This window comes from Pseudomonas sp. NFACC02 (assembly GCF_900110765.1).
Classification (GTDB): domain Bacteria; phylum Pseudomonadota; class Gammaproteobacteria; order Pseudomonadales; family Pseudomonadaceae; genus Aquipseudomonas.
Map to the genome: position 1 here is coordinate 114,933 of NZ_FOEO01000002.1, position 230,686 is coordinate 345,618.

General features: G+C 60.8%; 179 protein-coding genes, 1 tRNA gene and 4 pseudogenes (2 of these 184 only partly in view). 105 read left to right on the forward strand and 79 right to left on the reverse strand.

What is annotated here, in order from left to right; genetic code table 11:
• The 8 genes from BMY73_RS02670 to BMY73_RS02705 all read left to right on the forward strand — a co-directional run.
• On the forward strand, positions 1-794 hold the 3' portion of the coding sequence (locus BMY73_RS02670; protein WP_092404853.1) for a transporter substrate-binding domain-containing protein. Its footprint begins 73 nt before the window's first position; 794 of the gene's 867 nt are visible here — the last part of the coding sequence; its start codon lies beyond the left edge, outside the window; its stop codon occupies positions 792-794.
• A gap of 209 nt (positions 795-1,003) precedes the next feature.
• Positions 1,004-1,663: an amino acid ABC transporter permease gene (locus BMY73_RS02675; protein WP_062381005.1), complete on the forward strand. Its 660-nt coding sequence runs from the start codon at positions 1,004-1,006 to the stop codon at positions 1,661-1,663.
• Positions 1,660-2,331, forward strand: a complete 672-nt coding sequence (locus tag BMY73_RS02680) for an amino acid ABC transporter permease (RefSeq protein WP_092404855.1) — start codon at positions 1,660-1,662, stop codon at positions 2,329-2,331. Before BMY73_RS02675 ends, BMY73_RS02680 begins: the two co-directional genes overlap by 4 nt.
• Before the next feature lie 79 nt (positions 2,332-2,410).
• On the forward strand, positions 2,411-3,235 hold the full coding sequence (locus tag BMY73_RS02685) for an amino acid ABC transporter ATP-binding protein (protein WP_062381217.1): 825 nt from the start codon (positions 2,411-2,413) through the stop codon (positions 3,233-3,235).
• Between the two features lie 47 nt (positions 3,236-3,282).
• Positions 3,283-4,023 carry a histidine utilization repressor gene (hutC, locus tag BMY73_RS02690; protein WP_062381002.1) on the forward strand — a complete coding sequence of 247 codons (741 nt, stop codon included), beginning with the start codon at positions 3,283-3,285 and terminating at the stop codon, positions 4,021-4,023.
• Between the two features lie 113 nt (positions 4,024-4,136).
• Positions 4,137-4,457, forward strand: a complete 321-nt coding sequence (locus BMY73_RS02695) for a hypothetical protein (protein ID WP_062381000.1) — start codon at positions 4,137-4,139, stop codon at positions 4,455-4,457.
• A 322-nt stretch (positions 4,458-4,779) separates the two neighbouring features.
• Positions 4,780-6,093: an MFS transporter gene (locus tag BMY73_RS02700; protein ID WP_092405125.1), complete on the forward strand. Its 1,314-nt coding sequence runs from the start codon at positions 4,780-4,782 to the stop codon at positions 6,091-6,093.
• A gap of 178 nt (positions 6,094-6,271) precedes the next feature.
• Positions 6,272-7,105: an oxidoreductase gene (locus BMY73_RS02705; RefSeq protein WP_062380999.1), complete on the forward strand. Its 834-nt coding sequence runs from the start codon at positions 6,272-6,274 to the stop codon at positions 7,103-7,105.
• Positions 7,106-7,764: 659 nt separating this feature from the next.
• Here BMY73_RS02705 and BMY73_RS02710 read toward each other — a convergent pair.
• The 17 genes and pseudogenes from BMY73_RS02710 to BMY73_RS02785 all read right to left on the reverse strand — a co-directional run bounded on the left by BMY73_RS02710 (position 7,765) and on the right by BMY73_RS02785 (position 52,592).
• Positions 7,765-9,126, reverse strand: a complete 1,362-nt coding sequence (locus BMY73_RS02710; RefSeq protein ID WP_092404857.1) for a cytochrome c — start codon at positions 9,124-9,126, stop codon at positions 7,765-7,767.
• Between the two features lie 12 nt (positions 9,127-9,138).
• Positions 9,139-10,914 (reverse strand): GMC family oxidoreductase, encoded by a 1,776-nt coding sequence (locus tag BMY73_RS02715; RefSeq protein ID WP_092404859.1) that lies wholly within the window; start codon positions 10,912-10,914, stop codon positions 9,139-9,141.
• A gap of 2 nt (positions 10,915-10,916) precedes the next feature.
• Positions 10,917-11,666: a gluconate 2-dehydrogenase subunit 3 family protein gene (locus BMY73_RS02720; RefSeq protein ID WP_092404861.1), complete on the reverse strand. Its 750-nt coding sequence runs from the start codon at positions 11,664-11,666 to the stop codon at positions 10,917-10,919.
• Positions 11,667-11,865: 199 nt separating this feature from the next.
• A pseudogene (locus BMY73_RS28710) lies at positions 11,866-12,375 on the reverse strand (methyl-accepting chemotaxis protein); the annotation flags it as partial.
• 348 nt (positions 12,376-12,723) lie between these two features.
• Positions 12,724-13,614 (reverse strand): annotated as a pseudogene (locus BMY73_RS28715) (cache domain-containing protein); the annotation flags it as partial.
• A gap of 89 nt (positions 13,615-13,703) precedes the next feature.
• Positions 13,704-14,447, reverse strand: coding sequence for a siderophore-iron reductase FhuF (gene fhuF, locus BMY73_RS02730; RefSeq protein WP_092404863.1), 744 nt, complete (start codon positions 14,445-14,447; stop codon positions 13,704-13,706).
• A gap of 42 nt (positions 14,448-14,489) precedes the next feature.
• Positions 14,490-15,323, reverse strand: coding sequence for a formyltransferase family protein (locus BMY73_RS02735; protein WP_092405127.1), 834 nt, complete (start codon positions 15,321-15,323; stop codon positions 14,490-14,492).
• Between the two features lie 11 nt (positions 15,324-15,334).
• A complete protein-coding gene (locus tag BMY73_RS02740) occupies positions 15,335-16,327 on the reverse strand; it encodes a TauD/TfdA family dioxygenase (protein ID WP_175500115.1) in 993 nt (330 codons plus the stop codon).
• A gap of 32 nt (positions 16,328-16,359) precedes the next feature.
• Positions 16,360-16,560, reverse strand: a complete 201-nt coding sequence (locus BMY73_RS02745; RefSeq protein ID WP_092404865.1) for an MbtH family protein — start codon at positions 16,558-16,560, stop codon at positions 16,360-16,362.
• A gap of 1,449 nt (positions 16,561-18,009) precedes the next feature.
• Positions 18,010-20,208 (reverse strand): TonB-dependent siderophore receptor, encoded by a 2,199-nt coding sequence (locus BMY73_RS02750; RefSeq protein ID WP_092404867.1) that lies wholly within the window; start codon positions 20,206-20,208, stop codon positions 18,010-18,012.
• Between the two features lie 169 nt (positions 20,209-20,377).
• The gene (locus BMY73_RS02755; RefSeq protein WP_092404869.1) at positions 20,378-21,787 is read right to left on the reverse strand and encodes an aspartate aminotransferase family protein; all 1,410 of its coding nucleotides are present in this window, start codon (positions 21,785-21,787) and stop codon (positions 20,378-20,380) included.
• The gene (locus tag BMY73_RS02760; protein WP_256570794.1) at positions 21,780-37,988 is read right to left on the reverse strand and encodes a non-ribosomal peptide synthase/polyketide synthase; all 16,209 of its coding nucleotides are present in this window, start codon (positions 37,986-37,988) and stop codon (positions 21,780-21,782) included. The genes BMY73_RS02755 and BMY73_RS02760 overlap by 8 nt, the downstream gene beginning before the upstream one ends.
• A complete protein-coding gene (locus BMY73_RS02765) occupies positions 37,988-47,722 on the reverse strand; it encodes a non-ribosomal peptide synthetase (protein WP_256570795.1) in 9,735 nt (3,244 codons plus the stop codon). The genes BMY73_RS02760 and BMY73_RS02765 overlap by 1 nt, the downstream gene beginning before the upstream one ends.
• Before the next feature lie 142 nt (positions 47,723-47,864).
• Positions 47,865-49,193, reverse strand: a complete 1,329-nt coding sequence (locus tag BMY73_RS02770; RefSeq protein WP_092404871.1) for a lysine N(6)-hydroxylase/L-ornithine N(5)-oxygenase family protein — start codon at positions 49,191-49,193, stop codon at positions 47,865-47,867.
• A gap of 164 nt (positions 49,194-49,357) precedes the next feature.
• The gene (locus BMY73_RS02775) at positions 49,358-51,049 is read right to left on the reverse strand and encodes a multidrug ABC transporter permease/ATP-binding protein (RefSeq protein ID WP_062380984.1); all 1,692 of its coding nucleotides are present in this window, start codon (positions 51,047-51,049) and stop codon (positions 49,358-49,360) included.
• A 51-nt stretch (positions 51,050-51,100) separates the two neighbouring features.
• Positions 51,101-51,670, reverse strand: a complete 570-nt coding sequence (locus BMY73_RS02780; protein WP_175500116.1) for a sigma-70 family RNA polymerase sigma factor — start codon at positions 51,668-51,670, stop codon at positions 51,101-51,103.
• Positions 51,671-52,013: 343 nt separating this feature from the next.
• Positions 52,014-52,592, reverse strand: coding sequence for an NUDIX hydrolase (locus BMY73_RS02785; RefSeq protein ID WP_092404873.1), 579 nt, complete (start codon positions 52,590-52,592; stop codon positions 52,014-52,016).
• A gap of 886 nt (positions 52,593-53,478) precedes the next feature.
• Between BMY73_RS02785 and BMY73_RS02790 the strand changes: the two genes are divergently transcribed.
• Entirely contained in the window at positions 53,479-55,224 is a 1,746-nt protein-coding gene (locus BMY73_RS02790; protein WP_092404875.1) for an OPT family oligopeptide transporter, read from the forward strand.
• Positions 55,225-55,282: 58 nt separating this feature from the next.
• On the opposite strand, the gene BMY73_RS27790 is transcribed toward BMY73_RS02790, so the two are convergent.
• The 3 genes from BMY73_RS27790 to BMY73_RS02800 form a co-directional block, all read right to left on the reverse strand.
• Positions 55,283-55,486: a hypothetical protein gene (locus BMY73_RS27790; protein ID WP_139214083.1), complete on the reverse strand. Its 204-nt coding sequence runs from the start codon at positions 55,484-55,486 to the stop codon at positions 55,283-55,285.
• Between the two features lie 219 nt (positions 55,487-55,705).
• Positions 55,706-56,632 carry a Gfo/Idh/MocA family protein gene (locus BMY73_RS02795; protein ID WP_092404877.1) on the reverse strand — a complete coding sequence of 309 codons (927 nt, stop codon included), beginning with the start codon at positions 56,630-56,632 and terminating at the stop codon, positions 55,706-55,708.
• Between the two features lie 68 nt (positions 56,633-56,700).
• On the reverse strand, positions 56,701-57,879 hold the full coding sequence (locus BMY73_RS02800) for a XylR family transcriptional regulator (protein ID WP_092404879.1): 1,179 nt from the start codon (positions 57,877-57,879) through the stop codon (positions 56,701-56,703).
• Between the two features lie 184 nt (positions 57,880-58,063).
• On the opposite strand from BMY73_RS02800, the gene xylA reads away from it, so the two are divergent.
• From xylA to BMY73_RS02825, 5 genes are all read left to right on the forward strand, one after another.
• Complete coding sequence (gene xylA / locus BMY73_RS02805) at positions 58,064-59,380, forward strand: xylose isomerase (RefSeq protein WP_062380977.1); 1,317 nt, start codon at positions 58,064-58,066, stop codon at positions 59,378-59,380.
• A 169-nt stretch (positions 59,381-59,549) separates the two neighbouring features.
• Positions 59,550-60,551, forward strand: a complete 1,002-nt coding sequence (xylF, locus tag BMY73_RS02810; protein WP_092404881.1) for a D-xylose ABC transporter substrate-binding protein — start codon at positions 59,550-59,552, stop codon at positions 60,549-60,551.
• A 218-nt stretch (positions 60,552-60,769) separates the two neighbouring features.
• Complete coding sequence (gene xylG, locus BMY73_RS02815; RefSeq protein ID WP_092404883.1) at positions 60,770-62,341, forward strand: D-xylose ABC transporter ATP-binding protein; 1,572 nt, start codon at positions 60,770-60,772, stop codon at positions 62,339-62,341.
• A complete protein-coding gene (locus BMY73_RS02820; RefSeq protein ID WP_092404885.1) occupies positions 62,342-63,478 on the forward strand; it encodes a sugar ABC transporter permease in 1,137 nt (378 codons plus the stop codon).
• Between the two features lie 63 nt (positions 63,479-63,541).
• Entirely contained in the window at positions 63,542-64,132 is a 591-nt protein-coding gene (locus tag BMY73_RS02825) for an eCIS core domain-containing protein (protein ID WP_062380965.1), read from the forward strand.
• Positions 64,133-64,217: 85 nt separating this feature from the next.
• Here BMY73_RS02825 and dusA read toward each other — a convergent pair whose 3' ends face one another.
• The gene (gene dusA / locus BMY73_RS02830; RefSeq protein ID WP_092405135.1) at positions 64,218-65,219 is read right to left on the reverse strand and encodes a tRNA dihydrouridine(20/20a) synthase DusA; all 1,002 of its coding nucleotides are present in this window, start codon (positions 65,217-65,219) and stop codon (positions 64,218-64,220) included.
• 904 nt (positions 65,220-66,123) lie between these two features.
• Between dusA and BMY73_RS02835 the strand changes: the two genes are divergently transcribed.
• The 6 genes from BMY73_RS02835 to csgH all read left to right on the forward strand — a co-directional run bounded on the left by BMY73_RS02835 (position 66,124) and on the right by csgH (position 69,790).
• Positions 66,124-66,492 (forward strand): CsgE family curli-type amyloid fiber assembly protein, encoded by a 369-nt coding sequence (locus BMY73_RS02835; RefSeq protein WP_175500117.1) that lies wholly within the window; start codon positions 66,124-66,126, stop codon positions 66,490-66,492.
• An 11-nt stretch (positions 66,493-66,503) separates the two neighbouring features.
• The gene (locus BMY73_RS02840; protein ID WP_092404889.1) at positions 66,504-66,932 is read left to right on the forward strand and encodes a curli assembly protein CsgF; all 429 of its coding nucleotides are present in this window, start codon (positions 66,504-66,506) and stop codon (positions 66,930-66,932) included.
• Between the two features lie 62 nt (positions 66,933-66,994).
• Positions 66,995-68,020: a hypothetical protein gene (locus BMY73_RS02845; RefSeq protein ID WP_092404891.1), complete on the forward strand. Its 1,026-nt coding sequence runs from the start codon at positions 66,995-66,997 to the stop codon at positions 68,018-68,020.
• A 93-nt stretch (positions 68,021-68,113) separates the two neighbouring features.
• Positions 68,114-68,977 carry a CsgG/HfaB family protein gene (locus tag BMY73_RS02850; RefSeq protein WP_256570803.1) on the forward strand — a complete coding sequence of 288 codons (864 nt, stop codon included), beginning with the start codon at positions 68,114-68,116 and terminating at the stop codon, positions 68,975-68,977.
• Entirely contained in the window at positions 68,961-69,476 is a 516-nt protein-coding gene (locus tag BMY73_RS02855) for a curlin-associated protein (RefSeq protein WP_092404895.1), read from the forward strand. Before BMY73_RS02850 ends, BMY73_RS02855 begins: the two co-directional genes overlap by 17 nt.
• A gap of 5 nt (positions 69,477-69,481) precedes the next feature.
• Positions 69,482-69,790: a curli-like amyloid fiber formation chaperone CsgH gene (gene csgH / locus BMY73_RS02860; RefSeq protein WP_092404897.1), complete on the forward strand. Its 309-nt coding sequence runs from the start codon at positions 69,482-69,484 to the stop codon at positions 69,788-69,790.
• Between the two features lie 347 nt (positions 69,791-70,137).
• On the opposite strand, the gene dhaL is transcribed toward csgH, so the two are convergent.
• Complete coding sequence (dhaL, locus tag BMY73_RS02865) at positions 70,138-71,850, reverse strand: dihydroxyacetone kinase subunit DhaL (RefSeq protein ID WP_092404899.1); 1,713 nt, start codon at positions 71,848-71,850, stop codon at positions 70,138-70,140.
• 299 nt (positions 71,851-72,149) lie between these two features.
• Between dhaL and tal the strand changes: the two genes are divergently transcribed.
• Complete coding sequence (gene tal / locus BMY73_RS02870) at positions 72,150-73,076, forward strand: transaldolase (RefSeq protein WP_062380960.1); 927 nt, start codon at positions 72,150-72,152, stop codon at positions 73,074-73,076.
• A gap of 615 nt (positions 73,077-73,691) precedes the next feature.
• Here the strand turns inward: tal and rssC are convergent.
• Both rssC and rssB read right to left on the reverse strand, forming a co-directional pair.
• Entirely contained in the window at positions 73,692-74,174 is a 483-nt protein-coding gene (gene rssC, locus BMY73_RS02875; RefSeq protein WP_037009276.1) for an anti-sigma factor antagonist RssC, read from the reverse strand.
• On the reverse strand, positions 74,174-75,355 hold the full coding sequence (gene rssB / locus BMY73_RS02880; RefSeq protein WP_062380959.1) for a two-component system response regulator RssB: 1,182 nt from the start codon (positions 75,353-75,355) through the stop codon (positions 74,174-74,176). Before rssB ends, rssC begins: the two co-directional genes overlap by 1 nt.
• A gap of 266 nt (positions 75,356-75,621) precedes the next feature.
• Here rssB and BMY73_RS02885 point away from each other — a divergent pair, with 266 nt between their 5' ends.
• Positions 75,622-75,921, forward strand: a complete 300-nt coding sequence (locus tag BMY73_RS02885; protein WP_062380957.1) for a PilZ domain-containing protein — start codon at positions 75,622-75,624, stop codon at positions 75,919-75,921.
• A gap of 100 nt (positions 75,922-76,021) precedes the next feature.
• Here the strand turns inward: BMY73_RS02885 and BMY73_RS02890 are convergent, their stop codons facing one another.
• Entirely contained in the window at positions 76,022-76,723 is a 702-nt protein-coding gene (locus BMY73_RS02890; protein ID WP_092404901.1) for an MlaA family lipoprotein, read from the reverse strand.
• A gap of 204 nt (positions 76,724-76,927) precedes the next feature.
• Here BMY73_RS02890 and BMY73_RS02895 point away from each other — a divergent pair, with 204 nt between their 5' ends.
• Both BMY73_RS02895 and BMY73_RS02900 read left to right on the forward strand, forming a co-directional pair.
• Entirely contained in the window at positions 76,928-77,563 is a 636-nt protein-coding gene (locus tag BMY73_RS02895) for an HAD superfamily inactivated hydrolase PcrP (protein WP_092404903.1), read from the forward strand.
• A 114-nt stretch (positions 77,564-77,677) separates the two neighbouring features.
• Positions 77,678-77,941 (forward strand): DUF4404 family protein, encoded by a 264-nt coding sequence (locus BMY73_RS02900; protein ID WP_092404905.1) that lies wholly within the window; start codon positions 77,678-77,680, stop codon positions 77,939-77,941.
• An 86-nt stretch (positions 77,942-78,027) separates the two neighbouring features.
• Here BMY73_RS02900 and queF read toward each other — a convergent pair whose 3' ends face one another.
• Together queF and BMY73_RS02910 are read right to left on the reverse strand one after the other, a co-directional pair.
• Entirely contained in the window at positions 78,028-78,858 is an 831-nt protein-coding gene (gene queF / locus BMY73_RS02905) for an NADPH-dependent 7-cyano-7-deazaguanine reductase QueF (protein ID WP_092404907.1), read from the reverse strand.
• A 90-nt stretch (positions 78,859-78,948) separates the two neighbouring features.
• The gene (locus tag BMY73_RS02910) at positions 78,949-79,464 is read right to left on the reverse strand and encodes a copper-resistant cuproprotein CopI (RefSeq protein ID WP_062380948.1); all 516 of its coding nucleotides are present in this window, start codon (positions 79,462-79,464) and stop codon (positions 78,949-78,951) included.
• A 172-nt stretch (positions 79,465-79,636) separates the two neighbouring features.
• On the opposite strand from BMY73_RS02910, the gene BMY73_RS02915 reads away from it, so the two are divergent.
• The gene (locus tag BMY73_RS02915; protein WP_092404909.1) at positions 79,637-80,317 is read left to right on the forward strand and encodes a heavy metal response regulator transcription factor; all 681 of its coding nucleotides are present in this window, start codon (positions 79,637-79,639) and stop codon (positions 80,315-80,317) included.
• Positions 80,317-81,675 (forward strand): heavy metal sensor histidine kinase, encoded by a 1,359-nt coding sequence (locus BMY73_RS02920; RefSeq protein ID WP_092404911.1) that lies wholly within the window; start codon positions 80,317-80,319, stop codon positions 81,673-81,675. Before BMY73_RS02915 ends, BMY73_RS02920 begins: the two co-directional genes overlap by 1 nt.
• 29 nt (positions 81,676-81,704) lie before the next feature.
• On the opposite strand, the gene BMY73_RS02925 is transcribed toward BMY73_RS02920, so the two are convergent.
• From BMY73_RS02925 to BMY73_RS02935, 3 genes are all read right to left on the reverse strand, one after another.
• The gene (locus BMY73_RS02925) at positions 81,705-82,949 is read right to left on the reverse strand and encodes a lipoprotein-releasing ABC transporter permease subunit (protein ID WP_092404913.1); all 1,245 of its coding nucleotides are present in this window, start codon (positions 82,947-82,949) and stop codon (positions 81,705-81,707) included.
• Positions 82,950-83,027: 78 nt separating this feature from the next.
• Positions 83,028-83,711: a lipoprotein-releasing ABC transporter ATP-binding protein LolD gene (gene lolD / locus BMY73_RS02930; protein WP_167362020.1), complete on the reverse strand. Its 684-nt coding sequence runs from the start codon at positions 83,709-83,711 to the stop codon at positions 83,028-83,030.
• A gap of 7 nt (positions 83,712-83,718) precedes the next feature.
• Complete coding sequence (locus tag BMY73_RS02935; protein WP_092404915.1) at positions 83,719-84,969, reverse strand: lipoprotein-releasing ABC transporter permease subunit; 1,251 nt, start codon at positions 84,967-84,969, stop codon at positions 83,719-83,721.
• Between the two features lie 126 nt (positions 84,970-85,095).
• On the opposite strand from BMY73_RS02935, the gene BMY73_RS02940 reads away from it, so the two are divergent.
• Complete coding sequence (locus tag BMY73_RS02940; protein WP_062380938.1) at positions 85,096-85,683, forward strand: PilZ domain-containing protein; 588 nt, start codon at positions 85,096-85,098, stop codon at positions 85,681-85,683.
• A 37-nt stretch (positions 85,684-85,720) separates the two neighbouring features.
• The gene (locus BMY73_RS02945) at positions 85,721-86,443 is read left to right on the forward strand and encodes a glycerophosphodiester phosphodiesterase (RefSeq protein ID WP_062380936.1); all 723 of its coding nucleotides are present in this window, start codon (positions 85,721-85,723) and stop codon (positions 86,441-86,443) included.
• Positions 86,444-86,485: 42 nt separating this feature from the next.
• Here BMY73_RS02945 and sthA read toward each other — a convergent pair whose 3' ends face one another.
• The gene (gene sthA / locus BMY73_RS02950; RefSeq protein ID WP_062380934.1) at positions 86,486-87,880 is read right to left on the reverse strand and encodes a Si-specific NAD(P)(+) transhydrogenase; all 1,395 of its coding nucleotides are present in this window, start codon (positions 87,878-87,880) and stop codon (positions 86,486-86,488) included.
• Between the two features lie 374 nt (positions 87,881-88,254).
• Here sthA and BMY73_RS02955 point away from each other — a divergent pair, with 374 nt between their 5' ends.
• Positions 88,255-88,821, forward strand: coding sequence for a chalcone isomerase family protein (locus BMY73_RS02955; protein ID WP_092404917.1), 567 nt, complete (start codon positions 88,255-88,257; stop codon positions 88,819-88,821).
• A 247-nt stretch (positions 88,822-89,068) separates the two neighbouring features.
• The gene (locus BMY73_RS02960) at positions 89,069-90,361 is read left to right on the forward strand and encodes an MFS transporter (protein WP_092404919.1); all 1,293 of its coding nucleotides are present in this window, start codon (positions 89,069-89,071) and stop codon (positions 90,359-90,361) included.
• A gap of 1,055 nt (positions 90,362-91,416) precedes the next feature.
• Here the strand turns inward: BMY73_RS02960 and BMY73_RS02965 are convergent.
• On the reverse strand, positions 91,417-92,880 hold the full coding sequence (locus tag BMY73_RS02965; protein WP_062380929.1) for a glyceraldehyde-3-phosphate dehydrogenase: 1,464 nt from the start codon (positions 92,878-92,880) through the stop codon (positions 91,417-91,419).
• Between the two features lie 169 nt (positions 92,881-93,049).
• Here BMY73_RS02965 and mfd point away from each other — a divergent pair, with 169 nt between their 5' ends.
• From mfd to BMY73_RS02980, 3 genes are read left to right on the forward strand one after another with little or no spacing between them, the layout of a single operon-like run.
• On the forward strand, positions 93,050-96,514 hold the full coding sequence (mfd, locus tag BMY73_RS02970; RefSeq protein ID WP_092404921.1) for a transcription-repair coupling factor: 3,465 nt from the start codon (positions 93,050-93,052) through the stop codon (positions 96,512-96,514).
• A gap of 9 nt (positions 96,515-96,523) precedes the next feature.
• Positions 96,524-97,060 (forward strand): CsiV family protein, encoded by a 537-nt coding sequence (locus BMY73_RS02975; RefSeq protein WP_092404923.1) that lies wholly within the window; start codon positions 96,524-96,526, stop codon positions 97,058-97,060.
• A 13-nt stretch (positions 97,061-97,073) separates the two neighbouring features.
• Positions 97,074-99,779 carry a DEAD/DEAH box helicase gene (locus tag BMY73_RS02980; protein ID WP_092404925.1) on the forward strand — a complete coding sequence of 902 codons (2,706 nt, stop codon included), beginning with the start codon at positions 97,074-97,076 and terminating at the stop codon, positions 99,777-99,779.
• Here the strand turns inward: BMY73_RS02980 and BMY73_RS02985 are convergent.
• The gene (locus BMY73_RS02985; RefSeq protein WP_092404927.1) at positions 99,776-101,434 is read right to left on the reverse strand and encodes a VRR-NUC domain-containing protein; all 1,659 of its coding nucleotides are present in this window, start codon (positions 101,432-101,434) and stop codon (positions 99,776-99,778) included. The two genes, BMY73_RS02980 and BMY73_RS02985, sit on opposite strands and share 4 nt — an antisense overlap.
• A 158-nt stretch (positions 101,435-101,592) precedes the next feature.
• On the opposite strand from BMY73_RS02985, the gene BMY73_RS02990 reads away from it, so the two are divergent.
• Positions 101,593-102,108 carry a nucleoside 2-deoxyribosyltransferase gene (locus BMY73_RS02990; RefSeq protein ID WP_092404929.1) on the forward strand — a complete coding sequence of 172 codons (516 nt, stop codon included), beginning with the start codon at positions 101,593-101,595 and terminating at the stop codon, positions 102,106-102,108.
• A 202-nt stretch (positions 102,109-102,310) separates the two neighbouring features.
• Here the strand turns inward: BMY73_RS02990 and BMY73_RS02995 are convergent, their stop codons facing one another.
• Positions 102,311-102,526, reverse strand: a complete 216-nt coding sequence (locus tag BMY73_RS02995) for a hypothetical protein (protein ID WP_092404931.1) — start codon at positions 102,524-102,526, stop codon at positions 102,311-102,313.
• Between the two features lie 61 nt (positions 102,527-102,587).
• Positions 102,588-103,490, reverse strand: coding sequence for a LysR family transcriptional regulator (locus BMY73_RS03000; protein WP_092404933.1), 903 nt, complete (start codon positions 103,488-103,490; stop codon positions 102,588-102,590).
• Positions 103,491-103,594: 104 nt separating this feature from the next.
• Here BMY73_RS03000 and BMY73_RS03005 point away from each other — a divergent pair, with 104 nt between their 5' ends.
• A complete protein-coding gene (locus tag BMY73_RS03005) occupies positions 103,595-104,692 on the forward strand; it encodes an AbrB family transcriptional regulator (protein WP_371914939.1) in 1,098 nt (365 codons plus the stop codon).
• A 58-nt stretch (positions 104,693-104,750) separates the two neighbouring features.
• Here BMY73_RS03005 and BMY73_RS03010 read toward each other — a convergent pair whose 3' ends face one another.
• From BMY73_RS03010 to BMY73_RS28725, 3 genes and pseudogenes are all read right to left on the reverse strand, one after another.
• Entirely contained in the window at positions 104,751-105,995 is a 1,245-nt protein-coding gene (locus tag BMY73_RS03010; protein ID WP_092404935.1) for a D-mannose isomerase, read from the reverse strand.
• 223 nt (positions 105,996-106,218) lie between these two features.
• Positions 106,219-107,082, reverse strand: coding sequence for a methyl-accepting chemotaxis protein (locus BMY73_RS28720; RefSeq protein ID WP_370588190.1), 864 nt, complete (start codon positions 107,080-107,082; stop codon positions 106,219-106,221).
• A pseudogene (locus BMY73_RS28725) lies at positions 107,077-107,889 on the reverse strand (MCP four helix bundle domain-containing protein); the annotation flags it as partial. The pseudogene BMY73_RS28725 and the gene BMY73_RS28720, both read right to left, overlap by 6 nt.
• A 151-nt stretch (positions 107,890-108,040) precedes the next feature.
• Here BMY73_RS28725 and BMY73_RS03020 point away from each other — a divergent pair.
• From BMY73_RS03020 to BMY73_RS28240, 3 genes are all read left to right on the forward strand, one after another.
• Complete coding sequence (locus BMY73_RS03020) at positions 108,041-108,529, forward strand: GFA family protein (RefSeq protein WP_062380913.1); 489 nt, start codon at positions 108,041-108,043, stop codon at positions 108,527-108,529.
• A gap of 86 nt (positions 108,530-108,615) precedes the next feature.
• Positions 108,616-110,163: an FAD-dependent oxidoreductase gene (locus tag BMY73_RS03025; protein WP_092404937.1), complete on the forward strand. Its 1,548-nt coding sequence runs from the start codon at positions 108,616-108,618 to the stop codon at positions 110,161-110,163.
• Between the two features lie 54 nt (positions 110,164-110,217).
• A complete protein-coding gene (locus BMY73_RS28240; RefSeq protein ID WP_175500118.1) occupies positions 110,218-110,388 on the forward strand; it encodes a hypothetical protein in 171 nt (56 codons plus the stop codon).
• A gap of 9 nt (positions 110,389-110,397) precedes the next feature.
• Here BMY73_RS28240 and BMY73_RS03030 read toward each other — a convergent pair whose 3' ends face one another.
• A complete protein-coding gene (locus BMY73_RS03030; protein ID WP_092404939.1) occupies positions 110,398-111,495 on the reverse strand; it encodes an MBL fold metallo-hydrolase in 1,098 nt (365 codons plus the stop codon).
• Between the two features lie 220 nt (positions 111,496-111,715).
• Here BMY73_RS03030 and BMY73_RS03035 point away from each other — a divergent pair, with 220 nt between their 5' ends.
• The gene (locus tag BMY73_RS03035) at positions 111,716-112,345 is read left to right on the forward strand and encodes a TetR/AcrR family transcriptional regulator (protein ID WP_092404941.1); all 630 of its coding nucleotides are present in this window, start codon (positions 111,716-111,718) and stop codon (positions 112,343-112,345) included.
• On the opposite strand, the gene BMY73_RS03040 is transcribed toward BMY73_RS03035, so the two are convergent.
• Positions 112,342-113,022, reverse strand: coding sequence for a DJ-1/PfpI family protein (locus BMY73_RS03040; protein ID WP_092404943.1), 681 nt, complete (start codon positions 113,020-113,022; stop codon positions 112,342-112,344). The two genes, BMY73_RS03035 and BMY73_RS03040, sit on opposite strands and share 4 nt — an antisense overlap.
• Positions 113,023-113,130: 108 nt before the next feature.
• Between BMY73_RS03040 and BMY73_RS03045 the strand changes: the two genes are divergently transcribed.
• From BMY73_RS03045 to BMY73_RS03060, 4 genes are all read left to right on the forward strand, one after another.
• Positions 113,131-114,111: a GlxA family transcriptional regulator gene (locus BMY73_RS03045; protein WP_092404945.1), complete on the forward strand. Its 981-nt coding sequence runs from the start codon at positions 113,131-113,133 to the stop codon at positions 114,109-114,111.
• Between the two features lie 253 nt (positions 114,112-114,364).
• A complete protein-coding gene (locus BMY73_RS03050) occupies positions 114,365-115,714 on the forward strand; it encodes a GntT/GntP/DsdX family permease (RefSeq protein WP_062380902.1) in 1,350 nt (449 codons plus the stop codon).
• Positions 115,715-116,575, forward strand: a complete 861-nt coding sequence (locus BMY73_RS03055) for a MurR/RpiR family transcriptional regulator (RefSeq protein WP_092404947.1) — start codon at positions 115,715-115,717, stop codon at positions 116,573-116,575.
• 3 nt (positions 116,576-116,578) lie between these two features.
• Complete coding sequence (locus tag BMY73_RS03060; RefSeq protein ID WP_092404949.1) at positions 116,579-118,036, forward strand: N-acyl-D-amino-acid deacylase family protein; 1,458 nt, start codon at positions 116,579-116,581, stop codon at positions 118,034-118,036.
• 365 nt (positions 118,037-118,401) lie between these two features.
• On the opposite strand, the gene fahA is transcribed toward BMY73_RS03060, so the two are convergent.
• The gene (fahA, locus tag BMY73_RS03065; protein WP_092404951.1) at positions 118,402-119,700 is read right to left on the reverse strand and encodes a fumarylacetoacetase; all 1,299 of its coding nucleotides are present in this window, start codon (positions 119,698-119,700) and stop codon (positions 118,402-118,404) included.
• A complete protein-coding gene (hmgA, locus tag BMY73_RS03070) occupies positions 119,697-121,013 on the reverse strand; it encodes a homogentisate 1,2-dioxygenase (protein WP_092404953.1) in 1,317 nt (438 codons plus the stop codon). Before hmgA ends, fahA begins: the two co-directional genes overlap by 4 nt.
• A gap of 110 nt (positions 121,014-121,123) precedes the next feature.
• On the opposite strand from hmgA, the gene BMY73_RS03075 reads away from it, so the two are divergent.
• On the forward strand, positions 121,124-121,915 hold the full coding sequence (locus tag BMY73_RS03075) for an IclR family transcriptional regulator (protein ID WP_092404955.1): 792 nt from the start codon (positions 121,124-121,126) through the stop codon (positions 121,913-121,915).
• 127 nt (positions 121,916-122,042) lie between these two features.
• Here BMY73_RS03075 and hppD read toward each other — a convergent pair whose 3' ends face one another.
• From hppD to glcC, 3 genes are all read right to left on the reverse strand, one after another.
• On the reverse strand, positions 122,043-123,119 hold the full coding sequence (gene hppD, locus BMY73_RS03080; RefSeq protein ID WP_062380892.1) for a 4-hydroxyphenylpyruvate dioxygenase: 1,077 nt from the start codon (positions 123,117-123,119) through the stop codon (positions 122,043-122,045).
• 140 nt (positions 123,120-123,259) lie between these two features.
• Positions 123,260-123,892: a maleylacetoacetate isomerase gene (gene maiA, locus BMY73_RS03085; RefSeq protein WP_092404957.1), complete on the reverse strand. Its 633-nt coding sequence runs from the start codon at positions 123,890-123,892 to the stop codon at positions 123,260-123,262.
• Positions 123,893-123,978: 86 nt separating this feature from the next.
• A complete protein-coding gene (glcC, locus tag BMY73_RS03090; protein WP_092404959.1) occupies positions 123,979-124,746 on the reverse strand; it encodes a transcriptional regulator GlcC in 768 nt (255 codons plus the stop codon).
• A gap of 339 nt (positions 124,747-125,085) precedes the next feature.
• Here glcC and glcD point away from each other — a divergent pair, with 339 nt between their 5' ends.
• The 5 genes from glcD (at position 125,086) to BMY73_RS03115 (ending at position 131,768) form a co-directional block, all read left to right on the forward strand.
• Complete coding sequence (gene glcD, locus BMY73_RS03095) at positions 125,086-126,585, forward strand: glycolate oxidase subunit GlcD (RefSeq protein WP_092404961.1); 1,500 nt, start codon at positions 125,086-125,088, stop codon at positions 126,583-126,585.
• Positions 126,585-127,682 (forward strand): glycolate oxidase subunit GlcE, encoded by a 1,098-nt coding sequence (glcE, locus tag BMY73_RS03100; protein ID WP_092404963.1) that lies wholly within the window; start codon positions 126,585-126,587, stop codon positions 127,680-127,682. Before glcD ends, glcE begins: the two co-directional genes overlap by 1 nt.
• A 3-nt stretch (positions 127,683-127,685) precedes the next feature.
• A complete protein-coding gene (gene glcF, locus BMY73_RS03105; protein ID WP_092404965.1) occupies positions 127,686-128,909 on the forward strand; it encodes a glycolate oxidase subunit GlcF in 1,224 nt (407 codons plus the stop codon).
• Between the two features lie 49 nt (positions 128,910-128,958).
• Positions 128,959-129,366 carry a heme-binding protein gene (locus BMY73_RS03110; RefSeq protein ID WP_062380880.1) on the forward strand — a complete coding sequence of 136 codons (408 nt, stop codon included), beginning with the start codon at positions 128,959-128,961 and terminating at the stop codon, positions 129,364-129,366.
• 221 nt (positions 129,367-129,587) lie between these two features.
• Positions 129,588-131,768: a malate synthase G gene (locus tag BMY73_RS03115; RefSeq protein WP_092404967.1), complete on the forward strand. Its 2,181-nt coding sequence runs from the start codon at positions 129,588-129,590 to the stop codon at positions 131,766-131,768.
• Positions 131,769-131,929: 161 nt separating this feature from the next.
• On the opposite strand, the gene BMY73_RS03120 is transcribed toward BMY73_RS03115, so the two are convergent.
• On the reverse strand, positions 131,930-132,946 hold the full coding sequence (locus BMY73_RS03120; RefSeq protein WP_092404969.1) for an HTH-type transcriptional regulator GntR: 1,017 nt from the start codon (positions 132,944-132,946) through the stop codon (positions 131,930-131,932).
• A gap of 272 nt (positions 132,947-133,218) precedes the next feature.
• On the opposite strand from BMY73_RS03120, the gene BMY73_RS03125 reads away from it, so the two are divergent.
• The 3 genes from BMY73_RS03125 to csrA all read left to right on the forward strand — a co-directional run bounded on the left by BMY73_RS03125 (position 133,219) and on the right by csrA (position 135,903).
• Positions 133,219-133,734: a gluconokinase gene (locus BMY73_RS03125; RefSeq protein WP_175500124.1), complete on the forward strand. Its 516-nt coding sequence runs from the start codon at positions 133,219-133,221 to the stop codon at positions 133,732-133,734.
• Between the two features lie 115 nt (positions 133,735-133,849).
• Complete coding sequence (locus tag BMY73_RS03130; RefSeq protein ID WP_062380873.1) at positions 133,850-135,202, forward strand: GntP family permease; 1,353 nt, start codon at positions 133,850-133,852, stop codon at positions 135,200-135,202.
• Between the two features lie 512 nt (positions 135,203-135,714).
• Entirely contained in the window at positions 135,715-135,903 is a 189-nt protein-coding gene (csrA, locus tag BMY73_RS03135; protein ID WP_062380972.1) for a carbon storage regulator CsrA, read from the forward strand.
• A 348-nt stretch (positions 135,904-136,251) separates the two neighbouring features.
• Here csrA and BMY73_RS03140 read toward each other — a convergent pair whose 3' ends face one another.
• The 3 genes from BMY73_RS03140 to BMY73_RS03150 form a co-directional block, all read right to left on the reverse strand.
• A complete protein-coding gene (locus BMY73_RS03140) occupies positions 136,252-136,494 on the reverse strand; it encodes a DUF465 domain-containing protein (RefSeq protein WP_062380871.1) in 243 nt (80 codons plus the stop codon).
• A 195-nt stretch (positions 136,495-136,689) separates the two neighbouring features.
• Entirely contained in the window at positions 136,690-137,631 is a 942-nt protein-coding gene (locus tag BMY73_RS03145; RefSeq protein ID WP_092404973.1) for a ketopantoate reductase family protein, read from the reverse strand.
• 196 nt (positions 137,632-137,827) lie between these two features.
• On the reverse strand, positions 137,828-139,258 hold the full coding sequence (locus BMY73_RS03150) for a pyridine nucleotide-disulfide oxidoreductase (RefSeq protein ID WP_062380867.1): 1,431 nt from the start codon (positions 139,256-139,258) through the stop codon (positions 137,828-137,830).
• A 925-nt stretch (positions 139,259-140,183) separates the two neighbouring features.
• On the opposite strand from BMY73_RS03150, the gene BMY73_RS03155 reads away from it, so the two are divergent.
• A complete protein-coding gene (locus BMY73_RS03155) occupies positions 140,184-140,498 on the forward strand; it encodes a hypothetical protein (protein WP_062380865.1) in 315 nt (104 codons plus the stop codon).
• 20 nt (positions 140,499-140,518) lie between these two features.
• On the opposite strand, the gene BMY73_RS03160 is transcribed toward BMY73_RS03155, so the two are convergent.
• The 3 genes from BMY73_RS03160 to BMY73_RS03170 form a co-directional block, all read right to left on the reverse strand.
• A complete protein-coding gene (locus tag BMY73_RS03160) occupies positions 140,519-140,935 on the reverse strand; it encodes a hypothetical protein (protein WP_092404975.1) in 417 nt (138 codons plus the stop codon).
• Between the two features lie 353 nt (positions 140,936-141,288).
• Positions 141,289-141,552, reverse strand: coding sequence for a DUF1652 domain-containing protein (locus tag BMY73_RS03165; RefSeq protein ID WP_062380862.1), 264 nt, complete (start codon positions 141,550-141,552; stop codon positions 141,289-141,291).
• A 367-nt stretch (positions 141,553-141,919) separates the two neighbouring features.
• Positions 141,920-142,396 (reverse strand): GNAT family N-acetyltransferase, encoded by a 477-nt coding sequence (locus BMY73_RS03170; protein WP_062380860.1) that lies wholly within the window; start codon positions 142,394-142,396, stop codon positions 141,920-141,922.
• A gap of 413 nt (positions 142,397-142,809) precedes the next feature.
• Between BMY73_RS03170 and BMY73_RS03175 the strand changes: the two genes are divergently transcribed.
• Positions 142,810-143,742 (forward strand): hypothetical protein, encoded by a 933-nt coding sequence (locus tag BMY73_RS03175; protein ID WP_092404977.1) that lies wholly within the window; start codon positions 142,810-142,812, stop codon positions 143,740-143,742.
• A gap of 175 nt (positions 143,743-143,917) precedes the next feature.
• On the opposite strand, the gene BMY73_RS03180 is transcribed toward BMY73_RS03175, so the two are convergent.
• On the reverse strand, positions 143,918-144,787 hold the full coding sequence (locus BMY73_RS03180) for a LysR substrate-binding domain-containing protein (RefSeq protein ID WP_092404979.1): 870 nt from the start codon (positions 144,785-144,787) through the stop codon (positions 143,918-143,920).
• 108 nt (positions 144,788-144,895) lie between these two features.
• Between BMY73_RS03180 and BMY73_RS03185 the strand changes: the two genes are divergently transcribed.
• Together BMY73_RS03185 and BMY73_RS03190 are read left to right on the forward strand one after the other, a co-directional pair.
• A complete protein-coding gene (locus BMY73_RS03185) occupies positions 144,896-145,612 on the forward strand; it encodes a haloacid dehalogenase type II (protein WP_092404981.1) in 717 nt (238 codons plus the stop codon).
• Positions 145,613-145,622: 10 nt separating this feature from the next.
• Entirely contained in the window at positions 145,623-146,423 is an 801-nt protein-coding gene (locus BMY73_RS03190; protein ID WP_092404983.1) for an aldolase, read from the forward strand.
• A 383-nt stretch (positions 146,424-146,806) separates the two neighbouring features.
• On the opposite strand, the gene BMY73_RS03195 is transcribed toward BMY73_RS03190, so the two are convergent.
• Positions 146,807-147,568, reverse strand: a complete 762-nt coding sequence (locus tag BMY73_RS03195) for an SDR family oxidoreductase (RefSeq protein ID WP_092404985.1) — start codon at positions 147,566-147,568, stop codon at positions 146,807-146,809.
• A gap of 247 nt (positions 147,569-147,815) precedes the next feature.
• Between BMY73_RS03195 and BMY73_RS03200 the strand changes: the two genes are divergently transcribed.
• From BMY73_RS03200 to BMY73_RS03215, 4 genes are all read left to right on the forward strand, one after another.
• The gene (locus BMY73_RS03200; protein ID WP_062380852.1) at positions 147,816-148,820 is read left to right on the forward strand and encodes an NADP-dependent oxidoreductase; all 1,005 of its coding nucleotides are present in this window, start codon (positions 147,816-147,818) and stop codon (positions 148,818-148,820) included.
• A 148-nt stretch (positions 148,821-148,968) separates the two neighbouring features.
• Positions 148,969-151,125 carry a TonB-dependent receptor gene (locus BMY73_RS03205; RefSeq protein WP_092404987.1) on the forward strand — a complete coding sequence of 719 codons (2,157 nt, stop codon included), beginning with the start codon at positions 148,969-148,971 and terminating at the stop codon, positions 151,123-151,125.
• 430 nt (positions 151,126-151,555) lie between these two features.
• Entirely contained in the window at positions 151,556-152,899 is a 1,344-nt protein-coding gene (gene pssA / locus BMY73_RS03210; protein WP_092404989.1) for a CDP-diacylglycerol--serine O-phosphatidyltransferase, read from the forward strand.
• Between the two features lie 5 nt (positions 152,900-152,904).
• Complete coding sequence (locus BMY73_RS03215) at positions 152,905-153,579, forward strand: TetR/AcrR family transcriptional regulator (RefSeq protein WP_092404991.1); 675 nt, start codon at positions 152,905-152,907, stop codon at positions 153,577-153,579.
• Between the two features lie 184 nt (positions 153,580-153,763).
• Here the strand turns inward: BMY73_RS03215 and BMY73_RS03220 are convergent, their stop codons facing one another.
• The 4 genes from BMY73_RS03220 to BMY73_RS03235 all read right to left on the reverse strand — a co-directional run bounded on the left by BMY73_RS03220 (position 153,764) and on the right by BMY73_RS03235 (position 159,931).
• Entirely contained in the window at positions 153,764-157,348 is a 3,585-nt protein-coding gene (locus BMY73_RS03220; RefSeq protein ID WP_092404993.1) for a molybdopterin cofactor-binding domain-containing protein, read from the reverse strand.
• Positions 157,349-157,374: 26 nt separating this feature from the next.
• Complete coding sequence (locus BMY73_RS03225; RefSeq protein ID WP_062380843.1) at positions 157,375-157,863, reverse strand: (2Fe-2S)-binding protein; 489 nt, start codon at positions 157,861-157,863, stop codon at positions 157,375-157,377.
• Between the two features lie 344 nt (positions 157,864-158,207).
• On the reverse strand, positions 158,208-158,666 hold the full coding sequence (locus tag BMY73_RS03230; RefSeq protein ID WP_062380841.1) for a MarR family winged helix-turn-helix transcriptional regulator: 459 nt from the start codon (positions 158,664-158,666) through the stop codon (positions 158,208-158,210).
• A 215-nt stretch (positions 158,667-158,881) separates the two neighbouring features.
• Positions 158,882-159,931 carry a 2,5-dihydroxypyridine 5,6-dioxygenase gene (locus BMY73_RS03235; protein WP_062380840.1) on the reverse strand — a complete coding sequence of 350 codons (1,050 nt, stop codon included), beginning with the start codon at positions 159,929-159,931 and terminating at the stop codon, positions 158,882-158,884.
• A 356-nt stretch (positions 159,932-160,287) separates the two neighbouring features.
• Between BMY73_RS03235 and BMY73_RS03240 the strand changes: the two genes are divergently transcribed.
• From BMY73_RS03240 to BMY73_RS03255, 4 genes are all read left to right on the forward strand, one after another.
• Complete coding sequence (locus BMY73_RS03240) at positions 160,288-161,454, forward strand: FAD-dependent monooxygenase (protein WP_092404995.1); 1,167 nt, start codon at positions 160,288-160,290, stop codon at positions 161,452-161,454.
• Positions 161,451-162,269 (forward strand): alpha/beta fold hydrolase, encoded by an 819-nt coding sequence (locus BMY73_RS03245; protein ID WP_092404997.1) that lies wholly within the window; start codon positions 161,451-161,453, stop codon positions 162,267-162,269. The genes BMY73_RS03240 and BMY73_RS03245 overlap by 4 nt, the downstream gene beginning before the upstream one ends.
• An 81-nt stretch (positions 162,270-162,350) precedes the next feature.
• Complete coding sequence (locus tag BMY73_RS03250) at positions 162,351-162,983, forward strand: N-carbamoylsarcosine amidohydrolase (protein ID WP_092404999.1); 633 nt, start codon at positions 162,351-162,353, stop codon at positions 162,981-162,983.
• A gap of 392 nt (positions 162,984-163,375) precedes the next feature.
• Positions 163,376-164,689 carry an MFS transporter gene (locus BMY73_RS03255; protein ID WP_092405001.1) on the forward strand — a complete coding sequence of 438 codons (1,314 nt, stop codon included), beginning with the start codon at positions 163,376-163,378 and terminating at the stop codon, positions 164,687-164,689.
• Between the two features lie 358 nt (positions 164,690-165,047).
• Here BMY73_RS03255 and BMY73_RS03260 read toward each other — a convergent pair whose 3' ends face one another.
• Complete coding sequence (locus tag BMY73_RS03260) at positions 165,048-165,968, reverse strand: aldo/keto reductase (protein ID WP_371914944.1); 921 nt, start codon at positions 165,966-165,968, stop codon at positions 165,048-165,050.
• Positions 165,969-166,219: 251 nt separating this feature from the next.
• On the opposite strand from BMY73_RS03260, the gene BMY73_RS03265 reads away from it, so the two are divergent.
• The gene (locus BMY73_RS03265; protein ID WP_062380830.1) at positions 166,220-166,555 is read left to right on the forward strand and encodes a hypothetical protein; all 336 of its coding nucleotides are present in this window, start codon (positions 166,220-166,222) and stop codon (positions 166,553-166,555) included.
• An 80-nt stretch (positions 166,556-166,635) separates the two neighbouring features.
• Here BMY73_RS03265 and BMY73_RS03270 read toward each other — a convergent pair whose 3' ends face one another.
• Positions 166,636-166,977: a carboxymuconolactone decarboxylase family protein gene (locus tag BMY73_RS03270; RefSeq protein WP_074755236.1), complete on the reverse strand. Its 342-nt coding sequence runs from the start codon at positions 166,975-166,977 to the stop codon at positions 166,636-166,638.
• A 113-nt stretch (positions 166,978-167,090) separates the two neighbouring features.
• Here BMY73_RS03270 and BMY73_RS03275 point away from each other — a divergent pair, with 113 nt between their 5' ends.
• Positions 167,091-168,008 (forward strand): AraC family transcriptional regulator, encoded by a 918-nt coding sequence (locus BMY73_RS03275; RefSeq protein WP_092405005.1) that lies wholly within the window; start codon positions 167,091-167,093, stop codon positions 168,006-168,008.
• A gap of 230 nt (positions 168,009-168,238) precedes the next feature.
• Here BMY73_RS03275 and ligD read toward each other — a convergent pair whose 3' ends face one another.
• Together ligD and BMY73_RS03285 are read right to left on the reverse strand one after the other, a co-directional pair.
• Entirely contained in the window at positions 168,239-170,908 is a 2,670-nt protein-coding gene (gene ligD, locus BMY73_RS03280) for a DNA ligase D (RefSeq protein WP_092405007.1), read from the reverse strand.
• A gap of 43 nt (positions 170,909-170,951) precedes the next feature.
• Positions 170,952-171,872, reverse strand: coding sequence for a non-homologous end joining protein Ku (locus BMY73_RS03285; RefSeq protein WP_062380815.1), 921 nt, complete (start codon positions 171,870-171,872; stop codon positions 170,952-170,954).
• Between the two features lie 246 nt (positions 171,873-172,118).
• Here BMY73_RS03285 and BMY73_RS03290 point away from each other — a divergent pair, with 246 nt between their 5' ends.
• Both BMY73_RS03290 and BMY73_RS03295 read left to right on the forward strand, forming a co-directional pair.
• Positions 172,119-173,309 (forward strand): MFS transporter, encoded by a 1,191-nt coding sequence (locus BMY73_RS03290; protein WP_371914941.1) that lies wholly within the window; start codon positions 172,119-172,121, stop codon positions 173,307-173,309.
• 136 nt (positions 173,310-173,445) lie between these two features.
• Positions 173,446-174,168, forward strand: a complete 723-nt coding sequence (locus tag BMY73_RS03295) for an SDR family oxidoreductase (protein WP_092405009.1) — start codon at positions 173,446-173,448, stop codon at positions 174,166-174,168.
• A gap of 121 nt (positions 174,169-174,289) precedes the next feature.
• Here BMY73_RS03295 and BMY73_RS03300 read toward each other — a convergent pair whose 3' ends face one another.
• Both BMY73_RS03300 and BMY73_RS03305 read right to left on the reverse strand, forming a co-directional pair.
• Positions 174,290-175,864 (reverse strand): rhodanese-like domain-containing protein, encoded by a 1,575-nt coding sequence (locus tag BMY73_RS03300; RefSeq protein ID WP_092405011.1) that lies wholly within the window; start codon positions 175,862-175,864, stop codon positions 174,290-174,292.
• A gap of 107 nt (positions 175,865-175,971) precedes the next feature.
• A complete protein-coding gene (locus BMY73_RS03305) occupies positions 175,972-176,568 on the reverse strand; it encodes a cysteine dioxygenase family protein (protein ID WP_092405013.1) in 597 nt (198 codons plus the stop codon).
• Positions 176,569-176,906: 338 nt separating this feature from the next.
• Here BMY73_RS03305 and BMY73_RS03310 point away from each other — a divergent pair, with 338 nt between their 5' ends.
• On the forward strand, positions 176,907-177,761 hold the full coding sequence (locus BMY73_RS03310) for a LysR substrate-binding domain-containing protein (protein ID WP_062380810.1): 855 nt from the start codon (positions 176,907-176,909) through the stop codon (positions 177,759-177,761).
• Positions 177,762-177,861: 100 nt separating this feature from the next.
• On the opposite strand, the gene BMY73_RS03315 is transcribed toward BMY73_RS03310, so the two are convergent.
• Positions 177,862-178,584, reverse strand: coding sequence for an alpha/beta hydrolase (locus BMY73_RS03315; RefSeq protein ID WP_092405015.1), 723 nt, complete (start codon positions 178,582-178,584; stop codon positions 177,862-177,864).
• A 202-nt stretch (positions 178,585-178,786) separates the two neighbouring features.
• Positions 178,787-179,727, reverse strand: a pseudogene (locus BMY73_RS03320) (aliphatic sulfonate ABC transporter substrate-binding protein).
• Positions 179,728-179,953: 226 nt separating this feature from the next.
• Between BMY73_RS03320 and BMY73_RS03325 the strand changes: the two are divergent.
• Together BMY73_RS03325 and BMY73_RS03330 are read left to right on the forward strand one after the other, a co-directional pair.
• The gene (locus tag BMY73_RS03325) at positions 179,954-180,397 is read left to right on the forward strand and encodes a hemerythrin domain-containing protein (RefSeq protein ID WP_092405017.1); all 444 of its coding nucleotides are present in this window, start codon (positions 179,954-179,956) and stop codon (positions 180,395-180,397) included.
• 345 nt (positions 180,398-180,742) lie between these two features.
• On the forward strand, positions 180,743-182,365 hold the full coding sequence (locus tag BMY73_RS03330; protein ID WP_092405019.1) for a methyl-accepting chemotaxis protein: 1,623 nt from the start codon (positions 180,743-180,745) through the stop codon (positions 182,363-182,365).
• 80 nt (positions 182,366-182,445) lie between these two features.
• Here BMY73_RS03330 and BMY73_RS03335 read toward each other — a convergent pair whose 3' ends face one another.
• The 3 genes from BMY73_RS03335 to BMY73_RS03345 form a co-directional block, all read right to left on the reverse strand.
• Positions 182,446-183,444 carry a bile acid:sodium symporter family protein gene (locus tag BMY73_RS03335; RefSeq protein WP_092405021.1) on the reverse strand — a complete coding sequence of 333 codons (999 nt, stop codon included), beginning with the start codon at positions 183,442-183,444 and terminating at the stop codon, positions 182,446-182,448.
• A gap of 196 nt (positions 183,445-183,640) precedes the next feature.
• Entirely contained in the window at positions 183,641-183,871 is a 231-nt protein-coding gene (locus tag BMY73_RS27800) for a hypothetical protein (protein ID WP_139214087.1), read from the reverse strand.
• A 193-nt stretch (positions 183,872-184,064) separates the two neighbouring features.
• Positions 184,065-185,243 (reverse strand): GGDEF domain-containing protein, encoded by a 1,179-nt coding sequence (locus BMY73_RS03345; RefSeq protein WP_092405025.1) that lies wholly within the window; start codon positions 185,241-185,243, stop codon positions 184,065-184,067.
• A gap of 239 nt (positions 185,244-185,482) precedes the next feature.
• On the opposite strand from BMY73_RS03345, the gene BMY73_RS03350 reads away from it, so the two are divergent.
• Complete coding sequence (locus BMY73_RS03350) at positions 185,483-185,764, forward strand: hypothetical protein (protein WP_092405027.1); 282 nt, start codon at positions 185,483-185,485, stop codon at positions 185,762-185,764.
• Positions 185,765-185,880: 116 nt separating this feature from the next.
• On the opposite strand, the gene BMY73_RS03355 is transcribed toward BMY73_RS03350, so the two are convergent.
• Positions 185,881-185,968: transfer RNA gene (locus BMY73_RS03355), tRNA-Ser, on the reverse strand.
• A gap of 135 nt (positions 185,969-186,103) precedes the next feature.
• Between BMY73_RS03355 and BMY73_RS03360 the strand changes: the two genes are divergently transcribed.
• From BMY73_RS03360 to BMY73_RS03390, 7 genes are all read left to right on the forward strand, one after another.
• Positions 186,104-186,778, forward strand: coding sequence for a Bax inhibitor-1/YccA family protein (locus BMY73_RS03360; protein ID WP_062380795.1), 675 nt, complete (start codon positions 186,104-186,106; stop codon positions 186,776-186,778).
• 115 nt (positions 186,779-186,893) lie between these two features.
• Positions 186,894-187,286: a sulfurtransferase complex subunit TusD gene (gene tusD, locus BMY73_RS03365; RefSeq protein WP_092405029.1), complete on the forward strand. Its 393-nt coding sequence runs from the start codon at positions 186,894-186,896 to the stop codon at positions 187,284-187,286.
• A gap of 1 nt (position 187,287) precedes the next feature.
• Positions 187,288-187,650, forward strand: a complete 363-nt coding sequence (tusC, locus tag BMY73_RS03370) for a sulfurtransferase complex subunit TusC (protein WP_092405031.1) — start codon at positions 187,288-187,290, stop codon at positions 187,648-187,650.
• Entirely contained in the window at positions 187,650-187,949 is a 300-nt protein-coding gene (gene tusB, locus BMY73_RS03375; protein WP_092405033.1) for a sulfurtransferase complex subunit TusB, read from the forward strand. The genes tusC and tusB overlap by 1 nt, the downstream gene beginning before the upstream one ends.
• Entirely contained in the window at positions 187,946-188,281 is a 336-nt protein-coding gene (locus tag BMY73_RS03380) for a TusE/DsrC/DsvC family sulfur relay protein (protein ID WP_092405035.1), read from the forward strand. The genes tusB and BMY73_RS03380 overlap by 4 nt, the downstream gene beginning before the upstream one ends.
• Complete coding sequence (locus BMY73_RS03385) at positions 188,278-189,279, forward strand: glycosyl transferase family protein (protein ID WP_092405037.1); 1,002 nt, start codon at positions 188,278-188,280, stop codon at positions 189,277-189,279. The genes BMY73_RS03380 and BMY73_RS03385 overlap by 4 nt, the downstream gene beginning before the upstream one ends.
• Before the next feature lie 96 nt (positions 189,280-189,375).
• The gene (locus BMY73_RS03390; RefSeq protein WP_092405039.1) at positions 189,376-190,377 is read left to right on the forward strand and encodes a glutathione S-transferase family protein; all 1,002 of its coding nucleotides are present in this window, start codon (positions 189,376-189,378) and stop codon (positions 190,375-190,377) included.
• A 65-nt stretch (positions 190,378-190,442) separates the two neighbouring features.
• Here BMY73_RS03390 and cysG read toward each other — a convergent pair whose 3' ends face one another.
• The 6 genes from cysG to ftsK form a co-directional block, all read right to left on the reverse strand.
• Entirely contained in the window at positions 190,443-191,837 is a 1,395-nt protein-coding gene (gene cysG, locus BMY73_RS03395; protein ID WP_062380784.1) for a siroheme synthase CysG, read from the reverse strand.
• Positions 191,838-193,118 (reverse strand): serine--tRNA ligase, encoded by a 1,281-nt coding sequence (gene serS / locus BMY73_RS03400; RefSeq protein WP_092405041.1) that lies wholly within the window; start codon positions 193,116-193,118, stop codon positions 191,838-191,840. It lies immediately after the preceding gene.
• A 29-nt stretch (positions 193,119-193,147) separates the two neighbouring features.
• Complete coding sequence (crcB, locus tag BMY73_RS03405; RefSeq protein WP_062380781.1) at positions 193,148-193,522, reverse strand: fluoride efflux transporter CrcB; 375 nt, start codon at positions 193,520-193,522, stop codon at positions 193,148-193,150.
• Entirely contained in the window at positions 193,522-194,844 is a 1,323-nt protein-coding gene (locus BMY73_RS03410; RefSeq protein ID WP_062380779.1) for a replication-associated recombination protein A, read from the reverse strand. Before BMY73_RS03410 ends, crcB begins: the two co-directional genes overlap by 1 nt.
• Positions 194,845-194,862: 18 nt before the next feature.
• A complete protein-coding gene (gene lolA / locus BMY73_RS03415; RefSeq protein ID WP_092405043.1) occupies positions 194,863-195,486 on the reverse strand; it encodes an outer membrane lipoprotein periplasmic chaperone LolA in 624 nt (207 codons plus the stop codon).
• A 75-nt stretch (positions 195,487-195,561) separates the two neighbouring features.
• On the reverse strand, positions 195,562-197,967 hold the full coding sequence (gene ftsK / locus BMY73_RS03420; protein WP_092405045.1) for a DNA translocase FtsK: 2,406 nt from the start codon (positions 197,965-197,967) through the stop codon (positions 195,562-195,564).
• 453 nt (positions 197,968-198,420) lie between these two features.
• Here ftsK and aat point away from each other — a divergent pair, with 453 nt between their 5' ends.
• From aat to infA, 3 genes are all read left to right on the forward strand, one after another.
• On the forward strand, positions 198,421-199,110 hold the full coding sequence (aat, locus tag BMY73_RS03425) for a leucyl/phenylalanyl-tRNA--protein transferase (protein ID WP_092405047.1): 690 nt from the start codon (positions 198,421-198,423) through the stop codon (positions 199,108-199,110).
• 47 nt (positions 199,111-199,157) lie between these two features.
• On the forward strand, positions 199,158-199,865 hold the full coding sequence (locus BMY73_RS03430) for an arginyltransferase (RefSeq protein ID WP_092405049.1): 708 nt from the start codon (positions 199,158-199,160) through the stop codon (positions 199,863-199,865).
• A 101-nt stretch (positions 199,866-199,966) separates the two neighbouring features.
• Positions 199,967-200,185 (forward strand): translation initiation factor IF-1, encoded by a 219-nt coding sequence (gene infA, locus BMY73_RS03435; protein WP_002553999.1) that lies wholly within the window; start codon positions 199,967-199,969, stop codon positions 200,183-200,185.
• 150 nt (positions 200,186-200,335) lie between these two features.
• Here the strand turns inward: infA and clpA are convergent, their stop codons facing one another.
• Together clpA and clpS are read right to left on the reverse strand one after the other, a co-directional pair.
• Complete coding sequence (clpA, locus tag BMY73_RS03440; RefSeq protein WP_062380767.1) at positions 200,336-202,606, reverse strand: ATP-dependent Clp protease ATP-binding subunit ClpA; 2,271 nt, start codon at positions 202,604-202,606, stop codon at positions 200,336-200,338.
• 29 nt (positions 202,607-202,635) lie between these two features.
• On the reverse strand, positions 202,636-202,998 hold the full coding sequence (gene clpS, locus BMY73_RS03445) for an ATP-dependent Clp protease adapter ClpS (protein WP_062380765.1): 363 nt from the start codon (positions 202,996-202,998) through the stop codon (positions 202,636-202,638).
• Positions 202,999-203,220: 222 nt separating this feature from the next.
• On the opposite strand from clpS, the gene cspD reads away from it, so the two are divergent.
• Entirely contained in the window at positions 203,221-203,487 is a 267-nt protein-coding gene (cspD, locus tag BMY73_RS03450) for a cold shock domain-containing protein CspD (protein ID WP_092405051.1), read from the forward strand.
• A 101-nt stretch (positions 203,488-203,588) separates the two neighbouring features.
• On the opposite strand, the gene icd is transcribed toward cspD, so the two are convergent.
• Positions 203,589-204,845 (reverse strand): NADP-dependent isocitrate dehydrogenase, encoded by a 1,257-nt coding sequence (icd, locus tag BMY73_RS03455; RefSeq protein ID WP_062380761.1) that lies wholly within the window; start codon positions 204,843-204,845, stop codon positions 203,589-203,591.
• A 541-nt stretch (positions 204,846-205,386) separates the two neighbouring features.
• On the opposite strand from icd, the gene BMY73_RS03460 reads away from it, so the two are divergent.
• The 22 genes from BMY73_RS03460 to nuoN form a co-directional block, all read left to right on the forward strand.
• On the forward strand, positions 205,387-207,612 hold the full coding sequence (locus BMY73_RS03460) for an NADP-dependent isocitrate dehydrogenase (protein WP_092405053.1): 2,226 nt from the start codon (positions 205,387-205,389) through the stop codon (positions 207,610-207,612).
• A 205-nt stretch (positions 207,613-207,817) separates the two neighbouring features.
• A complete protein-coding gene (locus tag BMY73_RS03465; RefSeq protein ID WP_062380757.1) occupies positions 207,818-208,258 on the forward strand; it encodes an NUDIX hydrolase in 441 nt (146 codons plus the stop codon).
• A gap of 70 nt (positions 208,259-208,328) precedes the next feature.
• Positions 208,329-209,459, forward strand: a complete 1,131-nt coding sequence (mnmA, locus tag BMY73_RS03470) for a tRNA 2-thiouridine(34) synthase MnmA (protein WP_092405055.1) — start codon at positions 208,329-208,331, stop codon at positions 209,457-209,459.
• On the forward strand, positions 209,459-210,079 hold the full coding sequence (gene hflD / locus BMY73_RS03475) for a high frequency lysogenization protein HflD (protein WP_062380753.1): 621 nt from the start codon (positions 209,459-209,461) through the stop codon (positions 210,077-210,079). The genes mnmA and hflD overlap by 1 nt, the downstream gene beginning before the upstream one ends.
• Positions 210,080-210,212: 133 nt before the next feature.
• On the forward strand, positions 210,213-211,583 hold the full coding sequence (purB, locus tag BMY73_RS03480; protein ID WP_092405057.1) for an adenylosuccinate lyase: 1,371 nt from the start codon (positions 210,213-210,215) through the stop codon (positions 211,581-211,583).
• A gap of 83 nt (positions 211,584-211,666) precedes the next feature.
• The gene (locus tag BMY73_RS03485; protein WP_062380749.1) at positions 211,667-212,833 is read left to right on the forward strand and encodes a ribosomal protein uL16 3-hydroxylase; all 1,167 of its coding nucleotides are present in this window, start codon (positions 211,667-211,669) and stop codon (positions 212,831-212,833) included.
• The gene (locus BMY73_RS03490) at positions 212,826-213,251 is read left to right on the forward strand and encodes a GNAT family N-acetyltransferase (RefSeq protein ID WP_092405059.1); all 426 of its coding nucleotides are present in this window, start codon (positions 212,826-212,828) and stop codon (positions 213,249-213,251) included. The genes BMY73_RS03485 and BMY73_RS03490 overlap by 8 nt, the downstream gene beginning before the upstream one ends.
• A gap of 184 nt (positions 213,252-213,435) precedes the next feature.
• Complete coding sequence (locus tag BMY73_RS03495; RefSeq protein ID WP_092405061.1) at positions 213,436-214,224, forward strand: secretin N-terminal domain-containing protein; 789 nt, start codon at positions 213,436-213,438, stop codon at positions 214,222-214,224.
• A gap of 619 nt (positions 214,225-214,843) precedes the next feature.
• Complete coding sequence (gene aceA, locus BMY73_RS03500) at positions 214,844-216,169, forward strand: isocitrate lyase (protein ID WP_092405063.1); 1,326 nt, start codon at positions 214,844-214,846, stop codon at positions 216,167-216,169.
• Positions 216,170-216,668: 499 nt separating this feature from the next.
• Entirely contained in the window at positions 216,669-217,082 is a 414-nt protein-coding gene (locus BMY73_RS03505; RefSeq protein WP_062380742.1) for an NADH-quinone oxidoreductase subunit A, read from the forward strand.
• Between the two features lie 10 nt (positions 217,083-217,092).
• Positions 217,093-217,767: a NuoB/complex I 20 kDa subunit family protein gene (locus tag BMY73_RS03510; RefSeq protein ID WP_062380741.1), complete on the forward strand. Its 675-nt coding sequence runs from the start codon at positions 217,093-217,095 to the stop codon at positions 217,765-217,767.
• A gap of 73 nt (positions 217,768-217,840) precedes the next feature.
• The gene (gene nuoC / locus BMY73_RS03515; RefSeq protein ID WP_092405065.1) at positions 217,841-219,622 is read left to right on the forward strand and encodes an NADH-quinone oxidoreductase subunit C/D; all 1,782 of its coding nucleotides are present in this window, start codon (positions 217,841-217,843) and stop codon (positions 219,620-219,622) included.
• 2 nt (positions 219,623-219,624) lie between these two features.
• Positions 219,625-220,122: an NADH-quinone oxidoreductase subunit NuoE gene (gene nuoE / locus BMY73_RS03520; RefSeq protein WP_062380737.1), complete on the forward strand. Its 498-nt coding sequence runs from the start codon at positions 219,625-219,627 to the stop codon at positions 220,120-220,122.
• Complete coding sequence (nuoF, locus tag BMY73_RS03525) at positions 220,119-221,492, forward strand: NADH-quinone oxidoreductase subunit NuoF (RefSeq protein WP_092405067.1); 1,374 nt, start codon at positions 220,119-220,121, stop codon at positions 221,490-221,492. Before nuoE ends, nuoF begins: the two co-directional genes overlap by 4 nt.
• 136 nt (positions 221,493-221,628) lie before the next feature.
• Entirely contained in the window at positions 221,629-224,346 is a 2,718-nt protein-coding gene (gene nuoG / locus BMY73_RS03530) for an NADH-quinone oxidoreductase subunit NuoG (protein WP_092405069.1), read from the forward strand.
• Positions 224,343-225,335 (forward strand): NADH-quinone oxidoreductase subunit NuoH, encoded by a 993-nt coding sequence (gene nuoH, locus BMY73_RS03535; RefSeq protein ID WP_062380732.1) that lies wholly within the window; start codon positions 224,343-224,345, stop codon positions 225,333-225,335. The genes nuoG and nuoH overlap by 4 nt, the downstream gene beginning before the upstream one ends.
• 11 nt (positions 225,336-225,346) lie before the next feature.
• Positions 225,347-225,895, forward strand: a complete 549-nt coding sequence (nuoI, locus tag BMY73_RS03540) for an NADH-quinone oxidoreductase subunit NuoI (protein ID WP_062380730.1) — start codon at positions 225,347-225,349, stop codon at positions 225,893-225,895.
• A 9-nt stretch (positions 225,896-225,904) separates the two neighbouring features.
• Positions 225,905-226,405, forward strand: a complete 501-nt coding sequence (gene nuoJ, locus BMY73_RS03545) for an NADH-quinone oxidoreductase subunit J (RefSeq protein WP_062380728.1) — start codon at positions 225,905-225,907, stop codon at positions 226,403-226,405.
• 4 nt (positions 226,406-226,409) lie between these two features.
• Positions 226,410-226,721, forward strand: coding sequence for an NADH-quinone oxidoreductase subunit NuoK (gene nuoK / locus BMY73_RS03550; protein WP_062380726.1), 312 nt, complete (start codon positions 226,410-226,412; stop codon positions 226,719-226,721).
• Entirely contained in the window at positions 226,718-228,565 is a 1,848-nt protein-coding gene (nuoL, locus tag BMY73_RS03555) for an NADH-quinone oxidoreductase subunit L (RefSeq protein ID WP_092405071.1), read from the forward strand. The genes nuoK and nuoL overlap by 4 nt, the downstream gene beginning before the upstream one ends.
• 52 nt (positions 228,566-228,617) lie before the next feature.
• Entirely contained in the window at positions 228,618-230,150 is a 1,533-nt protein-coding gene (nuoM, locus tag BMY73_RS03560) for an NADH-quinone oxidoreductase subunit M (RefSeq protein ID WP_062380722.1), read from the forward strand.
• A gap of 7 nt (positions 230,151-230,157) precedes the next feature.
• Positions 230,158-230,686: the beginning of an NADH-quinone oxidoreductase subunit NuoN gene (nuoN, locus tag BMY73_RS03565; protein WP_062380720.1), read on the forward strand. Its footprint extends 929 nt past the window's final position; 529 of the gene's 1,458 nt are visible here — the first part of the coding sequence; its start codon is at positions 230,158-230,160; the stop codon falls past the right edge of the window.

Here is a 230,686-nt window from a genome sequence, read left to right on the forward strand (position 1 = left end):
TGGCGGCGTTTACCTTGGGGGCAGTGCCTCTGGCGGCTCACGCCGACCAGTTGGCCGACGTGAAGAAAGCCGGTGAACTGGTGGTCGGCACCGAGATGCAATTTGCCCCGTTCGACTTTCTCGACGCGGGCAAACAGAAAGGCCTGAACGCCGAGTTGTTCGAAGCGTTGGGCAAGGAGTTGGGCGTCAAGATCAAGTTCCTCGACCTGCCATGGCCAAGCGTGCTGCCAGGCCTTGAGGCGAAAAAATTCGACGTGGTCGCAGGCCCGATCATCGTCACCAAAGCCCGGAAAGAGCGTTATCACTTCGTCTCGCCGATTGCCGAAGCCACGGTGGCGCTGATGGTCGGTGCCAAGGACGACAGCATAAAGAAACCTGAAGACATCGCAGGTAAAACCGTGGGTGCCGGCAAAGGCTCCGCGCAGCTGGAAGAGCTGAAGACGTTCGCCGCGACCCTGCCGGAGAAGGTCACCATTCGCGAATACGTCGACAACAACCAGGCGTACGCCGACCTCGCCGCCAAGCGCATCGTCGCCGTGGCCAACTCGTTGCCGAACATCTCCTACGTCGCCGCACAGAAGCCCAATCTCTACAAGGTGGTGCAGCCGCCGTTCGGCAAGAAATCCTACTTCGCTTATCTGGGCCGCAAGGATGCCGACGCCGACAGCCTGATCGCCGCGCTGGATGCAGCCGTGGACAAGATGCACGCGGACGGCCGTCTGGCGGCACTGCAGAAGAAATGGCTGGGCGCGGAAATGGACGTGCCGAAGGGTGATTTTGAGCCGACGTGGTAAGGCCACACTCTCAGCAACGCTACGCCCCTTTGTAGGAGCGTGGCTTGTCCCGCGATCGGCGACGAAGTCGTCGTGAATGCTGCGCATGCGGTGTATCTGACACGGCAGGGGCGTATGGATTTACGACTGCTTCGCAGCCGATCGCGGGACAAGCCTCGCTCCTACAGGGGTCGGCGTTAGGCATCTGATTTATACGCTGGAGTCACACCGTGTTCGACTGGCCCTTGCTGCAGCAGAACGCTCCTTTATTGCTCGGCGCCCTGTGGGTGACGTTGCAGGTTTCGGTCGCCGCGCTGGTGATCGGGTTTGTCATCGGCATCATGGTCGGCAGCCTGCGACTGTCGCCGATTCCCGTCTTGCGTCGGCTGGGCGGCGCGTACATTTTCGTGTTCCGTGGCATTCCGCTGCTGGTGCAACTGTTGTTCATCTATTACTTTCTGCCGCGTATCGGCCTGCCCAATGTCTCGCCCACCGTGGCGGCGGTCATTGGCCTGTCATTGGCGGCCGGCGCCTACATCGCTGAAATCATGCGCGGTGGTTTTCTTGCGATTCCTGGCGGTCAGCTGGAAGCGGCCGGCTTGCTGGGCCTGAGCGCGAGCCAGATGCTGATCCGCATCCGTGTGCCTCAGGCCGTGCGTCTGACCCTGCCTGCGCTGGTCAACGAAATGATCCTGCTGATCAAGGCCTCGTCGCTGGTGTCCGTCGTCGGCCTGGCCGACTTGACCCGCACCGCGCAGAACCTCGCCGCCAGCGACTACATGTTCGTGCAGGACTACCTGATGCTCGCGGGCTTCTATTGCCTGATCAACATTCCGCTGGCGTACTGCGGCAGCCTGCTTGAACGTCGGTTGAAGGAGCAGACGGCATGATTTTCGACCCTAAAATCATCACCGATCACCTGGGCGATATCGGTTCGGGTTTTCTGGTCACCCTCGGCACCTGGAGCAGCGGCGTCGTGCTTGGCATCGCGCTGGGCATGCTGATAGCCGTCGCTCAGGTGTTCGGCAACGCCTTCGTGCGGGCGCCGCTGCGGGTGTTCATCGAGCTGATTCGCAGCACGCCGTTTCTGGTGCAGCTGTTTTTGGTGTATTACGGCGGGCCCTCGTTTGGGCTAAGCCTCGATCCAATCCCCGCCGGCATCTTGGGGCTGGGTGTTTACGGCAGCGTGTATTTCGCCGAAATCTTTCGTTCCGGGTTCGAGTCGGTGGCCCGCGGCCAGCTGGAAGCCGCAGACTGCCTGGGCATCACCCGCCTGCAATGCATCTGGCGGATTCAAGTGCCGCAGATGCTGGTGATCATCCTTCCAGCGCTGGTGAACATGATCACCGTGCTGTGCAAGGAAACCGCCGTGCTGTCGATCATCACCATTCCGGAGCTGACCATGGTCCTGACCGGCATAGGGTCGGAGACCTTCGCGTTCGTCGAAACCCTGCTGATGCTATGCATCGGCTACCTGATCCTGGTGGAAGCCTGCTCGCGGCTGGGCATGCTTCTGGAAACCCGTGTCGGCCGCTTCATGAACAAGCAACCACGCTAAGGGAGCCCACCCGATGAACAGCTTCCTGATACCCAGCGGTGCCGTGTCCGCCAACACACGCGAGAATCAAGGTGACCCCATGAAGACTTCAGCTACCGCCCCGGCTGACCAGCCGACCATTGTGTCGCTGAGCAAGGTGGGCAAAAGCTTTGGCACCCTGCGGGTGCTCAAGGGCATTGACCTGCAGGTGCGGCGTTCGGAAGTGGTCTGCCTGATCGGCCCGTCGGGTTCCGGGAAAAGCACCCTGCTGCGCAGCATGGCCTTCCTCGAGGAATACGACGAAGGCGAGATCCGCATCGAAGGCCAGTTGCTCGGCTGGCAGAACACCGACAAAGGCCGCCGCCGCGCGCCGCAATCGCAGATCAATCAAGTCCGTCGCAACGTCGGCATGGTTTTTCAGCAATTCAATCTGTGGCCGCACATGACCGCCCTCGGCAACGTCTGCGAAGCCCTGCGCCGAGTGCGCAAGCTGTCGGCGCAGGAGGCGAACCAACGCGGCCTGGCGATGCTCGAGAAAGTCGGGCTGGCGCACAAGGCCGACGCCTACCCGGCACAATTGTCCGGCGGTCAGCAACAACGTGTGGCGATTGCCCGGGCGCTGGCGATGGAGCCGCACATCATGCTGTTTGACGAACCCACCTCCGCACTCGACCCGGAACTGGTGGGCGAAGTGCTGCAAGTCATGAAGACCCTGGCGAGGGAAGGCATGACCATGGTCGTGGTCACCCACGAGATGGGCTTTGCCGCACAGGTGGCCGATTCAGTGATCTTCCTCGATCAGGGCGAAGTCGTGGCACGGGGCACGCCGCAGCAGATATTCCACAACGCCGAACAGCCGCGTTTGCAGCAGTTTTTGCAGAATTATCTCGACCGCAATGCGTTCTGGCAGGACGGCAGGCAATGATGTTGGTCCGGAGGACATACCTGTAGGCGCGATCAGGAAGGAGGTCAATGATGGACAAACCGGCGCCACAAGCCCTGTACCGGCAGGCGAAGGACTTCGTGCACGGCAAGCTGGTGTCCGGGGAATGGAAGCCCGGCGACCTGATTCCGTCTGAAAACCGTCTGGTACTGGAACTGGGCATGTCGCGCATGACGGTCAACCGGGCGTTGCGAGAGTTGACCGAAGAAGGCCGTCTGCTGCGGGTGTCCGGCGTCGGCACCTTTGTCGCCGAGAGCAAACCACAATCGAACCTGATGCACATTACCAACATCGCCGATGAGATTCTGGCACGAGGGCATCGTTACCGCTGTCAGGTGCTTCAGCTGACGCGGGAGGCGGCGTCGATGCCGATCGCCTCGGCGCTCTCACTGCCCACCGGCGCCTCGGTGTTTCATCTGCTCTGCGTGCATTACGAGGAAGACGTCGCGGTTCAGCTGGAAGATCGCTACGTCAATCCGCACACCGCGCCGGATTTTTTGCAGCAACCCTTCGGCGACGCATTGCAGTCAGCGCGCTACCTGCTGCAGATCATCCAGCCGGACGAGATGGAGCACATCGTCGAGGCCAGTCACCCGACCGCAGACGAACGCAAATACCTGCAGATCGATGCCAGCGAGCCCTGTCTGGTGCTGATGCGCCGTACGTGGAACAGTGGCCGGGTGGTCACCTACGTGCGGCTGGTTCACCCCTCTTCGCGCTATCGCCTCGGCAGCCGCCTTCCGGTCACCGGTGGATATCGCCACAGTTGAGCGCTCGCTTTCACGCGGGTGGACAGCCGGTCGAAAGATTCATCGAACGCCTGCGACGCGCCGCCCTCGATATCTGTAACCCCCGGTGATTCGGGCGTACAGAAGAGGTGTTTATGAACACGCAACAGAACCCGCAGAGCAACGAGCGAAACGACCCCGCCATCGATCCGGACACCCCGGACAACCACATGGGCCAGGACAAAACGGCACCGAACCCGGTGCCTGAGCAAAACCAGAGCGGCTCTCAAAGCCAGAGCGGTGCCCAAAGTCAGAGCAACAACGGTGCGCAAAGCCAGGAAAACAACGGCAATCAGTCGGGCGAGAACAGCTTTACACCGGATTTCGAGCCTGAGGAGCACGAATCCCCGGACAAGACCAAGCAAGAGAACCAGACCGGCGACATCGACCAGGACATTGATACCGCCGGGGGTTAACAACGCCGATCCCTGTAGGAGCGCGCTTGGTCTGGGCCGCATCCGGGCGATTGGGGAGTGTCTGTGAATGGATGGATCGTCTGACACTGCCCAATCGCGAGCAAGCGGAGCCCTCCCGTCGCGATAACCACAGCGTTCCCCGCCGCCGCTCAAACTCAAGCATTTCCCATTGCATAGCCCGCTAACAAACCGGCACCATCACGCTTTCGTCTGTCATGCAGCCCCGTCTGCAGTCCCCGGAGCGTTGTCGATAATGGTCCAGCCCACCCCTCAGGATTCCCCGCGCGTCAGCGACAAGCTCACTCCACGCGAATTTCGCGGCATGGTGGCGATTCTGCTGTCCATTGCCCTGGCCACGCTCGACACGGCCATTGCCAACACCGCCTTGCCGGCCATTGCCGCCGACCTCAACGCCTCCCCCGCCGCGTCGGTGTGGATCATCAACGCCTACCAACTGGCGGCGGTCGCGACTTTGCTGCCGTTCGCGGCGCTGGGCGGTGTGCTGGGTCAGCGCAAGGTCTATCTGGGCGGCTTGATGCTGTTTGTGCTGTCTTCGGCGCTGTGTACGTTCGCGTGGTCGCTGCCCACCCTGACCATCGCCCGCGTGCTACAAGGCCTGGGCGCCAGCGCGATCATGAGCGTGAACGCCGGTCTGATCAGTTCGATCTTTCCGCGCGAACGCCTTGGCCGCGGGCTGGGCATGAACGCGCTGGTGGTCGGTACGTCGTTTTCCGTCGGCCCCACCATCGCGTCGTTGGTCCTGTCGGTGGCCAGTTGGCCCTGGCTGTTCGCGATCAACCTGCCCATCGGCGTGTTCGCCCTGATCTTTGCCTGGAACTCATTGCCGGCAACCAAACCGGGCAGCCTGACCTTTGACCGCGTGACCGCGACCCTCAATGTCATCACCTTCGGTGCGCTGATCTTCGCCTTGAGCGAGGCTGCGCAACTGGGCTCGATGACCACCGTGCTGATCGCCCTGGCGATCTTTCTGGTCAGCGGCGCGGCGATGCTCAAACGCGAAGCCGGGCACCCGGCACCGATGTTCCCGCTGGACCTGCTCAAACGCCCGATGTTTGCCCTGTCGGCCCTGACCGCCTTTTGCTCGTTCGCCACGCAAGGCCTGGCGTTTGTGTCACTGCCGTTCTTCTTCGAAACCACGCTGGGCCGTGACCCGGTGCAGACCGGTTTCCTGATGACGCCCTGGTCGGTGGTGGTGGCGATGATTGCGCCGTTCGCCGGACGCCTGTCCGATCGTTACCCACCAGGGCTGCTCGGCGGCATCGGACTGGCGATGCTCTGCTGCGGGATGATCTCCCTGGCGACCATGCCTGCCGATGCCAGCGTGGTGTCGATCGGCGCGCGGATGATTCTGTGCGGCATCGGCTTCGGCTTTTTCCAGGCACCGAATCAGAAAGCGCTGATGACCAGTGCCCCGAAAGAACGCTCCAGTGGCGCCAGCGGCACCATCGCCACGGCCCGCCTGATCGGTCAGGCAACGGGCGCCGCGCTGGTGGCGCTGAGTTTCGGGATTTCCAGTGAACACGGCCCGGCGCTGGCACTGAGCATCGGCGCAGGGTTTGCGGCAGTGGGCAGCGTAGCCAGTGGATTGCGGTTGGTGACGAAGACCACGAAATAAATCATCCCGAACATCCTGCCTGTAGGCGTGAGCTTGCTCGCGCCTACAGGTCATCGGTGCATGCAGGATCCCGGGCAGGATCAGGCAATCATCCCGGAGAACTGATACATCGCTTTGTCCCCCAATGTTCCTACCATGGGTGATCAAGTAACGGCATCTGCCTCGTGAGGGAAACACCATGAGTACGACAAAAACCCTGTTCATCACCGGCGTCAGCAGTGGCTTTGGCAAGGCGCTCGCCGCCCAGGCGCTGGCGGCCGGGCACACGGTCATCGGCACCTTGCGCACCCAGGAAGCCCTGGTCGAGTTTGAATCCCAGGCCGAGGGCCGCGCCCATGGCGTGCTGCTGGACGTGACTGAGTTCGACGCCATCGACAACGTGATCAATGACGTCGACAAGGCATTGGGCCCGGTGGACGTGCTGGTCAACAACGCCGGCTACGGCCACGAAGGCGTTATGGAAGAGTCCTCGATGGACGAGCTGCGCCGTCAGTTCGACGTCAACGTGTTCGGCGCCGTGGCGGTCACCAAGGCGTTCGTCCCACTGTTCCGTCAACGCCGCAAGGGTCACATCCTCAACATCACCTCCATGGGCGGCTTCATCACCCTGCCGGGCATTACCTACTACAACGGCAGCAAGTTTGCCCTGGAGGGGATTTCGGAAGCACTGGGCAAGGAACTGAAGCCGTTCAACGTACACGTCACTGCGGTCGCGCCCGGCGGCTTTCGCACCGACTGGGCAGGTCGTTCGATGCGACGCTCGCCCCGGCAGATCGCCGACTACGACGAATCCTTCGACCCGGTTCGCAAGGCACGCCAGGATCGCAGCGGCAAGCAAATCGGTGACCCGGTGAAAGCGGCGAATGCGATGTTGAAATTGATCGACAGCGAGAACCCGCCCGCACATCTGCTGCTCGGCAGCGATGCACTGAAAATGGTGCGGGACAAGCTGGCGTTCCTGGAGTCGGAGATCGCCGCGTGGGAAGAGGTGACGCGGTCGACGGATGGTTGATCCGGCGCGATAGCCTGAATTGAACACTGGTCTGCGGTCTGAGCACAGGTTCGCGCATCAACCCAGGACCCTGTGGGAGACGTCCGAGGTTACGAGGGTATGGGCCGCAATTCGGACGAAGGCGGTGGGTCAGTCACCGTTGATGGTGCTGACCCACCGCATTCGCGAGCAAGCTCACTCCTACAGTATCCGTGTGGTCCTCATGGCTTCGGAACCACGCGGATACTGTGGGAGACGTCCGAGGTTACGAGGGCAGCGAAAGCGGTGGGTCATTCACCGTTGAGGGTGCTGACCCACCGCATTCGCCAGCAAGCCGGCTCCTACAGTGTCCGCGGCGTTCTCAAGGCTTCGGAACCACGCGGATACTCTGGGAGACGTCCGAGGTTACGAGGGTATGGGCCGCAATTCGGACGAAAGCGGTGGGTCATTCACCGTTGATGGTGCTGACCCACCGCATTCGCGGGCAAGCGCGCTCCTACAGTGTCCGCGTCGTTCTCAAGGCTTCGGAACCACGCGGATACTGTGGGAGACGTCCGAGGTTACGAGGGCAGCGAAAGCGGTGGGTCAGTCACCGTTTAGGGTGCTGACACACCGCATTCGCCAGCAAGCTGGCTCCCGCAAGGACGACCGCATTACCCATACCGTATCTGGCGCAGATATCAGGGCTTGGCAATGTCCGTACGACTCACCGCCGGTGAGGCTTTGGGCAGCGTCGCCCGCAGCTTCGTCACCTGCTCGGCACTGACCGCCGGCGCCTGATTGCCCCAGCTGCTGCGGATGAACGTCAGCAGTTGCGCCACTTCTTCATCCGAAAGCCGCCAGGCGAACCCAGGCATGCCCAGTTCCGAAGGAGCGGTCTGCGTGGCCGGCAGTTTGCTGCCCGCCAGCACCAGACGGATCATCGACACGGGGTCCTGCGCCAGCACCGAAGAGTTGCCCGCGATTTTCGGGAACACGCGGTCATCGCCCAAGCCGTTGGTGCGGTGGCAGGCGGCGCAGTTGTCGACGTACAGCTCGGCGCCGCGACTGCCTTCCTGCCCCGCTGCCAGCGCCTTGGCCGTTGCCGGATCAGCCTCGAAGCTCGACACCTGCTCCCTGGTCGGCGGCAGGCTCTTCAAGTACGCGGCGACGGCGTGCAGGTCGGCGTCGTTGAGATGCTGCGTGCTGTGCACCACCACATCGCCCATTGCCCCACCCAATACCGCGTGCTGGGTGTTACGTGCGCTGCGCAACGTCGCGACGATGTCGTCGGCGGTCCAGCGACCCAGGCCATCAGCCGGATTCCCACGCAGGTTCACCGCCAGCCAGCCGTCGATCACCGGACCACCCGACAAGTACTCGGCGCCCGACTCGTCCAGTGCCTTCTCCTGCAGGGTCAGGGCACGGGGCGTATGGCAACTGCCGCAGTGTCCCAGCCCTTGCACCAGGTAAGCACCGCGCGCGATCTGCGGATCCTGGTAACGACCGGCATCGAAGGCAACCGCCTGTGGCGCCGGCGCGAAGGTCTTGCGCCAGATCGCCAATGGCCAGCGCATCGATAACGGCCAGGGCACGTCATTGGCACGGTTCTCGGCGTAGACCGGCGCAACGCCCTGCATGAAGTAGGCGTACATCGCCCGCAGGTCGTCATCGCTGATCCGCGCATACGCGGGATACGGCATCGCCGGGTACAGGCTGCTGCCATTGGCCGCGATGCCATGGCGCACGGCCCGGTCAAAGTCTTGCAGTGAGTAATTGCCGATGCCCGACGCCTTGTCCGGCGTGATGTTGCTGCTGTACAGCGTGCCGATCGGCGAGGCAATCGGCAGCCCGCCCGCAAACGGCTTGCCCCCCTTTGCGGTATGGCACGCGGTGCAGTCGCCTGCGTCGGCCAGGTAGCGACCTTTTTCGATCAGCGCCGCTTGATCGGCGCCTTTGGCGGCGGCGAGCGTCGGCGTGGTCGTCGGCCAGAAGGCAACGATCAGCAGTGCAACGAGGACTACCACAGCCAGTGAAATCAGGCTCAAGAGAAGCTTTTTCATGGTCGTCTCTCCTTATGCCTGAACCAGCGGGCCGGGGTTTTTCAGGTACTGCTCGCGAATGGCCTTGGCAGACCAGTACGCCAGCGCGCCCACCATGCCGGTCGGGTTGTAGCCGTTGTTCTGCGGGAACGCGTTGGCACCAATGGCGAACACGTTGTGCACGTCCCACGATTGCAGGTAACGGTTCAGCGCCGAGGTCTTCGGATCGCTGCCCATGATCGCGCCGCCGCAGGTGTGGGTGCTCTGGTACTTGGTGATGTTGTAGTGCTCGCCCGGCTTCTTGGCGTCACCGGCCATCGCCGTCGGGTTGAGGATTTTCGACATCTCCAGCGCCTTGCCGACCAGAAACTGCGAAGCTTTTACTTCGTTGTCGTGCCAGTCGAACGTCATGCGCAGCAATGGCCGACCGAAGCCGTCCTTGTAGGTCGGGTCGAGGCTCAGGTAATGCTGCTTGTACGACATGCACGCACCCTGCACTTCGAAATAGAACGAGTGGCGGAAGGCATCGCTGGCGGCCTGTTTCCAGGCCGTGCCCCAGTTGGGCGTGCCAGGCGGCACGTTGATGCCACGCACCGGACCCGCGCCCGGCTGTCGCGCCCAGATGAGGCCGCCACCGACGAAGCCGGCCTTGGCATTGTCCAGCTGGTTGCCGTTGAGGTTATCCATCGTGGTCCCGGCGCCGCCGATCCCGATGAACTGATTCGCCTGCACGTCCTTGTTGAAGAACAGCACCACGCGGTTGAGGTTCTGGTACGAATAGTTGCGCCCGACCGTGCCCTCACCCGTTTGCGGATCGTAGGGTTTGCCGATGCCGGAGAGCAGCATCAGGTGCACGTTGTACAGCGAGAACGCACACAGCAACACCAGGTCGGCCTGTTGCTCGACTTCACGGCCCTGAGCGTCGAGATAAGTCACGCCCGTGGCCTTCTTGCCATCGCTGTCCAGATTGACCTTGAGCACTTGCGCGTGGGTGCGCAGTTCGAAGTTCTTGCGCTGACGCAGCACCGGCAGAATGCTGATGTTGGGGCTGGCCTTGGAGTAGTTCAGGCAACCGTAGTCACTGCAGAAACCACAGGCATTGCACGGCCCCATCTGGCAACCGTAGGGGTTGACGTACGGCGCGGACGCGTTGGAAGCCGGGATCGGGTACGGGTCCCAGCCCATCTCGCGGGCGCCTTTGTAAAACAGCTCGGCGCCGAGGTAGTTCGGGTTCGGTCCCAACGGGAATTCCCGTGAGCGCGAGCCCTCAAACGGGTTGCCGCCCGCCTGCTTAACGCCCTTGATGACCCCGGCCTTGCCGGACGTACCGCAGACGTATTCGAAGTGATCGAAGTGCGGCTCCAGGTCCTCATAAGTGATGGGGAAATCCTGAATGCTCATGTCGGACGGAATGAATGAGGCGCCGTAACGCTGCTCGACGTTGCTGCGCAATTTGAAGTCTTCCGGCAACGCGCGGAAATGGCAGCCGGACCAGTGACTCCCCGCGCCACCAACGCCCGTGCCGGGCTTGAAAGAACCTATCTGGCGATACGGCACAGCGGTCGAGGTCAGGTTATGCCGGGCGGTGACGGTTTCTTGCGACAGGCTTTGCAGGTAACGGCGGTGCACCGAGCCTTCGAGCTCATCGACCACTTTCGGGTAAGCGAAATCGGGTTGTGTATCACGATCGGCGCCGCGCTCCAGCACCACCACCTGCAGGCCGGCGTCGGTCAGTTCCTTGGCCAGGATCGCGCCGGTCCAGCCCATGCCGACGATCACGGCATCCACTTTCGGTTTTGCGTTCGCCATGTTCAGCCCCTCCGTCCGGCCAGATCAACGGGCGGTAACGGGTACGGCTTGTCGCGCACCGTGACCCAGTCCATGTAATCGGCGCGCATGCCGGGATAACCGATCATCTTCCAGGCGCCCATGTTCTTGTTGCCGCCGTGGGACGGGTCGGCGAAGTAACCGTTACGCACTTCGTTCAGCAAGTTGGTGAAAAACAGCTTCGGCGAAATGTCGTCCAGCGGCAGTTTGCCGGCCTCGGCCGCCTTGAGCAGTTCTTCCTGTTGCGGATGAGACAACTCGGCGAAGGTCTTGCCGGAGAACGTCTTCTTGCAGCTGGCGTCCATGGCCTTGATGCCGATGCGCAAGATCTCGCGCAGGTTCAGACGCCCCTGATAACCGAACTCCGGAGCGGCTTCGAGAAACGGCCCCTGCATGTACCAGATGCCGCCGTTGGCGTAGGGCGTCTGCATGTGGCGGTCGAGGAATTCCGGCACGCCGAGTTCCACCGCGCCCGGGCCAACGGCGTCGGAAGGGATCAACCGGTCGCAGGCGGCGATCACGAACGCCCATTCTTCGGGGGTGAAAAAGGTCGGTTTGTAATCACCGGAAGAGGACGCGGGCGCCGGGGAAGCGCCCTGGCTGGCATCGCTGGCCGGGGTCTGGGCGAAGGTACTGGAAGGAAGGCCGGCACTGGCCAGGGTTACGACGGGAATGAGCGTCAGCGACTTGCGTAGAAAATCGCGACGCGCCGGGGAGGTGTCGTCATTGAACATTGTTCACTTCTCCTGAGACTGAACACGGGTGTGCTTCGTTTTTCTTATGTTTCTTCTTGTGCATCTCCGGGCGCCGCAAGCCTTGCGGCCGGGCGTCCGGTAGATCGAATGCCTGCTAATCATTACCTGGCTAAGCATTCGAACGTCATTTAACCTTCTTTTGCCGCACGGCTGACTGGTCCGCGGGGTTAAACCAGGCTCAGATCTTGAATTGACGAACCAGCGCGCTGAGGTTGCCGCCCAATGCCGACAGGTCGCGCATGGTGTGGGCACTTTGCTCGGTTTCTTCGGCGAGGTTCTCTACGGCACCTGCAATCTGGTGCACGCTGCGGTTGATCTCTTCGGCGACCGAGGTCTGCTCTTCAGCGGCGCTGGCGATCTGCGCGTTCATCGCGTTGATGGTGCCGATCAGGCCAGAGATCGAATCCAGCGACGCACCGACTTCGTTGGTCTGCTGGTTGGCGCCCTCACCGGCTTCGGTGGAACGGCGCATGGCTTCGACCGAGGCATGGGTGCCTGTTTCCAGACGGGTGATCATGCCCTGGATTTCCTGAGTGCTCTGCTGCGTGCGGCTGGCCAGTGCGCGAACTTCATCGGCAACCACGGCAAAACCACGTCCGGCTTCGCCTGCCCGCGCCGCTTCGATGGCGGCGTTGAGCGCCAGCAGGTTGGTCTGCTCGGCAATCGAGCGAATCACGTCGAGCACCGAGACGATGGAACGCACGTCCTGTTGCAGGCTGTCCAGGCTGGTGCCACTGAGGCGGATGTCGTCGACCAGAGAACTCATGCCGGTAATGCTGCTGCCCACGACTTTGCGCGCGGCCTGACCTTGCTGATCCGTTTCAGACGCCGCTTCGGCGGCACGTTGTGCACTGAGGGCGACTTCCTGAGCGGCGGCAGACATTTCGTGGATGGCCGTGGCGACCTGATCGGTTTCTTCACGCTGGCGCTGCATGGCCTGCTCGGAGCGCAGGGTCTGCTGCGTGGCCTGGTCCACCAGACCGGCGAGGTCCGTGGTCATCTGAGCGACCTGGGCAACCATTGCATGGATCTTGTCGACGAACAGGTTGAACGAGACGGCCAGATCACCCAGTTCGTCGCGGCTGGTAACCACCAGACGGTGGGTCAGGTCGCCGTCACCGGCGGCGATGTCATCCAGGTTGGTTTTGAGAATACGCAGCGGACGCACAATGCCGTTGGCGGTCCAGATGCCGGCCGCGGCGGTCACCAGCAACAGGATCAGCGTCACGATGAAGACGCTGCCGAGAATGCTGCGGGTGCGACTGCTCACGGTGTGCTGCTCAAGCGCCATGGCCGCGTCGATGTCGTCCATATTGATCGCACTGCCGAGCACCATGTCCCATTTGGCGAGGTACACGGTGTAGCCCAGCTTGGGCACTTGCACCGCTTCGTCACCCGGTTTGGGCGCGGCGTAGTCGATGTAGTGCGTGCCGTTCTTTGCCACGTCCACGAAGGTCTGATAGTGGTAGGAGCCATCAGGGTCGCGGGTGTCCCAGAAGCTCTTGCCAATGCCCGCCGGGCTGTCGCCGCGGAAGATCCGCACGCCCTTGGTGTCGTAACCGAAGAAGTAGCCGTCGTCGCCGTATTTCATCGGCTTGAGCAACTCCAGCGCCTTGTCCCGCGCGGTCATGTCACCGACGGCCGATGCATCGTGCAGCGGCTGGATCGTGGTCAGCGCCACATCGACGTAATTTTTCAGCACCTGGCGATTGCGCTCCACCAGTTGCTCGCGGGTTTCCTTCATTTCCTGATCGGCGCTGCGCTGCAACATCCACGCGGCCACGCCACTGAGAATCAGGGCGAACAGCAACGCGGGAACGATGGCAAGGCAGAGCAGCTTGCTCTTGACGGTCAGCTTCATGAGACAAATCACCTCCTGGATGTGTGGTCTAACACTATCGGCAGGAGATCGTACAACTTGAAACATTTTGATGGCAATTTGACGCCATTTACCCGGCGGACCGGATTTCTAGGAGCAACGCTGGCACCGGGACGTCACATTTCGCGCGGGTTCATCTACCCGTCACGCCCTGGTCGGACCCTTCGATCGGGCAGCGGACAGTTGTCGCAACGGCTCAGTCCGCCGACCCGATACCGGACACAGCACACCCGACGCTGGCGCTTCAACGTCGCCTGCCCCGCGACCTCGATATAACGCACGGGTTGATACAGCGGGTTGCGTTGCCCGTGTTCACGTTCTGGCGCATTCAGCAGGTCGTGGCCATGCCGCAGGTCGGCCTGAGGGACGGCGCTGGCGAGCACGCCCAGCAGCCACTCAAAGTAGTTGCCCGCGTTGCTCCACAGCACTCTGGGTGACAGGCGCGTCAAGGTGGCTACCGTGTCGATGAGGGAACGCAGGTGGCCTTCGATCAGTTCATCGAAACGCTGGAACGCGTGGATCGGCACGGGCGCCCAGTGCTGGCCGGGATCCGGGAGTTTGAACCCGAGCGGCATCCCCTGAGCGTCCAGCATGACGTGCAGTTGCTCGGCGCGCAGTGGCAGGCGGTGATTGAGAATCAGGGATGCCGCGACCACCGGCGGAATCAGTTTGATGAAGTAGTGCTTTGACCAGACCGAAGCCACACCGCGCCGGTCACTGTCGGGGTACTGCACGGCGAAGCGGGTCAATACCGCATCGAAGGTGTCGGGCGCGAGTAACCTGCGCAACGGCAGGCTCGGCCGGGGGTCGTCTTGCAGCACGAGAACGTCACGATAGTGCGCAAAATCGTCGATGAACAACGGCGCCAGCGCGGGGATCATCGTCTGATTCCCCGGCCTGGCGCCGCGCGTTCCAACGGGCTCTTAATGAGCCTGACGCCGCGCCAGCAGCAGCAACCCCTGCTCCAGCGCCGGGAACAGGCTGTTGTTGAAGTTGTTCCAGCGCAGTTCGAGGATGGTGTCGTCCGGCGCAATCGGCGTGTCCAGCACGTCGAAGATCACCTCGCCGGAATCGATACCGTTGTCGACGTAATGGAACGACGCGCCGGTCATGTTCACCACCGGGATGTCGACGGTGTCGCGGGTGGACCAGTCGATCACCTTTTTGCCCTTCGCGCCGTACAACGCATCGAGGGTGGCGTAGGCGCCGCGACGCTCATACGGCGATTCGAGGCGCGTGATGCCCGGGTGAATGTTGACCACGCGACGGTGGAAGTCCGCACCGGGTCGCACCAGTTCATCAAGGATCACCAGCAAGCCGTCGAGTACCACAAGGTCGGCTTGCAGTGCGTGCAGGCGCTCGCCCAGCCGTCGTTCGAAATCGGACTTGCCCGCTGGCCGCTGACTGTCGCCTAACGGCAAGGCGCGGTAAGTCGAGGGTACGTTTTCTAACAATTCATTCACCAGACGGCCCTGAACCTTCAGGTCCGCCGGGTAGAACCAGTGCGTGCCCTGCCCCGGCGCGAAACCGTACTCCTTGATGCTTTCCCGGTCACGTGCCGACGCCGGGTTATCGTCACAGATGACGGCTTCCAACGTGTAGTGATCGCCCAGAGGGGTGTCGTTGAGCGCCTGGACCAGATACTCCAGCGGCGACTTCATGTAGCGCTTCTCGCCGTGGTAATCGACGTATTGACCGGCTTTGTCAGCCGCACCGTTACGCAGCGACCAGACGTAGACAAGTTTGGTTTTTTGCATGGATTCCGGACTCATAAAGGGGTGAGCAGCGTGTCGCCATTGACGCCTTCGGCCATGGCCACCACCACTTTTCGCTCGCCGCTGAAGGGTTTGCGCGAGTGGGCGACGAGCATGTTGTCGAGCATCAGCACATCGCCCGTGTTCCAGGGGAACACCACTTCGCATTCATCGAGCACTGCGCGGATTTCCGCCAGCGCGTCCTCTTCCAACGGACTGCCATCACCGTAGTAGACGTTACGCGGCAAGCCTTCTTCGCCCACCGTGTCCAGCAGGATTTCCTGCATCTCGGGGTCAAGGTTGGACAGATGGAACAGGTGCGCCTGATTGAACCAGACCCAGTCGCGGGTACGCGGGTGTTGCGCCACCCCCTGCACCCGCTGACGCGTGCGCAGGTCGCCGTCATCGTTCCAGTCGCACTCGATGCCGCGTTTGCGGCAGTAGGCTTCGACGTCACTGTGACGGTCGGTGTTGAACACCTGTTGCCAGGTCAGGTCCAGGCCGTTGCCGTAGTTGCGCACGTACATCAGGCGTTTCTCTTCGAAGCGCTTGCGCAGCAACGGGTTGATGCGGCGGAACACCTCACGGCTGTCGGCAATCGGCGTTTCACCACCGCTGGCAGCGGCTTTGGCGCAATAGAACCAGATGCGCATCGGCCATTCGTTGGTGTAAGCCTGTTCGTTGTGCAGCGGGATCGAACGGTGCGCCGGGTATTCGGTAGAGGTGTAAACCCCCTTTCCGTCGACCTGGCTGCGTGGCGTGGAACCGAATTCGTAGTTGAGCAGCGGGTGTCCGAAAGCTGCCGCGAATCGCTGGAAACCTTCGACGCCCTCACTCGCAAAACCGCTGAACAGGATCGCGCCGTCGCGTTCGAGCCTCTGATCGACCACGCCGCGCAGGTTCTCGAATTCAGCCGCCAGCGACGCACCGGTCTGACCGGGACAGACTCGCAACGGGAAGCCGGTGTCGACACGAGGTGGATGTGGCGCAAGCACGTGCATGTTCATGGGCAAGACGCTCCGCAGGGGATTGGGGTGATTCAGGCCATGGCCTTGCGCAGGCTCAGTGGACGCATGTCGGACCAGTGGGCTTCGATGTAGTTGAGGCAGGTCTGCTTGTCGCCTTCTACGCCGACGCTCTTCCAGCCTTCGGGAATGGCCTTGTAATCCGGCCAGATGGAGTACTGCTCTTCGTGGTTGATGACTACGCGGAACTGAGTATTTTCGCCGTCAAAGCTCATGAGTGGACCTCGTCAATGTTGAATCGCCGCGCACAGGGCGGCCTTGTCTAAAAGACGATTGAGGAGGCAGGATGATTAGTGGTTTTTCTGAAAAAAAGCGGTAAGAAGGACCGGGCTTGGGTGAGAAGTAAGGATCATGTCAGGCATCGCCTTGCTGCTGCCTGGAAGGTGTAGGAGCGACCGGGGTGGCGTTCCACCTTGCCCGCGATCTGCCGGGAACCGGCAGCAAGACCGGTGCATGCGGGGTGTCAGGCATACACGGATCGCCTGATTTTGCTGCCGCTACGCGCCAGATCGCGGGACAAGCCACGCTCCTACAGTTTCAGCGTGAATCAGCAGCACGCGGCATACCGTTAGATCGAGATCCTGGGTTTATCGAAACACTGCTTCTGCCCGCAGGGCGTAGCAACTGTCTTCCTTCCATCGAATGTGCAGCCTCCAAGTAGGCTTCTGCCTGCAAGGCGTAGGAGCTGCCGGGGTGGCGCTCCACCTTGTCCCGCGATCTGCCGGGAACCGGCAGCAAGGCCGGTGCATGCAGAGTGTCAGGCATAACCGGGTCGTCTGATTTTGCTGCCGCTTCGCGCCAGATCGCGGGCAAGCGCGCTCCTACAGGGTGGTGTGCTAAGGATTGATGCACGCATCAAGAAAGCGAGGAGCGTTAGCTCCAGCCCACGCTGTTCATATACGCGACAGTCCAGACGCCGCAAATCGCGACTTGGGTGCAGGCCAAACGCAGACGACGCGCAGTGGGTCGAGCGGCAGGGAAGCCGCGAGAGCGCCGTCAGGGCATGGATGCCCGTTCGGCGCGGGCCCACGGAGCGTCGTCGGAGTGCGGGTACCCGACGAAGTCGGGCCAAACCAGGAGCCGGGCACTTTTGGTTACTTTTGGTGCCTTTTCAAAAGTGACCCGCCGGAGGGGCGGAAAGGTGAATCGGCGCCACCCGAGAGAATGGATCTGCCCACCCTCCCAACGCCAAACCCCACGAACCCCACGACCCCAACAGACCCAACCACCGCGAACCTCAAAAACTAAAAAGCCCTGACGTCGTCTACGTTTGGCCTGCCCCCAAGTCCCGTTCAGTGGGGCTGAATTTTCTCGGTAAGAAGATCAGAAGCAGACCGCTGCGTCGCTTTTGATTCTGCCGGAGGCGTAGGAGCTGCCGGGGTGGCGCTCCACCTTGTCCCGCAATCTACCGGGAACCGGCAGCAAGATCGGTGCATGCGGGGTAACAGGCACAATGAGTCGCCTGGTTTTGCTGCCGCTGCGCGGCAGATCGTCCGAGTGCGGCCCAGAGACAAGCCACGCTCCTACAGGTACCGCGTCAACCTGCTATTCAGAAGCCGAGAAGCCTCTTGAATCCCGATGTGGTCAGGGCCGAGCGCGATCCGATTCCCATAAAAAAGGGCGGACCTGCCAGGCAGGTCCGCCCCTCTCCTGAACCGGAGCCCTTACCAGCGGAACGCAACGGTCCCCATCACCGTACGCTCCTCGCCCCAGTAGCAACGGCCCGCATTGTTGCAACCGCTGACGTACTCTTTGTCGAACAGGTTCTTGGCGTTCACATCCACCGACCAGTGCTTGTCGATGTCATACCCCACCAAGGCGTCCACCAGCGTCACGTCGCCGGTTTTCAACTTGCCGTACAAGGTCGGCGAGGTGTACGCGAAGGTGTTGTCGAAATACCGCACACCGCCCCCCAGACGGAATCCGCTCAGCGGGCCGTCGAGGAACCGGTAGGTTGCCCAGCCGGAGGCCTGGTTGCGCGGAATCCCCGTCAGTTGGTGGTCCTCCACCAACGACCCCGGCGCGTCCTTGGTCACGCGGGCGTCGGTGTAGGTGTAAGACGCCGTCAGGCTGAGGTTCTTGGTGATGTCGCTGTTGGCCTCCAGCTCGATGCCCTTGGACTCGCTCTCTCCCACCTGGCGGCTGAAACCGTTGCTGCCTGCCACCACGTCATGGGTCTTGGTCAGCTGGAAGACAGCGGCGCTGAAGGTGGTGTTCCAGCCCGCCGGCTCAAACTTCAGACCGGCTTCGTACTGATGGCTGAGGATCGGGTCGAGCAACTCGCCGTTGGGCTGTGACGACTGCTGCACCGGCGTGAAGGCGGTCGAGTAACTGACGTAAGGCGAGATACCGTTTTCGAACTGGTACATCAACCCGGTCTGCCAGCTGAAGCGGTGATCCCAGCCATCCAGATCCGCCAGACCGCTGGTGGTGCCCGCGCGGTTGCGGTATTTGCTGTTGACGAAGTCCTGGCGGCCGCCCAGCAGGAAGATCCAGTTGTTGTACTTGCTCTGCAACTGGCTGTACAGGCCATACATCTGTTGATCGAGCTGAGAATTCTGGATCGTCGCGATCATCCGCGGATTCCCGGCAGGGAACACCGGATTGAACGCGTTGAACGTGCCGCCGTTGCCCGCTGCCCAGTCCTGGTTAAAGGACGTGCGATCGTAGCTGGCGCCCAGCAACACGGTATTTTCCAGCGCGCCGGAGGTGAAGTGACCTTCGAACTGGTTGTCCAGCGAGTACGCCAGGGATTTGTTGTCACGGTCATACGCGGTGCTGGTCAGGATGCTGCCGAACCCGCCGTTGTTCAGGTTGTTCGGCCAGGTTTCATGACGGTCGATCCGCGACTCCATGAAGCGCGAGTTCTGGCGGAACTGCCAGGTGTCGTTGATCTGATGGCTGAACTCGTAACCCAGGCTCCACGCTTCACGCTCGAAGTCGTCCCAGTTCGGGTTGCCGTTGTACTGGTCCTTGCCAATCTTGCCATTGACGTTATTCAGCAAGGTCCCCGCCGCCGGATAACCGAGCAGCAGTTGGGTGCGGTCGCGCTGGTAGGTCGACAGCAACGTCAGAGACGTGTCTTCGTCAAAGTTGAAGGTCATGGACGGCGCGATGTACAGACGATCGTCCGGCACCGAGTCCACCTGGGTGTCGGCGTTGCGACCCAGCATCACCACACGACCCAGAATGCGGTTGTCGTCGGTCAGAGGGCCGGAGACGTCGAGGCCCAGCTGGCGGCGGTTGTTGCTGCCGTAAGAGAACCTGGCTTCGCCCTGTGCGGTTTCGGTCGGGCGCTTGCTGACCAGATTGACCAGACCACCCGGCGCGTTTTCGCCGTACAGGATCGAGCTTGGGCCGCGGAACACTTCGGTGCGCTCCAGGCCATACGGCTCGGTGGTGGTGTCGTAACGGTTGCCCTGCAGGCGCAGGCCGTCCTTGAGCAGGCCGTAGCCATAGTCGGTGGCGTTGTAACCGCGAATGGAGAACAAGTCGCCCGCCAGGCCATCACCGACCGCGAACGGCGGCGCGAAGATGCCGGGTACGTAACCGAGGATATCGGTGAGGGTCTGCGAGCCCTGGTCCTGAATGCGTTGACGTGTCACCACCGATACCGAACGCGGCGTTTCAGATAATGGCGTGCTGGTCTTGGTGCCCGCTGTGCTGTTCTTGGCCTGATAGCCGATGTCGGGTTCAACCGCCAGTGACTCCCCGGTAATCACCGAATTCTGCAGCTGGATCGCGGACCCTTTTGCAGGCCCGGCGGGGGCATCCTCTGCCCATGCCATGCCGTGACAGGCGACCGTGGCGACCAGCGCCGCCAAAGCGTTCACCTTGAATTGAATGTTCTTGTTGCTCGCCATCCGAACTCCCCCTCCCTTTTGAAATGACTCGGGACCTGCGCCCCTGCACCACGCTGACAAACGTAAAAAAGCAAGAAAATGTAACAGAGAAACATTCTCGTTACCATTGCTATTCAAAATAAAAGCGAAGTGCCATCTCTGGTCACTTCGCTGCTGTTCGTCGGGCGGATTACTGCTGGCGGGTCGCGGCTGAAACGGCGGCGCTGAAGATGTCGGCGATCTGGTCGATCTGGGTGGCGGTGACGATCAATGGCGGCAGGAAACGGATCACGCTGGAGTGACGACCACCGACTTCGATGATCAGACCGCGTTGCAGGCATTCGCGCTGGACGCTGGACGCCAGCGCGCCGCTTTGCGGGAAGCGCCCCAGCACGTCCAGACGCCCTTCGGGATCGACCATTTCCACACCCAGCATCAGGCCCATGCCACGCACGTCGCCCATCTGCGGCCAGTCTTTCTGCAGGGCGCGCAGGTGTCGGGTCAGGCGCTCGCCCATGGCCGCCGCGTGCTGATCGAGTTGCTGTTCGCGCACGATGCGCAAGGTGGTGGCGCCGGCCACCATGGCCAGTTGGTTGCCTCGGAATGTTCCGGCGTGAGAGCCCGGTTTCCAGACGTCCAGCGCTTTGTTGTACACCACCACGGCCATTGGCTGGCTGCCACCGATCGCCTTGGACAACACCAGCACGTCGGGCTCGATGTCGGCGTGCTGGAACGCGAACGGCTTGCCGGTGCGCGCCACGCCGCACTGGATCTCGTCAAGAATCAGCGGCACGCCGGCGTCGCGAGTGATGCGACGGACTTCGCGCAGCCAGTTGGCGGACGCCGGCACCACGCCGCCCTCCCCTTGCAAGGGTTCGAGGATCATCCCGGCAGGCGGCATGACGCCGCTCTCCGGGTCGGTCAGCTGGTTCTCGATGTAGTGCAGACCGATGCGCTCGCCCGCTTCGCCCCCGATCCCAAACGGGCAGCGGTAGTCATAGGGGAACGGCAGGAATTGCGCACTGGAGGCCAGCCCGCCCAGATACGCCTTCGGTCCCAGATTGCCCATCAAGCTCAAGGCGCCCTGCGTCATGCCGTGATAGGCGCCGTGGAAGGCCATCATGTTGCTGCGCCCGGTGGCCGTGCGCACCAGTTTCATGGCTGCCTCCACCGCATCCGTGCCCGCCGGGCCGCAGAACTGAATGCGTGCGTCCCTGGCAAAAGCCGGCGGGAGCAACGCGAACAGCTCGTTGATGAACTCGTCCTTGGCCTCGGTCATCAGGTCCAGGGTGTGCAACGGACGCTGACCGTCGAGCAGGCTGCGCATCGCCTGCACCACCTCGGGGTGGTTGTGCCCCAACGCCAGCGTACCGGCCCCCGCCAGACAATCGATGAACCAGCGCCCCTCGCTGTCCTGGACATGAATGCCTTGCGCGCGTTTGAGTTCCAGCGGGATGCGCCGCGGGTAGCTGCGAGCGTTGGACTCCACCGCGGCCTGACGATCCAGCCGCGCCGTCGGCGCGAACCGGTAGTCCGCATGGGCCAGTGCCGCATCGGGTGTCAGCTCGGCAATTGGCGTCACGTTGTGTGGGCTATGCATATTCCTGCTCCTGGAAATCGTGTGACTGAGGTCGTTCGTTGACGTGCACGAGGGCCTCGGCCAGTTGGGTGATGAATGACTGATCACGGACAATCGAAAGGTGGTCGGCATCGATCCAGGCTGAAACCTGCAAGCGGCTGCCCATGCCCTGCTCCAGAAGAGCCGGTGCGTTATCGTTATTTTCCGGGGAGCGCTGCGCCCACCAGGCGTACACGGGCACGCCCGAGGGGTGGATGTCCCGGCATTGGTTGGCCAGTTGGCGCATGTGTCGCTCGACGCCAAGCAACTGTTGCCAGTGCTCGTCGCCTTCGCTTTCGTCATCACCGCCAACAGCAGTAGCGGGCGATTCAGGAACCGCCGGGCGCGGCTGACCGGCCCCCGGCACGTAGCCGTCGATCAGGCCGACGAAGACCACGCGCTTGCCCAGACGGGTCAGCAACCGGGCCATTTCAAGGACCATCGTGCCGCCCATCGACCAGCCGATCAGGCGGTAGGTCCCGGACGGCTGCTGCTCCAGTAATGCTTTCACGTAGTCGCGGGCCATCTGTTCGATCGAACGGTCGCGCCACTGGCCGTCGAGCACCTGACGGTTCTGGATGCCCCACACGTCCCACTGCGTGGACAGACGCCGCGCCAGGGCGTAATAACCCACCACCGTGCCGCTGACCGGGTGTACGCAGAACACCGGCGGCTTGTCGCTGGCGCCGCTGCTCAGGCGAATCAGCGGATTGGGCGCGCCATGGCGGCTGACAGGGTGAACTGCAGCGGCAGCCGATTGCGCCAATGGCAGGCCATCCAGCAATTGCGTCAGTGCCGCAAGGTAGGCCGTTTGCAAGCGCTCGATGGTCTGGCGCTGATAACGTTGACCGCTGTAACGGAAGCTCAGGCCCAGCTGCCCGGCGAACACCTGACCGTTGATTTCCAGCTCGCGGTTGAGCGGTGTGGCCGGGTCGATCAACGCCCCGGCGGACACGCCAGACGGCGCAAACCGTCCGTCGCCCAGGTCCTGGTCGAACTGACCGAGGTAGTTGAACACCACCTTGGGCTCCGGCAATGCCGCAAGTTGCCGACGCACCGAGTCGGTGCCCAGATAACGCAGCAGCCCGAAGCCGACGCCCTTGTCCGGCAGCGCACGAACCGTCTCTCGAACGTGCTCGACGGTCTGTCTGATCGTGTCCGCGGCCGTGACCCGAACCGGGAACAGGCTGGTGAACCAGCCCACGGTTCGACCGACGTCCAGCCCGTCGGACAAGGCCTCACGACCGTGGCCTTCCAGCGCAACAAGGGTGTCGCGCTGTCCGGTCCAGCCGCTCAAGGCCTGGGCCAGTGCAGCGAGCAGGATCTCATCCATCCGGGCATTCAACGCCGCCGGTGCTTCGCGCAACAGACGATGTGTCCGCTCGGCGTCCAGCAACAGTTCGCATTGTTCAAGGTCCTGTTGAGTCGCCCGACCGGTCACGTCGTCCACCGGCCACGCGTCATCGCCTGCGTGCCCGATCCGTTCCTGCCATTGTGTGGCCTCGGCTTCACGCCCCGGGACGTGCGCGGCTTGCATCAGGTGCTGTGCCCAGCGTTGATAACTGCTGGACTTCGGCCCCAGATTCACCGCGCCGTCGGACGACAACTGGGCATAGGCCCGCGCCAGGTCTTCGAGCAGAACCCGCCAGGACACGCCGTCCACCACCAGGTGATGGGCGACCAGCAACAGGCGCTGACGCTGGCCCTGGTTCCGATCCTGGTCTTGGGGCATTTGCGCCAGGACCAGTCGCAGCAACGGGCCGTTTTCCAGGTCGAGACTGCGCTGTGCCTGTTCGCACAGCGCAACCAGCGCAGCGTCATCAGCGACCTCACGCACCCACAGGCTGTCGGTGGCGGACGGCTGGCGATACGCCTGCTGCCAGCGCCCGTCCCCCACTGCGCGGAAGCTCAGGTTCAGGCCGTCATGGTGACGCAGTACCGCCTCCAGCGCTCGCGCCAGCAACGGTGCTTCCACCTTGCGCAGAACGTCCAGCAGCAACGCCTGGTTGAAATGCGCACGGTTTGTCATGGGCTGTTCGAAGAAATGCGCCTGAATCGGCGTCAGTGGCACTTCGCCCCGTGGTGCTTCATCGATGACCACCTCGGCACTGGCCTCGACCACGGTCAGACGCAACGCCAGATCCTTCAACCGTGGATGGCTGAAAACGTCCTTGGGCATCAGTTTCAGGCCGGCCTGACGCAAGCGCGTGATGACCGCCAGCGATTGAATCGAGTCGCCGCCCAGTTCGAAGAAACTGTCCGAACGGCCGATGCTTTCCACGCCCAGCAACTGCTGCCAGACCCGCGCCAGTTGCTCTTCGCGTTCGCCTTGCGGTGCTTCGAATGTCTGGCTGTTGAGTTGCGGATCCGGCAACGCATTGCGGTCCAGTTTGCCGTTCGGCAGTTGCGGCAAGCGCGCCATGACGATGATGTGATGCGGCACCATGTATTCGGGCAGCGTGCTTCCCAGTTGTTGTTTCAGGCTGTCCTCGCTCAGCTCGTTGCCTCCGACATAACCCAGCAGGCGTTTTCCACTCGGCGTCTCGCGGACGATCACCAGCGCTTCACGTACACCCTCGCAGCCTTTCAGCGCCGCCTCGATTTCCCCGGCCTCGATGCGGAAACCGCGAATCTTGATCTGGTGGTCGATCCGGCCCAGGTACTCCAGCAGGCCTTCGCTGTTCAACCGCACGCGGTCGCCGCTGCGGTAGATGCGCTCGCCCGGACGGAACGGGTGCGGCAGGAAGCGTTCGGCCGTGGCACCCGGACGGTCCAGATAGCCCCGCGCCACGGCGCCGCCCAGGTACAACTCGCCAGCGATGCCTTGCGGCAGCGGGTTCAGATCCGCGTCCATCACGTAGCCTTGACGGTCACCCACCAGGTCACCAATCGGCGCATAGGCCGTGGTGAAGTCCGCCGTCTCCGACGAGGCTAGCCACAGGGTCGGCGTGACCACCGTCTCCGTCGGGCCGTAGCCGTTGATGATCCACAGCGGCTGAAGATTGCGGATCACGTCGTGCAGCATTTCGCGGCTGAAGGCTTCACCCGCGAAGCAGTAGGTTTTGACGCCCGGCCCTTTGCCTTGCACACCGGCCCAGTCCGACAACTGACGCAGGTAGCTCGGGGGGAACGAGGCCACGGTGATGCCTTCACGAATCAAGGTGTCGTAGGTCTGCTCGACGCTCCACAGCTCCTGGTCGCGCAGCACCACGCGGGCGCCGTAACACATCGGCATCATCCAGCCTTCGTGAGCGCCGTCGAAGCTGATGGACAGGAAGTGGAATTTCCGGTCGTCCGGTGTGAAGCCATAACGCTCGCCGATAGTCTGGATGTGCATCGAGATATCGCGGTGAGCGATGGCCGCGCCTTTCGGCTTGCCGGTCGAACCTGAGGTGTAGATCAGGTACGCCAGTTGCTGCGGATGAATCACTACGTCCGGCGCGGTGATCGGCTCGCTGGAAATGTCCAGTTGATCCAGATTGAGCAACGGCACGTCGCCCACGGGCACCCGATTCAGCGCTGCATCGTGAGAGATCAGTAGCTTCACGCCGCCGTCCTCCAGCATGTAGCGCAGGCGTTCGGTCGGGTAATCCGGGTCCAGCGGAATGTACGCCCCGCCCGCTTTCAGCACCGCAAAGAACGACAGCCACAGGTCGATACCACGCTCCATCGCAATCGCCACGCGCACTTCGGTGCCGATGCCGCGAGCACGCAGGGCGTGGGCCAACTGGTTGGCGCGGCGGTCGAACTCGGCGAAGGTCAGGCGCTGCTCGCCATGCACCAGGGCGATGGCGTCGGGACGCAGGCGTGCATGGTCGGCAATCAGTTCGTGAATCGGGCGCTCAACGTAAGGCGAGAACGGTGGCGTGTTCCATTGATCCAGCGCGGCCAGATCGGCTTCGCTGAGCAGCGGCAAGTCACCAATCGCCGTCTGCGGTTGTGCACAAACGGCATTCAGCACGGTCAGCAACTGACCGTACAGACGCTCCACCGTCGAGGCGTCGAACAGGTCCGTGGCATAGTCCAGATAACCGCTGATGCGGCCATCCCGATGTTCGAAGGTCCCGAGCACCAGGTCGAATTGCGAGCCTTTGACGTCCCATTGCTGCGCTTCGATGCTCAGGCCGTCGAACTGCAACAGCGACAGGTCCGGCTGCTGCTGGTGGTTGTAGCTGACCTGGAACAGCGGGTTGACGCTCAGACTGCGCGCCGGTTGCAGTGCCTCCACCAACTGTTCGAACGGCAGGTCCTGATGGGCATGGGCGCCCAGCAGGTTGTCTTTCACCTGAGCCAGCAATTGAGTGAAAGGCTGATCGCCGCTGACCTGCGCCCGCAGGACCAGCGTGTTGACGAAAAAGCCGATCAAACCTTGTGTCTGCGCTTCGGCCCGCCCCGCCACCGGCACGCCGATGCGCAGATCGCGCTGACCGCTGAGGCGATACAACAGGGTGTCGAACGCCGCCAGGAACAGCATGAACAACGTGGCGTCCTGCGCTTGCGCGACACGACGCAGCGTGTCGGCCAGGTCCTGCGGCAGCACGAACGCATGCCGTCCGCCCTTGCCATCGCGCTCGGCCGGACGCGAACGGTCTGCCGGCAACTCCAGCACCGGCTGTTCGTCGCCCAAGGCTTCGCGCCACCAGCTCAACTGACGCTCGCGTTCACGTCCTGTCAGGTAGTCGCGCTGCCAGGCAGCGTAGTCCGCGTAGTGCACGCTCAGCGGCGGCAACTGCGCGTCTTCCCCTTGAGAGAAAGCGCGATACAACCGGGAGAAGTCTTCGAGCATGACCTGCACCGACCAGCCATCGGAGATGATGTGGTGCATGCACAGCAACAGACGCCATTCGTTCTCCCCCACTCGCGCCAGGCCGACCCGCCACGGCGCGCGCTCGGCATCGAGGTCAAAAGGCTGGTTCATGAACCCATGGGCCAGCGCGGCGAACGCGTCTTCCGGCGCAGCACTGTCGCGTAGGTCATGGCGGGCGATGCTGACGCTGCCGATCGGCAAGACACGTTGCAACGGCACCTCACCGGCCCCCGGAAGGAAGCAGGTGCGCAGGCTTTCATGCCGTGCGGCGAGCGCATCAAAGCTGCGTTGCAAGGCGTCGAGCTGCAATGCGCCACTGAGGTTCAGCACACAGGGCAGGTTGTAGGCGGTGCTGTGCGGCTCCAGTTGGGCGAGGAACCACAGGCGCTGTTGAGCGAACGACTGCGGCGCCAATTCACGCTCGCTGCGTGGCAACAGCGCCGGCATCGCTGACCGCTCGGCGCGGGTGTTCAGGTAATGCGCCAGGTCAGCCAGCACCGGAGCCTCGAACAGCGCGCGCAACGGCAGCTCGAGCGTGAGGTCCCGACGAATCTGCGCCACCAGTTGAATGCCCAGCAGCGAATGCCCGCCGAGTTCAAAGAAGTTGTCCTGACGACCCACCTGCTGGACGCCCAAGAGGTCTTGCAACAACTCGGCCAGTTCGCGTTCCACGCCGTCCAGCGGCGCCTCGAACGCACGCTGTTGCACTTGTGGTTCCGGCAAGGCCTTGCGATCCAGTTTGCCGTTGGCCGACAGCGGGAAGGCCTCCAGCGTCACCAGATGCGCCGGCACCATGTAGTCCGGCAGGCGTTGTTTCAGTTGGGTACGCAGTTGCTCTTCGTCAAAGGTCTCGGCGACCAGATAGCCGACCAGTTGCAGGCCGGTGCTCAGTTGACGCGCGACCACGACCGCTTCACTGACCGCAGGATGATCCAGCAGCGCCGATTCGATCTCGCCGATCTCGACCCGCAAGCCGCGCAGCTTGATCTGGTGATCGAGACGACCGAGGTAGTCCACCGCGCCGTCGGCACGCCAGCGCGCCAGGTCGCCGGTGCGGTACAGGCGTTCGCCGTGGCCAAACGGGCTGGCCACGAAACGCTCGGCGGTCAGGCCCGGACGCTGGTGATAACCACGGGCCAGCCCGGCGCCGCCGATGTACAGCTCGCCCGGCACGCCAATCGGCTGTGGGTTCAGACGACTGTCGAGGATATGGATCTGCAGGTTGGCAATCGGACGACCGATGGGCACGCCAGCGCCCGGCTCATTGCGGCAGGTCCAGTGGGTGACATCGATGGCCGCTTCAGTCGGGCCATACAGGTTGAACAACCCGGCGTTGGGCAGGCGTTGCAGGGTGTCTCGGGCCAGGTCAGCAGGCAACGCTTCACCGCTGCACACGATGCGTTTCAAAGAGCCGCAGCCCGACAGATTGTCCTGCGCCATGAACGCCGCGAGCATCGAGGGTACGAAGTGCAACGTGGTGATCTGATGATCTGCAATCAGATCGGTCAGAAGAGCTGGATCGCGATGATCGCCGGGCTGAGCCATGACCAGACGCGCGCCGACCATCAACGGCCAGAAGAACTCCCAGACCGAAACGTCGAAGCTGAACGGAGTCTTTTGCAGCACGGCATCGGATGCGTCGAGACTGTACGCCTCTTGCATCCACGCCAGACGGTTGAACAGCGCTGCGTGGGTGTTGCCTGCGCCCTTTGGTTTCCCGGTCGAACCCGAGGTGTAGATCATATAGGCCAGTTGTTCGGGATGGATCTCCACAACCGGGGCCGTGACAGGCTGTTGAGTCAGTTCAAGCTGATCCAGATTCAACACCTGCAACCCGTCGATAACGGGCAGATCCTCGATCACGGCGTCATGGCTGAGCAGCAAACCGATCCCGGCGTCTTCGAGCATGTAACGCAGGCGATCCACCGGGTATTCCGGGTCCAGCGGCACATACGCAGCGCCCGCTTTGACGACCGCATACAGCGCCACCACCATTTCCACCGAACGCAACGCCGCGACACCGACCAGCGATTCGCGCCCCACGCCCTGCCCGCGCAGGTAGTGCGCCAACTGGTTGGCCCGCTGATCCAGTTGCTGATACGACAGCACCTGGTCGCCACAGCGCAAGGCTTCACGCTGAGGATGCAACTGCGCCAGACGTTCGAAATGACGGTGGACAACGCATTCATCCGCGCCCTCAAACGAGTCGGCCCAATTCCGCGTCGTGTCGTTCACTTGAATCAGCTGCGAACGGTCCTGTGCATCGAGCAGGTCGATGTCACCCATCGCTGCGTCCGGCTGGTCCAGCAACTGCTCAAACAACTGCACGAAACGCGCATGCAGTCGCTCGATGGAACCGTGATCGAACAGATCGGTGGCGTAGTTCCACGACCCGCCCAGGGCACCGTCGGCCTCTTCGTGGGTGTTCAGCGCCAGGTCGAACTGACTGCTGCCATCGTCCAGCGGCAGGACCTCGGCGTGCAGCCCCGGCAATCCGGAAAGCGATGCAAAGTCACGTTGCTGATGGTCGTAGGCCACCTGGAACAGCGGGTTATGGCTCAGGCTGCGTTGCGGTTGCAGGGCTTCGACCAGTTGCTCGAACGGCAAGTCCTGATGGGCCTGAGCGCCGAGGGTCGTCACCTTCGCCTGCTCCAGCACCTGGCGGTACGACAGCTGCGCGCTGACGTCAGCGCGCAGCACCTGAGTGCTGACGAAGAAACCGATCAGGCCTTCCACCTCCACACGCGAACGCCCGGCAATCGGCACGCCGATGCGCAAATCGTTCTGCCCGCTGAGCCGATGCAACAGCACCTGATAGGCCGACAGGATCGCCATGAACGGCGTGACGCCCTGCTGTCTGGCAAACGCGCGCACACGCTGACTGAACGCGGCATCGAAGCTGAACAGCAACCGATCACCCTGATAGCTCTGCTGAGCCGGACGTGGACGGTCGGTCGGCAGTTCCATGACCGGATGCTCGTCGCCCAATTGCTCGCGCCAGTACTGCAACTGCCGCTCGCCCTCGCCGGCCTCCAGCCACTCGCGCTGCCAGGCCGCGAAGTCGGCGTATTGCACCGGCAGTTCCGCCAGTTGCGGCGCGCGGTTTTCCACGGCGGCGCGGTACAGCTCGCAAAACTCTTGCAGCAACACCCGCACCGACCAGCCATCCGAAATCATGTGGTGCAGGCACAGCAGCAGGCGCTGTTCGTCCGCCGCCACCCGCACCAATGCCAGACGCCAGACCGGGCTTTGCGACAGGTTGAACGGTCGTTTGACGAAATCCTGAGCCAGCGCGTTGAACGTTGCTTCGAGGTCGGCCTTGTCGCTGATGTCCAGACGTTCGATCTGCACGGCACTGGCCGCCTCGACCTGTTGCAGCGGCACGTCGTCACCGGCGACGAAGCGCGTGCGCAGCACTTCATGGCGTGCGGTCAGGGCATCGAACGCCGACTGCAATGCAGCGTCGTCCAGCGTGCCGCGCAGGCGCACCGCGCCCGGCAGGTTGTAGGCGTGACCGCCCGGCTGCAATTGATCGAGGAACCACAAGCGTTGCTGGGCGAAGGACTGCACCGCTGTCGTCGCGTGGCGCGGGGTGAGGTCATGCGGCTTCGCGGGCTGCACCAGCTGTGCGATGCGCTGGGCGAAATCGGCCAGACGCGGTGCTTCGAACAGCAGCCGCAGGGGCACGCTCAGTTCATGCTCATGGCGGAGTCGAGAAATCAGTTGCATCGCCAGCAGCGAATGTCCACCGAGTTCGAAGAAGTGATCGTTGCGCCCTACCGCCTCAATGCCCAGCAACGGCTGCCACAAGTCGGCCAGTTGCTGTTCCAGTGCGTTTTGCGGTGCTTGATAGTCGCTGGAACTGACCTGAGGATCCGGCAATGCGTTGCGGTCCAGTTTGCCGTTCGGCAGTTGCGGCAAACGCGCCATGACGATGATGTGCGCCGGGATCATGTATTCCGGCAGGCTCACCTTGAGTTGCTGTTTGATGCGCTCCTCATCGAGGTCATTGCCGCCGACGTAACCCAGCAACCGCTTGCCACTCGGTCCATCGCGCACGATCACCAGCGCCTCGCGCACGCCCTCGTAGCCTTTGAGTGCCGCCTCGATTTCACCAGCCTCGATACGGAAACCACGAATCTTGATCTGGTGGTCGATCCGGCCCAGGTACTCCAGCAAGCCTTCGCTGTTCAACCGCACACGGTCGCCGCTGCGATAGATACGCTCGCCCGGACGGAACGGGTGCGGCAAAAAGCGCTCGGCCGTGGCACCCGGACGGTCCAGATAACCCCGCGCCACGGCGCCGCCCAAGTACAGCTCACCGGCGATGCCTTGCGGCAGCGGGTTCAGATCCGCGTCCATCACGTAGCCCTGACGGTCACCGACCAGATCACCAATCGGCGCATAGGCCGTGGTGAAGTCCGCCGTCTCCGACGAGGCCAGCCACAGGGTCGGGGTGACCACCGTTTCCGTCGGGCCATAACCGTTGATGATCCACAGCGGCTGCAGATTGCGAATCACGTCATGCAGCATCTCGCGGCTGAAGGCTTCACCCGCGAAGCAGTAGGTTTTGACGCCCGGCCCTTTGCCTTGCACACCGGCCCAGTCCGACAACTGACGCAGGTAGCTCGGCGGGAACGAAGCCACGGTGATGCCTTCACGAATCAGCGTGTCGTAGGTCTGCTCGACGCTCCACAGCTCCTGGTCGCGCAAAACCACACGAGCGCCGTAACACATCGGCATCATCCAGCCTTCGTGGGCGCCGTCGAAGCTGATGGACAGGAAGTGGAATTTCCGGTCTTCCGGCGTAAAGCCATAACGCTCGCCGATGGTCTGGATGTGCATCGAGATATCGCGGTGAGCGATGGCCGCGCCTTTCGGCTTGCCGGTCGAACCTGAGGTGTAGATCAGGTACGCCAGTTGCTGCGGATGAATCACCACGTCCGGCGCGGTTTCCGGCTCGCTGGAAACGTCCAGTTGATCCAGATTGAGCAACGGCACGTCGCCCACGGGCACCCGATTCAGCGCTGCATCGTGAGAGATCAGCAGCTTCACGCCGCCGTCTTCGAGCATGTAGCGCAGGCGTTCGGTGGGGTAATCCGGGTCCAGCGGAATGTACGCCCCGCCCGCTTTCAGCACCGCGAAGAATGACAGCCACAGGTCGATACCGCGCTCCATGGCAATCGCCACGCGCACTTCCGTGCCGATGCCGCGAGCACGCAGGGCGTGGGCCAACTGGTTGGCGCGGCGGTCGAACTCGGCGAAGGTCAGGCGCTGCTCGCCATGCACCAGGGCGATGGCGTCGGGACGCAGGCGTGCATGGTCGGCGATCAACTCGTGGATCGGGCGATCCACGTAAGGCGAAAACGGTGGTGAGTTCCAGCCATGCATCTCCGTGATGTCGCGCTCGGTGAGCATCGACAGATCGCCAATACGCGCTTCAGGGAAACGGCAGATGCCGTCCAGCAAGGTCTGGAAGTGACCGCACAGGCGGTCGATCTGTTCGGCGCTGAACACGTTGCTGTGGTAGTTGACGTGAACATGGGCCTGCTCACCCGCCACCACCGCCAGGCTCAGCGGATAGTGGGTTTTGTCGCTGAGTTCCACTGAGCCCAGGTTCACACCTGCGGCCTGTTTGTCGCGCAGTACGGCGTCCACCGGGTAGTTCTCGAACACCACCAGACTGTCGAACAGGTCACGACCGGCATGCCCGGCATAACGCTGGGCTTCGAACAGCGGCGTGTGTTCGTGCTCGCGCAGTTCAAGGTTGTGCGCTTGCAGTTCGTTGAGCCAGTCGCCGACCTTCTGCTGCGATTCCGGCGCCTGCACCAGCGGCAACGTGTTGATGAACAGCCCCAGCATGCGTTCGATGCCCGGTACCTGCGCCGAACGGCCCGATACGGTCGCGCCGAACGCGACGCGCTGTTGTCCGGTGTAACGCTGCAACAGCAAGACCCAGACCGCTTGAATCAGCGTGTTGACGGTCACCCGCTGACGGCGAGCGGCGCTGTGCAGCAACTGACTGTCCAGGTCCATGGACGTGACCCTCACCTGCATCGACAGCGGTTCACCGCTGGCAGATGTCGGTGGGGTCAAGGCGGTCGCCATCAGGGTGGGTTGTTCAAACCCGGCCAAGTGCTGCTGCCAGAACGTCGCGCTGTCCTGCGCGTCCCGGCTGAGCAACCATTCGACATAATCGCCGTAATGACCGGCAGGTGTCGGCGCGGTGTCGGACAGTGCCGACTGAATCACTTCGCCCAGCACCGCCGCGCTGCTCCAGCCGTCGAGCAGGATGTGATGGAAGGTCCACACCAGTTTCCACAGCGTCTCGCTTTGACGTACCAGCAGCACGCGCATCAGCGGCGCTTCGTGCAGCTGGAACGGGGTTTCCCGCTCCGCGGCCAGCACGTCGCTCATCGCGTGTTGACCGGCGCGCAGGTCCAGTTCACGAACGACCAGCGCCGCGTCGCGACGAATCAATTGCACTGGCGTCTGGCTGCCCGCCAGTCGCAGGAAAGACGCACGCAGGATCGGGTGACGCTGCACCGCCGCCGCCCAGGCCGACTTGAAGCGCACCAGCGGCAGGTGTTCGATGTCCAGCGCCACCTGATTGATGTACAGGTCGCGCGCACCATCCGCGCCTTCACGCTCACCCAGTTCGCTGTGGAACAACAGACCCTGTTGCATCGGCGTCAACGGATACAGCTGTTCGATGTCGCGCGCAGCGACCGGCAGTGCATCGAGTTGCCCCTGGGTCAGGTCCAGCGCCGGGAAGTCCGACGGCGTGACCGCCGAGTGCGCGCGGCAATGCTCGATCACTTCGTCCAGCGCGACCGCGTAGGCATCGAGCAGGCGTTGAATCGAGGTGGCCTCATGACGCTCGCCGCTGTAGCTGCAGGTCAGGCTGAACTGTCCGTCGCGCACCTGCGCATCCATCGAGAGCTCGCACGCCAAGGGCGAATCGGCGCCCCGTTGAGTGCCGCTGCCCTCTTCGGCCAGCGTGAACAGGCCACTGTTGTTCTGCAGGCGGCCCGCGTGATGGTCTATACGGCCCATGTAGTTGAAGAGCACGCAGCCTTCCAGCGACGGCAACGCTTCGCCGCGCAAATGACGCAGCAAGCCGTAACCCAGACCGCCATTGGGCACGGCGCGCAGGGTTTCCTTGGTGTGTTTGAGCGCCGCATCCAGGCTGTCCTGAGCCTGCAAACTGACCGGATAAAGACTGGTAAACCAGCCCACGGTACGAGACGGATCCAGGCCATCAAACAGGTCCTCACGGCCGTGTCCCTCGAGCGCGATCAGCGCGCGGGATTCACCACTCCACTGCGCAAGCGCTCGCGTCAATGCGGTGAGCAGCAGGTCGTTGATCTGCGTGCGATAGGCCGCTGGCGCTTCGCTGAGCAGCGCCTGACTGCGGCCGGCGTCCAGTTGCAGGTGCAATTGCTGCACCGATGATTGCAGTGCCTTGCCTTGAGGGTTGGCGCACGGCAGCGGCGGCGCGGCCGGCAGGCTGCGCCAGTAGTCGGCTTCGGCCAGCACCGCATCGCTGTAGGCAAAGTCCAGCAGGCGATTGGCCCAGCGCTGGAACGGCAAGCCCTTCTCGCCGAGATCGACCGTCAGGCCAGCCTGTGCCTGGGCGTACGCGTTGTGCAGGTCTTCCAGCAGAATCCGCCACGAGACGCCGTCCACTACCAGATGGTGCACGACCAGCAACAGTCGCTCGCCGCCGTCGGCCAGTGTGAAATGCACGGCACGCAGCAGCGGTCCGTCTTTCAGATCAAGGCTGGCCTGTGCTTCATCGCACGCCGCCGTGAGGTCACTCATGCTGACTGTACGCTGCCAGAGCAGAGCCTCCGCAGCCTCTACGCAATGGGCACGATAACGCTGCTGCCAGTGACCGTTGTCCTGCTGCACGAACGTCATGCGCAAGGCGTCGTGTTGGGTGATCAGCGCTTGCAACGCCTGAATCAGAGCGGTGGGTTCCAATGCTTCGTTCGGTGTCAGCAGCAGTGACTGGTTCCAGTGGCTGCGACGACGCATCGGTTGCTCGAAAAACCAGTGCTGGATCGGCGTCAGCGGGATATCGCGATTGAGCTTGATGCGCGCAACGGACGCGGCCTCGTCGCGGCTGATCACTTGAGCGACGTGGGCCAGTTCGGCGATGGTCTGGCGCTCGAACATCTGCCGTGGGGTCAGTTGAATACCGCGCTTCCTGGCGCGGGAGACGATTTGCAGGCTGAGAATCGAATCGCCGCCCAGCTCGAAGAAATTGTCCTGACGCCCTACCTGCTGGACGCCCAAGAGGTCTTGCCACAGCTCGGCCAGTTCGCGTTCCACACCGTCCAGCGGTGCCTCAAACGCACGCTGTTGCACTTGTGGTTCCGGCAGGGCCTTGCGATCCAGTTTGCCGTTGGCCGACAGCGGGAAGGCGTCCAGCGTCACCAGATGCGCCGGGACCATGTAGTCCGGCAGGCGTTGTTTCAGTTGGGTGCGCAGTTGCTCTTCGTCGAATGGCTCGGCAACGAGGTAACCCACCAGTTGCAGGCCGGTGCTCAGTTGACGCGCGACCACGACAGCTTCACTGACGGCAGGATGATCCAGCAGCGCCGATTCGATCTCACCGATCTCCACGCGCAGGCCGCGCAACTTGATCTGGTGATCGAGACGGCCGAGGTAGTCCACCGCGCCGTCGGCACGCCAGCGCGCCAGATCGCCGGTGCGGTACAGGCGTTCGCCATGGCCAAACGGGCTGGCCACGAAACGCTCGGCGGTCAGGCCCGGACGCTGGTGATACCCACGGGCCAGGCCGGCACCGCCGATGTACAGCTCGCCCGGCACGCCAATCGGCTGGGGGTTCAGACGACTGTCGAGGATATGGATCTGCAGATTGGCGATGGGACGGCCAATGGGCACGCCAGCACCGGGTTCATTGCGGCAGGTCCAGTGGGTGACATCGATGGCCGCTTCAGTCGGGCCATACAGGTTGAACAAGCCAGCGTTAGGCAGGCGTTGCAGGGTGTCTCGGGCCAGATCGGCAGGCAGCGCTTCACCGCTGCACACGATGCGTTTCAGCGAGGCACAGCCGGACAGATCGTCCTGCGCCATGAACGCCGCAAGCATCGAGGGCACGAAGTGCAGCGTGGTGATCTGATGCTCTTCGATCAATGCGGTGAGCAAAGCAGGATCGCGATGATCGCCGGGCTGAGCCATGACCAGACGCGCACCGACCATCAGCGGCCAGAAGAACTCCCAAACCGAGACGTCGAAGCTGAACGGGGTCTTTTGCAGCACGGCGTCGGATGCGTCGAGACTGTACGCCTCTTGCATCCAGGCCAGACGGTTGAACAGCGCCGCGTGGGTATTGCCCGCGCCTTTGGGTTTCCCGGTCGAACCCGAGGTGTAGATCATGTAGGCCAGTTGTTCGGGATGGATCTCCACAACCGGGGCCGTGACAGGCTGTTGAGTCAGTTCAAGCTGATCCAGATTCAACACCTGCAAGCCGTCGATAACGGGCAGATCCTCGATCACGGCGTCATGGCTGAGCAGCAACCCAATCCCGGCATCTTCCAGCATGTATCGCAATCGGTCAGCCGGGTATTCCGGGTCCAGCGGCACATACGCAGCGCCCGCTTTAACCACGGCATACAGCGCCACCACCATCTCGACCGAACGCAACGCCGCGACGCCTACCAGCGTTTCACGTCCGACGCCCTGCCCGCGCAGGTAGTGCGCCAACTGGTTGGCCCGCTGATCCAATTGCTGATACGTCAGCACCTGGTCGCCACAGCGCAAGGCTTCACGCTGAGGATGCAATTGCGCCAGACGTTCGAACGTGCGATGCACAACGGGCTCATCGACAGACCAGTCGCGCGCCGTGTCATTGACCAACGCCAGTTGCGCACGATCTTGAAGGTCAAGCAGCTCGAAATCCCCAATCGCCCCGTCAGGCTGCTCCAGCAACTGCGTGAACAGTTGCACAAAACGCGCGTGCAAACGCTCGATGGAGCCGTGATCGAACAGGTCGGTGGCGTAGTTCCAGTTGCCCGCCAGTTCACCCGCTGCGTTTTCCCAGGTGTGCAACGCCAGGTCGAACTGCGCGCTGCCGCTGTCCAGCGGCATGAGCGTGGCGTCCAGACCAGGCATCAGTTGCAGCGCTTCGTCCTGACGCTGCTGATGGTTGTACAGCACCTGAAACAGCGGGTTGTGGCTCAGGCTGCGCTCCGGCGCCAGCGCGTCGACCAACTGTTCGAACGGCAGGTCCTGATGGGCCTGCGCGCCTTGGGAGGCGAGGCGTACCTGGTCGATGATCTGGTTGAAACTGGCGTCGGCCGTGACCTCACCGCGCAGAATCTGGGTGTTGACGAAAAAGCCGATCAGCCCTTCGGTTTCGGCCCGCTGACGCCCGGCAATCGGCACGCCGATACGCAAGTCGTTCTGCCCGCTCAAGCGCTGGAGCAGAACCTGATAGGCCGCCAGCACGACCGTGAACAAGGTCACGCCACGCTGCTTCGTCAGTTCGCGCATGCGGCTGGATAAGGCTGTGTCGATGCTGAACGGCAGGCGCGCACCCTGGAAACTCTGGCGCGCCGGGCGAGGACGGTCGGCGGGTAATTCCAGCACCGGCGGTTCATCACCGAGTTGCTGCTTCCAGTACTCAAGCTGACGATCGCCCTCGCCCGCTTCCAGGCAGGCGCGCTGCCACAGGGCAACGTCGGCGTAGTTCAGCGGCAGTTCCGCAAGGGCCGAATCGGTATTCTCCAGCGCCGCGCGATAGGCCTGCACGAAGTCCAGCAACAGCACCTGGATCGACCAGCCGTCCGCGATGATGTGGTGCAGACAGACCAGCAACACGTGCTCGTCGGTCGAACGTTTCACCAGCGCCACGCGCCACAACGGCCCCTGAGCCAGGTCGAACGGACGACGAGCGAACGCATCGGCCAGGGCCTGCAACTCGCTTTCGTCGGCCGCGCTCAACGAATCGAACGGCAGCGCCTGGGACGCCTGAATCACCTGCTCCGGCGTGCCGTCGTCGGCGGTGTCGAACACCGTGCGCAGGCTCGCATGACGCTGCGCCACACGCTCGAACGCCGCCTGCACGGCTGCGATGTCCAGCGTGCCTTTCAAGCGCAAGGCGCCCGGCAGGTGGTAGGTGCTGTTGCCCGGTTCCAGTTGTTCGAGAAACCACAGGCGCTGCTGGGAAAAGGACGTCGGGCTGCGCTCGCCCGCCACGCCGGACGGAATCGGCAGCGCCGACGCATCCAGCCCCTGTTCGCGCAGCTTGCCCAGGAACACCCGTCGCTGTGCGGCGCCGAGACTGAGGAAGCGGGTGGCCAGGGCCAGCAGCTTGCTGTGCGAAGTCATGCTCGGTTGCGACATCAGTTGCTTTCCTCCAGCTCATTCATTAGCGCGTCCAGGGCATCGAGCCCCTCGAGCGTCAGGGTTTGCCCCTGCAAGGTGTCGATCAGAGCGGCCTGTGCGGCAACGGTGGTGGCTTCGAAGGCCTGCGCCAGCGGAATGCTCACCCCCAGGCGCTCGCGAATGCGCGACAACAGACGCGTCGCCAGCAGCGAGTGCCCACCCAGTTCAAAGAAGTTGTCGTCGCGCCCGACCCGCTCGACCTTCAGCAGGCTCTGCCACAGTTCGGCGAGGATCTCTTCGCGTTCGCCCTGCGGCGCTTCGAAGGCCCGCGCCTGCCAGTCAGGCGCAGGCAAGGCCTTGCGGTCGAGCTTGCCGTTGGCGTTGCGCGGCAGGCGCTCAAGTTGCATGACGTGGGCGGGTACCATGAACGCCGGCAGCGCTTGGGCCAGTGCAGTCTTGAGTACGTCGGCAGACAGAGCCTGCTGCGCCTCGGCGACCACATACGCCACCAGTTGCGGTCCGTGCGGCGTCGGTTGCGCGCTGACGACCGCCTCGTGGACGGACGGTTGAGCCAGCAGCACGTTTTCGATTTCGCCCAGTTCGATGCGCTGGCCACGGATCTTCACCTGAAAGTCCGCGCGGCCAACGTATTCCAGCGCACCCTCGGCGTTCCAGCGCGCCAGGTCGCCGCTGCGATACAGCCGCGCACCGGCCTCACCGAACGGGTCAGGCAGAAAACGTTCGGCGGTCAGCGCAGGCCGTGCGGCATAGCCGCGACCCACGCCGACGCCACCGATGTACAGCTCACCCACCACGCCCGGCGCCGTCAGTTGCAGGCTGGAATCCAGCACATACAAACGGTTGTTGTCGGTCGGGCGACCGATCGGCATGTTGGCCTTGGCGGCGGGCGCTGCGGTCAGTGTGTGCAGCGCCACGTCATCGGCGCATTCGGCCGGGCCGTAGGCGTTGACCAGCGGCACGTCGGGATAGCGAGCGAACCAGCGTGTCGCCAGGTCCACGGTCAGCGCTTCGCCGGTCGGCAACAACCAGCGCAGGGCGTCGAGTTTGTGCGGCGGGACCGCAAGCATGCCGTCGATCACCGCGGGTACGCACTCCAGCACGCTGACCTGATTGGCAACCACTTCTTCCAGCAGACGCTGCGGGTCGTGTACCACCGCGTCCGGCAAAATTTCCACGCGTCCACCGAACAGCGGCGCAGTGAGGAATTGCCACACGGAAATATCGAAGCCGGTGGCGGCGGTCTGGGCGATCACATCGCCCTCCCCCAGACGCAGGTACGGCAGCTTGGACATCTGGTTGTTGAGCATGCCGCGCTGGTTGACCATCACGCCCTTCGGCTCACCGGTGGAACCGGAGGTGTAGATCACGTACGCCAGTTGTTCAGCACTGGCGTAGCGGCCTGGATTATCTTCCGCGCCGCTGGCCAGAAGGTCTTCCAGAACCAGCAGACGCGGCCTGACCTCGGTCAGTGCGAGAATCGCCTCGACCTGTGGCAGGCAATCGCGCGGCGTCAGCAGGACAGGTGCCGCGCTGCTGCCCAGCATGCGCGCACTGCGTCCGGCCGGGTGTCGATCGTCCAGCGCCAGATAGGCACCGCCAGCCTTGAATGCGCCGATGATCATGCTCAGCAGCGGCAGACCACGAGGGGCGAACAGCGCCACCACGTCATCGCCCTGCACGCCCGTGTCGATCAGGCCATGACCGATGCGGTTGGCCGCACGGTTCAATTCGCTGTAACTCAAGCGCTCGCCCTGGCAGCGCGCCACTTCCAGGTGAGGATGCGCCTGTACACGGGACTCGAAACGCTCCAGGTAGCTGATGTCATACCAGTGCGGCTGCACCGGGCCCTGACCTTGCGCCAGCAATTGCTCGCGCTCGGCCCGCTCCAGTACCTGCAACTGACTCAGGGTCTGTTGCGGGTTGTCGATCAGTTGGGTCAGCAGGCGACGGAAATGCCCGACCAGCGAGTGCATGTCGACGTCGTCGAAGTGACGGGTGTCATACGTCAGCTGCAGTTGCAGCGATTCGCCCGGCAGCAGCACCACGGTCAACGGGTAGTTGGTGTGGGTGCGGTTTGCCAGCGGATTGATCCGGTATTCGTTCACGGCCTGCTGAACCTCGGCGCCCAACGGAACGTTTTCAAAGACGAACAGGCTGTCGAACAATGGCTGACCACGCGGTGTGTCGGCCAGCAGTTGAATGTCAGCCAGCGACAAGTGTTCGTGCTGACGCATCTCGGCGTTCTGCGCTTGCAGCGCGTTGAGCAAGGCCAGCGCCGGGGCGCCCGCACCCGGGCGCTTCAGACGCAGCGGCAAGGTATTGATGAACAATCCCAGCGCGCCTTCGATGCCCTCAAGTTCAGTCGGACGACCCGCCACCGTGACACCGAACAGCACCTCGTCGCGGTCGGCGTGGTGCATCAGCAACAGGGCCCAGGCGGCCTGCACGAAGGTGTTGGCGGTCAGGCGATGCTGGCGCGCCTGATCCGCCAGTTTCGCGGTCTGCTCGGCACCGAGTGCCAGCGTGACGTCACGCATCTGCGGCTCGCCCTGAGGACTGCGGCGATACGGCAACGGGGTGACGTCGGTGAAACCGGCCAACGCGTTGCGCCAGTAATCGCGGCTGACGGCTTCGTCCTGCTCCGACAGCCAGGCCAGGAAATCACGGTACGGCCGCGCGGCTGGCAGGCTGATGTGGCGCCTGTCAAGAAACGCGCGGTAATGGGCGAAAAACTCGGTGAGCATCAGGCCACGGCACCAGGCGTCAATCAGCGCGTGATGATGGCTTTGCACGATGCGGAAATCCGCCTCGCCGAACTTGATCAGGCGCAAGCGCAGCAACGGTGCCCGAGAGAAATCAAAGCCCTGTTCACGCTCGGCGCTGAGCAGCGCTTCCAGTTCCGCTTCAGCAGCCTCGCGGGCCAGGTGACTCAGGTCGATCAGTTGCGCAGGCGACGGCACGCGGCGCATCACCACCTGACGCTGCACACCACTTTCCAGACCGTGGAAGGCCGTGCGCAGGGCAGGATGACGCTGCACCACTTGCTGCCAGGCGAACTTGAAAGCCTCGAAATCGACGTCGCTGCCGACGGCGTATTGGTCCTGCATCAGGTAGATGCCGTTGCCCTGCTCCAGCAGGCTGTGCAGCAGAATGCCTTGCTGCATGGGCGCCAGCGGCAGAATGTCTTCGATTTCCCGGGCAGGAATGGCCAAGGCATCCAGGTGTGTCTGATTGAGCCCGGCCAACGGGAAATCGGACGGCGTCAGACCGGCGTTGCAGTCGTCACTGCAATGGTCGATCAACTGCAGCAGGTGCTTGCGATACAGCGCCACCAGTTGCTCGATGCTGTCGCGGGTGAAGCGCTTGCGGCTGAAGGTCCAGTCCAGTTGCAACCGGCCGCCGCGCACCTGACCGTCCACCGCCAGCGCATTGGCCAGCGGCCCTTGCGGGTCACGCAGGTTGCTGAGGGTCTGACTGGAGAGCGAGAACAACGCGTCTCCAGACTCGTCGAAACGGTCGTCGAAACGGCCGAGGTAGTTGAAGGTCAGGCCCTGCCCCACGAGCTCGGGCAACTCAGCACCCGCCAGATGCTTGAGCATGCCATAACCCAGGCCTTTCTCCGGCACGGCACGTACGGCTTCCTTCACGGCTTTCAGCGTGGCAATCGCGTCATCACCGGCTTCCAGCGCCAGCGGATACAGGCTGGTGAACCAGCCCACACTGCGGCTCAGGTCCAGCGCGCCGCTGGCGTCTTCCCGGCCATGGCCTTCGAGGCTGATCACGTGACGGCGTCGCCCGGTCCATTGATGCAGGGCCAGGGAAAGCGCCGCCAGCAGCAGATCGTCGATGCGCGTGCGGTAGGCCGCCGGGGCGTCACTGAGCAGCCGACGGGTGTCGTGCTCGTCAAGGGTCAGACCAATCGTTTCGCCATCGCCGACGTGGCTTTGAATCGAAGTGTCGCCCGGCAGGCAGGCATCGGCCGCTTGCAGCGCTTGCCAGTGTGGCAACTGAGCCGCCAGTTCAGGACGGCGAGCCAGGGTGTGCAGCGACTGCGACCAGCTCTGGAAGCTTGCGGTCTTCTCCGCCAGCGTCACGCGCTGCCCGGCCGCCAGACAGCGGTACGCTTGATGCAGGTCCTCCAGCAGTACACGCCACGACACACCATCGACGACCAGATGATGAATCGCCAGCAGCAGACGCCCTTCACCCGACGGCAGACGTGCATGGACCACTCGCATCAGCGGACCGGTCTCGATGTTCAGGCTGCGCTGGGCTTCGTCGCTGAGGGAGGCCAGGTCTTCTTCGCGGGTCAGTTCGCAGGTCCACAGTACGCGCTCGGCATTTTCGCTGTCGCGGTAGCGCTGTTGCCACTGACCGTCGTCGCCCTGATGGAAGCTCAGACGCAGGCTGTCGTGCCGGGCGAGCAACACCGACAGCGCCTCTTGAAACACCACGACGTCCAGCGCGCGCGGCAGGTTCAGCAACAATGACTGGTTCCAGTGCGAACGCTGAGCCATGGGCAAGGCGAAGAAGCGGGCTTGAATCGGTGTCAGGGCAAAATCACGCGGCACAACGGCAGCCACGACGGGCGCGGCGACAGGCTTGGCCTCGGACAACACAGCGACCTGTGCCAGTTCGGCGATGGTCTGCTTTTCGAAGAGTTGCTTGGGCGTCAGGCGAATGCCCTGACGGCGGGCGCGAGCGATGATCTGCAGGCTGAGGATCGAGTCGCCACCCAACGTGAAGAAGTTGTCGTGACGACCGACCGCTTCGACACTCAGGGCTGTTTCCCACAGCGCCGCCAACGTCGCCTCGACGCCTTCGTGCGGCGTTTCAAACGTCAGTGAAACGACCTGCGGGGCCGGCAAGGCGCTGTGATCGAGCTTGCCGTTGGCGGTCAGCGGGAAGGCGTCCAGGGTCAATACGTGACTGGGCACCATATAGTCCGGCAGGCACTCGGCCAGTTGCCCACGCAACGCTTCGCCGTCGGGCTGGTGACCTTTCTCGGTCAACCCGTAGGCGATCAACTGGCCTCGCTCATCGACCCGGACATGGGCATCGCGCAGGCCGTCGAGCTGACGCAGACGCTGCGCAATCTCGCCCAGCGCCACGCGATAGCCGCGTACCTTGACCTGATCGTCGGCACGGCCGAGGAATTCGATCCGACCGTTGGCCAGCAATCGCGCCCGGTCGCCGCTGCGGTACAGGCGACGGCCCTGGCCGCACGGGTCAGGGATGAACACGGCAGCGGTCATGCCCGGACGGTCATGGTACCCACGGGCCAGGCCCGGCCCGCCGATGTACAAGTCGCCGATGTCTCCCTGCACCACCGGCTCCAGGTATTCGTTGAGGATCAACGCCACGGCGTTGGGCAGCGGACGACCGATGGGGGCCGTTTCTGACGCTGCCTGTGCGTGCGTCGGCTCATGGGTCAGCACGCCGACGGTGGTTTCGGTCGGGCCGTAGTGGTTGATGACACGGCAGCCCGGTTTCAGGCGCTTGACCTGTGCCACCAGATCCCATGGCAATGCATCGCCGCCGAGAATCAGCGCGTGTTCCGGCAGCACGTCGGCGGCATGGGTTGCCTGCAACAGCCCGCTCAGGTGCGTCGGCACGATCTTCAGTGCACCGACCCGGTGTTGCGCCATGTACGCGGCAAAGCGATCAGCATCGTTGGTGCGATCCGGGCTGATCAGGTGCAGCGTGCGCGCCGAGCACAACGCGCCGAACAACACGGTATGGCCCAGGTCGGCACCGACGGTGGACACCATTGCCATGCTTGCATCCGGCGCCAGTTCAAGACGCTTGAGCAGCCCTTGAACGTAATCGGCCAGCGCACCGTGGCTGATCACCACGCCCTTGGGTGTACCGCTGGTGCCTGAGGTGTAGATCAGATAAGCGGCTTGCTCAGGGTGCGGGCGCACGTTGCGCGGCGTTTCGGACCGCGAACGCCACGCCGCGTCGGCGTCCATCGGGACAACCTCACCCCGGTAGTCAGCGGGCGCCACGGCATCGCTGATCAGCCAGCGCGCGCCGCTGTCCGCCAGTACGAACGCCTGTCGCTCGGCAGGCCATTTCGGGTCCAGCGGCACGTAGGCCGCGCCGGCCTTGAGCACCGCCAACAGGCTGACGACAAACTCCACCGAACGCTCCAGCGCCACGCCAACGCGGCTTTCAGCGCCCACGCCAGCCTGGTGCAGGTACGCGGCCAGACGGTTGGCCTGAGCATCGACAGCGGCGAAATCAAGACCGTGCCCCTCGCCTTGCAGAGCCAGACGCTCAGGCTGCGCGTGGACGCTGACGTCCCAAAGGCTCAGCACGTCAGTGGCCGGGAACGCGACCGTTTCGGCATCGAGGCGCGAAGGCACAGCCGCTAGCTGCAGCGCGTTCAAGCGGGTTTCCGGCTGCGCCACGCCTTGCGCGCAGATACGCAACAAGTCAGCGGCAAGGCCTGCGATACGCGCTTCATCAAACAGGTCACACGCGTAAGTGAACACGGCCTGAATGCCGTCGGCGCTGTCGGTGATGTCCAGCCCCAGATCGAAGTGCGCGGCGTAGTCATCGAGTTGGTTGACGTCCAGGCGCATGCCGCCCGTTTCCACGTTCTGCGGCAGCGGGAACTGCTGGGTGAATTTCACCTGGCACAGTGGGTTGTGGCTCAGGTTGCGTGAGACGCCCAACGCCTCGACCAGTTGTTCGAATGGCAGGTCCTGGTGGTTCTGCGCCCCCAGCGCCGTACGCTTCACCGACTCGATCAGTGTGCTGAACGACTGTTGTGGCGACACCTCGGTGCGCAGAACCAGGGTGTTGACGAACAGGCCGATCAAGCCTTCTGCCTCGGTGCAGGTGCGCCCGGCCACGGGGACACCGACGCGCAGGTCGGTCTGGCTGGAGTAGCGCAGCAACAGGGTCTTGTACGCGGCGAGCATGACCATGAACAGCGTGGCGCCATGGCGCGTGGCGAGGTCGCGCAGGCCTTGGCTGAGCGTACGGTCGAAAGCGAGGGCATAACGTGCGCCACGATGGCTTTGCTGCGCCGGGCGCGGGCGGTCCGCTGGCAAGCTCAGCACCGGCTGCGTATCGCCCAGTTGCTGGCGCCAGTAACCGAGTTGACGCTCGCCTTCACCACCGGCCAGTCGCTCGCGTTGCCAGGCGGCAAAATCGGCGTACTGGATCGGCAACGGCGCGAGTGCGGGAGTCCGGTTCTGTGCATGTGCGCTGTAGAAGGCCATAAAGTCCTTGAGCAGCACCTGCACCGACCAGCCATCGGCAATGATGTGGTGCAGCACCAGCACCAGTTGCTGGTGACTGGGCGACAGTCGTACCTTGAGCACACGCCACAGCGGCCCGGTCTGCAAGTCCATCGGTTGCTCGACGGCAGCCTTGGCCAGGGCCGCCAACGCCTCCAGCGGTTGCGCGTGCAGACTGAGGTCGTGCGGTTCGAGGACCACCGGCTGTTCGGCGTGGATGCGTTGCACCAGCGTGTCGTCCGGGTCGATGGCAAAGGTGGTACGCAGACTTTCATGACGCGCGGCCAGATCGTCGAAACTGCGTTGCAGCGCCACGTCATCGATGGCGCCGCTCAGGCTCAACTGGCCGCACAGGTGATAGGCGCTGCTGTCGGGTTCCAGTTGGGCAAGGAACCATAGACGTTGCTGCGCGAAGGATTGCTCGGCTGGCGTCTCACGGGAAATACGGGTGACGGATTTCGGCGCCTGGATGCTGCGGCTCTGGCGAGCGACGTGAGCGTTGAAGGCCTCCAGCGTCGGATGTTCGAAGAGGTGCGCGGGCTCAAGCGTGAGACCCAACTCGTTGTTCAGGCGCGACAACACCTGCACGACGCCGACCGAATCGCCGCCTCGGGCAAAGAAATGGTCGTGAGCCGCGAGATCCTGCTTGCCGAGCACTTCAGCCCAGGCCGCGACGACCTCTGGCAGCAATGGCGAAACGTCGGCGGCGCGCTCCTCGGTCTGGTTGTTCAGCAAGCGACCGTCCTGCCAGGTCGCGAAGCTGTCCAGGCTGCCGTTCTGCCAGCCCGCACGGCACGCTGAACGCTGCAGCTTGCCGCTGGTGGTCCGCGGCAGTGCGCCCGGCTCCAGCAACACAATCACCTTCGGCGCCACCAGAAACAGCTCGGATACCGCATCGCGAACGGCGTCGCAGATGATCTGCGGCTTCATCAGGCGACGCACGTTGCGGCTGATCTCCAGCGCCAGACCAACGCCTTCAGCGCCCTGCTCGTCGGTGACCGGAAAGGCGGCAATACGCCCGCGACGCAGCAGCTCCACGCTTTTCTCCAGCGACTGCTCGATGTCCTGCGGGTAGAGGTTCTGACCATTGAGAATGATCAGGTCCTTGAGGCGACCGGTGATGAACAGTTCGCCGCCGCTGGCGATCCCCAGGTCGCCACTGCGCAGCCAGCGTTTGCCGTCGTGCTCCACGAACGTCTGGGCCGTGGCGTCGGCGTTCTGCCAATAACCCTGTGCGACGCTGGGACCAGCGATCCAGACCTCACCGACTTGCCCCGACGGCAGCACGCGCTGATCCGCCGGGTCGACGATCCGCAGGTCATGATCATCCCGACACCATCCGCAACCGGGCAAACGGCTGGTGGCGTTCTGGTTGGCGAACACGGCCTGATCGGCATCGCCAGCGGCCAACTGGCTGCCGTCGAAGCGCTTGATGCCAAACGGCACCGAGCGGTGGGCGGCGCTGACGAACAGGGTCGCTTCGGCAAGCCCGTAGCTCGGGGTCAAGGCACGGCGGTCAAAACCGGCGGGCGCGAAATGCTCGCTGAACGCATCCAGGGTCGCGATGCGAATCGGCTCGGAACCGGAAAACGCCAGACTCCAGTTGTCCAGCTTGAGGTGTTTCACGGCGCTGGGCTTGATCCGTTCCACACACAGGCGATAGGCGAAGTCCGGGCCGCCGGAGAACGTGCCGTTGTATTCGCTCATCGTCTCCAGCCAGCGCGCCGGACGGCCGAGGAAGTAATTCGGCGACATCAGGTTCAGCGTCCCGCCGTAGTACAGCGGCAGCAGCAAACCGCACATCAGGCCCATGTCGTGGTAAAGCGGCAACCAGCTCACCCAGCTCTCGGTTGACGCGTCGGTGACGAAGTGACGGGCCATGGCCACTTCGTTGGCCATGAGGTTGGCGTGGGAGACCATCACGCCCTTGGGCGCACTGGTCGAGCCTGAGGTGTACTGCAGAAACGCCAGCGACGAGGTGTCGATCAGCGAGGGCTGAAACGAACCCTCCCAGCCGTGAACGTCTTCAATGGCGACGAAGCGTCCACCCGCCGGCATGAAAGGTTGCAGCAGGTGCTGGAATTTATCGAGGTCCTCACGCCGGCCCAGCACCACACCTGGCGCCGCATCCTGAAGAATGCCGGTCAGTCGGTCCAGATGGGTTTGCCGGTTGTACTCCGGGGCGAACGCCGGGACCGCGATGACCCCGGCATGCAGGCAACCCAGGAAAGCCGCGGCATAATCGGCGCCGGTCGGCAGCATGAGCACACACCGTTGGCCGCAGGCCTGCAAGTGCCCCAAGTGATGCTGCAGCACACCGGCGATTGAACGGGCCTGAAGATCGAGCTGTGCATAGGTGGTCAGCAGCGGCGCCTGGTCTTCGTGATGGATGTGTCGAAGGGCAATCCGGTCCGGTTGGCTCTGCGCGTAATGGCCCACCAGTTCGGGAAAATGCGCGGCCTGATCTCGTATGGATTTCATTCTTTCACCTGTTTGTTTCGGCAAGGCTCAACCCACGGATGGCCAAACGGGCCTTATCCGCAACGTTGTGAGAAAGGTTGGGTGACCGCGAACGGTCACCGATGCGACGGTGTGGCGTGCAGGTCCGCCTGGCAGCCCTGAATCAACGCGCCAGTTTCAGCGCTACACGCTCTTGGGCCTGGGCCGGTCGGCTGGAACAAGGGTGTTCGTACTCGGCGAAGATCGACTCCACCACTTCCTGCGACCGCACGGCCAGGACCGACAGCAGCGTGTCGCTCAGGCCATGGCTGTCCTCGCAGCAGCCCTGCAGGAAGATGCCCGCCTCGCTGCCTGCATTCAGCGGCAGGCGATAGTGACGGTCGACGGTTGTCCCCTGAATGTAGGGCTGTACCCCTGCCAGCAACTCGAGGTGATAGTCGCGGCGATAGCCGGTGGCCAACACCACGATGTCGAACGTGTCGCCGCGCATCGGGTCATGAGGCGCATCGCGCAGGAACAGTTCGATGCCACCCGCACTGACTTCGGCATGCACCACTTCGCGGTTGGTCAGTAACCGGTGACGCTGCTCGCCGCGCACTTTCTGCTGGTACAGGCGCTGGAAGATGGTTTCGATCAGGTCGGTATCCACCACCGAGTAGTTGGTGTTGCGGAACTCGGCGAACAATGCGTCGCGACGCTCTTCGCTGTGATTGAAGATCGTGTCCGTGAACGACGGGTTGAAGATCTGATTGACGAACGGGCTGTCATCGGACGGCTTCAACGCGCTGCCGCGAATCACCAGGCTGGCCTCGACGTTGTCGAACCGGCTGGCGAGGTCTTCGAAAATTTCCGCCGCGCTCTGACCACCGCCGACCACCGCGACGCGCACGGGACCCGGGCGATTGGCCAGCAAACGCTCGATGCCGCCACGATACCCTGCCGAGTGCAGTACGCGGGGATCGTCGATGCCGTCAAAAGCCGTTGGCACTTGCGGAACGCCGCCGATGCCGAACACCAGATTGCGCGCACGACGACGGGAAACACCGCCGCCCGGACCCCGGGACAGGACGTCCACCGCGACGAAACGGCCCTCCTGGAAATGCGGTTCGACCGAGATGACTTCCTCACCGTAATGCGCTTGCTCGTTGAAGTGCGAAGCGGCCCAGGTCAGGTAATCGGTGTACTCCTCGCGGGTCGGGAAGAACGTCTTGAGGTTGATGAAGTCCTGCAGACGCCCGCGTTCCTTCAGGTAATTGACAAAGGTGAAACGGCTCGCCGGGTTGCGCAGCGTCACCAGATCCTTGAGGAAGGAAATCTGCATGGTGGACCCATCGATCAGCATGCCTTCGTGCCAGTTGAATGCAGGTTTCTTTTCGAGGAAGCACACCTGGGGCGCCAGACCGTTGCGCAGTGCATGCTCCTGGGTGGCGATGGCAAGAGCCAGATTCGACGGGCCGAAACCAATGCCGATGTAGTCGTAGACGAGTTCCATGCTTCCCTCTCGTTAGGAGCGATGCGCGTGAGCACCAGCGAGTGTGTGACCGTTGTCACAAACGCTTGGCACCGCTCACACGCACCATGAATGATTAAGAGTGATTATCATTACAAAGACGCCTGAGCCTTCCGGCTGTTTAGTCGTCGGCGATGAAAAACTGACTAAACCTTTACGCTTCTCATCGGATACGCACCGCCAATCTCTTCCACCGCATCACGGCTGGCGTTGTCGCGACGATCACCCTGCAATTCGCTGAGTTGACCGGATTCCATCTTCACCAGACGGTCGGCAAGATCGAAGTACTGGTCGTCGTGACTGATGGCGAACACGGTGATGCCGGCTTTCTTGAACATCGGCAGCAGCTCGCGATAGAAAAAACGGCGGAACAGCGGGTCCTGATCGGCGGCCCACTCGTCCAGCAGCAGAATGTCGCGCTGCTCAAGCAGCGCCAGCAGCAACGCCAGACGCTTGCGTTGCCCTTGGGAGAAACGCGTATCGAGCAGATGGCCGTTGCCGATCTGCACCTTGTGCTTCATGTGCAACTGGTCGAGCCAATGGTCGATGTGCGCGGCCTCGGCGTCTTGGCCGTCGCCGCCCAGCAACTGGGAGAACAGGTGAAAATCGGTGAACACGCTGGCGAACAGGTGACGATAAGCGAGCCAGTCACCCGAGCCGATGACCTGGCCGTCGATCAGGATCGAACCCGCTGACGGGCGGTACAGTCCGCTGAGCAGCCGCGCAAGGCTGGATTTGCCGCTGCCGTTACCCCCCATCAGGAACACGGTTTCGCCACGACGCAGGGTCAGATTGACCGGGCCGACGTCGAAACCGGGCTCATCACCCTGTGCCGGGTAGTGATACTCAACGTCGCGCAGCTCCAGGGTCTGCCAGTGGCCGACGATGTGGCTGGGGGCGACCTCGAAACTGTCGTGGTGTTCGGCGAGCGCCAGCGATTCGACCTTGTCCAGCGCCACGCGGCCGGAGATCTGCGCCGGGATGGCGGCCACTGCGAGCACCAGCGGCGTGCGCATGAACAGCACGGTCAGCGCGTAGGTCGCGGCCACTTCGGTGGGGGCCCAGCCCAGACCGTTCGCCAGATAGAACGCCAGGCCGATGGTGCCCAGCACCATGATGTTCGCCCAGTTGCTGGCCAGCCCGTGATACCGGTCGGCGAGCGTGAAGTGTTCGCGATAACGCTGCGCTGCCACGTCGAAGGTTTCTTCGTAGAGACGACGGGCGCGGTCGCGATTCAGGGTCAGTTCCTTGCGCCCGTCGATCACACCCTGATAGCTCTGGTACAGCGTGTCCTCGGACTCGCGCAACGCACGGATGTGCGCATTGAGCTTGCCCACCAGCAACCAGCCAACGCCCAGCGTGAAGGCCATCCAGCACAGCGTGGTGACGAACAGCGACGGCGATAACCACGCCAGATAACTGAAAGAGGCGACGCTGAGCACTGTGCCGTAGATCAGGTCCGGCAACTGCACGAACGCCATGGTCACGGCCCGAATATCGCTCGACAGGCTGGCGAAAATTTTAGCGCCACCGATGGATTCGATACGTTCGATGTTGGTGTCCAGCAGGCGTTTGACCATCACCCGGCGCAGGCCGTAAACGAAGCGATGGCCCAGCGCTGTCAACGACAGCGACGCCCCGGACGCCAGCGCCAGCAACAGCACCAGCATCAAGCCGAACTGCCACAATGCGGTGCCCAGACCGTCGTGGGTGCTGATCATGCGCTGGTTGACGAAGGCAATCACGCCCACGCTCAACAGGCCGCTGCTGATGCTCAGCAGCAGGACCATCGCGAGTGGCCAGCGGTATTGCTGGAAGACCAGACGAACTAATTTCATGGATGACTCCGGGCAGTGGAAGCAGAAAACATAAGGGTGAATCGACGACGCCTAGATCTCGCCCAGCCGCGCGCGACAGTGAGACAGGGTGTCGCGCAGAAGGAAGTTGACCATCGTCGGAGAAGTCCCGATGACCTTGGCAACGTCGCGCTGGGTGTAGCCCTGAATCTGGCTGAGGTTGAACACGATGCGCATGCGCTTGGGCAGCTCGTTGAGGGCACCGACCAGTTGGTTGAGCGACTCGCGTCCGGCCAGAACGCGTTCAGGCGAGACCTCGAAGCGTGGCTGCTCGTCCAGCTCGATTTCAGCGCCATGGTTGCGCTCGAGGCGTTGGCGACGCAGACGGTCGATGGCGAGGTTACGCACCACCCGAAACATGTAGCGGGCCGGTTCGGTGGAAGCCAGGTCGCTTTCGAGCATTTTCACGAATGCGTCCTGCACCACATCTTCGGCGCGGGCACGACAGCCAAGGAATTTTGCAGCCAGACGCAGCAGCCCTTCCCGATGGGTGTTATAGGTCCCCATCAGCGCGTCCAGACGAGGATCAATCGATACGCAAGACCCGCTCAGGCAGGCGGAGCGAAGCCGTGTCGGCTGGCTCATTGCAGGACGAAAATCCATCTTGTTCGACATCCCTGGTTACGAAGGAACGCGAAGCATAACGCAAACAATTCTCATTGCAATGTGAGAAATTTTACCGATTGGTGAAACTTTCGATATAAGGGCGGGGTCGGTTACAGCCCAAAGGGATGGCGGCGCAATGATGGCTGAAGCGCTATAACCCACTGATTTACAAGCCTGCAATCAGCCGGCACGGTATTGCAGCAGCAAGTAAATGGAGGCTGGGGGACGGTTGTTTCTGGTCAGAAAAATGTGTCGGCGCTGACGCGCACCAGCGCCGGACTGCGATCGACTTCGCATTATTGGCGTCCGCGCGGGTACCACGCGGGACGTCGAAGATCGGTCACCGCATCAAACGCAACTCCAGATACTGCAGCAGCATGATGGTTTTGCCATCTGCGATTTCACCGCTTTCGACCATGGCGATGGCGGCTTCGAAACTCAATTCCAGAACCTCGATGTCCTCGCCTTCCTCCTCCAGCCCACCGCCATCGCTGACGCGGTCGGCGGGTTGATATTCGCCCACGAAAAAGTGAATGCGCTCGGTGACCGAACCGGGGCTCATGAACGCATCGAAGATTTTCTTCACCGACCGGACGACGTACCCGGTTTCCTCTTCCGCCTCCAGGCGAATGCGCGCTTCCGGGCTCGCGTTGTCGAGCAAACCGGCGGCGGCCTCGATCAGGTAACCGCTGTGGCCATTGAGGAATGCCGGCATTCGAAACTGGCGGGTGAGCACGACGGTACGGCGCTCCAGGTTGTACAGCAGAATGGTCGCCCCATTGCCACGGTCGTACACCTCACGGGTCTGCGACTGCCAACCGCCGTCGCGGCGTTGCAGCTCGAAGCTGTATTTCTTCAGCACGTACCAGTTGTCCGAAAGGGTTTGTTCGTCGGTGATGCGGATCGGTGTGGAGGGCATGGGAGTCCTTTTTGCGCAGGGGCATCGATGCAGTGCAAAGTCCCGAATACCCTATCAGCCCCGGCCCTGACGGGCGAGTCTGTGATGTGGGATCAGGCATACCACTCCGGAATGTGCTGCCGCTGCGCGCCAGATCGCGAGCAAGCTCACTCCCACAGTATCAGCGTCGTCCACACATCCTCGAAACGACCGGGACCCTGTAGGAGCCGTCCGAGGTTACGAGGGCCGCGAATGCGGTGGGTCAGTCACTGTGGATGTTGCTGACTACCGCGTTCGCCAGCAAGCCAGCTTGTATGGTGCGCATTTCCACTATTTGGGGTGACGCTGATGGTGTGGTTTGTCCTAACGGCCAAACTGTTCCGCCTTCGGCGGGTTACTTGAAAGGACCCCCCTCTTTGTTTCAAGAGGCAGCCAAGTGTCCTAGCTCCTGGCTTGGCCCTCCTGCGTCGGGTACCCGCACTCCGACGACGCTCCGTGGGCCCGCGCCGAACGGGCATCCATGCCCTGACGGCGCTCTCGCGGCATCCATGCCGCTCGGCCCCCCGCGTCGCCTGCGTTTGGCCTGCACCCAAGTCGCGCTTTGTGGTGTCTGGCCTGCTGCGGTATGAAGATCAAAAGCCAGAGCGCGCTTTGCGCTGTTTAGATTCAACACCGAAATCGTTGAATAAACATAAAACCGGTGGGAGTCAGCTTGCTGACGAATGCGGTGGGTCATTCACCATCAATGTCGCCGCCCGATCACCTTCGCCAGCAAACCGGCTCACACGGATTCCTGATCAACCCTTGCCCCCGAATAGCCCCTTATCGCCTCGCTCACGCTGAACCTTCCGGACGGACAGGGCTCATTTGTTCAGAACTTGCCTTTCCTTCCTGCGCAGGATTTGCCATGGGCCGTTACGCCGACACGCTCTCGTCCACTGTCCGTATCGAACGCGAACTCAGCCTGCGCGCGGTGTTGACCGGTGCCGTGCTGGGCATTCTGTTGACGCCGTCGAACGTGTACGCGGGGCTGAAAATCGGCTGGTCGTTCAACATGTCGATCATCGCGCTGCTGGTGGGATTCGGCGTCTGGCAGAGCCTGGCCCGGCGTAATGCGCATCAACCTGCGTGGACGTTGCACGAGAGCAACATCAACCAGACCGTGGCTTCGGCGGCTGCGTCGATCATTTCTGGAGGCCTGGTCGCGCCCATTCCCGCCTATACGCTGCTGACCGGCCAGCAACTGGACCCGATACCGATGATGGCCTGGGTGTTTTCGGTGAGTTTTCTCGGTATCTGGATCGCCTGGTATTTGCGCCCTGCCCTGCTTAACGATCACGGCCTGACATTTCCCGAGGGCATGGCGACGCTGGAAACCCTGCAGCATATCTACCACCACGGAAAAGAAGCGGTAGCAAGGATCAAGGTGCTGTTTAGCGCCGCTCTGCTGTCCGGCGCTGTGAAATGGATCGACGGCTTCGTCTGGGCCATCCCGCGCTGGGCGCCCACCGCGCAACTGGAGCGCCTGACCTTCACGCTGGACCCGTCACTGCTGCTGATCGGTTTTGGCGGCATTATCGGCATTCGGGTTGGACTGACCCTGTTACTGGGTGCGCTGCTGGCATGGGGCGGCCTGGCACCCTGGTTGATCGATCAGGGCTGGGTGATGCTTGCCCGCGATGCCACCGGTCCGCAATTCGCCAAACTGGTGGAATGGTTACTGTGGCCGGGCGTGAGCCTGATGGTCTGTTCGACACTGACGGCCTTGGGCGTCCGCCTGTTTCAAACGCCCAAAAAGACCACGGCCAGTCGAACGCCCCGTGCCCGCGCACCTTTCTCGCCGGGGCCTGCGATAGGCCTGGTCGTGTCCATCGCTCTGGTCGTGGGGTTACAAGCGGTGTTGTTCGGCATCAATCTGTGGATGGCGCTGTTGAGCATTCCTTTGGCGATCTGCCTGGCGGTTGTTGCCGCGCGGGTCGTCGGCGCCACCGGCATTGCCCCGATTGGTGCAATCGGCAAGCTCTCGCAACTGACCTTTGGCCTGATAGCGCCGGGCCAGGTGCCCATCAATCTGATGAGCGCCAACACGGCAGGCGGCGCGGCCGGGCAATCCACCGACCTGATGAACGATTTCAAGGTCGGACTGGCGATCGGTGCAACGCCGAAAAAACAGGTGATCGCCCAATGCATCGGGATTTTCATTGGCAGCATGGTCGGGGTCGCGGTGTACCTGGCGCTGATTCCGGACCCACAGCACATGTTGCTCACCGAACAATGGCCCGCCCCCGCCGTCGCGACCTGGAAAGCAGTTGCCGAGACACTGACCCACGGACTGGAGTCGCTGTCGCCACAGATTCGCTGGGCAATTTTCATCGGCGCATTCTTCGGCGTGCTGTTGGGTGCGCTGGACAGTCTGTTGCCCCAACGCTTGGCGCGCTGGTTGCCAAGCACTGCCGCGCTCGGGCTGGCGTTCGTGCTGCCCGCCTCTACATCGCTGATGATGGGACTGGGCGCCGTACTCACCTGGATTGTCAGCCGCCGCTGGCCCAGTGTGACCGAGCGCTTCGCGATCACCGCAGCCGCAGGGTTGATTGCGGGCGAGAGCATCACCGGCGTCGGGGCATCGTTCTGGGAAATGTTCAGACATCTGTAGGGGGCAGCGCCGCGTAACGGCCCTAACACAAAGATTCCCGGCATTTCAAAGGCTCGGACTATTGTTTGTATCGATAGCCAACATACGAAAGAACGCCGTTCATTTTGTGCCCGCAGACCGGGATCATGGCGACATTGACTACCCGAACAAGGATTTTCCGATGTCCATCAACATGTCCATTCTGCTGATGCTGATCGTCTCGTTTTCCATCGCACTCGCTGGCGTGGGTCATTTTTGATCCGGTGTGAATGAATTCATCCATTCAAACGAACTCGTAACCTCGGACGTCTCCCACAGGAAGGTGTGGTGTTTCTGGAACGGGTCGCAGGCGAGTCCAGGTACAGGCTTCGTGTGGACCTAATAACTGTGGGAGTCAGCTTGCTGACGAATGCGGTCTGTCCTTCACCCTCGATGTATCTGACCCAGCGCATTCGCGAGCAAGCTCGCTCCCACCGTTCGTGCATGGCGTCAGCGTGACGCTTTACTCATGAAACGCCGCCACCGTCTCTTTGCTGCCGACAAAAAAACTGTCCGCCACAATGCGCAACGGCTGCAGATCCAGGTCGCTCTGCCTGTCGGCGATCAGTTGCGCAAAATGCCGGTACATGGCCGGGTATTCCCCTTCCGCTGACACGCTCTGCGGTACGCCATCGATGCTGACCTCGGCGCCGCCCGAATCCAGACGCATCACGCCGTCGTCGCTGTGCAGCTCGATGCGCCACAGTTCGTTGTCGCTGTGGTCGAAATCGAACTCGGCCAGCACTTCCACCTGATCCTGGCTTCGGATGCTCAGGTTCGCGGCGATGGGCGACTGGCAGTTGTCCGGGACGCTCAACGCGGCGGACGTGACGAACAGCGAACCTGGGAGTAGATCCGTGACGATGGACAGCGCGTTGATCCCTGGATCGAATACGCCCAGGCCACCCGCCTGCCAGATCCACGCCTGACCCGGATGCCATTTACGCACCTGCTCTTTCCACTCAACACGCACCTGAGTCAGGGTTTTACCCTTCCGCCATGCTTTCGCGTTCGCTACACCCGGCGCAAAACGAGAGTGCCAGGCGAACAACCCACTGACACCCGCCTGTTTCACCTCATCGATCAGCGACATCGCTTCGCCGAGGGTCGAGCACGGCGGCTTTTCCACCAGCACATGCTTGCCGGCGTCGAGCGCCTGTTGAACCAGCGCGAAACGGCCTTGTGGCGGTGTGCAGAACGCGATCGCGTCCACCTGCGGACCGTGCGCGAGCAGGTCGGCGAGCGAGCTGAAGTTGTCAACGCCAGGGCAATGCTGACCCAAGGTAGCGACGGCCACCAGCCCGAACTGCGGGTTGGCGAGGATGGCCGGCACGTGCTGGTCTTGCGCAATCTTGCCGTAACCCACCAGCCCTAAACGAATCGGATGCATCGATAACTCCCATAATGTTGTCGTTGTCAGGGTCAGGCACGCCCCGTGGGTCATGCCTCAAAAGCCAATCAATGCGCGACGTCCTGTTGATACTCGCGCGGCGTGCAGCCGAACTCGCGGCGGAACACGGTATGAAGGTACTGGGCCGACTTGAAGCCGCAATGCTGGGCAATGTCGGCGATGGCCGAATCGGTTTTTTCCAGCCGCGAAGCCGCGGCGGACAGTTTGAAGCGAAGAATTTCGTCGTGCACGCTGCACCCACGCTCCTTGCGAAAATGCGACTCCAGTGAGGAGCGGGAAATGCCCACATACCCCGCGACCTGCGCGGTCTTGATGCCCTGGCAGGCGTACTGGCGAATGAAGTGCAGCGCCTGCATGACGTAAGGGTTACCCAATGGCTGATGCAGGCTGGAGGCCTGCACGTTGATCGCTTCCGGGGGCACCAGAATCTGGCTCGTCGTCGAGGGCATGCCGTGAAGCATCTGATGCAACAAGGCGGCAGCCGTACGGCCCATGCTCTGCGTGCCCTGAATCACCGAACTCAGCGGTACGCGGGTCAAGGTGCGGGTCAGCGGATCGTTATCGATGCCGATCAGCGCCACCTGCTCCGGCACGGCGATGCCCGCGGTCAGACAGGCCTGCAGCAACTGACGCGCACGCGCGTCGCTGACGGCAATGATGCCGATGGGTTTGGGCAAACTCTGCAACCAGGCGATCTGTTGTTCCACCGCACTGTCCCAAAGCGGCGCGCTGGTGCTCAGGCCCCGATAGACCTCGCCGCGCAACCCGTCTCGTTGCAGCAGGCGTCGAAACGCCTTTTCCCGCTCCTGCGCCCAGCGATTGCTTTGCGCTTCCGGCAGGCTGAAACAGGCAAACCGCGTCAGCCCGGCCTCGATCAAGTGCTCGTAAGCCAGTTTGATCAGTGCGAAGTTGTCGGTGGCCACATAGGGAATGTGCTTCGGGTAGGCGCGTTCGTCCTCGTACGAGCCGCCCACCGCCACTACCGGCAACGTGCTTCCGGCCAGTGCTTCACCGATCAGCGGATCGTCGAAGTCGGCAATGATCCCGTCACCCTGCCAGCGCTCGATGCCTTTCAAACGGCAGAGAAAATCCTCCTCAAGGAACAGATCCCAAGACGCGCGCGTACTGCTCAGGTAATTGCCGATGCCGGTGATGATGCCGCGATCGTAGATCTTGCCGCCGTTGAACAACAGGGCAATACGGTGAACGGGCGGGACGGTTTTCATTGTTTTTTCCCCCGAGCCTGTGAAACAGGTCGGCACAGACTAGGCCTGCATGAGGCGAATCTCAATACTCAAAATCGAACACCGAGTTGGTGATTTTCATAATTTTGAAGGCCGGGGCCGTTGCTAGTATCGGGACAGTCGCCGATCAACCAGAACAACAACCAGAACAATGAGGAAACGACCGATGCCCTGCTTCCCCGAGATCGACAGGATTCGCTACGAAGGTCCCGACAGCGATTCTCCCCTTGCCTTCCGCCATTACAACGCCGACAAAATCATCCTCGGCAAGCCGATGCGCGAGCACCTGCGCATGGCAGCCTGCTATTGGCACACCTTCGTCTGGCCAGGCGCCGACATGTTCGGCGTCGGTACCTTCAAGCGTCCGTGGATCAAACCGGGCGATGCCATGGAACTCGCGCGCTTCAAGGCCGAAGCCGCGTTCGAGTTCTTCTCCAAACTGGGCATCGATTACTACAGTTTCCACGACACTGACGTGGCGCCCGAAGGTGCCAGCCTGAAGGAGTACCGCCACAACTTCGCGCACATGGTCGACGAGCTCGAACGTCATCAGCAAAGCAGTGGCATCCAGTTGCTGTGGGGCACGGCCAACTGCTTCAGCAATCCGCGCTTTGCCGCCGGCGCTGCGAGCAACCCGGACCCGGAGGTCTTCGCCTACGCCGCCACCCAAGTGTTCAGCGCCATGAACGCCACGCAGCGGTTGAAAGGCTCGAACTACGTGCTGTGGGGCGGTCGTGAAGGGTACGAAACGCTGCTCAATACCGACCTCAAGCGCGAACGCGAACAACTGGGGCGCTTCATGCGCATGGTGGTCGAGCACAAGCACAAGATCGGCTTCAAGGGCGATCTGTTGATCGAGCCCAAGCCTCAGGAGCCGACCAAACACCAGTACGATTACGACAGCGCCACCGTGTTCGGCTTTCTGCAGCAGTACGGCCTGGAGAAAGAGATCAAGGTCAACATCGAGGCGAACCACGCGACCCTCGCGGGCCACAGTTTCCATCACGAAATCGCCACGGCGGCCTCGCTGGGCATCTTCGGCAGCATCGACGCCAACCGGGGCGACCCGCAGAACGGCTGGGACACCGACCAGTTCCCCAACAGCGTTGAAGAAATGACCTTGGCCACCTACGAGATCCTCAAGGCAGGCGGGTTCAAAAACGGGGGCTTCAACTTCGACTCCAAGGTGCGCCGCCAGAGCCTGGACGAGGTTGACCTGTTCTACGGCCATGTCGCGGCGATGGACGTACTCGCGCTGGCGCTTGAGCGCGCGGCGGCCATGATCGAAAACGACCTGCTCCAACAGTTCAAGGACACGCGCTATGCCGGCTGGGATCAACCGTTTGGCCGCGCCGTCCTGTCTGGAGACTTCAGTCTGGAATCGCTGGCGCAACATGCGTTCGACCATGAACTCAACCCTCAGGCGGTCAGCGGCCGTCAGGAGATGCTCGAGGGCGTCGTAAACAGGTTCATCTACCGATAAAGAGCGCGCTTCGACCGGAGAACGCGGTGCGTCAGTCACCCCGCAGGCGGCGGTTACATTCTCGCGACAATTCGTTGCTCGCGAGCCCCGACAACTCACTACAGTTTTACCCGGTAATACGTACACGCTCAGGAAGTGCCCCCAAACAAAAATAAAAGGACGCACCACAATGAAAAACCTGAAACGCACCTTGCTCGCCAGTGCCCTGGCGCTGCTCAGCCTTCCGGTCATGGCCGACGCGGCCCATCCGAAAATCGGTTTCTCCATCGACGACCTGCGACTGGAACGTTGGTCGCGGGACCGTGACTACTTCGTCGCGGCGGCCGAGAAGATGGACGCCAAAGTCTTCGTTCAATCGGCCGATGCCAACGAGCAGAAACAGATTTCCCAGATCGAGAACCTGATCTCGCGCGGCGTTGACGTGATCGTCATCGTGCCGTTCAACGCCACCGTGCTGACCAACGCCGTGGCCGAAGCCAAAAAGGCCGGGATCAAGGTGGTGTCTTACGATCGCCTGATCCTGAACGCCGACATCGATGCCTACATCTCCTTCGATAACGAGAAAGTCGGCGAGATGCAGGCCGCCGGCGTGTTGAAGGCGCAACCGAAGGGCAATTACTTCCTGCTGGGGGGCGCCCCGACCGACAACAACGCCAAAGTGCTGCGCGAAGGCCAGATGAAGGTGCTGCAGCCGGCCATCGACAAGGGCGACATCAAGATTGTTGGTCAGCAGTGGGTCAAGGAATGGAACCCCACCGAAGCGCTGAGCATCGTTGAAAACGCCCTGACCAAGAACAACAACAAGATCGACGGCATCGTCGCCTCCAACGACGCCACGGCCGGCGGTGCGATTCAGGCCCTAGCCGCGCAGAAGCTGGCGGGCAAGGTGCCGATTTCCGGCCAGGACGCCGACCTTGCAGCGGTCAAGCGCGTGATCGACGGCACGCAAACCATGACTGTTTATAAACCGCTGAAACTGATCGCCTCGGAAGCGGCAAAGCTGTCGGTACAACTGGCGCGCAACGAGAAGCCGCAGTTCAGTTCCCAGTACGACAACGGGGCGAAAAAGGTCGACACCATCCTCCTGACCCCGACGCCGTTGACCAAGGACAACATCGACCTGCTGGAGAAGGACGGGTTCTACACCAAGGATCAGATCGCCGGGAAGTGATCGCCCCTTGCAGGGTGCCATAGCTGTAGTGTGAGCCCTGCACCGACACCTGTAGGAGCGTGGCTTGTCCCGCGATCGGCGGGGAACCCGTCGTAAAACCTGACACTGTGGTTTGCCTGACACAACGCGTCTGCTGAATTTACGACTGCTTCGCAGCCGATCGCGGGACAAGCCACGCTTCTACACGAGAACTCCGGCCTGTCCTGGAATACCGCGCAATGTCCGACTACCTGCTGCAAATGAACGGCATCGTCAAATCCTTCGGCGGTGTCAAAGCCCTGAACGGCATCGACATCAAGGTCCGGCCCGGCGAATGCGTCGGCCTGTGCGGCGAAAACGGCGCCGGGAAATCGACCCTGATGAAGGTGCTGTCAGCGGTCTACCCCCACGGCACCTGGGACGGCGAAATCCTCTGGGACGGCCAGCCGCTCAAAGCCCACTCCATCAGCGAGACCGAGGCCGCCGGCATCGTCATCATCCATCAGGAATTGACGCTGGTCCCCGACCTGTCGGTGGCGGAAAACATTTTCATGGGCCACGAATTGACCTTGCCGGGCGGCCGCATGAATTACCCGGCGATGATCCACCGTGCCGAAGCCCTGATGCGCGAGCTGAAAGTGCCCGACATGAACGTCTCGTTGCCGGTTTCCCAATACGGCGGCGGTTATCAGCAACTGGTCGAGATCGCCAAGGCACTGAACAAGAAAGCTCGCCTGCTGATCCTCGACGAGCCTTCATCGGCCCTGACCCGCTCGGAAATCGACGTCCTGCTGGACATCATCCGCGACCTCAAGGCCAAGGGCGTGGCCTGCGTCTACATCTCGCACAAGCTCGATGAAGTGGCCGCCGTGTGCGACACGATTTCGGTCATCCGCGACGGCAAACACATCGCAACCACGGCCATGGCCGACATGGATATCCCGAAGATCATCACCCAGATGGTCGGCCGCGAGATGAGCAACCTTTATCCCACCGAACCCCACGAGGTCGGCGAGGTGATTTTCGAAGCGCGGCACTTTACCTGCTACGACGTCGACAACCCCCGACGCAAACGCGTCGACGACGTCTCTTTCACCCTCAAACGTGGCGAGATTCTTGGCATTGCCGGGCTGGTGGGCGCCGGCCGTACGGAATTGGTGTCCGCGCTGTTCGGCTCTTATCCCGGACGCCATGAGGGCGAAGTCTGGCTGGAGGGACAGAAAATCGACACGCGTACACCGCTGAAATCGATTCGCGCAGGGCTCTGCATGGTCCCCGAAGACCGCAAGCGCCAGGGCATCATTCCCGACCTCGGCGTCGGCCAGAACATCACCCTGGCGGTGCTCGACAGCTTTTCGCACCTGACGCGCATCGACGCCGAGCAGGAACTGGGCAGCATCGACAAGGAAATCGCCCGCATGCACCTCAAGACGGCGAGCCCGTTTCTGCCGATCACCAGCCTCTCGGGCGGCAACCAGCAGAAAGCGGTGCTGGCAAAAATGCTCCTGACCCAGCCGCGGGTGCTGATCCTCGACGAGCCCACACGCGGCGTCGATGTCGGGGCCAAGTACGAGATCTACAAACTGATGGGCGCACTGGCCGCCACCGGCGTGTCGATCATCATGGTGTCATCGGAGCTGGCCGAAGTGCTCGGCGTCTCTGATCGCGTACTGGTGATCGGCGAAGGCCAGTTGCGTGGGGACTTCATCAATCAGGACCTGACTCAGGAACAGGTGCTCGCCGCCGCGCTCAGCCAAAGCAACGGACATAACAATAATGATCGACCAGCTGCTGTGGGGAGCTCCGCTTAAATGAACCAAGTCAAACAATTGTTCACCCGCTACAAAATGCTCGCGCTGGTCATCGCCATCGCCCTGATCTGGCTGTTCTTCAGCTGGCAGACTGAAGGCGGCTTCCTGACGCCGCGCAACCTCTCCAACCTGCTGCGGCAAATGTCGATTACCGGCATCCTGGCCTGTGGCATGGTGCTGGTGATCATCAGCGGCGAAATCGACCTGTCGGTGGGTTCGTTGCTCGGTTTGCTGGGCGGCGTGGCCGCGATTCTTGACGTGGTCTATCACGTGCCGCTGCCGGTAAACCTGGTCATCGTGGCGCTGTGCGGGCTGCTGATCGGCTTGGCCAACGGCGCCATGACGGCGTACCTGCGCATCCCCTCCTTTATCGTCGGCCTGGGCGGCATGCTGGCGTTTCGCGGGATTCTGCTGGGCATCACGGGTGGCACCACCATTGCGCCGGTGTCGCCGCAACTGGTGTATGTCGGCCAGGGCTATTTGCCGCCCTTGGTCGGCGTCACGCTGGGCGTCCTGTTGTTCGCCCTGACCATCTTCCTGACCTGGCGCCAGCGCCGCAACCGCGCCCTGCATGGCCTGGCCCCACACGCACTGCTGCGGGACGTCCTGCGGGTCGTGCTAATCGGGGCGGTACTGGCAGGCTTCGTCTACACGCTCAACAGCTATGACGGCATTCCGGTGCCGGTGCTGCTGTTGTTGGTCTTACTTGGGGTCTTCAGCTACATCACCAGCCAGACCGTATTCGGTCGCCGTATCTATTCGGTGGGCAGCAACATGGAAGCCACGCGGCTGTCAGGCATCAACGTGCAGGCGGTCAAGCTGTGGATCTTCGGCATCATGGGCGTCATGTGCGCCCTGGCCGGGCTGGTGAACACGGCGCGTCTGGCGGCGGGTTCGCCGTCGGCGGGCAACATGGGTGAACTGGACGCCATCGCTGCCTGCTTCATCGGCGGCACGTCCATGCGCGGTGGGTCCGGCACGGTGTACGGCGCCCTGCTCGGTGCGCTGGTGATCACCAGCCTGGACAACGGCATGTCCATGCTCGATGTCGACAGCTACTGGCAGATGATCGTCAAGGGCAGCATTCTGGTACTCGCCGTATGGGTGGACGTGAGCACGCGTACCGGACGGCGTTGAGCCGAGCTACAGAAAATCCCGGCGAGCAGCTAGGCTAGGCGCATTCCCGCTTCGGACGTGTTCATGCGCAACGCCCTGCTCGCCCTGGTTCTGACCTGCCTCACCGCAAGCGCCCTCGCCGACCCTGTGGCCTGTCCGGCAGGGGAAAAAGCCATCTGCCTCAACGGTTGCATCTGCCTGCCCGATCTTGGGCAGATCCTCGGAGGCGGCCTGCCCACCGAAGTGACCCAGGTCGCGGGCCCGGCGCTCGCCCTTTGGCTCAGCCAGTCCCGCGCCGACGCGGCCATGAGCGGTACTCACCCCATTCCCGACGCGATCCGCGAACAACTGCTGCGCTGGTACCCGCCCAGCGTGCTGGACGCAGCGCTTTATAAAGTCGGTGATAACGACGAACTCAGCGCCGCCAGCGCGATGATGCAAAACCCAGACATCGGCGCCGTCACCTTGGTCGACATCATCGTCTTCCGCACGGCCGAGTCCGCTGAGCACAACGTCGCCCTGTGGGCGCACGAACTCAAGCACGTGCAGCAGTATCAGGAATGGGGCGTCGACGGGTTCGCCCAGCGCTACACCCAGGATTTCAATGCCGTGGAAGCCCCGGCGTATCGGATTCAGACCGAGGTCGGGCGCGTATTGCGCGGCCTCGATCCCTGAACCGGGTACACAAGGCCACGCTATCTATTGCAGGAGCCGGCTTGCTGGCGAACCCGATGATTCAGCCACTCACCTGCCAACGGGCTCACCGCCCCTCCAGCAACTCCCCCGCCTTGTCCAGCAAGGCCAGCGGGTCGTCGGTCTTGTGAATGTCCACCGACAACAACTGGCGGAATTTACGGGCGCCGGGGAACCCCGTGCCCAGCCCCAGCACGTGACGGGTGATGTGGTGCATGGAGCCGCCATCACGCAGATGGGCTTCGACATAAGGACGTAATTGCGCCAGCGCTTCGGCGCGGGTGATAGGCGGTTCACTGCCGCCGAACAATTCGCGGTCGACCTCCGCCAGCAGGTACGGGTTGTGGTACGCCTCGCGGCCCAGCATCACGCCGTCGAATGTTTTCAGGTGTTCCTGGCACTGCTCCAGGGTCTTGATGCCGCCGTTGAGGATGAATTCCAGGTCAGGGAAATCCTGCTTGAGCTGCGCGGCGATCTCGTAGCGCAACGGCGGGATGTCACGGTTTTCCTTCGGCGAGAGGCCTTCGAGGATCGCGATGCGAGCATGCACGGTGAAACTGGTGCAGCCGGCGTCGCGCACCGTGCCGACGAATTCACAGAGCTGCTCGTAGCTGTCCCGACCGTTGATGCCGATGCGGTGCTTGACGGTCACCGGGATCGACACCGCATCGCGCATCGCCTTGACGCAGTCGGCGACCAACTGCGGGTGCCCCATCAGCACCGCGCCAATCATATTGTTCTGCACGCGGTCGCTTGGGCAACCCACGTTGAGGTTGACCTCGTCATACCCCGCCGCCTGCGCCAGACGCGCGCTGGCGGCGAGGTCCGCCGGGTTGCTTCCGCCCAGTTGCAGCGCCAACGGATGCTCGCGCTGATCGTGGCGCAGGAAACGTTCGCTGTCGCCGTGCAGCAAGGCCCCCGTGGTGACCATTTCGGTGTACAGCAGTGCGTTCTTCGACAGCAGACGCAGGAAGAACCGGCAATGGCGATCCGTCCAGTCCATCATCGGCGCAACGGAGAAGCGGCGTGAAGGTTCGCGGGGAGCGTCAGCGGAACGGGGAGCGGTCATTGGCAGCATGGGGTGGTCAGAAGGGCCAGGCATAATGGGCGCGCAGTTTAACAGTTAGAAGGTTCAAGCTGTAGGCGCCTGACCATGTTCCGGATAGCGTGCCGTGTATGAGGTCCCGTGCCCGAACCTCGAACTAAGTGGCAATGAGACATCACTCTGGGCAACTTCGCCGCTTTGGCAGAATTGATAAACGGCATGCTCGCGCTTGAATCCGTACTAACGGCCGTCAGGAAGGTGCAATGTTTCGGACACCACGACCGGAAGCACGATGTCGGGATCCAAGCGGCGTGCCAGACGCCTCCCGTCCAGTCACATGATTAAACAAGCGCGTATTTACTGATTATCCCACGCAATAAAACGCTCGCTTACTTGCATAAGGCCTTTACAGTTTGGAACAAGTCGACAAGTACAAAAACACCAACAAGACTGAACAATGATAATAAAGAAAGCATGATGACAATGACGCATTCAATCTCGTGCACGCACTCACTTCAGAAGTCACCCTTTAATAGGCAGTGGAAAAACCAGACCCAGGCAAAAGTAGCTCGGACAGTTCCACCTCGACATCTAATTGAACAAGCCTCATCCAAGGGCGATCTCAATCATTCGTAAACCCCAGTATTTACAAGCGTTAGCGCCCATCCCACCGCATCTTTTTTTGACGCCATTAATTCTCCACCCCTCTCATTAAGTTTCTATCGATGCAACTAAAAAACCGCACGCAATTTGACGCCAATAAAAATAATTAAATTATTTTTAAGTTCGTAGTGGCAAAGTGAATTTATTCCTATATAACAATTACCAACTCTGCATCACCGGCCCTACAAACATGAAGTGCTCACGCGTTATTTGCGTTTTGATCGTACAACTGTGCGCGGCATCCACACTCTTTGCACAAACGAGCGTGAACAGTTCTGCGACCGTCGATCAACACCGCACACTCAATCGCCGGGATGTAGGCGGCCTGGTGATCGGCCAGACCATGACCATGGCCGGTCGTGCTTTCTACGACAGTTTTGCCAGTGCGTGGCGCGACAAGGACGAGGACGGGACCTTCACCGTCGCCATCAGTGAGCGCCCGACCGCGCGCCTGGGCAGTCAGGTGTTCGTCGACTACGGCAACCGCCGCCTGTTCTCGATGTTTCTGCCACCTAACCGTACGTTGATTCCCGCCATCGGGGCTGACGCTGCAACGCAGGTTTACCAGGCGATTCTCGATTACCAACTCGCACAATTTTTTGGCGACCCGGACCTGGGCCGCGACGAACTATGAAAGGTATGGATATGCAGCGCATTTCACTGGCCGTAGTCAGCCTGGCACTTGTGTCCAGCGCCTTTGTCAACGCCCACGCCAGCGAGCTGGCTTATGTTCCCAACAACCCGTCATTCGGTGGCAACCCGCTGAACGGCCCCGTGCTGTTGAACCAGGCGCAGGCGCAAAACCACTTCACAGAGAAGTCGTCGTCATCCGGTGCATCGGGACAGACCGCCCTGACGCAATTCAACAGCATGTTGCAGAGCGCCATTCTCAGTCGGGTCTCGTCAGCCGTGACCTCCAGTATCGTCGGCGCTAACGGCCAACTGGTGCCCGGGATCGTTGAGACCACCGACTTCCGGATCTCGATCACCAACCTTCAAGGTGGGCTGCTGCAGATTGTCACCACCGACAAGAACACCGGCCAGACCACCCAGTTTCAAGTGAATCAACCGTAAGACCTGCCGCAAGAAAATTTGCAACACCCCAAAACCAAGTACAAAACTGAAAAAGGAAGATCATGATGCACGCACGTAAATCCCTTCTGTCTCTCGCTGTCCTGGTGGCTCTCTCTGGCGCGGCCATGGCTGACAACAGTACCGTCAACACCACCCAGGACGGTTCCAGCAACGCCCTGAACGTCGACCAGCAAGGCGCGACCCAGTCGACCGTCAACATTAACCAGAAAGGCAGCCAGAACACCGCCGGCATTCCTGCTGCCGGTCGTTACTCCGGTGCAGCGATCAGCCAGACCGCGACCTACAGCACCCTGAATATCAATCAGAACGGTGCTTACAACAGCGCGGCTGCCAAACAGTCCGGCAACAACAACTCCGGCGTAATCACTCAGAGCGGCGGTTCCTACACATTGGGTCAGTCGGCGACACTGGATCAGTCCTCGGCGTACAACACGGCAACCATCGGTCAGCAGTCCAATACCCGCACCAGCGCCAGCATCACCCAGGGCAACGGCAACAACAACACGGCCTCGACCTCGCAGACCGGTAACAACACCATTGTCAGTGCGGCGCTTACTCAGTCGGGCAACTACAACCTTGGCGCCATCTCGCAACAGGGCAATCAAAGCAACGTGGCCGCCAGCCTGAGCCAGACCGGCAACGCCAACACCGGTACTGTTTCTCAGCAAAACAGCCGCATCTACACCTCGGCCAGCCTGCAACAGAACGGCAACAACAACCTGGGTAACGTTCAACAGAGCGGTGCCACCAATAGCACTGCCACCGCCACCCAGCGCGGCGACTACAACACCGCCAGCCTGTACCAGAGCGGCGACTCACATGACGCTTACGTGCAACAACGCGGCGACAACAACTACGCGTACAGCACTCAGACCGGCAGCTACAACGAAGAATCCCTGCTGCAAACCGGCAACAACAACCGCGCGACCGTCAGCCAGACCGGCTCCAGTTCGGGCTACTTCAGCGCTGCCAACGTGGTGGGCGTGACTCAATCGGGCAACAACATGGTCGCCAACGTCAGCCAGTCTGGCGGTGGCGGCAACGTCGCAGCTGTCTACCAACACTAAGATGCCTTACCCCGCCGGTGAGCCGGCGGGGTTTTCTTTGTAGGAAGAATAAGAATGCGCGTCCGTTCGTTTACATTGATTGTCTCTGCCGTAATGCTAATCGCCGGCTGCGCCACTTCGCGTCCTGCAGCGACCATCTCGCCCGCTACACTGTCGCCACCGACACAGAGCCTTCGCGATCTGACACACCTACCCGCCCCTGCGGGCCCTATCAGCGTTGCCGTGTACGGCTTGCGTGACCAGACCGGTCAATACAAACCGTCACCCGACAGCTCGTTTTCCACCTCAGTGACTCAGGGCGCCGCGTCGCTGCTGATCACTGCGTTGCGCGATTCGCGCTGGTTCAGACCGGTCGAACGCGAAAACCTGCAAGACCTGCTGACCGAGCGCAAAATCATCCGCGCACTGGAGCAGCCGCAAGACCAGTCCCAAGTTCAACTGCCCGCCCTACGACCTGCCAACATGATCATCGAAGGCGCGATCGTCGCGTACGAAAGTAACGTCAGGACTGGCGGCATCGGCGTTCGCTACCTCGGTGTCGGGCCGTCCGAACTCTATCGCCAGGACCAGGTGACGGTGAACCTGCGGGCAATCGACATCCGGACCGGCGACATCATTCAGAGCATCACCACCACCAAGACCGTGTTCTCGATCCAGGTCGACTTTGGCATCTTCCGCTTCGTTTCGCTCAAGCACTTGCTGGAAGTGGAAACAGGCCTGTCGCGCAACGAACCGGTGCAGCAATGCGTGCGTGAAGCGATCGAAACCGCGCTGATCCACATGATTGCCCAAGGTGCCCGCGACGGCAGCTGGAACCTCAAGAACCCTGACGATCTGAACAAGCCGTTGTTGCAAAGCTATCTGCAGAGCTATGACGAACAAATGTCCACGGCGCCGATGGCTGAAGCCGACAAGGCGCTGCTGCCAACTGGAGACAAGAATGTCATTCAAAAATAACAAGGGTCGAAACGGCGTGCTGCTGGCGGCTTTGCTGCTTGGCAGCACCCTCTGCCAGGCTGCCGATCTGGTGCGCGAAGATCGCTACGCCGACATTACAGTGGGCAACAGCGTCGCGACGATTTCGCAAATCGGGTCCTACAACAAGACGCGGGTCGATCAGAGCGGTGCCTCGCAACGGATGGTGCAGAGTCAGGTGGGCAGTCGCAACCAGGCGGTCATCAACCAGAGCGGCGCGAACAATTCGATCACTGCGCAGCAGAACGGCTCGGGTAACACCACCCTGGTCAACCAGTCGGGCAATCAAAACCAGACCGGCGTCGCGCAGCACGGCACCGACAACACGGCGGACGTGGTGCAGACCGGCGCCTATAATCAGGCATTCGTCGGGCAATACGGACAGTCCAACCAGGCCACTGTGAACCAGGCCGGATTCGGCGGTACGGTGTCGGTGACCCAATACGGCGATAACATGAAAGCCAGCGCGACACAGAGGTAGACCTGATGATGGACGTGTCCCAACTGGCAGTATCCATCGATGCCCAGCGCCATGGCGCGATGGTGGTCATTCGCCCGCACATCGAAAATCCGGTGCCGCTGACGCTGCAATACCGCATGACGGTCAACCAGAAAAGCATGAATGGAACGTCGAGCATCAACCAGCAAGGCGACGTGCAGAGCGGTGTTCCGGCCAACAGCGTGAGTTTGAACCTGCCTGCGGGGGGGACTTGTCAGGTGCATCTGCAGGTGTTTCAAGAGAACACGCTGGTGAAAGAGGTTGATAGTGCGTGCGGGGCTGCTGGTAGTCAGTGACTACAAAATGCGCGTTGTGCCGCCCATGTGGAAAAAGTTAAATGTGGCCTATCCGACAAGGCCGGATTCACGGCCAACCGCCTACGCCTGCAAGAAGCCACAACAGGCGTGATCCCAAATTGCGGCATAAAAAAACCCGCCGAAGCGGGTCGTTTTTCAGTTCAAGACCATTCCAACGTCCTGTCGGCAGCGCTCCGCGCCATGGCTGATCATCCGTGATCTCCGAAGCGGTTCCTTCGCTTCAGTTGATGGATCCAATGTAACCCTCAAATGTTTCAGTTGATAGGGCGAGTTCGCCTCAGACTGTGTAAGCCTTTGGCTATAGCCTCAGTCACCGATGCTCCGCTTCAATTGCCCAAGGCCGACGCCACCGCCTGCATCCACAGCGCCACCGCGTACGCCCCTGGATCGACATGCCCCAGCGCGCGCTCACCAATATAGGAAGAACGCCCCTTGCCTGGCAGCATCGTGCGCGTCGCCTCAGCACCGATCTCTGCCGCAATCGCCATCTGCAACGCCGCATCGGCCGCAGCCACCCCGTTGACGTGCGACGAAAGCGCCGCCGCCGCGGGAATCAGCGCGTCCAGCATCGTTCTGTCTCCCGCACTGGCACCGCCAAGCCTGACCATTGCGTCACACCCCGCTTGCAATGCCTCGGCCCACGCGCCCACAGAACCCGGCTCGGCGTGTTCCGAAAGCACCACACCCGCACGCAGAACGAAAACGGCATACAGCGGGCCCGACGTCCCTCCCAAGGCCCGTCGCAGAATCGCTGAAAGCTGTTGCAAGGCCGCCGCTGGCCGCTCCAGCGCGAGCGATTCAAGTGCGGCATCGATGGCTCGGGCGCCTCTTGCCAGACTGATGCCGATATCACCGTCACCCACCACTGAGTCAAGCTCCGTCAGCACCGGTTCGTTCTGCTGAAACGCCTGGCTGACAGCCTTCAGCACCGTCTTCATGACTTCAGCGTGGTCTGACGACCAGGACGGGCCCATGAACGCATGCTGCTCCGTGGTGCTCACCACCGGCACTCGGGACACGGCAGCAATGGGCGTCGTCATGCCCCGCCATGCCGTCGCGTCCGTCGGCGCCTTGAGTCGCATCAGCAGTGAGTCATCGACACGCAGAATTGACAGCGAACACCCTGCCATCTCAAGAGCCGTCAGAAACGTGCCCACCATGACCGCCTCGACCCGCAGTCCCTGTGCCACGCACACCAACAATGCCCGACGTGCCACGATGTCCAGCTCTTGAGCCGCCGTACCGCCGAGGTTGTTGACCATCAGTGCGATACGCTCACCGGCCTTCAGTTCACCTTGCTCGACAATGCGCGCCAACAGCACATCGACCATCTCGTCTGCCGTCTGAATGCGGCCACGGCGCACGCCGCTTTCTCCGTGAATGCCCAGGCCATACTCGACCTCATCGTCGCCCAGGTGAAACCCCGGTTTCCCGGCCGCCGGCACCGTACAGGCACTGAGTGCCAGGCCCATGCTGAACAACCCCGCTGCCGCCCGCTCCGCTTCGGCCCTGACCTGCGCCAGCGTGAGCCCGGCCTCTGCCGCCGCGCCCGCGACCTTGTGAATGAATACGGTTCCGGCAATGCCCCGCCGCCCGACCTGCCCCCCCTGATTATCCAGCGCGACATCATCACCGACGACCAGCATATCGACCTCGACGCCCGCCGACCTGGCGATTTCCGCCGCCAACCCGAAGTTGAGCCGATCACCGGTGTAGTTCTTGACGATCAGCAACACGCCCGCCGGTCCGGCGAGCGTCATGATTGCCTTCAGGACAGCGTCGACGCTCGGCGACGTGAATACGGGTCCTGTGACGGCGGCCGTGAGCATGCCGCTGCAGACATAGCCGCCATGCGCGGGCTCATGACCTGCGCCGCCGCCCGAGATGATGCTGACTTTCCCGCGCTCGCCGAGCGCCTGATAATCCCGGCGAACCACAATGTTTTCCCCTTCCAGCAGCGCCAGCCGCTGATCGGCCAGCACAGCGCCCTCCAACATCTCATCGACGACACCCAGCGGGTCATTGATCAGTTTCTTCATGGTGATGATCCCTTTCGCCTGAATCGGTCAGACCACAATAGACGACCGTGCAGGGAACAACCTGTCGCTTGCGGGCTCCAACGAGTCTGGATCGAGTATCCGCCCTCCTCGGGAACCGATAACCACGCCCTCTGACTGACGGCCCAAACGTCAGGTATTGTCTGGATCGTGGCTGAAGCACAGGTCTGCTGTTTGCGCAAACGCGGGCCTCTAGATCAGCGTGTTTGTTGCGGTTTGCGCCCTTGAGTGACCGGCGGCGCTCGGGTAATGTCATCACACCCACAGGACAGAGCACGCTCATGACTTCCAAGCTGGAACAACTCAAAAAATTCACCACTGTCGTTGCCGATACCGGCGATTTCGGCGCCATTGAAAAGCTCAAGCCGGTGGATGCCACCACCAACCCGTCCCTGCTGCTCAAGGCGGGTTCGAGCGATAGCAACGCTGATCGTCTGAAAGAAGCCTTCAGCGGCTCCAAGGGCGACATCAATCTGGCGAGCGACCGTTTTGCTGTCGCCATTGGTCGCGAGATCCTCAAAGTCGTGCCGGGCCGCGTTTCCACCGAAGTGGACGCCCGCATCTCTTTCGACACCCAGGCCTGTATCGCGCGCGCCGAGCGTATCGTCGGCCTGTATGAAGATTTCGGTGTCGGTCGCGACCGCATCCTGATCAAGCTCGCGTCGACCTGGGAAGGCATCAAGGCAGCCGAGCAACTGGAGAAAAAAGGCATCCAGTGCAACCTGACCCTGCTGTTCTCCTTCGCCCAGGCCCAGGCGTGTGCTGACGCTGGCGTGTTCCTGATTTCCCCGTTCGTCGGTCGCATCTACGACTGGTACAAGAAAGCCGAAGGCAAGGATTACGTCGGTGCCGAAGACCCGGGCGTCAAGTCCGTCACCCGCATCTACAACTACTACAAGGCCAATGACTACAAGACCGTGGTCATGGGTGCCAGCTTCCGTAACCTGAGCCAGATCGAAGAACTGGCGGGCTGCGACCGTCTGACCATCAGCCCGGACCTGCTGCAGAAGCTGTCTGAAGACACCGGGACCCTGGTGCAGAAACTCAAACCGGGTAACGGCGGCGAGCCACGTCAGACCCTGAACGAGAGCCAGTTCCGCTGGGCCTCGAACGAAGATGCAATGGCGACCGAAAAACTGGCCGAAGGCATTCGTCAGTTTGCCCGCGATCAGGAGAAGCTCGAGGCATTGCTCAGCGCCAAGGCGTAATACGTCGGGCTTGCGAAAAAGGGCAGCATCCGTGGGGTGCTGCCCTTTTTTGTGTCTGTGGGACGATCAAGGACGTCAGGACGACGCTCATCCTGTAGGAGTGAGCTTGGTATGGACGGCATTCCGACGAGCACGGTGGGTCAGTGCCATCAACAGTGACTAACACACCGCTTCGCGGCCCTCGTAACCTCGGACGGCTCCTACAGGGATCGCGTCGTTCCGAATGCTTGAGGATGACGTGGATACTGTAGGAGCCGGCTTGCTGGCGAATGCGGTGGGTCAGCGACATCAAAAGTGACTGCCCCACCGCATTCGCGGCCCTCGTAACCTCGGACGGCTCCTACAGGGATCGCGTCGTTCCGAATGCTTGAGGATAACGTGGATACTGTAGGAGCCGGCTTGCTGGCGAATGCGGTGGGTCAGCGACATCAACAGTGACTGCCTCACCGCATTCGCGGCCCTCGTAACCTCGGACGGCTCCTACAGGATTCGGGTTGACGCACGAACCGGTGTCCAGACCCAGGACCTATGGGGCCAAGGTGGCGCTCCACCTTGCGGTCTGTCTGACACTATCAGCGGGAAAGGATCAAAACGGGCCAGACGAGAAGGAAAAGTCTACTGATGCTCGAGCGCGTTCACCAGATCGCGAAAGGCCTCGCGATTGGAATCGTTGAGCCCCATGAGAATCTTGTGCGCTTCGAGGACCTTGGCTTTGACCACGTCTTCGCACTGATCCTGCGACGGCAGATCGCTCAGTGCCTCGGGGCGCGGGATCGGGCGACCCACGATGTTGAACACCTGATCGAAGCCCATCGATTGCAACAGGCGCGTGATGTCTTCGTGAGTGGTCACGACAGTGGGCAGCAGGCCCGCTTTTTGCCGCGACAGAATGGACAACTTGGCCAACAGGCCGAGCGTTGTACTGTCAATGCTGCGGGTTTCGGTCAGATCGATCACCACGGTCGAAAAATTCATCGAGGTGAAGATCCGCTCAATTGTCGCATCCAACGCCGAGCAGAGAGTCAAACGCACTTCACCCACGAACTTCAGGACAAAGGTGCCATCTTGCTCGGCAAACTGGATTCTACCGGTACTCATTAAAGGTTCCTGCTCAACACTAACAAGGCGATATCATCCGGCATCTCCCCGAGTGTGGCCAATCCAAACTTACGACGCAGGCCATCCAGGCTGCCGCCCGCCGACTTCACCAGTTCAGGTAAGTTGGCTTCTTTCTCTTTGAGTGTATCACCTGGCAAAAGGTCCAGAATGCCATCAGACAGCAGGGTCAGACTAAAGGATTCAGGCAGATCCAGCACGTGGTCTGCATACGTCGCCTCATTGAACAACCCCACCGGCAGCCCCCGCCCTTCGAGGTAACGCGTCTCGGTCGGCGTGTACAGCACCGGCAACGGCAAATGGCCGCCAACGCTGTAGGTCAATTGCCCGGTTTCTTCGTCGATCACGCCGCCGACCATGGTCACGTGTTTGCCCAGCTTACAGCTGATCAGCCCGCGGTTGATATGGCCGAGGACTTCGGAAGGCTTGAATTTCGGTAACGTGCCACCGCGCTTGGACTCGAACAGCAGACGCGTGGTCATGAACTTCAGCAGCACGGTGATGAATGCCGATGAAGCACCGTGACCCGAGACGTCGGCCAGATAGAACGCAACACGACGCTCATCGACCCGAAAGTAATCCACGAAATCGCCGGAGAGGTACAACGACGGAATGATCTCGTGTTCGAATTCGAAGGAGTCGATGGCCCAGGGGCTGGTCGGCAGCATGTTCATCTGAACCTGACGGCCTGCGTCCTGATCCTCCTGCAGCAAGTGCAGGCTGGCTTCGAGCTCGCGGTTGGCGGTCTCGAGCTTCTGACGGTACAGCTTGTTCTCCTGCAGCAACCGCGCCCGATCCAGCGCCCGGCGTACCGAGTGCTCAAGCACTGCAAGGTCTTCGAGGGGCTTGATCAGGTAATCGGCCGCGCCCAGGCGCAACGCTTCGACGGCATCGCTCATGACACCCGCACCCGACACCACGATGACCGGGGTGTCCGGCGCGAGACTGGTCACCTGACGAATCAGCTCAAGGCCGCCCACTTGAGGCATGCGCAGATCGCAGATCACAAGATCAGGCTGGTTTTGCTCGAAGGTCTGTAGACCCTGCATGCCGTTGCTGGCTTGCAGGACGCTGAACCCACTGTCTTCCAAATAGGCCGCGAGGCTCGCGCGCACTACTTCGTCGTCATCGATAATCAGCAGCGTGGCACTGGTTTTTTGCATGTGGGCAAACGGCGCCAGATTAGGTTGGCGTACGCGGTCGGATTCTGTCAGGCCGTGTACTGGATTCGCTTCTAGCCTCTCTGGAGTCAGGGAGCGGACTTTTGGTCAAACGCTTCACGTGTCAGAGGTGCCCTTCAAGGCGCAGACGGTACTCCCATCCGCCGGGCGTTTCAAGCTCGCTCCAGCGGTCGGCCAGCGTCTTTACATCGCAAATCACCGGGAGTTATAAGAACCTTTAAATCAGCAACGAAATCGAAGGATGCGCCATGGGCCAGCTTGATCGCGACTATGCAGAGAAACGAGATTACATCCGCATGCGTGTCGACGCGGACATCAGCCTGATCTATGCGGGTCAGATCATCCCGGCGGTGTGCGTGGATTTATCCAGCTCAGGCATGCAGATACAGGCCCCGCGCTCGTTCAAGGTCGGCGACAGGATCAGCGTTCGCATCGAATCCGAGCACGCGGCGCTCAAGGGCCTGGAAGCGGATACCGAAGTGGTCTGGATTGCTGATATCGACGGCGGCGAGCAGAAACTTGGATTGACCATCCTCACCATGACCTGAGTGCGCGCCGGAACCACTTCACATTTTCGAAAGATTTCGAAAAAGAAAAGGCGACCCGAAAGTCGCCTTTTTTACATCTTCACACGAATCGCACGGGCGATTAAAAATCGTCGACGACGTTGCCGTCTTTCACCTTGAACTCACGGTTCTGCAGGTAAGCGTTACGAATGAAGATGTATTTGTCGCCGTTGATCAGTTTTTCGGCTGACAGCAGGCTGGCACGGGTATCGACGACGCTTACGCCTAACGCGGTGTTGCGGGTCGGTACGTGGTCGATGTAGCGATACGGCTGGGTGTAGGTGTCCGGGTATTTGGCGAACGCGTCACGCACGGTGCTCGGGCCGAAAAACGGCAGCATGACGAACGGGCCGCTTTCAACGCCCCAATGGCCGAGAGTCTGACCGAAGTCTTCGTCGTTACGTTGCAGGCCCATCTTGGTGCCGACATCGAAGAAGCCCAGCAAACCGAAGGTGGTGTTGAGGATCAGGCGCGCAGTGTCGACACCGGCGGCCTCAGGCTTGGCCTGCAGAACATCGTTGGCGAAGTTGGTCACCTCACCGATGTTCTTGAACATGTTGTGGATGCCGTCTTCGAGAAACTGCGGGGTGATGAACTCATAGCCTTGGGCGATGGGTTTCAATGCATAGGTGTCGACGGTGTCGTTGAAGCGGAATATCGCGCGGTTAACGCCTTCCCATGGATCGTCTTCAGCGGCCTGAGCCGCCATTGGCACCACGGCCAGACCAACCAAGAAACATGTTCGAGCCAGACGATTGATAAAGCCTGCACCGGTCACGGGCATAGCTGAGACTCCCAGTCAAAGTAATGAAGCGGGCGCTACGCCCCCAGCCAAAGAACGGGAGTATAAAGCGTTCCGCGAGGTTTTACGTCGTCGAAAACCGAAGGAATGCTGAACGCCTCTAAACATGCGCTCACGATGTCACGTACCGGTCATCTCATTGTCATGAATTTCCCTTAGCGTCATTGCCATTTGAGAGGGAAATCCATGCTCGCCCCGGTCGCAGTGCCCGCCCCGTCTTTCACCGCCGTGCTGTTTGGTCTGAGCGGCTGCCTGGTTGATTTCGGCGCACAGGCACGGAAGCTACGCAGCAGCGACGGGCATTCCTTTCAGGCTCAGGATGCCCGCCCGCTCGCCGTTCCCACCCCCGGGGCACTGGCGGCGCTGAAGAACCTCAAGCAACAACAGATTCCCTGTGCGTGGATCGACGAGTACCCGCCCACCATCACCGAGCAGTTGGCCGCCCCTCTGGAGGGTCTGATTCACTCCAGCCCCCTGCCGAATAATCACTGGCCTGCACCGGATGCCTGCTGGCTGGCCTTGATGCGTCTGAATGCCAGTCAGATTGACGGCTGCGTAATGGTCAGCGGTGACCCACGGCTGCTGATGGCCGGCCTCAACGCCGGACTGTGGACAGTGGGTCTGGCTTCGTGCGGACCGCTGTGCGGATTGTCCCCGGCACAGTGGGAGGCGTTAAGTGACCTGGACCGAGAGCGTCGACGCGGCCGTGCGACACTGGAGCTGTACGCGGCCGGGGCACATTCGGTGATCGATCACCTGGGTGAGCTTGAATCCTGCCTCGCCGACATCACGTTAAGACGCCTCAAGGCCGAAAAGCCCTGATGCCCGCTTGACCGGCGTCATGCAAGATGGCGCAGACTGGATTAGTCTTAACGGCAAGGACCTTTGCCGACGCATTGCGGTCCATGCTGAGACTATCCATGAAGGGAGCACCCTATGCCCGCCCGCGAACTGCAAGAACAACTCAATACCCTGCGCGAGCAACTGGAGCAGAATCCGCCGCTGACCGAGGAGGAACGCACTGACCTGCATGCGCTGATGGCGGAAATTCAAGCAGAGATCGCCCTTGAAACCGCGACCCCGGACAATAACCTGGCCGATGGCGTGAACCTGGCCGTCGAGCGTTTCGAGCTCGAACATCCCGGGATTGCAGGCACCCTGCGCAACATCGTGCAGACGCTGGGCAATATCGGCATCTGAAATGCCCGAGGCCTCAAACGAAAAGCCCGTCGTGATGACAGGCTTTTTAGTGTCCAGTGAAGTCAGGCCCCTTGCAGCATCGCCTGTTATTGGCGCGCCAGCCGCCCGTTTTCCAGTGTGAGCGTTTCGGTGCTGCGGTACGGATTGATGTCCAGCCCGCCGCGGCGCACATAACGCGCGGACACGGTGAGTTTTTCGGGCTTGAGCAACCGCTGCAGGTCCATGAAGATGCGCTCAACGCATTGCTCATGGAAGTCCGAGTGCTGGCGGAAACTGACGATGTACGCCAGAAAGCTCGCATGATCCAGCGCTGCCCCCCGATACTCCACTGCAACGCTGCCCCAGTCCGGCTGACGGGTGACCGGGCAATTGGATTTGAGCAGATGGCTGTGCAGCGACTCCTCGATGACTCGCGACTCGTCGCACCGCAGCAACTCAGGCTGCGGCCGGTCATAACTGCGGATGGTCACGTCCAGGTCGTCGACGCAAACCCCTGGCACCGGCACGATGCCCTCGGCTTCGATGTCCTTGAGCGAACGAATGCGTACGCCCACCGGCTTGCCCGCTGCGCCCGACAGGTCCTTCTCCAGAGTGGCCACCAATTCCGCATGCGAGGCGAACGGCGTCTGGTTCAATGAATTCAGGTAGAGCTTGAAGGATTTGGACTCGATGATATTGGGCGAATCGGCCGGAATGCAGAACTCGCCAATGGCAACCACTGGCTTGCCGGAAGGCAACAACCAGGAGAGCTCGTAGCAATTCCAGAAATCGACGCCTTGATACGGCAACGTCTCGGCTGTCAGCCCAAGCTCCGCCCATTTGGCGGTGCGGGGAATCGGAAACAGCAGCGACGGCGTATAAGTGGCGATGTATTCGCTGGACTTGCCCAGCGGCGAGTGTTCGGCTGCGGGATGCATGGCGGGACCTGAACCTGAAAGCGGATGTGAGGGACTGAGTTGAAAATCCTGACCGCGAAGTTTATAGGTTTTGTCCCGCCCTTTCAGCGATTAGTGGTCAATCGCGATTTTTCCGACCATGCCGGCCTGATAATGGCCGGGAATATTGCAGGCAAACTCAAGGTCGGTGGCTTTGGTGAAGGTCCAGGTCAGCTCGGCGGTTTTGCCAGGCTCGACCAGCACACTGTTCGGATCGTCATGCTTCATAGCCATGTCGCCATGATCCATGCCCGCCATACCGTCGTGTTTCATGCCGGTCGACGTCAGCATGCCACTGGCGACCATCTTGAGCATCTCCTGCTGATGCGCCGCGTGCATGGCCGCGTCACCCAGGTTGAACTCGTGGAGCAACTGCCCCTTGTTAACCAGCACGAAGCGCACGGTTTCCCCTTCCTTGACGGTCAGGGACTTGGGTTCGAAATACATGTCGCCCAGGGTCAGCTCGAGGGTGCGGGTTGCCTGGTCGGCCTTGGCCGGATGGCCGAAAGCGAAATGCTCCCCGGGGGACGCCAGGGACGACAGGCTCACGCCCAGTAACACGGCTGCGGCGGTCAAACGAGCAAACATGTGAATCTCCGGTCAACGACAATCGATGAAACCAAGGTAGACCGCTGCCACTGGCAATCAGCTGACCGCAAGATTACAACTTTGTAAGCTTGACCACCGCCCGCGCCGGTCGCGCTATAAAGCGTCACCGCGAAACCCACTGTCCAGGGACATGACGAGCCATGAGTGCCCCATGAAATTACTGATCGTCGAAGATCAAGCGAAAACGGGCCAATACCTGCGCCAGGGCCTGACCGAAGCCGGTTTCACGACCGAATGGGTGGCCGACGGCGCCAACGGCCAACTGCTGGCGCTGACGGGAGACTACGCGTTGCTGATTCTGGACGTGATGCTGCCCGGTCGTGACGGTTGGCAGATTCTGCATGCGGTACGCAGCGCGGGACTGGACACGCCGGTGCTGTTTCTGACCGCCCGCGACGCGGTGGAGGACCGTGTACGCGGCCTGGAACTGGGCGCCGACGACTACCTGATCAAACCCTTCGCATTCTCCGAATTGCTGGCCCGCGTGCGCAGCCTGTTACGCCGTGGCAGCAGCGCCAGCCAGGAAACTCATCTGCAACTGGCAGACCTGCGACTGGACCTGCTGCGTCGTCGCGTCGAACGCAATGGTCAACGCATCGACCTGACCGCCAAGGAGTTCGCGCTTCTGGAGTTGATGCTCCGTCGCCAAGGGGAAGTCCTGCCCAAATCGCTGATCGCCTCGCAGGTCTGGGACATGAACTTCGACAGCGACACCAATGTGATCGAGGTGGCCATCCGACGGTTGCGCCTCAAGGTTGACGACGACTACCCCAACAAGCTGATTCATACGGTGCGTGGCATGGGCTACGTCCTTGAAGAGCGCAACCTCTGATGTTCAAACGCATCTCCCTGGGGACCCGCCTCGCCCTGCTGTTTGCTGCCTGCACCGCCACGGTTTCGTTGACCGCCGGCGTGTTGTTCAACCGCGCCAGCGAAACGCATTTCATGGAGCTGGACCAGCAACTGCTGGACAGCAAGTTACCGGCACTGCGCGAACTCCTGAACGGCGTGTCCAGCGCCGATCAGCTCGACCCGAAAAAACCGGCGCTGCTCAGTGAGCTTGCGCGCTCACCTGACCTGGCGATGCAGGTTCGTAAACAGGACGGGGCGCTCTGGTTCGACAGCCTGTCCCCGTCGACGACGCTGGCCGGCGTGCAGCCGGGTTTACACACCTTGTCCGACAACGGCACGGCCTACCGCGCCTACACGGTTGCGCTGAATCCCGCCCGGCAGGAGTCGCCACAGTTGACCCTGCTGCTGGACATCACCCACCACCAGCATTTTCTGCAGCGCATGCAGCACCTGATCTGGCTGACCGTGGGCTTGTCGGCGCTGGCCACTGCGTTACTGGGCGCGTGGGCCGCCCGCAGTGGCTTGCGTCCCTTGCGCAAGATGAGCGAAATCGCCGCCAGCGTATCGGCCAGTTCGCTGACCACGCGCTTGCCGCTCAACGACATGCCGGTTGAGCTGGCGGAGCTCACTCAGGCGTTCAACGCCATGTTGGCGCGTCTGGACGACGCGTTTCAGCGCCTGTCTGCGTTTTCAGCCGACATTGCCCATGAACTTCGTACGCCGCTGTCGAACCTTCTTACCCATACCCAAGTCACGCTCACCCGCCCACGGGACCTTGAAGCGTACCGCGATGCGCTGCTGGGCAATCTGGAGGAGCTGCAGGGAATGGCACAGATGGTCAACGACATGTTGTACCTGGCCAAGGCCGAGCACGGGCTGCTGAACCCTCATCGTGAGCCACTGAACCTGGCGGAAGAAACCGACGCGCTGCTGGAGTTCTTCCTGCCGTTGGCGGAAGAGCTTCACGTGCAACTGATCCGACAAGGCGACGCACGGTTGGCCGGCGATCGCCCGATGCTGCGCCGCGCGCTGTCAAACCTGTTGGACAACGCCTTGCGCTTCACATCGCCACACGGTCGAGTGGTGGTCAGGCTGGACGCCGCGCCCCGCCAAGCGCTCATCACGATAGAGAACACCGGTGAGACGATCCCGCCGGAGGCTCTGCCCCGACTGTTCGACCGGTTTTACCGCGCGGACCCGGCCCGCCACGAAGGCAACCGTGAACATGCGGGACTGGGTCTGGCGATTACCCGATCGATCATCAACGCCCATCGCGGGACGATCAGGTGTGAGTCACAGGACGGAGTGACGCGGTTTTTGATCGAGTTGCCGACATGAGTTGAACCTGTAGGACTCGAAGCAACCGCTTACTCGTACCGCAATGCATGCGCCGGCTGAATCTGTGCCGCACGGTAGGCCGGATAGATCGTCGCCAGAAAGCTGAGAATGAAGCCGGCACTGCAAATCAGCGCCACGTCACTGCCTTCCAGATGCGACGGCAGGTTGCTGATGAAGTACACATCGGAGGTAAAGATGTGCTGGCCGGTCACCCGCTCTACCCAACCCACCAACTGGCTGACGTTGATCGCCGCAATCACGCCCAGCACACCCCCGATGACGGTGCCTACAACGCCGATCACCGTACCCTGCACCATGAAGATGGTCATGATCTGCCGGGGTGTGGCACCAATGGTCCGCAAGATGGCGATGTCCGCGCCTTTGTCGTTCACCACCATGATCAATGTGGCGATGATGTTGAACGCAGCGACGGCCACGATCATCAACAGCAGCAGGCCGATCATGGTTTTTTCCATCTTCATCGCGCTGAACAGACTGCCCTGCGTGTGCGTCCAGTCATCGGCCTTGTAGTCAGCGCCCAACCCGGCCGCGATGGCCGCCGAGACTTGAGGCGCTGCGTACAGGTCGGTCAACGCAAGGCGCACGCCCTGCACCTGATTGGGCTGCCAGCGTTGAATGGCCGCGGCATCCGCCACGTTGACCAGCGCCATGGAGCCGTCCAGCTCCGCGCCCACCTTGAACACACCGACCACGGTCAGCCTTTGCAGACGCGGCGTGATGCCGCCCGGATCGCTGCTGATTTCCGGCACGATCAGGGTAATCTTGTCACCGACGTTCAGGCGAAAGCGCCGCGCGGTGATCTCACCGATCACCACACCGAACTCACCGGCTTTCAGGTCCTGAAGCCGGCCCTGGACGATGTGTTGAGTGACGATGGAAACCTTCGACTCCAGCGCGGGATCGACACCGTTGATCTCGATCGGCTGCATGGTGCCTTTATAAGAAAGCATGCCGTCCATTTGCGTAAACGGTACGGCTGCCGTGACCTGCGGGTTCTTCATCGCCGCGTCCGCGGCCGGTTTCCAGTCATCCAGCGGCTTGACCCCGTCGATCACCGCGTGCGGAACCATCCCCAGGATGCGCGAGCTCATTTCCTGCTGGAAGCCGTTCATCACGGACAGCACCACGATCATCGCCAGTACGCCCAGCGCCAGCCCGATCATCGACGTCATCGAAATGAACGAGATGAAGTGGTTGCGTCGCTTGGCGCGGGTGTAGCGCGTGCCAATAAAGATGGATAACGGTCTGAACATTCGTGGAGCACCGTAGCTAAAAGCAGCTAAAAGTAAAAAACCGCCGCTGCCGAAAAACCCGGCAGCGGGTTGCTGGCATCACGCCTCGACCAGACGACCTTCTTCCAGTCGCCATACGCGGTCCATCTGACGGGCCAAGGCCATGTCGTGAGTCACCACCAGAAACGCGGTCCGCGATGAGGTGCTCAGTTCCAGCATCAGGTCCTGAATGCCTTGCGCAGTATGGGAATCAAGGTTGCCGGTCGGTTCGTCGAGCATCACCAACCCCGGCTGGTTGACCAGTGCGCGGGCAATCGCTACACGCTGGCGCTCACCGCCTGACAGCTCAGAAGGCTTGTGCGCCAGACGATGCTTGAGCCCTACCCGTTCCAGCAATGCCGTGGCACGTTGACGGGCTTCCGGAATCGGGGTCTTGCCGATCAGCAGCGGCATGCAGACGTTTTCCAGTGCGGTGAACTCAGGCAGCAGATGGTGAAACTGGTACACGAAACCCAGTGCGCGGTTGCGCAGCAGTCCACGGGCCTTTTCATTCAGTGCGGACAACTCTTCACCGGCCAGCCAGACACTGCCTTCGGTGGGTGTGTCCAGACCGCCCAGCAGGTTGAGCAAGGTACTTTTGCCCGACCCCGAACTGCCGACGATCGCCACGCGCTCTCCAGGGTGCAGTTCCAGTTGCAGGCCCGACAACACAACCACGGACTCGGGGCCTTCCTCGTAGGACTTGCCCAGGTTGCGGCAACTCAGTACAGCTTTATCACTCATGCCCGACTCACTCATAACGTAGCGCCTCCGCCGGCTGGGTGCGCGCGGCACGCCAGGCCGGATACAGGGTGGCGAGGAAACTCAGGACCAAAGCCGCACCGCAGACCAGCAGCACGTCTTCAGCCATCAATTGTGAAGGCAGATAGTCGATGAAGTAGACATCCGCGTTGAGAAACTTGTGACCGATCAGGCCTTCCAGCGCCGAAATCGCCGAGCTGACGTTGAGCGCGGCCAGAATGCCGATACCGGCACCTGCCAGCGTGCCGACGACGCCGATCACCGTGCCTTGAACCATGAAGATGCGCATGATCTGACCCGGCGTGGCGCCGAGCGTACGCAGGATCGCGATGTCACCGCGCTTGTCGTTGACCACCATCACCAACGTGGAAATGATGTTGAACGCCGCCACCGCCACGATCAGCAACAGCAGCAGGCCAATGATGGATTTTTCCATGCCGATGGCCTGATACAGGTTGCCGTGGGTGCGGGTCCAGTCACGGGAGTAATACTGGTGCTCGCCCAGGCTCTGGGCAATCTCGTAGGCTGTGCGCGGGGCCTTGAACAGATCGGTGAACTTCAGGCGCAGCCCCTGGACCTGATCAGGCTTCCAGCGATGCAGACGTGCCAGGTCCTGCAGGTTGGTCACACCGAGGTACCCGTCCAGCTCGCCGGCGCCGACGTGAAAGATGCCGACCACAGTGAAGCGCTTCATGCGCGGAAACATGCCGGCCGGGGTGACCATCACTTCAGGCGACACGAACGTCACCTTATCGCCAACACCCACGCCCAGCTTGGTCGCTGCCTTGTCGCCAATGACCACGCCAAAGCCGCCTGACACCAGATCGTCAAGACTGCCCTGTTTCATGAACCCGTCGATAATCGAAACTTTGCGTTCCTGAACCGGGTCGATGGCATTAAGCAGGATTTTCTGCACGTTGCCATTGTTGGTCAGCAAACCCTGCATCTGGGTGAAAGGCGCGACGGCCTCCACTTGCGGATTTTGTTTGACGCGGGCGGCCAGGGCTTGCCAGTCACTGATCGGCTCGCCGGATTCGATGGTCGCGTGGGGAACCATGCCCAGGACGCGGGTGCGCATCTCATGATCGAAACCGTTCATGACCGATAAGACGACTATCATCACCACAACGCCGAGGGCGAGACCGATCATCGACGTCAGGGAAATGAAGGAGACAAAATGATTACGGCGTTTTGCACGGGTGTAACGCGTGCCGATGAATACAAAAAGAGGTCTGAACATGTAGGGGCTTGTTCGGAGGAATGGGAACGTCCTTGTGGCGAGCCTTGGCCGGCAGCTTTACACTCAAATCGCTGAGTAACGATTGCGAGCAACCACTCTGACAACCGCCGCTACCATGGGTTCGCCATGTCGACATTAGATCAAGAAGAACGCCGCGAATACTACCGTATCGAGGACAGCGTCGCACTGGAAATTCAACACATTCCAGGTCCCGGCATGGCCGATGAACATCCCCATGACACCAGCTCGACACTCTTCGACCTGCTGAGCGAGTTGCACGTCGCCGAATTCGAATCCCAGCATCTGCTGCGTCAGCTGGACGATCGCGACCGCACGACCAACAGCTTCCTGCGGGCCATGAGCAAGCGCATCGACCTGCTCGGCCAAGTGGTCGCGCAAACCGTGCTGGGCAGGCTGGGCGCCCCGCAAAAGGTGATCATGTCCGAAGGCGGCTTGCAATTCGAGTCCCCGCAGCCTTTCCCTGTCGGCAGTCTGCTGTCGGTCAAAATGGTGCTGATGCCGCAAGCCTCCGGGATGATGCTGCGCGCCAGAGTGACCCAGTGTCACGCGTTGACCATCGGCGATTTCGAGATCGGCACGGAATGGATCGACCTCAGTGACGCCCAGCGCCAGTTGCTCGCCCGACACATCCTGCAACGACAAGCTGCACAACGGCGGCTGGCGCGTGAGCAGAACGCTCCTGATATGAAATGAACCGACCATTGCCTTAGCGCGCTTTCGAGGAACAATTGTGACCTTAATTTACGGCCACCGCGGCGCCAAGGGCGAAGCACCGGAAAACACCCTGACCAGCTTTCAGGAATGCCTCAACCACGGGGTCAAACGTTGCGAACTGGACCTGCACCTGTCTCGCGACGGTGAGCTTATGGTGATTCATGACCCCACCCTGAAACGCACCACTGACCGACGCGGCAAGGTGGTCGAACATGACGCCGCCGACCTGGTGACTTACGACGCTCGAAAAGGCGGCCCCGGCTGGGTGCAGCCGTGCCCGATCCCGCGACTCGAAGAACTGTTCGAGAAGTGCGCGTTCGATCACTGGCAACTGGAGGTCAAAAGCGCTTCACGTACGCGCGCAGCGACCACGGTGCTGGCGATTCGCGAAATGGCCCAGCGTCACGGCCTGCTGGACAAGGTCACCATTACGTCGAGTTCCCGGGAAGTCCTGCGCGCGGCCCTGGAGCTCACGCCTGACCTGTCGCGTGGACTGGTTGCCGAATACGCATGGCTGGATCCGCTGAAAGTTGCGGTGGGTTACGGGTGCGAGATCCTGGCGCTGAACTGGACGCTGTGCACGCCGGAACGCCTGAAAAAAGCTCAGGCACTGGGCCTGCATGTGTCGGTGTGGACCGTCAACGAGCCTGCACTGATGCGCAGACTCGCCGACTTCGGCGTTGACAGCCTGATTACAGACTTTCCCGGTTTGGCCACTGCCACGCTCGAGAATTACTGAAATCGGTCTCCCCGGCCGGCTCAGGCCACCGGCCGGAGCCGCTCAAAAAAGCCGGTTGAGGCCATCGTACGCCGCTACCCGATAGGCTTCGGCCATGGTCGGGTAGTTAAACGTCGTGTTAACGAAATATTTGAGGCTGTTCGCTTCACCCTGCTGGTTCATGATTGCCTGGCCGATGTGTACGATCTCGGACGCCTGGTCGCCGAAGCAGTGAACGCCGAGGATCTGCAGGGTTTCGCGATGGAAAAGGATTTTCAGCATGCCCACCGGCTCGCCTGAAATCTGTGCCCTTGCCATGCCCTTAAAGAAGGCTTTGCCCACTTCGTATGGGACCTTGGCAATGGTCAGATCGTGTTCGTTCTGGCCGATCGAGCTGATTTCCGGAATGGTGTAAATGCCGGTCGGCACGTCATTGACGAACCGCCACGCACCATTGTCGACGGCGCTGCCCGAGGCCGAACGACCCTGGTCGTACGCGGCACTGGCCAGGCTCGGCCAGCCAATCACGTCGCCCGCGCCGTAGATGTTCGGTTGACTGGTGCGGTAGGCCTCGTCGACTTCAATCTGACCACGACCGTTGGCTTTGATACCAACGTTTTCCAGGCCCAGCTTGTCGGTGTTGCCCGTACGGCCGTTGCACCACAGCAACGCATCGGCCTTGACCTTCTTGCCCGACTTCAGGTGCAGCACAACGCCGTTGTCCAGACCTTCGACCCGCTCGTACTCTTCGTTGTGGCGAACCATCACGTTGTTGTTGCTGAAGTGATAACTCAAACCCTGGGAAATTTCCGAGTCGAGGAAGCTCAGCAGTTGATCGCGGTTGTCGATCAGCTCGATATCCACCCCCAGCCCACTGAAGATCGACGCGTATTCGCAGCCGATCACGCCGGCACCATAGATGATCAATTTACGCGGGGTATGGTTGAGGCTGAGGATGGTGTCGCTGTCGTAGATACGCTTGTGGGAAAAGTCGATATCGGCCGGGCGATACGGACGCGAGCCCGTGGCGATAATGATCTGGTTGGCCACCAGCTTTTCCATGACACCGGTGTTGCACACCACGTCGACGGTACGTTCGTCCGCGAAACTGCCGGTGCCGAAGAACACGTCGACGCGGTTGCGCGCGTAATAACCGGTACGAGAAGCCACTTGTTTGTTGATGACTTTTTCGGCGTTTTTCAACACATCCGGGAACGAGAACCAGCGCGGCTCGCCAATGGCCCGGAACATCGGATTGGTATTGAACTGGATGATCTGCTTGACCGAGTGACGCAACGCCTTGGACGGGATTGTGCCCAAGTGAGTGCAGTTGCCGCCGACCTGCCGACGGCTGTCGACCATGGCTACCTTGCGCCCAGCCTTGGCGGCGTTCATTGCCGCGCCTTCTCCAGCTGGGCCGGAACCCAGTACCACTACGTCGTAGTTGTAGACAGCCATGCGTACTCCTTAGAACAGGCCGAGGCGCCACTCTGGCGTCTCTGGCTAAATCACGCCGCGGCCGGCGGCATGAGAATCGAAACTCGCGGCGCAGTCTAATCGTGCAGCGTCGCGGGGAACATTAACCCTTGGTCGCGTCACAGGCCAATTTTGTCTGCGGCAAGGGTCACTCGACCGCGCAAAACGCCGGCCTAACGCCGAATTGCTGCGGATGATAAATCCCTTGCCCTTATGAATCCTAAAAAAACCTGCAATTTTTGTGGGCTGCCGCTGAATTCCGACGTTCATTCACAGGCAGTCACCCACTCGCTGTCGCCGCAGCGCGCGGAAAGTGTCATACCCTTACGGGAGATCTTTCGAAAAAGGGCGCGATCATGCGACACCGCTTCATTCACTGGGTGCTGTTACTGGGACTAGTGTGCAGCGCACAGGCCATGGCCTCTCAGGCGGACCTGCTCAAGCAGGCCAACTTTCCGGCGCGCCTTGACGGGCAAAGCCCGGCGCTGGAGCGCAAGAATCAGGCGATTCTCACTTACCTGTGGACCGATGTTTACGCCGCGGCGTTTTACGCGGAACCGTCGATGACCGCCCGGCAGGCGGTTTTCACCCAGACACCTCAGAAGCTGGAGCTGTTTTATTTTCGCGACATCGATCGTGAGGACGTGCTCAAGGCCGCCAACGCCACACTTGAGCGCCAACAAACCAAAGAAACGCTCGCACGACTAAGGCCCGAACTGGACCGACTCCACCGCAGCTTTCAGGACATCAAGCGAGGCGACCGTTACGGCCTGAGCTGGGACCGCACTGATGGCCTTGACCTCACCCGCAACGGCAAGGTGATCTTCGCCAGCCCTGACCCGGAACTGGCGAAGGCCTACTTCGCGATCTGGCTCGCGCCGGACGGTTTATCGTCCGATCTGCGCGAAGCCTTATTGAAATAAACGAACCCCCGGCGCCCGTCGGGGCTTCAATCGAGCCCCCAGCTTGAACGCGACATAAAACCGCATTGCATTTCATCGCGACAGTCTGCCGCCGAGGCCCGCGACTGCCCGAATTAATTGCCATTCGCCACTTTTACACATATCGTTACAAATCTGCATTGATCGAGACCCCGCTCGAACGGCGCAGGAGAGGACGCATAACTACAAACGGATCCCCCAGCTAGACAGCCTAAGTGAGTAATTCCAGATGGCCTCGAACACAGGCAAAGGCAAGGCGATATTTCGCGTTGTCAGCGGCAACTTCCTTGAAATGTTTGACTTCATGGTCTATGGCTTTTACGCCACGGCCATCGCCAAGACCTTCTTCCCGGCCGACAGTGAATTCGCCTCGCTGATGCTTTCGCTGGCGACGTTCGGCGCCGGCTTCCTGATGCGCCCACTGGGTGCGATTTTCCTCGGCGCCTACATTGACCACCACGGCCGTAAAAAGGGCCTGATCATTACCCTCGCCATGATGGCCATGGGCACCATCCTGATTGCCGCCGTGCCGGGTTACGCGACCTTGGGTGTGGCGGCGCCGCTGCTGGTGTTGGTCGGCCGTCTGCTGCAAGGCTTCTCCGCCGGCGTGGAACTGGGCGGTGTTTCGGTCTATCTGGCTGAAATCTCCACTCCGGGCCGCAAAGGCTTCTTCGTCAGTTGGCAGTCCGCCAGCCAGCAAGCCGCCGTGGTGTTCGCCGGTCTGTTGGGTGTGGGCCTGAACCATTGGCTGAGCCCGGAAGAAATGGGTCAATGGGGATGGCGCGTGCCGTTTCTGATCGGGTGCATGATCGTTCCGGCGATTTTCGTTATCCGCCGTTCGCTGGAAGAAACCCCTGAGTTTGAAGCCCGCGCACGCAAACACCGCCCGACCATGGGCGAAGTCATGAAGTCGATTGGTTCGAACTTCGGCCTGGTCATCGCGGGCATGGCGCTGGTGGTCATGACCACCGTGTCGTTTTACCTGATCACCGCGTACACGCCGACGTTCGGCAAGAACGAACTGCACCTGTCTGACCTGGACAGCCTGCTGGTCACCGTGTGCGTGGGCATTTCGAACTTCATCTGGCTGCCGGTGATGGGTTCGCTGTCGGACAAGATCGGCCGCAAGCCGCTGCTGCTGGCAGCGACGATTCTGGCCATTGTCACCGCCTACCCTGCGCTGTCCTGGCTGACCTCGAACCCGAGCTTCGTCAATCTGTTGATGGTCGAGCTGTGGTTGTCGTTCCTCTACGGCTCGTACAACGGCGCGATGGTGGTTTCGCTGACCGAGATCATGCCGGTGGAAGTCCGCACCACCGGGTTTTCTCTGGCGTATAGCCTGGCGACGGCGACCTTCGGTGGTTTCACGCCAGCGGCCTGTACGTATCTGATTCACGTGCTGGACAACAAGGCTGCACCGGGCATCTGGTTGAGTGGCGCTGCGGTGTTGGGCCTGATTGCTACGCTGGTGCTGTTCCGTAAGGGTCAGACGCGTATTCAGGGTGTGCCAGCGGCCGGTTGAATATCGAGTCGTTGTGACGCTTGAGCGAAAGACGCCCCGACTGGTTCGGGGCTTTTTTTGGTGCTGATTTTGGGTGCACATTTTGTGTTTGTAGTGACGCTTATTTTTTGGTGCTGCCTAACGGCAGACCTGTGGCATTGGTATTGTGGGCAGATCCATTTTCTCGGGTGGCGCCGATTCACCTTTCCGTCCCTCCGGCGGGTCACTTTTGAAAAGGCCCCAAAAGTAACCAAAAGTGCCCAGCTCCTGGTTTGGCCCGACTTCGTCGGGTACCCGCACTCCGACGACGCTCCGTGGGCCCGCGCCGAACGGGCATCCATGCCCTGACGGCGCTCTCGCGGCATCCTTGCCGCTCGACCCACTGCGCGTCGCCTGCGTTTGGCCTGCACCCAAGTCGCGTTTTGCGGCGTTTGGGCCATTGATGTCCAAAAGCAAAATCAGAAGCAGAAGCAGAAGCAGAAGCAGAACTGTCAGATTGATGCGGTCTCTGTAGGAGCGCGGCTTGTCCCGCGATCTGCCGGGAACCGGCAGCAAGTCCGGTGCATGCGGTGTACCAGGTACAACGGAGTTGCCTGATTTTGCTACCGCTGCGCGGCAGATCGCGGGACAAGCCACGCTCCTACAGGATTCGCGCTATCCGATGCTTTTGCTTTTGCTTTTGCTCTTCCTGCCTCGCCAGGCCAGACGCCACAAAACGCGACTTGGGTGCAGGCCAAGCGCAGACGACGCGCAGTGGGCCGAGCGGCATGGATGCCGCGAGAGCGCCGTCAGGACATGGATGTCCGTTCGGCGCGGGCCCACGGAGCGTCGTCGGAGTGCGGGTACCCGACGAAGTCGGGCCTAACCAGGAGCCAGGACACTTGGTTACTTGGTGTCTTTTCAAGTAACCCGCCGAAGGCGGAACGCTTCTGCCGTTAGGCAGAACCAAAAATAAGCGTCACTACAAACGCCAAATGTGCACCCAAAATCAGCACCAAAAAAAACGCCCCGAACCAGTCGGGGCGTTTTCATGTGGCGTCATCTTGCAGCGTGAAACTCGCCGCTCAAAGCCGCTTTTACTTCGGGAACGCCGGCGGATTAACGCCCGCCATGTCTTCCATTACGCGAACCACCTGGCAGCTGTAACCGAATTCGTTGTCGTACCAAACGTACAGAACAACGCGGTTGTCGTTGCAAATGGTCGCTTCAGCGTCCACTACGCCCGCATGACGCGAGCCCACGAAGTCAGTGGAAACCACTTCCTGCGAATGTACGAAGTCGATCTGCTTGTGCAGGTCCGAATACAAGGCGGTGTGGCGCAGGTACTCGTTCATTTCCTCGCGGGTGGTCGCGGTGCCCAGGTTCAGGTTCAGGATGGCCATCGACACGTTCGGCGTCGGAACACGGATCGCATTACCGGTCAGCTTGCCCGCCAGTTCAGGCAGCGCCTTGGCAGCCGCTGTCGCAGCACCGGTCTCGGTGATGACCATGTTCAGCGCGGCGCTACGGCCACGGCGGTCGCCTTTGTGGAAGTTGTCGATCAGGTTCTGGTCGTTGGTGTACGAGTGAACCGTTTCAACGTGACCGTTGACGATACCGAACTTGTCGTTGACGGCCTTGAGGACCGGAACGATGGCGTTGGTGGTGCAGGACGCCGCGGAGATGATCTTGTCATCGGCGGTGATCTGCTGGTGGTTGATGCCGTGAACGATGTTCTTCAGCTTGCCTTTGCCCGGTGCGGTCAACACCACGCGGTCGATACCCGGGCACTGCAGGTGCTGGCCCAGACCGTCGGCATCACGCCAGACGCCGGTGTTGTCGACCAGCAGCGCGTCCTTGATGCCGTACTGGGTGTAATCCACCTCGGTCGGGTTCTTGGCGTAGATCACCTGAATCAGGTTGCCGTTGGCGGTGATGGTGTTGTTCGCTTCGTCGATGGTGATGGTGCCATCGAACGGACCGTGCACCGAATCACGACGCAGCAGGCTTGCACGCTTGACCAGATCGTTCTCGGCGCCTTTGCGCACGACGATGGCGCGCAGACGCAGGCCGTCGCCACCACCGGTTTTTTCGATCAGGATCCGTGCCAGCAGACGACCGATACGGCCGAAGCCGTACAGCACGACGTCAGTGCCTTTGCGACTGCCGGAGTTCTGTTGACCGACGATTTCAGCCATTTCCTCACGGACGAACTGCTCGGCCGTGCGGCCGTTGGCTTCGGCCTTGTATTTCACGGCCAGCTTGCCCAGGTCCACCGACGCGGCACCCAGTTTGAGCTCGCTCATCGCCTTGATGAGCGGGAAAGTCTCGTGTACGGACAACTCGGTTGCGTCTGCCTGACGGTGACGCGCAAAGCGGTGAGCTTTGAGAATCGCGATGACTGAACGGTTGATCAGGGTGCGGCCATAGATCGAACTCACCACATTGTTATTGCGGTAGAGCTGACCGATAAGCGGGATCATCGCCTCGGCGAGCGCTTCACGATCAATCCATTCACCAAGACACTGGTCGGGCTTCTGAGTCACGGGAACCTTCCACATGTAGGGGCTGAAAAAAGGGACTACATTATGCCCAAGCCTTTGTTTATGAGCAATCCAGTGTTTTGACATCTCGGAGCACTACATAAATCGGCGAGCACAAAACTGACAGCGGATTCCCGATTTAGTTACAATCCCCGGCTTTGCCGCAACGCCTGGAGCTTTATCTTCCGTGCCCGTTCTGCGCCTACCGATTCTCCCTGCTGCCGCAGGCAAACAACATTGGGGCAACCTGCCCGGTGCCGCTCAAAGCCTGGCCATCGCCGAGGCCGCCAGCGCGGCGAAACGCTTCACCCTGCTTTTGACCGCCGACAGCCAAAGCGCCGAGCGACTCGAGCAGGAACTGAAGTTTTTCGCCCCCCAGCTTCCGGTGCTGCATTTCCCTGACTGGGAAACCCTGCCCTACGACCTGTTCTCGCCGCATCAGGACATCATCTCCCAGCGCATCGCCAGCCTGTATCGGCTGCCCGAACTGGAACATGGTGTGCTGGTCGTGCCGATCACCACGGCCCTGCACCGCCTGGCGCCGACCAGTTTCCTGCTCGGCAGCAGCCTGGTGCTCGACGTCGGCCAGAAGCTCGATGTCGAAGCCATGCGCACGCGGCTCGAAGCCAGCGGTTATCGCTACGTCGACACGGTGTACGAGCACGGCGAGTTCACGGTGCGTGGCGCGCTGATCGACCTGTTCCCGATGGGCAGCAAACTGCCCTACCGGATCGACCTGTTCGACGATGAAATCGAAACCCTGCGCACCTTCGAGCCGGAAACCCAGCGTTCCATCGACAAGGTCGATTCGGTGCGCCTCTTGCCGGCCAAGGAATTCCCGCTGCAGAAGGAAGCCGTCACCCGTTTCAAGGCGCGTTTCCGCGAGCGGTTCGACGTTGATTTCCGCCGCAGCCCGATCTTTCAGGATTTGAACAGCGGCATCACGCCGGCCGGTATCGAGTACTACATCCCGCTGTTCTTCGAGGAAACCTCCACGCTGTTCGACTACCTGCCACAGGACACCCAGGTGTTCTCGCTGCCGGGCATCGAGCAGGCGGCGGAAACGTTCTGGAAGGATGTGCGCAACCGCTACGAAGAGCGCCGCGTCGACCCTGACCGACCGCTGCTGCCGCCTGCCGAGTTGTTCTTGCCGGTGGAAGACTGTTTCGCGCGCCTCAAAAGCTGGCCACGGGTGGTCACCAGTCAGGACGACGTCGAAACGGGCGTCGGCCGCGAACGTTTCCCGGCGCAGGCGTTGCCAAACCTGGCGATTGAAGCCAAGGCCAGCGAACCGTTGGCCGCATTGGCGAACTTTCTCGACGAATTCCCCGGACGTGTACTGTTCACGGCCGAATCCGCCGGGCGTCGCGAAGTGCTGCTGGAGTTGCTGGAGCGCCTGAAACTGCGCCCGAAAACCCTCGACAGCTGGCAGGAATTCGTCGACAGCAAAGACCGGCTGGCGATCACCATCGCGCCGCTGGACGAAGGCCTGGTCCTGGACCAGCCGGCCCTGGCGCTGGTCGCCGAAAGTCCGCTGTTCGGGCAGCGGGTGATGCAGCGTCGTCGCCGCGAGAAACGCGCGGACGGCCACTCCAGCGACGCGGTCATCAAGAACCTTGCCGAGTTGCGCGAAGGCGCGCCGGTGGTGCACATCGACCACGGCGTCGGGCGCTATCTGGGCCTTGCCACGCTGGAAGTGGAAAACCAGGTCGCTGAATTCCTGATGCTGGCCTACGCCGAGGACGCTAAGCTGTATGTCCCGGTCGCCAACCTGCATTTGATCGCACGCTACACCGGCAGCGACGACGAGCTGGCGCCGCTGCACCGTCTGGGCTCCGAAGCCTGGCAGAAAGCCAAGCGCAAGGCGGCCGAACAGGTGCGCGACGTGGCGGCCGAGCTGCTGGATATTTATGCCCGCCGCGCCGCGCGAGAGGGTTACGCGTTCGCCGATCCGAAGCTCGATTACGAAACCTTCAGCGCCGGTTTCCCGTTCGAGGAAACCCCGGACCAGCAGACCACCATCGAAGCGGTGCGCGCCGACATGCTGGCGCCCAAACCGATGGACCGTCTGGTCTGCGGCGACGTCGGTTTCGGCAAGACCGAAGTGGCGATGCGCGCGGCGTTCATCGCCGTACACGGCGGCAAGCAGGTCGCGATCCTGGTGCCGACCACCCTGCTCGCCCAACAGCACTACAACAGCTTTCGCGACCGTTTCGCTGACTGGCCGGTGACCGTTGAAGTCATGAGCCGCTTCAAGTCGGCCAAGGAAATCAACGCGGCTGTTGCCGATCTGGCGGAGGGCAAGATCGACATCGTCATCGGCACCCACAAGCTGCTGCAAGACGACGTCAAGATCAAGAATCTGGGGCTGGTGATCATCGACGAAGAGCACCGTTTCGGTGTCCGTCAGAAAGAACAGCTCAAGGCGCTGCGCAGCGAAGTCGACATCCTGACCCTGACCGCCACGCCGATCCCGCGGACCCTGAACATGGCCGTGGCCGGCATGCGCGATCTGTCGATCATCGCCACACCGCCTGCGCGTCGCCTGTCGGTGCGCACCTTTGTCATGGAGCAGAACAAGCCGACCGTCAAAGAAGCGCTGCTGCGTGAGCTGCTGCGCGGCGGTCAGGTCTATTACCTGCACAACGACGTGAAGACCATCGAGAAGTGCGCCGCCGACCTCGCCGAGCTGGTGCCCGAGGCGCGCATCGGCATCGGTCATGGCCAGATGCATGAACGCGACCTCGAACAGGTAATGAGCGACTTCTACCACAAGCGTTTCAACGTGCTGATTGCCTCGACCATCATCGAAACCGGGATCGACGTGCCAAGCGCCAACACCATCATCATCGAGCGCGCCGACAAGTTTGGCCTGGCCCAACTGCACCAGTTGCGCGGTCGGGTCGGACGCAGTCACCACCAGGCGTATGCCTACCTGCTGACGCCGCCGCGCAAACAGATCACGCCCGACGCCGAGAAGCGCCTGGAGGCGATTGCCAACACGCAGGATCTGGGCGCGGGCTTCGTGCTGGCGACCAACGACCTGGAAATCCGTGGCGCCGGCGAACTGCTGGGCGAAGGCCAGAGCGGGCAGATCCAGGCGGTGGGCTTCACCCTTTATATGGAAATGCTCGAGCGCGCGGTGAAGTCGATCCGCAAGGGCGAACAACCGAACCTGGATCAGCCGCTCGGCGGTGGACCGGAAGTCAACCTGCGGGTGCCAGGCCTGATCCCCGAGGATTACCTGCCCGATGTGCATGCCCGCCTGATTCTGTACAAGCGCATTGCCAACGCCGCCGACGAGGAAGGCCTGAAAGACCTGCAGGTGGAGATGATCGACCGCTTCGGCCTGCTGCCGGAACCGACCAAAAACCTGGTGCGCATGACCTCGCTCAAGCTCAAGGCCGAGCAACTGGGCATTAAAAAGGTCGACGCCGGGCCGCAGGGTGGACGAATCGAATTCGGCGCCGATACTCCAGTAGATCCGCTGGCGCTGATCAAGTTGATTCAGGGGCAACCCAATCGCTACAAATTCGAAGGCGCCACGCTGTTCAAATTCACGGTGCCGATGGAGCGTCCCGAGGAGCGCTTCAATACGCTGGAAGCGCTCTTCGAACGTCTGACCCCGCCGCCTTCAAAACAATCGGCTTAAGGATTCACCATGCGCCTGCTTCACTCGCTCACCCTGCTGCTGGTGCTGTTCGCCCCTGCGGCATTCGCCGATGGTACGTATCAGGTGGAACTGATCCTGTTCCGCCAGAACGGCGAACCGGCGGCGACCAACCAGCCCGCACCGGAGGACTGGGCGGCTGGCGCACGGAAACTGGAACCCAACGATCAGGCGGCCACGGCGCTCGACACACTGGTGGGCAAGCTGCAATCCAGCGAGGGCTATAAAGTGCTGCTGCATCGCGCCTGGCAACAGGACCTCAGCGCGACACCGAGCAAGGTGGCGATCAGCAATGGCCAGGAACAGTTTGGCCACTACCCCATCGAGGGCACGGTCAGCCTGAGTCTGGCGCGCTTTACCGATATCGACGCCAACTTCTGGGTCAATCAACTCGACGACCATGGTGTGCTGGTGACCAGCGAACGCATGCGTCAGGCGACCCGCGTCAGAAACGGTGAATTGACCTACCTGGACAACGGGAGCCTGGCGATGTTGATCAAGGTTTCTCCTCTTCAAGCACCGCGTTGACGTAGGGCAAGACGTGTCATCCTCATTGGAAAAAGCCCTGGCGCTGCCATGGGAACCATTGTTCAAGGCGCAAAGCGTGGAACGCGGGCTCGACTATGCCCGGCAGAAACGCGTGACCCTCGATCACATCAGCGCTGATGTGGTGCGCACCGTTTGCCGTGGTTCCAGCCTGGAAACCTACACCCAGACCCTGCTGTTCAAAGACCCCGACCGTACCCGTAATTTCATCGTCGGCAAATGCACCTGCCCGGTCAGAAACAACTGCAAGCATTGTGCGGCCGCGTTGTTTTTCCTGCAGGATCCGGAAAACAGGCCGGCGATCGCGGCGGCGGCGGGCAATCTGAATGGCGCGCGCAAGCCGGTGGTCGAGAAAAAACCCGCTCTGCCGGTCAAGCTGTTGAAAGGCGTTGAGCCACAGCCGCGCCTGATCCTGGCCAGTTTTGAGTTCAGTGCCTACGAGCCCCGCAACGGCAAGATGCAGCGGCACATTCAGCACCGCGCCGCCCTGGCGTTTCGCTACCGCGAGATGTTTGTCTCGGGGGTGCCCAGCCCCGGCCGCTCCAGTGACGTTCTCTGGCACCTGAAAGAAGAAACCATCCGCATGCGCCGTGTGCTGGACCGCGAGGCGCAGTACCGAAAACAGCTACAAGACATGGGCTTTCGCATCGCCACCCGGCAGAGCAAAGCCTTGCCCGACAGCGCTGGTGAAATGTTCGAGCTGCCATCCGACAAAGCCTGGCTGAGCTTCATGCTTGACGAGCTGCCCGTGCTGCGCGAGCAAGGCTGGCAGATCGAGATGAATCCAGACTTCGTTTTTGACGTGACGCCGGTGGACGACTGGTACGCCACGGTCGACGAAGAACCGGAGCGGGACTGGTTCGACCTGGAACTGGGGATCATCGTCAATGGCGAACGCCTGAGCCTGTTGCCGATCCTGATCAATCTGCTGCGCACGCACCCCGAATTGATGACGCTCAATGGCATCGCCAAACGGCGTGATGACGAACAGTTATTGGTCCAGCTCAATCACTTCACCCAGCGTGGCGGCGTGCCGATTCAGGTCGCTCTGCCCTACGGCCGTCTGAAAACCGTGCTGGCAACGCTCGGCGATTTCTACTGGCGTGAAGACGGCAATACCGCGATTCGCCTCAGCACCGCCGACGCGGCGCGGCTCAAGCCGCTCGATGCCATGCCGTTGCTGTGGCAAGGCGGCGACCGGATCCGGCAGTTTTCCGAGCGGCTCGTCAACATCAAAGACACACAGGTCACGGTTCCCGAAGGCCTCAACGCCACGTTGCGGCCGTATCAGCTGGAAGGGTTGAGCTGGATGCAGGCCCTGCGCGAACTGGAGGTCGGCGGTGTGCTGGCCGATGACATGGGCCTGGGCAAAACCCTGCAGACGCTGGCGCATCTGCTGCTGGAAAAGCAGGACGGGCGTCTGGATTGTCCGGCGCTGGCGGTCATGCCAACCAGCCTGATCCCCAACTGGGTGGACGAAGCGAAACACTTCACGCCGCAGCTCAACGTACTGGCGTTGTATGGCGCGAACCGCCATCAGGACTACGAAAGCCTTCAGGACTACGACCTGATCCTCACCACCTACGCGCTTCTGCCCCGGGACGTTGAGCTGCTGAGCAAACAACTGCTGCACGTACTGGTGCTCGACGAAGCGCAGTACATCAAGAATCCCAACAGCAAGGCGGCGCAGGCCGCTCGCCAGCTCAACGCCCGTCAGCGCCTGTGCCTGAGTGGAACGCCGCTGGAAAACCACCTGGGCGAGCTGTGGTCGCTGTTCCACTTCCTGATGCCCGGCTGGCTGGGCGACGTCAAGCAATTCACCGTCAATTACCGCACACCCATTGAGCGGCTGGGCGACAACGAGCGTCTTCAACACCTGAACGCACGGATCAAACCCTTTCTGTTGCGACGCACCAAAGAACAGGTCGCCACCGAACTGCCGCCCAAGACCGAAATCGTGCACTGGGTCGAGCTCAACGATGCACAGCGCGATGTCTACGAGACCATGCGCCTGGCCATGGACAAAAAAGTCCGCGACGAGATCACCCGTAAGGGCGCTGCGCGCAGCCAGATCATCATTCTGGAGGCGTTGCTCAAGCTGCGACAGGTCTGTTGCGACTTGCGACTGGTCAACAGCGTGCCCCCCAACCCTCGCCACTCCACCTCGGCGAAGCTGCAAAGCCTGATCGAGATGGTGGAAGAACTGTTGGCGGAAGACCGTAAGATCCTGCTGTTTTCTCAGTTCACGTCGATGCTCGAGTTGATCGAAGTCGAACTGAAGCAACGCGGGATCGAATACGCGTTGTTGACCGGCAGGACCAAGGACCGTCGAACGCCTGTAGAGGACTTCCAGAGCGGCAAACGCTCGATTTTCCTGATCAGCCTCAAGGCCGGCGGTACGGGTCTGAACCTGACGACGGCCGACACGGTGATCCACTACGACCCCTGGTGGAACCCGGCCGCCGAAAATCAGGCCACCGACCGGGCCTATCGCATCGGCCAGGAAAAACCGGTCTTCGTCTACAAGATGATCGCGCGGGGCACCGTGGAGGAGAAAATCCAGCACCTGCAGCAAGAAAAGCGAGCGTTGGCATCCGGTGTGCTGGACGGGCGTGCGGCGGGAGACTGGAAACTGCAGGACGAGGACATCGAAGCGTTGTTCGCACCCCTGCCCTTGCCGCCCAAAAAAGTGAAGCGCTAACCCGTCAGCACGGATTGCTCAGCCCACTGGACATAACACACCACCACCGGCATCTCATGCTCGGCACAGAAATCCAGCCACCGCAGCTGGTTGTCCTGCAACCGGTCGCCCGGGCCTTTGACTTCGATCATTCGGTAACTGCGCTGCTCGGGGTAAAACTGGATCAGGTCGGGCATGCCGGTGCGATTGGCCTTGATGTCTTGCAGCAGACGGCGGAACCAGCGTTTGAGGTGGTGCGCGGGCAGGCAACGTAGCGCTTGCTCGAGCAGCTCCGGCGTGAGCGTGCCCCAGAACACAAAGGGTGATTGCAGGCCGAACTTTTCGACGTAATGCTGCCGGATCGCCGCGTGATAGCGTCCGTCATCCAGTTGCGCCAGACAGGCGTCGAACAGCGCCGCACGACGCTGATAGAAGTCGGGGCTGTACAGGTCGCTGGGAGCACTGTGAAACGGGTGGAAGAACGCGCCCGGCAGCGGCGCGAAAATCGCGGGCCAGCACAACAGACCGAACAGCGAGTTGATCAGCGCATTCTCGACGTAATGCACCTCACTGCCCGCTTCGGCCAGGTGCTCCTGAATCAGTCGTTCGACGCTGCATTCCGGCAACGGGACCACGCTCAGGTCCAGTCGAGTGACCGCACGTGTGGTCCGTCGTCGAACTCCGCCCTGCCCCAACTTGCGTTGCAGGCGCGGCTGAATGCGCAGCAGGTGCTGGGTTTCCTCATCGTTTTCAGGCGCCGACTGGGCGTGCTGCAAAAGGGCCATGGCTTCGGCATGGCGCTCGGTTCGCTCCAGCACGCGAATCCTGCGGACCCGAGCGCCGGGATAACTGGAGTGCGCGTACACGCTCAACGCCAGCGGCCAGTCCTGCTCACGCTCGGCCTGGTAACCGATCTGGAACAGCAGCTTGGCACGGCGCATGGCCAGCCAAGGGTTCGCCGTGTCGACGCTCATCGCCTGGTCCGCCAGTTCGTGCAGCACCGCGCCTTCGTCCAGCGCCTGGCGGCAAGCATGCAGGTGCAGGCAGATGTCGATGTCTTCACGTCGGCTTATTCCACGCGACTCGACGGAAAATTCGACTTTTTCGTAGCGATAGATGCCCAGATCCGCCAGCACGAACTCGGACCATTCTTGATACAGATTGCCGAAATACAACAAACGCAGGCGGTCGCACAGCGGCATGATCTGCAACCCGAAGACCACGTCATCAAGGTCTGCGAACCACTGAACCAACGGTTGGGCGTGCTCGTACAGCGGCAGCAATCGCTCCAGCAGATGTGCTTTTTTCTCCGTGCTCCTGACCCCGTGATCCTTGAAACAGCGCCCGAGTTCGTCCTTGCGCAGCAGCGCGAATAACGCGTGAAGGTCCAGATGAGGCTGCCCATCCACCCATCCACACTCCAGCAGTGAGGCGGCGGCGAGCCGCACGTCACCGATCTCGGCATAATTCAGCTTGCTGGCGCGAAACAGCGTGCCTTTGCGCATGACCATCCGCACCAGCAACGCTTGTGAAGGCTGCGAGAGACGAGCAAAGTGCCCGATGAACCGACGCTCGTCATCATCGAGCAAATCGTCGTAGCGTTGACCAATCCAGCTCAGGACCTGGCGAAAGTTCTCCAGATAATAGAACGGGTTGTCGAGGGGGAAAGTGCTCACGGCGCGATCACGTTACGGCAAAAAGAAAGGCGTCAGGATACTGTTTATCCGTACAGATTCCAGCCCCTTGTTGCCATCAGTCGGCGCTGGCCTGATCAACGGCAGTCCCTGACCTGAACCGTTAGAATGGTTGCCTTCGTCTTTTCAGGGAAATGACCATGCTTTCCTCTCGCAAACCTCGGGTTTACCTGGCGGGCTTCGACGTCTTCCGCAGCGACGCCATCGAGCACGGACGTTATTTGAAAGCCCTGTGCGACGCCCATGGCCTTGAAGGGTTGTATCCATTCGACAACGAGGTCACTCAGGGACTGCCACCGCAGGAAACGGCGGCGTTGATTTGTAATGCCAATATCGAGATGATCCAAAGCTGCGACGCCGTGCTGGCCAATTTGAACGTGTTTCGCGGTGCCGAGCCGGATTCGGGAACGGCGTTCGAAGTCGGCATGGCCGTGGCGCTCGCCAAGCCGGTGTGGGCGTATTTCGACGACCTCGGATCGCTGCGCGAGCAGATCGGGCACGATGCTGCCGGATTCGATGCCCAGGGATTTCAGGTCGAGGACTTTCAGCTGCCGAAAAACCTGATGCTCGCATGCACCTGGGCAGGCAGCAGCGAAACGGCCGAGGCCGGAATAGAGGCGCTGGCGCGGTATCTGACATCAGCGCTGGCGACGTAAATCACGCCCTCGAAGCTTTGCGTGCCGGAGAACCTGTGGGAAATTCTTGGGTTCTCACACCAGTGGCGTCAGTCCGTTTCTTGAGGATCACAACGCCTGACAGCGTGCGCCACATCCCGGATGACGCGGAGCGTGGGAACCATCAGAAACCTGTGGGAGCAAGCTCACTCCCACAGATAACTGATCGGTGCCTATATTGCGCTCAACCCAGCGTCGACGACCCGATGTCCAGCTTGTCCGAATCTTCAAACTCGTCCAGCCGCAGATCGCCCAGGTCCAGATCGCCTTCCGGGTCACTGTCTTCGTCGGCATCGGCGTCGTTGAGTGGCGACTGGTCGCCGCCGAAGTGCTGGTCTTCGTCGCTCAGGTAATACGGTGTCAGATGATGTTGGCCAAGCGTGTGTGGCTGTACGTGCATCGCGGGTTCTCCTGACGGCTTTTCATGTTCAGTTTCAAGGCTACTCCACCTGCCGGCACGATCACACCCAGCTGAAAAACGATCCGCCGTCCTCGCGCAGCATTTTCGCCATGGCGTGAGCGGCCGGAGACAGGTAGCCCTCGCGGCGCAGGATCACGCAGATGGTTCGCGCCATGGTGGTGGTTGCCAGAGGCACCTCCCGCAGATATTGCATGTTCTTGCCATATTCAAGGGTTTCCCTGGCAATGAAACTCAACAGGTGGGTCTGGGCAATCAACCTGGGCAACAGGGAAATGGAATTGGCTTCGATCTGCACCACGGGCAGCGGCAGGTTGTGCCGGGCGAACGCGTCATCGACCCAGATCCGCGAGGACACGCCTTGCGGCGGCAACACCCAGCGGTAATTGCACAGGTCACTCATCTGAAACGGCGCGTTGAAGATCGGATGATTGCGACTGGCGATCACCACCGCTTCGTCCGTGAGAATCGGATGGGCCGTGAACTCGCCTTCAACGCCTCGTTGAGCGCAGATGATCATGTCCAGATGCCCCGACCGAAGCTGTTCGCGCAGCATGTCATCCTGACCGATCACCAGTTTCAGGGTGATGTCCGGGGCGCGTTTCAGCAATGCATTGGTCAACTCCGGCAGCAGGTATTCCGCCATCGTGGAGGCACACCCCAGACGAATCTCGCCCACCGCCCCACTGGCAAAGTCACGCACCTCGCGCTGGGTCTGGGCAATGCTTTGCTGAAGCATCCGGCCACGCGCTTGAAGCAACTCGCCGACCGGGGTCAGCTTGATTCGCCGACCGTCACGCTGAAACAGTTTGGTGCCGAACGATTCTTCCAGCCGCTGGATGCTTTTGGTCAGTGCAGGCTGGCTGCGATTGAGTTTTTCAGCCGCACGCCCCAGATGACCGAGCTCGGCGATGGTGTCGAAATAGGTCAGGTCGCGCAGGTCCATATATCAACCAAAGTTATCAATTCATGATTATTAGAAAATAGACTTGATCAATTCAACTGTCGATACTTCCCGGCATTGGACACACTTCCATCAGGAACATGCCAATGCTCTGGAGATCCTCGTTGTCACGCTCTGCACCGTTTTCCCTCGATTCCCTGCATCCACTCATGCAGTGGTCACTGCTCATCGTCCTGGCGGGCAGTGCCGGTCAGGCGTTCAAGTACTTTCACGTACCCGCTGCATTGTTTCTCGGCCCGATGCTGGTCGCCATCGGCTTTGGCGTTAGCGGCGCGAGTATCCGGCTGCACAAGCACGTATTCCGGCTAGGCCAAGGCTCCGTGGGGGTGCTCGTCGCGCACTCGATGACCATGAGTGTTCTGCTGACCGCCATGCAGTCGTGGCATGTGATGGTCTTTGCCACCTTGCTGACGATCGCGCTGAGCGCCGTGGTCGGTGTCGGTCTGGCACGCTGGGGTGGCATTCAAGCCAGCACGGCCGCGTGGGGCACTTCGCCGGGAGCTGCGTCGGCGATGGTGGCGATGTCCGAGGACTACGGCGCCGATTCCCGTGTGGTTGCGACGATGCAGTACGTGCGGGTGGTCTGCGTGGTGATGGTGGGCGCGCTGGTGAGCCGCCTGATTGGCGCCGACGTCGGCGGTACCGATGCGCACAGCAGCGCTGCCCTGCTGCAAGATGGCAACCTGCTGAATCTTGGCCTGAGCCTGCTGGTGATCGTGGTGGGCGTCATGCTCGGTTCGAAGGTCCCGGCCGGCGCGTTGCTGGTGCCCCTGTTACTCGGCGGCGCGCTGCAATTGAGCGGCGTCCTGCAAATCGTCATGCCGACCTGGCTGCTGGCAATCGCCTACGGCGCCATCGGCAGCTACATCGGGCTGCGATTTGACCGGGCGACCATCCACTACGTCTGGCGGCGACTGCCCGCGATGATTTTCGGCGCATTGCTGCTGATCCTGCTCTGCGCGCTCTCCGCCTGGGTGATCGCCGACATGATGGACAAGGACTTTCTGTCGGTGTACCTGGCGACCAACCCCGGGGGCCTGGACGCCATGGCGATCATCGCCATCGACACCCACTCGGATGTCGGTTTTGTGCTGGCGATGCAGACGCTGCGCCTGTTCGGCGTGATCCTGACCGGCGCCTATATCGCGCGACAGGTGATCAGGGTCACCCAGCGGCTTGCGTGATCAAGCCCGCAGAGACAGGGCCAATCGCTCATCGAGCCCATGACGTCACCTGAGCGTGTCACGGCAGGTACAGCAGCGCGGTCGCCAGGCTTTGCGCCAGCGGCAGAACCGGCAACAGCGTCGCCTGGTACGCATGATAGAGGTCCGGCTTGCCTGGCCAGATATCGGCACTGGGTTGATTCTGCGGGTTCAGCTCATGACGCCAACTGCCATGCTCACGGTCAATGAACAGCGTCTCGTTGAACTCCCAGAACGTGCGATACCAGGTTTCATATTGCTGCTCACCCGTGCGTTGCAGCAGCGCCGCCGAGGCGGCCGCCGCTTCAGCGTGAGTCCAGTGCAAACGATGGCGAACCACCGGGCGATTCTGCCAATCGAGGGTGTAGACAATGCCCGGTGCGCCATCGACATCCCACCCGAACCGACAGGCGTTTTCGAAAAGCAACCGCGCGTCTTCCACGAGCCAGGACGGTGTCTCCAGCTTGACCCTCTGTCGCGCGGCCTCGAGATGCAGCACCAGTCGCGCCCACTCGAAGGCATGTCCCGGCGTCGTACCGTAAGGACGAAAACCGTCATCCGGCTTGTCAACGTTGTACTCGGGTACAGGCTGCCATTGCGGCGTGAAGTGTTCGATGACTTGATGATGGTTGCCAGCGGCGTGCTGATGAATCACGCGTTCGACGATGCGCAACGCACGATCCAGCCAGCGCGCATCCCCTGTCACGTCCGCCAGCGCCAGGAACGCCTCGGTGCTGTGCATGTTGCTGTTCGCGCCACGGTAGGCTTCTTCGTTGCTCCAGTCACGATCGAAGGACTCGCGCATGGCACCTTCTTCTTCGCTCCAGAAACGCTGAGTGATCACCTGAATCGCCTGCTCCAGCAGCGCCTTGGCCCCCGGACGTTGCGCGGCGACGGCAGAACTCGCCGCAAGCGCGACGAAGGCGTGCAGGTAAGCCGCTTTGCCCGTGTCGGCACAGTGTTCGAGCGGTCTGGCGAACCAGCCACCGTGCTCGGCGTCGCGCAGAGGACCGGCCAGTGCGGCAACGCCGTGATCGACCAGACCGGCATAACCCGGAATGCCATTGATGTGGGCCATGGCAAAACTGTGGGTCATGCGCGCGGTGTTCATGGTTTCGGCGATGGCGTCGGCAGGAAGACGCCCCTGCTCATCCAGGTTGCCAAACCCCTGGGGCATCTTCGACGCCCTGGCGAACGCCAGCAGCCGGTTACCTTCTTGCGCCAGCCACGTTTTGTGTCCGGGGGAGCGCAGCCAACTGCTGAAACCGCGATTCACATCATCCATTGCCTTCACCTATCTGCTCGGCAGGTTCAGCCCGCCAGGAATTATTAGTCGGCGAATCATGCAAGCCAACCGCCGGTGCAGGCAAGCGAATGAGGTGAAACGTTTATGCTGATGAAGGTTTTCCCTGTAGGAGCGCGCTTGCCCGCGAACCCGCCCCTTCAGCCAACATCCCTGTCACAGACCACCAGCCATCGCGGGCAAGCGCGTTCCTACACACATTTTGTTAAACCCGGAAACGCGTCACCACCTGATTCAGCTCTCCCGCCAGACGCGACAACTCAGTGCTCGACGCGCTGATCTGGTTGGCACCCGATGAAGACTGCAGCGAGAGGTCACGAATGTTGACGATGTTGCGGTCCACTTCCCGCGCCACCTGCGCCTGCTCTTCGGCCGCGCTGGCGATCACCAGGTTGCGTTCGGAAATCTGGTTGATCGACGACGTGATACGGGTCAGCGACTCGCCTGCACCCTGGGCCAGTTCCAGCGTTTCGGACGCCCGCGAACGGCTGATCAGCATCGACTCCAGCGCTTCGCTGGAACCGCTGCGCATCGTCGAGACCATCTTGTCGATTTCCAGCGTCGACTGTTGGGTACGATGCGCCAAGGCCCGCACCTCATCGGCTACCACTGCAAAACCACGGCCCGACTCCCCCGCACGCGCTGCCTCGATGGCGGCGTTGAGCGCCAGCAGGTTGGTTTGCTCGGCAATCGAACGGATCACATCCAGCACCTTGCCGATGTCCTGAGACTGATCGGCGAGGTTCTGTACCAGCACCGAGGTGTGTTGCACGTTGCTCGACAGGTTCTGAATCGACGTCACGGTTTCGATGACGCGCGCCTGGCCATCTTGTGCCGCGGCGTTGGATTCGTTCGACGCCTGAGACGTTGACACCGCATTGCGCGCCACTTCCTCGACGGCCGAGGTCATTTCGTTCACGGCCGTCGCCGCCTGTTCGATCTCCGTGTTCTGCTGATGCAAGCCACGGTGACTGTCTTCTGTCACCGAGTTCAGCTCGGTCGCGGCGGATGCCAGCTGGCTGGCAGAACTGCCGATCAGGCTCAACGTGCTGCGCAGGTTGTTCTGCATTTGCTGCAAGGCGCGCAGCAAACGCGTCACCTCGTCCTTGCCTTCGACGCGGATGTCGCGGGTCAGATCGCCCTTGGCGACGAATTCGGCTGCGGTGACCGCTTCTTCCAATGGCCCGATGATGCTGCGTGTCAGCCACAGTGCGAGAACCACCGTCGCCAGCGCCGCAATCAGCACAAATACCAGGACCACCGTGCGCGACTCACCGTACTGCGATTGCGCGGCCATACCCTCGAGTTCGACCTGATGGGAATAGAAGTCGGCCAGATCGCCCAGTTGCGTACCGGAATTGTCGACGACGGTTTTCATGTCGACCAGCAGCAGCGTGTTCAGCGCTTTCAGATCACCGCTTTCGGCCAGGACGAAAGACCGGGCCAGCCCGCGCTGATAATCAGCCAGGGTGCCGCGAAACTTGTCATACAACGTCTTTTCTTCGGGGGTATCAATGAACGAGTCGAGGCTGTTCAGCTTGTCCGCGAGTACTTTGGCGCGGACATCCATCTGCCCCTTGTAGACGCTGACGTTCTTGGGGTCGGTGTCCAACGCCATGCGCAGAGAGATGGTCCGGATGCGCAGCATGGCTTCGCGGATATCGTTGACCAGCCGCATGCTCGGCATCCAGTTGCTCTCGACCGCCACTTCGCTTTGGCGGATGTTGGACATCTGGGTCAGGGCAAACCAGCCCAACAGGGCCACCAACAGGGAAATCAGGGTGAATCCAAGGCCCGCACGGCGGGCGATGGTCAAATTGCGTAGGTTCATGACCGTAGGCTCTTTTTTATTAAGTGGCGGTGGTCGTAGAGTCATCGTACGACTACCGCTTATCGACGCCCACCACCGCTTCTTGAGGGCCACAACATGAAGAAAACAAACGGCTGTTCGAGAAAAACGGAGAACCTGGAGCCTCGAAGCGGTCTAGACGTAACAGTCCCCGATCACCTACACGGAGAAAAAAGCCATGCACCTGGAAGGTTCCTGCCATTGCGGCGCGGTGGAGTTCAGCCTGACCAGCGCCCACCCCTACCCCTATCAACGTTGCTATTGTTCGATCTGCCGTAAAACCCAAGGCGGTGGCGGCTACTCGATCAACCTGGGTGGCGATGCGAAAAGCCTGAAGGTCAAAGGCAAAAGCAGTATTGCCATCTATCACGCCAAGATGCGCGACGATGCACACCATCAGGTCCACACCAGCAGCGCGGAGCGACATTTCTGCAAGCAATGCGGCAGCGGGTTGTGGTTGTTCAGCCCGCAATGGCCTGAGCTCATTCACCCGTTCGCCTCGGCTATCGACACGCCATTGCCGACGCCACCGGAGCACACGCACCTGTTGCTGGACTCAAAAGCGTCGTGGGTCGAGGTACAGGCCGGGCCAAAGGATAAACAGTTCGAGCAGTACCCCGAGGAATCGATTGCCGACTGGCATGAGCGGTTAGGGCTGGTGCGCTGAGACCGGTATTGGCTGCGGTTTGCAAATACGCTGAACCTCTTCCCATGCGGTCCACTCCCAAAGGAAAGCCTGGGAGGGAAAGTCACATGCCTATGCATCGGGTCGCTAGCCTGGCCGATCTTCGTCGAGATCGCGGCCTTCAGGTGGACGTTGGCGAGAAGAAAATCGTATTGGTTCGTGATGGTGAGGAGGTGCGCGCGTATCAAGGCGAGTGCCCTCATGCGGGGGCGCCGCTGGCCGATGGCGCGGTGTGCAACGGCCGTCTGATTTGCCCTTGGCACAAGGCGGAATTCGCTGTCCATGACGGACATCTATGCGAACCGCCTGCGTTGAATGCCCTTACGCGGTATGCGACGCAAGTGATCGAAGACCAGATTCATGTCGATGACCAGCCCGTTCAGACCGACCCGCAACCCCGTGCAGACGATGACCGCTGCTTCATCATCATTGGCGCAGGCGCGGCAGGAACCGCCGCAGCCTGCGCCTTGAGGGAAAAAGGCTTCAACGGTCGGTTGCTACTGGTGGACCGTGAAGCCAGGTCGGGATACGACCGCACGGCGTTAAGCAAATTTGTGCTGGCCGCCGACATGGAACCGGATGAAACACCGCCGCTTCGCGAAGAGCGTTTCTATGACGACAATCGCATCGAACGCATCCTGGGCGAAGTCATGAAACTCGACGTCATCAACCAGCGCGTCACGCTGGTCGACGGAAGACGGTTGGCGTATGACGCCGCATTGATTGCCACGGGAGGCGAGCCGTGCGCGTTACCCGTGATCGGCGCCGATCTCGCGCAGGTGCTGACACTGCGCTGCCGTGACGACGCGAAAAAGATTCTGGCCGCTGCTGGGCCGGGGGATCATGCGTTGATCGTCGGAGACAGCTTTATCGCGCTAGAGGCAGCGTCCGCACTCCGGAAACAGGGGGTAAACGTCACGGTCATCGCCCGTCACGAAGTGCCTTTCATCAAGCAGTTGGGCGAGCGGATCGGCAAGGCGATCCGCGCGCTGCATGAAGCAAACGGGGTGTTGTTTCGCACCCACGTCGAGGTCAGCCGTTTCGAAGGCGATGGGCCCGCAGACGCAAGACGTCTGAACGTGGCGGTGTTGAGTAACGGCGAGCGGATGCCGGTCGACCTTGCGTTGATCGGCATCGGTGTCGCGCCAGCCACGCAGTTCATCGACGGCATTGCACTGGAAGAGGACGGATCGTTGCAGGCGGATGCCGGCATGCAGGCCGGCAAGGCGCTGTGGGCGGCGGGCGACATTGCGAGCTTCCCGATCAACGGCGTATCGCAGCGGATCGAGCACTGGCGGCTGGCGCAACAACACGCCCGTATCGCGGCCAGTAACATGCTGGGCAGCGACCTGCACTACAACGATGTGCCCTACTTCTGGACCTTTCACTTCGGAAAACGTCTGGATTGTCTGGGGCATGCCGATGAGTGGGACGAGATTGTCTACCTGGGGGAGCCTGAGACGTTCAGCTTCCTGGCGCTGCTCTGCAAACAGGGTGCGGTGGTCAGCGTGGTGGGCTGCGAGCGCGAACGCGAGGTGGCGTTTCTGGCTGAGCGCCTGAAACAACCTTTGTTCAAGGATGAAGCCCTGATGCTGATCCAACAGCTAAGCCAGTGAACCTCGCAGGCGCCGAGCGCCTTATTAAATTGAACGGTTAACGGAGAACACGTGATGCCCAAAGAATCCAGCCGTGAAGATCTGGACCACAAGCCGGAAAATGCCGAAAAAGTGGGCGAGCAACACAAGCAGGCCAACCAGCAAGGTGAGCAGCCCCGGCACCCGGCCCCGCCGGAAAACACTGAACAGAACCGTGAACGGGATCAGAATCACAACAAACCCTGATCCCGCCGTTTAGCCTCGACTGGCGGCCTGCTGGCGATCACAGCAACGGTTGCGGCGATGTGTCGTCCTGGATTCAACAGCCTTTTCGACCTTCATCCACCACGCTTCGCCACGGCTTGGGTACTCGATATAGAACGGCTGGCCCATTTCCGGTGTAGTGATCGAGATACTGCGATCCCAGGCCAGCGCCAGGATACGGTCGAACGGTTCGTGCCAGGCATGCATGGCCAGGTCGAAGGTGCCGTTATGGATGGGCAGCAGCCACTTGCCGCGCAGGTCGATGTGCGCCTGCAGGGTTTCCTCCGGTTGCATGTGTACATCCGGCCAGTCGACGTTGTAGGCACCGGTTTCCATGAGCGTCAGGTCGAACGGGCCGTAGTGCTCGCCGATCAGTTTGAAGCCGCTGTGGTACCCCGTGTCGCCGCTGAAAAAAATCCGTTGCTCACCGTCGATCATCACCCACGAGGCCCACAGCGTCTGGTTGCTGTCGCTGAAGCTGCGTCCTGAAAAGTGTTGCGCGGGCGTGGCGACAAAGCGAATGCCATGGATCTCGGTGGACTCCCACCAGTTCAACTGTTGAACCTTTCTGGCGTCCACGCCCCACCTGATCAGCGTGTCGCCCACGCCCAGCGGTGCGACGAAATGTTCCACCTTGTCTTTGAGCATCTGAATCGTCATGTGATCAAGGTGGTCATAGTGGTTGTGCGACAGGATCACGGCTTTGAGGGGCGGCAGGTCTTCCAGACGGATCGGTGGCTGATGAAAACGTTGCGGCCCGGCCCATTGAATCGGCGATGCCCGCTCGGCGAAAACCGGATCGGTCAGGAAATACTGGTTGCGCAGCTTCAGCAGTACCGTCGAGTGGCCCAGGCGATACACCGTATTGTTCGGCGCGGCGAGCAATTGCTGACGGGACAGTGGCTGAACCGGGATCTCGCCGACGGGACGGGTGTGGCGAGGCTTATTAACCATTGCGTTCCAGAAGATGCGCAATGTCTTGAGAAACCCGGAGCGCTTCATCGGCTTGTGATTGAGATAGCGGCCCTCTTGCCGGGACAGAACGGGCAACGAGGATGCGTTATCGAGGTTTTTTTCGATCGAGGCCATGAGGTGCTGACTCCATGAAACGGGTGGAGGTTTCTGCAACGGCGAACGCATTGCAGGATGTTGCATACGACGCGAAGATGTAAACGGGAAGTTGTAACAGCTTTTTACACTACACCGTGTAGTTTCTAGCTTGCACGATCGTCAAAGAGAAGTAAACTGCCCGGTGTAATTTTCTTGTCGGGCTGTCACCCGATCTGCATAAACCTTTAGAAGCGATGCCATGACTGCACCTCTGCGACTGACCGACCGTAAACGTGAAGCCATTGTGATGGCTGCGATTGCCGAATTCCGCGACAACGGTTTTGAGGTCACCAGCATGGATCGCATCGCGGCTCGGGCTGAAGTTTCCAAGCGCACGGTGTACAACCATTTTCCGAGCAAGGAAGAGCTGTTTGCCGAAATGCTTCAGCGCCTGTGGGCCAGGGCCACCGCGCAGCCGGACGCCATCTACCGTCCTGCCTTGCCGTTGCGCGATCAATTGCGCGAGTTGCTCAACGCCAAGATGAAAACCCTCGGCGACAGCAATTTCATCGATCTGGCGCGCGTCGCCATCGGCGCCACCATCCACTCCCCCGAGCGGGCGCAGGCATGGGTCAACCGTCTGAACGAGCGGGAGGAAACGTTTACGGTCTGGGTACGCGGCGCCCAGCAGGACGGCCGCCTCAAGGCCGTCGAACCCGAGTTCGCCGCGTCACAGATTCACGCGCTGCTCAAGGCCTTCGCGTTCTGGCCGCAAGTGACCCTCAATAAACCGCTGCTGGCACCCGAGGAGCAGGTGTCGGTGGTCGAATCGGCACTGGACCTGTTCCTGTGCTGGTATGAAATCCCGGCCACCTGCTCGCCAGCTTAACGACGGCCAGCGGTCACCCGCTCGACGATCTGTTGACGTGCCGTCAGACCCGGCGTTGCCCGCTCCTTGGCAATCGCCAGCACTTGGGCGGGCGCGGTGTCCGGACGGCCGGCATTGAAGGGTGGCGCCGGGGCATATTCCAGCTGCAGTTGGATGGTTTGCGATGTGTCCGCGTCGAAGATTTCGCTGATCAACGTCAAGGCGAAATCAATGCCCGCGGTCACACCGCCGCCGGTCATCAGGTTGCCGTCGCGAACGACGCGCTCCTTCACCGGGATTGCCCCGAACTTCTCCAGCAAACCATGGGATGCCCAGTGAGTCGTCGCGCGCTTGCCCTCCAGCAAACCCGCCGCACCAAGGACCAGCGCCCCGGTGCAGACCGACGTGATGTACCGGGCACTCGCGGCCTGCCGCCGAATGAACGCCAGCGTTTCGGCGTCCTCCATTAGCGCGTCCACGCCAACACCGCCAGGCACGCAGATCACGTCAAGGTCAGGGCAATCGTCGAAGGTGCAGGTCGGCGTCAACGTCAGGTGGGTGCTGGACTGCAGCGGATCGAGGGTTTTCCAGATCAGGTGCACCGTGACACCCGGCATCGTGGCGAAAACGTCGTACGGACCGGTCAGGTCCAGTTGTTGAACCTTGGGAAATACCAGCAAGCCGATATGCAGCGTCATGGGGGGTTCCTGTGTCAGGTGATTGGACGAATCCACTGTAGCCCGATAAGCTCTGGCGGATACGCCACAAGACCCACAATTTCCGCCAACCCGTCTGTTGAGGCGCTCATGTCCGACCAGCCCAGAGCCATCCACATCCTGGCGTTCCCCAACGTGCAACTGCTGGACGTCAGCGGTCCGTTGCAAGTCTTCGCGTCGGCCAATGTCCAGATGCTGGAGAAGCATCTGCCGGCGCCCTACGCGCCCACGGTCATCGCCAGACAGAATGGCTGCGTGGTGTCGTCGGCGGGTCTGGGTCTGCACACCCATCCGCTGCCGGATACACCCTCGGATACGCTGATCATCGCAGGCGGCCGCGGCGTACACACCGCGCTGCTCGACCACGACTTGCTGGATTGGGTGCGTTCACAGGCCTCGAGCGCGAGACGGGTGGCATCGGTCTGCACGGGCGCGTTCATGCTCGCCGAAGCGGGTGTGCTCGACGGACACCGAGTGGTCACCCACTGGGACAGCTGCGATGAACTGGCCCGGCGTTACCCGGCGTTACAGGTCGATCCGGAACCGATCTTCATCAATGAGGAAGCGCTGTGGACCTCGGCGGGTGTCACGGCAGGTATCGACCTGGCTCTGGCGATGGTCGAAGCCGACCTCGGCCGAAACATCGCCCTCGCCGTGGCGCGGGATCTGGTGGTGTTTCTCAAGCGGCCCGGCGGGCAATCGCAGTTCAGCACTGCGCTGTCGATGCAACAGGCCACACGCGGCCAGGACAGCCGCTTTGGCGACCTTCACGCCTGGATTCTCGACAACCTTGCAAGCGATCTTTCCGTCGCCACCCTCGCCGCGCAGGTGGGCATGAGTGAACGCAGCTTCGTCCGGCATTACCGTGCCCATACGGGGAATACGCCGGCACGTGCCATCGAACAGCTACGCGTGGAAGCCGCCCGGCGCTTGTTGGGCGACAGTGCGTTACCGATCAAGCGGATTGCTGACCGGTGCGGCTTTGGCACCGAAGAGACGCTGCGCCGAAGTTTCCTCCGGGCGGTGTCGGTGACGCCACAAGCGTATCGGGAACGGTTCAGCGCACGCTGAGCTTTCCTGACCCTTTAAAGAAATTAATTTTCATAAATTGATATTTTTATCCGTTTTCGTGTAATTTAATTTTCATCACGAAATCAGAGATAACAATAATGCCTGCCTGTGATCGTCGTTTTCCGACCTCTGTTTCAACCTGTGAGCCTTCTGCAACACCCACTGCCGAGACTGTTTTCACCGCTTGTCCGCGCCGGGACTGACGTCCCTTCGCCAAGCCTGACCGCCCTCTTTCTCTGCAAGGAACCGTTGCATGCCACCGTCTACCGGCCTTTCTCTGTTGGTTTACGCCGCCATCGCGATCATTGCCCTGATCGTGCTGATTGCGCGCTTTCGCCTCAACCCCTTCATCGTCATCACCCTCGTTTCAGTCGGCCTGGCCCTGGTTGCCGGGATGCCCGCCACCTCGGTGGTCAGCGCCTATGAAGGGGGTGTCGGCAAGACCCTGGGTCATATCGCCCTGGTCGTGGCGCTGGGTACCATGCTCGGCAAGATGATGGCTGAGTCGGGTGGCGCCGAGCAGGTGGCGCGCACGTTGATCGACCGCTTTGGCGAGCGCAACGCACACTGGGCGATGGTCTGCATCGCGTTCCTGGTGGGACTGCCGCTGTTCTTTGAAGTCGGGTTCGTGCTACTCGTGCCCATCGCCTTTACGGTCGCACGCCGGGTGGGCGTCTCGATTCTGATGGTCGGTCTGCCGATGGTCGCCGGTCTGTCGGTGGTGCATGCGCTGGTTCCACCGCACCCTGCGGCGATGCTGGCGGTTCAGGCCTATCAGGCTTCAGTCGGTCAGACGCTGTTCTACGCCATTCTCGTCGGCATTCCGACCGCAATCATTGCCGGCCCCGTTTACGCAAAGTTCATCGTGCCGCACATTCAACTGCCCGAGGAAAATCCGCTGGCCAGGCAGTTTCTGGACCGAGAACCGCGCACGCAACTGCCGGGCTTCGGCATCACCATGGCCACCCTTCTGCTGCCGGTGGTGCTGATGCTGCTCGGCGGCTGGGCTAACCTGATTTCGACGCCAGGGAGCGCGCTCAACAGCTTCCTGTTGTTTGTCGGTAACTCGGTGATCGCCCTGTTACTGGCGACTTTGCTGAGCTTCTGGACCCTGGGCATCGCGCAGGGCTTCAACCGTGACGCGATTCTCAAATTCACTCAGGAATGCCTCGCCCCAACGGCCAGCATCACCTTGCTGGTCGGTGCGGGGGGTGGCCTGAACCGGATTCTGGTCGACAGTGGCGTGACCAACGAGATCGTCAGCCTGGCCCAGGACTTTCACTTGTCGCCGCTGCTGATGGGCTGGCTGTTCGCAGCATTGATGCGCGTGGCAACCGGTTCGGCGACCGTGGCCATGACCACCGCCTCAGGCATCGTTGCCCCGGTCGCGATGGGCCTGGGCTATCCACATCCGGAACTGCTGGTACTGGCGACCGGCGCGGGCTCGGTGATCTTCTCTCACGTCAACGACGGCGGCTTCTGGCTGATCAAGGAGTACTTCAACATGACCGTGGCGCAGACCTTCAAGACCTGGACCGTGCTGGAGACGCTGATTTCCGTCATCGCCTTCATCCTCACCCTTGGCCTGGCCCAGGTGATCTGAGTGGACATCCTTTACCAGATCCGCGCCCGCCAGGATTCCTTCAGCGCGGGTGAAGGCCGCATCGCCCGACTGATTCTCAGCGACGTTGCGTTCTGCGCCAGCGCCAGCCTCGACGAACTGGCCGCGCGCGCCGAGGTCAGCAGCGCCACGCTGTCGCGGTTTGCCCGTTCGATCGGCTGCAAGGACCTGCGCGATTTGCGCCTGCAATTGGCGCAAGCCAGCGGCGTCGGCACTCGCTTTCTCCATCCCGAGCAGGCCCCCGAGCAATCGGCGTTTTTCAGCCAGATCGTCGGCGATATCGAATCGACGCTGCGTCAGCATCTGGCCGGATTCGACGAGGCGCGCTTCAAGGCTGCCGTCGCCCTGCTCACCCCGGCCCGCATGATTCACAGCTTCGGCATGGGCGGCTGCTCCAGTCTGTGCAGCGAAGAGTTGCAGACCCGTCTGGTACGCCTCGGCTACCCCATCGCTGCCAGCCGCGATCCGGTGATGATGCGTCTGATCGCTGCCACTCTCGGCCCGGATCACAGCCTGATTGTCTGTTCATTGAGCGGTCGCACGCCCGAGCTGCTGGATGCCGTGAGCCTGGCACGCAGTTACGGGGCGAAGACCGTGGCGATCACCCTGCCTGACTCGCCCCTGGCCGGTCTCGCCGACGTGGTGCTGCCGTTGCAGATAGCCGAAACCAATTTCATCTACAAACCCACGGCCGCGCGCTACGGCATGCTGCTGACCATCGACGTGCTCGCGACAGAACTTGCGCTGACCGCTCCGGATGACAATCAGGAACGGCTGCGGCGCATCAAGCTCGCTCTTGATGATTACCGCGGCGGCGACGACGGCCTGCCGCTTGGAGACTGAACCATGCTTTACGACCTGATCATTCGCGATGCGCTGGTGATCGATGGCAGCGACACGCCGGGCTACCGCGCCGATGTCGCGCTGGGTAACGGCCGCATTCTGCGCATCGGCGACCTGAACGGTGTCTCGGCCAGGGACGAGCTCGACGCCGCTGGCCGGGTGCTGGCGCCGGGGTTCATCGACGTGCACACCCACGACGACACCGTGGTCATTCGCCACCCGGACATGCTCCCGAAGATCACCCAAGGTGTGACGACGGTGATCGTCGGCAACTGCGGAATCAGCGCCTCACCGGTCACCCTGGCCGGTGACCCGCCCGACCCGATGAACCTGCTGGGGCCGGCCAGCGCCTTTGCCTATCCGCGCTTCATGGATTACCGCAACGCCGTGGACGAGGCGCGTCCGGCGGTCAACGTCGCAGCATTGGTCGGCCACACCGCCTTGCGCAGTAATCACCTGAACGACCTGCTGCGCACGGCGACACCCGATGAGATCGGCGCCATGCGCGAACAACTGCGCGAGAGTCTGCAGGACGGCGCACTGGGGCTGTCCACCGGTCTCGCGTACGCCTCGGCCTATTCGGCCGACACCGACGAGGTCAAGCAACTGGCCGAGGAACTGACCGCTTTTGGCGCGGTGTACACCACGCACCTGCGCAGTGAGTTCGAACCGGTGCTGGAGGCGATGGACGAGGCGTTCGACATCGGTCGCCATGCCCGGTCGCCGGTGGTGATTTCGCACCTCAAATGCGCGGGCGCTGGCAATTGGGGACGTAGTCCGCAGCTGCTGGCATCGCTGGAGAAAGCCGCGCTGACCCATCCCGTTGGCTGTGACTGCTATCCGTATGCCGCCAGTTCATCGACGCTGGATTTGAAGCAGGTGACCGATGCGTTTCGTATCACGATCACCTGGTCTACGCCCCATCCAGACGAGGGCGGACGCGATCTGAAGGACATCGCCGCCGACTGGGGCCTGTCGCTGCTGGAAGCCGCACGCAAGCTACAACCTGCCGGGGCGGTGTACTACGGCATGGATGAAAACGACGTACAACGCATCATGAAACATCCGCTGTCGATGATTGGCTCCGATGGCCTGCCGGAAGACCCGTTCCCCCATCCACGCCTGTGGGGGGCTTTCCCACGGGTGCTGGGGCATTTCAGTCGGGACGTGGGCCTGTTTCCGTTGCACACCGCGGTGCACAAGATGACAGGCCTGACCGCCACGCGCTTTGGTCTGCACGAGCGCGGCTTCGTACGTGAAGGTTATTGGGCGGATCTGGTGCTGTTCAATGCCGAGACGGTCCGCGATGTCGCAGACTTCAAGCAACCCAAGCGTGCGGCCAAAGGGATTGACGGGGTTTGGGTCAACGGGCATTTGAGTTATGCCGAAGGCAAACCACAGGGCGAACGGCAGGGACGGTTTTTGCCCCGCGAAGGTTCGCTGGTCCCCGGCTTCTCTTGATACACAACCTTTGCACAATCACGCGAAACCTAAGGGCCGCCTTCGCTGCCCTCGTAACCTCGGACGTCTCCCACAGGATCCGCGTCGTTCCGAAGACCTGAGCACGACGCGGATACTGTAGGAGCGCGCTTGGTCTGGGCGGCATTCCGACGAATGCGGTGGTTCAGCAACATCCACAGTGACTGACCCACCTCATTCGTCCGAATTGCGGCCCATACCCTCGTAACCTCGGACGTCTCCTACAGGATCCGCGTCGTTCCGAAGCCATGAGTACAACGCTCATACTGTAGGAGCCGGCTTGCTGGCGAATGCGGTGGATCAGCTAAGCGCCTATGCAACGGCGCTGAGCTCAGCGCCTGCGAGACTTAACCCACTACCACCCCACGGCACTCGCCGAAGCCGATACTCACCTCGCCATCCTTGCGGCAGCGCGCTGTGAGGATCACTTCGTCGCCTGCTTGCAGAAACGTGCGTGTCTCGCCGCTGGATAATTCAACCGGGTGTTTTCCGCCCTCGGTCATCTCCAGCAAACTGCCGAACTGCCCGGTTTGCGGACCGGACAGGGTGCCGGTGCCGAAGAGATCGCCCGGCTGCAATTTGCAGCCATTCACGCTGTGATGAGTGACCATCTGCGCCACGGTCCAGTACATGTTCAGCATATTGCTCAATGCGAGACGCTGTGGTGCCAGGCCCTGCTCTTTCATCTGTGCAGTAAGCAGGAGCACCTCCAGCTCGACGTCCAGTGCGCCACGCTGTTGATCCTGCTCGTCGAACAGGTAATCCAGGGGCTTCGGGTCGCCGTCCGGCCGCGCGGGTTGGGCACGGCGAAACGGCGCCAAGGCTTCCGCAGTCACCACCCACGGCGACAGACTGGTGGCGAAGCTCTTCGACAGAAACGGCCCCAGAGGCTGGTATTCCCAGGCTTGCAGATCGCGAGCCGACCAGTCGTTGAGCAGGCAGAAACCGGCAATGTGTTCACTGGCCTCGGCGATCGGAATCGGCTCACCCGTTTCGTTGCCCTGCCCCATCCAGACACCCACTTCCAGCTCGTAATCAAGCCGCTTGCTCGGTCCGAAGGCAGGCACCTCCACCCCTGGCGTGATCGTCTGACCGCAGGGGCGTTTGACTGGCGTACCGGATACACACAGCGTGGACGCCCGACCGTGATAGGCAATGGGCACGTACTTATAGTTGGGCAACAGCGGCTGGTCGGGGCGGAAGAGTTTGCCGACATTCGTGGCATGGTGGATGCCAACGTAAAAATCGGTGTAATCGCCCACCTGCGCGGGCAAATGCATCTGGCATTCGCTCATCGGGCACAGCAGGGTCGTCCCCAAGGCCTGCAAACGCTCGCGCTGCGGACTATTTTCATCCAGCAAGTGCAGCAGTTCATACCTCAAGGCCTGGCGCGCCGAAGCGCCCAGTGCGAAGAAATCATTGAGCTGGCTGCGGCTGGCGGCCTCGGCAGCCAGCCGGGCGACGCCATTGAACAGGCTGGCCTCGAGCGCCGCTTGCAGATCGAGGATGAAATCACCGATGGCGACCCCACCCCGCTTACCGAAACCCGGACGACTGAACACGCCAAATGGCAGGTTTTGCAGCGGGAAATCAGGGTGGTCGTTGGCGCAGGTCACCCAACTGCGCGGGTGTCGGGAAATGCTCATCGTTGGCTGTCCGTATCGAAAGGGTTGAAGGTTCTGGCGATGCCCTCCCAGCAGGCATCGTAGTCGCTTTGAAGTTCCGCGCATTCCAGGGCATGGCGGCTGGGGCGCAGGACCTTGCCAGTTTCGAACATGAACGCCATGGTCCGTTCGATCTTGTGCGGTTTTAGGTCAGCCGCCATGGCCTTCTCGGCCGTGGCGTTGTCCGGGCCATGGGCACTCATGCAGTTGTGCAACGAAACACCGCCGGGCATGAAACCTTCAGCCTTGGCGTCGTAGGCACCGTCGATCAAGCCCATGAACTCGTTCATCAGGTTGCGGTGGAACCACGGCGGACGGAAGGTGTTTTCCGCCACCATCCAGCGCGGCGGAAAAATCACGAAGTCGACGTTGGCTTGACCGTGAACCGCACCCGGCGAGGTCAGTACGGTGAATATCGACGGATCAGGATGGTCGTAACTGACCGTGCCAAGGGTGTTGAACAGGCGCAGGTCGTATTTGTACGGCACATTGTTGCCGTGCCAGGCCACCACGTCGAAAGGCGTGTGGTCGAGTTGCGTGCTCCACAGCTCTCCAAGGAATTTCTGCACCAGCTCGGTGGGTTGCTCGCTGCTCTCGAAGCACGCAACAGGCGCCTGGAAGTCGCGGGGATTGGCCAGCCCGTTGCTGCCAATCGGCCCAAGGTCTGGCAAACGCAAGGCACAGCCATGGTTCTCGCAGAGGTAACCGCGCGCCACTTCGTCGAGCAACTGCACGCTGAATTTCAAGCCACGAGGCACCACCGCGATTTCCTGCGGCTCGATGTCCAGCAGGCCGAGCTCGGTGACGATGCGCAAGCGTCCCTGCTGCGGAACGATCAACCATTCGCCGTCGGCACTGAAAAACGCACGCTGCATGGAGCGATTCGCAGCGTAAACATACACGCTGACGCCTTCGGCCTGATCCGCCGCCGAGGTGCTCGCCAGGGCGATCAGGCCCTCAACGAAATCAGTGGGCTCAGTGGGCACGTCAAACGCATTCCAGCGCAAGCGATTGGGGGTAACCGGACCTTGCTGCTGACCGGTGATCTGCCGTTCCAGGCGCTGATACCGAGGGTGTGCGGCCGAGGGCTGGATGCGGTACAGCCAGGTACGTCGGGCCTCCGCGCGCGGGACGGTGAATGCAGTGCCCGAGAATTGTTCGGCGTACAGACCGAGGGGATGACGTTGCGGCGAGTTCTGCCCCACCGGCAAACCGCCCGGCACGGCCTCGCTGCTGAATTGGTTGCCGAAGCCGGATTGATACCTCAAAGCCTCGGATGCAGGTGCTGTGAACATCTCGACCTCTTGTTTTTATTTTACGTAAACAGATTACGCATAACGTAATTTGAGTTTGCAGGTCGGTCAAGCTATAAAGCAGCCTTTCCAGACCGGCGCACGCCCCGCTCATGACCGAAGATTCCGCAATCCCCGCAGGCTCGCGCCAACAGAAAGTGCAGTCCGCCGAAGTTGGCGTCGGCATTCTCAAAGCGCTGGCCGAACTGGCACCCGCGACCTCATTGTCGAAGCTCGCCGAGTACGTGGGCATGCCCGCCAGCAAAGTGCATCGCTACTTGCAGGCGTTGGTGGACAGCGGCTTCGCCGAGCAGGATTCGGTGACCAATCACTACCGTTTGGGACGCTCCGCGTTGCAGGTCGGCCTTGCGGCGCTGAGTCAGCTGGACGTGCTGAAAACGTCCGCCCCCGCACTGATTGCACTGCGCGACGAGCTCAATGAAACCTGCTTCCTTGCGGTATGGGGCAACAAGGGGCCCACCGTGGTGTATGTCGAGCAATCGCTGGGCGCGGTGACGCTGGTCACGCAGATCGGCTCGGTCTTGCCGCTGCTCGGTTCGTCGACGGGAATGGTGTTCGATGCCTTCCTCTCACCCGCCGAGACGGCAGCGCTGAGACAATCGGAAGCGGACTCTCTGAACGCGAAACAGCTGAAAGAAATCGACCGTCACATCGAAGAAATACGCAGCACTGGCGTGCACCAGATTCATGGGCTGTTGATGGCGGGCGTCAATGCCGTGTCGTCACCGGTGTTCGCCATGGGTAGCAAGCTGGTGGGCGTAGTGACCGTGGTGGGTTCGGCATCGGTGTTCACCGACGAGCGCCAGGCGCTGGCGGCGCAGAAACTGCTGAAGACAGCCCAAGCGATCAGCGCACGGATGGGCGGGGACATGCCGGCCGTGTGACCCAAAGCCTGTCGCGAACCCTGTGGAAGCGAGCAAGCTCGCTCCCACAGAAAGATCCAGAGTCTGACCTGATTTCGGTGTGATGCGCCCACCGGTTTCAGGCAGGAGAGCGCCCCGTCAGGCGAAATCAATCTGCCGTCAACACCCCGCGCCGCAACTGGTCGCGTTCGATCGATTCGAACAGCGCCTTGAAGTTGCCCTCGCCGAAGCCGTCATCGCCCTTTCGCTGGATGAACTCGAAGAACACCGGCCCCATCAGGGTTTCCGAGAAGATCTGCAGCAGCAGACGCTTGTTGCCGCCTTCCGACGTGCCGTCCAGCAAAATGCCGCGCGCCTTGAGTTCGTTTTCGGGTTCGCCGTGGTTCGGCAACCGACCTTCGAGCATTTCGTAATAGGTGTCCGGCGGCGCTGTCATGAAACGCATGCCCAGCGCCTTGAGCCGGTCCCAGGTGTCGATCAGGTCCTCGGTGAAGAACGCGACGTGCTGAATGCCTTCGCCGTTGAACTGCATCAGGAATTCTTCGATCTGGCCAGCGCCTTTGGACGACTCTTCGTTGAGCGGGATGCGGATCATGCCGTCCGGGGCGGTCATCGCTTTGGAGGTCAGCCCGGTGTACTCGCCCTTGATGTCGAAGTAGCGAATTTCGCGGAAGTTGAACAGCTTCTCGTAGAAGTTCGCCCAATACGCCATGCGCCCCCGGTAGACGTTGTGGGTCAAATGGTCGATGAATTTAAGGCCCGCGCCTTCAGGATGACGGTCGACGCCTTCGATGAACACGAAGTCGATGTCATAGATCGACGTGCCTTCACCAAAACGGTCGATCAGGTAAAGCGGCGCGCCGCCAATGCCCTTGATCGCGGGCAAACGCAACTCCATCGGGCCCGTTGCGATCTCGATCGGCTGAGCACCGAGTTCCAGCGCGCGTTTGTAGGCCTGCTGCGAATCCTTGACCCGGAACGCCATGCCACACACTGAAGGGCCGTGCTCGGCGGCGAAGTAGGACGCTTCGCTATGAGGTTCGTTGTTGAGGATGATGTTGATCGCGCCCTGCCGGTACAGCGCCACGTTCTTTGAACGGTGGTTGGCGACTTTGGTGAAGCCCATCATCTGGAACACCGGCTCCAGCGTGTTGGGGGTCGGCGAGGCGAATTCGATGAACTCGAAGCCCATCAGGCCCATCGGATTTTCGTAGAGATCAGTCACGGTCTTGCTCCTGCTAAAAGTGATTTGCACAGCGGCGAAGTCACTGTTCAGCAGGTGGCGCACAGGGAATGCCCCGTACGCTGCGGGCGAGGAAGTCGCCGAAGATCAATTGCAGACCGAAGATTTTCATGGAGGACAGGTTACTCCGGCTTGTCGGATTGCGCATCGGGGTGCGCAGCCTGAAAGGCCGGATGCTGCAACGCCAGCGCCTCGACCCGGCAGATACGCGGGAACGCAGTCAGGTCGACATTGAAACGGCGGGCGGCGTACAGCTGCGGCAAGAGATACACATCGGCCAGACCAACGTCGCCGAAACAGAAGCCCTGGTCACCGATCAGCGCTTCAACGGCGGCAAAACCCTCACTGATCCAGTGCCCGATCCAGGCGGTCACATCGCCTTCGTCGTGCCCCAGACCGCGCAAACGGTTGAGCACCGCGACGTTGTGCAGCGGATGGATATCACAGCCGATCAGCGCCGCCACTGCCCGGTGTCGGGCTCGTTGAATCAAATCTCCGGGCAATAACGCCGGAACGGGCGCGCGTTCTTCCAGGTATTCGATGATCGCCATGGACTGGGTGATCACTTCGCCCGTGTCGAGCCGAAGTGCAGGAACGCGCCCCTGCGGATTGATCGCCAGATAGCCAGGCTTTCGATGCTCGCCACCGTCTCGAATCAGATTGACGGGGATAGCGTTGACCTGCAGCTCCTTCAACGCCAGGGCGATCCGCACCCGGTAGCTGGAGGTTGATCGGTAGTAGGTATAAAGATCCACGGCAGGCCTTCGCGTTGTTTTCTTGTTTTATTCGTAAACGACTTACGCAATGCGTAAATTGCGGCAATACCTGACGACTGTCAAGGTCAGGTCCACCCCTCCAGGCGCAAGGTGGCCCGTACCAGTCGCTGCTCTTCGTTCTCGATCTCGCGCAGGCTTTCGCAGATGCTTTGAATGTGCGCCACGGCGGCCTTGCGCGCCTGTTCCGGCAGACGCCCGGTGACGGCGTTGTAAAGCCGCGCATGATGGCGGTCGATCTGGCGTTTCTGCGCTTCGCGGTGGTACAGGTTGTTGACGGATGCAAACACCGTGTTGAGCAACAGGTCGGTCAGCGAGCGCAAGGTCTGCACCAATACCGGGTTGTGAGACGCCTCGCAGATCGCCAGATGGAAGGCATGGTCGAGGCGTGCGTGCTCGGAGGCCGACAGTTCATGGTCGTGAGCCGCGACCAGCGCATTGTAGGCCCGGGTGATCAGTACGAAATCAGCGTCGGTTCCGCGCAAGGCCGCCAGCCGAGCGGACTCGCCCTCCAGCAGGCTACGCACTTCGAACAGGTCGTACAGCGTGCGAGGCTGCGAGGCAAACAGGTGCATCAAAGGCGAGGCAGCGGTCACTCCCAACCCGCCCATCTGCGCGACGAACGAGCCCTTGCCCTGTCGGGTTTCGATGATGCCTCGGGCACGTAACAGCTTGAGCCCTTCACGCAGCGCCGTACGCGACACGCCCAGCTTCTCGGTCAGGCGCCGTTCCGAAGGCAATAGCTGTCCGACCTTCAGCACGCCATCGACGATCAGCCGTTCGATACGCTCGCTGACCACGTCGGCGACTTGAGGCGTGAGCTTGTTTGTTTCCATGATCCAGCGTCCACAATAGAGGTGAATTCTGCACAGCCCTGAAGGCGCTCCTTGCTGCAAGCATCGTAAGCACGTTGCCTAACCGACGGATCAACTGGTATGACCAGTTATAAAAATAAAGAAATCCGTTGAGTCAGCAAATACCAGCCCTTTGATAAACATGGATTTTTTTAACAGTCATTGGGCAAATGACAAAAAAAACTGGTTCGACCAGTGCGTTAAGACATGGACAGTAAGGCCCCCGCAGCCAATGATGCAAGCCAGCGGTAGAACGTTCAGTCAAAGAACGGGCCCTACATAAATCGCCTCTTATAAAAACAACAGGGTTGCGAACCCATCATGAATATTCTGTACGACGAACGCGTCGATGGCGCGTTGCCTGCCATCGACAAGGCCCAGCTGCTGCAGGCCCTGCAAGCGCGACTGCCTGATCTGGACATCCTCCATCGCGAGGAAGAACTGCGGCCTTATGAATGCGACGGCCTCTCCGCCTATCGCACCACCCCGATGCTGGTGGTGCTGCCGGAGCGGGTCGAACAGGTCCAGACCGTGCTCAAGGTCTGCCACGAACGCGGCGTGCCCGTCGTGGCGCGCGGCGCGGGTACGGGCTTGTCGGGCGGCGCACTGCCGCTGGAAAAAGGCGTGCTGCTGGTGATGGCGCGCTTCAACAAGATCCTGCACATCGATCCCGCCGGCCGTTTCGCCCGTGTCCAGCCTGGCGTGCGCAATCTGGCGATTTCTCAGGCTGCCGCGCCTTACGACCTCTATTACGCGCCGGATCCGTCATCGCAGATCGCCTGCTCCATCGGCGGCAACGTCGCGGAAAACGCGGGCGGCGTGCACTGCCTCAAATATGGCCTGACCGTGCACAACCTGCTCAAGGTCGACATTCTGACCGTTGAAGGCGAACGCATGGTGCTGGGCTCGGACGCCCTGGACACCCCAGGCTTCGACCTGCTGGCGCTGTTCACAGGCTCCGAAGGGATGCTCGGCATCATCACGGAAGTCACCGTCAAGCTGTTGCCCAAACCGCAAGTCGCGCGGGTGCTGCTGGCGGCGTTCGACTCGGTGGAAAAAGCCGGACGGGCGGTGGGCGACATCATTGCCGAGGGCATCATTCCTGGCGGGCTGGAGATGATGGACAACCTGGCGATCCGTGCGGCCGAAGACTTTATCCACGCCGGTTACCCGGTGGACGCCGAAGCCATTCTGCTGTGCGAGCTCGATGGCGTCGAAGCCGACGTTCACGACGGCTGCGACCGGGTTCGCGCCGTGCTTGAAAAAGCTGGCGCCACTGAGGTGCGTCAGGCCAAGGACGAAGCCGAGCGCGTGCGTTTCTGGGCCGGTCGTAAAAACGCGTTTCCTGCCGTGGGTCGGTTGTCGCCCGATTACTACTGCATGGACGGCACCATTCCGCGCCGTGAACTCCCGGGCGTGCTCAAAGGCATCTCGGCGTTGTCCGACGAATACGGGCTGCGGGTGGCCAACGTCTTCCATGCCGGCGACGGCAACATGCACCCGTTGATTCTGTTCGACGCCAACCAGCCGGGCGAGCTGGACAGAGCGGAAGCGCTGGGCGGCAAGATTCTCGAACTGTGCGTGAAAGTCGGCGGCAGCATCACCGGCGAACACGGGGTGGGCCGCGAGAAGATCAATCAGATGTGCGCGCAGTTCAACAGTGACGAACTGACGTTGTTCCATGCCGTGAAAGCGGCGTTCGACCCCAGCGGCATGCTCAATCCCGGCAAGAACATCCCGACCCTGCACCGCTGTGCCGAATTCGGTGCGATGCACGTGCACATGGGCAAGCTGCCCTTCCCTGAACTGGAGCGTTTCTGATGGGTGCCGAACGTCAACCCCACTTCACCGCGCAGGATCGCGATGCCAGTGACGTGCTGCAAGAACAAGTCAGTCAGGCCATTCAAAGCGGCCTGCCACTGCGCATTCAGGGTGCCAACAGCAAGGCGTTTCTCGGGCGCGAGGTGGCCGGCGAAGTGCTCGATACGCGCGTGCACAGAGGCATCGTCACCTATGACCCCACGGAACTGGTCATCACCGCGCGCGCCGGAACCCCGCTCAGCGAACTGAATGCCGCGCTGGAGGCGGCCGGGCAAATGCTGCCGTGCGAGCCCCCCACCTTCAGCGATGGCGGTGTGGGCGATGCGACGGTTGGCGGCATGATCGCGGCGGGCTTGTCCGGTCCGCGCCGGCCGTGGTCAGGCTCGGTGCGCGATTTTGTCCTCGGTACACGCGTCATCACCGGCCTGGGCAAACACCTGAAGTTCGGCGGCGAGGTGATGAAAAACGTCGCCGGTTATGACCTGTCGCGCTTGATGGCCGGCAGTTTTGGTTGTCTGGGGCTGATCACCGAAGTCTCACTCAAAGTCCTGCCCAAGCCCCGGCTGTGCACCAGCATCGCGCTGGAGATGGACAGCGACCGCGCCCTTGCCCGTCTGGCCGAGTGGGGTCAGCAGCCGTTGCCGATCAGCGCGGCCAGTCACGATGGGCGCGTGCTGAGGCTGCGCCTGGAAGGCGGCGAAGGTTCAGTGGCAGCAGCTCATGATCGCCTCGGCGGGGAATCCATCGACCCGGCGTACTGGCAAGCGCTGAATGAGCATCGGCTCGACTTTTTCACCGATGGCCGGCCACTGTGGCGACTCTCGCTGCCGACCAACACCGCTGTGCTCGACCTGCCAGGCGATCAGTTGATCGACTGGGGCGGCGCGCAACGCTGGCTCAAATCCGAGGCCAGCGGCAGCGAGATTCGCGCCATCGTTGGCGCGGTGGGCGGGCATGCAACTTCTTACAGCCATGGCCTGGATGACAGCCCGTTCCAGCCACTGCCCGCGCCGCTCCTGCGCTATCACCGCCAGCTCAAGGCACAACTCGATCCGCACGGAGTCTTCAATCCGGGCCGAATGTACGCAGAGATCTGAACCATGCAGACCACCCTGAGCGAACAGGCGAAACGCCTGCCACGCGGCGAAGAAGCCGAAAGCATTTTGCGCAGCTGCGTGCATTGCGGGTTCTGTAACGCCACCTGCCCGACCTACCAACTGCTCGGCGATGAACTCGACGGCCCGCGCGGGCGGATTTACCTGATCAAGCAGGTCCTGGAAGGCAAGGAAGTCACCGAGAAGACCCAGCTTCACCTGGACCGGTGCCTGTCGTGCCGCAACTGCGAAACCACCTGCCCTTCCGGCGTGAACTATCACAACCTGCTGGACATCGGCAGGGCTGTGGTCGACGCCGCCGTGCCGCGCCCCCTGAGCCAGCGCGTGTTGCGCGAGAGCCTGCGCGCCGTGGTGCCGAATGCCGGGCTGTTCAAGACACTCACCCAGATGGGCAATGCGTTTCGTCCGCTGCTGCCCGGCTCACTCAAAGACAAGCTGCCGGGCAATATCCGTCCGCCTAAAGCGCGTCCCACGCAGCAGCATGCCCGTCAGGTGCTGATACTCGAGGGCTGCGTGCAACCGGGCCTTTCACCCAACACCAACGCGGCGACCGCCCGGGTGCTGGATCGCCTGGGGATTAGCGTCAAATCGATCGCGCAGGCCGGTTGCTGCGGCGCCGTGGACTACCATTTGAACGCACAGGAACAAGGCCTGGACCGCGCACGGCGCAACATCGATGCCTGGTGGCCGAGCCTACAGGCCGGTGCCGAGGCCATTGTGCAAACGGCCAGCGGATGCGGTGCCTTCGTCAAGGATTACGGCCATATGCTGCGCGACGATCCGGCATACGCCGACAAGGCAGCACAGGTCAGTGCCCTGACCAAGGACCTGGTGGAAGTGCTGCGCGCTGAGCCCCTGGAGAAACTCGGGGCCTGCACCAGCACAAAGCTGGCATTTCATTGCCCTTGCACCCTGCAGCACGCGCAAAAACTCGGCGGCGCGGTGGAGGCGGTCCTGACCCGCCTGGGGTTCAACCTGACCCCGGTGCCCGACGGTCACCTGTGCTGTGGCTCGGCCGGCACCTACTCGATCACCCAGCCGACGCTGTCGAAGCAGTTGCGCGACAACAAGATGAATGCACTGGAAAGCGGTCGACCGGAAGTCATTGCGACCGCCAACATCGGCTGTCAGACCCACCTGGCCAGCGCGGGCCGTACACCGGTCAAGCACTGGATCGAACTCATCGAGGACGCGCTGCATCCAAGTTGATCGCAGACCGTCTTCTCCCTTACGTCACCCTATTCATCAGGAGAACTTCATGAAAACCAAATCCGTGCTCACCCAGACCGAAGTCACCCGGATCCTCGCTGCCGCGCGCACCGAAGCTCAGGCCAACGGGTGGGCCGTGTCCATCGCCGTGACGGATGACGGCGGTCACCTGCTGGGCTTCGAGCGTCTGGACGGCTGCGCGCCGATCGGCGGTTATATCGCGATCGAAAAAGCCCGTACCTCGGCGCTGGGTCGTCGCGAGTCCAAAGGCTACGAAGAGATGGTCAATGGTGGTCGCACCGCGTTCGTGACCGCGCCTTTGCTGACGTCGCTGGAAGGCGGTGTGCCGGTCATCGTGGACGGCGAAACCGTCGGTGCGGTGGGTGTCTCCGGCGTCAAAGCCGACCAGGACGCACAAGTTGCCAAGGCCGGTGTGGCTGGCGTGAATGCGGGGTAACGTGCGCACTGCTTTTGATTCTGCCCGGCGGGCGTAGGAGCAAGCTTGCTCGCGATCTGCCGGGAACCGGCAGCAAATGCCCTACACGCGGTGTGTCAGAGGTCTCGCGCAATCAGGTTTTACTGCCGCTTCGCGCCAGATCGCTGGCAAGCCGGCTCCCACGCCCTCCGGGCAGAAGCGAGTCTGGCGTCCTATCACATGTTTTTAACGGAGAACCCGAGATGACCGAATTCGTCAACAGCCACAACCTCAAGGTGGCGGCCAATCTGAAACGCTTTGTCGACGAGGACGTGCTTCCCGGAACGGGCCTGGACCCGGATGTGTTCTGGGCCGATTTCGACTCGCTGGTCCACGACCTGGCGCCCATCAACCGCGAGCTGCTGGCCGAGCGCGACCGGATTCAGGTGCAGTTGGACAAATGGCACAGGTCCAATCCGGGCCCGGTCACCGACATGCCCGCCTACATCGCCTTCCTCGACTCCATCGGTTACCTGCAACCGGTTCCGGCCGAGGTTCAGGCGACCACCAGCAAAGTCGACATCGAAGTAAGCGAACAGGCCGGTCCGCAGCTCGTGGTCCCTGCGGCCAACGCGCGCTATGCGCTCAACGCCGCCAACGCCCGCTGGGGTTCGCTGTATGACGCGCTGTATGGCACCGACGCCATTTCCAGCGATAACGGCGCCGAGATCAAGGCCGGATATAACCCACTGCGTGGCGCAAAGGTCATCGCGTTCGCCCGTGCCCTGCTCGACGAAGCCGTGCCCTTGGCGTCCGGCTCTCATGTCGATGCCAAAGCCTACGCGGTGGACAGCGGCGAACTGCGGGTGACCCTGGGCGACGGTAGCCAGTCGCGCCTCGCCCAACCGGAAAAATACGTTGGCTATCAGGGGGACACAGAACAACCCACCGCCATCCTGCTGAAGAATCACGGCCTGCACATTGAGATCCAGATTGACCCGTCCAGCCCGATCGGCAGCAGCGACCCGGCGGGTATCAAAGACCTGCTGATGGAAGCGGCCCTGTCGACGATCATCGACTGCGAAGACTCCGTGGCGGCCGTTGACGCCGACGACAAGCTGGTGATCTACCGCAACTGGCTAGGCCTGATGAAGGGCGACCTGACCGAAGCACTGGTCAAGGGCGGCAAGACCATCACCCGCCGACTCAATCCTGATCGCGAATACACCGCCGCCGACGGCAGCCGCATCACCCTGCACGGGCGCTCACTGCTGTTCATCCGCAACGTCGGGCATCTGATGACCAACCCGGCGATTCTTTATGACGGCAACAAAGAAATTCCCGAAGGGATTCTCGACGGCGTGATCACCAGCCTGATCGCGCTGCACGACCTGCACAATCGCGGCAACTCACGCGCCGGCAGCGTCTACATCGTCAAACCGAAAATGCACGGCCCGGCCGAAGTGGCCTTCGCCGACCAACTGTTCAGTCGCATCGAAGACGCCCTGAAGATCCCGCGCAACACGCTGAAGATGGGGATCATGGACGAAGAGCGGCGCACCAGCGTCAACCTCAAGGCGTGCATCAACGCCGCGTCCGCACGGGTGGCGTTCATCAACACCGGCTTCCTCGACCGCACCGGCGACGAGATGCACACCTCAATGGAAGCGGGCGCCATGCTGCGCAAGGGCGACATGAAAGCCACGCCGTGGATCAAGGCTTATGAGCGCAGTAACGTGCTGGTCGGTCTGGCGTGTGGCTTGCGCGGTCGCGCACAGATCGGCAAAGGCATGTGGGCGATGCCGGACCGGATGGCCGACATGCTGGAGCAAAAGATCGGTCATCCGAAATCCGGGGCGACCACCGCGTGGGTGCCTTCCCCAACGGCGGCCACACTGCATGCGCTGCACTACCACAAGGTCGATGTGAAAGCGGTACAACTGGAGCTGGAACAGGTCGACCTGGACAGCGTCAGCGAAGACATCCTGCTCGATCTGTTGAACATCCCTGTCGTCGAGGAAGCGAAGTGGACCGATGACCAGATCCGCGAAGAGGTCGAGAACAATGCGCAAGGGCTGCTGGGCTATGTCGTGCGTTGGGTCGAGCAAGGAGTGGGTTGCTCCAAGGTGCCGGACATTCACAACGTCGGCCTGATGGAAGACCGCGCCACGCTGCGTATTTCCAGCCAGCACATCGCCAACTGGCTGCGTCACAAGGTGATTGACGACCACTACGCGATGGAAACGCTCAAGCGTATGGCCAAGGTCGTGGATAAACAGAACGCGGGCGACTCTGCCTACACGCCAATGGCGGAAAACTTCGACAAATCGGTCGCCTTCCAGGCCGCGTGCGCGCTGGTATTCAAAGGCCGCGAACAACCAAGCGGGTACACCGAACCGCTGCTGCACGAGTTCCGCTTGGCGTACAAGAAAGAAGAGAAATAAAGCTTCCCCAGGAAGACTGCAGCGCCTGTGGGAGCTGCCGGAGGTTACGACGGTGGCGAAAGCGGTTTACCTGACACACCGCATTCGTCACCGTCGTTATCTCCTGAAGCTTCCACAAGGTGATGTGTCAGCCAGAAATTCCGCTCGGCACGCCCATGGAATCAGGTGCTTTCCCGCACCACCAGCTCAAACCCCAGATCGACCTGCGCCTGCTGGACATTGCCGTCCAGCAAGCCGAGCAGCAATTGCGCGGCACGCTGGCCGACTTCTTCACGCGGCGTGCGAATGGAGGTCAGCCGCGGCACCATGTGTGCCGAGCCTGGCAGGTCGTTGAAGCCGATCAGTGACACTTGCTCAGGAATCTTGATCCCGCGACGCAATGCCTCCAACGCGGCGCCTTGTGCCAGGTCGTCGTTACAAAAAAACACCCCGTCGACATCCGGATGCTCTGCCAGCAGCCGCGCAAACAGCTCTCCGCCCAAGCCAATCGACGATGGCAATGGCGAAGCCATCTGCAGGGTTTCGTCGTAAAGCCCCTGCGCTTCCAGGGCGCCGCGAAACCCCGTTCCGCGCTGGATCACCCGCGGATCCAGTTGCGCCGACACATAGGCCAGACGCCGACGCCCGCGGCTCAACAGATGCCGCGCGGCTTCCGCGCCCGCCTGCTGCTGAGAAAACCCCACGCAAGGCTCCGCGCGCGCAGGATCGAGCTCCATCATGTGCACGCACGGCACACCGCTCGCCGCCAACAGCTGTTGCGCCGCCTGGCTGCGATCGAAGCCGGTCAGCAGAATGCCGCGCGGCCGGTTCGCCAGATGGCTGCGCAACAGGTTTTCTTCTTCTATAGGCGAGTAGTGATAGTTACCGATCACCACTTCCAGTCCGCGCGGGCGCAAGACGGTCTGGATGGCTTCCAGCGTCTCGATGAACAACTGGTTGGACAGGGATGGCACCAGCACCACCACCGACTGGCTTTGCGACGACGCCAGTGCACGGGCAGCAGGGTTGGCGACATAGCCTAGACTCTGCGCAGCGGCGCGGACTTTTGCTACCAGTTCCGGCGCCACCGTGGCCACGCCGCGCAGCGCTCTTGAGGCAGTAATCGGGGAAACGGCGGCGAGTTTCGCGACTTCATTGAGCGTGGGACGACCGGTGGAGCGGGAACCAATGCGTGTCATGCGTTGCCAACTGAATGGAAGTAAAAACCGAAGGGGTTGCGATTGTCTCGGATGGGCTCTAAGGTAGCGCTATCTCACGGAGGCCCGCAACTTTCTTCGATCGTATTCACGGCCGGACAGATGCATCTCATGGATCAGCGAGATAACCATAACAATGACTACACCCGGAAACAGTCTTGCCGGACTTGCACACTATCCGGCGAAGACAGCGCTGTCTTCGGGACGAGGTTTTTATGACTACTGCTCCACATGCAATATCCGCCGTCGTGGTAATGGGTGTTTCCGGCTGCGGCAAAAGTGCCGTCGGGGCTGAAATTGCCAAGAACTGTGGCGGTCGCCTCATTGAAGGCGACGCGTTCCATCCTCAGGCGAACATCGACAAGATGAGCGCTGGCCATCCTCTCAATGACGAAGACCGCGCAGGCTGGTTGACCCGCCTGGGCGAAGAAGTCGCCGCCGCCCTGAAGAACGGCGAAAAGCCGGTCCTGACCTGTTCCTCTCTCAAGCTCATTTACCGTGACCGTCTGCGCGCAGCCGTGCCGGGCTTGGGGTTCGTGTTTCTGGAGCTGACCAAGGAACTGGCGACCGAGCGTTGCTCGCACCGTCCGGGGCATTTCATGCCGGCCAGCCTTGTGGACAGCCAGTTCGCCACCCTCGAACCGCCCTACGGTGAAGACCGGACGCTGGTCGTGGATGCGACAAAAACCATCGAGACCATCGGTGCCGAAGCGGCAACCTGGTGGACCGCCTCGCAAACCCAATCTGCCAACGCTCTCACCGGCTCCTGATCCTCGATCCGGCGTGAGCGACAAAGATAGCGCTGTCTTTTTGTGTGCACACGGCAGTGAACAACAGCGCTGAGCAGTAGCTCCAAAAAAACAAAATACAACGGAGAGACACCCCATGTTCGGTATGACTCAAGACACGTATCTACTCGTCGATGCGTTGGTGACCATCATTGGCCTCGTGCTATTGATCACCAAGTTCAAAGTCCACCCTTTTATCGCACTGACCATCGCAGCAGGTTTTCTCGGGCTGACCTCCGGGATGCCGGTAGACAAAGTCATGAAATCGTTCCAGGACGGTTTTGGCGGCGTGCTGGGTTTCGTCGGTATCATTCTTGGCCTCGGCACCATGCTGGGCAAACTGATGGCCGACTCCGGCGGTGCCGACCAGATCGCCCAGACGTTGATTCGCCGCTTCGGCAAGGATCGTGTCCACTGGGCCATGATGTTCTCGGCCTTTCTGGTCGGTATCCCACTGTTCTTCGAAATCGGCTTCGTGTTGCTGATCCCGCTGGTGTTCATCGTTGCCCGTCGCAGCGGCGTTTCCATCGTCAAGATCGGTATCCCTCTGCTGGCCGGCCTGTCCGCGGTACACGGTCTGGTGCCACCGCACCCGGGCCCGCTGCTGGCCATCGGCATTTTCAACGCTGACATCGGCAAGACCATTTTCTACGGTCTGATCGTTGCCTTCCCGACCGCAATCATCGCAGGTCCGATCTTCGGCAAGTGGATCGCCAAACGCATTCCTGGCAACCCGTCCCAAGAACTCATGGACCAGATTGCCAAGGAGTCGACCAGCGAGAACCTGCCGAGCTTCGGCATCACGCTGGTCACGATTCTGCTGCCGGTGTTCCTGATGCTGCTGAAGACCTTTGCTGACGTCGCACTGCCCAACGGCCATGTCTTCCGCATCTGGATGGACTTCATCGGCCACCCGATCGCCGCCCTGCTGTTCGCCTTGCTGCTGGCGTTCTACACCTTTGGCTCGGCGCGCGGCTTCAGCCGTGATCAGATCATCAAGCTGCTGGACCAGAGTCTGGCGCCGGTTGCAGCGATTGTGCTGATCGTGGGTGCTGGCGGAGGCTTCAAACAAATGCTGGTGGACAGCGGCGTCGGCAACCTGATCGGTCATATGGCCGTGCAGGCGCAGATTTCGCCCATTCTCCTGGCGTGGCTGGTCGCTGCGGTGATCCGCGTCGCGACCGGTTCTGCGACCGTCGCCACCATCACCGGCGCAGGTATCGTCGCGCCTGTCGTGGCATTGGTACCGGGCGTCAACCGTGAACTGCTGGTGCTGGCAACGGGCGCAGGCTCCTTGATCCTGTCCCACGTCAACGATGCCGGCTTCTGGCTGGTGAAGCAGTACTTCAACATGACCGTGGTCGAAACCCTGAAGACGTGGACCGTGATGGAAACCATCCTCTCCGTCGTCGGTATCATCCTGATCATGCTGCTGTCGCTGGTGGTCTGACTCGCTGACTGCTGCCCCATGCCCACCCTCGCGGTGGGCATGTCGTTTCTGCTTCCCCTGCCTCTGCTCGCCCCGATGCCACGCATCTTCAGGCAGCATCTCGCTCATTTCCCTATACTCATCTCACTTTGCCGCCACACGATTCGGAACTCTCCTACACTGCTCTAGGAGTCCGCGTATAGGCAGGCTAATGAAAATTTCATCGCCAGCTGGCACGAGTTCTTTGCAATAAATGCGAAAGGAGTGTGCAATAGGCGCCGCCCCGGATCTGGCTATCAGGGTTATAGCCAATTCTTAAGGGGATTTACCGCCAAAAACAGGCAAAATTCGCATGCCGTCTGGCCTCAGGAGCACCCATACCGATGACAATAAAAGGGTCCTGGGGAATTAAAACCGTGCCCATGGCGTCATACTGACGGACGCATGTGGATGCACTCGGCATTACCACCACCCAAAAGGCTAACGCCAGCCTCCTGGTAGAGGCGCTTCAAGAGGCCATCAAGGAAAAGATTATGTTGATACTCACCCGTAAAGTCGGCGAAAGCATAAACATCGGTGACGAAATCACTGTCACCATTCTGGGCGTACAAGGCCTTCAAGTAAGGCTCGGTATCAACGCACCGAAGAATGTTTCAGTACACCGTGAAGAAATTTACAAACGTATTCAGGCTGAAATCGCACCGAACCAAGAGCCCCAATGAAGCACCCGGTATCGCTAACATGCCCACCCGCGCGCAGCGTTAGCCATCCGGGTTCACTGCTTTAGTCACCGGTCTGCTGCTGCCCGGTAGCAGACACTTTAAACGGCGTACGCCTGACGCCGTTTAACGTCGACAATCATTTGGATCCATAACACCCTCTTTCTTTTAGCGCCGACCAACTAACCACTCAGCGCCTAGTTCATTGATGGACTCATCGAAACCGCTCTAATTCGCACTTTCTTGACGACTGTGCGGGCGCATCGCCGTGCGCCTGGATGTGGGTAACCAAACAAAAGGCCGGTCATCCTATGGAAAACCGGCCGCTTGTTATTCAGGAATCGGGACGACTCAGTCCGGATACGTCATGTGCTTAACGATTTGGTCCTTGGCCAGCAAGCGTTTTTCCTTGAGCTTCTTGAGTTGATCGTCCGAGACATCGCCCGCCTCTCCAGCCTCTGCCCTGAGGATGTCGGTATCAATCATGCCGTAGTCTTCGACCAGTTGATTGAGCTTGGCATCCTTGCTGCGAAGTTTGCTGAGCTCTTCCTTGCTGACACTTAAATCCGCATACAAATCGTGCTTGACCGGCATGGTGCGCCTCTCCTCTGACAACAAATGTTGAATAGTTGAGGGTAGCTCACGCTAAAGGTTCGGCGCTTGTGCAATGCAATCGACCAACTGTCCGCTCGCATGTCGACCTGCGCAAACCTGACCGGCGCTCCAGTGGCAACCGCCAGGGAAGCTGTCGCTGACCGCCCCTCCCGCCAACGCACCGCCCGTGGTCACTCAGCCTGCATCCCTCAATCGCCGCGCCTCATAGGACTTGAGATTCACGTAGACGGCGCCCAGTACCGACAACTGCTCTTTCGCAGTGTTATCGGCGCTGGACCGGCGGGACACCATATCGCCAATCACCTGCTCGACCTCGATGGGCGCCCCCCGCTCGATATCCCGCAGCATGGACGCGGTCATCTTTGAGTCTCTGCTGGTCAGCATCGTCTGGAAGCGCTGCCTGACGTCGCGTCGAATCGCATACCCGGCCTGTTCGGCGACGCGGGCGCATTCAGCCAGTAATGTGAGAATCATCGTCTCGCCACCGCTGGCGATCACGTCGCCGATGCTTGCCCGCATTGACCCGGTGATCCCCGCCGCCGTGGCGATGAAGCACCATTTCTCCCACATTTCCTGAACGATCTGCTGACTCAGATTGGCATCGAACCCCGCGTCTGCCAGAGCCTCGGCAACCTTGAGAATGCGCGCAGTCAACGCACCGCTGAGTTCGCCAAAGGACAGCTGGTTGGTGTCGTTCAAATGCAGGATCGCGCCGGATGCGTCTCGATCAAGCGAGATCAGACACTGCCCGCCCAGGACGTTCTCAGGTTCGAAGCGCTCAGCCAGTCGGTCCAGGTGCGCCATCCCGTTGAGCAGCGGCAGAATCACCGTCTGTGGGCCGACCGCTGCGCTGAAGGACTCCATGGCCGCGTCGAGGTCGTAAGCCTTGCAACTGAGCAGGATCAGATCGAAGGTCTGGTCCAGCATCGGCGTCATCACATGCGGCGGCGACGGATACAGAATATTGCCCAACGGACTGCGCACGATCAGTCCGCTGCGGTCCAGCTCCTCGGCGCGCCCAGGGCGGACCAGAAACGTGACATCGCGCCCGGCTTCCAGCAGTCGGCCGCCGAAGTACCCCCCTATCGCGCCTGCACCTACGACCAAGATACGCATAGTCTTTCGATTCCTTGTGGAGTCAACCTGAGAGGGTCCGGACAACCCAGAATAGATGAACGCGACAACTCTATCCAACAGTGGAATGATGGCCAACATATTGTTGATCAGTGCATCGATACATGGGTCGTAGACGTTCGCACAAAAAAAATCCCGGAGCGCGCCAGACGGTCCGGGACAGGTGTTGCAAGGAGAGTCAGGATTGCGCGTTGGCCATTGCAGGCCAGAGGAACGGTTGGCGCTGCTCTTCGCGGTTGACGACCAGCCGACGACTGAGGCTGACAGGCTGGATCACTGGTTGTTGCAGGCGCGCGAGCACCGCATCGATGACAGCACCACTGGCGTCATTGTGGAACTGCCACACGCCATAGATACGGCCGTCAAACGACGCCTCGCTGCCCAGTCGTGGGTCAACGCCGAGTCCCGCGCCGAGACCAAAGAGGTGCATTCCGTACAGGCGCTGACCGTTGCTGTCGAGCGGACAGCCAGAAGGATCGGAATCCAGACCGCCCTTGACCTCCATCAGGCTGATGGCGGCGCCACCCGCATAGGTCAGCGTCGGCAGCAGGGGCTGATAGCCGGTGCATTGCACCACGACCTCGGATTCGGCCAAGGCTTGCCGCGCACGCTCTAATTGACCTTCAGGTCCGTTCTGGGTCTGCAGCAGATGCACGCGCACCCCGGTTTTGCCAATACGGCCGCACGCCAGTGCCTCACGCCCAACATCCAGCGCACGGTAACGTAATCCGCCCGAGCGGTTGACGCGCCCAGAGACCGGGCACACGTCCTTCACCGGATCGAAGGCATAACCCGCCTCAATGGCTGCCTCGGCGGTTTCATAGAACAAGCGGATCGGTGAACGGTGCACCAGGGTCACTTCACTCAGGCCGGCAAACTCCAGCGCATCGGCCAGATTTTCCAATACCGAAAACGCGCTGTGTGACCCGCCGACCACGCTCACCCGGCCGTTATGCGCCAGGGTCGGAGCGAAGAGGTTGCGCAATTGCACGCCGTTCATGCGCAGCAGTTCATCGGCACTCTGTACCGTGGCAGATGGCGGCACCGCCAGGCCTTGATCGGCCAGGCTGTTGAGCAAATGACGTGGATCCTGACGGCCACCCAGATTGAGCACGACGGCCCGGCAGCGGATTCGGCGACTGCGGCCTTCCGATTCAACCCACACCTGATATTCGTCGTCTTCATGCACCACTTCGGTAATCGTCGTGCTCGTCCACAGCTTCACACCGTAATGCTCGACGATGAAATTCAATACCAGCGTCGATGCCTCGGCCAGCAATTCGGCGACGTCGGAAAGCTGAGGCGCATGTTGGGCCTGACGGCGGATACGCCAGTAGGCCGCCGAGTGCTCGAGGGGCTCGAACACGTCCCGCAATGCAGGGTCGCGCAAACAATCGAGGAACACGTCGCCCACCGAGTTGGCTGTAATCCGGTAATCACCCAAGCGGCCGGTGCCGGGATTGGGGCTCGCATCGACAATGATCAAGCCTTCCTTGGCCAATTCGGGCATGGCGCCGCTTTTCAACGCATTGAAAAGCAACCCCATGCCCGCAGGTCCGGCTCCCCCTACTACACAACCACAAACGGTTTCCAGATGATCTCCATACATAATCGTAACTCCAAACTTAGTCGATGCATTGAGCGCGCCCAAACTGTTCTTGGGCCCTGAATAACAGGCACAACTAACCGCCCGTTCTGACGCGACTTCCTTTTATGTCGAACCGGGTACATACAACCTGAGACGGGTGGAATGTGGGCATGACTACCGTCACGGCTGACAGTGAAGGCAGTCGAAATTCAAAACGAAGGAGTCACACTCACTTCAGGGTTCGCAGGCGCATTGAACAAGCGACATGACCACCTGCTTTCGCCTGACCATGAAACACTGCAACTATGGGAGGTTGATCGGCGGCGGGCCGGTTTACCGAACGCTGACGGACGCTACCGCCCTTTCAGCAAGCGCTCTGGATCGGCTGTTTCATCCATGCGGTGAAAGCGCCGAGCATCCATTACAAACGGTTGCGAAAGAAAAAACGGTACGGTGATAGTTTCAAAAAACACTCAAAGTGTCAAATTTTCGAGAATTTGCCTTATATCGGATTTTGTAACTGCAAACCATTGATTAATATGAGTTTTATTTTTTGACGCCGTAATTTTACGTTGAAGACGCTGCATCATTCATTTTTAACATCAAACAATTACTTTTTTTGGGAGTCATCCAACTAAGCGACGATGTATCTTTCTTCTCATCCCTAGCGGAGTTGCCAGTTTTTTGTCGCGCCATAAATCGGCTAAATGCTTTTAAAAGGCACGTCGACCTCGTGTTATGCAGTTCACTGCTGCTCATTTTTTTATGGCGCCGTATTTCCTACACGCGGCGGTTATCCAGCGTTCACGCGTAGATCGCGCACCGATGAACGGTCACACCTGCGGGAGAAAAATACAGAACTATTTCAGACGGATCGGCCTCCATTATCAGGCTTATGGCCGCTTTCAACTGATAGAGCTTTCAAACTGACATAGAGGTCGCTGACATGAATGCTGAGAAAAACCTTCGGTCAAGCATTGCCGAGATCGATTATTCCCGCGACACCCTTTTCGGGCCTATACCGATGCAGGCCACTTGCCGGGTGAGGCTGGCGACGGTCGAGCAGGACGGGCATACCTTGCGGGAGCTGACCATTATCGGTGATGTGCCAGATTACCTGCCCAAGTCGGCGATCATCCGTATTGCACTGGATGGCAGGATAGAAGCCGGTCCGATTCGCGAACATTATGCGGCCGACGAAGAGGGAGAAGAACGCTTCAAATTGCTGTTCGAAAATGAGCACCGTCGCCGGGTGCATTGATTGCGCGAGAAGAAGGTCGATCAGTTTTGCACGGCAGGTCGCACGTCTTTCTGAGCATTGGCGTGCAGATTGGTTTCCTGGAGATTCAGTCCCTGACCGAGTGATGCATCGCCCTCCTTTTCCTCAACCTCTCTGATCGAGTAGTGAGCGGGGTCCGACCCTGCTTCGTCTCGATAGCGCAGCCCATCGAGCCTGGGTGCCGCATCAAGGACCGGATCCTTGGGAAGCAGGCGCTGGCGTTCCAGCGCAGTCATCGGTGGCTGGAAGCTGGCGGTTCTGGCCTCGAGCCGTTGCAGCATGACCGTGATGATGGCCACGCACACCACCACAACCCCCATCAGCGAACTCACACCCCACAACACTCTGCGTCGGCGAATCATTCGTCTTGAATCGTCATCGTCCGGCAGTCCCAGGTCATTGGGCTGATGATGCGCCATGCATACCCCTCGAGAGTGAACAGGCTGGCGTTCAACCGCCAGCACCGGCCTTAAGATAAAAGGTAAATGCGCGCTTTGCCAGAGTCATTTCATACGTCCCCAGAGGCATGTCCGGAGTTGACAGGATTAGCAAGCCTATAAAGTGCGGGACTGCTCCGCCGATCCATTGATATATCGAAATGGAAAAGTCACAGAATTTCCTGCAGTACTCACGCGTTTGGCTGCACTCAGTTATAACTGTTCATGCTTTTGAAGGTATGGCACGACAACAATAAGCAGTCGAAACCGGATACAACAACGCCCATGATAAGCAATGCATCATGGGCGTACGGGAGTGAAGCGAGAAATAACGATCAACTGGCCAGCGCATGCCGTTGCAAGTGGCGGCCGTTGCTGAGGTTGGCGCGAAGCTCGGAAATCAGCTCGCACAGCGCCCGACTGGTGTCCAGCCGATCCAGCGCAATGCCGCTGGCCAGCATTTCTACGTGCTCGGTCACCGGATCGATGACCTCAACGGTCATGGCGCCGTCCAGGATGGTGCAATTGCACCGCATGGGCAAAAACGCACTTTCAATTATGCTGCGCAGTTCAAGGTTAGAGAGTGTGCATGCAATCATCAGCGATATCCTCCAGAGGCGGACCCTGTCACCACATGTATGTGGTTCGCCTCGCGCGTGTTATTAATGGCTTCCCTGTGTCGACTATCAAGTTCTCTTCGTCACGACGTTTAGATGAAGGGCGAATAATTAACTTATACGCCCCGCCCAACACTGACGCAAATGAGCCAATCAACAGACCCGGATCCGGAAATGACTCGACTGCTTCTGAGAAAAAACGTTTCATTAGGCATAACGTGCAGATAAAAAGCGGTGTTTTTATCCAGATAGAAATTCAGGTGTGATCGCTGGGAAGCGCGTGAACAACGTTTTTGGGGCAACCATTCGTCGGCCGATCTAAACATGACCGACGAATGACAGTTGGCGCCTATTCTCGGGGAAGGCGCAGGTGGATGAGTGCAACACGGGCACCCCTCTTATCCTGGCGTTCTTCAATCGCAAAAGGCTTGAAGCCCAGTTTGGGATAGAACAGCAGGCCGGGGACGTTGTGATTGAAACAGGAGGCCGTCAACTCTTTCGCCTCATGCTTACCGAACGCGAGCTCCATCATGCAACCGATCATGTAGCGTCCGACGCCCTTGGACCGGGCGTGTGGCGCAATGATCACATTGCCCATCGAGCAGCGTCCACGAAAGTCGTACCGCGAGAAGTTAGCGAAACCGACCACCTCCCCGTCCAGCTCAATCACCGTGTTATCCGAACGCTGTTCGATCGCGTCACGGAGCTGCGCGGGCGTCAGTGGAAAAACCGCCTTGGGGAACATGTAAAACAGCTCGTCAACACTCTGTGGCATGTCGCACACTGCCGGGATGTCTTTTTCTTCCAGGGGACGATGTAGAAACATGACGGTTAACCTCTCGAAGAAACGGGCGCTGAGCGAAACTATAGGTCATAGAGTGGCACGAAGACATTATCAGACGATCTGAATCGTGCATTTATCTGTTAAAGCGGTGATCGCCCTATGGCGATGCTGACCGTATAGGACAACATTTCCAGAAGAATAGCTGCAAAGTGTTTCCTCCTCATCCAAACCGGTGCGAGAAAGCCGGTGCAACCCCTTGAGCCGATTGAACTTACTTGAACCGGGCATAACGCCTGTGCCAGTTGAGCCGTTCATGCAATTTGCATGAACCAGATGTTTCATTTTGAAAGCAACCCTTTGATATATATAGCTATTTCATAAATGAACGATATGGCACAAGCACTGCAACCTTCCCATCCGAAGTCTTACTACTATTCGCATGGAGCTGCATAACAATGAATGTCTCGCCTGATTCTTATCCTGCCGCCGTAGAAGAACCCTCCTCAGTCTCGGGCGTGTCCTGGGGCGCTATCCTGGCCGGTGCCGCAGGCGCCGCTGCATTATCCCTGATACTCGTTTTGCTGGGCTCCGGTCTTGGTTTCTCGGCCATGTCGCCTTGGGCCAATGAAGGGGCCAGCGCGAAAACCCTCGGTATTTCCACCGTTGTCTGGCTCGCATTGACGCAAATAGTTGCGTCCGGACTGGGCGGATATCTTGCCGGTCGTCTGCGTGTGAAGTGGTCCAACATGCATGGCGATGAAGTGTATTTCCGCGATACGGCACACGGCTTTCTGTCGTGGGCCATCGCGACCCTGGTGGCCGCCGTGCTGATCGTCGGTTCCGTGAGCGGGCTGGTGGGCAGTGGCGTCAAGGCCGGTGCAAGCGCGGTGGCCGGTGTAGCGGGCACCGCCGCCGTCGCCGCAGGTAGCGCTGCCGGCAATACCAGTGGCGATCAATATGGCTACTTCGTCGACACCCTGTTTCGTGACGATCGTCCTGCTGCTGTGAGTGACGACGCTGCACGCGGCGTGGTGGTGCGCATCTTCACCAAGACCCTGGCCAATGACGGTCAATTGGCCCCTGAAGACCGCAACTACCTGGCTCAACTGGTCGCCCAACGCACCAACCTCAGTCAGGCGGACGCACAAGCGCGCGTCGATCAGGTCTACGCCCAGGCAAAACAGGCTGTTGCCGATGCCAAGCTGAAAGCACAACAGGCCGCTGATACTGCCGCCAAAGTGGCGGCGATGAGTGCGCTATGGACCTTCGTTGCGCTGCTTTGCGGTGCGTTCGTAGCCAGCCTTGCCGCTATCTGGGGTGGCCGTCGTCGCGATGCCGTGACGTATGTCGAAACCCGTGCCTACGCCCCGACTTCCAACATCCGCTGAGTACAAGGAGAAACGCTATGCGCTCATTACTGCTGTGGTTCCTGGGTGTGCCTATTCCCGTGATCATCCTGATTGCACTGTTCATGCATTGACCGCGTCGTAGACATCCGCGTGGCGTCCTGAGTATCTGGCAGGCCCACGCGGATTTTTTGTCTGGAATCTGGCACCTGACCGGTCAATTTACAGTCATCGCCTTCTTCATATATTCCACCAGCGTGCGCTGCACGTCCGTCAGAAGACGGTTCCCCGCGATCAATGCCAATTCACTCGCAGGCACCGGCGCGAACCCTTCCTCCTCGCTCAACGGGCGATGGTCCGCCAACATCGCCGATGCAGGCAGCAGACTGATCCCCAGCCCTGCCGACACTGCCGCTTGAATGCCCACCAGGCTCTGACTGGCAAACGCCACGCGCCATCGTCGGCCGGATGATTCCAGAGCATGCACGATGCGGTTGCGATAGATACACCCCTGCGGATACACGACCAACGGCACGGGGTCTTCAATGATCCGCACCGCTCGACCGGCGACCCAGTTCACCTGCTCCGGCCAGCTCGCCAACGCGGGTTCGTCTCTCTGAGACTGACGCGAAGGAAGGTCCCGCTTCACAAGCGCCAGATCGATCTCTCTGGCCTCGAGCCGCGCATGCAGGTCGATGCTCAGGCCATTGACAGTGTCCAGACGGATACGCGGGTATTGCCGCGCGAATCCGGAGAGCAGAGTCATCAGGCGCTGCACGTCGAAATCTTCGGGCACGCCGAGTTTGACCACGCCCATGTCATCCCCGCTACACAGCACGCTGTGCGCTTCCAGGGACAACGCCACCAGGCGACGGGCATAGCCCATCAGGCGCTCGCCGTCCTCGGTGAGCTCAATGTGCTTGCTCGCGCGCTGACGCAATAACAGCGGCCGTCCCAGTTGCTCCTCAAGCTTGCGAATCTGCTGGCTGACCGTGGATTGCGTACGATTGACCCGCTCCCCTGCCTTGGTGAAGCCGCCGGCGTCGACCACCGAGACAAAGGTGTGAAGCAGTTCTAAATCAAACATGGAACGCCCATACATTCAGATATCAAATTATTTTTTCAATTTAATTTAATTTTACCATGCAAGCCATCGCTACCTAGAGTGGGCCATACACCCACTGAGCACGCGGAGTTGACCATGACCACTTCCCCTACCCGGCCGCGCTGGCTGACCTTTGATTGCTACGGCACCTTGATTCAATGGGACGAAGGCCTGCTCGACTGCGTTCGTGGCCTGCTGCAGCACAAAAGCCGGACGGACCTGGATGCCGATCGTCTCATCGCCGTCTATGACCGCCACGAACATCGACTGGAACAAACGCCTCCCTACCGCTCGTTCGCTGACATCTCGAGATTGTCGATGTCCCTGGCACTGGAAGCGCTGGGCATGCCGTTCGAGCCGGAAGATGGGGAACGTCTGATCCGGCGCATCGGCAAGATGCCGCCTTTTCCCGAGGTGGTTGCCACGCTCAAATGGCTGAAACAGCAGGGCTTCATGCTGTGCATCGTCTCCAACACCGACGACGACATCATCGCCGGGAACGTCGCGCAACTGGGCGGGTGCATCGATCGGGTCATCACCGCCCAACAGGCGCAGGCTTACAAGCCGAATCATCAGCTGTTCCTGCATGCTCACCAGCAACTGGGCGTTGGCATCGATGACGTACTGCACATCTGCGCCAGCCCGCATCTGGACCTCGAAGCCGCCAAGGGCATGGGATTCCGTTGCGTCTGGATAGATCGCGGGACCCGTCGCAAGCCGCTCCCGGACTACACGCCCGATGCGACACTGCCGGATCTGGCACACGTTCCGGACTACCTTCGCAGCCTGGGCTGGGCAAACGAATAAGGAGAGGTTCATGGCGCACGATCTGCGTGTTTCCGGTGGTCAGCTACAGGCTGGCGATGACAGGCGTTATCCCCATCTGACCACCCCTGAGGTGCGGACAGCCCGCATCGATCTCGCGGCCAGTTTTCGCATGGCGGCGCGACTGGGTTTGAGCGAGGGCATCTGCAATCATTTTTCAGCGCTGGTGCCCGGTTACCCAGAACTTTTTCTGGTGAATCCCTATGGGCTGACCTTCGCAGAGATTACCGCGTCGAGCCTGCTGGTCTGTGACTTCGACGGCAACGTGATCATGGGGGATGGCAAGCCGGAGGCGACCGCCTTCTACATCCACGCGAGGTTGCACCTGCATAAGCCACGCGCAGTAGCGGCGTTTCATACCCACATGCCCTATGCAACAGCGCTGGCGATGCTGGAAGGCGAGCCGTTGGCCTGGGCGGGCCAGACCGCGCTGAAGTTTTATGGGCGTGTGGCGGTGGATGAGGATTACAACGGCCTGGCACTGGACAATGCGGAAGGTGATCGCATTGCAGCCTCGATGGGGCAGGCTGACATTGTGTTTTTGAAAAACCACGGGGTGATGGTCACGGCGCCCAGCATCGCTCAGGCCTGGGATGACGTGTATTACCTGGAACGGGCGGCCGAGGTGCAGCTCAAGGCAATGAGTTCCGGGCGTGCGTTGAAAGTGATCGATCAGGAGGTGCTGCTGCGTACAGCGCGGCAGATGAATGAGGAGGATGCCGAGAGTGCGCGGTTGCATCTGGAGAGCGTAAAGCGCGTGTTGGCCAGAACTGAACCGAATTTTGTTGATTGATGGGTTGGAGCGGTTGCGTGCGGATCGGTAATTTTGTGATGCCGCTGGCTGTTTTTTGGTTCTGACTGCCGACAGCAGCGTTCCCTGCTCTGCGTGGGAAGGCCTGTCCAGACGCCCGGCGTCCAGGTTGACGCAGAGCGTCAGTCACCGCGTTACCACGCGGAGCGTGGAAACGATCATGGCCTGTCAGGAGCGCTGCGCACTTTGCGCTGTCTGGGGCATGAACACGTGCGGATGGCCAAACACAAAACCTGTGGGAGTCAGCTTGCTGACGAATGCGGTGCGTCATTCATCCTGGATGTGTCTGAACAACCGCATTCGTCAAACGCCGCTCGCCAACCGGAACACAGCAGTTGCGGGCAACCCATGTTCGATCTATGGAATCAAAAAGCCGTAACGCCGCCATCTACCGCCAGTGAATGACCAGTGGTGAAGGCTGCGCCGTCGCTGCACAGGTACAACACGGCGGCAGCGATTTCTTCGACTTTGCCGATCCGGCCGACCGGGTGCATGGTCGCGGCAAATTCGGCTTTGCGCGGGTCGGCTTCGTGGGCGCGGCGGAACATGTCAGTGTCGATCACCGCCGGGCAAACGGCGTTGACCCGGATCTGCTTCTTGGCGTATTCGATGGCCGCCGATTTGGTCAGCCCGATCACGGCGTGTTTGGACGCAGCGTAGATGCTCATCTTCGGCGCGGCACCCAGTCCGGCGACGGAAGCCGTATTGACGATGGCGCCACCGCCCTGCGCCAGCATGACCGGCAACTGGTACTTCATGCACAGCCACACACCTTTGACGTTCACGCCCATGATCGCGTCGAATTCGGCTTCGCTGCCCTCCGCCAGACGGCCTTTTTCAATCTCGATGCCGGCGTTGTTGAACGCGTAGTCCACGCGACCGAACGCTTCCACGGCCTTGGTCATCATCTGCTGCACGTCCGCCTCTCGGGTGACGTCGCACCGCAGGAAAAGGGCTTCGCCGCCAGCCTGGCGAATCTGGTCAGCCGTCCTCTCCCCGCCGTCGGCATCCAGATCGACAGCCACCACCTTCAGGCCCTGTTCGGCAAAGGCCAACGCTGTCGCCCGACCAATGCCTGCGGCCGCGCCGGTGATCAGCGCCACCTGTCCAGAAAACGTCATGCTCATGGAATCGTCCTGTGTTGTCGTTTTTATGAGGAAGGCGTGCAGCCTGTCGCGAGGGAGTTTAGTCATGGGATCAGGCAACCGGTCAGCACTATCAAAGCCCCGGTTACGGGATCATGAGCGGTGGTGATGGAGTCCATGTATCAGCATCATCGGCATGGATCGTCGCGCATTCGCCTGGCGGTCTTTGCTTGCCCATCCCCGATTCCACGTCTAACACTGACCTTTCCCTTCCTTTCAGGAACCTGCCATGACTGCGCTGAACAACCGCCAATTCCTTCTCGCCCGCCGTCCGGTGGGGCCAGCAAGCCGTGATGACTTTACCTTTCAGACCGTGCCCGTTGCCGAGCCTGCATCCGGGCAGATCGTGGTGAAAAACGAATACCTGTCTCTGGACCCGGCGATGCGCGGCTGGATGAACGAGGGCAAGTCGTACATTGCGCCGGTCGAACTGGGCGCGGTGATGCGAGCGCTGGGTGTGGGCAAGGTCATTGAATCGCAGAACCCGGCATTCGCGGTGGGCGATTACGTGCAAGGCGTTGTGGGCGTGCAGGACTATTTCGTCGGCGAGCCAAAAGGCTTCCATAAAGTCGACCCTAAAGTCTTGCCGCTGCCGGTGTACCTCGCGGCACTGGGCATGACTGGCATGTCCGCGTATTTCGCCCTGCTGGAAGTGGGTCAGCCGAAAGCAGGCGAGACGGTCGTCATCTCGGGTGCCGCAGGTGCGGTTGGCAGCGTGGCCGGGCAGATCGCCAAGATCAAAGGTTGCCGGGTGATCGGCATTGCGGGTGGCAAGGACAAATGCAAAACGCTGATTGACGAGTTCGGTTTCGATGGCGCAATCGATTACAAGGCCGAAGACATTCACGCCGCACTGAAACGCGAATGCCCGAAAGGGATCGACGTGTATTTCGACAACGTCGGCGGCGACATCCTCGATGCCGTGCTGACCCGACTCGCCTTGAAAGCGCGCGTGGTGATCTGTGGCGCAATCAGTCAGTACAACACTCAGGAAGCCGTCAAAGGCCCGGCCAATTACCTGTCCCTGCTGGTGAACCGCGCCCGGATGGAAGGTTTCGTGGTCATGGACCATGCCGAGCATTTTCAGCAGGCAGGCATGGAGATGGCAGGATGGCTGGCACAGGGCAAGCTCAAGAGCAAGGAACACGTCGTCGAAGGGCTCGAAACCTTCCCGGAAACCTTGCAGATGCTCTTCAAAGGAGAGAACAACGGGAAGCTCGTGTTGAAGGTTTAAGCACCCAGAAAAAAGGTGAAACGGATGTAAAAAAATATTTTCAAGTGATAACAGTTCGCAATCACTTCCTGCTAGCATCTGCGCCGAAGAAACATTCGCATCGCCAGGGAGGCTTTTCGCAGACTAGACATCTACAGGAAGCTTCCCAATGGCCCTACGCCTCCCTTCCCGCCCGACCTTACTCGCGCTGTGCTGCTCGGTCAGTGTCAGCGCCCATGCCGCCGATCAAACCATCGAATTGGGCGCGACGGCCATCGATGCTCAAGCCCTTCAGCAGACCCCGAGCGCATTGCCCGAAGCGTTTGCCGGGGGCCAGGTCGCGCGTGGCGGGCAGATGGGCGTGCTGGGCAATCAGGACAACATGAGCGTGCCGTTCACGATGACCAGCTACACCTCGAAGATCATCGAGGACCAGCAGGCTGAAAACGTGGGCGATGTCCTGCTTAATGATCCGTCGGTGCGAATGTCCGGCGGGTTCGGCAACCAGTCCCAAGCCTTCGTGATTCGTGGCCTGCCGCTCAACGGCGACGACATTTCCTTCAACGGGCTGTACGGCGTGTTGCCACGGCAGATCATCTCCGTTGACTCGGTGGAGCGGGTCGAAGTGTTCAAAGGGCCTAACGCGTTCCTCAATGGCGCCAGCCCGACGGGCACCGGCCTAGGCGGCAGCGTCAACCTGCAACCCAAACGGGCTGAAGACATCCCGACTCGCCGTTACACCCAGGACATCTCCACCGACGGCCGGGTCGGCGAGCACCTGGATGTCGGCCAGCGCTTCGGTGAGGAAAACCGATTTGGCGCGCGGTTGAACCTGAGTCAGCGCGAAGGCGAAACCGCCATCGACGACATGGATCAGCGCTCGAAGCTGTTCATTGCCGGGTTGGACTATCAGGGAGATCGGTTCCGGATTTCGACCGATTTCGGCTACCAGAAGGAGCGGATCAATCACCTGCGCAATAACGTGCGACTGGGCACAGGGCTGACCAGCATCCCCCATGCCCCGGATTCGGATCATAACTACGGTCAGGACTGGAGCCACCAGGAAACTGAAGACACGTTCGGGATGTTCCGCGCCGAATACGACCTCAGCGACAGTTGGACGGCCTATCTGGCAGGCGGCGGCAAGCACACCCGCGAGACTGGCGTTTATGGCACGCCCGTCCTGACCAATGCGGCAAATGGCAATGGCACGATCAGCGCGTCCGACACAAACCATAACGAGGACAATGGCACGGTCATGGCCGGTGTGAACGGCAAGTTCCAGACCGGGCCGATCAGCCACCAGATCGCACTGGGCGCGGCGAGCATATGGACCCGCCAGGAAAACGGGTACATCTTCTATAACAGCGCACCCACCAATATCTACACCACACCCTCGATCGCAAAGCCAGGCACGCCCACCCTTGTCGGAGGCGATATGGGCGATCCGGACCTGGCCGGCAAAACACGCAATCGCAGTCTCGCGCTGTCCGACACGCTGGGACTGTTCGATGATTCGCTGTTGCTGACCTACGGCGTTCGTCGCCAACAGTTGCGAGTCGAGAACTACAGTGTGAACACGGGCGCTCGCACGTCACTCTACGACGACGGCATCACCACGCCGGTTTACGGCATCGTGTACAAACCTACGGACACGGTGTCGCTCTATGCGAACCGCATCGAAGGCCTTGCCCAAGGCCCGACGGCCAGTGGCAATGTGGTGAACATCGGACAGGCATTCCCGCCCGGCCGCACCAAGCAATATGAGGCCGGCGTCAAGCTGGACACCGGTACCTTCGGCGCGAATCTGGCGGCGTTCCGTATCGAAAAGCCCTCAGACGGCTTCATCGAGGGCAACCTGTTCGTGCGCGAAGGCATGCAAGTCAACCGGGGCATCGAGTTCAGCGTGTTCGGCGAACCCCTGGACGGCCTGCGCCTGCTGGCCGGTGCCACCCGAATGGAATCGAAGCTCGAAGACACCGCGGGCGGCGCCAACGATGGCAACCATGCGGTGGGCGTCCCGACTTTCCAGATGAACGCCAACGTCGATTGGGACGTGCCAGGCTTGCAAGGCGTAGCGCTCAACGCTCGCTTCCTGCGCACCGGAGGGCAGTATGCCAATCCAAGCAACACGCTCAGCCTGCCAACCTGGAACCGCTTCGACGCGGGCGCGAGGTATGCGTTCAAGGTCGCACAGAAGGACGTGACCTTGCGCGTCAACGTCGAGAACATCGCCAACAAGGACTACTGGGCCTCGGCCAACGGCGGTTACCTGACCCAGGGCGATCCGCGTCTGGTGAAGTTTTCGGGCACCGTCGATTTCTGATTTCGTCCGTTTTGCCGGAGCGGTAACGGTAGGAGCCGGGTATAGGCGAAGGCGTTGAGTCAGCCCGAAAAATGTTGACTGGCAGCACGCATTCGCCAGCAAGCCGGCTCCCACAGATCAGGTGGTGCCTGCGCTCTGAGCAGCCACGCCGCCCCTGTAGGAGCCGTCCGAGGTTACGAGGGCCGCGAATGCGGTGTGTCAGTCACTGTGGATGGTGCCGACCCATTGCATTCGTCGAAATGCCGCCCAGACCCAGCTCACTCCCACAGATCTGGTGCCGAACAGGAGTTGCCTGCGCGCTGAGCATCCACCCCGCCCCTGCCGTGCTGAAATTTCGCTGAACAAGTCAACGATGCTGCTGCCAAAACCACCAGAGGGCGCACTCTGGTGTAAGCTCGTGCGCTGTTGATTTCGACTCATCGAGAGGCTTATGCGGGCTCCCTTCAGACGTTCTACCCTTGCAGCGCTGCGCGGCTTTGAAGCGTCCAGCGCAGCCATCACCATCCTGCCCAGCGCCGCCGACTATCGTCGGACCCTGCTCGAGAAGATTGCATCGGCCACTCAGCGGATCTACATCGTGGCGTTGTACCTGCAGCAGGACGAAGCCGGTCAGGAAATCCTCGACGCCCTCTATGCTGCCAAAGCCGCACGACCAACCCTCGACATCGTGGTGCTGGTCGACTGGTTCCGGGCCCAGCGCGGGCTGATCGGCGCTGGCAAACAGGCCGGGAACTCGGCGTGGTATCAGGCGCAGAATCTGGAGCACGATCATGAAGTGCCGATTTATGGCGTGCCGGTGCAGACCCGCGAGCTGTTCGGCGTGCTGCACCTTAAGGGCAGCATCATCGACGATTGCGTGATCTACACCGGCGCCAGCATCAACAACGTTTACCTGCACAAGCTGAACAAGTACCGCCTCGACCGCTATCAACTGCTGGAAAACAAGGCCCTGGCCGACTCCTTCCAGCGCCTGGTGACGCAGGAGATCCTGCCGTCCGAGGCCGTGCATCGTCTCGACCTGCCCTCGCCGCCTGCTTCTCGCAGCATTCGCGGGGAGATCCGTCAGTTCCGTCAGCGCCTCAAACGCGCCAGCTACGACATCAATGAAGGCGTCCGGGAGAACGGCAAGTTTCGCCTCATTCCCCTGCTCGGCATCGGTAACAAGAACCCGCTGAGCAAAGTGGTGTGCGACCTGATCGCCGCGACCAGGCATCAGCTGACACTGTGCACGCCGTATTTCAACATGCCGCTCTCGGTGAAACGCGAGATCAACCGTGCGCTCAAGCGGGGCGTGAAGATCGACATCATCATTGGCGACAAGACCGCCAACGACTTCTTCATCCCGCCGGAAGAACCGTTCAAGGTCATCTCGGCGTTGCCGTACCTTTATGAAATCAGCCTGCGCCGCTTCATGCAGAAGCATCAAACGGCCGTTGCCAGGCACCGTCTGAACATTCACCTGTGGAAGGACGGCGACAACACCTACCACCTGAAGGGTTTGTGGGCCGACGAGCGCTACACGCTGCTGACCGGCAACAACCTCAACCCCCGCGCCTTCCAGCTTGACCTGGAAAATGCGGTGCTGATCGATGACCCCGCCGGCGAATGGCTCACACCCCGCGCCGAGGAGATCGAGATGTTGATGCGCAACACTCACCGCGTCGGCAAGTTCGATGAACTGGACACCTTGAGCGAATACCCGATGGGCGTGCGCACGTTTTTGCGCAGGGTCAGCCGCGTGCGCGTCGAGCGTCTGCTGTACCGGATTCTCTGACGGCCATGAGCAAGAACACCGGCGTCCGCGCGCAACAAGCCGACCAGACACGCGCCCGTATCCTCAAAGCCGCCGTCACGGTCTTCACCCGTGACGGCTATTCCGGCGGGCGTATCGAAAAGATTTCCGCCGAGGCCGAGTCCAACGACCGGATGATCTACTACTACTTCGGCAGCAAGGAAAAACTGTTCGTCAAAGTGCTCGAACATACTTACGAGCAGTTCAATCAAGCCGAAAGCACACTGAAGCTGGACCCGTCGACGCCTGTCGAAACGCTGCGCCAACTGGTGGCGTTCGTTTGGGACTATTACGTCAGCCACCCGGAATTCGTGGCGATCCTCAGCATCGAAAACCTGCACAAGGGCAAGCACGCCAGGCAGTCTGGCGAGCTGCGGCGCTTGTCGGGCGAGGCGGTGGGCGTGCTCAAACCGATCATAGAAGCCGGTCAGCAACAGGGCCTGTTCCGGCACGACGTGGACCTCAAGCACGTCTATCTGATGATCGCGTCGCTCTGCTACTTCTATAACTCCAATCTGCACACCCTGACCTCGTTTCTGGGACAGGACATGGGCGCACAGGGTCAGCGGCAGGACTGGCTGGCGTTCATCCAGGATCTGGTGGTGCGTGGGGTGAGGGTGATGCCGAACGAGACACTTAACACCCACCCTGTGCACGCGTGATCAACGAAATGAACTGCCCCCCTGAGGGAGCTGGGATTCCTGATGGTTCCCACGCTCCGCGTGGTAACTACGCCCCGGACGCTCTGCGTCCATGCGGCATGTCAGACAAATCGCTTTCGCCACCGTCGTAACCTCCGGCAGCTCCCACAGGGTTATGTGGGTTGTCATTCAGGGCCAGGCGGTGTCAATGAGTGCCGGGATTGGCTTTCAGGTCAGCCACTTTCTCCTGCAACCCCGTCCATTGCGGTTCCTTCGGCGCGAAGCGGCTGCGCAGGTAGGCCGCGAGGTCGCTGATCTGCGTGTCCGACAGGCTGTCCTTGAACCCCGGCATGTAGCCCAGGTCCGGCGTGGCCGGATTGGAAATCCCCTGCTGGATCACCTTGATCAGATTGTCCGGCACAGCGCTGTGAACATTGGTGTTGCTCGCCAGCGACGGACTGACTCCGAACAGCGTCGGCCCGAGACCATCTGCATGACACCCCTGACAAGACCCTTCGAACACCCGCTGACCATTACTCAGCGATTGCACTGAAACCGCCGCCGCAGGTTTCGTGGCTGCGGCGACTTCAGTGGCGACCGTTGCCGCGTCCGCCGAGCCATTCAACGACGCGAGATACACCGCCATCGCCCGCACGTCAGATTTCGGCAATTTCGCCAGTTCCGACACCACTGGCCCCATCGGTCCTGCCGCCACACCATGGGCACCGGAATAGCCCGTGCTCAGGTAATTGAACAACTGGTCCTCGGTCCACGGCGTCGGCGCTTTAGACAGACTGTTCAGGGCAGGCGCCTCCCAGCCATCGACCATGCCGCCCGCCAGGAACGACGCACCGCCCTTCTCCGCCCCCATCAGGTTGCGCGGTGAATGGCACGCGGTGCAGTGCCCCAGGCCATTGACCAGATACTGTCCCCGATTCCACTGCGCGCTTTGTTGTGGCTGCGCTTGTACCTCGCCCTTACGCAGAAACAATGCGTTCCACCCCGCCATCAACGGGCGCACGTTGAATGGAAACTGCAGGCTGTTGGCTGGCTGAACCTGTTCGACCGGCGCCTGCGACATCAAGTACGCGTACAGCGCCTGCATGTCCGCATCGTCGATATTTCTGAAGGCGGTGTAGGGAAACGCCGGATAAAGGTGCTTGCCATCACGACTGATACCGTCACGCATCGCGCGCTCGAAGGCCGGATACGACCAGTTGCCGATGCCGGTTTCAGGATCGGGCGTGATGTTGCTGCTGTACAAGGTGCCGAACGGTGTCTGCATCGCCAGACCACCCGCGTTGACGGTGCCACCCGGTGCGGTGTGACAGACTGCGCAATCCCCTGCCGAGGCCAGCAAACGCCCACGCTCCAGCGTGGCGGCGGACCAGGTGCCCGCGCTGGGTGGCGCAATCGGGGCAATTTCAGCGCGCCACGGGAACGCCGTCGCCGCCATCCCCAACACCGCGCCGAACGCCGCGAACAACGACCCGAACAACCATTTCGAGCGCTTGGCCTTCGGCGACTGCGGTGGGTTGCCGTTCGCCTCATCGCCTGCATTTTTCAGCGCCGCCAGAATGCGCTCGGGGGTGATGGGCAGCTCACGAAAGCGGATGCCGGTGGCGTCGTAAACCGCATTGGCGATCGCCGCCGCGCTGGGCACCGACGCCGACTCGCCCGCGCCCATCGGTGGCTCGGCCTGGCGCGGCATCATCATGACGTCGACCTCGGGTACTTCGGGGAAGGTCAGGATCGGATAGCCGCCCCACTCCTTGCTCGCGACCGTGGACTCCTCGAACGTCACACGCTCTTTCAGCACACGGCTGGTGGACTGAATGACGTTGCCATGAATCTGATGCTGCACGCCCGCCGGATTGACCATCATCCCGGCATCGTGACCGATCACCACCCGTGTGACCGACACATCGCCGGTGTGCTTGTCCACCGCGACATCCGCGACCCACGCCGCCCACGCCGCGCCGAAGCCGGGGAACTTGCTGTGGATGTAGCGCGCGTAGGCGAAGCCACGACCGCGAAGCACGCCATCCTCTTCTGGAGTCTGCATCGGCTGCGTGCGCGGCGACCAGTTCGCACGCTCGGCGGTGGCGCGCACCAGTTCCGAGGCGCGGTCGTCATGCAGGTAGCGCAACCGGTATTCAACCGGATCAACGCCCGCCGCGAATGCCAACTCATCGATGTAGGATTCGTGAGCGAAGGTATTGGGAAGCGCCGACACACCGCGCATCCATGACGCGCGGACAATGGGCGCCATGTCGTGGATGGTGACCCGCATGTGCTCAATGTCGTACGGCGGAATCGAGGTGCGGTCGCCCATTTCGAACATTACCGCGACCGGCTCGACGCGCCCGGTCAACAGCAATGCCAGGGTCGGCGAGTTATTGGACGGATAACGGGTGGCGAAGTCATAACCGGCGATGCTGCCTTCTGCAGTGAGGCCACCATCGACTTCCATCAGTTGCGCCGTGCCCTTGGGTTCCCACGCGTGTTCCTGCTCGCGGGTCAGTTGCACGCGAACCGGAAGGCCGACGGCGCGCGACAGCAATACCGCGTCCGCGCACACGTCATCGGCACAGTTGCGGCCATAGCAACCGGCCGCCTCCATGCGGATGATCTCGATCTTTTCTTCGGGGTACTCCAGCAGCCAGGCCAGATCGGCGCGCAACATGTGCGGATTCTGCGTGCCGGACCAGACCCGGATGCCGTCTTCGCGGTAATCCGCCAACCCGCAGGACGGTCCGATGGAGCCGTGAATCTGATAGGGCCAGAGGTAAGTGCGCGTCATCCGTTCGCTGGCGTTGGCCAGGGCCTGATCGACATTGCCCTTGTCCAGCACCACCCGCTGAATGCTCGGGTTATCACGGATCGCCTGCTCGACATCGCTCATGTCAGGCAACTGGTCCCGCCAGGGTTTCCAGGTGACCTTCAGCTCCCGCGCGGCTTTGGCAGCCTGCTCTTCGCGCATCGCGACCACGCCGATGAAATCGCGGATTACCACGATGCGGACAATGCCGGGAATGTGCGCAATGGACGACTCATCGACCTCCAGCAGACTGGTGCCGACAAACTCGCCCGTGTCATAGCCGGCGTACGGCGGACGAATCACCCGACCGTGAAGCATGTCGGGCAGGCGCATGTCATGGACGTAGGTCAATTCGCCGGTGGCCTTGGCCGGAATGTCGACCCTTGCCGCGACCGTTCCGACCAGCTTGTACTCTTCCAGAGGCTTGAGCGGCGCATTGCCGGAAATACGCAGCTCGACGTGCTGATCGACCAACAACTCGCCAAAACGCAGCGTGCGACCATCCTGAGCGCGGATCACCCCGTTTTCGATGACCAGCGAGTCTGCGCCGACACCCCAACGCTGCGCCGCCTGTTGAAGCAGGTATCGGCGCGCTTCGGCCGCGGCATTGCGCAACGGGATCGCAGAGATTTGCAACGTCGCGCTGGCGATGGTCGCGCCCTGATTCGGCGCGCGCTCGGTATCGCCCAACACCATCGTGACCTGATCCATTTGAAGATCGAGCTCTTCGGCAACGATCTGCGCCAGTGAGGTACGAATACCGGTGCCGAGGTCCACGTGGCCGTTGAAGGCGTACACCGCGTTGTCCTGATCGATGGCGATAAACAGCCCCAGCTCCTTGGGCTTGACCGTGGGAGTACCGCCTTTGGCGACTGGCCCTGAAGGCGGCAGGATGTCATCGACGATCAGCAAAACGCCGTTTTTGGCCAGCAGAGCGTCACGTGTCGGCAGAGTCTCGGGGGGCGTCATGGACGGGTTCAAGGGATTCGCTCCGTTCAAAGCGGGTGGCGAGCGGCACGCATGACCGCACGGAGGATTTCGATATGGGTGCCGCAACGGCAGAGGTTGGCTGAAAGCTCGTTGCGGATTTCCGATTCGCTGGGGTGCGGGTTACGGTCGAGCAGCGCTTTGGCCGTCATGATCATGCCGTTCATGCAGTAGCCACATTGCGCGGCTTGCTCATCGATAAAGGCCTGTTGCACCGGGTGCGGGCACGCTCGCGAACCGATGCCTTCCAGCGTGGTGATTTCACGTCCCTCGGCTCCCGCCAGGGGAAACACGCAAGCGCGTGCTGCCACCCCGTCAATGATCACCGTGCATGCGCCGCACTCGCCCAGCCCGCAACCGTATTTCGGGCCGTTGAGGGCCAGGTCGTTGCGCAGGATCAGCAGCAGCGGCGTATCAGGCATGGCTGTGACGGACGCGGCCTGACCGTTGACGTTCAGCGTCACGGTCTTTTGCGCCGCCACCGGCTGCTCACTCATATCGCACTCCCCTGTGTTACTCAGCGCCTCGCGCTTTTGATGAAGTATTCACTTCACAAAAGGAGAGCAGGAAGCGTGCCAGTGGAGAAAAGGCTGTAGGACGGAGGGGTTTGGCTGTATGGAACTGGAGACGAACCTGTGGGAGCGACCTTGCTCGCGAAGGCAGTCTGATTGAGGGCTCCCACTTGATGGTTCCCACGCTCCGCGTGGTAACCGGGCTGCGGACGCTTCGGGTCCTCAAACAATGACGCGGAGCGTAAGCGCTGGTGTTCCCACGCGGAGCGTGGGAACGATCCTATCGTAGGGAAATGGAGACGGACCTTTAGGAGCGAGTCTGGACTGGCTTACTCGTCCGGCTCCTCGATCAGCTTGCGCAGCAGAAACAACACGGCCACGCGCTCGGCCGGGTTAAGCCTGGCCAGCGTGAGCTCAGAGATCTGCGCCGCCCGGGGCACCGTTTCCTGCACTAACTGGAGGCCGCTGTCGGTCAGGCTGCAGATCACCTTGCGACGGTCCTGCGGGTCAGGATCGAGGCTGATCAGGTCACGCGCCTTGAGGCGGTCGACGATGCCCCGGATAGTCGCCTGATCCACTGCCGTGGCCTTGACCAGCTCGGTCTGCGAACTGGGCCCGTGATCGCGCAGCGCGCACAGCGTCACGAACTGCACGGCCGTAAGCTGCGAATCCCCCACGTTCTGCTGGAAGATCGCCAGATGACGCTGATACGCCTTGCGCAGCAAATGGCCGACCTGCTCGGAGAAGGTGTAGGACTGATGGTTGTTGGATGAAGGATCAGTGGACACGGAGGGCTCGTTTGGCGGACCTGAGATGGCGGCTACATTAACGGTTGCGGGCCGGGAGTGGAATCGTCAGGCCACCGGAGATAGAACGGTGGGAGCGAGCTTGCTCGCGAAGGGGCCGGTCAGCCACCAGAACAACGCCTGACCGGACACTGTCGTCGGAATGCCGCCCAGACCAGGCGCGCTCTAAAAAGTCATGTGGCGGTCAGCCCGCAAGGTCAGGCTTTTGAAGCCTCGGGCGCGACCACATCCCCGCCCAGCACCACGGCCTGGTCATCCAGATAGATGTCGCAATGGCGCAGCGGAATGTCCAGGTGGCACGGGGTTTTGCGCGTTCCGCCCACTTCCGTGTTCGGGCCGGTCGAAAACAGGAAGTTGCCGTAGAACGCCCGCGCGTCCATGCACATGCCGTCATTCTTGTCGTGCAGGCCCATGGCGGTCCACTGCGCACGTGGTTGCAAGCCCCACCCAATATGGGAAATGCCGTACACCTCGGGATCGTTGAAGTACTTCATGTAATCGCGCAGGTACTCGGCTTCGAAACCACCTTTGATCCCGGTGATGAAGCCCTTGTCGATCTCCAGGATGATCTGCTCGCGCGAGTACGTCTTGAACGGCAGAACGATGTCGCCGATGTCGATGACCAGCGTGCCTTCTGCCGTTTCTTCGTTCGGCCAGGAGAACAGAAATCCGCTGGGCCAGTGGTCCCAACGGCCTGGCTCGTCGGCAAAACCGTACTCCGTCACCGAAGGGTATTGACCCAGTTGCGCGCGAAAATCACTGCCGGCGCGGGATTTGACATGAATCGACCGCGCAGCCTTTAGCACCTGTTCGGCGGCCAGAACCCGCTCTTTGTCGGCCACCGTCGGCAGCATGCGCGCCAACACTTCCGGCGGCTCCACCGCCAGCAGAATGCGCGTGCCGGTCTTGAGGATCTGCTCCTGTTCTGGCGAATGCAGCAGCATCATGGTGTCGACGATCAGGTCCGCCGCCTCCAGCGCGCGCTGGGCGGCGATGTTGCCGGTCAGCGCGGTGTCGCCACAGTAGGCGGTCATGTCATTGCCCATCGCCTTGGGGTGATTGAACGAAGGCAATTCCACCGCATAGACCTTGGCGCCCAGGCGCTGGGCGGCGTCCATGGCCGCGCGAACGGTGCGCGCATCGGAATAGTGGCTCTTGAGCACGGCAACGCTCTGGGTCGTGTCCACCTTCGACAGCTTCAGGACGTGCTCGAACATCTGGGTCAATTCGCAATCGCTAACCGGCATTTCTGGTCTCCTCGTCACTCGGCTCAGGTCAATCACATGGCGCCGAATGCACCATTGAAAGGCGTCCCGCATCAGACTAGTGCATTTTTTGAAGCGTACACACTAATTAAACGCGATAAGACATCAATTGAACGCCGTCTGCAATAGCCAAGCCACTTCGTTACTTATGCACACAATCGTCGTAATTACTGGGTTACAAAGGGTGACATGCCTGTTTGCGACGTCGCAGAGTATTTTTCAATTTATCTATTCACATTTCAAAAATTCAGCGTATACACTTTAAAAACGCAATGTGGCGACGACAATTATTCGCCACATCATTCACCGAGACTTAAGAAACACGAAGGAAGCGCGCCATGCCAACTCACTCCGCTACGCCCAGTTCGCAAACCATCGCCATCGTCGGAGCCGGTCTGGGAGGGGCAGCCGCTGCCACGCTGTTGCAGCAGGCCGGTTTCAAGGTCGATGTCTATGAGCAGGCGCCTGAGTTCTCGCGCATCGGCGCAGGGATCCACATGGGTCCGAACATCATGAAAATCTTCCGCCGCATGGGCATCGAGCAACGGCTCAGTGACATGGGCTCGCATCCGGATTTCTGGTTCAGCCGTGACGGCGCGACTGGCGACTACATGTCCCGCATCGCGCTGGGCGAGTTCTCACGCAAGGAATATGGCGCTGCCTACATCACCGTGCACCGCGGCGACCTGCACGCCTTGCAAATGTCCACCCTCGCCCCGGGCAGCGTTCACTTCAGCAAATGCCTGACCACCCTTGAAGAGCGCGACAATGGCGTCCGGCTGAACTTCGCCGACGGTACCCATGCCGATGCTGACATCGTCATCGGTGCCGACGGCATCAATTCGAAGATCCGCGAAGAACTGCTCGGCTACGAAAAGCCGCTGTACAGCGGCTGGGTCGCACACCGCGCGCTGATTCGCAGCGACGTTCTCACCAAGTACAACCTGAATTTCGAGAACTGCGTGAAGTGGTGGAGCGAGGACCGTCACATGATGGTCTACCACACCACCGGCAAACGCGATGAGTACTACTACGTCACCGGCGTTCCGCACCCGGCGTGGGATTTCAACGGCAACTTCGTCGACAGCAGCCAGGCGGAGATGTACGAAGCCTTCGCCGACTACCACCCCACCGTACAAGCGCTGATCGAATCCACCGAAACCGTGACCAAGTGGCCACTGCTCAACCGCAACCCGCTGCCGCTCTGGAGCCGTGGTCGTCTGGTGTTGCTGGGCGACGCTTGCCATCCGATGAAGCCCCATATGGCGCAGGGTGCCGGCATGGCCATTGAAGACGCGGCGATGCTGACCCGCTGCCTGCAGGAAACCGGGCTTTCCGATTACCGCACCGCCTTCGAGTTGTATGAAGCCAATCGCAAGGAGCGCGCCTCCCGCGTTCAAGCGGTTTCCAACGCCAACACCTGGCTTCGCACCCAGGAAGACCCCGCGTGGGTCTATGGGTACGACCTGTATGGTCAGGAACTGAAATCGGGGGCCATCGCATGAGCACGTTCATTCACGGCGGCAACGTACAGGCCAACGGCATCCGACAGCACTACCTGCGCTACGGCGGTACACGGCATGCAGACAAACCGGCACTGATCCTGATCCCCGGCATCACCAGTCCGGCGATCACCTGGGGGTTTGTAGCCGAGCGACTGGGCCAGTATTTCGACACGTACGTGATCGACGCCCGCGGGCGCGGTCTGTCTTCCACCGGGCCGGAGCTGGATTACAGCGTCGACACCTGTGCCGATGACATCAGCGCGTTCGCCGACGCCATGGGGCTCGCCAGTTACCACCTGGTCGGCCACTCCATGGGCGCACGTTTCGCGGCGCGGACTTCGGTGCGCAACCCGCGCGGTCTGAAAAGCCTGGTGTTGATCGATCCGCCCGTGTCAGGGCCAGGGCGTCGTGAGTACCCTTCGAAACTGCCGTGGTACGTGGATTCGATTCGCCAGTCTCAACACGGCATGAGCGCCGAAGACATGCGCGCCTTCTGCCCGACCTGGACCGAGGAGCAGTTGCAATTGCGCGCCGAATGGCTGCACACCTGCTACGAGCCGGCCATCGTGCGCGCCTTCAACGATTTCCATGAGGTGGACTTCCACCAGGACCTGCCGAAGCTGCCTGTTCCTGCCCTGCTCATCGTGGCCGGTCGTGGCGGCGTGATTCAGGCAGAGGACGAAGCGGAAATCCGCCAGTTGCAACCCGCGATCCTGATCGCCCGCGTGGAGAACGCCGGGCATATGATCCCGTGGGACAACCTGCCGGGGTTCTTTGCGGCGTTTGGTGATTTTCTGGGGACGCCGCTGCACTAACGACGCTGCTCATCTGGCGCTGAACGTTTTGTAGGGGAATGTGTTTGCCGCAAACCACTCGGTTTGCAAAAGGAGACAGGAATGAGTGAACAGCAAAGCGCCGACGCCAACTACCAGGGCGTCTGGGGCAATCGCATCGGTTTCGGCCAGAAACCGGCCTTGCTGATGATCGATTTCATGCAGGGTTACACCCAACCCGGTGCGCCGCTGTTCGCACCGGGCGTGGTCAGCGCTGTGGCCGAGAGCGTCGAACTGCTCGCCAGCGCACGGCAACACGGCATCCCGGTGGTGCACACCAATATCCGCTATCACCCTGGGCATTTTGCCGACGGTGGCATGTGGGTCAAGAAAGCCCCGGTGATGAAAGACATGGTCGAGGGCAACCCACTGGCGGCGTTCTGCGAAGACGTGCTGCCTCGGCCGGAAGAAGTGGTGATCAGCAAGCAATACGCCAGTTCGTTCTTCGGCACGTCACTCGCTTCGATGCTGCATGCCATGGGCATCGATACCGTGGTGCTGGCCGGCTGCTCGACCAGCGGCTGCATCCGGGCCACGGCGGTAGACGCCGTGCAACACGGGTTCCGGACCATCGTCGTGCGTGAATGCGTCGGCGACCGCCACCCGGATCCGCACGAGGCCAACCTGTTCGACATCGACAGCAAATACGGGGATGTGGTGAGCAAGCAGGAGGCGATTAACCAGTTCAAAAGATAACGCAACACCTGTAGGAGCGCGCTTGCCCGCGATTGCGGTGTGTCATGCGCCATCGATGTCACAGACAGGTCCCCATCGCGGGCAAGCGCGCTCCTACACAATCAACGCAATACGAAACACCCGGCAGAAACGGAACATTCCGCCGTCAGAACCAGGCCAGAGAGCATGGTCGCGCAGGCTGCACGCGCACTTACTGGACACTGTTTTGCCATGGACCGGCAAAGCGACGTCCAGTCTTCTGACACTGCCTTTGGAAGCCGCCACCCGGTGCTTGCCAAAGTACTGGATGTGCGGCAAACAAAAACCACAACAGGCCGTATGAGACCGCAGCAAACGCAGGCAAGATCAGCCGCGACTGCGCTCATCGGTCGAAGAACCGCCAGGAGACACCCATGCCCTATGCGAATGTAGAAACCGCCGCGACCGTGGTCGCGGACCCGATCAAAGCGCTGTACCACAAGATCACCTGGAAGCTCATTCCGTTCCTGTGTTTCTGCTACCTGGCCGCGTACCTTGACCGCATCAATATCGGCTTTGCCAAACTCCAGATGCTCGATCAGCTGCACTTCAGCGAAACCGCCTTCGGCCTGGGTGCCGGGTTGTTTTTCGTGGGCTATATCCTGTTCGAGGTACCGAGCAACCTGGTGCTGGAAAAAGTCGGTGCGAAGATCTGGATCGCCCGGATCATGATCACCTGGGGCGCGCTCTCGGCCTGCACGCTGTTCGTCAGCACGCCGATGCAGTTCTACGTTTTGCGTTTCTTCCTGGGCGCTGCCGAAGCGGGCTTTCTGCCCGGCGTGCTGTTCTACCTGACCACCTGGTTTCCGACCTACCGTCGTGGCCGCATCATTGCGCTGTTCATGATCGGCCTGCCGCTGTCGAGCGTCATCGGCGGTCCGCTGTCCGGCTGGATCATGGGGCATTTCGACCAGACGGCGGGCTTGCGCGGCTGGCAGTGGTTGTTCCTGATAGAAGGTGTACCCAGCGTGCTGCTCGGCATCCTGACCTTCTGGGCCCTGCCGAACGCGCCGAAAGACGCGAAATGGCTAAACGCTTCCGAGCAGACGCTGCTGGAAGGCGAGCTGCGTCTGGACGAGGCCGAAGGCAAAGACAGCAAGCACAGCTTCCGTGACGGTTTCTTCAACCTGAAAGTGTGGATGCTCGGCGGTATCGACTTCTCGATCCTGCTCAGCGCCTACGCCATGGGTTTCTGGATGCCGACCTTCATCAAAAATGCGGGGGTGACCGACCCCTTCCACATCGGGATCCTGACCGCCTTGCCTAGCGTTGCCGCGCTGATCGGCATGTTGATGATCGGTGCCAGCTCGGACCGCCGCCGCGAGCGACGCTGGCACATCATCGTGCCGTTCTGGATCGGCGCGGTGGCCATGGGTGCCAGCCCGTTCTTCACCCATAACGTGGTCGCGACCGTTGCGCTGTTCGCCATCGCATCGGCAGCCATCATCGGCGCGGTGCCGGTGTTCTTCAGCCTGCCCGCGACGTTCCTCAAGGGCCGCGCCGCTGCCACCGGCTTTGCGCTCGCCTGCTCATTGGCGAACATCGCCGGGCTGGTCAGCAACTCGATGATGGGCATCGCGATTGACGTCACCGGCAGCAGCGCGGGTGCGCTGTGGTTCTTCGCCGGCTGCCTGATCCTCAGCAGCCTGCTGGTCGTGGCGTTGCCGGCGAAGCTGGTGAACCGCTAAGTCGTCCTGCCGGACACATATCCTGTGGGAGCCAGCTTACTGGCGAAGCTGGCGAGCCGGTAAGTCCTGCTGGACGCATGTCCTGTGGGAGCCGGCTTGCTGGCGAATGCTGTGGGTCATCAACCTCGAGAGTGCCTGACCCACCGCATTCGTCCGAGTGCGGCCCAGACCCTCGTAACCTCGGACGGCTCCTACAGGGCCCGGGTTGGCTCACAAACTGGCGTCCAGACCGCAGACCTGTGGGAGCCGGCTTGCTGGCGAATGCGGTGTGTCAGTCAACGGTTTCTTCACTGACCCACCGCACTCGCGGGCCAAACCACGGTGCTACAGGTCAGGGTCGCCAAACCCGACCACGCCCTCACCCCACCAACGCAATCAACTGCTGACGCTGCGCATCGGTCAACAACCGCCCCGTCGCCGCGCCGGCATTTTCCTTCATGTATTTCGGATTGCCCGTCCCTGGAATCGCGCAGGTCACCGCGGGATGAGAGATCAAAAACTTCAGCGCCAATTGCGGCCAGCTTCTGGCTTGCACCTCTCCGGCCCAGCCCGGCAAAGGCGTGTCACGCAGACGCCCGAGCAAACCGCCGCCGCCGAACGGCCGATTACAGATCACCGCAACGCCACGCTCGCGGCACAACGGCAGCAGCCTCGATTCGACGCCCCGGTCATCCAGCGCATAGTTGATCTGCAGAAAATCCAAGGACTCCGCCTTGAGTGCGGCTTCGACGTCGTCATACGCCGACGAGGTGTAATGCGTGATACCGATGTACCGAATGCGCCCCTGCTCCTTCCACGCCCGCAAGGTGGGCAGATGGGTTTTCCAGTCCAGCAGGTTGTGGATCTGCATCAAGTCGATGCGGTCCGTCTGTAGCATACGAAACGACGCCTCCATCTGCGCAATGCCCTCCTCACGTCCTCGGGTCCAGACCTTGGTCGCGAGAAACGCCGGCGAACGGGGACGATGAATCGACAGCAACTCGCCCGACGTTTGCTCCGCGCGGCCATACATGGGCGAACTGTCAATCACCGTACCCCCTGCACGGAACAGCTCGTTGAGCACCTCTGGCAAACGCTTATAGGCGTCGCTGCCAGGCTCGACATCGAACCCACGGTAGGTACCGACACCGATCATCGGCAGCGCCTCGCCACTGGAGGGGATGTTTCGGGTCAGCATGTCAGCTTCTCCTTGATTATCGGGCGGCGCATTCGAAGATGTGCCAAGTGACGGCGAACCCTCGCCTGCCGCCGCGAAATCGCACGCCAGTGCCGCTGACATACCAGCGGCCAGCGTCAGTAATCGTCTACGCGTGAACAGCGTCGATTCAGTCACGGCAATCTCCTGTGGCCCTGTCGTTACATTCCTGACGCCCGGCCAGCCACGCCGACATCCAGTGTCAGAGCCCGTCAGTCGACCGCCAGGGATGGGTGTGGGTTCAATGGCCATTTCGTCCGTCTGCCAGAATTCTCGGGAACACTCTTCGCTCGCCATGCGTCACACGTTAAGCATTGACAGGAGGAGCGCATGACATGAAAACAGTGATTACGCTGGAAGAACTCGCTGAAGCAGATCTGCGACCCTACAAGGAAGTGTGGCTCACTTCGGCAGAAGCGCTGGCTGAAAGGGGGCACAACGAAGACGAGCTGTGCCTGTGGCGCTCGAACGAGACGTTCACTCACGACATGCTCAGCGAAGGAACCCATGACCAGAACGTCGCGGGTGTATGGCTGGTGGTCGACGACATCGATGATCCTGATCAGGTCCTTGACGTCGAAGAAAATGTGCGTCAGCGCTTGCTGGCGCTAGGACTGGAGGGGGAGTTCTATCCGGCTCAGACGGATGACCGTGATGTGTCAGCGGGTTGATACCGCTCAACGGTCATATGGACATTCATAGGGTGGACGGGGGTGCGCGTTCCGGTCATCGCGGTGCGCGCACCTGAACGTCATTTCTTCAACGCGTCATACGCTTCCAGCGCGTGCATCGAATAGATGTACGCGGCCCCCGCATTCAACGAAATCGCTGTCGCCAGGGCGGCTGCCACTTCTTCACGGGTGGCGCCCGCTGCGATGGCGGCTTCGGAGTGAGCGCCGATACAGCCGTCACAGCGAGTGGTGATGGCCACGGCGAGGGAAATCAGCTCACGGGTTTTCGCGTCGAGCACGTTGTTTTCCGCCGCGGCATCGCCAAGGGCCATGTAGGCCTTGACCATCTTCGGGTTGGACTTGGACAGGGAACCGAAGGATTGTTTGATGGTGGAAACAAGGTCGGACCAATTGCTGAACATGGTGGTATCTCCTGAGAGCGGCGACTAGACTGCGCCGGGAACACAAACAGTGTCCGCCAAGGGCGTTCGTGTAACTTGCTCGTTTGGCTCATTTCTTTGTCTGAAAGTCGCATATGAACGCCATCGACACGCTCATCACTTTAGCTGACGTCCGCGGAAGCCTTGACCTGCGCTGCCAGTTTCAAGGGGACTGGGCGCTGGATCACGATCAGGAAGTCCGCGGTATCGCGCCTTATCACATTGTTCTGGCGGGCGAGTGCCGAGTCGAGCTGCCGGACGGTCGCCGTTTGAAACTCGTCGCCGGCGATATTCTCGTGCTGCCCACCGGTATCAGTCATTTGCTTCTCAGTCCCGGCGAACGGGTGTCGCCTTCCCGTCCGCAGAGGGAGGACGGCGGCTTGTTGACCGTGCAACGTTTCGGAAACGGCCAGGAGCTGGACCTGCTGTGCGGGCGCTTTCTCTACCAGCCAGACGCCCTGCTGCTGTCGGCGCTGCCTGATCATCTATTGATTTCCACCCAGGCGCTCAACATCGGCGATCCATTGCCCTCTCTGGTTGCGTTGCTGCGGGGCGAGGCCGATGGCAATCAGGCAGGAGGCCAGTTCATGGTCAATGCCCTGACCTCGGCGTTGTTCACCCTGGTCGTGCGTGCATACCTGCAACAGTCGCCGCGAAGCGAGGGCAGCCTCGCGCTGCTCAGTGACAAACGCCTGGGTCGCGCGTGGCAGGCGATGCTTGACGACCCGGCCCATGAATGGACCGTCGAAGCGTTGGCGGAACGTGCGAGCATGTCCCGCGCCACCTTCATGCGTGCATTCAGCAAACTCAGCGGCACCTCGCCCTGGACCTTGCTCACCCAGGTGCGCATGCAACGTGCCTACGGTTTGTTAAGCCGCTCGAAAAGCGGCCTGAGCGACATCGCCGCACAGGTCGGTTACCAGTCCCAGGCGGCGTTCAGTAAAGTCTTCAAGGACACCTACGGGATGGCGCCGGGACAGTTTCGCCGAAGCCTCGAAACACCGGTCACCTGACGCGTTATGACAGTCAGATCAATGTGGAATGAACAGCCGCATTCGCCAGCAAGCCGGCTCCCACAGGTTCTGAGTCTGGACACCGGTTTGTGAGCCAACCCCGGAACCCTGTAGGAGCCGTCCGAGGTTACGAGGGCAGCGAATGCGGTGGTCAATCAACGGTGATGCCGGATGACGTGACGCCTTCGCCAGCAAACCGGCTCCCGCAGGATGATCGCATCCATACCTGATCACGGCGCCTTCACGCCCAGTCGCTTCCACATCGGTTTGGTAATCCGCTGGGTATTTTTATAACCCGCCCACGGATCGGCCTTGAGCTTGCGCAGGCGTTTTTGCAGGTTGGCGACGTTCCATTGCGTGGAGGACTTGAGGCTGCTCAATTCGTCTCGGGTGACGGGTACCGAGACGGGCAAGCCCGGTCTCGCCCGCACCGAATAGGCCGCCACGGTGCTGGCGCCACGGGTGTTGCGCAAGTAGTCGACGAAGATCTTGCCCACCCGGTTTTTCGGCCCGGAGGTCGCGGTAAAGCGCTCCGGCAACTGTTGCGACAGAAACTGCGCCAACGCCTTGGCAAACGCCTTGACCGTGTCCCAGTCAGCCTTGCGCGCCAACGGCACGATGATATGCATGCCTTTGCCGCCGCTGGTCTTGATGTAGGCATCCAGACCCAGCTCGTCCAGCACTGACAACGTCATTTGCGTGGCCTCGATCATGCTGCGCCACGGCAACGCCTCGTCCGGATCAAGGTCAAGAACGAAGTGGTCGGGCAATTCAATCTTGTCGTACGTCGAGCCCCAGGTGTGCAATTCGATCGTGCCCATCTGGGCGGCACCCACCAGCGCCTGGACGCTGTCGATCTCCATCAGCCGCGCATGGCCGGGGTCAAGTTTCGGGTCGAGCTGCTTGATATTCGGGATCGCCAGCCGTTCGGAATGCTTCTGGAAAAACTGCTCGCCCTCCACCCCTTCCGGGCAGCGTAGCAACGCCACTGGACGGTGGTCCAGATGGGGCAGGATCCAGTCGGAAATTGATTCGTAGAAATGCGCCAGATCGATTTTTTGCAGGCCGCTCAACGTGTCGATCACCCGCTCGGGATGACTGATCATCACGCCAGCCACTTCAATCTTGTCTTTACCAGCACGCTTGCTGGCAGGTTTAGCCTTCCCGGTCGTCGCATCGGCGGTCCTGGAGGCCTTGGACACACTGGCCTTGGTCGCACCGGTTTTGGACGCCTTCGGCTTGAAGGGCGCCTTGATGTCCACCGGCGTCCTGGGATACTCGTGGACCACCTCGCTGGCAGGCTTGTCACTGCGCAGCGCAATGAAGGAAGCATGACGAATGATGCCTTCGCGGGTCCACTCCCCGAACTCCACTTCGCCGACCAGCGTCGGCCTGATCCAGTGCACGCCGCGGGCCTGGGTAGGCGAAAGCTTTTTCGCCAGCGGCGAGGCGTCCTGCTCCAGCGCTTTCATCTGTTCGAACAACTCGCCGAGCATTTTCTGATTGAAACCGGTCCCGACCCGTCCCGCGTACACCAACCCCGCCCCCTCCTCGTTCACCGCCAGCAGCAGCGCGCCAAACCCGCTGCGCGTCCCTTGTGGCTGGGTGAAGCCGACGATGACGAACTCCTGACGAAGCTTGCACTTAAGCTTGATCCAGTCAGGGCTGCGCCGTGACTGATAAACGCTGCCTGCACGCTTGCCGATCACCCCTTCGAGGGACAACAGACAGGCGCTTTCCACAATGTCGCGGTGGCTGGCGGAAAACGCATCGGAGAAACGCAGCAACCGGCTTTTCTTGCCCAACAGCTTTTTAAGGCGCGCACGACGTTCTTCCACCGGTGTGTCGCGCAGGTCTTCGCCATTCAGGAACGGGACGTCAAACAGGTAATAGACGATGTCCTTGCTGCGACCGATCTCGAAGGCATTCTGCAGCGCCTGGAAATCCGGCAGTCCGTTTTCGTTGAGCACCACCATCTCACCGTCGAGCCAACCATCGCCCAACGCCAGCTCAGCGATGGCTTTGGCCTGCAGGGGCAGACGTTCGGTCCAGTCGTGACCATTGCGAGTGATCAGCCGGACGTCGCCGTCGAGAATCCGGGTCATGATCCGATAGCCATCGAATTTGATTTCGTATAGCCAGTCACCTTCCGGTGGAGCGTCCATCAACGTCGCAAGCTGCGGCGACAGTTTTTCCGGGACCTTGGTTTTCTTCGTGGGAGAGGGTTTGCCCGCCGCTTTCTTCGCTGCCGGACCGGCCGTCTTTTTTTCCGCGACGCTCGAAGAAGCGGCTGTCTTGCGCTTGCCGGGGGTTACCTTTGCCCGGCCCTCCCCCACGGTCGCGCCGCTGATCACGCTCTCGGGCTTGTCAGCGACGATGTCGTATTCGTCCGCCGAGCGCACGGCCTCATCTTTCTCCTTGATCAACAACCATTGCTCCTTGTCGCCACTGCCCGGCAGATGGGTGCGAACCAGGGCCCAGTCTCCTGTGAGCTTCTCGCCGATCAGGGTGAACTTGAGCTTGCCGGCCTTATAGGTTTCCCGCGGATCACCGTGAGGCTGCCAGATCCCCCGGTCCCAGACGATCACATCACCCGCCCCGTACTGCCCCTCCGGGATGCTTCCCTCGAAACTGCCATACCCTAACGGATGATCTTCGACATGCACGGCCAGGCGCTTGTTCTTGGGGTCCAGGCTCGGGCCTTTGGGGACCGCCCAGCTTTTCAGCGTGCCATCCAGTTCCAGTCGAAAGTCGTAATGCAGATTGCGCGCATCATGCTTGTGAATGACAAAACTCAGTGCCTTACCTTTGCTGCTGCGCCCCTGGCGTTGTGTCTCGGGTGGCTCGGAAGTGATATCGAAGTTGCGCTTGCGGGTGTATTCACTCACAGGTTTTGCCATGATCGATTAGACCTCTGCATCTTTCCTTCAGGCGGGGCATCACTCAGGATGCCTTGGTCGCTTTCTTCCTTGCAGGGGCGCGCCGTTTGGCCGGAACGTCTTCATCGGCGGCAGCGGTTTTGCTCTTGCTGGCAGCTTTCGTTTTTACCGGAGCCTTGGCGGGACCGCCCCGACTGCCCAAGCTACGTTTGAGCAACTCAGTCAAATCAATGACATCGGCGGATTTGCGCTCGGTTTCACCCGCGTCGGTTTCCACATCCTCGATCTTGCCTTCCCGGGCCTTGGTCTCGACCAGTGCCATGATCTGTTCCTGGAAGGTGTCATGGTATTCGTCGGCGTCCGGCGTCCACTCGGTGCTCATGTCCTTGACCAGGCGTTTGGCCATCTCCAGTTCACTCTTGCTCAATTTAACGTCGGTCGCTTCCTTGGGCAGATCCAGGGTGTCAAGCCCGCGCACTTCAGCGGGCCAGCGCAACAGCACCAGGACGATGGCCGACTCCAGCGGCATGACGGCCGCAAGGTGCTGGCTGGTGCGGATCACCACATGGGCCAGAGCCACCTTGCCGGTGTCTACCAGCGTCTGCCGTAACAGAGCGTAGACCTTCTCGCCGCGCTTGTCGGGCGCCAGGAAATAAGGTGTGTCGATGTTTTGCAGCGGAATGTCCTTGCTGTCGACAAAACCGAAGATGTCGATCGTCTGCGTGGACTTGGGGTGCGCCGCACGGATCTCGTCTTCGCTGATCACCACGTAGCGGCCTTTCTCGTACTGCACGCCCTTTACGATGTTTTCTTTGGTGATTTCCTTGCCGGTGACTTTGTTGATCCGCTTATAGCCCACCGGGTCCATGCTGCGCTTGTCCAGCCAGTCGAAGTCAACGCCCTGCTGCGACGTCGCCGACACCAGCGCGACCGGAATATGCACCAGCCCGAAACTGATCGCGCCCTTCCAGATTGCCCGAGCCATTGCGTGATTCCTTGTGGAGTGAGTCTATGGGTCCGTGTACGAGTGACTCGGGTGAGTGAGGAAAAGTTTCGGAAGGGCGACGGGTGCAAAACCGGCGAATCAGCACCATTTTTTTCAGGCATGAAACATATCGGCCCGACAGCGCTTCTTAACGCAACGAAAAGGCGTTAGCCTTTCACACCTCCATTTTTTATCCGCCACGGCAGCGCGCCTTGCCCGCCTGTCGCAATGCCAATCGAGACTCGCATGACGTCCATGCCTCACCCCACCCCCGCTTCGACGATGACCAAAAGCCTGGCCATGCTGTTCGCGTTCTGCTGCGGCGCAATCGTGGCCAATATCTACTACGCCCAGCCCATCATTGGGTTGATCGCGCCTGACATCGGGCTGTCCAGCACGCTGGCGAGTTTCATCGTCTCGTTGACGCAGATCGGCTATGCGATAGGGCTGTTCTTCCTGGTGCCACTGGGCGACCTGCTGGAAAACCGCCGGTTGATGATCACCACCACGGGCGTCGCCATCCTGAGCCTTTTGAGCGCGGCGTTTGCGCAGACGCCCAACCTGTTTCTGCTCGCGTCGCTGTTGGTGGGCTTCAGCTCGGTCGCCGTGCAGATTCTGATTCCGTTGGCCGCGCATCTGGCGCCTGAAGAAACACGCGGGCGTGTCGTCGGCAGCATCATGGGCGGCCTGCTGTTGGGCATTTTGCTCGCCCGCCCCGCTTCCAGCCTCATTGCCGACCACTTCGGCTGGCGTGCCGTGTTCGGAACGGCCGCCGCGGTCATGCTGGTGATCAGCGTGGTCCTGGCGACGACCATTCCCAAGCATCAACCCACGCATAACGCCACCTACCGGCAACTGATAACGTCGCTGTGGACCTTGTTGCGCAAGCAGCCGGTCTTACGTCAACGGGCGTTCTATCAGGCCTGCATGTTCGCCACATTCAGCTTGTTCTGGACCGCTGTGCCGCTGGAACTGGCGCGCAACCATGGGCTGTCGCAAAGCCAGATCGCCCTCTTTGCCCTGATCGGTGCGATTGGCGCCGTCGCCGCGCCGATTGCCGGGCGCCTGGCGGATGCCGGACACACCCGAGTTGCCAGTCTGTGCGCCATGCTTTTCGCCGCCCTGAGCTTTTTGCCCAGCTTGATCAGCCCGCTCTATGCGGTGATCGGCATGGCGGTGACCGGTATCGTTCTGGACTTCTGCGTGCAGATGAACATGGTCCTCGGCCAGCGCTCGGTCTACGCCCTGGACGCGAAAAGCCGCAGCCGCCTCAACGCGCTGTACATGACCAGCATATTCATCGGCGGCGCCATCGGTTCTGTGGTCGCCAGCGCCCTGTATGACCACGGCGGCTGGACCTGGATCGTGATCGCCGGCAGTGCATTCCCGCTCATTGCGCTGCTCGCGTTTCTCAAAAACCCGCCGCGCAGGCAGTGAATCATGCCTATCGCTTGTAGGAGCGCGCTTGCCCGCGATTGCGGTGTATCAACCCAGGCATGGGTGACTGACACACCCCCAATCGCGGGCAAGCGCGCTCCTACAGCAACATCCCGTTCTTTCAGAGACTTTCCTCATGACCAACCGCACTTTCCTCATCACCGGCGCCAGTAAAGGCATTGGCCGTGCGCTGTCCGAACACCTGGCCGCAGCCGGTCATCAAGTGGTAGGCATCGCCCGCCACGCCGATGACCCGACCTTTCCGGGTGTTCTCAAAGAGCTTGATCTGAGCAACAAAGACCAGACCCGCTGCGGCCTGGCCGAACTGGCCCAACACTATCGCTTCGATGGGCTGGTCAATAACGTCGGCCTGGTACGGCCGCAGCCGCTCGGTCAGATAGAACTGGACGATTTCGACGCCGTGATGGGCGTCAATCTGCACTCCGCCCTGCTCGCCACCCAGGCCTTGCTGCCCAACATGCGCGAACAAGGCTGGGGCCGGATCGTCAATATTTCCAGCCTGACCGTGCTCGGCATCACCCAACGCACGGCCTACGCTGCCGCCAAGGCCGCGCTGATCAGCTTCACCCGCTCCTGGGCGCTGGAACTGGCGCAGACCGGTATCACCGTCAACGCCATCGCCCCCGGACCGACCGAAACCGAGCTGTTCCGGCAGAACAACCCAGTGGGCAGCGAAGGCGAAAAACGCTACCTGTCCGGCGTGCCCATGGACCGCTTCGGCCAGCCCGAAGAAATCGCCTCGGCGATCGCTTTCCTGCTCTCCGAGCAGAGCGGGTTCATTACCGGACAAACGTTGTTCGTCGACGGTGGGGCTTCGGTGGGTAAGGCGGGGTTTTGACACTCGAGCCCTGCGATTGAACAACATGTTCGCTGTGGGAATTCAGTCGCCTCCGGACGTCGTGCACGCGGCCGTTCCGCAGGGCAGCGTGCACCAGACGTGTACGCACGTGGCTTTCGTGCTAAGCCGAAGCCAATGGTTTAAAGCTGGCGATCTCTTGCGCGGTCATCTGCCCCAGCAACCCGATCTCCCACGCCAGGTACTGACGGGCCGCCTCCTTGTTGCCGGCGTGACGGTCGTGGGTGAAAAACAGAAAATCGATGCACCGCTCGTTCGGCGGGTTGCCTGCGTCTTCACGCACCGGCAGACCGGCTGCTTGCCAGGCCCGGAAATTCAGCCATCGCACGTCCGCCCGCTGCTGATCTGGCAATTCAAGCGCCGCGATCGCAGCCATATCGGCATGATCGGCCACGAACACCACCGGCTTCGTTTCAGTCGCCAGGTCGGCGGCCAAGTGCGAACGGATCGACCAGCGAGAACCTGCGATCTGCGCCTTGCGAAACGCCATGCTGCCGCGCAGGTCCACCAGCGCAACCGTGTTGTCACGCAGCGAATCCGCCACCTCGGCAGCGCTGATCACTGGCAAGCCTGAGGCAACAGAGGTCAATTGGGGTATTAACGTCAAACCGCTGTGCAAGCCGCCCTCCAGCACGTAAGCCTGATGCCCAAGCTGGCGTAGCCAACTGGCCACGATGGGCGCGCGCACGCCATCGTTGTCGATCAGCACCAGTCTCGCGCCGCGCACGCCGATGTAGAGGTCGGTGGATTGAATCAACTGTCCGCCCGGCGTGTGTTGCGCGCCAGGCAGACTGCCGAGGGCAAACTCTTCCGGGGTCCGCACATCACACAGGAACAGGCTGCGCGTGGGGTCGCGAGACCAGGCCACGACCTGGTCGGCGTCGACGGTCGTCACACCCGCCCGCTCAGCCAGACGTGTGGCGGCCTCACGCTGCTGCGCCAACGAAGCGCCAGCGGACACTTCCGCGTAGCGACGCGTGCTGCCGTGCTCCAGCGGCAGGTCGGCGAGGCACCACCCTTGGGTGCCGTTCTCCAGCGCATACACCGGGTTCTTCAGCCCCAGGTCGATCAGGGTCTGAGCCCCGATGATGCTGCGCGTGCGCCCCGCGCAATTGACCACGATCGGTGTCGTGTCGTCCGGAACCAGGTCGGCCAGCCGATACCCCAGCTCGCCATTGGGACAGCAGATGGAACCGGGAATGGTCATCTTGCGGTATTCGTCGAACGGCCGGCCGTCGAGCAGCACCAGCGATTCGCCTTTGGCCTGCAAGGCCGCCAGTTCGGTGGCGCTGATGTGCGGGGTGTGGCTGACTTCTTCCACCCGTTCGCCGAACGCCTTGGACGGCACATGCACCCCGGCAAACAGTTGCAGGCCTGCCGCTTGCCAGCCGTCGGCGCCGCCTTCCAGCACATGCACATCGGTGTAGCCGAGCGTTTGCAGACGTTGCGCTGCCTGCACGGACACGTCTCGGCCGGTCTGGTCATAGATTACCAGGCGCACCGATGGATTGGGCGCCAGCCGACGCACCTCCAGCTCAAGGCGGCTGTAGGGCAGATTCACCCCGTGAAACAGATGCGCTTCGCCGTACTGACCGTGCTCGCGCACATCGAACAGGGCGATTTCCTGCCCGTCGAACAGCCAGGCTTGCAGCTGATGCGGGGTAACTTTGTGGCTCATGGGATTCTCGTGCCTAAAAAATGACGCGATTCGCCTATGTGGGAGCGCGCCCACGGTTCAGATGTCGACGTTCAGCCCGTTACCCGTCGGCCAGTAGTGCAGATCGATCATGCGTAGGCCTTGATCGACGGAGCCATTTGCGAGGCGTTGTAGTTGAGCACCTTGCCTTCGGTGCTGACGCCATAGCGCCCGTTCAACGACTCCAGCGGCCGACCGTACAGGTGGAAATGCAGGGTCGGGGTGTTGCCATCGACCTTGATGCCATGCAGGTCTTCTCCCAGGAAACTGATCGAAGTGCCCGGCTGCACCACCACTTCTTTCTCCAGCTCCAGCCTGGCAAACGCCGGGTCGCTGCCATCATCGGTGCGCGCCCACACGTAGTTGATCTCCTGCCCCTCGACCGCCACGATCACCGCCCAGGTTTCGTGGTTGTGCGGCAGCGTGCTTTTCCCCGGCAGCAGCGAGTTCATGTACAGCGTCGGGGTCTCCCCGTCATCGTTCAAGCGATAGCGAAACGCCGTATCACCCTCACCCGGCACGGGCGACGGGAACGCATCGAAATTAAAAAGATCGCGACGCCTGGCCAGGTCTTCCAACAGGCTGACGATCTCTTTCAGCGCTTCACGGTCGACGCCGCGCTGATGGATAACGCGGATTTTTTGCAGAAAGCTTTCGATGACAGCGCTGCGATCGTCGGTGCTCATCAGGTGCTCCTTTGATAGGGGTTCAGGACTTGGCCCGGCGCTTGTGTCGAGATGACGCCAGCGCCTTGCCATGCATCGCATCGTAGGGAAAAACAGCGATCAGCGGAAATCCAACCATCAACTTTGGTTATGACTTCCTGGTTATAGCCGTTTCAGAAAAAGCGACATGAGTGCTGTCTGACTGGGCGAAGGAGGGATTTTGAAAGAATCGGCGCTTTCAACTCATAATAAATCATAATGTATTAATCCATTTGTCTGATGTAATCCGTTCCTTGTGAGCATGACGGCACAGGCTCAAGCCATGCACCTAAAAAACCGACGTTTACCGGATAGAAAACATGTCCTCTACCCTTGATCTCGAATTGCTGCGCACCTTCGTCGCCGTCGTCGATCACACTAGCTTCGCGCGTGCAGGCGCGCAGTTGTCACGCACGCAATCGTCGGTGACTCAGCACATGCAGCGGCTTGAGCAGCAGATCGGCGTCAGCCTGTTTCAAAAACAGGGTCGACAAAAACAGCTCACCGAACCGGGACGGCAGCTGCTGCGCCACGCCCGCCAGATGCTGTCGCTCAACGATGACGCGCTCAATTCACTGCGGGAAAGCAGCCTCAGCGGCGTGTTGCGTATCGGCTCGCCCCACGACATCGCCGACACCATCCTGCCACCGATTCTCAGCCACATTGCCCGGTCCGCGCCGAGACTGCGGCTGGAGATCGACGTCGGCCGCAGCCCGTTTCTGATGGAGGACTTGCATCGCGGCAAGGTCGACATGGTGATTTCGACCCGCGAGGATCCGGCCCTGGAAGGCTTCGCCTTACGCACCTCGCCGGTGTGGTGGATCTGCTCGGCGCAATACCTGCACGTGCCGGGCGAGCCGATTCCGCTGATTCTGGTGGATGAGCCGAGCATCTATCGGCGGTACGCGATCGAAGCACTGGAACGCGCCGACATTCCGTGGCGCCAGGCCTATCTCGCCTCGAACCTGATCGGCATCAAGGCCGCTACACGTGCAGGGCTCGGGGTGACGGCCCGCAGCATGGAAATGCTCGGTCCGGACATGCGTGTTCTGGGCGAAGCCGACGGTTTACCCCGACTGCCCGACGTGACCTACCACCTGTGGATCCGGCCCAATACCGTAAACCCACTGGCGCGTCGGGCGTATGAACTGATACGCGGCAGTCAGGGATTGTGAACCCTCACGACACCTTTGATCCTGCCGCAGGCGCAGAAGCGACCGGGGTGGCGTTCCACCTTGCCCGCGATCTGGCGCGCAGCGGCATCCATAGAACGCGTCAGCCTTTCAACACCCCTTCAATCCAACGCTTCAGATCGGCAATCTCGGCGGACGTAATGGTATGCCCTGCCCCCGCGTAAGAATGAAACTCCGGATTGATCAGCAGGTTCTCCAGCACCGTCCGCGCTTCCGTCGCACCGGAAAACGGCACGCGGTTGTCAGCCGAGCCATGACCGATGAACACCTTGAGCGGCTTGAGTGCCTCGTCGGGCTTCAGGCGAGCGTTGAGGGAAGCGAGGATCTTGCCGCTCAACGGCGCAATCCCGCGCACCATTTCAGGGTGCTGCAAGCCGATCTGATAACTCATCATGGCGCCCTGACTGAAGCCCACCAGCACAACCTTGTCCGGTTGCGTGTCGTACTTCTCGGTGGCCTGCTCGATGAAGGTCCTCAGCAGATCGGTGCTCTTGTCCACATCGCTGGTCACGCCTTCGTACTCGGCCTGATCGGTGTCCTGGGTGAACCACTTGTAACCGCCACCGTCGACTTCCAGCGGCGCGCGCACCGACAGGTAGGTGTAATCCGGCGATAACTCGTCCTTTATACCGAACAGGTCACGCTCGTCGCTGCCGTAACCATGCAGGAAGATGATCAACGGTTTGTCTTTGGTTTCGGCGGGGGCGGCGGCGAGATACGGCAGAGCCAGATCAGTGAGCAACGCAGGCTCGGCATGAGCAAACCCGGTAAACGCACAGAGCAGCGCAGCGAAAAACTTCATCATTGAGAACGGCCCCTTTGAGAAAAACGTCCGGCCCATCATACGCAGCATGTTTCGGATGTCAGCCCGTAATTGATCGGGAGATGCTGTCAGAAGGCTGTACAGGTCGCAGATTTTCTGGACACTCTGAAGCTGAGAAGGACGTCATCCACTGTGAGAGCGAGCAGGGTCTGGGCGGCCTCCTGACAAATGCTGCCGGTCAGCCCTACTGAGCTTTGGGAACCCAGACGACAATGTCGGATACCTTCAGCGGCTTGGGGATCAGCTTCGCTTCGTAGTAGCCATCGGCGATGCGCTGCTGCTCGGCCAACTGATCGACCTTGACCGGGACGATGTCGTAGCTGCGACGGCTGTTGGCCAGCTCCACAGTTTCCAGCGGGATATTCCCCCACAGCGGTGCGAGGTTTTTCGCGGCTTCCTGCGAATGGCCTTTGACCCATTGACCGGCGTCATGAAGCGTGTCGAACACCACCTGCAGGACCTCGGGGTGCGCCTTCACAAAACGTGTGTTGGCGACATAGAAACGGTTGTAGTTGGCGACGCCTTTGCTGCCATCCGCCAACACACGAACATGATGCTCACGTTCCTGGGTGGCGAGGAACGGGTCCCAGATCGCCCACGCATCGACATTGCCACTTGAAAACGCTGCCACGCCGTCTGGCGCTTCCAGGTACACCGGCTGAATGTCCTGCAGCGTCAAGCCGGCTTTTTTCAGTGCTGAGATCAACAGGAAATGGCTGCCCGAGCCCTTCGATACTGCGACACGCTGCCTTTGAGCTCGGCGATGCTTTGAATCGGAGAACCGTCCTGCACGATGATCGCCTGCGCGGTGGGCGACGGTTGCTCGCGTGCATAGTAGGTCAACGGCGCATTGGCCGCCTGGGTGAGCACGGCGAACGCGTCGGCCACATCCGCGTGCAGATCGACACTGCCCGCATTCATCGCGCTCAACAGCCCGCTGCTGAACTCATGCCACTGGACCGTAAAACCCAGTGGTTTCAGGCGTTGCTCGATCTGACCGTCATTCTTGAGCAGCAGCCAGAGCGTGGACGAACGCTGATAACCGATGCGCACGACCTGCTCGGCCTGGGTCGTGGCAGTCGCCAGCAGCAAACCGACGGCGACAAAAAGGGTGCGAAGGCTCATGACCATCCTTGTTGGGCGAGTAGTTGAACGTTGCCTGGCGTCACGCTTTTCGGATGAGAAGCGATGAGCACAAAGCCCTGTCCTTTCGATTAGAAAAACTGCGAACAATATGAAAGAAACGTATAGCACCTCGCTCATGTCCTTGACCGGATGGAACGTCTGCGCGCCGCAAGAGGTCTAGCCATAAGCACGTCACTAAAGACCCATAGCCGACCAAGGACACGACATGAACATCTTCGAAGCCCTGAGAGAAAGCCACGACCGGCAACGCGGGTACGCCGATGCCTTGATCCAGACTCACGGCGACAGTCAGGAACGTGCCCAGGCCTATGGACAGCTCAAGGCTGAGCTGCAGGCCCACGAGACGGCTGAAGAGCGTTTTTTCTATATACCGCTGATGCAGTTCGACAACGGCGTTGACCTCAGCCGGCACGCCATCTCCGAGCACCATGAGATGGACGAAATGATGGAAGAACTCGACGAGACCGAGATGTCCAGCCCGGCCTGGCTGGCGACCGCGAAGAAGCTGTCCGAGAAGGTCCATCACCACCTCAAGGAAGAGGAACAGAAGTTCTTCCAGATGGCCGGCAAGCTGCTGGACGACAAACAAAAAGAATCGTTGGCAGGCGAATACGTGAAGGAATACAAGGAACAGTTGGCGGAGTCATGATCCCTTCCGGCGACTGATCCCGCGTCGCCTGCGCCTGGCACTCTTTTCAAAAACCACGACACCGGCCTGCATCGCGCGCTTGCCGGGCTGAGTGCGGCGTGGTGGTGAACAGGGACGAAGCAACAACGGGGCTGAGACTGAACGCCGAGGTGGCTCTATGAGATCCCCGATGCCACCTCGCCCCGGGTTGCCAGCCACGCTTTCAGAGCCTAACGGCCTGTGGTGATGGCCGGTAGAGACACCCCAGCAGTGAACTTTGCCGTATCGTATGATGTCATTTTGATGCTACCGGAACACCAAGGAGGCGTTCCCGTGATTAACGTCATCATGAGATCGGACCCTGCTATGAAAATCGCAACCAAACTTCTCCTCTCTTTCATGCTCTGCGCTTTTATAACGCTCGCTGTCGGTCTGCTTGGCGTCACCTTTGTCAACCGGCTGGCCAGCGCACTGGAACTGACGTTTTCCAACAATCTGGTATCTGTGGGAAACACCGCCGCGACGCTCAATGGTCTTGTGGCGCATAACCGAGGGCTGTATCGACTGCTCGATGCCAGCCATGGTGACGTGTCGCCGGAGGACCGGGAGCGCGTGCGCGCGGACATCGCGGAGGAATTGAAACGGAGCCGGGATGCCTACGCCACTTACCGTGCCACTCCTCTTGCCGAGGATGAACGCCTGGCGGGCGACAAGCTGGATGCGCTATGGCCGGACTACCTCAGCAGTTCCGAACAGATTATTTCCTTGTTGGACGCTGGCCAGACAGAGCAAGCGCGAACGCTGCTCAATACCCGCAATAATCAGATGTTCAGAGATGCACGCGAGCTGGTCAACGTGATGATCGCGTCCAACAACCGGCAGATCAAAGAAGGGGCTCAGGCCGCAGGAGCCCTGCGTGGTGCTGCCTTTAAGTGGATGATCGCGGGTATCGTTCTGGCGTTTGTCATCGCCATCGCTACAGGTGTTCTGATTACCCGCCTCATTACACGCCCCATCGCCCAGGCCGTCGAAAGCGCCCAGCGTGTGGCCCGAGGGGACCTGACGCAAGTCATCACCACAGACCGCAAAGATGAAGCCGGGCAATTGCTCGCGGCATTGTCCGATATGCAGGCCGGCTTGAAACACACGCTGCTGGATATCGCCAATGCCGCTGATCAGCTGGCGTCCTCCGCGGAAGAACTGAGCGCGGTCACCGAGGAAAGTACCCGCGGTTTGACGCGTCAGAATGACGAAATCCAGCAGGCGGCGACGGCAGTCAACCAGATGACCGCCGCAGTGGAAGAAGTCGCCCGTAATGCGGTTTCGACCTCGGAAGCGTCTCGTCAGACCACTGACGAAGCCGATGATGGCCGCCAACAGGTGGATCAGGCCATGTCGGGCATGAACTCGATGGTGGCGGAAATCAACGACTCGACCCACGCGGTGTCAGAGCTCGCGGGCCAGGTGAGAGAGATCGGCAAGGTCGTTGACGTCATTCGCAGCATTGCCGACCAGACCAACCTGCTGGCACTCAACGCGGCCATTGAGGCGGCCAGGGCTGGTGAGCAAGGCAGAGGATTTGCGGTCGTGGCCGATGAAGTGCGGGCGCTGGCGCACCGCACTCAGACGTCTACCCTGGACATCGAGCAAATGATCGGCAATGTTCAACTGGGCGCCGACGGCGCCGTTGCGGCGATGAACAAGAGCCTTACGCTGGCCAACCAGACTCAGGTGCTGGCGGAAAATGCGGGCGGAGCGTTGCAGAAGATCACTGCCAGCGTGGCACGCATAAATGAGCGCAATCTGGTGATCGCCTCGGCGTCAGAGGAGCAGGCGCAAGTCGCTCGGGAAGTGGATCGCAACCTTCTCAACATTCAGGACCTGTCGACCCAGACCGCTGCCGGCGCTAACCAGACCAGCGCCTCAAGCCAGGAGCTGTCTCGCCTGGCAACCTCTTTCAATCTGATGGTCGCCAAGTTTCAGCTCTGACCGTAAACCCTGAGAGGCCCTGAAAATCAAAAAGCCCCGAATCATCGGGGCTTTTCGTATCTCGCCTGAGTCCACACCGATCAAGGATCGACTTGCGCCATCATCTCCTGTACCGACTCGCTGCGCCTGGCGTAACGCTGCGCCAGCACCGCGCAGACCATCAACTGGATCTGATGGAACAGCATCAACGGCAGAATCAGCACGCCGATGGTGCTCCCCGCGAACAGTACCTGCGCCATTGGCACGCCCGTGGCCAGACTTTTCTTCGAACCACAGAACAGAATGGTGATGCGGTCTTCGACATTGAAACCGAACAGCTTGCCCAGCAACGTCGAGGCCAGCAGCACCAGACCCAGCAAGACGCAGCAAACGACCACCAGCCCACCGAGGTCCCACAGCGGAATCTTGTGCCAGATGCCCTCGTTGACGGCCTCGCTGAACGCGCCATACACCACCAACAGAATCGAGCCTTGATCCACGAACTTGAGCCAGCTTTTGTTACGGCCGACCCAGGCGCCGATCCAGCGCCTCATGATCTGACCGGCCACGAACGGCAATAAGAGTTGCACGCCGATCTTCACAATGGCGTCGACCGTCGATCCGCCTTCGCCGTGTACGCTCAACAGCAAGGTCACCAATAACGGTGTCAGGAAGATCCCGAACAGGCTGGACGCCGCTGCGCTGCAGATCGCCGCCGGGATATTGCCGCGCGCCAAGGACGTGAAGGCGATGGCCGACTGCACCGTGGCGGGCAACGCGCACAGGTAAAGCACGCCCATATAGAGGTCTTTGCCGATCAGCGGAGACAGGAGCGGCTTGAGCGCCAGCCCGATCAATGGAAACGCCACAAAGGTCAGACCGAACACCAGCAGGTGCAAACGCCAATGACCGGCACCCGCGATGATCGACTCACGCGACAGCTTGGCGCCGTGCATGAAAAACAACAGCGCAATCGCGATATTGGTCAACCAACCAAACCCTATGGCGACCTGACCGCTGGCGGGAAGAAGGCTGGCAATGATCACCACCGTGACCAGCGCCAGGGTGAAGTTGTCGGGGAGAAAGCGAGGACGCGTCATCTGAAATATCCGGATAGATCTGGAACAGTGTGGCGACTCTACGCCTGTAAACCGGTACCGGCTAACGCCAATAAGTCGATGAATAGCGCTGAAAGGACACCTTCAGAAAATGTCACTTGTCCGTGTCCTGCAGAACGGAGGCAGCGCCGAGGGGGCACTGCCGGGAATGCCTGCTCAGGCCGTTGAACGGTCGAGATCAGGAAAGTCCACCTTCAATGACCCGCAGAACCGTGACGTGTCGCTGCCCTTGGCGGTCCGCAAGGTGCTGACTCAACGATGCTTGCCATTGATGGATATCGCTATGTCTGGCATCCGTCATCAATTCATCCCAACCCGCCGAATCCTGCGCAGCGACTTCCTCAGGCGACACTCGGGTGACACGTTCACGCTTCAACAGGTTTGCGGCAATTTCCGAGAGAGTACTCAAGGCGGGCTCCATGGCACGCTCATCTGGGAGCATGCCGATACATAGCGGGGAGGATGGGTGCGGAGTGCCAGAACGCCAATTTTCAGTTGTTGCGGCAACCTGCAGTGAGGTCTTAGCAAGGTTCAGACCAAGGGCGGCGTTCCAGCGCAACCCTTGATCCGAATAGTCGACTGATGGAGGGAGCCAAGCGTTGTCAGGAGATGCGCGTGGCATCACTGCCCGCCAGCCTGCGATCAACCAGACGAATGCGGTCGCGCCCCGCTCGTTTGGACTCGTAGAGCGCGGCGTCGCCCTGTTCGATCAGGGCGGCAAGGCTCACCTGTGGCTGGTCGAACAGGCTGGCGCCAATGCTCAAGGTGACCGCTTCGGGGGTCTCGAAGGTCTGCGCTGCCGTTTTGTGAAACTGCTCACGCAGAGCGCTGGCCAACGCCTCGATTCGCTCACTCGATGCATCGCGCAGCAGGATCACAAATTCGTCGCCGCCCAACCGCGCGGCAAGCGCACCTTCCGGCAAACTGGTACGGATCAATTCACTGAGCGCCACCAGCAAGCGGTCGCCCGCGGTATGGCCATACAGGTCATTGACCGACTTGAAATTGTCGATATCGATCAACAGCACCGCGCCCAACCGCCGGGCAGAGACTTCATCCAGCAAACGCGGTGCCCGGACTTCCAGTGCCCGCCGGTTGTACAGCGCCGTTAAAGGATCGCGTGCGGCCAACCGTTCGATGCGCTTTTCTCGCCGGTAGCGCTCGGAGCCGGTCATGGCCAACGCGATGAACAAGATCGCCATCGCGCCCTCGACCAGGGAAATCTGAATGATCTCGCCGCGAAACGCCGCCAGATCGATCAGCGTCCCCGGCATCAGGGCCGTCACCGCCTTGGAGAAATAGAACCCGCCATGAAACAGCAGCACGTAGCGCAACTGCCCCGCGCCGAAACTGAGCGACGTGCCATGCGGTCGCAGCAGCAAACTGGCTTTCAACATTAACACGCCCACCAGCACCGAGTTGCTGGCCAACATCACCTTCGACCACCACGGTTCGTTTGGCAGCAACAGCATGGCCGCCCAGATCACGAATATCAGGTACCAGCCACGGGAGAGCCGTGATGCCGTAAAACGCGCGACGCCCAGCAAAAACAACCAGTGCGCCGTCACCAACAGGCCGTTGGCAAACCAGATGCCGATCAACAAAATGCCGCTGCTGCGTAACAACGCCAAGGTCGAACCGATCGTAATCGTGGCAAACCCCGCGCTCCAGAACAGCAACGAAGCCTCCCGCACATGCCGCCACTCAATCGCCAGATACAGCGCGGCGGCGGCGGCGAGGGCGATCGAAAGGGTCAACATCGTGGTGGGATCGAGCGCCATATACTGCCTACTGCATGGTCGGGTCTGAGGGGCGAATCAAGTGTAAGCGCCTGAGAGGCTTTATCGGCGGGAAATGGGGTGACTTGATGCCGCAATGATAGCAATAATCCAGCCGACACCCTATTTACGCCTGGGCCTGCGGACACTATATGTGACGAAGTGACATCGACACTGGGAAGCGCCCTGGCCGATGACAGGGGACATTTTCGCCACAGCATCACCGCATTTCGGGAGGTCGCGTGAGTCTGGACACAACATTATCTGAGGAAGCAGGCTCGCCGCCTCAAGACGGCTGGTTCTCCCGCGAACACCGCGACCGGATCGATGAACTGATCACCCGCCTGCAAACCAGCGACACCCGAGAAAGCGTCTCGCGCTATCACGCAATGGCAGAAGGGTATCTGTTGGGGCTGCTGGACTGTTATCACACCAGCGCCGAACACCATGATGCCGTCAGGCAATACCTGCACAACCTGGCGATCGCGAGGTTGAAGGTGGTGAAGGCGAAGGTTCGGCGATAGCTGAATGGCGGGATCGGAGGTTCTCCGACGGGGCGATGGACGACGCTCAGTGAACCAAAACCCTAAAGACAGAAACGACAAAGCCCTGAATAATCAGGGCTTTGCGGTACAGAATATGGCGGAGGCGCAGAGATTCGAACTCAGGGACCTGTTACAGTCGGCAGTTTTCAAGACTGCTGCCTTAAACCACTCGGCCACACCTCCAATTGCGTTGCGGGCGCCATAATACCGTAATGAAACAAGCTGTCAAACTCTCTGACTCGCGTGTCTCCGTAGCTCTGTTATGATCTTTGCAACTTGAGATTTCAAACGCTTCATTTCACCATCAGGAGTAGCGCCATGCGCGAACAGGATTACGCAGTCAACAACCGCGTGCAGGTCGAGCAGCTAGAGGTTAGCCGCGTCCTGCGCAACACTTACGGCCTTCTGGCCCTCACCCTGGCTTTCAGCGGCATCATGGCGTTCGTCGCGCAACAGATGCATGTGCGCTACCCGAACGTCTTCGTGGTGCTGATCGGTTTCTACGGCCTCTTCTTCCTGACCAACAAGCTGCGCGATTCGGCGTGGGGTCTGGTGTCGGCGTTCGCGCTGACCGGCTTCATGGGGTTCATCCTCGGCCCGATCCTCAACCGCTATCTGGGCATGCAGGGCGGCGCTGAAGTGGTTTCGTCGGCGTTTGCAATGACGGCCCTGGTGTTCGGTGGCCTGTCGGCCTACGTGTTGATCACCCGCAAGGACATGAGCTTCCTGGGTGGCTTCATCACCGCAGGCTTCTTTGTATTGCTGGGCGCGGTACTGGCGAGCATGTTCTTCCAGATCAGCGGCCTGCAACTGGCGATCAGCGCAGGTTTCGTCCTGTTCTCGTCGGTGTGCATCCTGTTCCAGACCAGCGCAATCATCCATGGCGGTGAGCGCAACTACATCATGGCGACCATCAGCCTGTATGTATCGATCTACAACCTGTTCATCAGCCTGCTGCAGATCTTCGGCATCATGGGCAGCAGCAAAGACTGATTCGTCACCCGTTTCAACAAAAGGCCCGCTTCGGCGGGCTTTTTGCTGTCTGGTGTTCTTGAATTCTTTATCATTGCCTCCATTCACCCTTGCCACTCCGTTGACCGAGCCGCCGATGAAGTTCGCCATTGCCCTGTATTCTCCCGCCCACGCGCCCTCCTCGCGCCGAGCGTTGCTGTTTGCGCAGGCCGTACTGGCAGGCGGGCATGAGATCGTGCGGTTGTTCTTCTATCAGGACGGCGTACACAGTGCCTCCTCCAACGTCGTGACACCGCAGGATGAGCTGGACGTGCCGGCGCAGTGGCGTGAATTCGTCACCCACCACCAACTCGACGGTGTGGTGTGCATCGCAGCCGGCCTGCGCCGAGGCGTGCTCAATAAACAAGAAGCCGAGCGGTATTCACGCCCCGCGGCCAACCTGACGGAACCGTGGGACTTGTCCGGTCTGGGACAGTTACATGACGCCGTCCAGGCCGCCGACCGCCTGATCTGCTTCGGAGGGCCTTGATATGCCGAAGTCATTGTTGATCATCAGCCGCCAGTCGCCGTGGTCAGGTCCGAGCGCGCGTGAAGCGCTCGACATCGCCCTGGCAGGCGGCGCGTTTGATTTGCCGTTGGGCATGCTGTTCATGGACGACGGCGTGCTGCAGTTGATGCCTTCGCAGCAAGCCAGCGCCTTGCAGCAGAAGGACATCACTGCCAACCTTCAGGCGCTGTCGATGTTCGGTGTCGAGGACCTGTTCGCCTGCCACACCAGCCTCGCCGAGCGCGGCCTTTCGCCGACCGAACTGAGCGTCGAACCCATGCAGGTTCTGCGCGATCAGGACATCGCCGCGCTCATTGACCGTTATGACCAGGTAATCACGATCTGATGTCGACCTTGCATGTGTTATCTCATTCTCCGTTCGCCGACTCGCGCTTGAGCAGTTGCCTGCGCATACTCGGCGGCGATGACGCGATCCTGCTGTGCGGCGACGCCACGTACGCGCTGACTCCGTCCACGACGGCACGTCAGACACTGGATGCGAAAGTCGGAAGCCTGGCGCTGTTCGTGCTGGACGAAGACGCCAAAGCACGCAACCTGGCCCTCCCCGACTGGGTAAAAAGCGTCGATTATCCTGAGCTCGTCGCGCTGTCCGTTCAGTACGACAAGGTGAACACTTGGCTATGAAGCAACTCATCGTCGAGGGGCGCACCTTGGCGCTGGACAAGGAAGGCTACCTGGAGGACCTTCACGACTGGTCGAGCGCGGTGGCTGAAGCCCTGGCTGCGGAAGAAGACCTCGTGCTGACGCCCGATCACTGGGAAATCCTTGAGCTGCTGCGCGCCTTTTATGCCGAGTTCCAACTGTCACCGGCGACCCGTCCGCTGGTGAAGTACACCGCGTTGAAGCTGGGCGCCGAAAAAGGCAACAGTCTGCACCTCAACCGCCTATTCAATGGCACTCCCGCCAAACTTGCCGCCAAGCTGGCGGGCCTGCCAAAGCCGACCAATTGCTTATGACCGATTTCGCCCCCCTCGTCATTGAAACGCCTGCCGAACACCCGTTCGCCCCCTTCGTGCGCATCCTGGGCAAGGGGAAACGCGGTGCGCGCAACATGACCCGTGAAGAAGCCCGCGAAGCCATGGGCATGGTGCTCGACGAAAAGGTTGAAGACACCCAGCTGGGCGCCTTCCTGATGCTGTTGCGGCACAAGGAAGAGAGTGCCGAAGAACTGGCGGGATTTACCGAGGCCGTTCGAGAACGCCTGAACGCCCCGCCCATGGCGGTCGACGTTGACTGGCCAACCTACGCGGGCAAGAAGCGTCACCTGCCGTGGTATCTGTTGGCTGCCAAGTGCCTGGCGCAAAATGGCGTCCGTGTTTTGCTTCACGGCGGGGGCGCGCACACGGCGGGCCGTCTTTACAGCGAACAGTTGCTGGAGCCGCTGGGCATACCGCTCTGCCGCACCTGGCAGGCGGTCGGCGAAACGCTGGAAAGGCAGAACATCGCCTTTATTCCGCTGGGTGACTGGGCGCCGCAGTTGCAGCGCATGATCGATCTGCGCAACACCCTGGGCTTGCGGTCACCCATCCACTCGCTGGCGCGGATCCTCAATCCGCTAGGCGCGCGCTGCGGCTTGCAGAGCATCTTTCATCCGGGTTATCAGTCCGTACACCGCGACGCCAGCAGCTTGCTCGGCGACCACGCGATCGTGATCAAGGGCGATGGTGGCGAAGTCGAGATTAATCCAGACACCATCAGCCACCTGTATGGCACCACCGACGGTCAACCCTGGGACGAAGAGTGGCCTGCCTTGTCGGAGCGTCGCCATGTCAAACCGGCCACCCTGGATCCACAGCAACTCGTCGCCCTCTGGAAGGGCGAGGTCGAGGACAGTTACCCGCAGCTTGCTTTGATTTCGACCATGGCCCTGGCCCTTCGGGGGCTTGGAATGCCGCGACCTGAAGCCTTCGAACGCGCCGAACAGTATTGGGCGAACCGGGACCGATCGATTTAACCGATTATTACACCCCAGTCTTTGCGCTATTTCTTCGAACGATTGCCTTTAGACTGATCTCCAACGACCATCAGTACACACGTTTTGGAGTCAGACATGGGCCTTCTCGTCGAAGGACGCTGGCAAGACCAGTGGTATGAAAGCAGCAAAGACGGGGCGTTTCAGCGCGAACAAGCCAAACGCCGTCATTGGGTCACCGCCGATGGGCGCCCGGGCCCGTCCGGCGAAGGCGGTTTTAAAGCCGAAGCCGGTCGTTACCATCTTTATGTATCGCTGGCCTGCCCGTGGGCGCATCGGACGCTGATCGTGCGCAAGCTCAAAGGGCTGGAAAACCTGATCGATGTTTCCGTCGTCAGTTGGCTGATGCGCGAAAACGGCTGGACCTTTGACAAACAGACTGGCTCCAGCGGCGATCCGCTCGATGGCCACACTTTCTTGTACCAACGCTATCTGGCCGACACCCCGGACTATACCGGTCGAGTGACCGTGCCCGTGCTGTGGGACAAGACGCTGCAACGCATCGTGAGCAACGAGTCGTCGGAAATCATCCGCATGTTCAACTCTGCGTTTGACCATCTGACCGGCAATCATCTGGATCTCTACCCGGAAGCGTTGCGCTCCACGATCAACGAACTCAACGACCGCATTTACCCGGCCGTGAACAACGGCGTTTACCGCGCAGGCTTCGCCACGTCGCAAGGCGCTTACGAAGAGGCGTTCGACGAGGTGTTTGCCGAACTCGATGCCTTGGAGAAATTGCTGGGTGAGAAGCGTTACCTGGCGGGCGAATACCTGACCGAAGCGGACGTGCGTCTGTTCACCACGCTGATCCGGTTCGACGCGGTGTACCACGGTCACTTCAAGTGCAACCTGCGCCGCATTGCCGACTACCCGAACCTGAGCAATTGGCTACGCGAGATGTACCAATGGCCGGGCGTAGCCGACACGGTGGACTTCGTGCACATCAAGCATCACTACTACGCCAGCCACGCCACCATTAACCCGACGGGCGTGGTGCCAAAAGGGCCGAAGCAGGACTTCAGCGGGGCGCATGATCGTGGGCGGTTGAGCGGGAAAGGCATTCTGCAGAACGGATGATATAAGCGCTGGAGTCGCGTAGAGCCGGCTCGCTGCGGGCCGGCTCATTTCGAGTTAGCGTTTGATCAAACGCTCGCCTGCGCCCCTTCGAACCACGCCAGCTTCTCCCGCAACATCACCACTTCACCCACGATCACCAGCGTCGGCGCATGCACTTCATGCTCCGCGACCAGCTGCGGCAGATTGGCGAGGGTGCCGGTGAATACGCGCTGGTTGGTTGTCGTGCCCTGCTGAATCAGCGCGGCAGGCGTATCGGCGGACCGACCGTGCTTGATCAGTTCACTGCAGATAATCGGCAGGCCGATCAAGCCCATGTAGAACACCAGCGTTTGCGCAGGCGACACCAGATCCTTCCACGGCAAGTCGGTGGTGCCGTCTTTCAGATGGCCCGTCACGAAACGCACGGATTGTGCGTAGTCGCGGTGGGTCAACGGAATCCCGGCGTAGGCCGCGCAGCCGCTGGCCGCCGTAATCCCTGGCACGACCTGGAAAGGAATGCCGTGTGCCGCCAACTCTTCGATTTCTTCGCCGCCACGGCCGAAAATGAATGGATCGCCGCCCTTGAGCCGCACCACCCGTTTGCCTTGTTTGGCCAGAACCACCAATTGCTGGTTGATCTGATCCTGCGGCACGGCGTGATCGGCGCGTTGCTTGCCGACATAAATCCGGTCTGCATCACGACGACACAGTTCGAGAATGGCGGGCGCCACCAGACGGTCGTAAAGCACCACGTCGGCTTGCTGCATCAGACGCAAGGCCTTGAAGGTCAGCAGATCCGGATCGCCCGGCCCTGCCCCCACCAGATACACCTCCCCGGTAGCCGCAGGCAGATCGCCCTCAATCTTCGCCTGAAGCAAACGCTCGGCTTCAGCCCCTTGCCCCGCCAGTTGCCGATCGGCGATCGGCCCCTGAAACACCTCTTCCCAGAACGCGCGGCGTTGCTGCACGTTCGGGAGCAGATTTTTCACCTGGTGGCGGAAGCGCGCTGCGAGCCCGGCGAGGTGGCCGTAGGTGGGCGGAATCCAGCTCTCCATCTTGGCGCGGATCAACCGGGCCAGCACTGGCGCATCGCCGCCGCTGGACACCGCAATCACCAGCGGTGAGCGGTCGACGATGGCCGGGAAGATCACGCTGCACAGGGCAGGCGCATCCACGACGTTCACCGGCACACCCCGCTGACGGGCGTCTGCCGATACCTGAGCGTTGAGCGGCTCGTCGTCGGTGGCGGCAATGATCAGCACGCAACCGTTCAGATCTGCTTCGCTGTAACCCCGCAGAATCTGCTCGCCACCGCTGCTGTCGATCAACTCGCGCAGCTCTGTTCCGATCTCGGGTGCAACCACCCGTAACACCGCACCGGCATCGGCCAGCAGGCGAGACTTGCGCAATGCAATCTCGCCGCCGCCCACCACCAATACCCGGGCGCCCCGCAGGTTGTGGAACAGTGGCAGAAATTCCATTTAGCCGATGACCTCGATGCCACCCATCCACGGTTTCAGGACTTCCGGTACGCGGATCGAACCGTCGGCCTGCTGGTAGTTTTCCAGCACGGCAACGAGGGTACGACCGACCGCCAGGCCCGAACCGTTCAGGGTGTGAACCAGCTCGGGTTTGCCGGTTTCCGGGTTACGCCAGCGAGCCTGCATGCGACGCGCCTGGAAATCACCGCAGTTGGAGCACGAGGAAATTTCGCGGTACTTGTCCTGGCTTGGAATCCACACTTCAAGGTCGTAGGTCTTCACCGCGCTGAAGCCCATATCACCCGTGCACAGCGCCAGCACGCGATAAGGCAGTTCGAGCAATTGCAGAACGCGCTCGGCGTTGGCGGTCAGGCCTTCGAGGGCTTCCATGGACTTTTCTGGCTCGACGATCTGCACCATCTCGACCTTGTCGAACTGATGCTGACGGATCATGCCACGGGTATCGCGACCCGATGCACCCGCTTCGCTGCGGAAACACGGCGTGTGTGCCACGAACTTCAGCGGCAGCTGTTTGGCGTCGAGGATTTCGCCGGACACGATGTTGGTCAACGACACTTCGGCGGTCGGAATCAGGTACAGGTCGGCCTCGCCTTCGCGAGCGATCTTGAACAGGTCTTCCTCGAACTTGGGCAACTGCCCCGTGCCCTGCAGTGCGGGCGCCTGAACCAGATAAGGCGTGTAGGCCTCTTCGTAGCCATGCTCGTTGATGTGCAGGGTGATCATGAACTGCGCCAATGCGCGGTGCAGACGGGCGATCGGGCCACGCAACAGCGCGAAACGGGCGCCGGACAGCTTGGCGGCGGTTTCGAAATCCAGCCAGCCGAATTTCTCACCCAGCGCGACGTGATCCTTGACCTCGAAATCGAAGCACGCCGGAGTGCCCCACTTGCGCACTTCGACGTTTTCTTCTTCGTCAGCACCGACCGGCACCGACTCGTGCGGCAGGTTAGGCATGCTCAGCAGCATGGCGTCGAGTTCGGACTGAATACCGTCCAGCTCTTTCTTGCCAGTGCTCAGCTCTTCGGCCATGCGGTCGATATCAGCCATCAGCGGTGCAATGTCTTCGCCGCGCTGTTTGGCCTGGCCAATGGATTTGGAACGGGCATTACGCTCGGCCTGAAGCTGCTCTGTGCGGGTCTGCACAGTCTTGCGCTGGTTTTCCAGCGCTTCGATACGGGCCACGTCCAGTGTGAAACCACGGGAAGCCAGGCGATCCGCTACGTCCTGAAGTTGGGTACGTAACAGTTTGGAGTCGAGCATATCGTTGCCTCGTTATTGAATCGGGTTTATTAAATTCGGGTCAAAGACAGGCCAGCCCAGGTCGCAAGCAGGCCGCCCAGTACACTGATCAATGCGTAGCCAATGGCCAAGGGAGCCTGACCGCTTTCCAGCAGACGAATCGTGTCCAGCGAAAAGGACGAAAACGTCGTCAGACCGCCCAAAAAACCCACCATCAAACCGGCGCGCAGCTCGATCGGCACCTCCGGGCGAATCAAAAACAGCCCGTACAGGAAACCGATCAACAGGCAGCCAACCAGGTTGACGGCCAGCGTCGCGGTATAGAAATGACGCGGCCAGTTCGCGGAAACAAAGTTGCCTGCGGCGAAACGCAATAATGTACCAGCCACGCCCCCGGCGGACACGGCAAGAATCAATTGAATCACTATTTTCTCCGTTGACGGGGACTGGCGCGGTCGAGTGCGGCCAGATGCTTGAGTTTTTCGCCGATTTTCAGCTCCAGGCCTCTTGGCACCGGCTGGTAATACTGACGCGGCTCCAGGTCTTCAGGGAAGTAGTCTTCGCCGGCGGCGTACGCATCCGGCTCGTCATGGGCATACCGGTATTCTTCACCGTACCCGAGCTGTTTCATCAGTTTGGTCGGCGCGTTACGCAGGTGCAGCGGGACTTCAAGCGACCCATGCTCGGTCGCTTCGCGCATGGCCATTTTGAAGCCCATATAGACGGCGTTACTTTTCGGCGCACAGGCCAGATACACGATGGCCTGCGCCACGGCCAGCTCACCTTCCGGACTGCCGAGGCGTTCCTGGACATCCCATGCCGACATGCACAGGGGCAGGGCGCGCGGATCGGCATTACCGATGTCTTCACTGGCCATGCGCACCACGCGCCGAGCCAGATACAAGGGATCGCAACCGCCGTCGATCATCCGCGCGAACCAGTACAGCGCCGCATCGGGGTTGGAACCACGAATGGATTTGTGCAGGGCCGAGATCTGGTCGTAGAAGGCCTCCCCGCCCTTATCGAAACGCCGACGGCTGTCGCCGAGCAGACTCGCCAGCAGCTCCGGTTCGATTTCACTGCCGTCTTCAGCCAGATCCGAAGCGTTCTCCAACAGATTGAGCATCCGTCGGCCATCACCGTCGGCCGCCGCCAGCAGCGTCTTGAAGGCCTCATCGCCCAGCGTCAAGTGACGATTACCCAGCCCGCGCTCCTCGGTCAGCGCCCGGTCAACGAGCTGACGCAACGCCGCTTCGTCGAGGCTTTTCAACACATAGACGCGCGCCCGGGACAACAGGGCGTTGTTGAGTTCGAAAGAAGGGTTTTCCGTGGTGGCGCCAATGAAAATCAACGTGCCGTCTTCAACGTAGGGCAGGAAAGCATCTTGCTGCGACTTGTTGAAGCGATGCACCTCATCGACGAACAAAATCGTGCGGCGACCGTATTGGCCGGCCTGTTGCTTCGCTACCTCGACCGCCTGACGAATTTCCTTCACCCCCGCCAATACGGCGGACACTGTTTCAAAGTGCGCATCCGACACTTTCGCCAGCAACCGCGCCAGCGTGGTTTTACCCACGCCGGGCGGTCCCCAGAAAATCATCGAATGCAGCGCACCCTGCTCCAGCGCTTCACGCAGGGGCTTGCCATGGGCGAGCAGGTGTTGCTGACCGACGTACTCATCCAGATTGGTCGCCCGCAAGCGGGCGGCCAAGGGCTGGGCAATCGGTTCACTGCTGAACAGGTCCATTGAAGACGTAAGCGCCTCTTATTCCTGAATGACGTCAGCGCCCTTCGGGATGTCGAACTTGAATTTGCTCGCCGCGACAGGCTCGTTGGCCTTGACGCCAGTGAACAGGATATTGGTGCGCTGGCCGACGCTGTCGATCAACTGCATGTCGTTGATCATGCCGTTGCGAAAGGACAGACGCAGGCTATCGAACAACGTGTCCTTGGACTTCGGCTTGAGCATGAAGTCGATGACGCCGCCCGCTTCCTTGGCCGTGATGTCGAAGCTTTCGCTGATTTTCGACACATCACCGGACAGCAGCAGGGCCGGGGTCTGGGTCAGGCGCTGATCCAGCGTCTTGATGGTGACCTGCTCCAGGTCCGGGTCCCACAGCGTGACTTTCTTGCCGTCGGAGACCATGGTCTGCTCCTGAGGCGGATTGGTGTGCCAGTAGAACAAGCCCGGGCGCTGAAGAGTCATCTCACCGGAGGTTTCCTGCAGCTGCGTGCCGCCGCCATCCAGCGTCAGCTGCGAAAAGTTGCCGCTCAGGGTTTTCGAGTTTTCCAGCAACTGGGTCAGGCGCGTGACGTCTTTGCTGTCGGCGTGGGCAGGCATGGCAGAAATGGTCAGTGCAGTTACCAACAACATGCGGATAAGACGCATGGGAGTCCTCTTTGAGTTGGGTTAAGGCCGGACGGCGCCGTAATGGCGCCGTCCAGTCACTCGTGACGTAAAGTGTCAGTCACGCATAGGGGCTGGCGCAATCACTTCCCGCGAGCCATTGGTGTTCATGGAGGTCACGACGCCGGCCATTTCCATGGCTTCGATCATGCGCGCTGCCCGGTTATAACCAATCTTGAGCTTGCGCTGCACGGCAGAAATCGACGCACGACGGCTTTCCAGCACGAAGTTGACTGCCTCGTCGTACAGTGCGTCGGTTTCGCTGTCTTCACCATCACCACCGCCGCCACCGCCCTCGAACCCGCTGCCGGCCTCTTCGACGCCGTTGAGGATATCGTCGTTGTATTGCGGCGTGCCGCGCAGTTTCCACGCCTCGACGACGCGGTGAACCTCGTCGTCGGACACGAACGCGCCGTGAACACGAATGGGCAGGCTGGTGCCGGGTGGCATGTAGAGCATGTCACCGTGGCCAAGCAGTTGCTCGGCGCCACCCTGGTCGATGATCGTCCGGGAGTCGATCTTGCTCGACACCTGAAACGCCATGCGAGTCGGGATGTTGGCCTTGATCAGACCGGTGATCACGTCAACCGACGGACGCTGGGTCGCAAGGATCAAGTGAATACCCGCCGCCCGCGCCTTCTGTGCGATACGTGCAATCAGTTCTTCGACCTTCTTGCCGACGATCATCATCATGTCGGCGAACTCGTCGACCACCACGACGATGGTCGGCAGCTTGGTCAGCAGTGGCGCTTCGTCGTGAATGCTTTCGCGGTGATACAGCGGGTCGGACAACGGGGTGCCGGCGTCTTCGGCTTCCTTGACCTTATGGTTGAAGCCCGACAGGTTCCGCACGCCCATCTTCGCCATGAGCTTGTAGCGACGTTCCATTTCCGCCACCGACCAGCGCAGGGCGTTGGCGGCGTCTTTCATGTCGGTGACGACCGGACACAGCAAGTGCGGGATACCTTCGTAGATCGACAGCTCGAGCATCTTCGGGTCGATCATGATCAGCTTGGCGTCTTCCGGCCCCGACTTGAACAGGATCGACAGGATCATCGCGTTCACACCGACCGACTTACCGGAACCGGTGGTGCCGGCGACCAGCAAGTGAGGCATCTTCGCAAGGTCGGTGATGATCGGCTTGCCGCCGATGTCGTGACCGAGCGCCAGGGTGACCGGCGATTTGAAGTTGTCGTATTCCGGGGTCGACAGCACCTCGGAGAAGCGCACGATCTGGCGGTCTTCGTTGGGAATTTCGATACCGACGGTGGTCTTGCCGGGAATGACCTCGACCACACGAACGCTGGTCACGGCCAGGGATCGTGCAAGGTCCTTCGCCAAGTTGGCGATGCGGCTGACTTTCACACCCGCTGCTGGCTGGATCTCGTAACGGGTAATCACCGGACCCGGGTGAATCGAGTCAACGGAGACTTCGACACCGAACTCCTTGAGCTTGATTTCCAGCAAGTGACCGACCGCAGCCAGAGACTCGGGCGAATAGTTGAGCTGTTTCTTTTCTGCCGGGTCGAGAATCGAAATCGGTGGCAAGGTGCCTTCCACGGCGCTGTCGACGAACAACGGCGCCTGTTTTTCTTTCTGCACGCGCTTGCTGGGCTCGGGCGGGCGGGTCGGCGCGGGGGCAATGACGGCGGGAATGTGCTTCTCGCGCGCGGTCATGTGCTCGGTCAGGACCTGCTCACGCTCGATCAGCCGCTCTTTCACCTTGGCCTGCTCACGACGATCAGGCACCACCGGCGCGACGACCTCGTCAATACGCATGTCGACTTCGCGCAGCTGCGCCACCATTTGCTTGCGTTCGTTCCGGGCCGTCCACCAGCGATTGATCGCGCTCTGGAACAGTTCGAAGAGGTCCAGCGTGATCTTGCCCGTGGTGTCCATGACCTTGAACCAGGACAGGTCGGTGAACACGGTCAGGCCGAACAGGAACAAGGCGATGAACAACAAGGTGCTGCCCTGCACGTTCAGCGCACGCTTGGCCAGATCGCCGAGCACTTCACCCAGAACGCCACCGGCCGATCCGGGCAGCCCGGAGGCGGAATGGAAATGAATGTGCGCCAGCGCCGCGCCGGCGAGTACCAGAAACACCAGGCCGATCAGGCGCCAGGAGAACAGCCAGCCGCTCCACTGCCACGGTTCATGGCGGTGACGGAACACCTGGTACGCCTTGACGCCGAGCAGCAGCGGGAAGATGTAGGCGAAATAGCCCAAGACCATGAACAGGATGTCGGCGGAAAATGCACCCGCGCGACCGGCCGCGTTCTGCACCTGCACGGAGCTGCTGGTGTGACTCCAGCCCGGATCGCCCTGGTCGTAGGTCAGCAAGGCCATCATCAGGTACAGGCACAAGAAGCCGAAGGCGATCAGCGCACCTTCCTTGAGTCGGTAGTGCAAATGCTGCCGCCAGAGCGGAACGGGGCTGGGTGCTGCGGTGGATTTCTTCAAAACGCTTCAATTCCTGCGCGCTAGCGCGAACATCTTAGTGGTTGACTATGAGCGACTGCATCGACGAAATAGTACTGACCAATCCCTGAGCGCCTTGAGACGACAACATCGTTGAAGGCATGCTCGACAGGTGACTTGAAATGAGGTTAAACAACATCGGGCATTGTACGGATTTGCACGCTGCACGCCACGTTAGTCTGGCGTGGACGTTGCAGATCTTCAAGCGTCAATGACAACAGGCGATTTGAGCATGCATTGTCTTTGCTGACAAAGACTTATGACGTGTCTTTCTCATTCTTCACAACTGTCCAAAGGCCATGCTCCGTTTGAAGACCGTAAATACACGTCACGTTCAACGATGTCGCTGCAGTCAACGCCGTGTGACCGCGTTCACCGCCCGTAGTTGCACAACGGCTCACCACTCCCCTCCCCTCTCGCAAAAGTCTTGACGCCATGCTGACCTGGTTACAACGCGACACCCTTGATTTTCCGCCCCTGGAAAAGGCCATGCGCGAGCCTAACGGGCTCCTGGCCGGAGGGGGCGACCTGTCAGCCGACCGGCTGATCCGGGCCTATCGCCACGGCTGTTTCCCTTGGTATCAGCAGGGGCAGCCAATCCTCTGGTGGTCGCCGGACCCGCGTACGGTGTTGTTTCCTGACGAATTGCACGTGTCCCGCAGCCTGGCCAAAGTGCTGCGCCAGCAAAAGTATCAGGTGACCTTCGACCAGGATTTTGCAGCGGTCATACGCGCCTGCGCCGAGCCGCGAGACTACACGGACGGCACCTGGATCACAGGCTCCATGCAGGCCGCCTACATAGAGCTGCACGCACGCGGGTTCGCCCACAGCGTTGAAGTCTGGGACCAGGGCGAACTGGTCGGCGGGCTTTACGGCCTGGCGATGGGCCAGCTTTTTTTTGGAGAGTCGATGTTCAGTCGCGCCGACAATGCGTCCAAGGTCGGATTCGCGACGCTTGTCGAACATCTGAAGGCGTGGGGGTTCGTATTGATAGACTGCCAGATGCCGACGCAGCACCTGCAAAGCCTGGGCGCCCGCTCGATTCCGCGCCAGACCTTCGCCCAATACCTGAACAGGCACCTCGATCTGAGCAATTCCGCCGACTGGTCACCTAGGCGAGTTTGAGTCGGCTGGCATACACTCTTATCTAAAGTTTTTCTCGAGGGTTGATCATGACCGAGCTGGCGCGGCTTAAGTTTTATGCCACTCAACCCCACTCCTGCAGCTACCTGCCCGAGGAACAAGCCACTACGCTGTTCCTCGACCCCAGCCAGCCGATGGACGTGCAGGTCTACGCCGACCTTTCCGACATGGGGTTTCGCCGCAGTGGCGACCATCTTTATCGTCCGCACTGCCAAAACTGCAGCGCGTGCGTGCCTGCGCGGATTCCCGTCGGCCTGTTCGAACCCGATCGTCAGCAAAAACGCATTTTCAAGAAAAATGCCGACATCGAAGTCACCAGCACCAAGGCACACTTCAGCGAAGAATATTTCGATCTTTACCAGCGCTATATCGAACAACGCCACGCCGACGGCGACATGTTCCCTCCCAGTCGCGATCAGTTTTCGACCTTCCTGGTCCGCGACCTGCCGTTCTCGCGGTTCTATGAATTTCGTGTCGACGGGCGATTGCTTGCCGTCGCTGTGACCGATCTGCTGCCCAACGGCTTGTCGGCGGTTTATACCTTCTACGAGCCCGGCGAAGAAAAGCGCAGCCTCGGTCGCTACGCGATTCTCTGGCAAATCGCCGAAGCCGCTCGCCTGCAACTGCATGCGGTGTACCTGGGGTACTGGATCAAGAACTGCAAAAAGATGAATTACAAGACGCAATATCGCCCTATCGAGCTGCTGACCAATCAAAGATGGGTCACTCTTTACTGAAGCCCTTGGCTTAACCCCCATTTTTCGGGCACAATGCAGCCCGCTTTTGCCTGGCTGCCGTTTGCACCGGGCCATTCATTGGATACCGAGGGCTTTACTGCATGTCGAAAGAAGACAGCTTCGAAATGGAAGGCACTGTCGTCGACACCCTGCCCAACACCATGTTCCGTGTGGAGTTGGAAAATGGGCACGTCGTAACCGCGCACATCTCCGGCAAGATGCGCAAGAACTACATTCGTATTCTTACCGGCGATAAGGTCCGCGTTGAACTGACGCCCTACGACTTGAGCAAAGGGCGCATCACGTATCGCGCCCGCTAACAGGTCTTAACAAAAACGCCCGGCACATGCCGGGCGTTTTTGTTGGCGCAACTCAAGCACAGCACCCCTTGCAAGCGCGCTCCTACAGTTTTTTGCAGGCAACAAAAAGGCGCCTGAATCGGCGCCCTTTTGCTGTATCGCGATAAAACGTCAGGCCATTTCCGCCGTGGTTTCGTAGTCGAACGTGATCTCGCCGTCCTTCAGGTCGATGTGAACCACACCGCCATGCTCGGACAACTCGCCGAAGAGGATTTCCTCGGCCAGAGGACGCTTGATCTTGTCCTGGATCAGACGCGCCATCGGGCGAGCGCCCATCTGCGCGTCGTACCCGCCTTCCGCCAGCCAGCTGCGCGCTGCATCGGAGACTTCGAGCAGCACACGCTTGTCTTCCAGTTGCGCCTGAAGTTCGGTGAGGAACTTGTCCACCACACTTTTGATGACCTCATGGCTGAGGCGACCAAACTGAATGATGGTGTCCAGGCGGTTGCGGAACTCCGGCGTGAAGCTCTTCTTGATGACTTCCATCGCATCAGACGAGTGGTCCTGATGGGTGAAGCCGATCGAAGCACGCGCCGCCGTTTCAGCACCGGCGTTGGTGGTCATGATCACGATCACATTACGGAAGTCCGCTTTGCGGCCGTTGTTATCGGTCAAGGTGCCGTGGTCCATCACCTGCAGAAGCAGGTTGAAGACTTCCGGGTGCGCTTTCTCGATCTCATCGAGCAGCAGAACACAGTGTGGCTGCTTGGTGATGGCCTCGGTCAACAGCCCACCCTGATCAAACCCGACGTACCCCGGAGGCGCACCGATCAGGCGCGAAACGGTGTGACGCTCCATGTATTCCGACATGTCGAAACGCACCAGCTCTATACCCAGTGCCTTGGCCAACTGGCGAGCCGCCTCGGTCTTACCGACACCGGTAGGCCCCGCGAACAGGAAGGAGCCCACCGGTTTGTCCGGCGACTTCAGGCCTGCACGAGACAGCTTGATCGCGGTCGACAGCGAATCGATCGCCGCGTCCTGACCAAAAACCGTGAGTTTGAGGTCACGCTCAAGGTTACGCAGCAGCTCCTTGTCGGAACTATTGACGTGTTTTGGCGGAATCCGCGCGATTTTTGCGACGATGTCTTCAACCTGAGCCACATCGATACGCTTGACACGCAACTCCGCAGGCTGCAGGCGCTGATAGGCGCCCGCCTCGTCGATCACGTCGATGGCCTTGTCCGGCATGTGACGGTCGTTGATATAGCGCGAGGCCAGTTCAGCGGCGGCACGCAGGGCTTCGTCACTGTATTCGATGCTGTGGTGCTGTTCGAAGCGGCCTTTCAAGCCACGCAGAATACCGATGGTGTCTTCTACAGAAGGCTCGGACACATCGACTTTCTGGAAACGACGAGCCAACGCACGGTCTTTTTCGAAAATGCCGCGGAATTCCTGGAACGTGGTCGAGCCGATGCAACGGATATCACCCGAGGACAGCAAAGGCTTGAGCAGGTTGGAGGCGTCCATGACACCGCCCGACGCTGCACCGGCACCGATGATGGTGTGGATTTCATCGATGAACAGGATCGCGTGTGGGCGTTTTTTCAGCTCACCGAGCAACGCCTTGAAACGCTTCTCGAAATCGCCCCGGTATTTGGTGCCAGCCAGCAAGGCACCGAGGTCCAGTGAATAGACGACGCTGCTGGCCAGCAGGTCAGGCACCTGATTGTCGACGATACGCTTGGCCAGGCCTTCAGCAATGGCGGTCTTGCCGACCCCGGCCTCACCGACGAGCAAGGGGTTGTTCTTACGACGGCGCGCGAGAATCTGAGCGACACGCTCGACTTCCAGCTCACGGCCCACAAGCGGATCGATGCGGCCCTGGCGGGCCAGTTCATTCAGGTTGCTGGCATAGGCATCCAGAGGATTGCCCGAAGAAGAAGACTCGCCGCCCTCATCATCCTGCATATCTTGCTCACCTTCAGAGTGATCGCCATGCCCCGGCACCTTGGAGATTCCGTGGGCGATATAGTTGACGACATCAATTCGGGCAACGCTCTGCTGTTTCAGCAGGAAGACGGCCTGACTTTCCTGTTCGCTGAAAATGGCCACCAGAACGTTCGCGCCAGTGACTTCACGCTTACCGGAGCTCTGTACATGGAACACGGCACGCTGGAGCACGCGCTGGAAGCCCAGGGTGGGCTGGGTCTCGCGATCCTCATCATGAACAGGGATCAGCGGCGTGGTGGAGTCGATGAACTCCTGAAGGTCGTGTTTGAGTTTGTCGAGGTTTGCGCCGCAGGCACGCAGAACAGTGGCGGCAGCCTCATTGTCCAATAGAGCCAACAGAAGGTGCTCGACCGTCATGAACTCATGACGCTTCGAACGGGCCTCCTTGAAAGCCAAATTGAGGGTGACTTCGAGCTCACGGTTTAACATAGCTTCACCTCATACCCAAGTGTCCGGCGTTAACCGTCCTTCTCGATCTCACAGAGTAGCGGATGCTGACTTTCTCTGGCGTATTGGTTCACCTGCATGGCCTTGGTCTCGGCGATGTCGCGGGTGAACAATCCACATACCGCCCGTCCCTCTGTATGGACGGCCAGCATGACTTTCGTCGCCAGCTCACGATTCAGGTTGAAAAACACCTCGAGTACTTCGACAACGAAATCCATCGGGGTGTAGTCGTCGTTGAACAAAACCACCTTGTACATCGGTGGCACCTGCAATGTCGGCTTGGCTTCCTCTACGGCTATGCCGGCCGCGTCGTCCTCATGGGATTGCGGATCATCCTGATTGAATGTTAGTCGAATCTTGCTGATTGCATGCATGGTAAAGAAGGTTCGTAGGGGACGAAATTGAAATAAGTAGTCACGGGCATGCCGGTTTTCAACTGGACCGCTGCGTGGCCTTGACTAACGGCTAAACGGTGTTACAAACAATAGAACCCACATTGGGTAAAAAGGGTCCGCGCAGTCAACCAAAATTTTTTAGGTCCGGCGGATGAGAGGTGATGATACTCCCATCGGAGTCCTTTGCAGAGGGATGTGACTATGCTAAGCGGTAAGGTCAAGTGGTTTAACAACGCCAAGGGGTATGGCTTCATCGTTGAAGACGGCAAGTCCGAGGACCTGTTTGCGCACTATTCGGCGATTGAAATGGATGGCTACAAGACCCTCAAAGCCGGCCAGCCGGTCCAGTTTGAGATCATCCAGGGCCCCAAAGGCCTGCACGCCGTGAAAATCAGTGGGCATCCGTCGACCACCAATGCCAGTAAAGAAGCAGCTCATCAGCAGGAAAAGCAGCACGAACACAGCTGAGATCACGCCTGAGCCGGACCGTTCAAGCGCGAAACCTGAGAGCCGGTCAGCTCCACATTGGGGCTGACCGGTTTTTTTTCGTCCACGGGATGGCGCGAACGTTACATATGACTGATCAGCGCATCGCCGAAGGCCGATGAAGACAGTAATTTGGCTCCATCCATCAACCGTTCGAAATCGTATGTCACCGTCTTGGCCGAAATCGCACCGTTAGTGCCCTTGATAATCAGGTCGGCAGCCTCCGTCCAGCCCATGTGCCGCAACATCATTTCTGCCGACAGAATCAACGACCCCGGGTTGACTTGATCCTTGCCTGCATATTTAGGCGCCGTACCATGGGTGGCTTCGAACATCGCCACGGTGTCGGACAGGTTGGCGCCCGGGGCGATGCCAATGCCCCCCACTTCTGCCGCCAGCGCATCGGACAGGTAGTCACCGTTAAGGTTGAGCGTGGCAATCACGTCGTATTCGGCCGGACGAAGCAGGATCTGTTGAAGCATGGCGTCGGCGATTGCGTCCTTGACGACCACGTCCTTTCCTGTTTTCGGGTTTTTGAACTGCATCCACGGGCCACCGTCGAGCAGCGTGGCGCCAAACTCGCTCCCGGCCACCTCATAGGCCCACTCCTTGAAGGCGCCTTCGGTGAACTTCATGATGTTGCCCTTGTGGACGATGGTCAGCGAATCGCGATCATTGTCCACGACATACTGAAGGGCTTTACGCACCAGGCGCTGAGTGCCTTCTCGCGAGACGGGCTTGATGCCAATTCCGCAGTCCTGATCGAAGCGGATCTTGGTCACGCCCATTTCCTCCTTGAGGAACTTGATCACCTTGATCGCCTCGGGCGAACCGGCCTTCCACTCGATGCCCGCATAGATGTCTTCGGAGTTTTCGCGGAAGATCGTCATGTCGACATCACCCGGCTTTTTAACAGGGCTCGGCACGCCTTCGAACCAGCGCACCGGACGCAGGCAGACATACAGGTCAAGCTGCTGGCGCAGAGCCACGTTGAGTGAGCGGATCCCGCCGCCGACCGGCGTGGTCAGGGGCCCCTTGATCGACACCACATAGTCTTTGACGGCATCCAGTGTCTCCTGCGGCAACCAGGTGTCCTGGTCATAGACCTGCGTCGCCTTTTCTCCGGCGTAGACCTCCATCCAGGAAATCTTGCGTTCGCCACCGTAGGCCTTGTCGACGGCCGCATCGACCACCTTGATCATGACCGGGCTGATGTCGACGCCGATACCGTCGCCTTCGATGTACGGGATGATCGGATGGTTCGGCACATTGAGCGAATGATCGGCGTTGACCGTGATTTTCTCGCCGACCGCTGGCACCTTGATCTTGTCGTATCCCATGCTTGACTCCGCCTGTTCTTGTTATCGCGTTATGGAACGTTCGAGTTGTGGAGCATTGCGCCTGAACGTGCACGCTCCACGAGCGTAGACCACTTGAAGCGCCTCCGAAGCGAATGCTCCTTTAGTCGAAAACTGACCCATTATTCATCAGCCTTGCAGACCCCACCTCAAACTGCGGCAGGTTGCCGCAGCCCGCGTGAGCGGCGGGCTGGGCGGATTCACGCAGATTTCGACGCTGCGACCAACGGCGCTGAATCGTTCCACGCACGGGTAAAGCGTTCACACTACTATCGTAGTAATGGCCGGGACCGGTGATATACTTGCGCCGATGACCATTGGGTCATTGGGGGCCGAGCCATCTTAAAGCCCTCGACAGGCTGGACCGTTACCATGGCCCAGCTGCTTGATGCTCGACTGATCTACCCCATATCACGCGACGAAATTCTCGACTTTCGGCTCATCGATACTTTGGGCGAAAGTGCCTACCCTGCGCATCTCGAAATTTTGTGTACGCTCAGCAAAGAAGAGAGTTATCCCGAAAATGTCCAACCGCTCGAAGATCATCTATACCTTCACCGACGAAGCGCCAGCCCTCGCCACCTACTCACTCCTTCCTATCATCGAAGCGTTCACCGCCTCCGCTGATATCGCCGTCGAAACCCGCGACATCTCTCTTGCAGCCCGCATCCTCGCCAGCTTCCCTGAGCAACTGGGCGACAAGAAGGTTTCCGACGATCTGGCAGAGCTGGGCGAACTGGCGACCAAGCCGGAAGCCAACATCATCAAGCTGCCGAACATCAGCGCCTCGGTTCCGCAACTGAAGGCCGCGATCAAGGAGCTGCAAGCCAAGGGCTACAACGTCCCGAACTATCCGGACGAAGTCGTGACCGAGGCCGACAAGGCTGCCCGTGCCGGCTACGACAAAGTCAAAGGCAGTGCCGTGAACCCGGTGCTGCGTGAAGGTAACTCTGATCGCCGCGCACCGCTTTCGGTGAAGAACTTCGCGCGCAAGCACCCGCATAAAATGGGCGCCTGGGCGGCTGACTCCAAGTCCCACGTTTCCCACATGGACAACGGCGACTTCTATGGCAGCGAGAAATCTTCGCTGATCGAAACCGCCGGCGCCGTGAAGATCGAACTGATCGGCAACGACGGCAGCACCACCGTACTGAAAGAGAAGACCTCGGTTCTGGCCGGCGAAATCATCGACTGTGCGGTCATGAGCAAAAAAGCGCTGCGCGCCTTCGTGGCCAAGGAAATCGAAGACGCCAAGAAACTGGGCGTCCTGTTCTCGGTTCACCTGAAGGCCACCATGATGAAGGTCTCCGACCCGATCATGTTCGGCGAGTTCGTCGCCGAGTACTACCAAGAGGCGTTGGACAAGCACGCTGAAGTCCTGAAAGAAATCGGCTTCAACCTGCACAACGGTATCGGCGACCTGTACGCCCGTATCAAGGACCTGCCAGCCGACCAGCAAGCGCAGATCGAAGCGGACGTCAAAGCCGTTTACGCGACCCGCCCTGCCCTCGCGATGGTCAACTCGGACAAAGGCATCACCAACCTGCACGTACCGAGCGACGTCATCGTCGACGCCTCGATGCCTGCGATGATTCGTGATTCCGGCAAGATGTGGAACAACGAAGGCGTTCTGCAGGACACCAAGGCGGTGATCCCGGATCGCTGCTACGCCACCATCTACCAGGCGGTCATCGAAGACTGCAAGAAACACGGCGCCTTCGATCCGACCACCATGGGCAGCGTGCCAAACGTTGGCCTGATGGCTCAGAAAGCCGAAGAGTACGGCTCGCACAACAAGACGTTCCAGATCGAAACCGACGGCGTGGTCCGCGTGACCGACGACAAAGGTCAGGTTCTGATGGAACAGAACGTTGAAGCCGGCGACATCTGGCGCATGTGCCAGACCAAAGACGCGCCGATTCAGGACTGGGTCAAACTGGCCGTGAACCGTTCGCGCCTGAGCAACACCCCGGCCATCTTCTGGCTGGACCCGCAACGTGCTCACGACGCCATGATGATTCAGAAGGTCGAGAAGTACCTGAAAGATCACGACACCACCGGCCTGGACATCACCATCAAGTCGCCCGTCGACGCGATGAAGGTATCCCTGGAGCGTATCCGCGCGGGCAAGGACACCATTTCGGTGACTGGTAACGTGCTGCGTGACTACCTGACCGACCTGTTCCCGATCATGGAACTGGGCACCAGCGCCAAGATGCTGTCGATCGTTCCGCTAATGAGCGGTGGCGGTCTGTTCGAAACCGGCGCAGGCGGTTCGGCGCCCAAGCACGTTCAACAACTGAACGAAGAGAACTTCCTGCGTTGGGACTCGCTCGGCGAATTCCTGGCACTGGCGGCTTCGCTGGAACACCTGGGCAACGTCTACAACAACCCCAAAGCGCTGGTACTTGCCACTGCCCTGGACAAGGCCACCGGCCAGTTCCTGGACAACAACAAGTCGCCGTCACGCAAGGTGGGCGGTATCGACAACCGCGGCAGCCACTTCTACCTGGCCATGTACTGGGCTCAGGCGCTGGCAGCCCAGACCGAAGATACCGCGCTGCAAGCCAAGTTCACCGAACTGGCCAAAACCCTGGCCGATAACGAAACCACCATCGTTAACGAGCTGAACGCTGTGCAGGGCAAACCTCTGGACATCGGCGGTTACTACTTCGCCACCCCAGAACTGGCCAGCAAAGCCATGCGCCCTAGCAAGACCCTGAACGACGCGATCGCCGCGTTGAAGTAAGGCAGTAACACTCGATCACAAACCCCGGCCCCGCGCCGGGGTTTGTGTTTCTGAGCACCACGGCAATCTGAACGCATGACCTGTGGGAGCGAGCGTGCTCGCAAAAGGGTCCTAAGCATCGACATCACCACCGGCCGGTAAACCGCTTTCGCGAGCAAGCTCGCTCCCACAGTGGTTGGCACCGGCCACATGAGCGGAATTTCCAATGACCTGGCAACCCCACATCACCGTCGCAACCGTCATCGAAGACAACGGCCGCTTCCTGTTCGTCGAAGAAGTCAAAAACGACAAGCGGGTCCTCAATCAGCCCGCCGGCCATCTGGAAGCCAACGAAACGCTGCGTGACGCCGCGATTCGCGAAACCCTGGAAGAAACCGGCTGGGACGTCGAATTGACCGGCGTGGTCGGCATCTATCTGTACACCGCGCCCAGCAACGGAGTGACCTATCAACGCGTGTGCTTCACGGCCAAGGCCATCAAACACCATCCCGACCGCGCACTCGACACAGGCATCGTCGGCGCGCCGTGGTTCACGCGCGACGAACTGGCCGCTCAACCCGAGCGCTGGCGCAGTGAACTGGTGCTGCAATGCATCGACGATTACCTGGCTGGCCCGGTCCATAGCCTGGATGTCGTGCGCGACTGAATAGCTTTTAGCCTTGACGCCGAGTCCCTGATAGAATCGCGTCCTTTTCCAGGCTACCCATCGAAGTCCTATGTCTGATTCAGCCTTTTCCGATACAGAAAAGAAGCGCGTCATTGTCGGCATGTCCGGCGGCGTGGATTCTTCGGTCTCCGCCCTTCTGCTCATGGAGCAGGGGTATCAGGTGGAAGGCCTGTTCATGAAGAACTGGGAAGAAGACGACGGAACGGAATACTGCACCGCCATGGACGACCTTGCGGACGCCCAGGCCGTGTGCGACCGGATCGGTATCAAGCTGCACACGGTGAACTTCGCCGCCGAGTACTGGGATAACGTCTTCGAGCACTTTCTCGAAGAGTACAAGGCTGGCCGCACGCCAAACCCGGACATCCTGTGCAACCGCGAAATCAAGTTCAAGGCATTCCTGGATTACGCGTTCATGCTCGGTGCCGACCTGATCGCCACCGGCCACTATGTGCGTCGCCGCGACATCGACGGCCGCACCGAGCTACTCAAGGGGCTTGACCCGAACAAGGACCAGAGTTATTTCCTGCACGCGGTGGCGGGCGAACAGATCGCCAAGACGCTGTTCCCTGTCGGTGAACTGGAGAAGCCCGAAGTTCGCGCGATTGCCGAGAAGTATCAGTTGGCAACCGCGAAGAAGAAGGACTCCACCGGCATCTGTTTCATTGGCGAACGTCGCTTCACCGACTTCCTCAAGCAGTACCTGCCCGCACAACCGGGCGAGATCAAAACCACCGAAGGCGAGGTCATCGGCCGTCATGCCGGCCTGATGTACCACACCATCGGCCAGCGTCAGGGCCTGGGCATTGGCGGACTTAAAGACGCCAGCGACGAACCGTGGTACGTGCTGGAAAAAGACTTGGTGAATAACGTGCTGATCGTCGGCCAGGGCAATGAACACCCCTGGTTGTTCTCCCGCGCCCTGCTCGCCTCGGAAATCTACTGGGTCAACCCGGTCGACCTGAGCAGCCCGCGCAAGCTGACCGCCAAGGTCCGCTACCGTCAGGGCGATCAGGGCTGCACGCTGGAACGCACTGAAACCGGCTACCGCGCCACCTTCGACGAACCGCAACGGGCCGTGACGCCGGGGCAGTCCGTGGTGTTCTACGACGGCGAAATCTGCCTCGGCGGTGGTGTCATCGAAATCGCCGAACCCTGGCACAGCAAGGACCCTCGTTGATGAGTCCGACTCAAGAGCAACTCATCGCACTCGCCGGCGTGTTTCAGGCGGCCGTGCTGGTGGACCGGATCGCCAAGACCGGTCAGGCGAGCGAAGCAGCCGTCGGCTGCCTGCTGGGCGGGCTGCTGGTCATGGACCCAAAGGACACGCTCGACGTGTTCGGCGGCGACGATCTGAACCTGCGCGAAGGCTATCGCGCCCTCGCCAGCGCCCTTGAACGCGACCCCGGGACGCTGCAGCGCGAGCCATTGCGCTACGCGCTGGCCATGCTCGGTCTCGAACGCCAGCTGTCCAAGCGTGACGACATGCTTGAAACCATCGGCAAGCGCCTGCCGCAGATCAAGTCGCAGGTCGAACACTTTGGCATCGTTCACGAGAACGTGATCGCGGCCAGCGGCGCCCTGTATCAGGACACGCTGAGCACCCTGCGTCAGCGTATTCAGGTCCATGGCGATATGCGCAACCTGCAGCAACCGAACAATGCCTCGAAAATTCGCGCCCTGTTGCTGGCCGGTATTCGGTGCGCGCGACTTTGGCGACAAGTGGGCGGTCATCGCTGGCAACTGGTCATCAGCCGTCGCAAGTTATTGAAAGAACTGTACCCGTTGCTGCACGGCTGATCCGCCGAACGCATCAAAACGGCGCTTCTCCACGACACAGCGCGTCTCCTGTCGGTCAACCGGCCTCGGCTGGACCGAATTTTCATGTATGATACGCGCCCCTTTTCGTTGCCCGACTGTCCGAGAACACCCCATGCAGCTTTCTTCGCTCACTGCGGTTTCCCCTGTAGACGGCCGCTACGCCGGCAAAACCCAGGCCCTGCGCCCTATTTTCAGCGAATACGGCCTGATCCGTTTTCGTGCGCTCGTTGAAGTTCGCTGGCTCCAGCGCCTGGCGGCTCACCCGCAAATCCCTGAAGTCCCGGCGTTTTCCGCCGAGGCGAACGCCATCCTCGACGCCCTGGCCAATGACTTCGCGCTGGAGCATGCCGAGCGTGTGAAAGAGATCGAGCGCACCACGAACCACGACGTCAAGGCGATCGAATACCTGCTGAAAGAGCAGGCCGCGAAGCTGCCGGAACTGGCCAAGGTGAGTGAATTCATCCACTTCGCCTGCACCAGTGAAGACATCAACAACCTGTCCCACGCGCTCATGCTGCGCGAAGGCCGCGACACGGTCCTGCTGCCGCTGATGCGCCAGATCGCCGAATCCATCCGCGAGCTGGCGATACGTTTCGCCGCCGTGCCGATGCTCTCGCGCACCCACGGTCAGCCTGCATCGCCAACCACATTGGGCAAAGAGCTGGCGAACGTCGTCTACCGCCTGGAGCGTCAGATCGCTCAGGTCGCCGCCGTTCCGCTGCTGGGCAAGATCAACGGCGCCGTGGGCAACTACAACGCTCACCTGTCGGCCTACCCGGACATCGATTGGGAAGCCAACGCCCGTGCTTTCATCGAAGACGAGCTGGGTCTGGGCTTCAACCCGTACACCACGCAGATCGAACCGCACGACTACATTGCCGAGCTGTTCGACGCCATCGCGCGCTACAACACCATCCTGATCGACTTCGACCGCGACATCTGGGGCTATATCTCCCTGGGCTACTTCAAGCAGAAGACCGTCGCGGGCGAAATCGGCTCTTCGACCATGCCGCACAAGGTCAACCCGATCGACTTCGAAAACTCCGAAGGCAACCTCGGTATCGCCAACGCCCTGTTCCAGCACCTGGCAAGCAAACTGCCGATTTCCCGCTGGCAGCGCGACCTGACCGACTCCACCGTGCTGCGCAACCTCGGCGTGGGCTTCGCTCACAGCGTGATTGCCTACGAAGCGAGCCTGAAAGGTATCGGCAAGCTGGAGCTGAACGAGCAGAAGATCGCTGCCGACCTGGACGCCTGCTGGGAAGTCCTGGCCGAACCGATCCAGACCGTCATGCGCCGCTACGACATCGAAAACCCGTACGAGAAGCTCAAGGAACTGACGCGCGGCAAGGGCATCAGCCCTGAAGCCCTGCAGACGTTCATCGACAGCCTGGACATGCCTGCCGAAGCCAAGGCCGAGCTCAAGAAGCTGACCCCGGCCAACTACATCGGTAACGCCGCGGCACAGGCCCAGCGCATCTGATCGCACCGCACACGCTCTGAACGCCCGGCTGAGCCGGGCGTTTTTATTCCAGTCAGAAAGTACGCTTTTTCAATAGGTTACACATGAATCCTGATATTCCTGTTCAGCTGCTCGGCGGCATCACGGCGCGCGAATTCCTGCGTGATTACTGGCAGAAAAAACCTTTGCTGATTCGTCAGGCGATCCCGGATTTCGAAAGCCCGCTCGACGCTGACGAGCTGGCGGGTCTGGCGCTGGAAGAAGAAGTCGAGTCGCGCCTGATCATCGAAAACGGTGTGCGTCCGTGGGAAATGCGTCGCGGCCCGTTTCCCGAGGATGAGTTCAGCAAACTGCCGGAAACCGAATGGACGCTGCTGGTTCAAGCGGTCGACCAATTCGTGCCTGAAGTCGCCGAGTTGCTGGAAAACTTCCGCTTCCTGCCCAGCTGGCGCATCGATGATGTGATGATCAGCTACGCCGCGCCAGGTGGCAGCGTCGGCCCGCACTTCGACAACTACGACGTGTTCCTGCTGCAAGGCCACGGCAAGCGTCACTGGAAGATCGGCCAGATGTGCGACACCGACAGCCCGCTGCTGGAACATACCGACCTGCGCATCCTCGCTGACTTCCAGGGCACCGATGAGTGGACCCTGGAGCCGGGCGACATGCTCTACCTGCCGCCGCGCCTGGCCCACTGGGGCGTCGCCGTGGACGACTGCCTGACTTACTCGGTCGGTTTCCGCGCGCCGAGCGCCGCTGAAGTTCTGACCCACTTCACCGACTTCCTCAGCCAGTTCATGTCCGACGAAGAGCGCTACACCGATGCCGATGCACAGCCGGTCAGCGATCCGCACCAGATCCAGCGTGACGCACTGGACCGCCTCAAGGCGCTGCTGGCCGAGCACATGGGTGACGAGCGCCTGTTGCTGACCTGGTTCGGCCAGTTCATGACCGAGCCGCGTTACCCGGAACTGGTGGTCGGCCCGGAACTGGACGACGCCGAGTTGCTCGACAGCCTGGAACAGGGTGCGATTCTGATCCGCAACCCAAGCGCGCGCCTGGCGTGGTCCGAAGTCGATGACGATCTGTTGCTGTTCGCCAGCGGCCAGAGCCGGCTGTTGCCCGGTCGTCTGCGCGAACTGCTGAAACTGGTCTGCGCGGCCGATGCACTGCATATCGATAATCTGGGCCAGTGGCTGGCGGATGAAGACGGTCGCAGTCTGCTCTGCGAACTGGTCAAACAAGGAAGTCTGGGGTTTGCTGATGAATAAGATCCGTGTACGGGTAGCTGACTGGCAGAAGGACAACGCCGACATCCGGCGTATTCGCGAAGCCGTGTTCATTGCCGAGCAATCGGTACCGCCCGAACTGGAGTGGGACGCTGAAGACGCAGGCGCGCAGCACTTCCTTGCGATGGAAGGCGATTATCCGATTGGCACTGCCCGCCTGCTGCCGGATGGCGAGATCGGCCGACTGTCGGTGCTCAAGGACTGGCGCGGCCTTAACGTAGGCGATGCATTGCTGACAGCCGTGATTGCCGAAGCCGAGCATCGCGACCTCAAGGAACAGAAGCTCAGCGCTCAGGTGTACGCCACCGCGTTCTACGAGCGCTTTGGCTTCACGGTGGTCAGCGAGGAGTTCCTCGAAGCGGGCTTGCCTCATGTTGATATGGTGCGCAACTCGCGGTGAATCGCGAGCCGCTGCGCAGGCGAACGCCCCGCCGCTCCTCGCTCAGCTGACTATGCTGAAACCAGGACGCCGGGGCGTTCTGCTGCCTGCGATTCAATTTGGCCGTGTCCCGGCCGATAAACTGGCGAGTTGCAGCCTTTTAAAACCTTAACGCCTTGATGCCCCCCTCGCGGAGATCACACTGATGTCGTTACGCACCCTGCTCGCTTCCATGCTGTTGGCTTGCAGCTTTACGGCCGCTGCCGCCACCGAAGTCATCCCGTTGAACTACCGCACGAGCGATGACCTGATGCCCACCGTGAAGTCGTTTCTGGGCAACGAAGGCAGCGTCAACGCGTACGGTAACAAGCTGATCGTCAACGCCGAACCCGGCAAAATCAATGAACTGCGTGACCTGCTGTCTCAGCTGGACACCGCGCCGAAACGGCTTCTGATCAGCGTCGACACCAGCGATAACACTGTTCAGAACGACCAAGGCTACTCGGTGAATGGCACCGTGCGTTCGGATAATGGCCGCATCAGTGCGAACAGCCAGAGCCGCATCATCAACTACGGCACCGCCAGCCGTGACGGTGGCGTGCAACAGGTCCAGGCGAACGAAGGCACACCTGCGCTGATTCAGGTCGGCCAGAGCGTACCGATCACCGATGTGCAAACCGACTCCTACGGCTACGCCCAGACCAATACGCAGTACCGCAATGTCACTCGCGGCTTTTACGTAACGGCCAGCGTCACCGGGGACATCGTCCACCTGAACATCAGCACCAACAATGACCGCATGAGTCAGCAACGCAGCGATGCGATCAAGGTGCAGAGCACTGACACGCAGGTCAGCGGCAGACTCGGTGAATGGATCACCCTGGCCGGGGTCAGCGATCAGTCTCGGGCCGATGAGCATGGCGTTGCGCGACGCTATTCCACTCAGGGCCGCGATGACATGACCTTGCGCGTCAAAGTCGACAGCCTGGATTGATCTTGGTGAATCAATCCCTCTGCAGGAGTGAGCTTGCCCGCGATAGTGTCCGTTTCTGACTCACCGCGATCGAGAGCAAGCTCACTCCTACAGCGCTTCCGCTTTCAAGCACCCCACCACCGACGCGCCGTGCCGCTACGGCTGCTTTAGATAACCTCCCCGCAAAATATATGTAGTGCTTCATTTCGCACTACATAACGCCTCGTGTCCCGTGACCACCCAGTCCCAGAGCGGCCTTGCGGTATCAGCACCTATAGGCCCGAAACTGACTGATGGGTCGTATTAGACGAAAGATGTAGTGCAATCAAAAAACCACTACAAAGTGTTTGACGAAGGGAAAATGCCGAGGCATGATGGCCTCGCTCCCACTGATCGGAGGTTTTCGCAGAAAGCCTCAGGATCGTGCTCAAACTCAACAAGATTGAGCAGATTCACGTCTTTTAGGCCCAAAAGGCAGTTTCATCGCATCACCACCGTGACCGCGAAAAAACCAGGCTTGATTGCAATGCTTTCCTTTTCAGTGAGCAGCCATCAGTGCGCCCTCAAGAAACTCGGAGCACTGGCAAAGCAAGGAGCCTTCACCTCAAGACCCACAAGACTATGCGACGAGGTTTACCCCATGGCACTGACACGCGAACAACAAATTGCAGCCATCGAGAAAGACTGGGCCGAGAATCCACGCTGGAAAGGCGTGAACCGCACCTACTCCGCTGCTGACGTCGTCCGCCTGCGTGGCTCGATCCAGCCAGAACATACGTTTGCCAAACTGGGCGCCGAGAAGCTCTGGAATCTGGTGACGCAGGGCGCCAAGCCGTCCTTCCGCCCTGACAAGGATTTCGTCAACTGCATGGGCGCACTGACCGGCGGCCAGGCGGTTCAACAGGTCAAAGCGGGTATCCAGGCGATCTACCTGTCCGGCTGGCAAGTCGCTGCGGACAATAACTCCGCCGAGTCGATGTACCCTGACCAGTCGCTGTACCCGGTGGATTCGGTGCCGACCGTGGTCAAGCGCATCAACAACTCGTTCCGTCGTGCCGACCAGATCCAGTGGAAGGCCGGCAAAAATCCAGGGGACGAAGGCTACATCGACTACTTCGCACCCATCGTGGCCGACGCCGAAGCCGGTTTCGGCGGCGTACTGAACGCCTACGAACTGATGAAAAGCATGATCGAAGCAGGCGCTGCCGGCGTGCATTTCGAAGACCAATTGGCGTCAGTGAAGAAGTGCGGCCATATGGGCGGCAAGGTACTGGTTCCTACGCAGGAAGCGGTGCAGAAGCTGGTCGCGGCGCGTCTGGCGGCTGACGTCGCGGGCGTACCGACCATCATTCTGGCCCGTACCGATGCGAACGCAGCGGACCTGCTGACCTCCGACTGCGACCCGTATGACCAGCCGTTCGTGACCGGCACTCGCACCGCTGAAGGTTTCTACAAAGTGCGCGCAGGCCTTGATCAAGCCATTGCTCGCGGCCTGGCGTACGCGCCGTATGCCGATCTGATCTGGTGCGAGACCGCCAAGCCGGACCTGGACGAGGCTCGCCGCTTCGCCGAAGCGATCAAGAAGGAGTACCCGGACCAGTTGCTGTCCTATAACTGCTCACCGTCCTTCAACTGGAAGAAGAACCTGGACGACGCGACCATCGCCAAATTCCAGCGCGAGCTGTCGGCGATGGGTTACAAACACCAGTTCATCACGCTGGCAGGTATCCACAACATGTGGCACAGCATGTTCAACCTGGCGCACGATTACGCCCGCAACGACATGACCGCCTACGTGAAGCTGCAAGAGCAAGAGTTCGCTGACGCAGCCAAGGGTTACACCTTCGTAGCGCACCAGCAGGAAGTCGGCACCGGCTACTTCGATGACATGACCACCGTGATCCAGGGTGGCCAGTCTTCGGTTACCGCACTGACGGGCTCCACCGAAGAAGAACAATTTCATTGATTGCCTGACGTTCGGGCTTCGACTGAAACACAAGGTCGCCTCCGGGCGACCTTTGTGTTTTGAGGACACCGTAATGACCTACTTAAAACGTCAACCATTACCTCATAGACCTCTCATATCGGCCACGGCCAACTAATTAATTCCATCGCTTATTGCTCTTTCATTTGACGTCCGATTAATCGCGAACTTGGTCACGTCTTCGTGACATAGCCAAAAACATGCCACAAATGATATTAATTATCATTTAAGCCGTGAGATTTTCTTTACCGTTTGCGGGAAACATAATTAACAAAATGTGCCGTAATGCCCGTCTCATAGGGGCCTGCGCGCCAAAACCGTGACTTGTCTCATTAATCCTGTGAATAAATTTGATGTAGAAAATTTACTTGCCCTCCTTTTGCACATAAAATCCCGGGATTGATCGCACTGCGACATATCGTCACTGCTTCTACTTCTTTTCAAGCTCAGAGACCCTTGCTCTCTGTTAAGGACTGCCAGCATGCCCGAATCGACAGGTCTGATTGCCCACAACTGGGGCTTCGCCATTTTCCTTTTGGGCGTCATCGGCCTCTGCGCCTTCATGCTGGGCCTCTCCAGCCTGCTGGGTTCCAAAGCCTGGGGCCGCAGCAAGAACGAACCTTTCGAATCCGGCATGCTGCCTACGGGCGGCGCCCGCCTGCGGCTCTCCGCAAAATTCTATCTGGTCGCGATGCTGTTCGTGATTTTCGATATCGAAGCCCTCTTTCTTTACGCCTGGTCTGTGTCCGTCCGCGAAAGCGGCTGGACCGGCTTCGCCGAAGCGCTCGTTTTCATAGCAATTCTGTTGGCAGGTCTTGTCTACCTATGGCGGGTAGGGGCGCTCGATTGGGCTCCCGTAGGTCGTCGTAATCGGCAGGCGAAGCTAAAACAATGAGGCTTTGGCAATGCAATACAATCTCACCAGGATCGACCCGGATGCTCCTAACGAGCAGTACCCCATCGGCGAGCGGGAAACCGTTGCCGATCCGTTAGAAGATCAAGTCCACAAAAACATCTTCATGGGCAAGCTCGAAGACGTACTGAGCGGTGCCGTCAACTGGGGTCGCAAGAACTCCCTTTGGCCGTACAACTTCGGTCTGTCCTGCTGCTACGTGGAAATGACCACCGCCTTCACGGCGCCCCACGACATCGCACGCTTCGGCGCCGAGGTCATCCGGGCATCACCGCGTCAGGCGGATTTCATGGTTATTGCCGGTACCTGCTTCATCAAGATGGCGCCTATCATCCAGCGTCTGTATGAGCAAATGCTCGAGCCTAAATGGGTCATTTCCATGGGTTCGTGTGCCAACTCCGGTGGTATGTACGACATCTACTCTGTAGTCCAGGGCGTGGACAAGTTCCTGCCTGTGGATGTCTATGTGCCCGGCTGCCCGCCCCGCCCAGAGGCGTTCTTGCAAGGCCTGATGCTGTTGCAGGAATCCATTGGCCAGGAGCGTCGCCCGCTTTCCTGGGTCGTCGGTGACCAAGGCGTTTATCGCGCCGAGATGCCGTCCCAGAAAGAGCAGCGTCGCGAACAGCGTATTCAGGTCACAAACCTGCGCAGCCCCGACGAAGTCTGATCCAGTTTTCTTTTACAAAAAGAAGCCTGAACCTGGGTTCATTCTGTACGTTGACCGATAGCGATCGAGACCTATGACTGCAGACACCGCTCTGTACATCCCGCCTTACAAGGCTGACGACCAAGATGTCGTCGTTGAGTTACACAACCGTTTTGGCGCCGAGGCGTTCACTGCCCAATCCACTGTCACCGGCATGCCCGTGCTGTGGGTTGCCCGCGCCAGGCTGTTCGAAATCCTGACGTTCCTGCGCAACGTGCCCAAGCCGTACTCGATGCTGTACGACCTGCACGGTGTGGACGAGCGTCTGCGCACCAAGCGCCGTGGTTTGCCGGACGCCGATTTCACGGTGTTCTACCACCTGCTGTCGGTGGAGCGTAATAGTGACGTCATGATCAAGGTCGCCTTGTCCGAGGGCGACCTCAGCGTGCCGACCGTCACCAGCATCTGGCCGAACGCCAACTGGTACGAACGTGAAGTGTGGGACATGTTCGGGATCGACTTCCCGGGCCACCCGCATCTGAGCCGTATCATGATGCCGCCGACCTGGGAAGGTCACCCGCTGCGCAAGGACTACCCTGCCCGCGCCACCGAATTCGACCCGTACAGCCTGACGCTGGCCAAACAGCAGCTGGAAGAAGAAGCCGCGCGCTTCCGTCCGGAAGACTGGGGCATGAAGCGTTCGGGCACCAACGAGGACTACATGTTCCTCAACCTGGGTCCGAACCACCCTTCTGCGCACGGCGCGTTCCGTATCGTGCTGCAACTGGACGGTGAAGAAATCGTCGACTGCGTCCCGGACATCGGCTACCACCACCGTGGCGCCGAGAAAATGGCCGAGCGTCAGTCCTGGCACAGCTTCATCCCGTACACCGACCGTATCGACTACCTCGGCGGCGTGATGAACAACCTGCCGTACGTGCTCTCGGTCGAGAAGCTGGCCGGCATCAAGGTGCCCGAGAAGGTCGACGTCATCCGCATCATGATGGCCGAGTTCTTCCGCATCACCAGTCACCTGCTGTTCCTGGGTACCTATATTCAGGACGTGGGCGCCATGACCCCGGTGTTCTTCACGTTCACCGACCGGCAAAAAGCCTACACGGTGATCGAGGCCATTACCGGTTTCCGTCTGCACCCGGCCTGGTACCGCATCGGTGGCGTCGCGCACGACCTGCCGCGCGGCTGGGACAAACTGGTCAAGGACTTCGTCGAGTGGCTGCCCAAGCGCCTGGACGAATACACCAAGGCCGCCCTGCAGAACAGCATCCTCAAGGGACGTACCGTCGGCGTTGCCGCGTACACCACCAAAGAAGCGCTGTCGTGGGGTGTCACCGGCGCCGGTCTGCGTTCCACCGGTTGCGACTTCGACCTGCGCAAGGCGCGTCCTTACTCGGGTTACGAGAACTTCGAATTCGAAGTGCCGCTGGCACACAACGGCGATGCCTATGATCGCTGCATGGTCCGCGTCGAAGAGATGCGCCAGAGCATCAAGATCATCGACCAGTGCCTGCGCAACATGCCGGAAGGCCCGTACAAGGCGGATCATCCGCTGACCACGCCGCCGCCGAAAGAGCGCACCCTGCAGCACATCGAAACCTTGATCACGCACTTCCTGCAGGTTTCGTGGGGCCCGGTCATGCCGGCCAACGAATCCTTCCAGATGATTGAAGCGACCAAGGGCATCAACAGTTATTACCTGACGAGCGACGGCGGCACCATGAGCTACCGTACCCGGATTCGCACCCCAAGCTACCCGCACCTGCAGCAGATCCCTTCGGTGATCAAAGGCAGCATGGTCGCGGACTTGATCGCGTACCTGGGTAGTATCGACTTCGTTATGGCCGACGTGGACCGCTAAGCATGAACAGCACGCTTATCCAGACAGACCGTTTCGCCCTGAGCGAATCCGAGCGCTCGGCCATCGAGCACGAAATGCATCACTACGAGGACCCGCGCGCGGCGTCCATCGAAGCCCTGAAAATTGTCCAGAAAGAACGCGGCTGGGTACCAGACGGCGCGATCTATGCGATCGGTGAAGTGCTGGGCATCCCGGCCAGTGACGTTGAAGGCGTGGCCACGTTCTACAGCCAGATCTTCCGTCAGCCGGTCGGCCGTCACATCATCCGTGTCTGCAACAGCATGGTCTGCTTCATCGCCGGTCACGAAGACATCGTCGGCGAAATTCAGAGCACACTGGGCATCGGCCTAGGTCAGACCACGGCCGATGGCCGTTTCACGCTGCTGCCGGCCTGCTGCCTGGGCAACTGCGACAAGGCACCGGCGGTCATGATCGACGACGATACTTTCGGCAATCTGCAGCCGGCGGGCGTTGCCCAGCTGCTGGAGGGTTACGTATGACCATCACTTCCTTCGGTCCGGCCAACCTCATTGCACGTACGCCTGAAACCCATCCGCTGACCTGGCGTCTGCGCGACGACGGCGAGCCGGTGTGGTTCGACGAATACGTGGCCAAAGACGGCTATGCCGCTGCCCGCAAAGCCTTCGCTCAGCAATCGCCGGACGAAATCGTTCAGGCGGTCAAGGACTCCGGCCTCAAGGGTCGTGGCGGCGCAGGCTTTCCCACTGGCGTGAAGTGGGGCCTGATGCCCAAAGACGAATCGCTCGATATCCGCTACCTGCTGTGCAACGCGGACGAGATGGAACCGAACACCTGGAAAGACCGCATGCTGATGGAGCAACTGCCCCATCTGCTGGTGGAAGGCATGCTGATCAGTGCTCGCGCGCTGAAGGCCTATCGCGGCTACATCTTCCTGCGGGGCGAATACGTCACCGCGGCCAAACACCTGAACCGCGCCGTGGCTGAAGCCAAGGCCGCAGGCTTGTTGGGCAAGAATATTCTGGGCACCGGCTTCGACTTCGAGCTGTTCGTGCACACCGGCGCCGGGCGTTACATCTGCGGCGAAGAAACCGCATTGATCAACTCCCTGGAAGGCCGTCGCGCCAACCCGCGCTCCAAGCCGCCCTTCCCCGCCGCTGTCGGCGTGTGGGGCAAGCCGACGTGCGTGAACAACGTCGAAACCCTGTGCAACGTCCCGGCAATCGTCAACAACGGCAACGACTGGTACAAGTCGCTCGCCCGCGCAGGCAGCGAAGACCACGGCACCAAGCTGATGGGCTTCTCCGGCAAGGTGAAGAACCCGGGTATCTGGGAACTGCCGTTCGGCCTGCCGGCCCGTGAACTGTTCGAAGACTACGCGGGCGGCATGCGCGACGGCTTCAAGCTCAAGTGCTGGCAGCCAGGCGGCGCCGGTACCGGTTTCTTGCTGCCCGAGCACCTCGACTGCCAGTTCTACGCAGGCGGCGTCGCCAAGGTTGGCACCCGGATGGGCACCGGTCTGGCGATGGCGGTGGATGACAAGGTCAACATGGTATCGCTGCTGCGCAACATGGAAGAGTTCTTCGCCCAGGAGTCGTGCGGTTTCTGCACGCCTTGCCGCGACGGCTTGCCATGGAGCGTGAAGATGCTGCGAGCGCTCGAAAAAGGCCAGGGTCAACCGGGCGATATCGAGACGCTGCTGGGGTTGGTCAACTTCCTCGGCCCAGGCAAAACCTTCTGCGCCCACGCACCGGGCGCCGTGGAACCTCTGGGCAGCGCGATCAAATACTTCCGTCCTGAATTCGAGGCAGGCATCGCACCGGCAGCACGTGCGGCGGGCCTTGCTCCCGAATTGGTAGCAGGCAAAGCGCCCACGATAGTCGGCGCATGACAAGACTGACCGGGCAGTGATTCAAAAGACCACTGCCCTTGGCTCCGATTGCGCCTTAGGGCTGTTTGAACCGGAGCAGCACCGAGATTCCATTAGCCACGCCCGCTGACACCGGGCCAACGAAGAACTTTGAACCATGGCTACTATTCACGTAGACGGCAAAGCGCTCGAAGTCGATGGCGCAGACAACCTGTTACAGGCCTGTCTGTCGCTGGGGCTCGACATCCCTTATTTCTGCTGGCATCCAGCCCTTGGCAGTGTTGGCGCCTGTCGCCAGTGCGCCGTCAAGCAGTACACCGACGAGAACGACACCCGTGGTCGCATTGTCATGTCCTGCATGACGCCCGCCACTGACAACACCTGGATTTCCATCGACGACGAAGAATCCAAGGCGTTCCGCGCCAGCGTCGTCGAATGGCTGATGACCAACCACCCCCACGACTGCCCGGTCTGTGAGGAAGGCGGTCACTGCCATTTGCAGGACATGACGGTGATGACCGGCCACAACGAGCGCCGGTATCGCTTCACCAAACGCACCCACCAGAATCAGGAACTGGGGCCGTTCATCGCTCACGAGATGAACCGCTGCATCGCCTGCTATCGCTGTGTGCGCTTCTATAAAGACTATGCCGGCGGCACCGACCTCGGTGTGTTCGGCGCCCACGACAACGTGTACTTCGGGCGCGTTGAAGACGGCACGCTGGAAAGCGAGTTTTCCGGCAACCTCACCGAGGTCTGCCCGACCGGTGTGTTCACCGACAAGACGCACTCCGAACGCTACAACCGTAAGTGGGACATGCAGTTCTCGCCGAGCATCTGTCACGGCTGCTCCAGCGGTTGCAACATCAGCCCGGGTGAGCGTTATGGCGAAATCCGCCGTATCGAGAACCGCTACAACGGGTCGGTGAACCAGTATTTCCTGTGCGACCGTGGCCGTTTCGGTTATGGCTACGTCAACCGCAAGGACCGTCCACGTCAGCCCCTGCTGGCCGAAGGCAACGTCAAGCTGAGCCTGGACGCTGCGCTGGATAAAGCCGCCGATCTGCTGCGCGGTCGCAACATCGTCGGTATCGGTTCGCCGCGTGCCAGCCTTGAAAGCAACTTCGCGCTGCGCGAACTGGTCGGTGCCGAGCATTTCTACTCGGGTATCGAAGCCGGTGAGCTTGCGCGTTTGCGCCTGATTGCACAGGTTCTGAAGGACAGCCCGCTGCCGATTCCAACCCTGCGTGAAGTCGAAGAGCACGACGCGGTGTTCATCCTCGGTGAAGACGTCACTCAGACCGCTGCACGCATGGCGCTGGGCCTGCGTCAGTCGGTGAAGAACAAAGCCGAAGACATGGCGGCTGCGATGAAAGTCCAGCCCTGGCTCGACGCGGCTGTCAAAAACATCGGCCAGCACGAGATGAACCCGCTGTTCATCGCCAGCCTGGCCGAAACCCGACTGGACGATATCGCTGAAGAGTGCGTACACGCCGCGCCCGACGATCTGGCCCGCATCGGTTTCGCCGTTGCACACGCCATCGACCCAAGCGCGCCGGCCGTCACCGGTCTGGACAGCGAAGCACTGGAACTGGCCCAACGCATCGCCGATGCACTGCTGGCCGCCAAGCGTCCACTGATCGTCTCCGGCGCCTCGCTGGGCTCCAGCGCGCTGATCGAAGCCGCCGCGAACATCGCCAAAGCCCTGAAACTGCGCGAGAAGAATGGCTCGCTGAGCCTGATCGTGCCGGAAGCCAACAGCATGGGCCTGACCCTGTTCGGTGGCGACTCGGTCGATGACGCGCTGCACGCCGTGATCTCGGGCAAGGCCGACGCCATCGTCGTGCTGGAGAACGACCTGTTCACCCGCGTCGATGCCGCGACGGTCGAGGCTGCATTGAAGGCCGCGAAAGTGGTGATCGTTGCCGACCACCAGAAGACCCCGACCACCGACCGTGCGCACCTCGTGCTGCCCGCCGCCAGCTTTGCGGAAGGCGACGGTACGCTGGTCAGCCAGGAGGGCCGCGCTCAGCGTTTCTTCCAGGTCTACGATCCGACCTACCTGGATGCCAGCATCCAGATCCACGAAGGCTGGCGCTGGCTGCATGCCTTGCGCTCGACCCTGCTGAACAAGCCCGTGGACTGGACCCAACTGGATCACGTGACCGAAGCCTGTGCCGCAAGCAACCCGCAACTCGCTGGCATCGTCGGTGCAGCGCCTTCCGCTGCGTTCCGTATCAAGGGTCTGAAACTGGCTCGCGAACCGCTGCGTTACAGCGGCCGGACCGCCATGCGCGCCAACATCAGCGTGCATGAGCCACGGACATCGCAGGACCAGGACACCGCGTTCTCGTTCTCGATGGAAGGTTACTCAGGCTCCGCCGAACCTCGCTCCCAGGTGCCATTCGCCTGGTCGCCGGGCTGGAACTCGCCACAGGCGTGGAACAAGTTCCAGGACGAAGTCGGCGGTCACCTGCGTGCGGGTGATCCGGGCGTGCGCCTGATCGAAAGCAGCGGCGACAAGCTGAGCTGGTTCTCCAACGTGCCGCGCGCTTTCTCCCCTGCTCAAGGGACCTGGCAGGTCGTGCCGTTCTACCACCTGTTCGGCAGCGACGAAACCTCGTCCAAAGCCGCGCCGGTTCAAGAGCGTATTCCGGCGGCCTACGTCGCACTGGCCAAGTCCGAAGCGGACCGCCTGGGCGTCAACGACGGTGCCATGCTCAGCCTCAACGTTGCCGGTCAGACCCTGCGTCTGCCACTGCGCATCAACGAAGAGCTGGGCGCCGGTCTGGTGGCGTTGCCATCGGGTCTGGCGGGCATTCCTCCGGCGCTGGCCGGGAAAACCGTTGAAGGTCTGCAGGAGGCAGCACAATGACCACGTGGTTTACCCCTGAAGTGATCGACTCGATCATCGCCGTCGTGAAGGCCATCGTGGTGCTGCTCGCCGTCGTGGTCTGCGGCGCGCTGCTCAGCTTCATCGAACGTCGTCTGCTGGGCTGGTGGCAGGACCGTTACGGTCCGAACCGCGTCGGCCCGTTCGGTATGTTCCAGATCGCCGCCGACATGCTGAAGATGTTCTTCAAGGAAGACTGGAACCCTCCCTTCGTCGACAAGATGATCTTCACCCTGGCGCCGGTCGTGGCCATGAGTGCGTTGCTGATCTCGTTCTCGATCATCCCGGTCACCCAGACCTGGGTCGTCGCGGACCTGAACATCGGCCTGCTGTTCTTCTTCGCCATGGCCGGTCTGTCGGTCTACGCGGTGCTGTTCGCCGGCTGGTCGTCGAACAACAAGTACGCCCTGCTCGGCAGCTTGCGGGCCTCGGCCCAGACCGTGTCGTACGAAGTGTTCCTGGGCCTGTCCCTGATGGGCATCATCGTTCAGGTTGGCTCGTTCAACATGGGCGACATCGTTCAGTACCAGGCCGATCACCTGTGGTTCATCATTCCGCAGTTTTTCGGCTTCTGTACCTTCTTCATCGCTGGCGTCGCCGTGACTCACCGTCACCCGTTCGACCAGCCGGAAGCGGAACAGGAACTGGCCGACGGTTACCACATCGAATACGCCGGCATGAAGTGGGGCATGTTCTTCGTCGGCGAGTACATCGGCATCATCCTGATCTCGGCCCTGCTGGTGACCCTGTTCTTCGGTGGCTGGCACGGTCCGTTCAACATCCTGCCGCAACTGTCGTTCATGTGGTTCGTCCTGAAAACCGCGTTCTTCATCATGCTGTTCATCCTGCTGCGCGCTTCCATCCCGCGTCCGCGTTATGACCAGGTGATGGATTTCAGCTGGAAGTTCTGCCTGCCACTGACCCTGATCAATTTGCTAGTGACCGCTGCGGTCGTCCTGGCGGCTCAGTGAGGATTTGACCCATGTTCAAATATATTGGCGACATCGTTAAGGGTACGGGTACCCAGCTACGCAGCCTGATCATGGTCTTCGGCCATGGCTTCCGTAAGCGCGACACCCTGCAATATCCGGAAGAAGCGGTCTACCTGCCGCCTCGCTACCGCGGTCGTATCGTGCTGACGCGCGACCCCGACGGCGAAGAGCGCTGCGTGGCCTGCAACCTGTGCGCCGTGGCCTGCCCGGTCGGCTGCATTTCGCTGCAGAAGGCCGAGACTGAAGACGGTCGCTGGTACCCGGACTTCTTCCGCATCAACTTCTCGCGTTGCATCTTCTGCGGTCTCTGTGAAGAAGCCTGCCCGACCACCGCGATCCAGCTCACGCCGGATTTCGAAATGGCCGAGTTCAAACGTCAGGATCTGGTGTACGAGAAGGAAGATCTGCTGATCTCCGGTCCCGGCAAGAACCCTGACTACAACTTCTACCGCGTTGCAGGTATGGCGATCGCCGGCAAGCCGAAAGGCGCTGCCCAGAACGAAGCCGAGCCCATCAACGTCAAGAGCTTGCTGCCTTAAGGAAGAAAGATGGAATTCGCTTTCTATTTCGCATCCGGCATCGCTGTTGTGGCCACCCTTCGGGTGATTACCAACACGAACCCGGTGCACGCCCTGCTCTACCTGATCATTTCGCTGATCGCCGTGGCCATGACCTTCTTCAGTCTCGGCGCACCGTTTGCCGGTGCGCTGGAAGTGATCGCCTATGCCGGCGCCATCATGGTGCTGTTCGTGTTCGTGGTGATGATGCTGAACCTGGGCCCGGCCTCGGTTCAGCAAGAACGCGCCTGGCTCAAGCCCGGCATCTGGCTGGGCCCGATCCTGTTGGGCGGCCTGCTGCTGGCCGAGCTGCTGTATGTGCTGTTCGCCAATTCCACCGGCGCCGGTATCGGTCACACCACCGTGGATGCCAAGGCCGTGGGCATCAGCCTGTTCGGTCCGTACCTGCTGGTGGTCGAACTCGCCTCGATGCTGCTGCTCGCCGCAGCGGTGACGGCGTTCCATGTCGGCCGCAACGAGGCGAAGGAGTAATCCCATGCATGCACAAATTCCTCTGGAACACGGGCTGGCGGTTGCCGGCATCCTGTTCTGCCTCGGCCTGGCGGGCCTGTTGGTACGCCGCAACATTCTGTTCGTGTTGATGAGCCTGGAAGTGATGATGAACGCAGCCGCGCTGGCTTTCGTCGTGGCGGGTAGCCGCTGGGCGCAGCCTGACGGCCAGATCATGTTCATCCTGGTGATCAGCCTGGCCGCCGCCGAGGCCAGCATTGGCCTGGCGATCCTGCTGCAACTGTATCGCCGCTTCCACACTCTCGATATCGACGCTGCCAGCGAGATGCGCGGATGAACCTACTCTTTCTGACTTTCGTATTCCCCCTGATCGGCTTCCTGCTGCTGTCGTTTTCACGCGGCAAATGGTCGGAAAACCTGTCGGCCCTGATCGGCGTTGGCTCCATTGGCCTGTCGGCCATTGTCGCCGCCTACGTGATCTTCCAGTTCAACGTCTCGCCGCCCGAAGGCGGTCACCTGACCATGGTGCTGTGGCGCTGGATGTCGGTTGACGGCTTCGACCCCAACTTCGCGCTGTATGTCGATGGTCTGTCCATCACCATGCTGGGCGTCGTGGTCGGCGTGGGCTTCCTGATCCACCTGTTCGCGTCCTGGTACATGCGCGGTGAAGACGGCTACTCGCGTTTCTTTGCCTACACCAACCTGTTCATCGCCAGCATGTTGTTCCTGATCCTGGGCGACAACCTGCTGTTCATCTACTTCGGTTGGGAAGGCGTGGGCCTGTGCTCGTACCTGTTGATCGGTTTCTATTACAGCAACCGCAACAACGGCAATGCGGCCCTGAAAGCCTTCATCGTGACCCGCATCGGCGACGTGTTCATGGCCATCGGCCTGTTCATCCTCTTCCAGCAACTGGGCACGCTGAACATTCAGGAACTGCTGGTGCGTGCTCCACAGCACTTCAAGGTCGGCGATTTCTGGATCGTTCTGGCGACCCTGATGCTGCTGGGCGGCGCTGTCGGTAAATCGGCGCAGCTGCCGCTGCAGACCTGGCTGGCGGATGCGATGGCCGGCCCTACCCCGGTTTCCGCACTGATCCACGCGGCGACCATGGTGACCGCCGGTGTCTACCTGATCGCCCGTACACACGGCCTGTTCGCCCTGGCGCCGGATATCCTGCACCTGGTCGGCATCGTCGGCGGTGTGACCCTGGTGCTGGCCGGTTTCGCGGCACTGGTTCAGACCGACATCAAACGTATCCTCGCCTACTCGACCATGAGCCAGATCGGCTACATGTTCCTGGCGCTGGGTGTGGGTGCATGGGAAGGCGCGATCTTCCACCTGATGACCCACGCGTTCTTCAAGGCCCTGCTGTTCCTTGCCTCCGGTGCGGTGATCGTTGCCTGCCACCACGAGCAGAACATCTTCAAGATGGGCGGTCTGTGGAAGAAACTGCCACTGGCCTACACCAGCTTCATCGTCGGTGGCGCAGCCCTGGCGGCACTGCCTCTGGTCACCGCAGGTTTCTACTCCAAGGACGAAATCCTGTGGGAAGCCTTCGCCAGCGGCCATCAATACCTGCTGTACGCCGGTCTGGTGGGTGCCTTCATGACGTCGCTGTACACCTTCCGCCTGATCTTCATCGCCTTCCACGGCGAAGCGAAGACCGAAGCTCACGCTGGCCACGGAATCTCCCACTGGCTGCCGCTGAGCGTGCTGATCGTGCTGTCGACCTTTATCGGTGCCTGGATTCATCCGCCACTGGCCGGCGTGCTGCCGGAAAGTGCAGGGCATGCCGGTGGTGAAGCCAAGCACAGTCTGGAAATCGCCTCGGGCGCCATCGCCCTGGCCGGTATCCTGCTGGCCGCGCTGCTGTTCCTCGGCAAGCGTCGTCTGGTCACTGCCATCGCCAACAGCGGTCCGGGTCGTTTCCTGTCCGCCTGGTGGTTTGCGGCCTGGGGCTTCGACTGGGTGTATGACGTGTTGTTCGTCAAACCTTACCTGGCAATCAGCCGCCTGCTGCGTGGCGACCCGCTCGACCACACCATCGGTCTCATCCCGCGTCTGGTCAAAGCCGGTAACGGCCTGATGAGCCGCACTGAAACCGGTCAGCTCCGCTGGTACGCCGCTTCGATCGCCGCGGGTGCCGTGCTGGTACTCGGCGCGATTGTGCTGGTCTGATGAGTCGATCTGACATGAACCTTGCGACTTTGCGAAAGGAATTGAGCCCGTCATGATTCTGCCTTGGCTAATCCTGATCCCCTTTATCGGCGGCCTGCTGTGCTGGCAAGGTGAGCGCTTCGGCCCTACCCTGCCGCGCTGGATTGCGCTGGTTACGATGTCCCTCCTGACTGTCCTGGGCCTGTGGCTGTGGAGCACCGGTACGTACACCTACGCACCGGCGCCTGGCGTCGACCCGACCTGGGCGGTTGAATTCAAGGCCCAGTGGATCCAGCGCTTCGGCATCAGCGTTCATCTGGCGCTCGATGGCCTGTCGCTGCTGATGATCCTGCTGACCGGTCTGCTGGGTATCCTCTCGGTACTCTGCTCGTGGAAAGAGATCCAGCGTAACGTCGGCTTCTTTCACCTGAACCTGATGTGGATCCTGGGCGGTGTCGTGGGCGTGTTCCTCGCCATCGACCTGTTCATGTTCTTCTTCTTCTGGGAAATGATGCTGGTGCCGATGTTCTTCCTCATCGCGCTCTGGGGTCACAGCTCGGCAGACGGCAAGAAAACCCGTATCTACGCCGCGACCAAGTTCTTCATCTTCACGCAGGCCAGTGGCCTGATCATGCTGGTGGCGATCCTGGGTCTGGTGCTGGTGAACTTCAATCAGACCGGTGTCATCACGTTCAGCTATGCCGACCTGCTGAAGACCAAACTGTCCCACGGCACCGAGTACGTCCTGATGCTGGGCTTCTTCATCGCCTTCGCGGTGAAGCTGCCGATCGTGCCGTTGCACTCCTGGCTGCCTGACGCTCACGCCCAGGCGCCGACCGCAGGTTCCGTGGACCTGGCGGGTATCCTGCTCAAGACCGCTGCTTATGGTCTGTTGCGTTTTGCCCTGCCGCTGTTCCCGAACGCGTCGGCGGAGTTCGCACCCATCGCGATGATTCTCGGCCTGATCGGTATCTTCTACGGCGCCTTCCTGGCTTTCGCCCAGACCGACATCAAGCGCCTGATCGCGTTTTCCAGCGTGTCGCACATGGGCTTCGTGCTGATCGGTATCTACTCCGGCAGCCAGCAGGCGCTGCAAGGCGTCGTGGTTCAGATGCTGGCGCACGGTCTGTCGGCCGCTGCACTGTTTATTCTCAGCGGCCAGCTGTACGAGCGTCTGCACACCCGTGACATGCGCCAGATGGGCGGCCTGTGGAACAAGATCGCTTACCTGCCGGCCATCAGCCTCTTCTTCGCCGCCGCCTCTCTGGGTCTGCCGGGCACCGGCAACTTCGTCGGTGAGTTCCTGATCCTGATCGGGACCTTCGTCAGCGCACCGTGGATCACCGCCATCGCCACCTCCGGTCTGGTGTTCGGCTCGGTCTACTCGCTGATCATGATCCACCGCGCCTACTTCGGCCCTGCAAAGACCGAAGAGATTCTCAAGGGCATGGATGGACGGGAATTGATCATGGTGCTGGGCCTGGCCGTGTTGCTGGTCCTGCTGGGTATCTACCCGCAGCCGGTCCTCGACACTTCCTCGGCGACCATGCATGGCGTGCAGCAATGGCTCGGCACTGCCTTCACTCAACTCGCTTCGGCCCGGTAAGAGCGCTATGGACCTGACGATTCAACACTTTATTGCGCTGGCGCCGCTGCTGATTACCAGCATCACCGTTGTGGTGGTGATGCTGGGCATCGCATGGCGTCGCAACCACTCGCAATCGTTCCTGCTGACCGTGGCAGGACTCAACCTGGCCCTGCTGTCGATTTACCCGGCCCTCAAGGTCGCGCCGCTGGTGGTCACGCCGCTGCTGCAGATCGACAGCTTTGCCCTGCTGTACATCGGCATCATCCTGGTCTCGACCCTGGCCTGCGTGACCCTGGCTCACGCCTACATGGGTGAAGGCAAGGCAGGTTATCCGGGCAACCGCGAAGAGCTTTATCTGCTGATCCTGATGGCCGCTGCCGGCGGCATGGTGCTGGTCGCCGCGCAACACCTGGCGAGCCTGTTCATCGGTCTGGAACTGCTGTCGGTGCCCGTCTACGGCCTGGTCGCTTATGCCTTCTTCAACAAGCGTTCACTGGAAGCCGGTATCAAGTACATGGTGCTGTCGGCGGCAGGGTCTGCGTTCCTGCTGTTCG

What these genes read in the sequence shown, in the direction of transcription:
- BMY73_RS02915 (WP_092404909.1), top strand. Translation starts at nt 79,637, where the DNA reads ATGAAATTACTGATCGTCGAAGATCAAGCGAAAACGGGCCAATACCTG.
- ligD (WP_092405007.1), bottom strand. Translation starts at nt 170,908, where the DNA reads ATGGCAAAACCTGTGAGTGAATACACCCGCAAGCGCAACTTCGATATC.
- BMY73_RS03220 (WP_092404993.1), bottom strand. Translation starts at nt 157,348, where the DNA reads ATGACGCCCCCCGAGACTCTGCCGACACGTGACGCTCTGCTGGCCAAA.
- BMY73_RS02755 (WP_092404869.1), bottom strand. Translation starts at nt 21,787, where the DNA reads ATGCATAGCCCACACAACGTGACGCCAATTGCCGAGCTGACACCCGAT.
- BMY73_RS02800 (WP_092404879.1), bottom strand. Translation starts at nt 57,879, where the DNA reads ATGAAAACCGTCCCGCCCGTTCACCGTATTGCCCTGTTGTTCAACGGC.
- BMY73_RS02720 (WP_092404861.1), bottom strand. Translation starts at nt 11,666, where the DNA reads ATGTTCAATGACGACACCTCCCCGGCGCGTCGCGATTTTCTACGCAAG.
- BMY73_RS28720 (WP_370588190.1), bottom strand. Translation starts at nt 107,082, where the DNA reads ATGCAGAACAACCTGCGCAGCACGTTGAGCCTGATCGGCAGTTCTGCC.
- BMY73_RS03225 (WP_062380843.1), bottom strand. Translation starts at nt 157,863, where the DNA reads ATGAGTGAGCAGCCGGTGGCGGCGCAAAAGACCGTGACGCTGAACGTC.
- BMY73_RS03215 (WP_092404991.1), top strand. Translation starts at nt 152,905, where the DNA reads ATGAGCAAGAACACCGGCGTCCGCGCGCAACAAGCCGACCAGACACGC.
- BMY73_RS03035 (WP_092404941.1), top strand. Translation starts at nt 111,716, where the DNA reads ATGACTGCACCTCTGCGACTGACCGACCGTAAACGTGAAGCCATTGTG.
- icd (WP_062380761.1), bottom strand. Translation starts at nt 204,845, where the DNA reads ATGGGATACGACAAGATCAAGGTGCCAGCGGTCGGCGAGAAAATCACG.
- BMY73_RS03310 (WP_062380810.1), top strand. Translation starts at nt 176,907, where the DNA reads ATGTCCTCTACCCTTGATCTCGAATTGCTGCGCACCTTCGTCGCCGTC.
- csgH (WP_092404897.1), top strand. Translation starts at nt 69,482, where the DNA reads ATGATGGACGTGTCCCAACTGGCAGTATCCATCGATGCCCAGCGCCAT.
- nuoE (WP_062380737.1), top strand. Translation starts at nt 219,625, where the DNA reads ATGAACAGCACGCTTATCCAGACAGACCGTTTCGCCCTGAGCGAATCC.
- BMY73_RS03060 (WP_092404949.1), top strand. Translation starts at nt 116,579, where the DNA reads ATGCTTTACGACCTGATCATTCGCGATGCGCTGGTGATCGATGGCAGC.
- lolA (WP_092405043.1), bottom strand. Translation starts at nt 195,486, where the DNA reads ATGCGTCTTATCCGCATGTTGTTGGTAACTGCACTGACCATTTCTGCC.
- BMY73_RS03345 (WP_092405025.1), bottom strand. Translation starts at nt 185,243, where the DNA reads ATGGCGCTCGATCCCACCACGATGTTGACCCTTTCGATCGCCCTCGCC.
- BMY73_RS03000 (WP_092404933.1), bottom strand. Translation starts at nt 103,490, where the DNA reads ATGGACCTGCGCGACCTGACCTATTTCGACACCATCGCCGAGCTCGGT.
- BMY73_RS03235 (WP_062380840.1), bottom strand. Translation starts at nt 159,931, where the DNA reads ATGCCGGTTAGCGATTGCGAATTGACCCAGATGTTCGAGCACGTCCTG.
- BMY73_RS02955 (WP_092404917.1), top strand. Translation starts at nt 88,255, where the DNA reads ATGCGACACCGCTTCATTCACTGGGTGCTGTTACTGGGACTAGTGTGC.
- BMY73_RS02990 (WP_092404929.1), top strand. Translation starts at nt 101,593, where the DNA reads ATGCTTTCCTCTCGCAAACCTCGGGTTTACCTGGCGGGCTTCGACGTC.
- clpS (WP_062380765.1), bottom strand. Translation starts at nt 202,998, where the DNA reads ATGCATGCAATCAGCAAGATTCGACTAACATTCAATCAGGATGATCCG.
- BMY73_RS03005 (WP_371914939.1), top strand. Translation starts at nt 103,595, where the DNA reads ATGCTCTGGAGATCCTCGTTGTCACGCTCTGCACCGTTTTCCCTCGAT.
- BMY73_RS02760 (WP_256570794.1), bottom strand. Translation starts at nt 37,988, where the DNA reads ATGTCGCAACCGAGCATGACTTCGCACAGCAAGCTGCTGGCCCTGGCC.
- BMY73_RS28240 (WP_175500118.1), top strand. Translation starts at nt 110,218, where the DNA reads ATGCCCAAAGAATCCAGCCGTGAAGATCTGGACCACAAGCCGGAAAAT.
- BMY73_RS03190 (WP_092404983.1), top strand. Translation starts at nt 145,623, where the DNA reads ATGGCGCACGATCTGCGTGTTTCCGGTGGTCAGCTACAGGCTGGCGAT.
- BMY73_RS03285 (WP_062380815.1), bottom strand. Translation starts at nt 171,872, where the DNA reads ATGGCTCGGGCAATCTGGAAGGGCGCGATCAGTTTCGGGCTGGTGCAT.
- BMY73_RS03110 (WP_062380880.1), top strand. Translation starts at nt 128,959, where the DNA reads ATGAAAACCAAATCCGTGCTCACCCAGACCGAAGTCACCCGGATCCTC.
- BMY73_RS03010 (WP_092404935.1), bottom strand. Translation starts at nt 105,995, where the DNA reads ATGGATGATGTGAATCGCGGTTTCAGCAGTTGGCTGCGCTCCCCCGGA.
- BMY73_RS02740 (WP_175500115.1), bottom strand. Translation starts at nt 16,327, where the DNA reads ATGAACATGCACGTGCTTGCGCCACATCCACCTCGTGTCGACACCGGC.
- tal (WP_062380960.1), top strand. Translation starts at nt 72,150, where the DNA reads ATGACTTCCAAGCTGGAACAACTCAAAAAATTCACCACTGTCGTTGCC.
- tusC (WP_092405031.1), top strand. Translation starts at nt 187,288, where the DNA reads ATGCCGAAGTCATTGTTGATCATCAGCCGCCAGTCGCCGTGGTCAGGT.
- hutC (WP_062381002.1), top strand. Translation starts at nt 3,283, where the DNA reads ATGATGGACAAACCGGCGCCACAAGCCCTGTACCGGCAGGCGAAGGAC.
- BMY73_RS03290 (WP_371914941.1), top strand. Translation starts at nt 172,119, where the DNA reads ATGACGTCCATGCCTCACCCCACCCCCGCTTCGACGATGACCAAAAGC.
- BMY73_RS02890 (WP_092404901.1), bottom strand. Translation starts at nt 76,723, where the DNA reads ATGCCCGTGACCGGTGCAGGCTTTATCAATCGTCTGGCTCGAACATGT.
- BMY73_RS03465 (WP_062380757.1), top strand. Translation starts at nt 207,818, where the DNA reads ATGACCTGGCAACCCCACATCACCGTCGCAACCGTCATCGAAGACAAC.
- glcC (WP_092404959.1), bottom strand. Translation starts at nt 124,746, where the DNA reads ATGGAAACAAACAAGCTCACGCCTCAAGTCGCCGACGTGGTCAGCGAG.
- rssB (WP_062380959.1), bottom strand. Translation starts at nt 75,355, where the DNA reads ATGCAAAAAACCAGTGCCACGCTGCTGATTATCGATGACGACGAAGTA.
- BMY73_RS03490 (WP_092405059.1), top strand. Translation starts at nt 212,826, where the DNA reads ATGAATAAGATCCGTGTACGGGTAGCTGACTGGCAGAAGGACAACGCC.
- BMY73_RS03380 (WP_092405035.1), top strand. Translation starts at nt 187,946, where the DNA reads ATGAAGCAACTCATCGTCGAGGGGCGCACCTTGGCGCTGGACAAGGAA.
- BMY73_RS03205 (WP_092404987.1), top strand. Translation starts at nt 148,969, where the DNA reads ATGGCCCTACGCCTCCCTTCCCGCCCGACCTTACTCGCGCTGTGCTGC.
- BMY73_RS03145 (WP_092404973.1), bottom strand. Translation starts at nt 137,631, where the DNA reads ATGCGTATCTTGGTCGTAGGTGCAGGCGCGATAGGGGGGTACTTCGGC.
- BMY73_RS03200 (WP_062380852.1), top strand. Translation starts at nt 147,816, where the DNA reads ATGACTGCGCTGAACAACCGCCAATTCCTTCTCGCCCGCCGTCCGGTG.
- xylG (WP_092404883.1), top strand. Translation starts at nt 60,770, where the DNA reads ATGTCCGACTACCTGCTGCAAATGAACGGCATCGTCAAATCCTTCGGC.
- BMY73_RS03485 (WP_062380749.1), top strand. Translation starts at nt 211,667, where the DNA reads ATGAATCCTGATATTCCTGTTCAGCTGCTCGGCGGCATCACGGCGCGC.
- pssA (WP_092404989.1), top strand. Translation starts at nt 151,556, where the DNA reads ATGCGGGCTCCCTTCAGACGTTCTACCCTTGCAGCGCTGCGCGGCTTT.
- BMY73_RS02850 (WP_256570803.1), top strand. Translation starts at nt 68,114, where the DNA reads ATGCTAATCGCCGGCTGCGCCACTTCGCGTCCTGCAGCGACCATCTCG.
- BMY73_RS02705 (WP_062380999.1), top strand. Translation starts at nt 6,272, where the DNA reads ATGAGTACGACAAAAACCCTGTTCATCACCGGCGTCAGCAGTGGCTTT.
- fhuF (WP_092404863.1), bottom strand. Translation starts at nt 14,447, where the DNA reads ATGATCCCCGCGCTGGCGCCGTTGTTCATCGACGATTTTGCGCACTAT.
- BMY73_RS03385 (WP_092405037.1), top strand. Translation starts at nt 188,278, where the DNA reads ATGACCGATTTCGCCCCCCTCGTCATTGAAACGCCTGCCGAACACCCG.
- BMY73_RS02680 (WP_092404855.1), top strand. Translation starts at nt 1,660, where the DNA reads ATGATTTTCGACCCTAAAATCATCACCGATCACCTGGGCGATATCGGT.
- BMY73_RS02920 (WP_092404911.1), top strand. Translation starts at nt 80,317, where the DNA reads ATGTTCAAACGCATCTCCCTGGGGACCCGCCTCGCCCTGCTGTTTGCT.
- fahA (WP_092404951.1), bottom strand. Translation starts at nt 119,700, where the DNA reads ATGAGCATTTCCCGACACCCGCGCAGTTGGGTGACCTGCGCCAACGAC.
- nuoL (WP_092405071.1), top strand. Translation starts at nt 226,718, where the DNA reads ATGAACCTACTCTTTCTGACTTTCGTATTCCCCCTGATCGGCTTCCTG.
- clpA (WP_062380767.1), bottom strand. Translation starts at nt 202,606, where the DNA reads ATGTTAAACCGTGAGCTCGAAGTCACCCTCAATTTGGCTTTCAAGGAG.
- dusA (WP_092405135.1), bottom strand. Translation starts at nt 65,219, where the DNA reads ATGACCGCTCCCCGTTCCGCTGACGCTCCCCGCGAACCTTCACGCCGC.
- BMY73_RS03115 (WP_092404967.1), top strand. Translation starts at nt 129,588, where the DNA reads ATGACCGAATTCGTCAACAGCCACAACCTCAAGGTGGCGGCCAATCTG.
- BMY73_RS03165 (WP_062380862.1), bottom strand. Translation starts at nt 141,552, where the DNA reads ATGATTGCATGCACACTCTCTAACCTTGAACTGCGCAGCATAATTGAA.
- hmgA (WP_092404953.1), bottom strand. Translation starts at nt 121,013, where the DNA reads ATGTTCACAGCACCTGCATCCGAGGCTTTGAGGTATCAATCCGGCTTC.
- BMY73_RS03510 (WP_062380741.1), top strand. Translation starts at nt 217,093, where the DNA reads ATGCAATACAATCTCACCAGGATCGACCCGGATGCTCCTAACGAGCAG.
- BMY73_RS02975 (WP_092404923.1), top strand. Translation starts at nt 96,524, where the DNA reads ATGCGCCTGCTTCACTCGCTCACCCTGCTGCTGGTGCTGTTCGCCCCT.
- BMY73_RS02695 (WP_062381000.1), top strand. Translation starts at nt 4,137, where the DNA reads ATGAACACGCAACAGAACCCGCAGAGCAACGAGCGAAACGACCCCGCC.
- aat (WP_092405047.1), top strand. Translation starts at nt 198,421, where the DNA reads ATGCTGACCTGGTTACAACGCGACACCCTTGATTTTCCGCCCCTGGAA.
- BMY73_RS02715 (WP_092404859.1), bottom strand. Translation starts at nt 10,914, where the DNA reads ATGGCGAACGCAAAACCGAAAGTGGATGCCGTGATCGTCGGCATGGGC.
- BMY73_RS03045 (WP_092404945.1), top strand. Translation starts at nt 113,131, where the DNA reads ATGTCCGACCAGCCCAGAGCCATCCACATCCTGGCGTTCCCCAACGTG.
- BMY73_RS02710 (WP_092404857.1), bottom strand. Translation starts at nt 9,126, where the DNA reads ATGAAAAAGCTTCTCTTGAGCCTGATTTCACTGGCTGTGGTAGTCCTC.
- BMY73_RS02925 (WP_092404913.1), bottom strand. Translation starts at nt 82,949, where the DNA reads ATGTTCAGACCGTTATCCATCTTTATTGGCACGCGCTACACCCGCGCC.
- BMY73_RS02895 (WP_092404903.1), top strand. Translation starts at nt 76,928, where the DNA reads ATGCTCGCCCCGGTCGCAGTGCCCGCCCCGTCTTTCACCGCCGTGCTG.
- BMY73_RS03030 (WP_092404939.1), bottom strand. Translation starts at nt 111,495, where the DNA reads ATGGCCTCGATCGAAAAAAACCTCGATAACGCATCCTCGTTGCCCGTT.
- BMY73_RS03315 (WP_092405015.1), bottom strand. Translation starts at nt 178,584, where the DNA reads ATGATGAAGTTTTTCGCTGCGCTGCTCTGTGCGTTTACCGGGTTTGCT.
- BMY73_RS02910 (WP_062380948.1), bottom strand. Translation starts at nt 79,464, where the DNA reads ATGTTTGCTCGTTTGACCGCCGCAGCCGTGTTACTGGGCGTGAGCCTG.
- sthA (WP_062380934.1), bottom strand. Translation starts at nt 87,880, where the DNA reads ATGGCTGTCTACAACTACGACGTAGTGGTACTGGGTTCCGGCCCAGCT.
- xylA (WP_062380977.1), top strand. Translation starts at nt 58,064, where the DNA reads ATGCCCTGCTTCCCCGAGATCGACAGGATTCGCTACGAAGGTCCCGAC.
- BMY73_RS02770 (WP_092404871.1), bottom strand. Translation starts at nt 49,193, where the DNA reads ATGGAACTCGTCTACGACTACATCGGCATTGGTTTCGGCCCGTCGAAT.
- nuoG (WP_092405069.1), top strand. Translation starts at nt 221,629, where the DNA reads ATGGCTACTATTCACGTAGACGGCAAAGCGCTCGAAGTCGATGGCGCA.
- BMY73_RS03150 (WP_062380867.1), bottom strand. Translation starts at nt 139,258, where the DNA reads ATGTATGGAGATCATCTGGAAACCGTTTGTGGTTGTGTAGTAGGGGGA.
- BMY73_RS02935 (WP_092404915.1), bottom strand. Translation starts at nt 84,969, where the DNA reads ATGTTCAGACCTCTTTTTGTATTCATCGGCACGCGTTACACCCGTGCA.
- dhaL (WP_092404899.1), bottom strand. Translation starts at nt 71,850, where the DNA reads ATGAAGAAACTGATCAATGACCCGCTGGGTGTCGTCGATGAGATGTTG.
- glcD (WP_092404961.1), top strand. Translation starts at nt 125,086, where the DNA reads ATGAATATTCTGTACGACGAACGCGTCGATGGCGCGTTGCCTGCCATC.
- BMY73_RS03325 (WP_092405017.1), top strand. Translation starts at nt 179,954, where the DNA reads ATGAACATCTTCGAAGCCCTGAGAGAAAGCCACGACCGGCAACGCGGG.
- BMY73_RS02995 (WP_092404931.1), bottom strand. Translation starts at nt 102,526, where the DNA reads ATGCACGTACAGCCACACACGCTTGGCCAACATCATCTGACACCGTAT.
- BMY73_RS03025 (WP_092404937.1), top strand. Translation starts at nt 108,616, where the DNA reads ATGCCTATGCATCGGGTCGCTAGCCTGGCCGATCTTCGTCGAGATCGC.
- BMY73_RS03175 (WP_092404977.1), top strand. Translation starts at nt 142,810, where the DNA reads ATGAATGTCTCGCCTGATTCTTATCCTGCCGCCGTAGAAGAACCCTCC.
- BMY73_RS02825 (WP_062380965.1), top strand. Translation starts at nt 63,542, where the DNA reads ATGCGCAACGCCCTGCTCGCCCTGGTTCTGACCTGCCTCACCGCAAGC.
- BMY73_RS02820 (WP_092404885.1), top strand. Translation starts at nt 62,342, where the DNA reads ATGAACCAAGTCAAACAATTGTTCACCCGCTACAAAATGCTCGCGCTG.
- BMY73_RS03330 (WP_092405019.1), top strand. Translation starts at nt 180,743, where the DNA reads ATGAAAATCGCAACCAAACTTCTCCTCTCTTTCATGCTCTGCGCTTTT.
- BMY73_RS03250 (WP_092404999.1), top strand. Translation starts at nt 162,351, where the DNA reads ATGAGTGAACAGCAAAGCGCCGACGCCAACTACCAGGGCGTCTGGGGC.
- BMY73_RS03305 (WP_092405013.1), bottom strand. Translation starts at nt 176,568, where the DNA reads ATGAGCACCGACGATCGCAGCGCTGTCATCGAAAGCTTTCTGCAAAAA.
- BMY73_RS02685 (WP_062381217.1), top strand. Translation starts at nt 2,411, where the DNA reads ATGAAGACTTCAGCTACCGCCCCGGCTGACCAGCCGACCATTGTGTCG.
- csrA (WP_062380972.1), top strand. Translation starts at nt 135,715, where the DNA reads ATGTTGATACTCACCCGTAAAGTCGGCGAAAGCATAAACATCGGTGAC.
- BMY73_RS03195 (WP_092404985.1), bottom strand. Translation starts at nt 147,568, where the DNA reads ATGAGCATGACGTTTTCTGGACAGGTGGCGCTGATCACCGGCGCGGCC.
- hflD (WP_062380753.1), top strand. Translation starts at nt 209,459, where the DNA reads ATGAGTCCGACTCAAGAGCAACTCATCGCACTCGCCGGCGTGTTTCAG.
- serS (WP_092405041.1), bottom strand. Translation starts at nt 193,118, where the DNA reads ATGCTCGACTCCAAACTGTTACGTACCCAACTTCAGGACGTAGCGGAT.
- BMY73_RS03125 (WP_175500124.1), top strand. Translation starts at nt 133,219, where the DNA reads ATGGGTGTTTCCGGCTGCGGCAAAAGTGCCGTCGGGGCTGAAATTGCC.
- glcE (WP_092404963.1), top strand. Translation starts at nt 126,585, where the DNA reads ATGGGTGCCGAACGTCAACCCCACTTCACCGCGCAGGATCGCGATGCC.
- queF (WP_092404907.1), bottom strand. Translation starts at nt 78,858, where the DNA reads ATGCATCCCGCAGCCGAACACTCGCCGCTGGGCAAGTCCAGCGAATAC.
- BMY73_RS02735 (WP_092405127.1), bottom strand. Translation starts at nt 15,323, where the DNA reads ATGCAAAAAACCAAACTTGTCTACGTCTGGTCGCTGCGTAACGGTGCG.
- BMY73_RS02790 (WP_092404875.1), top strand. Translation starts at nt 53,479, where the DNA reads ATGGGCCGTTACGCCGACACGCTCTCGTCCACTGTCCGTATCGAACGC.
- BMY73_RS03020 (WP_062380913.1), top strand. Translation starts at nt 108,041, where the DNA reads ATGCACCTGGAAGGTTCCTGCCATTGCGGCGCGGTGGAGTTCAGCCTG.
- nuoC (WP_092405065.1), top strand. Translation starts at nt 217,841, where the DNA reads ATGACTGCAGACACCGCTCTGTACATCCCGCCTTACAAGGCTGACGAC.
- BMY73_RS03050 (WP_062380902.1), top strand. Translation starts at nt 114,365, where the DNA reads ATGCCACCGTCTACCGGCCTTTCTCTGTTGGTTTACGCCGCCATCGCG.
- BMY73_RS02780 (WP_175500116.1), bottom strand. Translation starts at nt 51,670, where the DNA reads ATGGATTTTCGTCCTGCAATGAGCCAGCCGACACGGCTTCGCTCCGCC.
- BMY73_RS02885 (WP_062380957.1), top strand. Translation starts at nt 75,622, where the DNA reads ATGGGCCAGCTTGATCGCGACTATGCAGAGAAACGAGATTACATCCGC.
- BMY73_RS03335 (WP_092405021.1), bottom strand. Translation starts at nt 183,444, where the DNA reads ATGACGCGTCCTCGCTTTCTCCCCGACAACTTCACCCTGGCGCTGGTC.
- BMY73_RS03040 (WP_092404943.1), bottom strand. Translation starts at nt 113,022, where the DNA reads ATGACGCTGCATATCGGCTTGCTGGTATTTCCCAAGGTTCAACAACTG.
- BMY73_RS03265 (WP_062380830.1), top strand. Translation starts at nt 166,220, where the DNA reads ATGAAAACAGTGATTACGCTGGAAGAACTCGCTGAAGCAGATCTGCGA.
- nuoJ (WP_062380728.1), top strand. Translation starts at nt 225,905, where the DNA reads ATGGAATTCGCTTTCTATTTCGCATCCGGCATCGCTGTTGTGGCCACC.
- BMY73_RS03300 (WP_092405011.1), bottom strand. Translation starts at nt 175,864, where the DNA reads ATGAGCCACAAAGTTACCCCGCATCAGCTGCAAGCCTGGCTGTTCGAC.
- BMY73_RS03160 (WP_092404975.1), bottom strand. Translation starts at nt 140,935, where the DNA reads ATGGCGCATCATCAGCCCAATGACCTGGGACTGCCGGACGATGACGAT.
- BMY73_RS03430 (WP_092405049.1), top strand. Translation starts at nt 199,158, where the DNA reads ATGACCGAGCTGGCGCGGCTTAAGTTTTATGCCACTCAACCCCACTCC.
- cysG (WP_062380784.1), bottom strand. Translation starts at nt 191,837, where the DNA reads ATGGAATTTCTGCCACTGTTCCACAACCTGCGGGGCGCCCGGGTATTG.
- BMY73_RS03390 (WP_092405039.1), top strand. Translation starts at nt 189,376, where the DNA reads ATGGGCCTTCTCGTCGAAGGACGCTGGCAAGACCAGTGGTATGAAAGC.
- nuoK (WP_062380726.1), top strand. Translation starts at nt 226,410, where the DNA reads ATGCATGCACAAATTCCTCTGGAACACGGGCTGGCGGTTGCCGGCATC.
- BMY73_RS02845 (WP_092404891.1), top strand. Translation starts at nt 66,995, where the DNA reads ATGATGCACGCACGTAAATCCCTTCTGTCTCTCGCTGTCCTGGTGGCT.
- BMY73_RS03120 (WP_092404969.1), bottom strand. Translation starts at nt 132,946, where the DNA reads ATGACACGCATTGGTTCCCGCTCCACCGGTCGTCCCACGCTCAATGAA.
- BMY73_RS03140 (WP_062380871.1), bottom strand. Translation starts at nt 136,494, where the DNA reads ATGCCGGTCAAGCACGATTTGTATGCGGATTTAAGTGTCAGCAAGGAA.
- lolD (WP_167362020.1), bottom strand. Translation starts at nt 83,711, where the DNA reads ATGAGTGATAAAGCTGTACTGAGTTGCCGCAACCTGGGCAAGTCCTAC.
- BMY73_RS03155 (WP_062380865.1), top strand. Translation starts at nt 140,184, where the DNA reads ATGAATGCTGAGAAAAACCTTCGGTCAAGCATTGCCGAGATCGATTAT.
- BMY73_RS02855 (WP_092404895.1), top strand. Translation starts at nt 68,961, where the DNA reads ATGTCATTCAAAAATAACAAGGGTCGAAACGGCGTGCTGCTGGCGGCT.
- BMY73_RS03505 (WP_062380742.1), top strand. Translation starts at nt 216,669, where the DNA reads ATGCCCGAATCGACAGGTCTGATTGCCCACAACTGGGGCTTCGCCATT.
- BMY73_RS02745 (WP_092404865.1), bottom strand. Translation starts at nt 16,560, where the DNA reads ATGAGCTTTGACGGCGAAAATACTCAGTTCCGCGTAGTCATCAACCAC.
- BMY73_RS03170 (WP_062380860.1), bottom strand. Translation starts at nt 142,396, where the DNA reads ATGTTTCTACATCGTCCCCTGGAAGAAAAAGACATCCCGGCAGTGTGC.
- purB (WP_092405057.1), top strand. Translation starts at nt 210,213, where the DNA reads ATGCAGCTTTCTTCGCTCACTGCGGTTTCCCCTGTAGACGGCCGCTAC.
- BMY73_RS02965 (WP_062380929.1), bottom strand. Translation starts at nt 92,880, where the DNA reads ATGTGGAAGGTTCCCGTGACTCAGAAGCCCGACCAGTGTCTTGGTGAA.
- BMY73_RS03255 (WP_092405001.1), top strand. Translation starts at nt 163,376, where the DNA reads ATGCCCTATGCGAATGTAGAAACCGCCGCGACCGTGGTCGCGGACCCG.
- BMY73_RS02960 (WP_092404919.1), top strand. Translation starts at nt 89,069, where the DNA reads ATGGCCTCGAACACAGGCAAAGGCAAGGCGATATTTCGCGTTGTCAGC.
- BMY73_RS03495 (WP_092405061.1), top strand. Translation starts at nt 213,436, where the DNA reads ATGTCGTTACGCACCCTGCTCGCTTCCATGCTGTTGGCTTGCAGCTTT.
- BMY73_RS03075 (WP_092404955.1), top strand. Translation starts at nt 121,124, where the DNA reads ATGACCGAAGATTCCGCAATCCCCGCAGGCTCGCGCCAACAGAAAGTG.
- BMY73_RS02775 (WP_062380984.1), bottom strand. Translation starts at nt 51,049, where the DNA reads ATGAAATTAGTTCGTCTGGTCTTCCAGCAATACCGCTGGCCACTCGCG.
- xylF (WP_092404881.1), top strand. Translation starts at nt 59,550, where the DNA reads ATGAAAAACCTGAAACGCACCTTGCTCGCCAGTGCCCTGGCGCTGCTC.
- BMY73_RS02795 (WP_092404877.1), bottom strand. Translation starts at nt 56,632, where the DNA reads ATGCATCCGATTCGTTTAGGGCTGGTGGGTTACGGCAAGATTGCGCAA.
- tusD (WP_092405029.1), top strand. Translation starts at nt 186,894, where the DNA reads ATGAAGTTCGCCATTGCCCTGTATTCTCCCGCCCACGCGCCCTCCTCG.
- BMY73_RS02750 (WP_092404867.1), bottom strand. Translation starts at nt 20,208, where the DNA reads ATGGCGAGCAACAAGAACATTCAATTCAAGGTGAACGCTTTGGCGGCG.
- BMY73_RS03180 (WP_092404979.1), bottom strand. Translation starts at nt 144,787, where the DNA reads ATGTTTGATTTAGAACTGCTTCACACCTTTGTCTCGGTGGTCGACGCC.
- BMY73_RS02700 (WP_092405125.1), top strand. Translation starts at nt 4,780, where the DNA reads ATGGTGGCGATTCTGCTGTCCATTGCCCTGGCCACGCTCGACACGGCC.
- BMY73_RS02940 (WP_062380938.1), top strand. Translation starts at nt 85,096, where the DNA reads ATGTCGACATTAGATCAAGAAGAACGCCGCGAATACTACCGTATCGAG.
- BMY73_RS03130 (WP_062380873.1), top strand. Translation starts at nt 133,850, where the DNA reads ATGTTCGGTATGACTCAAGACACGTATCTACTCGTCGATGCGTTGGTG.
- nuoH (WP_062380732.1), top strand. Translation starts at nt 224,343, where the DNA reads ATGACCACGTGGTTTACCCCTGAAGTGATCGACTCGATCATCGCCGTC.
- BMY73_RS03270 (WP_074755236.1), bottom strand. Translation starts at nt 166,977, where the DNA reads ATGTTCAGCAATTGGTCCGACCTTGTTTCCACCATCAAACAATCCTTC.
- nuoF (WP_092405067.1), top strand. Translation starts at nt 220,119, where the DNA reads ATGACCATCACTTCCTTCGGTCCGGCCAACCTCATTGCACGTACGCCT.
- BMY73_RS03245 (WP_092404997.1), top strand. Translation starts at nt 161,451, where the DNA reads ATGAGCACGTTCATTCACGGCGGCAACGTACAGGCCAACGGCATCCGA.
- BMY73_RS03460 (WP_092405053.1), top strand. Translation starts at nt 205,387, where the DNA reads ATGTCCAACCGCTCGAAGATCATCTATACCTTCACCGACGAAGCGCCA.
- BMY73_RS02765 (WP_256570795.1), bottom strand. Translation starts at nt 47,722, where the DNA reads ATGAAATCCATACGAGATCAGGCCGCGCATTTTCCCGAACTGGTGGGC.
- BMY73_RS02840 (WP_092404889.1), top strand. Translation starts at nt 66,504, where the DNA reads ATGCAGCGCATTTCACTGGCCGTAGTCAGCCTGGCACTTGTGTCCAGC.
- mnmA (WP_092405055.1), top strand. Translation starts at nt 208,329, where the DNA reads ATGTCTGATTCAGCCTTTTCCGATACAGAAAAGAAGCGCGTCATTGTC.
- BMY73_RS03240 (WP_092404995.1), top strand. Translation starts at nt 160,288, where the DNA reads ATGCCAACTCACTCCGCTACGCCCAGTTCGCAAACCATCGCCATCGTC.
- BMY73_RS02900 (WP_092404905.1), top strand. Translation starts at nt 77,678, where the DNA reads ATGCCCGCCCGCGAACTGCAAGAACAACTCAATACCCTGCGCGAGCAA.
- BMY73_RS27790 (WP_139214083.1), bottom strand. Translation starts at nt 55,486, where the DNA reads ATGGATGAATTCATTCACACCGGATCAAAAATGACCCACGCCAGCGAG.
- infA (WP_002553999.1), top strand. Translation starts at nt 199,967, where the DNA reads ATGTCGAAAGAAGACAGCTTCGAAATGGAAGGCACTGTCGTCGACACC.
- aceA (WP_092405063.1), top strand. Translation starts at nt 214,844, where the DNA reads ATGGCACTGACACGCGAACAACAAATTGCAGCCATCGAGAAAGACTGG.
- BMY73_RS03410 (WP_062380779.1), bottom strand. Translation starts at nt 194,844, where the DNA reads ATGGACCTGTTCAGCAGTGAACCGATTGCCCAGCCCTTGGCCGCCCGC.
- BMY73_RS03275 (WP_092405005.1), top strand. Translation starts at nt 167,091, where the DNA reads ATGAACGCCATCGACACGCTCATCACTTTAGCTGACGTCCGCGGAAGC.
- BMY73_RS03260 (WP_371914944.1), bottom strand. Translation starts at nt 165,968, where the DNA reads ATGTCAGCGGCACTGGCGTGCGATTTCGCGGCGGCAGGCGAGGGTTCG.
- BMY73_RS02785 (WP_092404873.1), bottom strand. Translation starts at nt 52,592, where the DNA reads ATGCCCTCCACACCGATCCGCATCACCGACGAACAAACCCTTTCGGAC.
- rssC (WP_037009276.1), bottom strand. Translation starts at nt 74,174, where the DNA reads ATGAGTACCGGTAGAATCCAGTTTGCCGAGCAAGATGGCACCTTTGTC.
- BMY73_RS03295 (WP_092405009.1), top strand. Translation starts at nt 173,446, where the DNA reads ATGACCAACCGCACTTTCCTCATCACCGGCGCCAGTAAAGGCATTGGC.
- nuoM (WP_062380722.1), top strand. Translation starts at nt 228,618, where the DNA reads ATGATTCTGCCTTGGCTAATCCTGATCCCCTTTATCGGCGGCCTGCTG.
- BMY73_RS03360 (WP_062380795.1), top strand. Translation starts at nt 186,104, where the DNA reads ATGCGCGAACAGGATTACGCAGTCAACAACCGCGTGCAGGTCGAGCAG.
- cspD (WP_092405051.1), top strand. Translation starts at nt 203,221, where the DNA reads ATGCTAAGCGGTAAGGTCAAGTGGTTTAACAACGCCAAGGGGTATGGC.
- glcF (WP_092404965.1), top strand. Translation starts at nt 127,686, where the DNA reads ATGCAGACCACCCTGAGCGAACAGGCGAAACGCCTGCCACGCGGCGAA.
- tusB (WP_092405033.1), top strand. Translation starts at nt 187,650, where the DNA reads ATGTCGACCTTGCATGTGTTATCTCATTCTCCGTTCGCCGACTCGCGC.
- nuoI (WP_062380730.1), top strand. Translation starts at nt 225,347, where the DNA reads ATGTTCAAATATATTGGCGACATCGTTAAGGGTACGGGTACCCAGCTA.